General features: G+C 41.5%; 149 protein-coding genes, 1 tRNA gene and 1 pseudogene (1 of these 151 cut by a window edge). 114 read left to right on the forward strand and 37 right to left on the reverse strand.

Annotation, left to right across the window (positions count from 1 at the left end; all coding sequences use genetic code 11):
* Positions 1-561: 561 nt before the first annotated feature.
* Positions 562-1230 carry an NUDIX domain-containing protein gene (locus AB1A65_RS09125; RefSeq protein ID WP_366588091.1) on the reverse strand — a complete coding sequence of 223 codons (669 nt, stop codon included), beginning with the start codon at positions 1228-1230 and terminating at the stop codon, positions 562-564.
* A 582-nt stretch (positions 1231-1812) separates the two neighbouring features.
* Between AB1A65_RS09125 and AB1A65_RS09130 the strand changes: the two genes are divergently transcribed.
* The 18 genes and pseudogenes from AB1A65_RS09130 to AB1A65_RS09215 all read left to right on the forward strand — a co-directional run bounded on the left by AB1A65_RS09130 (position 1813) and on the right by AB1A65_RS09215 (position 34991).
* The gene (locus AB1A65_RS09130; RefSeq protein WP_366588093.1) at positions 1813-1971 is read left to right on the forward strand and encodes a hypothetical protein; all 159 of its coding nucleotides are present in this window, start codon (positions 1813-1815) and stop codon (positions 1969-1971) included.
* A 33-nt stretch (positions 1972-2004) separates the two neighbouring features.
* A complete protein-coding gene (gene uxuA / locus AB1A65_RS09135) occupies positions 2005-3192 on the forward strand; it encodes a mannonate dehydratase (RefSeq protein ID WP_366588095.1) in 1188 nt (395 codons plus the stop codon).
* Positions 3189-4586, forward strand: a complete 1398-nt coding sequence (gene uxaC, locus AB1A65_RS09140) for a glucuronate isomerase (protein ID WP_366588097.1) — start codon at positions 3189-3191, stop codon at positions 4584-4586. Before uxuA ends, uxaC begins: the two co-directional genes overlap by 4 nt.
* A 30-nt stretch (positions 4587-4616) precedes the next feature.
* Positions 4617-4866, forward strand: a pseudogene (locus AB1A65_RS09145) (PfkB family carbohydrate kinase); the annotation flags it as partial.
* Positions 4867-5268: 402 nt separating this feature from the next.
* Positions 5269-9384: a two-component regulator propeller domain-containing protein gene (locus AB1A65_RS09150; protein WP_366588099.1), complete on the forward strand. Its 4116-nt coding sequence runs from the start codon at positions 5269-5271 to the stop codon at positions 9382-9384.
* Between the two features lie 266 nt (positions 9385-9650).
* A complete protein-coding gene (locus tag AB1A65_RS09155; protein ID WP_366588101.1) occupies positions 9651-12707 on the forward strand; it encodes a TonB-dependent receptor in 3057 nt (1018 codons plus the stop codon).
* Positions 12708-12724: 17 nt separating this feature from the next.
* Positions 12725-14209, forward strand: coding sequence for a RagB/SusD family nutrient uptake outer membrane protein (locus AB1A65_RS09160; RefSeq protein ID WP_366588103.1), 1485 nt, complete (start codon positions 12725-12727; stop codon positions 14207-14209).
* Positions 14210-14303: 94 nt separating this feature from the next.
* Positions 14304-15350, forward strand: a complete 1047-nt coding sequence (locus AB1A65_RS09165) for a glycoside hydrolase family 130 protein (protein WP_366588106.1) — start codon at positions 14304-14306, stop codon at positions 15348-15350.
* Positions 15351-15353: 3 nt separating this feature from the next.
* Positions 15354-16595 carry an MFS transporter gene (locus AB1A65_RS09170; RefSeq protein ID WP_366588108.1) on the forward strand — a complete coding sequence of 414 codons (1242 nt, stop codon included), beginning with the start codon at positions 15354-15356 and terminating at the stop codon, positions 16593-16595.
* Positions 16582-18312: a hypothetical protein gene (locus AB1A65_RS09175; protein ID WP_366588110.1), complete on the forward strand. Its 1731-nt coding sequence runs from the start codon at positions 16582-16584 to the stop codon at positions 18310-18312. Before AB1A65_RS09170 ends, AB1A65_RS09175 begins: the two co-directional genes overlap by 14 nt.
* 284 nt (positions 18313-18596) lie before the next feature.
* Positions 18597-19403 (forward strand): membrane metalloprotease, encoded by an 807-nt coding sequence (locus tag AB1A65_RS09180; protein WP_366588112.1) that lies wholly within the window; start codon positions 18597-18599, stop codon positions 19401-19403.
* Positions 19404-20172: 769 nt separating this feature from the next.
* Positions 20173-21366: a multiheme c-type cytochrome gene (locus tag AB1A65_RS09185; protein ID WP_366588114.1), complete on the forward strand. Its 1194-nt coding sequence runs from the start codon at positions 20173-20175 to the stop codon at positions 21364-21366.
* A gap of 162 nt (positions 21367-21528) precedes the next feature.
* Complete coding sequence (locus tag AB1A65_RS09190) at positions 21529-23250, forward strand: GMC family oxidoreductase (protein WP_366588116.1); 1722 nt, start codon at positions 21529-21531, stop codon at positions 23248-23250.
* A gap of 3 nt (positions 23251-23253) precedes the next feature.
* On the forward strand, positions 23254-23961 hold the full coding sequence (locus AB1A65_RS09195; RefSeq protein WP_366588119.1) for a gluconate 2-dehydrogenase subunit 3 family protein: 708 nt from the start codon (positions 23254-23256) through the stop codon (positions 23959-23961).
* Between the two features lie 237 nt (positions 23962-24198).
* The gene (locus AB1A65_RS09200) at positions 24199-27435 is read left to right on the forward strand and encodes a TonB-dependent receptor (protein ID WP_366588121.1); all 3237 of its coding nucleotides are present in this window, start codon (positions 24199-24201) and stop codon (positions 27433-27435) included.
* Between the two features lie 23 nt (positions 27436-27458).
* Complete coding sequence (locus AB1A65_RS09205; RefSeq protein ID WP_366588124.1) at positions 27459-29213, forward strand: RagB/SusD family nutrient uptake outer membrane protein; 1755 nt, start codon at positions 27459-27461, stop codon at positions 29211-29213.
* A gap of 142 nt (positions 29214-29355) precedes the next feature.
* Positions 29356-32694, forward strand: a complete 3339-nt coding sequence (locus tag AB1A65_RS09210; RefSeq protein ID WP_366588126.1) for a VCBS repeat-containing protein — start codon at positions 29356-29358, stop codon at positions 32692-32694.
* Between the two features lie 515 nt (positions 32695-33209).
* Complete coding sequence (locus AB1A65_RS09215; RefSeq protein ID WP_366588129.1) at positions 33210-34991, forward strand: helix-turn-helix domain-containing protein; 1782 nt, start codon at positions 33210-33212, stop codon at positions 34989-34991.
* A gap of 311 nt (positions 34992-35302) precedes the next feature.
* On the opposite strand, the gene AB1A65_RS09220 is transcribed toward AB1A65_RS09215, so the two are convergent.
* On the reverse strand, positions 35303-39256 hold the full coding sequence (locus AB1A65_RS09220) for a two-component regulator propeller domain-containing protein (RefSeq protein ID WP_366588131.1): 3954 nt from the start codon (positions 39254-39256) through the stop codon (positions 35303-35305).
* A 274-nt stretch (positions 39257-39530) separates the two neighbouring features.
* Between AB1A65_RS09220 and AB1A65_RS09225 the strand changes: the two genes are divergently transcribed.
* The 14 genes from AB1A65_RS09225 to AB1A65_RS09290 all read left to right on the forward strand — a co-directional run bounded on the left by AB1A65_RS09225 (position 39531) and on the right by AB1A65_RS09290 (position 63245).
* Positions 39531-41339, forward strand: coding sequence for a sugar-binding domain-containing protein (locus AB1A65_RS09225; RefSeq protein ID WP_366588134.1), 1809 nt, complete (start codon positions 39531-39533; stop codon positions 41337-41339).
* Between the two features lie 97 nt (positions 41340-41436).
* The gene (locus AB1A65_RS09230) at positions 41437-42369 is read left to right on the forward strand and encodes a glycoside hydrolase family 43 protein (RefSeq protein ID WP_366588136.1); all 933 of its coding nucleotides are present in this window, start codon (positions 41437-41439) and stop codon (positions 42367-42369) included.
* A gap of 116 nt (positions 42370-42485) precedes the next feature.
* Positions 42486-44645, forward strand: a complete 2160-nt coding sequence (locus AB1A65_RS09235) for a beta-L-arabinofuranosidase domain-containing protein (RefSeq protein WP_366588138.1) — start codon at positions 42486-42488, stop codon at positions 44643-44645.
* 714 nt (positions 44646-45359) lie between these two features.
* Positions 45360-48332 carry a TonB-dependent receptor gene (locus AB1A65_RS09240; RefSeq protein ID WP_366588140.1) on the forward strand — a complete coding sequence of 991 codons (2973 nt, stop codon included), beginning with the start codon at positions 45360-45362 and terminating at the stop codon, positions 48330-48332.
* A 26-nt stretch (positions 48333-48358) separates the two neighbouring features.
* Positions 48359-49891 (forward strand): RagB/SusD family nutrient uptake outer membrane protein, encoded by a 1533-nt coding sequence (locus AB1A65_RS09245; RefSeq protein ID WP_366588142.1) that lies wholly within the window; start codon positions 48359-48361, stop codon positions 49889-49891.
* A gap of 226 nt (positions 49892-50117) precedes the next feature.
* Positions 50118-53627, forward strand: a complete 3510-nt coding sequence (locus AB1A65_RS09250) for a VCBS repeat-containing protein (protein ID WP_366588144.1) — start codon at positions 50118-50120, stop codon at positions 53625-53627.
* On the forward strand, positions 53614-54693 hold the full coding sequence (locus AB1A65_RS09255; RefSeq protein WP_366588147.1) for a glycoside hydrolase family 43 protein: 1080 nt from the start codon (positions 53614-53616) through the stop codon (positions 54691-54693). The genes AB1A65_RS09250 and AB1A65_RS09255 overlap by 14 nt, the downstream gene beginning before the upstream one ends.
* A complete protein-coding gene (locus AB1A65_RS09260) occupies positions 54683-55777 on the forward strand; it encodes a glycoside hydrolase family 43 protein (protein ID WP_366588149.1) in 1095 nt (364 codons plus the stop codon). The genes AB1A65_RS09255 and AB1A65_RS09260 overlap by 11 nt, the downstream gene beginning before the upstream one ends.
* Positions 55778-55805: 28 nt before the next feature.
* The gene (locus tag AB1A65_RS09265) at positions 55806-56816 is read left to right on the forward strand and encodes a glycoside hydrolase family 43 protein (RefSeq protein ID WP_366588151.1); all 1011 of its coding nucleotides are present in this window, start codon (positions 55806-55808) and stop codon (positions 56814-56816) included.
* 217 nt (positions 56817-57033) lie between these two features.
* A complete protein-coding gene (locus AB1A65_RS09270; protein ID WP_366588153.1) occupies positions 57034-58104 on the forward strand; it encodes a glycoside hydrolase family 2 TIM barrel-domain containing protein in 1071 nt (356 codons plus the stop codon).
* Positions 58105-58223: 119 nt separating this feature from the next.
* Positions 58224-59279 carry an aldose epimerase family protein gene (locus tag AB1A65_RS09275; RefSeq protein WP_366588156.1) on the forward strand — a complete coding sequence of 352 codons (1056 nt, stop codon included), beginning with the start codon at positions 58224-58226 and terminating at the stop codon, positions 59277-59279.
* 24 nt (positions 59280-59303) lie between these two features.
* On the forward strand, positions 59304-60485 hold the full coding sequence (gene galK / locus AB1A65_RS09280) for a galactokinase (protein ID WP_366588159.1): 1182 nt from the start codon (positions 59304-59306) through the stop codon (positions 60483-60485).
* Positions 60478-61530, forward strand: coding sequence for a UDP-glucose--hexose-1-phosphate uridylyltransferase (locus tag AB1A65_RS09285; RefSeq protein ID WP_366588162.1), 1053 nt, complete (start codon positions 60478-60480; stop codon positions 61528-61530). The genes galK and AB1A65_RS09285 overlap by 8 nt, the downstream gene beginning before the upstream one ends.
* Before the next feature lie 53 nt (positions 61531-61583).
* On the forward strand, positions 61584-63245 hold the full coding sequence (locus AB1A65_RS09290; RefSeq protein WP_366588165.1) for a sodium/sugar symporter: 1662 nt from the start codon (positions 61584-61586) through the stop codon (positions 63243-63245).
* 231 nt (positions 63246-63476) lie between these two features.
* Here the strand turns inward: AB1A65_RS09290 and AB1A65_RS09295 are convergent, their stop codons facing one another.
* Genes AB1A65_RS09295 through nirB form a run of 5 tightly spaced genes read right to left on the reverse strand, consistent with a single transcriptional unit; the run spans position 63477 to position 69244 of the window.
* Positions 63477-63854 carry a hypothetical protein gene (locus tag AB1A65_RS09295; protein ID WP_366588168.1) on the reverse strand — a complete coding sequence of 126 codons (378 nt, stop codon included), beginning with the start codon at positions 63852-63854 and terminating at the stop codon, positions 63477-63479.
* Between the two features lie 15 nt (positions 63855-63869).
* A complete protein-coding gene (locus AB1A65_RS09300) occupies positions 63870-65705 on the reverse strand; it encodes an ATP-binding protein (protein ID WP_366588171.1) in 1836 nt (611 codons plus the stop codon).
* A 17-nt stretch (positions 65706-65722) separates the two neighbouring features.
* Positions 65723-66316: a DUF4202 domain-containing protein gene (locus AB1A65_RS09305; RefSeq protein WP_366588174.1), complete on the reverse strand. Its 594-nt coding sequence runs from the start codon at positions 66314-66316 to the stop codon at positions 65723-65725.
* A gap of 20 nt (positions 66317-66336) precedes the next feature.
* Positions 66337-66714 (reverse strand): nitrite reductase small subunit NirD, encoded by a 378-nt coding sequence (gene nirD / locus AB1A65_RS09310; protein ID WP_366588176.1) that lies wholly within the window; start codon positions 66712-66714, stop codon positions 66337-66339.
* A gap of 10 nt (positions 66715-66724) precedes the next feature.
* Positions 66725-69244 carry a nitrite reductase large subunit NirB gene (nirB, locus tag AB1A65_RS09315; RefSeq protein ID WP_366588179.1) on the reverse strand — a complete coding sequence of 840 codons (2520 nt, stop codon included), beginning with the start codon at positions 69242-69244 and terminating at the stop codon, positions 66725-66727.
* A gap of 137 nt (positions 69245-69381) precedes the next feature.
* On the opposite strand from nirB, the gene cobA reads away from it, so the two are divergent.
* The 20 genes from cobA (at position 69382) to AB1A65_RS09415 (ending at position 108323) form a co-directional block, all read left to right on the forward strand.
* The gene (gene cobA / locus AB1A65_RS09320; protein ID WP_366588182.1) at positions 69382-70143 is read left to right on the forward strand and encodes a uroporphyrinogen-III C-methyltransferase; all 762 of its coding nucleotides are present in this window, start codon (positions 69382-69384) and stop codon (positions 70141-70143) included.
* A 191-nt stretch (positions 70144-70334) separates the two neighbouring features.
* The gene (locus AB1A65_RS09325; protein ID WP_366588185.1) at positions 70335-71738 is read left to right on the forward strand and encodes an MFS transporter; all 1404 of its coding nucleotides are present in this window, start codon (positions 70335-70337) and stop codon (positions 71736-71738) included.
* Between the two features lie 42 nt (positions 71739-71780).
* Positions 71781-73073 (forward strand): alginate export family protein, encoded by a 1293-nt coding sequence (locus AB1A65_RS09330; RefSeq protein WP_366588188.1) that lies wholly within the window; start codon positions 71781-71783, stop codon positions 73071-73073.
* A 104-nt stretch (positions 73074-73177) separates the two neighbouring features.
* Positions 73178-73864, forward strand: a complete 687-nt coding sequence (locus tag AB1A65_RS09335; protein WP_366588191.1) for a response regulator transcription factor — start codon at positions 73178-73180, stop codon at positions 73862-73864.
* 131 nt (positions 73865-73995) lie between these two features.
* The gene (locus AB1A65_RS09340; RefSeq protein ID WP_366588194.1) at positions 73996-77529 is read left to right on the forward strand and encodes a molybdopterin-dependent oxidoreductase; all 3534 of its coding nucleotides are present in this window, start codon (positions 73996-73998) and stop codon (positions 77527-77529) included.
* Positions 77530-77533: 4 nt separating this feature from the next.
* Positions 77534-78970: a rubredoxin gene (locus AB1A65_RS09345; RefSeq protein WP_366588196.1), complete on the forward strand. Its 1437-nt coding sequence runs from the start codon at positions 77534-77536 to the stop codon at positions 78968-78970.
* A 230-nt stretch (positions 78971-79200) separates the two neighbouring features.
* A complete protein-coding gene (locus AB1A65_RS09350; RefSeq protein WP_366588198.1) occupies positions 79201-81939 on the forward strand; it encodes a Two component regulator three Y domain-containing protein in 2739 nt (912 codons plus the stop codon).
* 234 nt (positions 81940-82173) lie between these two features.
* The gene (locus tag AB1A65_RS09355) at positions 82174-85212 is read left to right on the forward strand and encodes a TonB-dependent receptor (protein ID WP_366588201.1); all 3039 of its coding nucleotides are present in this window, start codon (positions 82174-82176) and stop codon (positions 85210-85212) included.
* Between the two features lie 10 nt (positions 85213-85222).
* Positions 85223-86776 carry a RagB/SusD family nutrient uptake outer membrane protein gene (locus AB1A65_RS09360; RefSeq protein WP_366588204.1) on the forward strand — a complete coding sequence of 518 codons (1554 nt, stop codon included), beginning with the start codon at positions 85223-85225 and terminating at the stop codon, positions 86774-86776.
* 12 nt (positions 86777-86788) lie between these two features.
* Positions 86789-89167 carry a LamG-like jellyroll fold domain-containing protein gene (locus AB1A65_RS09365; RefSeq protein WP_366588206.1) on the forward strand — a complete coding sequence of 793 codons (2379 nt, stop codon included), beginning with the start codon at positions 86789-86791 and terminating at the stop codon, positions 89165-89167.
* A 43-nt stretch (positions 89168-89210) separates the two neighbouring features.
* Positions 89211-90572, forward strand: a complete 1362-nt coding sequence (locus AB1A65_RS09370; RefSeq protein WP_366588209.1) for a glucoamylase family protein — start codon at positions 89211-89213, stop codon at positions 90570-90572.
* Position 90573: 1 nt separating this feature from the next.
* Positions 90574-91962, forward strand: coding sequence for a glucoamylase family protein (locus AB1A65_RS09375; RefSeq protein ID WP_366588212.1), 1389 nt, complete (start codon positions 90574-90576; stop codon positions 91960-91962).
* 4 nt (positions 91963-91966) lie between these two features.
* On the forward strand, positions 91967-92761 hold the full coding sequence (locus tag AB1A65_RS09380) for an alpha/beta hydrolase-fold protein (protein ID WP_366590184.1): 795 nt from the start codon (positions 91967-91969) through the stop codon (positions 92759-92761).
* Positions 92754-94520, forward strand: coding sequence for a discoidin domain-containing protein (locus tag AB1A65_RS09385; protein ID WP_366588214.1), 1767 nt, complete (start codon positions 92754-92756; stop codon positions 94518-94520). Before AB1A65_RS09380 ends, AB1A65_RS09385 begins: the two co-directional genes overlap by 8 nt.
* A gap of 21 nt (positions 94521-94541) precedes the next feature.
* The gene (gene bglX, locus AB1A65_RS09390) at positions 94542-96809 is read left to right on the forward strand and encodes a beta-glucosidase BglX (protein WP_366588217.1); all 2268 of its coding nucleotides are present in this window, start codon (positions 94542-94544) and stop codon (positions 96807-96809) included.
* A gap of 6 nt (positions 96810-96815) precedes the next feature.
* The gene (locus AB1A65_RS09395; RefSeq protein WP_366588219.1) at positions 96816-98444 is read left to right on the forward strand and encodes a sulfatase; all 1629 of its coding nucleotides are present in this window, start codon (positions 96816-96818) and stop codon (positions 98442-98444) included.
* A 382-nt stretch (positions 98445-98826) separates the two neighbouring features.
* Positions 98827-101841 (forward strand): TonB-dependent receptor, encoded by a 3015-nt coding sequence (locus AB1A65_RS09400; protein ID WP_366588221.1) that lies wholly within the window; start codon positions 98827-98829, stop codon positions 101839-101841.
* 9 nt (positions 101842-101850) lie between these two features.
* On the forward strand, positions 101851-103461 hold the full coding sequence (locus tag AB1A65_RS09405) for a RagB/SusD family nutrient uptake outer membrane protein (RefSeq protein ID WP_366588224.1): 1611 nt from the start codon (positions 101851-101853) through the stop codon (positions 103459-103461).
* Between the two features lie 97 nt (positions 103462-103558).
* Positions 103559-104947, forward strand: a complete 1389-nt coding sequence (locus AB1A65_RS09410) for a DUF6055 domain-containing protein (protein WP_366588226.1) — start codon at positions 103559-103561, stop codon at positions 104945-104947.
* 91 nt (positions 104948-105038) lie between these two features.
* The gene (locus tag AB1A65_RS09415) at positions 105039-108323 is read left to right on the forward strand and encodes a VCBS repeat-containing protein (protein WP_366588229.1); all 3285 of its coding nucleotides are present in this window, start codon (positions 105039-105041) and stop codon (positions 108321-108323) included.
* A 32-nt stretch (positions 108324-108355) separates the two neighbouring features.
* Here the strand turns inward: AB1A65_RS09415 and AB1A65_RS09420 are convergent, their stop codons facing one another.
* Positions 108356-109450, reverse strand: coding sequence for a formylglycine-generating enzyme family protein (locus AB1A65_RS09420; protein ID WP_366588232.1), 1095 nt, complete (start codon positions 109448-109450; stop codon positions 108356-108358).
* A 30-nt stretch (positions 109451-109480) separates the two neighbouring features.
* Positions 109481-111004: a sulfatase gene (locus AB1A65_RS09425; protein WP_366588235.1), complete on the reverse strand. Its 1524-nt coding sequence runs from the start codon at positions 111002-111004 to the stop codon at positions 109481-109483.
* A gap of 413 nt (positions 111005-111417) precedes the next feature.
* Here AB1A65_RS09425 and AB1A65_RS09430 point away from each other — a divergent pair, with 413 nt between their 5' ends.
* Positions 111418-112743 (forward strand): PQQ-dependent sugar dehydrogenase, encoded by a 1326-nt coding sequence (locus AB1A65_RS09430; RefSeq protein WP_366588238.1) that lies wholly within the window; start codon positions 111418-111420, stop codon positions 112741-112743.
* Between the two features lie 228 nt (positions 112744-112971).
* On the opposite strand, the gene AB1A65_RS09435 is transcribed toward AB1A65_RS09430, so the two are convergent.
* Positions 112972-114111: a PQQ-dependent sugar dehydrogenase gene (locus tag AB1A65_RS09435; protein WP_366588240.1), complete on the reverse strand. Its 1140-nt coding sequence runs from the start codon at positions 114109-114111 to the stop codon at positions 112972-112974.
* 707 nt (positions 114112-114818) lie between these two features.
* On the opposite strand from AB1A65_RS09435, the gene AB1A65_RS09440 reads away from it, so the two are divergent.
* The 7 genes from AB1A65_RS09440 to AB1A65_RS09470 all read left to right on the forward strand — a co-directional run bounded on the left by AB1A65_RS09440 (position 114819) and on the right by AB1A65_RS09470 (position 122363).
* A complete protein-coding gene (locus tag AB1A65_RS09440; RefSeq protein ID WP_366588242.1) occupies positions 114819-115637 on the forward strand; it encodes an SDR family oxidoreductase in 819 nt (272 codons plus the stop codon).
* A gap of 46 nt (positions 115638-115683) precedes the next feature.
* Positions 115684-116664 (forward strand): TRAP transporter substrate-binding protein, encoded by a 981-nt coding sequence (locus tag AB1A65_RS09445; protein WP_366588244.1) that lies wholly within the window; start codon positions 115684-115686, stop codon positions 116662-116664.
* Positions 116664-117122, forward strand: coding sequence for a TRAP transporter small permease (locus tag AB1A65_RS09450; protein WP_366588246.1), 459 nt, complete (start codon positions 116664-116666; stop codon positions 117120-117122). The genes AB1A65_RS09445 and AB1A65_RS09450 overlap by 1 nt, the downstream gene beginning before the upstream one ends.
* Complete coding sequence (locus AB1A65_RS09455; protein WP_366588248.1) at positions 117101-118423, forward strand: TRAP transporter large permease; 1323 nt, start codon at positions 117101-117103, stop codon at positions 118421-118423. Before AB1A65_RS09450 ends, AB1A65_RS09455 begins: the two co-directional genes overlap by 22 nt.
* A 63-nt stretch (positions 118424-118486) precedes the next feature.
* Complete coding sequence (locus tag AB1A65_RS09460) at positions 118487-119830, forward strand: DUF1080 domain-containing protein (protein WP_366588250.1); 1344 nt, start codon at positions 118487-118489, stop codon at positions 119828-119830.
* A 1-nt stretch (position 119831) separates the two neighbouring features.
* Positions 119832-121160 carry a Gfo/Idh/MocA family oxidoreductase gene (locus AB1A65_RS09465; protein WP_366588252.1) on the forward strand — a complete coding sequence of 443 codons (1329 nt, stop codon included), beginning with the start codon at positions 119832-119834 and terminating at the stop codon, positions 121158-121160.
* A gap of 6 nt (positions 121161-121166) precedes the next feature.
* On the forward strand, positions 121167-122363 hold the full coding sequence (locus tag AB1A65_RS09470; RefSeq protein WP_366588254.1) for a Gfo/Idh/MocA family oxidoreductase: 1197 nt from the start codon (positions 121167-121169) through the stop codon (positions 122361-122363).
* 146 nt (positions 122364-122509) lie between these two features.
* Here the strand turns inward: AB1A65_RS09470 and AB1A65_RS09475 are convergent, their stop codons facing one another.
* From AB1A65_RS09475 to AB1A65_RS09500, 6 genes are all read right to left on the reverse strand, one after another.
* Positions 122510-123619, reverse strand: coding sequence for a glycoside hydrolase family 16 protein (locus AB1A65_RS09475; RefSeq protein ID WP_366588256.1), 1110 nt, complete (start codon positions 123617-123619; stop codon positions 122510-122512).
* Positions 123620-123769: 150 nt separating this feature from the next.
* Positions 123770-125953, reverse strand: coding sequence for a hypothetical protein (locus AB1A65_RS09480; protein WP_366588258.1), 2184 nt, complete (start codon positions 125951-125953; stop codon positions 123770-123772).
* Between the two features lie 38 nt (positions 125954-125991).
* Entirely contained in the window at positions 125992-127605 is a 1614-nt protein-coding gene (locus AB1A65_RS09485) for a RagB/SusD family nutrient uptake outer membrane protein (protein ID WP_366588261.1), read from the reverse strand.
* Between the two features lie 10 nt (positions 127606-127615).
* A complete protein-coding gene (locus AB1A65_RS09490; RefSeq protein WP_366588264.1) occupies positions 127616-130585 on the reverse strand; it encodes a TonB-dependent receptor in 2970 nt (989 codons plus the stop codon).
* Positions 130586-130861: 276 nt separating this feature from the next.
* Positions 130862-133660 carry a triple tyrosine motif-containing protein gene (locus tag AB1A65_RS09495; RefSeq protein ID WP_366588267.1) on the reverse strand — a complete coding sequence of 933 codons (2799 nt, stop codon included), beginning with the start codon at positions 133658-133660 and terminating at the stop codon, positions 130862-130864.
* A gap of 187 nt (positions 133661-133847) precedes the next feature.
* Positions 133848-134513: an arylesterase gene (locus AB1A65_RS09500; RefSeq protein WP_366590187.1), complete on the reverse strand. Its 666-nt coding sequence runs from the start codon at positions 134511-134513 to the stop codon at positions 133848-133850.
* Positions 134514-134590: 77 nt separating this feature from the next.
* On the opposite strand from AB1A65_RS09500, the gene AB1A65_RS09505 reads away from it, so the two are divergent.
* The 4 genes from AB1A65_RS09505 (at position 134591) to AB1A65_RS09520 (ending at position 144141) form a co-directional block, all read left to right on the forward strand.
* Positions 134591-135268 (forward strand): ABC transporter ATP-binding protein, encoded by a 678-nt coding sequence (locus AB1A65_RS09505; RefSeq protein ID WP_366588269.1) that lies wholly within the window; start codon positions 134591-134593, stop codon positions 135266-135268.
* Positions 135268-137814, forward strand: coding sequence for an FtsX-like permease family protein (locus AB1A65_RS09510; protein ID WP_366588271.1), 2547 nt, complete (start codon positions 135268-135270; stop codon positions 137812-137814). The genes AB1A65_RS09505 and AB1A65_RS09510 overlap by 1 nt, the downstream gene beginning before the upstream one ends.
* Before the next feature lie 150 nt (positions 137815-137964).
* Positions 137965-139536, forward strand: a complete 1572-nt coding sequence (locus AB1A65_RS09515) for a glycoside hydrolase 43 family protein (protein WP_366588274.1) — start codon at positions 137965-137967, stop codon at positions 139534-139536.
* 462 nt (positions 139537-139998) lie between these two features.
* Complete coding sequence (locus tag AB1A65_RS09520; protein ID WP_366588276.1) at positions 139999-144141, forward strand: two-component regulator propeller domain-containing protein; 4143 nt, start codon at positions 139999-140001, stop codon at positions 144139-144141.
* A gap of 17 nt (positions 144142-144158) precedes the next feature.
* Here the strand turns inward: AB1A65_RS09520 and AB1A65_RS09525 are convergent, their stop codons facing one another.
* The 3 genes from AB1A65_RS09525 to AB1A65_RS09535 form a co-directional block, all read right to left on the reverse strand.
* On the reverse strand, positions 144159-147434 hold the full coding sequence (locus tag AB1A65_RS09525; RefSeq protein ID WP_366588278.1) for a VCBS repeat-containing protein: 3276 nt from the start codon (positions 147432-147434) through the stop codon (positions 144159-144161).
* 152 nt (positions 147435-147586) lie between these two features.
* Positions 147587-149056 carry a RagB/SusD family nutrient uptake outer membrane protein gene (locus AB1A65_RS09530; protein WP_366588282.1) on the reverse strand — a complete coding sequence of 490 codons (1470 nt, stop codon included), beginning with the start codon at positions 149054-149056 and terminating at the stop codon, positions 147587-147589.
* A gap of 10 nt (positions 149057-149066) precedes the next feature.
* Positions 149067-152078 (reverse strand): TonB-dependent receptor, encoded by a 3012-nt coding sequence (locus AB1A65_RS09535; protein WP_366588285.1) that lies wholly within the window; start codon positions 152076-152078, stop codon positions 149067-149069.
* A gap of 439 nt (positions 152079-152517) precedes the next feature.
* Here AB1A65_RS09535 and AB1A65_RS09540 point away from each other — a divergent pair, with 439 nt between their 5' ends.
* Positions 152518-152655 carry a hypothetical protein gene (locus AB1A65_RS09540; protein WP_366588287.1) on the forward strand — a complete coding sequence of 46 codons (138 nt, stop codon included), beginning with the start codon at positions 152518-152520 and terminating at the stop codon, positions 152653-152655.
* A gap of 127 nt (positions 152656-152782) precedes the next feature.
* On the opposite strand, the gene AB1A65_RS09545 is transcribed toward AB1A65_RS09540, so the two are convergent.
* The 5 genes from AB1A65_RS09545 to AB1A65_RS09565 form a co-directional block, all read right to left on the reverse strand.
* Positions 152783-153805, reverse strand: a complete 1023-nt coding sequence (locus tag AB1A65_RS09545; RefSeq protein WP_366588290.1) for an AraC family transcriptional regulator — start codon at positions 153803-153805, stop codon at positions 152783-152785.
* 177 nt (positions 153806-153982) lie between these two features.
* Positions 153983-156148 carry an ATP-binding protein gene (locus tag AB1A65_RS09550; RefSeq protein ID WP_366588292.1) on the reverse strand — a complete coding sequence of 722 codons (2166 nt, stop codon included), beginning with the start codon at positions 156146-156148 and terminating at the stop codon, positions 153983-153985.
* A gap of 100 nt (positions 156149-156248) precedes the next feature.
* On the reverse strand, positions 156249-156716 hold the full coding sequence (locus tag AB1A65_RS09555) for a response regulator (RefSeq protein WP_366588294.1): 468 nt from the start codon (positions 156714-156716) through the stop codon (positions 156249-156251).
* Positions 156713-157276, reverse strand: a complete 564-nt coding sequence (locus AB1A65_RS09560) for an AraC family transcriptional regulator (RefSeq protein WP_366588296.1) — start codon at positions 157274-157276, stop codon at positions 156713-156715. The genes AB1A65_RS09555 and AB1A65_RS09560 overlap by 4 nt, the downstream gene beginning before the upstream one ends.
* Before the next feature lie 156 nt (positions 157277-157432).
* On the reverse strand, positions 157433-157759 hold the full coding sequence (locus tag AB1A65_RS09565; protein WP_366588298.1) for a hypothetical protein: 327 nt from the start codon (positions 157757-157759) through the stop codon (positions 157433-157435).
* Between the two features lie 254 nt (positions 157760-158013).
* Between AB1A65_RS09565 and AB1A65_RS09570 the strand changes: the two genes are divergently transcribed.
* Positions 158014-158214 carry a hypothetical protein gene (locus AB1A65_RS09570; protein WP_366588300.1) on the forward strand — a complete coding sequence of 67 codons (201 nt, stop codon included), beginning with the start codon at positions 158014-158016 and terminating at the stop codon, positions 158212-158214.
* Between the two features lie 47 nt (positions 158215-158261).
* Here the strand turns inward: AB1A65_RS09570 and AB1A65_RS09575 are convergent, their stop codons facing one another.
* On the reverse strand, positions 158262-158867 hold the full coding sequence (locus AB1A65_RS09575; protein WP_366588302.1) for a nitroreductase family protein: 606 nt from the start codon (positions 158865-158867) through the stop codon (positions 158262-158264).
* A gap of 228 nt (positions 158868-159095) precedes the next feature.
* On the opposite strand from AB1A65_RS09575, the gene AB1A65_RS09580 reads away from it, so the two are divergent.
* Together AB1A65_RS09580 and AB1A65_RS09585 are read left to right on the forward strand one after the other, a co-directional pair.
* Positions 159096-159281 carry a CsbD family protein gene (locus AB1A65_RS09580; protein ID WP_366588305.1) on the forward strand — a complete coding sequence of 62 codons (186 nt, stop codon included), beginning with the start codon at positions 159096-159098 and terminating at the stop codon, positions 159279-159281.
* 77 nt (positions 159282-159358) lie between these two features.
* Positions 159359-159805, forward strand: a complete 447-nt coding sequence (locus AB1A65_RS09585) for an MgtC/SapB family protein (protein WP_366588307.1) — start codon at positions 159359-159361, stop codon at positions 159803-159805.
* A gap of 23 nt (positions 159806-159828) precedes the next feature.
* On the opposite strand, the gene AB1A65_RS09590 is transcribed toward AB1A65_RS09585, so the two are convergent.
* Positions 159829-160941, reverse strand: coding sequence for a peptidoglycan bridge formation glycyltransferase FemA/FemB family protein (locus tag AB1A65_RS09590; protein WP_366588309.1), 1113 nt, complete (start codon positions 160939-160941; stop codon positions 159829-159831).
* 321 nt (positions 160942-161262) lie between these two features.
* Here AB1A65_RS09590 and AB1A65_RS09595 point away from each other — a divergent pair, with 321 nt between their 5' ends.
* Positions 161263-163476: a TIM-barrel domain-containing protein gene (locus tag AB1A65_RS09595; protein ID WP_366588311.1), complete on the forward strand. Its 2214-nt coding sequence runs from the start codon at positions 161263-161265 to the stop codon at positions 163474-163476.
* Between the two features lie 6 nt (positions 163477-163482).
* Here the strand turns inward: AB1A65_RS09595 and AB1A65_RS09600 are convergent, their stop codons facing one another.
* A complete protein-coding gene (locus AB1A65_RS09600) occupies positions 163483-164469 on the reverse strand; it encodes a helix-turn-helix domain-containing protein (protein WP_366588313.1) in 987 nt (328 codons plus the stop codon).
* Positions 164470-164582: 113 nt separating this feature from the next.
* Between AB1A65_RS09600 and AB1A65_RS09605 the strand changes: the two genes are divergently transcribed.
* The 6 genes from AB1A65_RS09605 (at position 164583) to AB1A65_RS09630 (ending at position 167204) form a co-directional block, all read left to right on the forward strand.
* Positions 164583-164987 carry a VOC family protein gene (locus AB1A65_RS09605; RefSeq protein ID WP_366588315.1) on the forward strand — a complete coding sequence of 135 codons (405 nt, stop codon included), beginning with the start codon at positions 164583-164585 and terminating at the stop codon, positions 164985-164987.
* Between the two features lie 20 nt (positions 164988-165007).
* A complete protein-coding gene (locus AB1A65_RS09610; RefSeq protein WP_366588317.1) occupies positions 165008-165373 on the forward strand; it encodes a DUF1801 domain-containing protein in 366 nt (121 codons plus the stop codon).
* Between the two features lie 136 nt (positions 165374-165509).
* Positions 165510-165887, forward strand: coding sequence for a DoxX family membrane protein (locus AB1A65_RS09615; RefSeq protein ID WP_366588319.1), 378 nt, complete (start codon positions 165510-165512; stop codon positions 165885-165887).
* A 15-nt stretch (positions 165888-165902) separates the two neighbouring features.
* On the forward strand, positions 165903-166325 hold the full coding sequence (locus tag AB1A65_RS09620) for an SRPBCC family protein (RefSeq protein ID WP_366588321.1): 423 nt from the start codon (positions 165903-165905) through the stop codon (positions 166323-166325).
* Positions 166326-166354: 29 nt separating this feature from the next.
* A complete protein-coding gene (locus AB1A65_RS09625; RefSeq protein WP_366588323.1) occupies positions 166355-166588 on the forward strand; it encodes a hypothetical protein in 234 nt (77 codons plus the stop codon).
* Between the two features lie 97 nt (positions 166589-166685).
* Positions 166686-167204 carry a DUF5004 domain-containing protein gene (locus AB1A65_RS09630; RefSeq protein ID WP_366588325.1) on the forward strand — a complete coding sequence of 173 codons (519 nt, stop codon included), beginning with the start codon at positions 166686-166688 and terminating at the stop codon, positions 167202-167204.
* Positions 167205-167600: 396 nt separating this feature from the next.
* Here AB1A65_RS09630 and AB1A65_RS09635 read toward each other — a convergent pair whose 3' ends face one another.
* Positions 167601-169331: an alpha/beta hydrolase-fold protein gene (locus tag AB1A65_RS09635; RefSeq protein WP_366588328.1), complete on the reverse strand. Its 1731-nt coding sequence runs from the start codon at positions 169329-169331 to the stop codon at positions 167601-167603.
* Positions 169332-169517: 186 nt separating this feature from the next.
* Here AB1A65_RS09635 and AB1A65_RS09640 point away from each other — a divergent pair, with 186 nt between their 5' ends.
* The 3 genes from AB1A65_RS09640 to AB1A65_RS09650 all read left to right on the forward strand — a co-directional run bounded on the left by AB1A65_RS09640 (position 169518) and on the right by AB1A65_RS09650 (position 172070).
* Positions 169518-170393, forward strand: coding sequence for a sugar phosphate isomerase/epimerase (locus tag AB1A65_RS09640; protein WP_366588331.1), 876 nt, complete (start codon positions 169518-169520; stop codon positions 170391-170393).
* 101 nt (positions 170394-170494) lie between these two features.
* Positions 170495-170568, forward strand: a tRNA-Arg gene (locus tag AB1A65_RS09645).
* Positions 170569-170798: 230 nt separating this feature from the next.
* Positions 170799-172070 carry a site-specific integrase gene (locus AB1A65_RS09650; protein WP_366588334.1) on the forward strand — a complete coding sequence of 424 codons (1272 nt, stop codon included), beginning with the start codon at positions 170799-170801 and terminating at the stop codon, positions 172068-172070.
* Between the two features lie 692 nt (positions 172071-172762).
* Here AB1A65_RS09650 and AB1A65_RS09655 read toward each other — a convergent pair.
* Positions 172763-174424 (reverse strand): hypothetical protein, encoded by a 1662-nt coding sequence (locus AB1A65_RS09655; RefSeq protein WP_366588336.1) that lies wholly within the window; start codon positions 174422-174424, stop codon positions 172763-172765.
* Positions 174425-174544: 120 nt separating this feature from the next.
* Here AB1A65_RS09655 and AB1A65_RS09660 point away from each other — a divergent pair, with 120 nt between their 5' ends.
* The 5 genes from AB1A65_RS09660 to AB1A65_RS09680 all read left to right on the forward strand — a co-directional run bounded on the left by AB1A65_RS09660 (position 174545) and on the right by AB1A65_RS09680 (position 179726).
* Complete coding sequence (locus AB1A65_RS09660; RefSeq protein ID WP_366588338.1) at positions 174545-175555, forward strand: hypothetical protein; 1011 nt, start codon at positions 174545-174547, stop codon at positions 175553-175555.
* 117 nt (positions 175556-175672) lie between these two features.
* Positions 175673-175897: a hypothetical protein gene (locus AB1A65_RS09665; RefSeq protein ID WP_366588340.1), complete on the forward strand. Its 225-nt coding sequence runs from the start codon at positions 175673-175675 to the stop codon at positions 175895-175897.
* A gap of 103 nt (positions 175898-176000) precedes the next feature.
* Positions 176001-177011, forward strand: coding sequence for a hypothetical protein (locus AB1A65_RS09670; RefSeq protein WP_292963445.1), 1011 nt, complete (start codon positions 176001-176003; stop codon positions 177009-177011).
* A gap of 138 nt (positions 177012-177149) precedes the next feature.
* Positions 177150-179042 (forward strand): sensor histidine kinase, encoded by a 1893-nt coding sequence (locus AB1A65_RS09675; protein ID WP_366588342.1) that lies wholly within the window; start codon positions 177150-177152, stop codon positions 179040-179042.
* Between the two features lie 27 nt (positions 179043-179069).
* Positions 179070-179726, forward strand: coding sequence for a response regulator transcription factor (locus tag AB1A65_RS09680; RefSeq protein ID WP_119638406.1), 657 nt, complete (start codon positions 179070-179072; stop codon positions 179724-179726).
* A 437-nt stretch (positions 179727-180163) separates the two neighbouring features.
* Here AB1A65_RS09680 and AB1A65_RS09685 read toward each other — a convergent pair whose 3' ends face one another.
* On the reverse strand, positions 180164-182626 hold the full coding sequence (locus AB1A65_RS09685; protein ID WP_366588345.1) for a glycoside hydrolase family 95 protein: 2463 nt from the start codon (positions 182624-182626) through the stop codon (positions 180164-180166).
* A gap of 398 nt (positions 182627-183024) precedes the next feature.
* Here AB1A65_RS09685 and AB1A65_RS09690 point away from each other — a divergent pair, with 398 nt between their 5' ends.
* The 5 genes from AB1A65_RS09690 to AB1A65_RS09710 are packed head-to-tail and all read left to right on the forward strand — an operon-like array spanning position 183025 to position 191070.
* The gene (locus AB1A65_RS09690; RefSeq protein ID WP_366588347.1) at positions 183025-184140 is read left to right on the forward strand and encodes an alpha/beta hydrolase-fold protein; all 1116 of its coding nucleotides are present in this window, start codon (positions 183025-183027) and stop codon (positions 184138-184140) included.
* Positions 184141-184159: 19 nt separating this feature from the next.
* Positions 184160-185308 carry an alpha/beta hydrolase-fold protein gene (locus tag AB1A65_RS09695; protein ID WP_366588349.1) on the forward strand — a complete coding sequence of 383 codons (1149 nt, stop codon included), beginning with the start codon at positions 184160-184162 and terminating at the stop codon, positions 185306-185308.
* Positions 185309-185338: 30 nt separating this feature from the next.
* A complete protein-coding gene (locus AB1A65_RS09700; RefSeq protein WP_366588352.1) occupies positions 185339-186526 on the forward strand; it encodes an alpha/beta hydrolase-fold protein in 1188 nt (395 codons plus the stop codon).
* Between the two features lie 38 nt (positions 186527-186564).
* Complete coding sequence (locus tag AB1A65_RS09705) at positions 186565-188337, forward strand: glycoside hydrolase family 43 protein (RefSeq protein WP_366588354.1); 1773 nt, start codon at positions 186565-186567, stop codon at positions 188335-188337.
* A 54-nt stretch (positions 188338-188391) separates the two neighbouring features.
* Complete coding sequence (locus AB1A65_RS09710; protein ID WP_366588356.1) at positions 188392-191070, forward strand: alpha/beta hydrolase-fold protein; 2679 nt, start codon at positions 188392-188394, stop codon at positions 191068-191070.
* 204 nt (positions 191071-191274) lie between these two features.
* Here AB1A65_RS09710 and AB1A65_RS09715 read toward each other — a convergent pair whose 3' ends face one another.
* Together AB1A65_RS09715 and AB1A65_RS09720 are read right to left on the reverse strand one after the other, a co-directional pair.
* A complete protein-coding gene (locus AB1A65_RS09715) occupies positions 191275-191688 on the reverse strand; it encodes a response regulator (RefSeq protein ID WP_366588358.1) in 414 nt (137 codons plus the stop codon).
* A complete protein-coding gene (locus AB1A65_RS09720; RefSeq protein ID WP_366588360.1) occupies positions 191657-193495 on the reverse strand; it encodes a sensor histidine kinase in 1839 nt (612 codons plus the stop codon). The genes AB1A65_RS09715 and AB1A65_RS09720 overlap by 32 nt, the downstream gene beginning before the upstream one ends.
* Positions 193496-193881: 386 nt before the next feature.
* On the opposite strand from AB1A65_RS09720, the gene AB1A65_RS09725 reads away from it, so the two are divergent.
* The 9 genes from AB1A65_RS09725 to AB1A65_RS09765 all read left to right on the forward strand — a co-directional run bounded on the left by AB1A65_RS09725 (position 193882) and on the right by AB1A65_RS09765 (position 203952).
* Entirely contained in the window at positions 193882-194283 is a 402-nt protein-coding gene (locus AB1A65_RS09725; protein WP_366588363.1) for a response regulator, read from the forward strand.
* A gap of 76 nt (positions 194284-194359) precedes the next feature.
* Positions 194360-194905, forward strand: coding sequence for a heme NO-binding domain-containing protein (locus tag AB1A65_RS09730; protein ID WP_366588366.1), 546 nt, complete (start codon positions 194360-194362; stop codon positions 194903-194905).
* Complete coding sequence (locus AB1A65_RS09735) at positions 194895-196943, forward strand: PAS domain S-box protein (RefSeq protein WP_366588369.1); 2049 nt, start codon at positions 194895-194897, stop codon at positions 196941-196943. The genes AB1A65_RS09730 and AB1A65_RS09735 overlap by 11 nt, the downstream gene beginning before the upstream one ends.
* A complete protein-coding gene (locus AB1A65_RS09740; protein WP_366588371.1) occupies positions 196912-198042 on the forward strand; it encodes an FIST N-terminal domain-containing protein in 1131 nt (376 codons plus the stop codon). The genes AB1A65_RS09735 and AB1A65_RS09740 overlap by 32 nt, the downstream gene beginning before the upstream one ends.
* Positions 198042-199103, forward strand: coding sequence for an ATP-binding protein (locus AB1A65_RS09745; RefSeq protein WP_366588373.1), 1062 nt, complete (start codon positions 198042-198044; stop codon positions 199101-199103). The genes AB1A65_RS09740 and AB1A65_RS09745 overlap by 1 nt, the downstream gene beginning before the upstream one ends.
* Before the next feature lie 2 nt (positions 199104-199105).
* Positions 199106-199426, forward strand: a complete 321-nt coding sequence (locus AB1A65_RS09750; protein WP_366588375.1) for an Hpt domain-containing protein — start codon at positions 199106-199108, stop codon at positions 199424-199426.
* 1 nt (position 199427) lies between these two features.
* Positions 199428-200141 (forward strand): LytTR family DNA-binding domain-containing protein, encoded by a 714-nt coding sequence (locus tag AB1A65_RS09755; RefSeq protein WP_366588377.1) that lies wholly within the window; start codon positions 199428-199430, stop codon positions 200139-200141.
* Positions 200142-200536: 395 nt separating this feature from the next.
* Entirely contained in the window at positions 200537-203050 is a 2514-nt protein-coding gene (locus tag AB1A65_RS09760) for a DUF4114 domain-containing protein (protein WP_366588379.1), read from the forward strand.
* 704 nt (positions 203051-203754) lie between these two features.
* Positions 203755-203952 (forward strand): hypothetical protein, encoded by a 198-nt coding sequence (locus AB1A65_RS09765; RefSeq protein ID WP_366588383.1) that lies wholly within the window; start codon positions 203755-203757, stop codon positions 203950-203952.
* A gap of 5 nt (positions 203953-203957) precedes the next feature.
* Here AB1A65_RS09765 and AB1A65_RS09770 read toward each other — a convergent pair whose 3' ends face one another.
* The gene (locus AB1A65_RS09770; protein WP_366588385.1) at positions 203958-206021 is read right to left on the reverse strand and encodes a tetratricopeptide repeat protein; all 2064 of its coding nucleotides are present in this window, start codon (positions 206019-206021) and stop codon (positions 203958-203960) included.
* Positions 206022-206208: 187 nt separating this feature from the next.
* Here AB1A65_RS09770 and AB1A65_RS09775 point away from each other — a divergent pair, with 187 nt between their 5' ends.
* The 3 genes from AB1A65_RS09775 to AB1A65_RS09785 all read left to right on the forward strand — a co-directional run bounded on the left by AB1A65_RS09775 (position 206209) and on the right by AB1A65_RS09785 (position 209164).
* Entirely contained in the window at positions 206209-206487 is a 279-nt protein-coding gene (locus AB1A65_RS09775; protein WP_366588387.1) for an STAS domain-containing protein, read from the forward strand.
* An 11-nt stretch (positions 206488-206498) separates the two neighbouring features.
* On the forward strand, positions 206499-207728 hold the full coding sequence (locus AB1A65_RS09780; RefSeq protein WP_366588389.1) for a sugar isomerase: 1230 nt from the start codon (positions 206499-206501) through the stop codon (positions 207726-207728).
* 200 nt (positions 207729-207928) lie between these two features.
* Positions 207929-209164, forward strand: a complete 1236-nt coding sequence (locus tag AB1A65_RS09785) for a glycosyltransferase (RefSeq protein WP_366588391.1) — start codon at positions 207929-207931, stop codon at positions 209162-209164.
* A 239-nt stretch (positions 209165-209403) separates the two neighbouring features.
* Here AB1A65_RS09785 and AB1A65_RS09790 read toward each other — a convergent pair whose 3' ends face one another.
* The 3 genes from AB1A65_RS09790 to AB1A65_RS09800 are packed head-to-tail and all read right to left on the reverse strand — an operon-like array spanning position 209404 to position 215246.
* On the reverse strand, positions 209404-210939 hold the full coding sequence (locus tag AB1A65_RS09790; RefSeq protein ID WP_366588393.1) for a DUF4434 domain-containing protein: 1536 nt from the start codon (positions 210937-210939) through the stop codon (positions 209404-209406).
* Complete coding sequence (locus AB1A65_RS09795; RefSeq protein ID WP_366588395.1) at positions 210936-212156, reverse strand: hypothetical protein; 1221 nt, start codon at positions 212154-212156, stop codon at positions 210936-210938. Before AB1A65_RS09795 ends, AB1A65_RS09790 begins: the two co-directional genes overlap by 4 nt.
* Positions 212157-215246 (reverse strand): hypothetical protein, encoded by a 3090-nt coding sequence (locus tag AB1A65_RS09800; protein WP_366588397.1) that lies wholly within the window; start codon positions 215244-215246, stop codon positions 212157-212159. It abuts the gene before it with no gap.
* A gap of 186 nt (positions 215247-215432) precedes the next feature.
* Between AB1A65_RS09800 and AB1A65_RS09805 the strand changes: the two genes are divergently transcribed.
* The 8 genes from AB1A65_RS09805 (at position 215433) to AB1A65_RS09840 (ending at position 224094) form a co-directional block, all read left to right on the forward strand.
* The gene (locus tag AB1A65_RS09805; RefSeq protein WP_366588399.1) at positions 215433-216566 is read left to right on the forward strand and encodes a response regulator; all 1134 of its coding nucleotides are present in this window, start codon (positions 215433-215435) and stop codon (positions 216564-216566) included.
* A 627-nt stretch (positions 216567-217193) separates the two neighbouring features.
* Positions 217194-220748, forward strand: a complete 3555-nt coding sequence (locus AB1A65_RS09810) for a PAS domain S-box protein (RefSeq protein WP_366588401.1) — start codon at positions 217194-217196, stop codon at positions 220746-220748.
* Positions 220749-221357: 609 nt separating this feature from the next.
* On the forward strand, positions 221358-221771 hold the full coding sequence (locus AB1A65_RS09815; RefSeq protein ID WP_366588403.1) for a hypothetical protein: 414 nt from the start codon (positions 221358-221360) through the stop codon (positions 221769-221771).
* A gap of 5 nt (positions 221772-221776) precedes the next feature.
* Complete coding sequence (locus AB1A65_RS09820) at positions 221777-222055, forward strand: hypothetical protein (RefSeq protein ID WP_366588405.1); 279 nt, start codon at positions 221777-221779, stop codon at positions 222053-222055.
* A gap of 3 nt (positions 222056-222058) precedes the next feature.
* A complete protein-coding gene (locus AB1A65_RS09825) occupies positions 222059-222478 on the forward strand; it encodes a response regulator (protein ID WP_366588407.1) in 420 nt (139 codons plus the stop codon).
* Between the two features lie 25 nt (positions 222479-222503).
* The gene (locus AB1A65_RS09830; protein WP_366588409.1) at positions 222504-222701 is read left to right on the forward strand and encodes a hypothetical protein; all 198 of its coding nucleotides are present in this window, start codon (positions 222504-222506) and stop codon (positions 222699-222701) included.
* A 21-nt stretch (positions 222702-222722) separates the two neighbouring features.
* Positions 222723-223166 carry a hypothetical protein gene (locus AB1A65_RS09835; RefSeq protein ID WP_366588411.1) on the forward strand — a complete coding sequence of 148 codons (444 nt, stop codon included), beginning with the start codon at positions 222723-222725 and terminating at the stop codon, positions 223164-223166.
* Positions 223167-223329: 163 nt separating this feature from the next.
* Positions 223330-224094, forward strand: coding sequence for an exodeoxyribonuclease III (locus tag AB1A65_RS09840; RefSeq protein WP_366588413.1), 765 nt, complete (start codon positions 223330-223332; stop codon positions 224092-224094).
* Positions 224095-224188: 94 nt separating this feature from the next.
* On the opposite strand, the gene AB1A65_RS09845 is transcribed toward AB1A65_RS09840, so the two are convergent.
* Positions 224189-224431 carry a PAS domain-containing protein gene (locus AB1A65_RS09845; protein WP_366588415.1) on the reverse strand — a complete coding sequence of 81 codons (243 nt, stop codon included), beginning with the start codon at positions 224429-224431 and terminating at the stop codon, positions 224189-224191.
* Between the two features lie 136 nt (positions 224432-224567).
* On the opposite strand from AB1A65_RS09845, the gene AB1A65_RS09850 reads away from it, so the two are divergent.
* The 6 genes from AB1A65_RS09850 to AB1A65_RS09875 all read left to right on the forward strand — a co-directional run.
* A complete protein-coding gene (locus tag AB1A65_RS09850) occupies positions 224568-225254 on the forward strand; it encodes a TetR/AcrR family transcriptional regulator (protein WP_366588417.1) in 687 nt (228 codons plus the stop codon).
* Positions 225247-226914 (forward strand): ATP-binding cassette domain-containing protein, encoded by a 1668-nt coding sequence (locus tag AB1A65_RS09855; protein ID WP_366588419.1) that lies wholly within the window; start codon positions 225247-225249, stop codon positions 226912-226914. The genes AB1A65_RS09850 and AB1A65_RS09855 overlap by 8 nt, the downstream gene beginning before the upstream one ends.
* A gap of 5 nt (positions 226915-226919) precedes the next feature.
* Positions 226920-228266: an HlyD family efflux transporter periplasmic adaptor subunit gene (locus AB1A65_RS09860; protein ID WP_366588421.1), complete on the forward strand. Its 1347-nt coding sequence runs from the start codon at positions 226920-226922 to the stop codon at positions 228264-228266.
* The gene (locus AB1A65_RS09865) at positions 228253-229665 is read left to right on the forward strand and encodes a TolC family protein (RefSeq protein WP_366588423.1); all 1413 of its coding nucleotides are present in this window, start codon (positions 228253-228255) and stop codon (positions 229663-229665) included. Before AB1A65_RS09860 ends, AB1A65_RS09865 begins: the two co-directional genes overlap by 14 nt.
* Before the next feature lie 76 nt (positions 229666-229741).
* Positions 229742-230398, forward strand: a complete 657-nt coding sequence (locus AB1A65_RS09870) for a TetR family transcriptional regulator C-terminal domain-containing protein (protein WP_366588425.1) — start codon at positions 229742-229744, stop codon at positions 230396-230398.
* Positions 230399-230686 carry the 5' end (the start) of an AarF/UbiB family protein gene (locus AB1A65_RS09875; RefSeq protein ID WP_366588427.1) on the forward strand. It continues 1026 nt past the right edge of the window, so 288 of the gene's 1314 nt are visible here — the first part of the coding sequence; its start codon is at positions 230399-230401; its stop codon lies beyond the right edge, outside the window. It abuts the gene before it with no gap.

Genomic DNA, 230686 nt, shown 5'->3' on the forward strand with positions numbered 1-230686 from the left:
ATGTTAATCCACGGATGAATCGATTTTAAACACTTCGTTTGCCCTGCTCACTTTAATCCGCTGTGAGTGGTATTCCTTAACCGCCCTATCCACTTATCAAAAAAATGCCTAAATTAGTGGTGTAAAACTCCCATAAGTTTTGCCTCTGGATGTGCCGATTTGAACACGGTTCAGGGTTCGGTTAACTGGTCTTAGTTAACGGTGTAAAAAATTGAAAATCAACTACTTATGTTTAGCGGGATGGGCCTGCCACCCCGACTTTAACATATTAAAAACAGGCAATCAATTAATTTCCTGTTTTTTGTTTAAGGCTAACTGCAGATAGCACCAATTCCAAGGAAAATGAATTAAAAGGAAACCTTTAGGTGGTCTACCGCTTATAAAAGTGTATTAAGGTTAAGGGATTTAGACTTCAGATTAGAATTGAGAGATGGGGAATTACTTTTTAAGTGGATTCAATGCTTAAGGATAAAAGATATTTTGCTACTCTGTGCCACAGAATAAAAATTGATCACCATCAAAATGAGGTAGGTTGTGCCACTAGGCTGTTTGCACCTCTTATTATTTTAATTTGTACAAAAATGGACCACCCTGTACTCCCTTTTTTTTCTTTCCGGTGTTCTCTAAAACATCCATCTGAAGTATCTGTTTTCTGAAATTCCGTCTATCTAGTTTTACGTCCAAGATATCTTCATAAAGACTTTGAAGCTCGTGCATGGTAAATTTCCTGGGTAATAGTTCCCCTACAATAAGTTTATGCTTTAGGTTGTTGCGGAGAAAGGAATAAGCTTCGTTGATGAGTTTTTCATGATCATAAGCAAATTTGTCTGGAAGTTTATCTATGTCAAACCAGTCGATACTCGTTACATTCCCTTTTAATGTGAGCGGGTGGTTCTCTGGTTTTATCAATGCATAAAAACAAATTGTGATGACCCTTTTTAAGGGGTGCCTATCTAAATCCGTGTAAGTTTTCACTTGTTGAAAATGGATATCCTTAAAACCTGTCAGTGTAAACAGCACTTTTTCTGCGCAATCTTCTATAGTTTCACCTTCCTCCATCACTCCCCCGGGAATATGCCAGTGGTTCTTGTAATATCCGAATGACCTTTTGATTAAGAGTATTTTAAGTTTTCCCCCTACATATCCGAACACAGTTATATCTGCTGTGACCGAGCATTCAAAAGAATCTTGTTTTACCTGGATTTCTTGGAGACTTTCTTGTCTTGTCATTTAGAATTGATTGAATCTCTACGAGGTATGCAAAAAAACTATACCTTTAAAAACTGTGTAAAAGTAACACAAAAAGTGAAAACGATGTCGAATGTTGCTCTGCAAAGAGCATCAAAAAACATCAAAAATAAGGAATTAAAGGGCACAGTGCCAGTAATCCACGGTGGGTATGTATTGAGCTTGGTTAAGGTATTGTGCTGTTTAAGTCAACCATTTATGAATAGATTGAAATTGCTTTGTATTGCCTTATCTACAAGAGAAGTTAAAAGTAAAGATCCACCTTGGTCTAAATTATTGTTTTATGATGTGCCCTGGGTAACAATATCCTGAACATTTGTATTTCAAACAAAATACTTTTTTTTGGAAATAAATACAAGTTCAAAGGGCTAAGAGTAACTAAAGCTTAACGGGAATCTCTTTAGGAAAAACCAATGTTTTTTCTACTTTCCGCAATTTTGTTTTTGATATAAAATTAATTTTTAACCGTTGGGGATGAAAATATCTATATATTTACAACTGTGTTAAAAGTACGCAGAAACTAAAATTTGGTATTGAACCTAGAGCCAACCCCCAAAAAAATCTATGGAAAATCCAAAATGTAGAGAAGTACAGGAAAAAGTGTTGGCCGCTCATTTTTCGAAGGTGGGTACTGCCCCTTGTTTGGGTAGCGGCCAATCAAAATTTGTTTCTGGTATTGCGGTTCCCATTGATGGTGGATTCAATGTTTTTAGTGGTACATAAAAACAGTAGCGTGGTGACAAAAAATCAACTTTTATGGGTTTAGAACAAACATGGCGATGGTATGGTCCCAAAGACCCAGTTTCCCTTTCTGATATTAGGCAGGCCGGAGCAACTGGAATAGTGACTGCCTTGCATGACATTCCCAATGGTGATGTTTGGCCCATTTCTGAAATCAATAAACGAAAGGAAATTGTGGAGGCCGCCGGCCTAACATGGTCGGTAGTGGAAAGTATACCTGTTCATGAGGATATTAAAAAAAGAACAGGAAATTATCTTGAGTTCATTGCCAATTACAAGCAAAGTATTGAAAACCTAGGTTCGTGTGGAATAGATACCGTGTGCTACAACTTTATGCCCATTCTGGATTGGACCCGTACCGATCTTTCCTATAAAATGCCAGATGGTTCGTATGCGCTTCGGTTTGATGCCACCGAATTCGCGGCATTTGAACTCTTCATTCTCAAACGTGAAAAGGCTTTTAATCACTATTCTGATGATGCCGTTGTACGCGCCATGGACAAATTCAATGCAATGGACGAAGATGCGAGGAACAGCTTGGTCCAGAACATTATCGCCGGATTGCCAGGGGCTGAGGAGGGCTATACCTTGGAACAGTTTCAGAAAGCCCTGGATACGTACAATACAATAGGAGATCAAGAACTCAGGCAAAATCTGTACAGTTTTATCAAAGAAATAGGGCCCACTGCTGAAAAAGCAGGTGTTTTTCTGGCAATTCATCCAGATGATCCACCATACCCAATGTTGGGGTTGCCACGAGTGGTAAGCACAGAGGAAGATGCCCAAAAATTGCTTTCAGCTTATGATAGTCCACACAACGGACTGTGTTTTTGCACAGGATCTTTTGGGGTGAGGGCGGATAACGATTTGGCAGGAATGGCCAATCGTTTATCGGAAAAAATCAACTTCATTCACCTCAGAAGTACCAAAAGAGATGATTTGGGCAATTTCTTTGAGGCAGACCATTTGGATGGTGATGTGGATATGTATGCGGTAATGTATGAACTGCTCAAAGAACAAATCAAACGTGGCAAAAAAAATACAAAGAACCACCGCATGCCCATGCGTCCAGACCATGGGCATCAGATGTTGGACGATATTCAGAAAAAAACAAACCCAGGATATTCAGCAATAGGCCGCTTACGGGGACTTGCAGAACTCAGGGGGGTGATGTACGGAATTGAGAGAACCTTGGAGTCATGACATTTATAAAAGACAACTTTTTACTGGAGACACCATATGCAAAGCAATTGTATCACGATTATGCCAAGGAAATGCCCATCATTGACTATCATAATCATCTTTCTCCAGAGCAAATAGTCAATAACCATCAGTTCAAAAATATAACGGAGGCGTGGCTGGCTGGGGATCATTACAAATGGAGGGCAATGCGAACCTTGGGAATAGATGAGCATTACATTACCGGAGGGGCATCAGATGAGGAAAAGTTTCAAAAGTGGGCAGAAACCGTACCATTTACGCTAAGAAATCCCTTGTATCACTGGACACATTTAGAGTTGCAACGTTACTTTGGTATTGAAGATTTGCTGACAGGAGCGAATGCAACGCAGGTTTACAAGAATGCCAGCCAACAACTCCAAAAAGGCAGTCATGGTGCTGTTGGTCTTTTACAACTGTTTAGTGTGGAAGTGGTTTGTACAACGGATGATCCTATTGATTCGTTGGAGCATCATCAAAAAACAAAGAAGAACGGCATTTTACCAAAGATGCTACCCTCCTTCCGGCCGGATAAGTTATATGCCATTGAAGATCACACTTCCTACAAATCGTATATTGAGCGTTTGGGTGAAGTGGCGGATATACAGATAAAATCTTATGGTGATTTAATAGAGGCCGCCAAGAAGAGAATCATGTTTTTTCATGAAAATGGTGGACGTCTTTCAGATCACGGATTGGAACAATTGTATCATTTTAAACCAAACACGTTTGATGCTGAGGTAATCTTTAAAAAGGTAGTCAATGGGGCAGATTTGATGCCTGATGAGATAGGCTATTTTAAGTTTGAAACCTTGATGCATCTTTGTCGGGAATATCATAGATTGGGTTGGGTGCAACAATTTCACCTAGGAGCACTTCGGAATACCAATGCAAGAAAAATGACACAATTAGGCCCTGATACCGGATTTGATTCCATAGGTGATTTTTCCCAAGCCAGCGGACTGGCCGGATTTTTAAATGAATTGGACAGCACAGATCAACTGGCAAAAACCATACTCTATAATTTAAATCCTGCCTATAATGAAGTCTTCGCCACCATGGTTGGAAATTTTAACGATGGTAGCATAAAAGGTAAAATGCAATTTGGATCGGGGTGGTGGTATATGGATCAGTTAGACGGTATGGAAAAGCAGATAAATGCTCTTTCCAATATGGGGTTCTTGAGCTGCTTTGTGGGAATGCTCACAGACTCAAGAAGCTTCCTTTCTTTTCCAAGACATGAATATTTCAGGAGACTTTTGTGCAATATTTTAGGAAATGATATAAAAAAAGGACTCTTGCCAAACGATATGGCTTACATAGGAGGTTTGGTGCAAGATATCAGTTACCGAAATGCCAAGGCTTATTTTAACTTTTAATAGAAGAAAATTAAGTTGAAAATCAACTGAATGAAAAAAGTCATAGCGTTCGGTGAGGTAATGTTGCGACTCTCGCCTCAAGGTTTTTCGAGGTTTTTCCAAGCCAACAATTTTGATATGGTTTATGGAGGCCATGAATCCAATGTGGGCATTTCATAGGCCAATTATGGTGAGCCGGTTGAATTTGTGACCCGTTTGCCAAAAGTGATATCGGGGACTGTGCCCTCATGGAAATGCGAAAGCCGGTGTTGGCACGGATAATATAATTTTTGGAGGGGATTGATTGGGCTAATTCTAAGGAATGAATTTAAAAAGAAGTTCATCGTGCAGCCACACAGGCTGAACCATTTCGAATAGATGGGTATACGATAAGCGATTTGCTTTTTTAGCGGATTTAGATAAACTACCTATCGAATAATATGAACAATAAGACGCCTCTCTGAATCAAGGAAAAGCTTAAAAAATGAGAGTCATGACCAAGTTGAATTTAATTGTAGGTTTGATTTTAGGGTTTGTGTTTTATGTTTCTTGTTAATCGGAAAAGGTTTAGCGACATTGCTCCCTGAAACTTTCACTTACTTTGATTCTTATTTGATACTTTTATTTCATGTGGAACTATGAAAGAACACTGGTTTTTTTGTCATTGCTAGCCTGCTTAATAAGGCTACAGGGTTTGTACTGTATGTCAAATCAAGATTCTTTGGTCAACCCACTTTCGGGAAAAGCTCCTTTGAACCATTTTTCATCAGAGACAGATTATATTCTAAAACAACTTGATAATGCAACAGGAATATCACACAGTTCCGTAAATACTGTTTTTCAGGATTCTGACAATATCCTATGGTTGGGAACATGGGATGGACTGAACAGATATGATGGTAACAGTTTCAAGGTTTTTAGGCCCGAGCTCAACAACGATACCTCTTTGAGCAATCAGGTGGTGTTAAAGGTAACTGAAGATGCACAGGGCGATGTTTGGGTACTCACCATGCATGGTATAAATAGATATGATAAACAAACGGACGATTTTGAACGATTCTATTTTTCAAAAAAGGACAAGGTCACTTTAACGGATACTGAATTCAACATGGCTTTATCTCCTGACAAGAGGCTCTTTGCATATGCCAAGGAATGGGGAATAGGAATGTTCAATCAAGGTTCTTTTGAAAAGGTTTGGGACGATACACTGTTAAAATCTCCGATTGTGCAGATGAAGTTTTTGGAAAATGAGAAGCTCCTTGTTTTGGATGCATCAGGTCAACTTTTCATGCTTCAACTTCAACAAGAGATGGGAATGGTGAAGGCCATGGGGCATACAACACTTGTAGAAAATATACTCAGTTTTGAGTCTTTGGACAAGGAAAATCTCCTTTTGATCAATTTTGAAGGTACTCCCATTATTTTCTCCACTAAAACAGAGAATCAGGAAAAAATGGAACTGGACAAACCTAGTTCAGTGATTGGTTCGGTAAAGGATGGTGTTGTGATTTCATCGGATACCCAACACTTTTTGGTGGGAAAAAACAAAGATGTATCTACCCCAAAATGGTTAAGTATGTTGAATGGCAACAAACTTACAGCTCTGTTTGAAGGAACTGAAGGGATTTATTGGGCCGCAACGGATGGAGAAGGGGTTTTTCGGTTGCATCAAAACAACAAGCCCTTTCACGGATTGTCTGGTCAACAAATCCCGGACTTTGAAGGAACTATTGTCCGTTCCTTCCTTGAAGTTCCAAATCATTCTTTTTGGATAGGAACAAAGGGTAAAGGGGTGTTTCGTTTCCCATCGGACTTTTTGGGTCAAAAAAATGAAAAATTAAAGTATGTCAATCTTAATCAAGAGAACAGTGGCCTTAACAATGCGGCCTATTCACTGCAACATACCAAGGAAGGCTTCCTGCTCATTGGAACCGATGGTCCTGGGATTTCATTATATGATTTAAAAGAGGACACCTTTGTGCCATGGGATGAAATAAAAGGAACATCCAACTTGCCACAATTTAGGTCTGTTTACGCGCTGTACCAAGGTGAAGATGGTATAATCTGGGCAGGAACCAGTGGATTTGGACTTGTCCGATTTAAGCTTATCCGCGCAAGTAATGGGGTGTGGTTGAAAGAATTTGAACAATATATGGGGAACAGGGGCGAAATAGGGGAAATAAATAGTAACATGATTTACTCCATTGTACCCAGAGACCATGAGTCTTTATGGATAGGTACACGTTTGGGAGGTTTGAACCTTTTTAATAAAAAAACGAAGACCTTTAGTGTATACATGCACGATGAAGGTAATCCAAAAAGTTTGTCCAACAATGATATTCTTTGTATGTACAGGTCTCCTAAGGGAGAGTTGTGGATTGGCACGAGCTTTGGCCTTAACCGGTATACGGGTGAAAGTGAATTTTTGCGTTATACGGTGAAAGATGGATTGCCCAGCAATACCATACATGGAATTACTTCAGACAGAGCTGGAAATATTTGGGTGAGCACCAATTATGGCCTTTCAAAATTCGATATTGCCGATCAGGTTTTTTATAATTACACCAAGGAAGAAGGGTTGCAAGACAATGAGTTTGGTGACGGAGCCGCCTATGCCGGTACGAAGTACATTTTTATGGGGGGACGAAAAGGCTTTAACTATTTTGTCCCAGAACGGATAAATGCCTCGGTTAGGGTACCCAACCTTTTCATCAATAAGATAAGTGGTCAGGATGGAAGTGCGCCCTATGATCAAAATTTGGTCATCCGTCCAGAAGGATTTTCACCTTCGGTCATCAAGTTGAAACATAACCAGAATTTTCTTAATATCGAGTTCTCTGCACTGACCTTCATCAACAACAAGAAATGTAGATATGCCTATCAACTAAAGAATTTTGACCCTGATTGGAATCAAATTGGTTCCAGGACCAATCTTTCGTTCACCAATATACCCTCTGGGAAATATGAGCTCTGGCTTAAATGGACCAATGGGGATGGAGTATGGAGCGAACCCGTGGAAGCTGTCCGGTTCAATATAGCTCCAATATTCTGGCGTTCGGTCACAGCGTGGATACTTTATTCCGTGCTTTTGATACTTATTATTCTTTTTGCTTTGGAATATTATAAGAAAAGAAGATCACTGGCACATAACATCCTAATACGTAAACAGGAAGAAAGGGCACATGAGAATCGGCTGGATTTTTTCACCAATGTGGCCCATGAACTTCAGACCCCACTTACTTTAATGGTGGCCCCGGTCCAAAAGTTGGGGGAAACCATGTCTTTTGATGAAAAGGCCAAAAAGTATTTTGATATGGTGAAGAAAAACACGTCTAGACTACTTTTTCTAACCCAACAGATTTTGGAGTTCAGAAAGGCTGAGGATGGGCATTTAAAAATAAACAGTGAACACTTTGATTTGGTGAGTCTTGTGGAACAGATAGCGGAGCTTTTTGATGAAATGGCCCTCAAGAAAAACATCAATTATGAGGTAAATCTGCCCAAGAGCCTCATGGGGTGGTTTGATAAGGATTTGATTGAAAAAATTATTTTTAATCTTCTCTCCAATGCATTTAAGTATACCCCTGAAGAAGGCCTCATAGAGCTGGATATTAAAATACATGAACTGGATGGGGAAAGGAACCTGGTCCTCAACATTGTAAATTCTGGAAAAGGAATTCCAAAGGAAAAATTGAATGATATATTCGAGAAGTTCTATCTCTTGGAGCAAGACAAGGAAGTTGGGTCAAACATGTTTAGAACAGGAATTGGGCTGGCCTACACCAAAAAACTAGTGCAATTGTTGAAAGGTAACATATCAGTTGTAAGTGAGCCTAACAGAAACACCACATTTAGGGTGGCGTTCCCGTGTGGGAAAGCAGATGTTTCAGGAGAGTTGTCATCAACCACACCATATATCTCCCAGCACCTAAGGGATATCACTGATCAAGGCGAGGAGAATCAAGATACAAAATCGGTTTATGGCAAACTGGAGACTTTGGAACAGCAGACCAAAATAAAGCAGGACTACGTACTTGTGGTGGAAGATGACCCTGAGGTTCAATACCTTTTGGAAGAACTGCTGGGAAATGTGTATTATTTAGAAACCGCATCAAACGGTGAAAGAGCCCTTGACCTTATTAAAAAGAAAGAACCCATCCTTATTCTGAGTGATGTAATGATGCCCATTATGGATGGGGTGGAACTCTGCAAGCGGGTGAAGAATAATTTGGATACCTGTCATATTCCTTTTGTCATGCTCACGGCAAAGGACTCTATGGACCATAAAATAATAGGGATAGAAAGTGGGGCCAACGATTATATATCAAAACCTTTCCACCCAGACTATTTGATGATGCGAATCCAAAAGCTGTTGGAAGAACGGGAGCGTATGTTGAAACACTTCTCCCAAGGTTCACCTTTTGAAGATTTAACAGCCCTGATCACGCAGGATGATGATAAGCTATTCATTGAAAAACTTATGGGGCTTATTGTCAGCAATATGGAAAACGATAAGCTTCAAAGTAGTTTTATAGAGCAGGAGTTGGGTATGAGTTCATCTCAACTCTATAGAAAAACCAAGGAATTGTTAAACTTTTCGCCAGGGGATCTTATCCGAACAGTGCGATTACGGCATGCCTCTGAGCTTCTTCGAAAAACAAATCTAACGGTTACAGAAGTATGTTATCGTTCTGGATTCAATAACAGATCATACTTTTATAGGGAATTCAAGAAATTGTTTCACAAGACCCCGAAGGATTATCAACTGTTTCACAAGAAAGACCTTCCCCAAGAGCAAACCATTGAAAACGATAAATAGTGGAAATCCGGGAACCCACTTCTTTCCAACACTTAATATCTTCTACTTGTTGAACCGCAAAGATATCCCCGAGGCTACTCGAACTGCCCCTTTTTGAAAATTTAAATATTTCATAATCAGATTTTTAAATCAAGGTGTACACTTTTGATAATATAGTGTACACCTGCGAATTGTACCATCTGTACATTTGATAGATCGCGAAATTCATAAAATACCAACAAACAAAATGCACACTAACAATTTCAAACAAACTAAAATTGCGAAATATGAAATCTAACTCATTTTTAAAAGAATCGTTCATCGCATTTTTTCTGTTCATGGGTATATGCACCGGGCATGCCCAATTAAATGTTTCAGGATATGTTTCGGATGGACAGGTCCCCATACCAGGTGCCAGTATTGTGGTCAAGGGAACTTCTTCTGGTACGGCAACTGATTTTGATGGGAACTTTACGTTGCAGAACGTAGCCACCGATGCTATCTTGGTGGTAAGCAGTATTGGCTTTATGCCAATGGAAATAGAATTAAATGGTAGAACCCGTATCGAAGTGGTTTTGGCCGAAGATGCCCAACAGCTGGATGAAGTAGTCATAGTAGGGTATACCTCGCAAAAGAAAGCTGATCTTACGGGAGCAGTTGCAGTGGTAGATGTAGAGAATCTTGAGAAAACAAGGGTGGCCAATGTGTCCCAAGCACTTCAAGGGCAAGTGGCAGGTGTACAGGTAACCGCTAGCACAGGGGCCCCAGGTGATCCCGTTGAAATACGGATACGAGGCGAAGGAACCATTGGCAATAATAATCCATTGTACATTGTGGATGGAATCCCTTCCAGGGATATTGCATTTATGAACCAAGCCGATATTAAGTCCATTACTGTTCTCAAGGATGCTGCGGCCGCCGCTATCTATGGTTCCAGGGCATCAGGAGGTGTGGTGGTGATAACCACAAAGCAAGGAGCAAAAGGAAAGATGTCCTTTAATGTGGATTATTTCAATGGATTCAATAAGGCCACCGACCTACCCAATATGCTCAATGCTGAGCAGTACATCAATACGCTCGAAAAAGCTTGGGACAACACCTATACCGGGGATAATCCCTATACCGCTGATCGCGGCCGCTCCGATTTCGCCGACACTAATTGGTTGGATGAACTTTTTGAAACCGGACGTACGCAGAACCTGCAATTGACTGCCAGTGGCGGAAATGAAAAATTACAGTACCTAATGTCCTTGGGGTATTTTGGTCAAGATGGAATTGTAGTCTATGATAACGACAGGTATCAACGGATAAATTACAGAACAAATATAAGTGCTGATTTGACAGATCGTATCAAGATTGGTACCAACCTCCAACTTTCTTATGACAAGAATGATTTGGTGGCATCAAGGGGGGAAAGTCTTATTCGGTATGCCCTCCTCAGGGCACCTGTGATTCCTGTATTTAAGGATGAAAACGATCCCACCTATTCGGAAAGAGATCCCTTTACGGACATGCCGTTCTACACCGAAACAGGTTATGATGCTGGGTTGCAGCGCAGTATGTACGAAATGGTGGGCAACCCCATTGCCCGGGCCTATTTCACTGACAATACGGAGCGAATGTACAGGACATTTGGCAACGTGTTCGGGGAATATCGCTTTTTAAAGGATAAGAATTTGACATTCAGAACAAATGTGGGTATTGACCTTTCATTTTTCCATAACAAAGTGTTCAATGAGAATTATGGCGATGATGATGGAGGTGGGAACGCCATTGATGCCGGTTTGGGAAGACAAAACAGGCCCAACAGCTTAAATGAATCTAGAGGGGAAGCCTTTACATTGACCGTGAACAACACCCTTAATTATAAAACTCTTTTAAACGAAAAGCATGATTTAAGTGCCTTAATCGGAATGGAGTACATCACAAACTATGCCTCATCAATTGGGGCCAGTAGGGCAAGGTTCCCGTATACCACTGAGCAATTCCGTTATTTGGACTATGGTGGTACCGAGTTGGATATCTGGAACAGTGGATCTGCATCGGAATGGGCACTTTTCTCTTATTTTGGGTCGGCTTCTTACTCCTTTGACAACAAATATTTGATTACAGCCAACCTAAGGGCTGATGCCTCTTCCCGATTTGCGGAGAACAACCAGTGGGGGTATTTTCCATCGGTTTCGGCAGGATGGAAAATTTCGGATGAAGCCTTTCTGAGCGATGTGGATTGGTTGTCCAATTTAAAGTTCAGGGCCAGTTGGGGTATTCTTGGAAACCAAGAAATAGACAATTATACCTATTTGACATTGATCAGTCAGGAGAACGGTATCGTAAAGACCAATCGCTTTGGAAATCCAGACCTAAAATGGGAAAGTTCGGAACAGACCAACTTTGGGGTAGATCTAGGGCTTTTCCAGAACAAGTTGAACATAACGGCAGAGTATTTCAACAAATACACCAGTGATATCCTATTGCCCATAAGCTTGCCATCCATTGTAGGGAACGTTCAACCTACAATCCTTAATGCAGGAGAGGTAAGGAACAAAGGTTTTGAACTGTCTGTCAACTATCAGAATTCCGATAAGGAATTTAAATACAGCATCAATGCCAACTTGGCCACTTTGGACAATGAGGTGGAAAAATTGCACCCCAATCTCCCCAACATTGTGGGCGAGGTAACGCGTACCACTGTAGGGCAACCACTAAATGCCTACTACGGATACCGCATGGAAGGCATCTATCAGAATCAAGCTGAGATTGATGAACACCTTAGCGGCACTCCAAATCCGTCTGCTAAGCCCGGGGACATCCGCTTTAAGGACTTGAATGGAGATGGAATCATAAGTGCGGACAATGACCGTGAATTCATTGGATCGCCCATTCCCGATTTAACCTTTGGTTTGGCATTTAACTCCTCTTACAAAGGATGGGATTTTTCCTTTCTTTTTCAAGGCGTGGAGGGTGTAGACCGATATAACGATGGAAAGAAAATCGTAGATTACGATACCAGGCCGTTCAACTTTACCACTGCAATTTTAAATGCCTGGGATGGCGAGAACAGTACCAACAGTGTGCCCCGGGTTGCTTTTGAGGATAATGGCAGCAGCAGGATATCCAGTATTTTTGTTGAAGACGCCTCCTACATCAGGCTCAAGAACATTGAATTGGGGTATACCCTAAAGGATATCAGCGGTATAAACGCCCTAAGATTATATATTTCAGGCCAGAACCTTTGGACCTTCACAGACTATACGGGCCTAGATCCAGAAACCACGGATTTGATAGATAAGGGTACCTACCCGAGCTCAGCTTCAGTACTCCTTGGACTAAATGCTAAATTCTAATCACAAAAAAAATCAAGATGAAAAAGCTATATAAAACCTTTTTGCTACTGTTGTCTTTCACGGTTGTGGTTTCCTGCACCAGTGAACTCGACAACGATCCCATTGGTCTGCTTACTTTGGACCAAGTAGATACCGATCCTACCATGGAAACGGTTGAATCTGCGGTTGAATCCGCGTATCAACCGTTACGGAATACCTTGAACAGTATTATACCCGGATGGCGTTGGGACCTTGGTACCGTATTCCGTAACGATATTATTTTGCAGGATATGGCAGCCAATGACATGAACAAAAAATGGAATCCGGACGGTGACCAAGCCTGGATGGACGAAATCGGGAACTTTGTGTTTACACCCGAGAATCAGGCATTCAACGGGATTTGGACATACGACTATGAAGGTATCAGTAGAAGTAACCTTGCAATAGGTTTTTTAACCGATGATGAAGTGGTGCAAAAGACAGGGATATCCTCTGCTAGAAGAGATCAGCTTTTGTCTGAGGCGTACTTTCTTAGGGCCTATTACTATTTTGATTTGGTGAACAACTTTGGTGATGTCCCATTGATCTTAAAATCCCCGGAATCGTTTGAAGAGGCTTTTTCGGTATCGGTAAGGGCTCCCAAAGATGAGGTAATGGCCCAAATTGGGGTCGATTTGCAAACGGCAAAGGATCTTGCCCCGCAGGTAAAACAAGATGCCACAGACCCGTGGAGGGTTTCCGTGGGAGCCATTATTGCACTACAGGCGAAATTAGCCCTTTATGGCGAAAACTGGGCTGAGGTTCTAAGTTTTATTACCCAGTTGGACAACTTGGGCTTTTATGACCTAAATGATAACTATTTTGATGCCTTTGATGCCGGGATGGAGTTTAACGACCAAGAGGTCATTTTTGCCTACGATCACCGATCAGGTGAAAATCCAGGCAATGGTAACGGACTGGCCGCTGTTTCTGGTTGGGGCTTTTTTGCGCCTACCGATGATTTTCTTACTGCCTTTGAATCTGATGATCCCCGCTTGGATTACACAATAAATGTGGATAACCAACACTCTCCTAAGATTATGGGGTCTTTGACCGAGTATAAAGGGAATGATGATTCTCCGGGCAACAAGATTTACATCCGCTATGCCGATGTGCTACTTTGGAAGGCCGAAGCCCTGAACGAGAGTGGTAACCCCTTGGAGGCCGTTGCCATTATCAATCAAATTAGGGAAAGGGCCCGCAATACACCTACCGCAAGCGGCGAAGTTGTACCTGCGGGTACGTTGCCAGACAGACCCAATAGTAACGATCAGGCCCAGGTGCGATCATGGATCCAATCGGAAAGAAGGGTGGAGTTAGGTTTTGAATCACAAAGATTCAATGACCTAAAGCGATGGGGCATTGCACAGACCGTACTTCAAGATTTGGGCAAAAACTTTCAAGCCCACAATAATTTGTACCCCATCCCGCAAGCAGACATAGATAAATCAGGAGGTTCTATAATCCAAAATCCCGGATACTAAATCTGAGAAAACCTGAAAAGGGTAGTGGCAGGTAAAGCACTTGCCACTATCCAAACAGGTTGAATTACTCTCCATTAACACAAGACATATACGTATGAAGAAGGTTGTGGCCCGCCATGGGCAAAATCCTTTATTGTCCCCAAAGGACTTAAAACCAAGCCAGCCCCAAATGATCATTGAATGCCTACTGAATCCCGGTGCATTCACCTTCAATGGAAAAACAGGCATTGTTCTTAGGGTGGCCGAACGCACAAAACAAAAAGAAGGAATGGTATCTGTGCCCATTTATGACGAAAAAGGACAGTTGAAAATAGTGGACTTTTCCCTTAAAGACCCAAAATTGGACAATTCAGATGCCCGCGTCATCACTTATGATGGCGAACAGTACCTCACCACAATATCCCATCTTAGGATTTTGTTCAGTTCGGATGGTATAAACTTTAAAGAATCTGATGAATTTCCCCCACTTTTTGGTCAAGGCGCTTATGAAAGTTATGGAATTGAAGATTGCCGTGTGTCGCAGATAAAGGACACCTACTATCTTACTTACACCATGGTTTCTCCCAAAGGCGTGGGTGTTGGGTTGAAAACCACCACCAACTGGAAGGATTTTACTTCCCATGGTATGATTTTTAGTCCGCACAATAAGGATTGTGCTTTGTTTGAAGAGAAAGTCAACGGACGGTACTATGCGTTCCATAGGCCCAGTAGTCCAGAGCTTGGCGGAAACTATATGTGGATTGCAGAATCCCCTGATGGAATTCATTGGGGCAACCACAAATGTATCGCCAGAACCCGTCCCAATGCATTTGATAGTGCCAGATTGGGTGCCGGGGCCGCCCCCATAAAAACAGAAAAAGGATGGCTGGCCATTTATCATGGGGCAGACCACAAACACAGATATTGCCTTGGTGCTTTGTTGTTGGACCTCAACGACCCATCCAAAGTAATATCCCGCTCGCAAACACCCATTATGGAACCCGAGGAAATCTATGAAAAGGAAGGATTCTTTGGTGAGGTCATTTTTACCAACGGTCACGTAGTGGATGGAGACGAAATCCACATGTACTATGGAGCTTCGGATGAATACATGGCATTGGCTACCCTATCCATAACCCAAATTCTCAACACCTTAAGCTAAAAGATGGAAAAATCAATTGGAATAGGATGGGGAGATTTCTCCAGAAGTGCCAAAATTCTTATCATCACCAATCTTGTTTACGCATTTGTATTACCAGTGGTGGATATTTTTGTGGCCTCCTACATTATGCGAAATTCAAACGACCCCGCCAAGGTAATGCTGTACCAACTGGCCATTTACTCCGGAATACCTTTGACATTTCTGGTAAATGGCTACCTGTTGAACCGGATAGATGTAAAAAAACTGTTTTCTTTGGGCATGCTCCTCAGCGGTGTTTCCATGGTAGTGATGATGTCTCTGGACGAGATCAGTTATTTGGGGTTGACCATGGCCGGTCTCATCATGGGAATGTCCTTTGGGCTCTACTGGTCCAATCGGGATTATTTGGTACTGACCACCACTTCGGATTTCACCCGTAATTTTTACTACGGTCTGGATACTTTCTGTTACACGGTTACAGGGGTACTTGTACCCATTATGGTGGGCTGGTATCTTGTTAATGGAGACTCCATGGCCAACGAAGGCGTTAATTTACGCTACCAAATGGTCACCGTGGTTGTTTTTGCCATAACCATACTCGCCTCTGTGATTTTTCACATGGGGTCGTACGAAAAACCCAAGAGCGAAAAATTTCTCTACTTTAAGTTTCATCCTGTCTGGAAGAAGATGATACAGATGTCGTACTTAAAAGGATTGGCCCAAGGGTTTATTGTAACCGCTCCGGCCATGCTAATGATGACGTTCTTTGGTTCTGAAGGAACCTTGGGCACGGCCCAATCCGTTGGAGCCTTGATTGCTGCGTTCATCATGCTGCTTTTGGGCAAGTATTCCAAACCAAAGCATAGACTGGCCATATTTAGTGTGGGTCTGGTATGCTTTTTCTTGGCCGCTTTTTTCAACGGATTGCTGTTTAACGCCACAGGGGTCATCCTGTTCATGTTGTTTTTGTTGATTGCACGGCCAATTCTGGATATTGCGTATTTTCCCATTCAATTAAAATTGATAGACGTTTTGGCCAAATTTGAGGGAAGAAACGAGTTTTCATATATTCTCAACCATGAATTTGGATTGTACGTAGGGAGGTTTATAGGGGCATTGACCTTTCTTGCACTTGCCTATTTTGGAAGCACTGAAATAGCTTTACGATATGCCCTTTTGATTATAGGAACACTGCAACTGATTTCCATAATAATTGCTAAACAATTGTTGAAAAAACAAAAAGAACTGGAACATGAAATGGAATAACATTCTTCCTGCCATAGCAGGGACTTTTTTGATCTTGACGACCTCTTGCAAAAAAGATGAAAAAGCAGCACCGCAGCCCGTTGCCCAAAAACCTATTGCACGTATAGACAGCATGCCTTTTATGCCCAAGCCTTATAAAATCCTTGATTTTAAAGATTTGGCACTGTTCTATGATCGAATTGTATACGACAGTACCCAAACAGGCGAATATTGGCCTTTGGTCTGGAAGGATACGAGCAAGAAAAATTTTGATCAGGAAACCTTTGGGATCTATACTGCCCTTGGTGATGCCAGACAAGGCCCGGAAAACAATCAGGGAATGTTCCACGAATCCCTGAATACGATAAGCTCTGTTTTAGGCGCCTCCTTGGTGGGCATAGACAAGTCCGACCAAAACGGAGAGGATTATGTGGGCATGCTAAAAAATTATTTTAATTCAGAAACAGGCTGGGACATCATCATGAACAATACTTGTCCGGAAGTGGCCCTCTTGGGGGGTGGCTATGGCAGGGACTGGTGGTATGACGTGTATCCCAACCTACTATTCTACGGAGTGGCCGATTTCTATCCGCAACACCCCGATTTTGAGCGCTTGCAAAAATCCATCGCTGATCGTTTTTATGAAGCAGATTCCATATTGGCTGGAAATTATGGACATACGTTTTTCGATTATGGAGAAATGGAGCCCAAGGATAATTGGATTTGCCACCAAGAAGATGCCGCAGCAGGGCATGCGTATGTGTTGTATGCAGCATATCAAAAATTTAAAGAACCAAAATACCTTGATGGTGCTAAATCTGCTCTTGAGGCACTTTTGTCCCTGGAAGAAAACCGTTTTTATGAGATTTTAATGCCTTTTGGGGCATACACAGCAGCACGTTTGAATGCAGAGCAGGGAACAAATTACGATTACCATAAGGTACTGGATTGGACTTTTAATGGAGACTCCGTATGTCGTGAAGGTTGGGGAGTGCTGTTGGACAACTGGAACGGATATGATGTATCTGGGCTGGTAGGCAGCACTGTGGACCATGGGGGCTTTGCCTTTTTAATGAACACCTATGACACCATGTGGCCCTTGGTGCCCATGGTACGCTACGATACACGTTATGCTTCAACCATTGGAAAATGGATGTTGAATGCCTCCAATGCCTCCAAATTCTTTTATCCCTACGAAATGGCCGATGACCATCAGACTCTGTCCAACAAAAAAGAGCATACAAAGGGGGTGATTGCTTATGAAGGACTGATCAAGAATGTGCATTTGGAGGGCTATCCCAATATGGAGGCCCCCATTGCCATTGGGGACGGCCCTCATTGGAACCCGAAGAATCCTGATGTATCCCAGTTCAGTGTTTATGGCAGTGGTCATGTGGGTATTGCAGGGGCCATTATAGAAAGTACCGATGTGCCGGGAATCCTAAAGTTGGATTGTTTGGCCACCGATTTTTATAAAAATGAATCGTACCCTACGTTTTTGATGTATAACCCTCATCAGGAATCCAAAACGGTAACGTATCTGTGCCAAAGCAAGCAAAAAGTTGATTTGTACGATATTGTTTCGCACCAAATGGTTGCCAAAGGGGTGGACATGAAAGAGAATATTGAGATTCCGGCAGACCAAGCAAGGGTTTTGGTTGAAATTCCTTCGGGCAGCACTATAAAGGAAGAAGAAGGAAAATATGTGGTAAATGATGTTATAATTGCTTTTATGTAATTCCAAGTGAATAAAAAAAAGTTTCAAGAAAGGCTGGGTGTCGTTGAATGCCTATTGATAAAATATAGTTAGTTCAGTTAGTTTTTTTAAAGGGAAGGGATTTTGTCTTTTCCCTTTTGCATGTTATGCAATGACGGTTTCAACTCATAAACGCACAAAATAATTTAAGGATGGTACGACCGGCTAAAGCAAATTAAAAGTAATTGACAAATTGAAAAGGTAAGTGTCCACAGCCTATTTTGTATGGAACAATACTATGTGCCGTACATCCTCGTTATGTAAATATGACACTGGAAAATAAATTATTATTGCGACTGATTGGTTTACCTCTACTACTGTTAATTATTGTTTTTGGATGTTCCACTGATGGGGAATCTGGGCCAATTGAAAATAATCTTCCTAATGGAACGGATGTTTCACAGAACAGAAAGGCGGTGGGTGATTCAGCCTCGGATTTGTTGGATGACACAAATTTCACCGAAATTTTCATTGAAATATTTTATGTTTCCGGATTGAAACCAACTGAGAGCACTTTGGATAATTTTAAAAGCTTTTTATCACAGAGACTTAATAAACCCGATGGAATCTCCATTGAACTCACTGAAATTTCATCTCCAGGTCAAGATGTATACTCAATTACTGATATAAGAAGTCTTGAAGATGAGATTCGTACAGCCTACAACCAAGATGGAATCATAAAAGTTTTTGGACTTTTCCTTGATGGGGAATACTCAGAGAACACGGAGAACGGCTCTGTTTTGGGTGTGGCTTACCGCAATACTTCCTTTGTGCTGTTCGAAGAGACGATAAAAGGGTTCAGCGGGCAACCTTTGGCCCCTAGTACCACAGTTCTGGAGACTACGGTTCTTAACCATGAGCTTGGACATTTATTGGGATTGGTGAACGCAGGCACTCCACTGCAAAGTGCACATCAAGATGAGCCCAATGGAAGACATTGTACCACTGAGGATTGTTTGATGTATTGGACAGCGGAAACAGGTGAGGGACTCGTCAATATGATAAGTGGGGGCACCATTCCAGAATTGGATGAGGCCTGTTTGGCAGATTTACAGGCTAATGGGGGTAAGTAGTAGGCACCTTTCACAATAGAAAATCCGGCTACATGCTTATAAGGTCATTTGCTGATTGCATGGTATGTAACGCAGCGGTCTTTTAGTTACAATAAATCCTATATTATAATGGGTTGATGTACTCCTTCGTTCTAAATATGAAAGAAGTTTTAAGGGAGCTACTAACAATGAAACCATATTATAGGATTCTGTGCATCATAGAAGAGCTTTGGTAGATAATGGATTATCTCAAAATCAGTAAACACCAACAGAGCCTAACAATCTTTTTTAACATATAAGGAGTCTGCTGGCGAATTTTATGCATACTAATCACAGGTATAGACCAGGATGCGATAATTCGCTACAAATATGTTTACATCGTAAACTAAAGATGTATGGTGTCTCTTCGGTCTAAGCGGAAATGAGTTTAATTGAATCTCTTTTAATCCTTTAAAGTAACATGGAACCGACTAGACAATGAAAACTTTAAATATTTGGCTGGCAAAATCTTTTTTATGAGGAAAGCTTTGGTCATGAATACCATCCTGTCAATCATGGAAAGTTAAAAAAGAGCAAGTCAATTGACCAATACTATCTTAGGGCATTGTATTTGGCATAGCTCTGATTTCTGTGTTTGAAATTTGATTGTTCAAATATTTAAAATAGCTTTAAGCCCCGTATTTTGTTTTATTACTAAGAATCCTTTTCTTAAGTAATTCTTAATCAGACTATTGAATTTTTACATGTGTTTTCGAAACTAAGAAAAAAAGACTTCATACTATTTTTGGCAATGGCCCTTACCATTGCCTTCATAATCTTAGTTTTTCAGGATAAAGAAGAGTACCAGACAGTTCCAGAACCAATGCCCGTACATTACAATGGAGAGCAGTTTGCTGGATCGGCATCTTGTATACCTTGTCATCAAGATATCTACCAGAGTCATCTAAAAACGGCCCATTTCAACACATCAGCCATTGCTGACGGAGAAACTCTTGAGGGGCATTTTAACCAGTCATCCAACAAGGTAGAGTTGCTAGATGGAACGGTACATACCTATTTTGATGAGAACGGGTATTTTCAAGCAATAAAATCTAAAACCAACGGCGAAGTAATTGATGTTTCCAAAATAGATGTAGTAATTGGTTCTGGGGTAAAGGGGCAATCCCATTTGAATTTCAGTGGTGACTCGCTTTTTCAGTTGCAGGCGTCATATTTCACCTTATCAGATAGTTGGATAAACAGCCCGGGCTTTCCCAATCATAGATATAAGAGACCGGTAAATGACAATTGTATTAAATGTCACACCACATTTGCCCAAAATAAGGACAGAAAGGGTAATTCCAATTTATATGAAAGGGAATCCTTTATGTACGGCATAGATTGTGAACGCTGTCACGGCCCATTAAAGAAACATGTAGCATACAGAAATGGAAATTTAGGAGAACTGAAATCTGACGTGGTCATTAAAATTGATACTTTGTCGCGACAATTAAAAATGGATGTTTGTGTGCAATGCCATTCAGGACTACGTTCAATACAGATAAAGGATAACCCTTTTTCCTATGTGGTTGGGGAACAACTGGACACATACGCGAGAAACTATCGTTTTGGAAGGCCAGAGTCTAAACTTGATGTGCATGGTAACCAATATGGCTTGTTAAAAAGCAGCCAGTGCTTTAAAAATTCTGAGACCATGAGTTGTACTACATGCCATGACCCCCACAAAAATCAAAGGGGAAAGACAGAGCATTTTAACTCTAAATGTATTGAATGCCATGCTTCTCCGAAGGACTTGCACAATACTGCAAATCTTACTTCCCAAAATCTGGATAATTGCATAAGTTGCCATATGCCCCTTTTTCCGTCCCAAACGATGAAAGTAAAATTGGATGCAGACAGTGCAGAGACTTCAATTAAAATTAGGACACATTTAATCGGCGTATATGTAGACGGGATATTGCAGAATACGAAAACTAGTCCATAAAAACACTAGCCTACTTTAGGAATTAAATAATCCATTACTTTTTCATTCATACCTCTACAATTTTATAAAATTCTTGAATTTGAGTGCACTTTGTTATTGAATTGACAAGTCTTTTTTGTGTTAATGGTACATTTCCTCAAATCATTAATCAAAAAGTTTACTATGCAAATCAAAGAGGCACCAGAATTATATGATGTAATTATTGTTGGTTCTGGAGCAGGAGGTGGTATGGCCACCAAACAGTTGGCAGATGCTGGTTTCAACGTTGCCGTTGTAGAGGCGGGACCATTTTTTGATCCGGCCGACCCTAAAACCATGACCCAGTTAAAATGGCCGTATGAATCCCCAAATAGAGGAGCGGGCACCACAAGACCATTTGGAGGCTGGGATATGGCTTACGGTGGTTGGAAAATTGAAGGTGAGCCGTATACGCACGAGCCTGGGACAAAATTCGATTGGTTTCGTTCGCATATGTTGGGAGGACGAACAAATCATTGGGGCAGAATATCGCTTCGGTTTGGCCCTAAGGATTTTAAAGGAAAAACCCGCGATGGATATGGGGAAGACTGGCCTATCGGGTACGAGGATGTGAAGCCCTATTATGATAAGGTGGATAAGCTCATTGGTGTTTACGGAACCAACGAAGGCTTGGAAAATGACCCAGATGGTTTTTTTCTGCCCCCTCCCAAACCAAGGCTCCATGAACTCTTTTACATACAGGGGGCCAAAAAATCGGGAGTGCCGGTCATACCTGGTCGTCTTTCCATGCTTACGAAACGCATAAATAAAGAAAGAGGCATATGCTTTTATTGTGGACAGTGTTCAAGATCTTGTTCGGTATATGCCGATTTTTCATCTGGAAGCTGTTTAATATTCCCTGCGCAAAAAAATGGGGGTAAAATTAAACTGTTTGTCAATTCGGTGGTCCGTGAGGTAACCACCAATGAGGAAGGCAAGGCCACAGGAGTATCTTATATCAGTAAAGATGATAGAAAGGAGTATAAGCTCCGTGGAAAAGTGGTTGTACTTGCAGCTTCGGCCTGTAGTTCTGCCCGTATATTGCTGAATTCCAAAAGTAAACAACATCCAAACGGATTGGGCAATAGTAGTGACCATGTGGGCAAGTATTTGCATGACTCCACAGGAGCTAGTCGTTCAGCCTTCATTCCGGGGCTAATGAACCGCAAAGTTTCTTATAACGAGGACGGCACAGGAGGGATGCATGTCTACTCCCCTTGGTGGGGAGACAATAGTAAGTTGGATTTTCCTCGTGGGTACCACATTGAAATAGGTGGAGGCATGCGGCAACCCAACTATGGTTTTGGTTTTAATACCAACGAATTCAATAAGTTTTTCGGTCTCAATGTTGGTGGCTACGGTGATGTTCTTCGTGATGATGTAAAAAAATATTATGGCTCAGTGATACATATGGCAGGGCGTGGTGAGGGTATTGCCCGAAAAGAAAACTACTGTGAGATAGATACTAGTACCGTTGACCAATTTGGAATACCAGTGCTAAAGTTCAATTACAAATGGTCTGATTTGGAGGTAAAACAGGCCAAGCACATGCAGGATACTTTTGAGGAAATCATTCATAATATGGGAGGTGAACCTCTCGGTGACAAGCCTACTGCCAACATTGATTTTGGTTTGCTTGCGCCAGGTAGAATTATCCATGAGGTAGGTACTACGCGCATGGGCAATGACTCCAAAACCTCGGTGACGAACAAATTCAACCAATTGCACGATGTGGACAATGTATTTATTGTAGATGCAGGGCCTTTTACATCACAGGCCGACAAAAACTGTACATGGACCATTTTGGCGTTGTCATGGCGAGCATCAGATTATATCATTGAACAGTTAAAGCAACAAAATTTATAATAGATGGATAGAAGAAAAAGTATACAGACCATCATTTTAGGTGCAGGAGCATCTGCCATGGCATTCCATGGTTGTAAACCCGACACCGATTTGGACATTCCCAAGAAAGCGGATGTTGCCCACTTCGGAAGGACCCCAGAAGAGTTGGAACGCATTGAAAAGCTAAATAGTGAGCAGTTTTTCAACGAACATGAGTTGGAGACCATAGCAGTTTTAAGTACCATCATTCTACCTCCAAAAGAGCCCCATGGTGGCCCAATAGAGGCCAAAGTGCCAGAGTTCATCGAATTTATGGCCAAGGACATTCCAGAATTACAGCTTACGCTAAAAGGGGGGCTCATGTGGCTGGACCATAAATGCAATACGCTATTTAATAAAGAATTTAAGGCTGCTTCAATAGAGCAGCAAAAACAAATTTTAGACACCATAGCCTTTCATGATATTGATATTCCTTTGGATGAACAACCTTTGGAAATTCAATTTTTTGCCCTTATGCGCAATTTAACGGTAACTGGATATTATACCTCAAAAGTTGGTATAGCCGACTTGGGCTATAAGGGGAATCAACCCAATATTTGGGATGGTGTTCCACAAGAAGTTTTGGACCAACATGGTATGGAATATGACCCTGAATGGATCGCAAAATGTATTGACCAAAGTACCCGAAATGAAATTGCTGTATGGGATGAAAACGGAAATCTCATCACATAAAACCATTGGTTTTGGATTTTTTTCAAAAACCCATGAGGTTTTGTTTTTAAGACAAAAATTTACAAATGCATAAAATTTTATCTCTTTTATTATAAAATTCATGAATTTGAAGGCGTATAATGGCGTATATCTCACCAAGTAAGGCCTTTAAAAATTAAGTTTACTTCACTTAAATTAATTCTTCATCGTAGTTGATGAGAACAAAACTAATTAACTAAACCAACCTAAAATTTAATTATGAAAAAACCTTTTTTCAAGACAATTACTTTTTTGGCAGCTGTACTTTGTATGGGTCTTGCACATGCCCAAACCCAAACTATTACGGGTACGGTGTCTGATGAGACAGGACCCTTGCCAGGGGCCAACGTAGTGGTAAAGGGAACAGTAACTGGAACCCAAACCGATTTTGATGGTAAGTACAGCATTGAGGCCGATAGTGATGCTACCCTGGTAATAAGTTACATAGGGTACAGGACAACAGAAGTTGCCGTAAATGGGCAGACCACAATCGATGTAACCATGGAAGAAGATGCAAATCGATTGGATGAGATTGTTGTAACAGGATATGGTTCGCAGGCCAAAAAAGATTTAACAGGTGCTGTAACCGTAGTGGACACCGAAGAGATGCAGTCCGTGCCTGCCACAACTTTTTCACAACAATTGCAAGGTAGGGCCGCAGGGGTTACCATTGTCAATGATGCTAAACCCGGCGGTGGAGCAACTGTCCGTATTCGTGGTTTTGGTACATTGGGCAATAACGATCCCCTGTACATTATTGATGGTGTTCCGTCGCAGCAGCAATCCAACCTAAATCCTAACGATATTGAGTCGTTGCAGGTATTAAAAGATGCTTCTTCCGCCTCCATATATGGGTCTAGGGCGGCAAATGGGGTTATTATCATTACCACTAAAAAAGGTAAAGTAGGCAAACCCACTATAGAATATAGCACATACTATGGTATCCAGTCTCCTGCTAATGACGTGGAGGCTTTGAATGCCAGGGAGTTGGGCAACTATTTGTATCTGGCGGATTTATATGCCGGAAAAACACCTAGTCATGGCCAGTATACATTTGGTCCTAATGGCGAAGTAACCATACCAGATTATGTGTTTCCGAGCGGTGCCAATGAAGGTGACCCAGGTGTAGATCCAGACCTATATGCCTTGGAAGAAGGCAATATTTACGCAATTACACGTTCAGCCGATACCGATTGGTGGCAAGAGATATCCAGGTCGGCTCCAATTTTAAATCACAATATATCGGCTTCTGGAGCAACTGAGAATGCACGATACGCTTTTACCCTTGGATATTTCTCCCAAAATAGTATCATTAAATTCTTTAGCTATGACCGGGTATCGCTAAGGGCCAATACGGAGTTTAAAGCTTTGAACAAAAAATTGACCATTGGCGAAAACTTCACAGCTTCTTTTGATAATCTTAAAGGGTTTGTTTCCAATAATGATGAGCAAAGTCCTGTTTCCGGGGCATACAAACACCATCCGCTGCTGCCCATTTATGATATAGCAGGAAACTTTGCTGGAAGTAGAGGTGCCAATTTGGGAAATAACTTTAACCCGTATGCAAGATTACAAAGGGACAAGGATGATAGAAGATATGGTTTGCGCCTTTTGGGAAATGCCTATGTAAACTATGAGCTATTGCCAAATCTAGAGGTACGTTCCAGTTTTGGTGTTGATGCCCGTGTGCAAAGGGAAAGGGATTTAGGACGTCCACAACCAGAATATGTTGAGGGTAACTTTATCAATAGTTCAACCGCTAGGGAACAATATGAATACCAATGGACATGGACAAACACCTTGACGTATGCAAAAACTTTAAATGAAATACATAATTTTAAGGCATACGTTGGTGTAGAATCAATTCAACAGTTTGAAGAGCGGCTAGAGGCAAGCAGACAAAGATTTGCTTTTGAAACCACCAATATCCTTAGTTATTTAGATTTAGGTGATGCTACTACCTCTACCAATAGAGGTTTTGTTTGGCAAGATTATTCATTGTGGTCTCAGTTTGGTCAATTAAACTATGACTATGATGGTAAATATTTGGCCCAGGTAATTTTAAGGAACGATTCCTCCTCTAGGTTTCAACAAGCATCGAGAAGTGCCTTTTTTCCAGCCTTTAGTGCGGGTTGGAGGGTCTCTGAAGAAAACTTCATGGATAGTGTTACTTGGATAGACGATTTAAAACTTCGATACGGTTGGGGTAAAACAGGTAACCAGCAAATTGGGGACTACAATGCCTACACTACATATCGCTCCGATATTATTACAGCAGGCTACCCCATTGATGGATCTACTGGATCGCCCAGAATCGGTTTTTCGCCACGAGCTTTTGGTAACCCCAATGCCAAGTGGGAGGCGACCACTTCAAACAACCTTGGTTTGGACTTGGTGATGTTGGACAATAAGCTGTCCGTTAACTTGGATTTGTGGAAAAGAGTTACCTCAGACATGCTTATCAACGTTCCGGTAACCTATACCGCAGGGCAAGCAGATGAACCTGCTTTTAACGTAGGGCAAATGACGAACAAAGGTGTTGATCTAGGAATTAGCTACGGCGACAGAAAAGGAGATTTCTCCTATGAGGTAAGCGCCAACGTTTCTACTTATAAAAACAATGTTGATCAACTGGAAGGTGAAAGCACAAGGATTTTTGGTGAAAGTAGAAGAATTCCGGCCCTGTCCATTACAGAAGCTGGCTTGCCATTGTCCTCTTTCTATGGCTTTAAGGTACTCGGAATTTTCCAGTCACAAGCCGAAGCTGATGCTTGGGCGCCCTATGGCGATTATAATGCCCCAGGAAAATTTAGAATGGCCGATGTGAACAATGATGGGGTGATAAATGATGATGACCGCACAGTTATTGGAACCCCACATCCAGATTTCACATATGGGATAAATGTTAATTTGAGTTATAAAAATCTGGACTTGAATATATTTGGAAATGGCTCCCAAGGAAACGATGTCTTCAACTACGTGCGATATTTTGCGGACTTCAATACCTTTCAGGGGAACAGAAGTAGAAGAGCGCTATATGATGCATGGCAGCCTACAAACCCCACTGCTGATCCAAGTACTTGGGTAGCTGCCAATCCTAACGCTACTTCACCTATTATGGATGCTAACGATCAAATTAGTAGTAGACCTTCTTCTTATCTTATTGAAGATGGCAGTTTTTTCAGGATTAAGAACATTCAATTGACGTATAATTTCCCTGATAAGATTTTATCCTCAATTGGTCTCTCCAGAGCTCAACTCTATGTCCAAGGTCAAAACATGTTCACCTTTACCAAATACTCCGGGCTTAACCCAGAAGTTCAATTGGTAAGTGCCGATGATGCAAGGTCAATAGACAGGGATGACTCTAGAAGAAACCTAACCCTTGGTTATGATGGTGGTGCCCAACCTGTGGCAAAAACAGTGATTTTAGGACTGAATGTTACTTTTAAATAATGAAAAATTTAATGTTTATACAGATGAAAAAGATAATCTCAATATTTTTTGTAATGCTCGGCTCACTTGTTTTGATGCTGAGCTGCAAAGACGATTTTTTGGACAGACAACCAGAAGGGCAGTTTAGTGAAGGAGACGTCGCTACCCTTGATGGTGTAAACGGACTTTTGCTAGGGGCCTATACCATGGTTCCTGGTGGAGGACTTACAGGTCAGACATGGCACAATGATATTCATAACTGGGTGTTTAATTTAGCTTCGGATGATGCTTTAAAAGGAACTGATGCGGGTGATCAACCGGAGCAGTCTTTTATAGAAGCGTATGACTTTCAATCATTCAATGTGCACATTAGAGATAAGTGGCGGGGACTTTACAAAGGAGTTGCAGCTACCAATAACGTAATTACCACGTTGGAAAAGGTTGAAGATGCTACTGATGAACAAAAACAACAGATAATTGCAGAAGCCCGTTTCTTAAGAGGACTGTTTCATTTTGAAGCAAGGAAAATGTGGAGAATGCCAACCTATATCAATGATGAAGCCTTTGATTTGAACGACCTTGAAAGTACAAAGGTGCCCAATGATGTGGAAATATGGCCATTTATCGAAGCGGATTTTGAAGCTGCTGCAGCCGTGTTACCTGAAAGTCAAGGTGATGTGGGAAGGCCTACTAGATGGGCAGCTATGGCTTTCTTGGCCAAGGCCAAAATGTATCAAGGTTGGAATTCAGATGGATCCGCCAACACTGCTAAATTGCAAGAGGCCAAAACCATTTTAGATGATATTCTGGACAATGGTCCTTTCTCGTTGGTTGACAATTTTCAAGATAACTTTTTGGTGGCCACAAGAAACAATTCAGAATCCATATTTGAGGTTCAATATGCCATCAATAGTGCATCAGGAGATGCAGCAAATAGGGGGATAGGTCTTGCACATCCTTACACCGACCCTTGGGGATGCTGTGGATTCTATCAAGTTTCCCAAAACTTGGTAAATGCATACAAGACTGAATCAGGGCTTCCAATGTTGGACACTTTTGATAATGAAGATGTGCCCGCAACTGTTGATGAAACCACAACCCTTTCTGACTATGCGGGTCCTCTAGATCCACGAATAGACCACACCGTTGGTAGGCCTGGTATCCTTTACAAAGGCTTTAAAATTTACCAGACAGATTTTGTTCGTGATCTTACCTACGCCGGTCCATTTTTCAGTATGAAACATGTGGCCGAACCAGAGGCATTTGGTCAAGGGGGATGGGGTAATCTTTCTGCCAACAATTATAGAATAATGCGATTGGACATGATTATTCTTTGGCTTGCAGAAGCCGAAGTTGAACTTGGAGACCTTGAAAGAGCGCGCGAGTTGGTAAACATGATCAGAACTAGAGCAGCGAACCCAGAAGGTTTTGTGCCTTTGGCCACACAGGGAGAAGAGCGTAATGACTTTACCATTGTTGATGGCCAATATGCAGCGAATTACGAAATAAGCACCTATGACACGCCTTGGACCGATCAAGATTTGGCCCGTGATGCCGTACGCTTTGAAAGTAGATTGGAGTTTGCAATGGAAGGCCACCGCTTCTTTGATCTTCAGCGTTGGGGAGTAGCAGCTGAAGTGTTAAATGCCTACATTCAGAGTGAGTCGGAACACAGGACATACTTGCAGGGCAGTAGCTTTGAGGAGAACAAAAACGAGTTTTTCCCGATTCCAATAGAGGCCATAGATAGGTCTGCATTGGATGGACAGCCAACCCTTACCCAGGATCCGGCTTATTAGAATGAATTGTTATTTTAGAAACTAAAACCCGGAAGGCCTTGATAAAAAATCAAGGCCTTTTAGGGTATTTCATCATTCAGGGTAGCGGGGCTAAATCATACTAAGAAATACCCTGTTGGCTAAATGAATAATCCAGTTTCCCATGAGAAAGATTTTTACGCTTATATGCATCGGTGTCCTATTCGTTTCATGTAAAAAAGATGATTCGGCCTTGTTTAGGCAAGTACCTGCTAAAAGGACAGGAATAGGCTTTAACAATAAAATCGTTGAGACCGATAGCTTCAATATCCTCACCAACGAATATATTTTTAATGGTGGGGGAGTGGCCATCGGAGATTTCAACAACGATGGTAAGAGCGATATTTTTTTCACGGGAAATCAAGTAGCAAACAAACTGTACTTGAACCAAGGCGATTTTAGATTCAAGGATGTTGGCCAAGAATCCGGTATCGAGGCAAGCGAGCATTGGTGTACTGGGGTTGCGGTGGTTGATGTTAATTTGGATGGTTGGCTGGATATTTATGTTTGCACCGCAATGAAAAATGAGAGCGAACTGACCAAAAATTTGCTTTTTGTACATCAGGGCCTCAACAAAAATGGAGTGCCCATATTTCGTGAAATGGCGGGCAAATATGGCATTGATGACGCTAGGAACAGCATGAATGCCACCTTCTTTGATTATGATAAAGATGGGCTTTTGGATTTATATGTGCTCAACAACCAACAAGTGCATACGCTTCCCACAAACTACCGCCCAAAAATAAATGATGGCTCAGCCATAAGCAATGATAGATTGTATCACAATAACGGGGACGGAACTTTTACCGATGTGACCATTGAAGCTGGTATTGTATATGAAGGTTTTGGCTTGGGATTGGCCATATCGGATATTAATTATGATGGCTGGCCGGACATTCATGTGAGTAACGACTACTTAACCAATAATTTGCTCTACATCAATAATGGAGATGGAACATTCACCAACAATATTGAAGATTATATAAAGCACCAAAGCAAGTTCTCCATGGGGTCCGATATTGCTGATTATGACAATGATGGTCTGTTGGATATTATCACCCTTGATATGTTGGGCGAGACCAACCAACGAATGAAAACCACAATTGGGAATACCAACTACCTCGAATATATTCTTAACGAGCGATACGATTACCAATATCAATATATGCGCAACATGCTGCACAAAGGCGCGGGGCCCGAAGGAAATTTTAGTGAAGTCGGCCTAATGGCCGGAATATCAAAAACGGACTGGAGTTGGTCCCCACTTTTAATTGATGTGGATAATGACGGATTTAGGGATCTATTGGTAACCAACGGATTTCCTAGGGATGTTACGGACAGGGATTTTGGAGATTTTAGATTGGGAGCCTCATCATTTCTGAGCCCTAAACAGATTTTAGATTCCATTCCAGTGGTCAAAATCCCCAACTATGCCTATAAAAATAAAGGGGATTGGACCTTTGAGGAAGTAGGGGATGAATGGGGACTAAATATTCCTTCTTTTTCCAATGGGGCGGCATACGCCGATTTGGACGGAGACGGAGACCTGGATTATTTGGTGAACAACATTAATGAGGAGGCGTTTATTTTCGAAAACCGCTCTGAATTAACAAAATACAAGAATGCAAACTACCTGCGCATTCAATTAAAGGGTGATGCCAAAAACCCCTTGGCCATCGGCACAAAAGTTCTGATCCGTTATGGCGAAAAACAAGCACAATACTATCAGCACTATCTTACTAGGGGCTATATGTCCTCGGTTGATCCTACAATTCACTTTGGTGTGGGATCGCATAGCACTATTTCTGACATTGAAATTCAGTGGCCAGATGGAAATTATAGCAAATTGAAGAACGTTCCATCCAATCAAGTGGTACATATTGATTATAGTGCCAGCAAAGCAATGGATGATCCTCATTCAGGGAAGTTGAAATTAAATCCAAGGCAAGAAATAGTAACTGAGATTTCAAGCGAGTTGGGAATCAATTTCAAACACAAGGAACAAGATTTTGTGGACTTCAGTTCGCAACAACGAACCCTTCCCCACAAATTGACCCAAAATGGACCTTGTCTTGTGGTTGGGGACATCAACGGAGATTCATTGGAGGATGTCATTATTGGAAGCTCTGCGGGGTATTCTCCCACTTTACTTCTCCAAGATGCTCATGGAAACTTTACAGAAAGTGCAATGTTCACCAATGCAACGGATATGGGCTATGAGGAAGAAGGAATGGAACTGTTCGATATTGACAATGATGGGGATTTAGATCTTTATATGGTTTCCGGTAGCAATGAATTTGCTGCTGATAGTGAATTCTATACAGATCGGATTTTAATAAATGATGGAAAAGGAAATTTTGCCCATGACCAAAGTCGCATTCCAGCAATACATGCTAGTGGATCGGTTGTTAAAGCCGCGGATTTTGATGGTGACGGATTTGTGGACTTATTTGTGGGAGGTAGAACCCCGGTAGGTAAATATCCATTGCCCGAAAGAAGCTTTTTATTAAAAAATTACAATGGCACATTAAAGGATGTTACGGACGAATATGCACCCGAGCTAAGAAATGTGGGAATGGTAACAGATGCCATTTGGGCAGATTATGATGGCGATCAATTGCAGGATTTGGTGGTTTTGGGAGAGTTTATGCCCATTAGTTTTTTCAAAAATCAACTGACCTTCTTCAGCAAAATTGAAGAAGCAGGAATTGAGTCCCATTTGGGTTGGTGGGAAGCTATTCGGGCCCGGGACATGGACGGTGATGGAGACCTTGATTTTGTAGCGGGCAATCTGGGCCGGAACAATTTTTACCAGCCATCTGCCGAAAGACCTGTGCACTTGGTGTCAAAAGATTTTGATAATAATGGGAGTCAAGACCCCATCTGTTTTGCATATTTTAAAGATAAAAATGGGGGCTATAAGCCTTATCCTGTAAATTTTTGGGGAGATATAAATGTGCAAAGTCCTATGTTCAGGGGCAAGTTTAATTACTTCAGGGAATATGCAGAAGCCAGTTTAAGTACAATGTTCAATGAAGATGAATTTGAGAATGCCCTGATACTGCAAGGGAATTATGATAAGAGTATTTATCTGGAGAATTTGGGCAACGGCAGATTTGCTATCCACCCCCTTCCCGTTGAAGCCCAATTGGCACCTTTGAAGGATTTGTTGTTGACCGATATTGATGGTGATGGAATTGATGACATTCTAGGTGTTGGCAATGATTTTGGCAATGAAATCTTTATTGGACGATATGATGCTTTAAACGGTATTTTCTTAAAAGGAGACGGAAAAGGTGGTTTTGAGTCCATAGAAACAACAAGAAGTGGGTTTCTAGTTCCAGGAGATGCAAAAGCAATGGCCCAGGTAAAAAATGCTGAGGGCAATAGCTTGTTCTTTGTAACACAGAACAAGGGAAAACTATTGGTTTTTAAAGGCAATAAAGTGTCCATAATACAATAGTGCCAAGGATTTATTTGAGTACAAAATCAAGAAAAACACAAAAATTCCACCTTTAAAATGAACAAGGCTTAAAATTCATGAATTTGAGTTTTGTTTTTTGTAATATGCCGCAATAGGTGTTAGAGATATGTTAAATTCATGGAAGTTAATTTTACAGCAAAGTTTTTACTTATCTCATAAGTTAAAGAATTGGATCGAGATCCGTAAAATTTTGAGTTAGTTGAATTTTGATTCATGTTAGTCTAAAAGCAATGTTGTCGTAATCCAACATTGCTTTTTCTTTGTAGGTATTATTGCTAATATTTGTAATAAACTTACTATGAATATGTTTTTCGTTCCAAAAAAAATGATAACAAGTGAGGTATCTCACTTTAAATGAAAAAAGGAGGCTGGGGAAATATGACCATGAACCCTATGAGCAATCACCTGTTGGTAAAAAACAAAACAAGCCAACCATAACGCAGTAAAGTACGATGTTGTTTAAACAGTTCAAGATATTACTACTTTTTTTAATTATGGCACCGGTCAATGGCCAAGAGGTGTCATCTGATAGGCTTGGACACTATTTAAATGGGATAAGGGAAATGGTGGAAAACCACCACTTTCCAACTTTGGAGGAACTCTTGGAAGTAAGGGCAAATTCAAGTGGTGAAGATAGGGTCAACGCTTGTTTTGATTTGTTCACACATTTTATTTTTAAATCAAGCGAACTTGCCAAAGAGTATAATGATGAGGCACGAATATTTTCTCTGGAAATAAATTATGAACAAGGCTATTTTAGAACTCTGTTGAACCAAGCCTTTATTTTTTTTGTTAAAGGTGAGTTTGATAAGTCCGTGGACCTGCTCAATCAACTGGAATCATACGAAAATTATGAGACCTTCCACAAAATTAAAGCTGATTGCGAAACCTTTAGATCTTACATATTTTCAGAAAGGGGCGATTATGATCTAGCATACGAGATAGCCCTAAACCTCCTCGAACACGGCGAAGCTATTGATGACCCCTACACCCTCATGCGCGCATACTCCGCAATCTCCCATTTTTACCTAAGGCTGGGCGAGTATGAAAAAGCACTTGAGAATTGCTTGAACGGTCTTGATTATATACTGGAACTTAAGGAAACTAGGTTTGTTTTTCCAAAGATTGATGAGATAGCCAGGATGACCCATAAGCTAGAAGGGAGTAAAAAGGCACGTGAGATTTATGATCTTTATCTGGATCTTGAAAAATTGGTGGAAGCACCGGGCAGTTACATACAAAGTGTGGTTTATATGAACATTGCCGATATTTATATAGAAGAATCCGAGCTGGAAAAAGCTGAGGAGTTTTTAATTGAGGCACTGAAGTTGATTGAATATAACAACTACAGATTTAGAAAGCCAAGATTGTATGTTTTAATGGCGGATCTACATTTAAAACAAAAAGACACAACATGTGCCATGAACGATTATTACAAAGCCTATCAAACGGCAAATACGATCAAGGCTTTTGATGTTGTAAAAGAAGTAAGCAAAAGACTTTCCGAAATCAACCGATTAAGGGGCAATACCGATGAGTCAATATTTTTTTCCAATCTGTACCAATCGGTAAGTGATTCTCTTTTCTCGGTAGAATCTGAGCAAAAATTAAAAATACTGGAGGCCAGACAAAGGATTTCAGAGATTTCGAAGCAAAAGGAAATACTGGAAATCAAGTCTCAATCACAAGAAGAAAGATACCACTTGCTGGCCATAATATTGACCCTTGCCCTTATCTCTGGAGGATTTGCAACGTATTCGTACTTAAAAGTAAAAAAGAAGAATAAGTTGCTCTATTCCCGAACAAAGGAACTTGCCATGGAAAAACTGAATCAAAAGAAAAAGGTTGCTGTTGCAAATAAAGAAGATTCTGGTGCGCCGTCAATTGTTGCAAGTTCAAACAAAAACTATCTGGATGAAGATATAAAAGATATCATCCTAACGAAACTTGATAGGTTGGAAGAAGAAACCTTTTTTCTAGATCCAAAATGCAGCCTTCGTAGTTTGTCCAATCAATTACAGACCAACCAGAAATATCTATCCCAGGTAATAAATCACGAGAAAAATACCAACTTTAATAATTACGTTAACGAGCTTAGAATAAATTATCTTCTTAACAGATTGTTGGAAGACAAGGAATACCGTAACAGTAAACTGGCATACATAGCTACTACAAGTGGGTTTAATAACCTTAACACATTTTACTCTGCTTTTAAAAAACGATTGGGAATACTTCCATCGTATTTCATAGAAAAGTTAAATGAAGATGAGTCTTAATTTGTCCATAAAGCTTTAGGCTACGTGGGAAAATTTATGATTGGACATGTTTGAAATGGATTAATTGATAAAACCTTTGGTGACAGAAGTAGCCCTTTCATAATTATAAAATTGGGATTGTCCTTGTTGTTATAACTTTAAATGGGTTTCAAGATAATTTCCAACTCAAGAATGTAATTAGGAATCGATAAAGATTAACCAAGGTCAAGAGTGGTGTTTTATATTGGGTTTTGGAAATGCAAGAGGTGAAAATTTTAGATGTTAAATGTAACTGGCCTGCAAAAATTGATTTTGATAGCAGAACAAAAACTTCAAGGTTTTCCTTGCATATATTCGGTCGGGGTCATTTCAAATTGCTTTTGAAAATTGCGTCCAAAACTGGTCGCCGAATTATATCCTACAATTTCCGCTACCTCAAAAATGCGATATTTCCCTGTTTTTAAAAGTTCAGCAGACCTCTTTAGGCGAGTAATGTTTATTAGGTCATTGGGACTCAGGTTGGATATGTCCTTAATCTTGCGGTATAGGGTTGACCGACTCATGTTCATAATCTCCGCTAAAACTTCTACATTAAGGTCATGGTCCGCCATATTCTCGTATATGACCTTATCCAACTTCTTGATGAAAGTTTCATCGGTCTTTGTATTGGCAATACTTCTAATATGGGCCAGTGGGGAACTTGTGTAGTGTTCCAGAATGTGCTTTCTATTTTCTAGCAAGTTGGCAATATGCACCTTTAGGTGCCGCATGGAGAAAGGTTTTTCCATGTAGGCATCGGCACCAGACTCAAGCCCCTCCATTTTGGCGGACATTGCACTTTTTGAAGTGAGTAGAATCACTGGAATATGACTTGTTTCCAAGTTGGTTTTTAAGTTTTTGCACAATGTAAAACCGTCCATACCGGGCATCATTACATCACTGATGACAAGGTGAATGTTTTCCACTTCCAATATCTGAAGGGCAACTGTACCGTCTGAGGCTTTAAAAACAGTATACTCCTCTTTCAATTCCTTGGCAATAAAATCCAGAAGTTCTTCACTGTCCTCTACAAGTAAGATACTTGTTTTTCCAAATACTGTTAAACTTTCATCTGGTTCGTCACTTTGGAACCTTTGATCTATTCTTTTGGGCCAGAGCACAAATTCCTTTTCTTGTCGGATGGGCAACACCAGCACAAAACAGTTTTCGATTCCACTACTGGCGTCCAGTGTTAAGCTTCCTTGGTGCATTTCTGTGAGCGATCTAGCCAATGCAAGTCCAATTCCAGTCCCAGACTGATTCTCCACCCCCGATACTCTATAGAAAGGTTCAAAAATGGTTTCTTTTAAATGCGTGGGAATTAAATTCCCATCATTGGCAATGGTCAATATCAATCCCTCCGTGCTGGTCTTTAGGTGCACGTTAACATTCTTGTCGGCATATTTTATGGCATTCCCAAAGAGATTGCTCAGTATTTTCCGAAGGGCCTCTGCATCCACATAGGCATAGATATCATGATTGTCCGTGTTCAATTTAAAATTGATTTTTCGCTCTTCAATAGCTTCACTAAAGCGTTCCAAGGTCTTTTTAACCAACTCTGTAATATTGGTCTCCACAAACGTAAGGTTTACCCGTTCGGTTTCTGTCTTTCTAAAATCCAGCAATTGGTTCACAAGGTCCAACAATCTATTTGTGTTCTTTTCAATGATGTTAAGATTTTCGGATACGCCCGGTAATTCCTTAGCCTTGTTGAGTACTTTTTCCAATGGACTTTTTATCAATGTCAATGGGGTACGTATTTCATGGGAAATATTGGTGAAGAACTCAATTTTTGCCTCGTACAGTTCTTTCTCCTTCTTATAGTTCAACTGACGTATTCTTTGGATATTTTTGATCTTGTTCCTTTGGTGGTATAGTCTAAACCCTAATATTGCCAAGGTTGCGATCAAAAATGTATATAGGGCGTAGGCCAGATTGCTTTTCCAGAATATGGGAAGGACTTTTATTTGTAATGCTTTGGATTCCTTACTCCAAGTACCATCGTAATTTTTGGATTTTACTTTGAAAACATAATTTCCAGCCGGAATTTCGGTAAAAGAAACATTGTGGCTCTTTTTTAGACTGATCCAATCGTCGTTCAATCCCTCCATCCGATACCAGTACTCGGTGGTCTCCGGAGCAGCGTAACCCAGAGCTGCAAAACCAATACTAAAAGATGCTTGGTTGGGCTTTAAATTGATTTTATCAGCCCAAATCAATGATTCTTGTAAAGGTGACCCCTTAACCGACACATCCACCTCTGTGTTGTTGATTTGTAAGCTTGTCAGGTAAATTGGGGATTGCTCCGAATTCTCTTTAAAACTTGAAGGATTGAAACTTACCAAACCCGCAACACTGCCAAAGTAAAGCGTACCATTATCATCTTTATAGGCAGAATTGTAATTGAACTGGTCGCTCAACAAACCATTGGCCTTTGTGTAAACTCGTTTTTCCTCAGTTCCTGGGTTAAATTCAACCAAACCTTTGGAGGTACTGATCCATAGCCATTCCCCAACCTCAATTATGGAGTAGAACACATTACTGGGAAAACCATCCCCAACCGTGTAGGTTTTAAAATCATTTGTTTCTTCTCGATAAAGGTTAAGGCCATATTCGGTGGTGATCCAAATTCGGTTACTGCTATCTTGAAATATTCCATTGACATTGTTCCCACTAATACTATTCTGATCATTTATGTCATGCCTATAGATTCTTTTCTTTTTGGTCTTTGGATTAAAAGTAACCAGACCGTCCCAATAGGTACCTGCCCAAAGCACACCACTAGTATCTCTCATTACGGCAGTAAAATGTGTATCTTCAGAAAAGGCATCAATAGTCGTGAACATGTCGGTTTCATGGTCGTAGGTTTGAATCCCTGAATCTGTTACCACAAACAAATTCCCAAAATCATCCTCATATAGACTGAAAATGAAATCACTGGAAAGGCCATGGCCATCACCCCGCCCGTAATGCTTTACTACCTTCCCGGTAGTTATGTCCATTATGTCTAACCCATGCTGAAAAGTACCTACCCATAAACGGTTTCCTTTGGGAAAAAGAGCATGAATGTTATAATAGGAAAGTGTTTGGTCCGATTCTGATGGTGCATAATTTGTAAAAAGCCCTGTTCTTGGGTTGTATTTATTAAGTCCCGCATCTTCAGTTCCAATCCAAAGATTCCCTAGACGATCTTTGATGATTTCTCGCACCGCATTTCCGCTTATTGAGTTTTCACCGGGTATGGGGAAAAACTTGTTGAACTGGGTGTATTGTTTTGGGTAGTAATTAATACCACCAAAATAACTTCCGATCCATACCCCGTCCTCATTATCTACAGTGACACAATAAAGGGCATTGTCAGAAAGGGCATACGGATCATTAATGCTTTTTTTGAGGTTGATGTAAGTTCCGTTTTCTATGCTGTAGATAAAAAGCCCTGATTCCGTGGCCACCCAAAGCTCATCCTCATTTTTTATGGAAATTCCTCGTACATATAGCTGATCTTCATCATCATACAACAGCTTGGTAACGTTTTGGTTTGAAGTGTTAAAAGAGAGCAAACCGTGACTTTGGGTTCCGACCAACAAAGTGTTGCTGTCCAACGCTTCTATTTTGCTTATCCGCAACAATGGGGAAGTTGATTCATTTAAGGTGATTTCGAAGTTTTTGAAACTCTTTGAATCGCTATCATACAAATGCAGGGAATTATCATGGGCAGCCCAGATGTTTCCATCAATATCTCTAGTGATGTCCTCTACTTGAAAGTGCTTTTCTGCATCATATCGTGTGGATTTTTGGCTTTCTACCTCATATTTAACCAAGGATTGACCAGATATGAACCATAGGTTTCCCTCGTCATCATGGTCTATGTCAAGAATAGGGAGACCCATTGAAGCGTCAATAGCCTCAAAACTCTCATGGCGCTCATCATAGCTGAACAGTCCACTATCTGTACCGACCCATAACTTGCCCTTGTATTCGTGAAGACATTCAATGAAATTGCTGCCTAAACTTTTTGGATTGTTGGCATCGTATTGAAAAATTTTGAAAGAATATCCATCGAAACGGTTAAGGCCATCCTTGGTTCCAAACCACAAAAAACCACGCTCATCTTGTAGGGAACTAAGAACGGTGTTATGGGAAAGACCATCTTCCGCTTTGTAATTCTTGAAATAAAATTCCTGACCAGTTGCCCAATAAAATGAGCAAAGGAATATCCAAAAAACAAACCAAATACCCTTCTTCATAGACCTCATTGCTGTTTTACAATATTATGGATTTAGAGAACAACAAAGCGTGTCATTTCGCTTCAAATTGTTGCATAATTCCAATCAAGATTCTGGAAAATGCACTTTTTGAACAGATTGTAAGGTATTTTGAAACAAATTATCGTGCCCTTCACCGCAAAAAGATGGTACTTGGAATGCTATATGGGTGCCATTGAATTTTTAAAACAGGATTCAATGGGACAATGAAGCTATTTTCAAACGAAATTTAAAAATGACCCTAATAGCATTTACTATGAGAAATACAATTACTTTACTCTTTGCTGTTCTGCTGAGTTTTCAGCTCTCCGCACAGTGGAAACCGGCTGGTAGCAAGATTAAGACAACCTGGGCAGAAAAGATTGATCCAAAAAATGTATTGTCAGAATACCCGCGACCGATTATGGAGAGGGCAGATTGGAAAAATCTGAATGGGCTTTGGGAGTATGCTATTCAGCCTAAAGGAGCGTCCAAACCAACCCGATATGATGGAAAGATTTTAGTGCCTTTTCCAGTGGAAAGCAGTCTATCTGGGGTCATGAAGGAAGTAGGAGCTTCCAGAGAGCTATGGTACACAACCTCTTTTACGATTCCCGTAGCATGGAGCGATAAAAACATAGTGCTTCATTTTGGAGCAGTGGATTGGAGAACCGAAATTTGGATCAACGATATAAAAGTTGGATCTCATGAAGGAGGATACACACCTTTTTCCTTTAATATCACCCCATTTTTGAACGCCAGCGAGCAAAGTTTAGTGGTCAAGGTTTGGGATCCCACAAACGATGGTCCACAACCCCGGGGCAAGCAAGTAAAGGAACCTGAAGGTATTTGGTATACACCTGTAACGGGTATTTGGCAAACCGTGTGGTTGGAACCGGTGGCCGAGAAAAGTATTGACCATATCAAAAGTGTCCCAGACATAGACAACGGTACCGTAAAAATTGAGACAGATATTGTTGGCGGTACCTATGGTGATATCATTGAAGTGAGTGTTTTTGATGGTGAAAGTAATATAGTGACTGCTAAATCATCAATTGGGGAATCCTTGGTGCTCAATGTTCCAAACGCTAAACTGTGGTCTCCAGAATCTCCCTTTTTATATGATCTTACCATAAAATTGATCAGTGATGGTAAGGAGGTGGATGAAGTAAAAAGTTATTTTGGTATGCGAAAGATTTCCATGCAGAAAGACCAATATGGCGTTGTACGAATGCAGCTCAACAATAAAGATTACTTTCAGTTTGGTCCGTTGGACCAAGGTTGGTGGCCCGATGGACTTTATACCGCTCCGACCGATGAGGCCCTTAAATATGATATTGTAAAAACAAAGGAATTAGGGTTCAACATGATCCGCAAGCATGTTAAGGTGGAACCCGCACGCTGGTACACCCACTGCGATCGTTTGGGAATATTGGTCTGGCAAGATATGCCGAATGGAGATAAAAGCCCTCAATGGCAGAACCGTAGTTATTTTGATGGTACTGAACTTAAAAGAAGTGCTCATTCTGAAGCGATTTACAGAAAAGAATGGAAGGATATCATGGATTATTTGTATTCGCACCCCAGTATTGTAGTGTGGGTTCCTTTCAACGAAGCTTGGGGCCAGTTTAAAACAGAAGAAATTACGGAGTGGACAAAGGCCCATGACCCCAGCCGACTTGTAAATTCGGCCAGTGGAGGTAATTTTTATCGCACGGGCGATATCGTAGATCTTCATAACTATCCCGGACCAAAAATGTATCTTTATGATGCTGAACGAACCAATGTATTGGGTGAATACGGTGGAATTGGGCTGCCCTTGGAAGGTCATCTCTGGAAACCTGATAACAACTGGGGATACATTAAATTCAAAAACTCGAAAGAGACCACAGATGAATACATCAAATATGCCAAGGAACTGAAACAAATGGTGCTACGGGGCTTCTCAGCAGCCGTTTATACCCAAACTACTGATGTGGAGGGAGAAGTTAACGGGTTTATGACGTATGACCGCAAGGTGGATAAGATGGATTTTTCAGCAGTAAAGAAAATCAATCTGGAAATAATCAATGCAATTCATGAATAGAGGTTTTAGAAAATATACTATTGGGATAATACTGTTAACTAGCACAATAGTTTGTCCACAATCAGGCAATTCGCAAAAGGCAGAAAATCATAACCCCTTGTTCCCAGGATGGTATGCAGATCCCGAAGGTGCCGTTTTTGATGATACCTACTGGGTGTTTCCAACATTCTCTGATGATTTTGACAAACAGCTCCATTTTGATGCCTTCTCTTCCAAAGATTTGGTCAACTGGCAAAAGCATGAACGTATTCTGGATACTACCCAAATCAAGTGGCTTCGACAAGCTTTATGGGCTCCTTCCATCATCAAAAAAAATGGGGACTATTATCTCTTTTTTGGCGCCAATGATATTCAGCGGCCGGGAAGGGATTCCTATGACCCAAATAATGATATCAACCATTATGGTGGTATTGGGGTTGCTGTAGCTCAAAGCCCGTCAGGACCCTATAAAGACTATTTGGGCAAACCATTGATATCTGATTTTTATAATGATGCCCAACCCATAGACCAATTTGTTTTTAAAGATACTGATGGTACGCACTATTTTTTCTATGGTGGATGGAGTCATTGTAATTTGGGAAAACTAAACGATGATTTTACCGGGTTTATCCCTTGGGAAGATGGTTCACTGTTTAAGGAAATCACCCCTGAAGGCTACGTGGAGGGTCCATTTATGTTTATGAGAAACGGGATATATTATTTTATGTGGTCTGAAGGAAGTTGGGGAGACGGAAGCTATAAAGTGGCCTACTCAATGTCTGACAAGGCTACTGGACCCTACGAACGCATTGGTACTGTTTTGGAGACCAAGGAAGGTGATATTGCCACAGGGGCCGGGCATCATTCTGTCATTAAAAAGCCAGGGACTGATGATTACATCATGGTATACCACCGCAGGCCCATTCCCAATATGGATCGCGACCACCGCGTGGTTTGTATGGACAAGATGGAGTTCAATGCAGATGGAACTATAAAGCCGGTGAAGATTACCCATAAAGGGGTAATGGAACATCCCATTAAAACCCATTGAAAACCTTTTTGATTGTTCAATTTATTTGAGGGCACTTAAAGAAGGGATTCTTCACGCACCAAATAGATTCTCTATTAAATATGAAAATGCAACAAGAAATTATGATAACAGTTCTTATGAATAAGCTAAAGTGGTCCGTGGCATTGTTGCTATTCATAAGCATTTCTTGTCAAAACAATCGACAGGATACATCGACCGTGGAAGTGAAGGTTGTTCAAGTTCCCGATACAACAGCAACAAATACCCATTATCATGGAAACCGTACTCCTTTGTCACCAAGTCGTTTGATTAAGTTGCCTTTGGGTACTATTCAACCCCATAATTGGTTGGAGGAATGCCTAAAACGACAAGCCAATGGACTAATGGGGCATTTGGGCGAAATCAGTGCATGGCTACAAAAAGAAGATAATGCTTGGCTTTCTAAAGATGGACATGGATCATGGGGATGGGAAGAAGTTCCCTATTGGTTGAAGGGATATTTGAACACGGCGTATATTCTTGGAGATGAAGATATGATTAAAGAATCCCAGATATGGATTGAGGCGGTCATTGCCGGCCAGCGTCCCGATGGCAACTTTGGGCCCATTATGATTTCTGAAAAGGATGGTACCCAGGATTTTTGGAGCAACATGATTATGCTCTATTGCCTACAATCCTACTATGAATATACCCAAGATGACAGAGTCATTGACTTGATGACCAAATATTTCAAATACCAATTGAGTCTTTCTGACGATCAATTGTTATCCAAGACCCAATACTGGCAGCGTATTCGTGGTGGGGATAATCTGCACAGTGTTATTTGGTTGTATAATAGGACAGGAGACAAATGGCTTTTGGAGCTTGCGGAAAAAATCCATAGAAATACCACTCCTTGGTCCAAAAGGGACAATACTCTGGAAGAAATTGGGAATTGGAAGGAAGTCCGTGAAGGAATGGAATGGCCGGATTGGTATGGCAGGTTGGTTGACTGGCACAATGTAAATGTTGCACAGGCGTTCCGTGAACCTGCCCAATATTATTTGGTCAGCAAGAACATGAAAGATGTGCAGGCTTCATATGAAAATTTCGAGATAGTAAGGGAATATTTTGGTCAAGTGCCTGGAGGTATGTTCGGGGCCGATGAAAATGCTAGGCCGGGTTACGATGATCCAAGACAAGGTATTGAGACCTGTGGCATGGTGGAGCAGATGAACTCAGATGAACATTTGCTTCGGATAACCGGAGATGTTTTTTGGGCAGACCATGCTGAGGAAGTGGCCTTCAATTTACTGCCAGCTGCTTTAATGCCCGATTTTAAAAGCCTACGGTACATAACAAGTCCCAATATGGTATTGAACGACGACCAGAACCATAGGCCCGGTATACAAAATGATGGTCCTTTTTTAATGATGAACCCCTTTAGCTCACGTTGCTGTCAGCATAATCATGGACAAGGTTGGCCCTATTTAACCGAAAATCTTTGGATGGCTACCCCAGATAACGGACTGGCTGCCGTCATCTATGCGTCCAATACGGTTACTGCCAAAGTAGCGGATGGAGAAGAAGTGAGTATTGCCATGCAATCCAATTATCCTTTTGAAGAAGACCTTACCTTTACCATTGACTGTGAAAATGAAACCTCATTTCCATTATATTTTCGTGTTCCGGCTTGGTGTAAGTCGCCAAGGGTAACACTCAATAATTCAACGGTGGATGTAAAAGCAGAAGCTGGGAAATACATCCGATTGGATCGGAAATGGAAAAAAGGAGATACCTTGGTGCTTTCACTTCCTAAGGAATTAAAACTCCGTGCTTGGGAAAAAAATCACAATAGCGTCAGTGTTGATTATGGCCCATTGACCTTCTCTTTAAAGATTGGCGAGGAATATGTGAGAGGAGAAAGTGATAAGACCGCAGTTTGGGACTCAAAATGGCAAAAAAATGCCGATGTGGGCAAATGGCCTTCCTTTTCAATTTACCCAACCACAAACTGGAATTATGGATTGGTATTGGATGACCGAGATCCAAATGCTTCTTTTTCCATAACCAAACGACAATGGCCTAAAGACAATTTTCCCTTTACACCCGAAGCCACTCCAATTCTGGTAAGGGCAAAGGGCAAGGTAATTTCAAACTGGACCATAGATGAATACGGCTTGGCAGGTGAACTGCAAGATAGCCCTGTAAAATCTGATGAACCAATTGAAAACATTGAATTGATTCCCATGGGCGCCGCCCGATTGCGAATAAGTGCGTTCCCAATTATTGGCGAGAATGGTACGGAATGGGATTAAAAAAGCAGAAAATACAAAGTAAAATCCAATAGATTCTAGTTTTTGTATCAAAACTCAATATAAAACAAGGTACAAATAGTACCAACCTATGAGTCCCTTATTCCCATTATGCAATCTTGTGGATGAATTCAATAATCCCAACCAAACCTAACTAGCAAACCTCTTTTCTTTGAGGATTAAGGACAGTGTTCTTCATTCAATTACTTTGCAAAATACATACGTCTCAAACAGGCCCATACCATCAAAACAAAGGGTAAATTCCGCATCAAAATAGCCATGGAAGTATATAAATAGTACCAAAACCAACCAAAATTAGTTTTCCTCCTTTTACGCCTTAGCTTGAGCGATTCATACAATCAGGATTTTGAAGAAAAAGTGATGGTTAAAGTGTAAACATCTAAAAAACAAATGGTTGAGTTTAACTGGGCGCGAAGTTCTTTGATTTAAATGGACACAACAATTTGTCTCAACATGCAATAATTTATTTCAAAAAGACCAATTCCTTAACGGTTTCTTAAAGTTTGAACGATTTGTACGATAGATTGGAACAGATCCATGGGTGTTATCAATATGTAAATTATTTGATTTGTTTATTCAAATTATATCAATTAACGGTGTGTGTGATTGGTAAATTGATAAATAACCAATGCTTTTTTGGAATACCAACTTTAAAATTAAGGACAAATGAAAAAACAGCTAACTAGACTAACTAAAATGGCAATACTGCCAATCCTTTTGTTGTGCGCGTACAGTTATAGCCATGCACAGGAACAACTGACCGTTACCGGTAGCGTTAAGGATACTCAAGGAGCTCCATTGCCTGGGGCCAGTATTGTTATTCAAGGGACCCAGCAGGGGACTACTTCAGATTTCGACGGAAACTTTCAATTGGATGGTGTGCCAGCGAATGGACAGCTCATGGTAAGTTATATCGGCTTTGTGCAACTGATTGTGGATGTTGATAACAGAAGCTCCATAAATGTTGTACTTTCAGAAGACAATAATCTATTGGATGAGGTGGTCGTAATCGGCTACCAAAGTGTAAAACGAAGTGAGATTGTAGGATCTGTATCTGTTGTGGATACGGATGAAATGTTGAAAGCTCCAGCGGGAAACGTCGGTCAAATGTTGCAAGGTAGGGCAGCTGGGGTAACAGTTACCTCAACCGGCGCTCCCGGTACTTCTTCCTCCGTAAAGATTAGGGGATTGAATTCGTTTTCTGGTCAAGATTCTCCACTTTATGTGGTGGACGGAATGTTGATCTCGGCCCTTGGGTCTGACTTCAACCCAAACGATATTGAATCAATACAAGTACTTAAAGATGCCGCGGCAACAGCCTTGTATGGGTCTCGGGGAATGAACGGGGTCATTGTTGTAACAACCAAGAAAGGAAGACCAGGACCATTAAAGGTGGATTATGATTTTTATTATGGTTTCCAAACCATAAATAAAAGATTAAAGCTGACCAATGCCGAGCAGTTTAGGGAAATCAACAATCTAGCCTACACCAATAATGGTGATGCACCCCTAAACCTTAGAACAGGTGTGGATACAGATTGGCAAGAAGAACTTTTCAAGACAGGAACCATTTCTGAACACAATTTAAACCTTTCTGGAGGTTCCGAAAATTCCAACTACTTTATTTCATTGAACTATTTTGATCAGGAAGGTGCTATCATCGGCCCTGAGTTTGAACGTTATCAAGTCAGGGTGAATACCCAAACCAAGAAGGGAAGGTTCACCTTTGGTGAAAATATTGCCATGAGCCGGAGCACTCAAACCAGAGTGAATGGCAATCCCTTCATTGACGTAGTTTGGATGCTACCCACTATCCCAGTGTATGACCCCAATAATGAAAGTGGATATGGATACGGGGACGATAATAATTCAACTTTTGCCACCAATCCAATCGGATTGCAAGAACATTACAGCAACACTGCTGTAACCAGTAAGGTACTTGGTAGCGCATTTGCAGAATTTGAGATTTTCCCATTCCTAAAATATAAACTGAATCTTGGTCTGGATTATGCACAGATCCGGGAAAAATACTTTCAAAGAGCTGGAGCATTACGACAGAACACTCCCGGGGCAGCCTTTTTGGATGACCGTCACACAGAGTTTTTCAATATTCTAGCGGAAAACACCTTGAATTTCAACAAGACATTCGGAAAACATAACATTACCGCTTTGGTGGGTTACACCACCCAAAAAGACAATTTTACGTACAATTTTGCCCATACCGAAGGTTTGAGTGGTGAATTCTGGGTACAGGATAATGGAACTACCAGCCCTCGAACTGAAGGTAGGGAAGAAGTGGCTGGACTACGATCTTTTCTAGGTAGTTTCAACTACTCTTTTGATGACAAGTACACTTTATTATTCAACTTTAGACGGGATGGTTCTTCAAAGTTTGGTAAAAACAACCAGTATGCCAATTTCCCATCGGTATCTGCTTCTTGGAGGATCAGTGAAGAAGGCTTTATGGAGGACAACAATATCTTTAGCAACCTAAAACTTAGGGGAAGCTGGGGTATTGTTGGTAATCAGGCCATCAGCAACTATGCCACCCAAAGTGTACTTCGATACAACCAAAACTATGTACTCAACAACCAAGTGGTTCCTGGGGCGACCAACCTTCAGTTAGTAAACCCCAATTTAAGATGGGAAAGTAAAACCACTACCAATATCGGTTTGGACATGGGCTTTTTCCAAAATAGGTTAAGTCTTACGGCAGATTATTACATTGCCGATGTTGAAGATCTACTACTGGCTGTGCCAATACCCTTATCTTCAGGTAATACAGGCGGCGACCCATTGGCAAACGTAGGTCAGGTACAGAACAGGGGCTTGGAACTTAGTTTGGGCTACCAAAATGTAATCAATGATTTTAGTTTTGGGATTTTGGCCAATGGTACTTTCTTGAAGAACGAGGTAAAGGCTTTGGTTGAAGAAGCAGGGAACTTGCCCATTTTTGGACAAGGACAGATTTTGCGTACCGCTGTGGGAGAACCGGTGGCATCTTTCTATGTATTGGAAACTGCAGGCATATTTCAAAACCAAGCTGAGATTGATGCTTGGGGAGTTCAACCAGGTGCTCGTCCAGGTGACGTAAAATATGTGGATAACGATGGTAACGGAATCATCAATTTCGATGACCGCACAGTGGTTGGCAAGGCCTTGCCAGATTTTGAATACGGTTTAAACCTGAACTTTGGCTACAAAGGATTTGATATGACAGCGTTTTTCGCCGGTGTTACTGGAAACAGCATTTTTAATGAACAAAAATGGTGGTCCCAGCGCTATGATGACAATGCCAATTATTTGGTGGATGATGTTTTTTGGACAGGAGAAGGAACTTCTAATCTTATTCCCAGACCACAGCACTTGGATTCTTCACTGAACCCCACCCAGAATTCAGACCGTTATGTAGAGAAGGGCGATTATTTTAGATTAAAGAATTTACAAATAGGTTACTCCTTTCCAGAAGAGGTTATCAGCAAACTCAGTTTAACTAAACTTAGATTGTACATGACCGGACAAAATCTTTTTACCATTACCGATTATTCCGGATACGATCCAGAAGTTGTGGGTGCCAACGGCAATGGCGATTTCCTGAACAGAGGATTTGACAATGGTAATTTCCCATCATTGCGATCAGGAATATTAGGGATTCAATTAGGATTTTAATCGACTAAAAACATAAACTTCAAAGAATGGAAAATATAAGAAAAATAATAGTATTGATGGTGTTCTTTGGGATGACCATCTCATGCGAAAAAGATCTTTTGGACCAAGTGAATCCGAATGCTCCAACCCCAGACACGTTCTGGCAGACCGAGGAGGATGCCATACTTGGAATCAATGCAGTATACGCTGGTATCCAAAACCGCGAACTCAGTCTATGGGAAATCTTTGATTACGATATGCGCTCAGATGAGGGCTATAGTCAAAGTCCTTGGACCGATTTGGCCAATGTGGGCAGACACGTAAACATAAATTACGACTTCCCCTGGCTTCTTGAAGTTTGGCGAGAATTGTACAGGACCATTTACAAGGCCAATCAAGTGTTGGAAAATGTACCTAATATTGAAATGGACGAAACGTTGCGAACACGGATTGTGGCTGAAGCCCATTTTTTAAGGGGACATTGCTATTACAAATTGGTTACCCTATGGGGTAGAGTGCCCATGGTCACCGGTATTGAGGATGCCAATACGCGATATCCCCAAGGAACCGTTCAAGAAGTTTGGGCTTTGGTAGAGGAAGACTTCATTGCTGCCGCTGCAGGGCTACCTGAAAGTTATTCTGGGGCTGATATTGGACGTGCAACGTATGGTGGAGCCATAGGTTATCTGGGAAGATCTTATTTGCAACAGAAAAAATGGAGTGAAGCGGCCGCCGAGTTCGAAAAAATTATCGATATGGTACCAGGAACCTATGACTTGATGGCAGATTTTAAAGATAATTTCACAGAAGAGTTTGAAAATAACAAGGAATCCCTTTTTGAAATACAGTTCGTTAATAACAATGGAAAAACAGGCGGTTTCCCAACGTATAACAATGCCTCTGGTGATGAAACCAGTGAGCGGGCACAGTTTTTTGGAGTTCGTCCTTTGGGTTGGACCGATGGTCAACCTACCAAATGGCTTTTGAACCAGTTCTTGAGCGAAACCGATAGGGATGGCAATGAGGATCCACGACTCCAATATACTATGACCTACGATCACCCGGGAGAACTTTTATATGGTCAAACCTATGCTGAAAGAGGCGCAGGACCCAATGACCGTTTTTGGAGGAAATACACCAATTACTGGCAAGATTATGAAAGCTACTTTTCAGGAATCAATACAAGGGTAATTCGGTTGGCTGATGTGTACCTTATGCATGCTGAAGCTTTGAACGAGCTGGGCAGAACACCCGAAGCCATTCCGTTTGCAAATTTGGTACGCCAACGTTCCAATATGAACGATTTGCCCTTAACATTGACCCAACAAGAATTCAGGTTGCAGTTGCGACATGATCGTGTGGTTGAACTTGCAGGTGAAAGTGTACGATTTGTTGATATGGTGCGCTACGGGATTGCCGGTCCGGAACTTGCTGGTCCTGATCCAAGTCTATCTGCGGCCGAAGCTGATTTTGATACCGAGTTCCAGAATTTTGTCAAGGGAAAATCAGAGTACTTGCCAATTCCTTTACGGGAAATTGATGCCTACGGAGGTGCGTTGGAGCAGAACCCAGGCTGGTAGCCATAACTAATTTAATAAATAGGAAGGCAAGTGCCATTGCAAGCATAATCAAGCAATGGTGCTTGTCTCCAATTAAAACTTCAAGCTTAACTAAGATATCGTTTCATCTATGGGGAGGTGCAGTTTAATACAGACATTTTTAGCAAGACAAAGGAGCATGCTTTTGAGCGCTGCTATCCTTTGTTTATGTTTTGTGGCTTGTTCTGAAAAGCATCCTGAACCAAAAATGTTCAAACAGATATCCAGTACCCATTCCGGGATTCATTTTAACAATGAGATACAGCGTTTTGAAAGTGATACCCTCAACGCCTTGGAATATGATGTGTTGTTCAACGGCGCGGGAGTAGGAATAGGTGATTTCAATGCAGATGGACTTCAGGACATCTTCTTTGCAGGAAATCTGGTGTCCTCCCAATTGTATATAAATCAGGGAGACTTTAAGTTTCTTGAAGTCACTGAACAAGCTGGTGTCACCACCACAAAGTGGTGCACTGGGGTTTCGGTGGCAGATGTCAACCAAGATGGATTGTTGGATATGTATGTGTCCGTTGCCCATGCTTCGGGATCTAAGGAAGAAAGGTCGAACCTGTTGTTCATCAACCAAGGAAACAATGCAGATGGAATTCCCATTTTTGAAGAGCTGAGCAAAGCATATGGCCTAGCCGATGATGGATTTTCCATACAATCAGTTTTCTTCGATTATGACAAAGATGGCGACCTGGATTGCTACATTCTTAGCAACGCCATGGAAAAAACAGGTCGTAACCAACTTCACAAAAAACGTAACAATGGTAAGAGCCCTTCCAACGATAGACTATACGAGAACAAGGGACTTGTAAATGGTCATCCAACTTTTGAAAATGTGACTCTTGGTGCTGGTATCTTAAAAGAGGGCCACGGACTTGGGGTTTGTGTAACAGACTTGAATCAAGACGGATGGCTGGATGTGTACTGCGCCAACGATTTTGTTTCCAACGACAATATCTGGATCAACAATCAGGATGGCACATTCGTGGACAAATCGGAGGAGTATTTAAAGCACACTTCATACAACAGTATGGGAGTGGATATTCAGGATGTGAACAATGACGGACTTTCAGACATCTGTGTGGTGGATATGTTGCCCGAGGAAGAACAACGAAGAAAAATGATGGTCATGAAGACCAACCGGGACTTTTTTAGCATGGCCAAAGGTCTTGGCTATCAAGAAGAGTATGTTAGAAATGTGTTGCAACTCAATCAAGGGAACAACCAAGAAGGGAACCTTCGATTCAGTGAAATAGGCCAGTTAGCAGGAATTCATGCTACAGATTGGAGCTGGGCACCTCTTTTAGCTGATTTTGACAATGACGGATTAAAGGATTTGGTGGTCACCAATGGTTATCGTCGCGATATTACCAATTTGGACTATGCGGTGTACCTAAACCAAGAAGCAGCCTTTCAAGGCAAGAACCAAGAGGAGGCACGTCAGAATCGAATCAAAAAATTATATGAACTACCGGAAATTAAATTGCAGAACTACATTTTTAGGAATAACGGGGATTTGACTTTTAAAAATGCTTCGGAAACATGGGGACTACAAGAAAGTACCTATTCCAACGGTGCAGCTTATGCCGATTTTGATAATGATGGCGATCTCGATTTGGTATTCAACAACATCGATTCTAAGGCAAGCTTGTACCGGAACGAACTTATTTCATCTTCTACTTCTGAAATCACTAAAACCAAAAACGAATCCCATTTTGTGCGACTGCAATTAAAGTCCGATACAGGCGAGAGTAAAGAAGTTGGTGCAAAAGTACGGGTCTTGCTTCCTTCGGGGGAACTGAAATATCAGGAAAACCTACCCGTAAGAGGCTACATGTCATCGGTTGATCCTACACTTTCTTTTGGGTTGGGAAATAACATCAGCTTTAGGGTGGAAGTGGTTTGGGCCGATGGCAAAATACAGCAGTTACATGGTTTAGCTCCTGATGCCCTTCATATCATAAAATATGAGGCTGAAGAAGAGCCGCTATTGACTGCCCAACCTTCAGAACAACAAATTTTTGAACTGCTGAATGCGGATAGTTTGGGATTGACCTACAAACATGATGAGTATGCTTTTGATGAATTCAAACGCACCTTCTCCCTACATCAACAATACAACCAACTTTCTCCGGGCATGGCCATAGCCGATGTGGATAACAATGGTCTCGATGATATTTTCATAGGGGCGGATTCCAAACGATTGCGAACCATCTACCTTCAAAAAACACCGGGAAAATTTGAAGCCTTGCCTCAGGGAGAGAACAATATGGAAGATATGGGCGCACTTCTTTTTGATGCCGACGGTGACGGTGACAAGGATTTGTACGTGGTGAGTGGGGGAAGTGTCAACCTAAAGGAAGATGATTATATCTACAATGATCGTCTGTATTTGAATGATGGGAAAGGCAATATGTCCCGGTCCCAAAGCCTGATTCCCAAAACACGCTTTAGTGGCAGTGTTGTGGTAGCTGCCGATTATGATCGCGATGGAGACCTTGATATTTTTAGGGGTAGCAGAGTTGCCGTTGGCGAATTTCCAAAATCACCGGACAGTTATTTGTTGCGAAATGAGGATGGGATTTTCAATGATGTGGCCAATACGGTAGATGGGTTGCAAAATGTGGGCATGGTAAGCGCTGCCCTGTGGACCGATTATAATCTGGATGGATGGTATGATTTAGTGGTGGTGGGTGAATTTATGCCCATAACCTTCTTCCAGAATCATGAAGGAACCCTGAAAATGGATAGAGAAGCTACCATTCCCAATTCAAGCGGATGGTGGAACAGTATAACCGCTGGCGATTATGACAAAGACGGAGACATGGATTATATCGCCGGGAACCTTGGGCTAAATAGTCAATATAAAGCCTATCCAGATCGGCCTTTAAAAGTATTTGGATCGGATTTTGACCATAATGGAACCAACGACCCCATTTTGAGCTATCATAAAAATGGGAAGGATGTTCCCGTGGCCGTTCGGGATGTAATGCAAGAACAATTGAGCCTCACCCACAAGCGATTTGGAACGTATGACGCTTATTCAAAAGCTTCCATAAACGATATTTTCAGCAAAAAGGAACTGGAAAGCGCTATTGTACTTTCTGCCACCGAAATGCGCAGTTGCTACATAGAAAACAAAGGAAATTCAAAGTTTGTTCTAAAACCCTTGCCCAACGAAGTGCAGTTCTCTCCTGTTTTTGGGACGCTGGCCAATGATTTTAATTCAGATGGATTTTTAGATGTGCTGTTAGTGGGTAACTCAGAATCTTTTGAAACCTACACAGGACCATACAATGCTTCTTTGGGCACATTGTTGCTAGGAAATGGAAATGGGGATTTCACCTATGTTCCGCAATCCAACTCTGGGCTGTACTTGGATTATGACCAAAAAGCGCTGGGGATGGTAAATGCGGGCAATGAAAATTTGGTTGTGGTAACCAACAACAATGCAGCTGTACAATTGCTAAGGGCTTCAGTGGCATCAAATGGCGAATTTATATCGCTTAAAGCTAATGAAGCATCACTCGAAATGATATTGGATAGTGGGAAGGCTGAACGCAAGGAAATCGGATACGGCAGTGGATATTTAACCCAATCATCAAGAGGCATTTTTATTCCGACCAGCAGTATAAAACAAGTCAATGTCTATGATTTTGCTGGAAATCAGACGCGTACCATAAAAACCAATCAACATGAACCAAACTGAAAGAATACAGAATTTGAAAATGAATTTGGTGTATCGCATATTGTGTTTAGTTGCTGTGATGGGGTCTATGAACTTAACTGCCCAGCAACCCGATATACCGGGGCAGGTTTCTGAAGGTGAATCGCCAAAAAATGAGGCCTATCTTTTTGCCCACATGACCCATGAGGATTATGGACGATTGTATTACTCGGTTAGTTTGGATGGATTGCATTGGCAACGTTTGAACAATGGAGAACGAGTTTTTGATGCATATCAGGGTCATCCGGATATCTGCAAAGGCCCAGATGGGAAATATTATATTTTGGGCAATACCAGTGATTCCTCACCTGATATCAATATTTGGGTATCGGATGACTTGATTAGCTGGAAGAAACACGGGGTATATACGCCCAACCTTAAACAAACTCCAGATTATTCAGAGGCGCTACAACGTATTGGAGCACCTAAACTTTTTTATGATGAAGCTTCGGCACAATTTGTCATGACCTGGCATACGCCGCATAAAGAAGGCACCAAAACGGACCCAGAACGGTATTGGGCAAGTCAAAGGACTTTGTATGTGCTTTCAAAGGATTTGAAGACATTTTCCGATACCCCCAAAAAACTTTTTGATTGGAACATTGGCACTATTGATGTCATCATCAGAAAAGTGGAGGACACTTATTTTGCCATCATAAAGGATGAAACCTACCCAACCTTGTACTGGCCAACCGGAAAGACGATACGGATTGCTCGGTCAGATTCCTTATTGGGGCCATATTCCTTCCCATCGGATCCCATAAGTCCGAATTTTAGGGAGGCACCAACCCTAATTCCCTCCCCTAATAATAAAGTTTGGTACCTGTATTATGAGCAATATCCCGGGGTTTCCTATGGGCTCTCCGTGTCCGATAATTTGAATGGTCCTTGGTATCAAGCATCAGGATATACATTTTACAGTGATTGGGATAAGTATGCATTGCCCAAAGAGGTTAGGCATGGTTGCATGATTACCATTTCAAAAAAAGAATATAACCAACTAGTTGAAAAATTTGAGATTGTTAAAGAAGAATTCAATGAAAAATAGAAGAAGATCAAGAGTTTATGGACCCCTTATTGCGGTATTGGGTTTTTGTTTGATTTCATGCCAGGAGCGGACAGAAAAGAAAGAAACGGCAGAAAGTGAACAACCCCAGAAAGAGACGTTCATCAACCCATTGTTGCCATCTGGTCCAGATCCATTCAACATATACCATGACGGATACTATTATTACACCAGTACAGAGGGTAACAAACTGGTTTTGAGAAAGGTAAAAAACCTAGCAAATCTTAGTGAAGCCGAGACCAAGACAATCTGGACCCCACCGGAGGGGACGGTATACTCCCATGATATTTGGGCACCAGAAGTCCATTTTATTGATGGAAAGTGGTACGTGTATTTTGCAGCAGATGATGGCAATAACGAGACCCATAGAATGTATGTAGTGGAAAACCCGAACGAAAACCCCTTTCAAGGCACTTTTGAATTTAAGGGAAAGATAGCCGCAACTACGGACAAATGGGCCATTGATGGTAATGTCTTTAAGCACGATGGGCAATTGTATATGCTTTGGTCTGGGTGGGAAGGCGATGCCAACGGGCAGCAAGATATTTTTATCGCCAAAATGAAGAATCCTTTGGAGATTGAAGGGGATCGTGTAAAAATTTCGTCACCAACCCACGAGTGGGAAAGGCATTGGAATGAGGGAACTTCAGACAGTAATCCTCCCGAAGTATATGTAAATGAAGGGCCGCAATTTTTGTCTCATGATGATAAAATATTTATCGTGTTCTCCGCTAGCGGATGTTGGACCGATTATTATTCATTGGGATTGTTAACGTTTACCGGAACGGACAATTTATTGGATCCAGAAGCTTGGGTAAAGTCTGATGAACCCATATTCACCCAATCACCGGAAAATGGAGTGTATGGTCCCGGGCACAATTCCTTTTTTAAGTCACCCAATGGCAAAGAGGATTGGATTTTATACCACGCCAATTCAGAACCGGGGCAAGGATGCGGTTCGCATCGCTCACCAAGGATGCAGATGATCCAATGGAGTGAGGAAGGCTATCCTATTCTTGGGACGCCCAAATCCGAGGAAGAGGTTATTGAAATACCTTCCGAATAGTATGCAATAACCACCTAATAATAGAAGTTTGAAAAATTTACAAAACATACTGGTCTACGTGATTTCCATTTTCTTCTTTCAGATGGGGATAGGTCAGGATGGGAATACATTCACCAATCCCATTCTAGAGGACGGAGCGGACCCCTATGCCATGCTGCATGACAATGAATATTATTATTTCATGGTAACAAGGGGAAACCGCTTGGAACTTTGGTCCACCAAAGACCTTACCCAAGTGGAGAACATTGGTTCAAAAACTGTATGGAACGCTCCCAGTGAGGGGGAAAACAGTTGTTGCATTTGGGCGCCAGAAATCCATAATGCCGATGGAAAGTGGTACATCTATTATACTGCTGCTGATGCATCCAATGAAGGAGATCACTCTAGATATGTCTTTGTTCTGGAGAACAGCCACCAAGATCCAATGCAAGGGGAGTGGATGGATAAGGGAAAAATTAACACAAAATACAGTGGAATAGATGGGTCTATTTTCAAATACGGCGATAAACGGTATTTTATGTATTCACCCTATGTAGATGACCATAGCGATATAGCCATCGCCACCATGTCCAATCCTTGGACCTTAAATGATGATGAAATCATTTTGGCTGCTCCCAAATATGATTGGGAGAAAACCGGGGAGAGAAGTATTCTGGAGGGACCTTCATTTTTAGAGGGGCCAGGGGATGAGGTCTTTATTGTGTATTCGGCGGGAGCCTGTTGGGACGATAATTATTCCTTGGGCATGTTAGCTGCCAAGAAGGATTCAGATTTTACCAAAGCCACCTCTTGGAAGCGGTTTTCTAAAGCGGTCTTTGAATTTTCCACAGAAAACAATGTGTATGGTCCAGGCCACCATAGTATCACCACCTCCAATGATCCCAGCGAACATTGGCTGGTGTATCATGCAAAGGACAAACCCGAATTGGGATGTTCCCAACGGAGTACAAGAATTCAACGGTTTGGTTGGGATAAAGAAGGAAGGCCGGATTTTGGTACGCCATGGCCATTGGAAAAGGTTATTCAAAAACCAAAATAAAACCAAAAATTAATTGAGTACGAGTGTTAGTTAGTTTGAATTAGATTGTTTGAGTTTAGTTAATGGAAATTATCGGGCTTTGAAAAAGGCCCGGTAATTCTATTCTTCAACTTCCCTCAAACAGCATAGCCTATTCCGATTTCAAGGTCGATACTAATTCCAAAACCGAAGCACTCAAAAATATTTAAGTGTGAATCAAAAAAATAACCAGATTATTATGAAGCGAATATTGATTACAGGGCTGTTTTTATGTGCAATCCTTGTGGCAAATGCCCAAGAAAATGTTTTGGAAAAGAATAAATGGTCAAAAGAAAAAGCAAGTGAATGGTATGCCAAACAAAAATGGATTACAGGAGCCAATTTTGTGCCCAGTACAGCAATCAACCAATTGGAAATGTGGCAATCCAGCACATTTGATCCAGAGACCATTGATCGTGAGTTGGGTTATGCCGAAGGTATAGGGTTCAACACCATGAGGGTATACCTGCACAGTTTGGCCTATAAAGCAAATCCAAAGGATTTCAAGAAAAATATGGAAACCTATTTGCAAATTGCAAACAAGCACGGTATTAAAACCATGTTTGTATTTTTTGACGACGTTTGGGGAAAGGACCCAAAAATTGGAAAGCAGCCTGAACCCATTACAGGAACCCATAATTCGGGTTGGATGCAAGATCCGGGAGACCCGGCATCCAAGAATGAAGAGAATTTCCCAGCTTTGGAAGTTTATGTGAAGGACATCTTGAACACATTCACCAATGATGATCGTATACTCTTGTGGGACCTTTACAACGAACCCGGAAACACAGATAAGCTCACAAGTTCAATGCCCCTTTTAAAAGCAATTTTCACGTGGGCCAGGGAGGTCAACCCAAGCCAACCATTGAGCGCAGGTCTTTGGCGCTGGGATTTTCAAGAGCTCAATAAGTTCCAAGCAGCCAATTCAGATATCCTTACCTATCACCATTATGATGATGAGAAAAAACATCAACATGTAATCAATCTTTTAAAAACCCACGGTAGGCCTATGATTTGTACCGAATATATGGCACGGACCAACAACAGCCGTTTTTCCAATATCCTGCCTGTTTTGAAAAAGGAAAATATAGGAGCAATCAATTGGGGGTTGGTAAATGGAAAATCCAATACCATATATGCGTGGAATACTCCTATTGAAGACGGAAGTGAGCCCATTGAGTGGTTTCATGATATATTTAGAAAGGATGGCACTCCTTACAGACAAGATGAGGCTGATTTAATCAAGAAGCTAAATGGTGTAATGAAATGATCAAACGAGCAAAGAGTAAATTTACCTGGTCGTTAATAGCATTATTTGTGGTTATATTGTGCCTATCTTGCAAAACAAATCAGGAAAACAACAGCAAAAGTGATACCCAACTAACCGCAATGGCCAATACCATAAAGGAAGAAGGTTTTAACACAACAATTGATGGCAAATCCGTAAAGTTGTTTTGGTTGCAGCGGAAAGATTTAAAAATGGCCATGACCAACTATGGCGGACGTATAATTAGTCTATTTGTGACGGACAAAAATGGAAACCGTATTGATGTCAATATTGGTCGCAGCAATATTAAGGAATATATTGAATCACCTGAGGCCTACTTTGGTGCCACAATTGGAAGGGTAGGTAACCGTATTGCAAGTGGTAGGTTTACCATTGACGGCAACGGATATGACTTGCCTACCAACGACAATAGAAATACCCTGCATGGGGGATATAAAGGATTTCAAGATGTGGTTTGGGATGCCGAACAGTCCAATGAGCATACATTAATTTTAACCTATACCTCTCCTGATATGGAAGAAGGTTTCCCCGGAAATTTACAAGCGAAGGTAACCTACTCCCTCACTGAGAACAATGCCGTCAGAATTGAATATGAGGCGACTACGGATAAACCTACAGTGATAAATTTAACCAACCATGCCTATTTTAATCTTAATGGGGAAGGTAGCGGTACAATTTTGAATCATAAGTTGCAGATCAATGCCGACAGATTTACGCCCGTGGATTCTGGACTCATTCCTACCGGAGAGTTGAGAGAGGTAGCCTCAACCCCATTTGATTTTAGAAAACAGCATACTATCGGAGAGCGTATTGAAGTGGCCAATGAACAGTTGGAATTTGGAAATGGCTATGACCATAACTATGTTTTAAATGGTGATGAAAATGGTTTGCACCATGCAGCAAAGGTTATTGGTGATAAATCGGGAGTTGTCATGGAGGTGTTCACTGAAGAGCCTGGAATACAATTTTATAGTGGAAATTTTATGGATTCAAAGAACACCTTAAAATCTGGAGCAAAAGACGATTTTAGAACTGCATTTTGTTTGGAAACACAGCATTTTCCAGATTCACCCAACCAACCAGAATTTCCATCCATGCAGTTAAATCCAGGTGATATATATCATACGGTTACTGAATACAGGTTTTCGGTGAAATGAACATAAATTTAATTTTTACGGTAGTTGATAAAGGATACCAACTTAATGGAAGATAGAATAAAAGAGAGCTTGGATAAGGCAGAAGTCACATATGACCTGGAGGTTTCCTCCCCCGGGAGGGTGAATTTGATCGGGGAGCACACGGACTACAATGATGGGTTCGTTCTGCCAGCGGCCATTGACAAACGCATTCTCATGAGATTTAGGGCCAATGGCAGCAGGACCAGGTGCACCGTTAAGAGCAAGGGCTTTGACAGTGTCCTGGTGGTGGACCTTTCAAAAATGGACAGGGGCACCGAGGGTTGGCACAATTATGTACTGGGCGTTCTGGATGAGATTCAGTTGCTCACAGCGGGCCTAAGGGGGTTTGACTGTGAGATGGAGACGGACATACCCGTGGGATCGGGGGTAAGCTCCTCCGCGGCCCTGGAATGTGGTCTGGCCTTTGGCCTGAACGAGCTTTTCGGTCTGGGACTGGACCGCTGGCAGATGATCAAACTGGGGCAAAGGGCGGAACATAACTTTGTGGGCACCCAATGTGGGATCATGGACCAGTTTTCCTCCGTTATGGGGCGAAAGGACCATTCCATGTTACTGGATTGCCGATCGCTCGATTTCGAGTACATTCCCACCCATATGGCCCCCTATGTGATCTTGATGCTCAACACCAACGTAAAACACAATCTTTCCACCAGCGCTTACAATGACAGGAAGGAGGAGAGCTCTTCGGGCCTCAAGATCGTGGCCGAGCGCCATGGCGTCCCCAATTCGTTCAGGGAGATAACCTTGGACATGGTCAACGGGTGCAGGGAAGATCTTGGCGAACTGCGCTACAGGAGGTGCAGTTATGTGCTTGAGGAGAACCAAAGGGTCCTGGAGGCAGTGGAGTGCCTGAAGAACAATGATCTGACCAGTTTGGGGAAGCTTTTGTACGAGTCGCACCGGGGACAGAGCGAAAAGTACGAGATCAGTTGTCCCGAGCTTGATTTTTTGGTGGATTTCTCAAGGGATTGGGAAGAAGTGCTCGGCGCCCGGATGGTCGGTGGCGGTTTCGGGGGGTGCACACTGAACATCATCCACAGGGATGCCGTCGACAGTTTTGTGGATGCGGCAAGCGAGGCCTACAAAAAGAAGTTTTCCATTGGACTGTCCCCGTTCCAGACCGTCCCCAGTGAAGGGACCGCAATAATCAATGGACATGGCTGAAGACCGATTGAACCAAGTACCGCACCGTAGGTACAACATCCTTACCGGGGAGTGGGTACTGGTGTCGCCCCACCGTACCAAACGGCCCTGGCAGGGCAAACAGGAGAAGTTGCCTGCCTTGGACAAACCATCGTACGACAAAGAATGTTATCTGTGCCCGGGAAACCATAGGGCAAGTGGGCAGACCAATCCCGATTATAAGGACGTGTTCAGTTTTGCCAATGATTTTTCGGCATTGCTGCCAGATACGCCCAAGGAGGTATATAACGAAGGGCTTTTATTGGGAAAGAGCGAGACCGGCATATGCAAGGTGGTCTGTTTCTCGCCGGATCACTCGCTGACCCTTCCGCTGATGGAAGTTACGGCCATAGAGAAAGTGGTCTCCCTGTGGCAGAAAGAATACACGGAACTGGGCGCGCGCACGGATATAGGGCACGTACAGATCTTTGAGAACAAGGGGGCCATCATGGGATGCAGCAATCCCCACCCACATGGACAGATCTGGGCACAGGGCTCCGTACCACGGGAAGTGGAGAGTAAGACCGTCCACCAGGGAGAATATTGGGAAGAGAACCAAAGGAGCCTTTTGGGCGATTATCTGGAACAAGAGCTTCAACTAAGGGAACGGATCGTTGCGGAGAACGGTCATTTTGTGGCCCTGGTGCCCTATTGGGCGGTATGGCCCTATGAGGTGATGATCGTTCCCCGAAGGCACCATCCCGACATTGCCCAAATGAGGGGGGAGGAAAAGAGGGACTTTGCGGGGATGATCAAGATTGTGACCACAAAGTACGACAACCTTTTTGGGACCTCGTTTCCCTATTCATCCGGGATACACCAGCGGCCCACGGACGGGGAGGAGCATGCGGGGTGGCATTTCCACATGTCGTTCTATCCACCCCTGTTGCGTTCGGCCACGGTGAAGAAGTTCATGGTCGGATACGAAATGTTTGCCAGCCCGCAACGAGATATCACCGCCGAGCAGGCGGCCCGGACCCTGGCCCAGCTCCCTACAGAGCACTATTCCAAAATGGATGGCCATTGAAATGAGTGTTGGCCGACAAACAAAAATGAACCGATAACGAACAACCAATGATTATGGAAAGCAGTTTTGAATTTTGGGACTATCTGGTCTTTGTGCTCTATGCACTGGTGATATTGACGGTGGGGCTCTGGGTCTCGCGGACCAAGAAGGGGGAGAAAAAGAGTACGGAGGACTATTTTTTGGCGAGCAAATCCCTGCCGTGGTGGGCCATAGGGGCCTCTTTGATAGCGGCGAACATTTCCGCGGAACAGTTCATCGGGATGTCGGGCTCGGGCTTTGCCCTTGGACTGGGGATTGCCTCGTATGAATGGATGGGCGCCCTCACGCTCCTTATCGTGGGAAAGTACTTTCTGCCCATTTTCATCGAGAAGGGACTGTACACCATCCCGGAGTTCATAGAGAAGCGCTTCTCCACAAACTTGAAATCCATATTGGCGGTGTTCTGGGTCTGCCTCTATATTTTTGTGAACCTCACCTCTGTACTGTACCTGGGCGGATTGGCCCTGGAGACCATTTTGGGGGTCGACATGATCTACGCCATCATTGGCCTGGGGCTCTTCGCGGCGGCTTATTCCCTCTACGGTGGATTGGCGGCGGTGGCCTGGACGGACATCATACAGGTGGTGTTCCTGGTCCTTGGGGGTCTGGTGACGACCTATTTGGCCCTGGACACGGTGTCCGGTGGTGCGGGGGTGATGGCAGGGCTCGGAACTGTCTTCGAGACCGTTCCGGGACATTTTGACATGATCTTGGACAAAACCAACCCGGAATATGTGAACCTGCCCGGTATCGGGGTGCTTGTAGGGGGACTTTGGGTGGCGAACCTGTATTACTGGGGGTTCAACCAGTATATCATACAGCGTACGCTGGCGGCCAAGTCCCTGAAGGAGTCCCAAAAGGGGATCTTGTTCGCCGCTTTGTTGAAATTGGTTATCCCGCTCATCGTTGTGATCCCGGGAATCGCGGCCTATGTCATTGTCAATGATCCGGGCCTATTATCCGGACTGGGGGAACAGGGACTTGCCAACATCCCTTCCTCTGGAGCTTCCGATAAGGCATACCCTTGGTTGATGCAGTTCTTGCCCACGGGGCTGAAAGGGGTGGCCATTGCGGCCCTGGCGGCGGCCATTGTGTCCTCACTGGCCTCCATGTTGAACTCCACCTCCACCATTTTCACCATGGACATCTACAAACAGCACATCAATGAAAGCGCAAACAATAGGAAACTTGTTGGGGTAGGCCGGCTTTCGGCGGCGGTGGCTCTGGTAATAGCTATGGTTGTGGCACCTCTTTTGGGGGGATTGGACCAGGCCTTTCAATTTATCCAGGAATATACCGGAGTGGTGAGCCCTGGTATCCTGGCCGTTTTCCTTTTGGGGCTTTTTTGGAAGAAGACCACCAACCGGGGCGCCATCATCGGGGTGCTGGCCTCCATGCCCGTGGCCATGTTCTTCAAGGTGGGGCCCAAGGGGTGGGCGGACGGAAGTGCACTTGAATCCCTTTTCCCGTCCCTACCGTGGATGGACCAAATGGGCCTGACCTGTTTGATCACCCTGGCGGTCATTATGCTGGTCAGTTATGTACAAACCAATGGTAAGGATGACCCCAAGGGCATTGAGCTTAAAAAGGATACCTTCAGGACCGGACCGCTTTTCAACATAGGGGCATTTGCGATCATGGTGATACTGACGGTGATCTATGCGCTGTTTTGGTAAGTAAAAAGGAACATGGACGATTCATGGGCTTCAACTAAATGATGTCAATCGGAACAGCTATTTTTCCAAGATTGGTAAACTCAATCTTAACATCAATGACGAGCAATGGATTGATTGGATACGATGTCAAATCTATTAATTTGGCATCTTCATCACCAATACTTATAACTTTAGGATAGGTAGGGGTTAACTATTGACGAAACAACTAATCTAACCGATATGTGGACAAAATTATTTGGGGTTTTTATCCGCCAAAGGATTGGGATAGTTGTCAGACTGGTCCTCAACCGTTTCATCAAGACAGACAAAATCTTTTTCAACCAAAAGAAAAAGTTGTTTTCTGTTGGTCAAATCTACTACACTTTGGTACCCAACCCTATCAGATGTGGCCCAGGTTGTCCTTTCTTCGTCCGGAAGGTATAGGGTAATAGTGTTGTTTTCAAACGACGCTGCAAGTGAGGTAGCATCCTTTTTGGCCTTTAGGACATAAGTAAATCGAGAATTGCCAAAATCCGTTGTTTCTTTGTAAGAGCCTTCTTTGCAAAAAGTCTCAACCTCTGTCTTTGTCAACCGGTACCGTATAGAATTTCCCTTTATCCGTATCTTCATGGCTTTAGTTCTAATTTACTGTTCAACCTCTTGTTTTGTTTCACAAAGATTGTAATTTATTGTAACGCGTGTTCCCTCTCCAGGAGTTGAATTGATAAAAAGCCTTCCATTGATATAGCTTATTCGTTCTTTCATAAAAAACACGCCCATTCCACCATCGCTGGTATTTTTCGGGCGCTTTTCCAAAATGGACGGGTCAAACCCTTTTCCATCATCATCAATAACCACGCTCAATAAATTATTTTTAAGGTTAATGGTCACCAAAATATAATTGGCATCCGCATATTTTATGGCGTTGTTCACCGCTTCTTGGGTGACCCTATAAATATTGGTCTCTGCCAAAGAGTCGAAACGGGTATTCTCCTCTGCTTTGTTTTCAAACAGGATGTTTTTACCTGTAAGTTTACTCAATTCCGTGGTCATTTTATGCAGGGCAGGAAAAATGCCATGGTCCCCGAGTTCTGGTGGGGTAAGGTTAAAAGTGGCCGTTCTTACACCTTTTATCAAGTCTGAAGTTAGGTCTTTTAAATACTCAATTTTTTCTTTGGTCTTTTGTTTGTTCGTTAGGTTGATGGATTCAATATTAAAACGTAGGGCCGTCAGCATTTGGCCTATTCCATCATGGATATCCTTGGCAATTCGCTTACGCTCTTCCTCTTGGCTTTCAACGATTAAACCAGCCTGAACCTGTTTCTGCTTCACGCGCTCTTCATAATTTTGAAGCGTGAGTTGTTCCACCTTTTTCTGATTCTGCATGCGTTCGGTAATATCGGAACACAGCAGGAGAATACTTTGTTTTTTGTTGGACGGATGGATAGGGATGATGGAAATATCCAACCATAGCTTTTTACCGCTTTTGGTGGTTATTTCAATTTCCTCCGATCTTATATTTTTTCGGGGTTTGGTCAGAATTTCGCTGAGATACTGCTGTTGTCCGTCATCTGTGGTCAGGAGCTCGGGGAGGTGGGTGTTGGGAGCAATTTTTGGTTCTTCAAGAAGCGTAAGGAACTTTTTACTGATAAAAACAACCGAACCATCACTCCTGGCACTGGCAAACAGGGCCGCATTGTCTATCACAAAGTTCAGCTCCTTTAATTCTTGAAGCGATTTTTCCTTTTCCTCAAATATTTTCTTGATTTCCTGAGCATCTTGATCGGATTTTAATTTGCTTTTGACCAAGTCACGGATGGTTTCCCTGATCTGTATGGACAAAGGCCTAAAAATGAAGAGTACTTCCAAAAACAAAATCAACAGTGAAAAGGCCAATAGGAGGTATTCCTTTACCTTTAAATTTTGTAATTGTTCCTTGCTGATGGTATCGTATGCATTTACAATAGTGTCCATTTTTTCCAGAAAAGGCCCTTCATTGGCCAGTAAAATGTTAAGTTGATTTTCATTTTTCAAGGAATCCGGAGTTGCTAGCATAGACGCTACCGCATTTACCATGGCGTTATGGTATGGAGAGAGTTCGTTGAAATGTTGCAGTATGGTCGTATTATTCTCTTTGGGGAGTCCAATGCTGTCGTTTCCATTTTGAAGCCCATCGTGCGAAACTTTCCAAATGGTAAGGGTGTTTCGCAATCTTTGTAAAAGCTCTTCCCGTTGCAATTCTGTAAGATGAGTGGAGTGTAGCAGCATGGCCTCTTTCACCAGCTTTTGACTGTAAGCTCTCTGTCTTCCCGCAACATTTATCACCCTAGAGTCATCTAACTGATCATTAAGGTGTCTTTGGATTAAAATTTGGGCAATAACAATGGTTAGGGCAATAGCAGCAAGGGCGAGAAGATACCATTTTCGTATCCGTAAAAATGTGGATACATCCAAAGTCTGTTGTTGGTTATTTCTGCCCATTTTCAGATACGTACTGTTTAGTGATCGGATAGTGCTTTAGATACCAATGCCAGACCTTTTTTGGAAAATGATAGTTTTAGTGCCGCATCGTGTCCTTTGGGTGACATTTTTTTCCAAGTTTTTTGCAAAATGGATATGATTTTGTCATCATCATGTTTGATTAAGAAAGGCTCGTAGTAATACTTTAAAAAAACAAGACAAATAACATCTTCCAAGGTTTGGGTCTCCTCGTCCTTCTTTAATTGCTTTTTGAGCAATAGAAAATTTACCCTCTCAATCGTCTCTTCATCATACCCTACTTTTTTTAAAATGGCACTGGCCTTATCAGCATGAAATTTTTTTAGCTCCTGTCTCCATTTTAAATATCCCACACGGTTCATTTCATACGAATCCCGCGGAATTTCCCAACGGCAAATATGTTGACAACGGGCAGTTAACTGTAATGCCTCGGAAGCATTGGGTTCAAACTGGTTCAGTATATCCGTCATGCGTTGCGCATATAAAAGTTCTTTTGCATATTCCTTGCCTTCAACAACTTCTTTATTGGGGTCTTCTGCATTTGCTGCATCAAACAATTTAAATGCTTCCAGAAGCTTTTTGGATTCGTCCATGACTCTTGATTTCTCTAAAGCTATTCAGAAAAACCAATATACACAAAGCCATTTTCCACTTTAACCGGAAAAGTGGCTATGGAAGGTAAATCACCGTTGATGTTTTCGCCAGTTTCCAAAGAGAATGTTTTTTTGTGCATGGGACAGGCTATTTTGGCAATTCCATCGGCGTCTCCGGTCATTCCTCTGCTTAGTACCATTTCCATTTTATGGGGGCAGAGGTTTTGGCAGGCATACCATTTTTGTTTCCGTTTAAAATTGTAGACCGCAATTTGTTTGTTTTGATATTTAACACAGGCTCCACCATTTTCAGGAATGTCCTTTTCATGGCACGCCTTGAACCAAATGGCCACGTTTTCCAACGAGACTGACTTATATGTTTGCAATATTGTTTCCATATTCTTTTTTTTAGGGGGTCCAAGGTTCTGGCATTTTTTGTTCTCTCATTGGGACAAAAACTAAATTGTCATCCCTGTCCTCAGTATTTACATAATGCTTGAACCTTTTTTTGATTTCTTCATTTTCCACAGCCTGTTTCCACTCACATTCATATTTGTCCACAAGGCCCTGCATTTCTGTTTCCAGTTCTTGGGCAATGTTGAGGCTGTCCTCAACAACAATCTTTTTTAATTGATCTATACCGCCTTCCAATTTATCCAACCAGGCAGCGGTTCGCATTAGCGGCGCTGCAGTGCGGATGTAGTACATTAGAAATCGGTCTAAATACGCAATGACAGTTTTGTTGTCAATTTTCTCAGCTAACAACTGGGCATGCTTTGGTGTGGCCCCTCCATTACCACAGACATATAGGTTCCATCCACCTTCTACGGCAATGACGCCAAAATCCTTGCCCCGTGCCTCGGCACATTCACGTATGCATCCAGACACGCCTCCTTTTAGTTTGTGTGGAGACCGAAGTCCTTTATAACGGTCTTCCAGTTCAATGGCAAAGCTTACACTCTCATCCATTCCATAGCGGCACCATGTGGAACCCACACAACTTTTTACGGTACGCAATGCTTTACCGTAGGCATGTCCACTTTCAAAACCAGCGCTGATTAATTTTTTCCAAATGGCAGGAAGGTCGTTGAGTTCGGCCCCAAAAAGGTCGATACGCTGCCCTCCCGTGATTTTAGTATAGAGATTGTACTCTTTGGCCACTTCTCCGATAACTATTAATTTTTCGGGTGTTATCTCTCCACCAGGAATTCTTGGGACCACGGAGTACGTTCCATTTCTTTGGATATTGGCCAAAAACCGGTCGTTGGAATCTTGAATAACATCTTCTTTGTTGGCCGTATCGTTGTATATGGTCGCAAAAATGGAAGCCAAAGCAGGTTTACACACTTCGCAACCGTCTCCTTTTCCACATTTGTCCAAGGCTTCGTCATAAGTTTGGATGTTTTTGACCTTTACAATACCATATAGTTCTTGTCTAGTGTACTCAAAATGCTCGCAGATAATATCCTTTACTTCTTTTCCCATTGATTTTAAGGTCTCATTGACCAATTCCACAACCATGGGTTTGCATCCTCCGCAGCCTGTAGTGGATTTTGTAAGACCGACCACATCCTTTAGGGAGTTGCATTTACCATCTAAAAGAGAACTGCAAATATCCCCTTTGGATACACTTTCACACGAGCAGATTTGGGCGGTATCAGGTAAATCTATAGCACTTCCAAAAGCAGATCCACCTTCTCCGCGGGAACCCACAATCAATTCCTCTGCATTTTCAGGGAGTGACATGTTGTTGAGGTACATTTGATGTAGAATGTTGTAATCAGCAGCATCGCCAACAAGGATTCCTCCAAGCAGAGTTTTGCCATCATGGCTTACATTTATTCTTTTGTAGAGAAATTTGGTCTTGTTCTCAAAAATGATGGAAAGTCCTTTGCTTGCGGGCATGTATGGCGTCCCAAAACTGGCCACGTCAACCCCCATGAGCTTTAATTTGGTAGACATATCAATTTCTTCTGACATGACCACCTCCTCAACTCCCAAAATTTGATTTACGGCCACATTGGCCATTTCATACCCTGGTGCAACGAGACCATAAATCATTTGGTTGTATAGGGCCACCTCCCCAATAGCATAGATATTGGGCACGGAGGTTTGCATTTTATGGTTTACAACAATTCCGCCACGGGTACCCATTTCCAATCCGCAGGTCTGTGCAAGCTCATCCCGTGGGCGAATCCCAGCCGAAATGATGAGCATGTCCACATCAAGTTGGTCATCCTCCCCAAAATCCATTCCCTCAATAACTTGGTCACCAAGAATTTGGTTGGTCACTTTTCCTAAATGCACATGCATCCCCATGGACTCCAATTTTAATTGAAGTACATTACTGCTACGGGCATCCAATTGACGGGGCATTAATTTTGGGGCAAATTCCACTACGTGGGCTTCCAATCCCATGTCCAAAACAGCTTTCCCTGCTTCAAGCCCCAATAGACCTCCACCGAGAATGGCAGCACGACCATTGGGCTTTATAGCTTTTATTTGGGCAGCATATGAAAGCATATCTTCTAAGTCCTCAATGGTTCGGTAAACAAAGACGCCTTCTTTTTCAACTCCTTTTATAGGGGGGACAAAAGGTGCTGAGCCCGTGGCGAGCACTAAATGGTCATAGGAATAGGATTTGCCCGAAATAGTCCGTACTTGTTTAGATTCAGTTAGGATGTCAGTTATTCGCTCCCCAGTAATCAGGTCAATATTGTTCTTTTGGTACCATGAAGATGGAGCAAGCTCCAAGGCCTTGGCATCTTGATTTTCAAAATATTCGCTGAGATGGACTCTATCATAAGCTGGTCTTGGCTCCTCTCCGAAGACCAAAAGATTGAATGCTGCACTGGCGGGGTGCGCTCTGAATTTCTCACAGAACTTGTATCCAACCATTCCGTTTCCAACTACGATTACAGTTTTCATATGCGATAGATTTGAAATATGAACCAAAACTAAGTATAATTACTTAATTAACTACTGATTTTTTGAAAATAATTACGTATTCTTGTTGAGAAATTGATAAAATGTGCTTTGAAAAACCGTAATAATAACATGTAATTATGAGAGCAAGAGTAAGTTTGGTAGGGGTAGGCCCTGGTAGTATAGACCTTATAACCGTAAGAGGTTTGAGGGTGTTGCAGTCTGCTGACGCAGTTTTGTATGATGCTTTAGTGAGTGAAGAGCTGATTCAGCAAGTGTCTGCGAACATACCTAAAATATACGTAGGCAAACGCTGCGGTAAACACAGCTACTCGCAAGAAGAAATTAATACGTTAATAGTGAAAAGTGCTTTTGTCTATGGGCACGTGGTGCGGTTAAAGGGTGGCGATCCTTTCGTTTTTGGGCGAGCTTCGGAAGAAGTGGAGTATGCCGAATCTTTCGGTTTGCCTGTTGATATTGTACCGGGGATTACTAGTGCCATCTCCGTGCCGGCAAGTCAGGGTATACCGGTGACTAAACGTGGAGTAAGTAGTAGTTTCTGGGTGCTCACCGCTACCACTAAATGCCATAATCTATCCAAAGATTTTGAGTTTGCAATGCAATCATCCGCAACTATACTAATATTGATGGGAGTACGTAAAATAAGGGCTATAGCTAAGTTGGCGGCGCAATACAGAGGAGAATCATCACCGATAGCTGTCATTCAAAATGGAACGTTGGCCAATGAAACTTGTTTCGTAGGAACTTTAAAGGAGGTTAATGAAATTTCTGCACAACTAGATATTTCGCAACCAGGTATAATAGTAATAGGAGATGTCGTAGCCGACCATCCTGCATTCTATGAAGAAGCTATACAAAGGGTTGTGAATATGGATTTCTGATAAGGGCATAATAAGTTAGGCTTACCGACTTTTATCTGATTCTCAATAAAAGCATGTTCATTTTAAGCATGCTTTATTTTTTATATGAGCGTCATGGGATTTTATTAAAAATACGTATTTCACTTTATTAAATACGTATAAATACTTAAAAATACGTAGTTTTGACGCTGTAACCTAAAAACATACGTAACATGAAAGCCACAACACTCAACCTTTTAGATGTAAAAAGTGTCCCGATCAGAACTTTCTGGATTACCTCAATTGCTTTTTTTACTTGCTTTTTTGCTTGGTTTGGAATTGTACCATTTATGCCTGATGTAGTAAAGGACTTAGGTCTTACACCGGCCCAAAAATGGAATTCTATCATCTTGGCGGTAACGGGTACTGTCTTTGCGAGATTACTCATTGGAAAACTATGCGATAAGTATGGCCCAAGACTTTGCTATACTTGGTTGCTTATTATTGGTGCAATTCCCGTTATACTCATTGGTTTTGTTCAGACGCCTTTACAGTTTTTGATTTGTAGGTTGTTTATCGGTTTTATTGGAGCTTCTTTTGTAATCACCCAATTTCACACCTCTATCATGTTTGCGCCGAATATTGTGGGTACTGCGAACGCCACATCTGCAGGATGGGGAAATCTGGGTGGTGGAGCTAATAGGCTTGGGATGCCTTTGATAGCTGCGGCTGTTGTTAGTTTTGGAGTGGCCGAGGAGATTGCTTGGCGCTATTCCATGGTTATCGCAGGGGTCATTTGTTTTTCAATGGGGCTCGTATACTACTTTTTTACCACGGATACTCCAAAAGGTAACTTTTCGGAGTTGAGGAAAACAGGAAACATGCCAGTTTTGAAAAAGGATAAAGTGTCATTTGCCAGTACACTCAAAGATTATAGAGTTTGGATACTATTTATAGTGTATGCTGCCTGCTTTGGCATGGAACTCACTGTTTATGGTACTATGGATGATTACCTTCAGAACACATTTGGGCTGGAGCGGAGCACTGCTGGAAACATTGTACTTTCATTCGCATTGATGAACATTTTCGCGAGAACCTTGGGTGGATTTTTTGGTGACCGTTTTGGCAGATTAAAGGGTCTTAGAGGTAGGGTCATTTTTTTGACTGCCATTTTGATGGCCGAAGGACTCATGCTGTCCATATTTTCACTGACCACGAGTTTGGCCGTAGGAATTTTATTCTTGGTCGCTTTTAGCCTTACGGTACAAATGGCGGAAGGGGCCACCTTTTCTGTTGTTCCTTTTATCAATAAAAAGGCGATTGGTTCAATTTCTGGTATTGTAGGTGCTGGAGGCAATGTTGGGGCCTTTTTGGCCGCCTTGCTTTTAAAGTCCAAATCAGCGGTAGCCGAAAGTGCTGCTCTCAAGGCCAACGCTTCGCTTGGTGAGGAGGCTATGAAATCGGCACAAGCCATAGCTGCTTCTGAAGCTGTTTCGGGCGGTTACTTTATAATCGGAATTTTTGTGGTGGTTACCGCACTTTCATCCTTGGCCATCAAATTTTCTACGGCAGATGAGGAAGAGGTGTTGCAGGAAATGAAAGGGGAGCTTAAACTTTCTTCCGTGAACGCAGATTAGGCAAAACAAGACATTCAATCACACTCTTTTTAAACATTAAATATGGATTCTATAAAAAAGAATACACTGGTATTGCTATGTCTACTGGCAGCTAAAGTTGCTTTCACGCAGCTTACCATTGATGGTCAGTTTAGGCCAAGAACCGAATACAGGAATGGCTTTGGCAGTTTAATTTCGGATACTGCTGAACCCGGTCTGGCAACTTCAACTAGGGCCCGTTTAAACGTGGATTACAAATCAGACTTGTATCAATTCTATCTTAGCCTTCAAGATGTTATGGTCTGGGGAGAGAACAGGCAAATTCTTCCAGATGATCAAAATGACTCTTTTGCAGTGTTTGAAGCATGGGCGGAACTTCAACTGGGTTCAGGTTGGTCTACCAAATTGGGAAGACAGGTCCTTTCCTACGATGACCAGCGCATTCTTGGAGGACTGGATTGGGCGCAACAGGGAAGAAATCATGATGCTGCAATGATCAAATATTCCAAAGACAATTTTATGCTTGATGTTGCCTTTGCCTATAATCAAGATTTTGACAATCCCAATGGGTTTCAATCTGAGGGCAATGCCTATAACACCACGGGATTTTTCAGTTACAAGACTATGCAAATGCTATATCTAAAACAGAAATGGGAAAGTTGGACCGCTAGCTTGGTGTTGTTGAACAATGGATTCCAAAACTTTGATGATGAAACCAATCAAGATGGATTAAGCAATTTGCAAACCTTTGGGACACATTTGACTTATAAAAAAGGAAGCTTTGGATTGGCGGCAAATGCATTCCTTCAGACTGGGGAGCGCCAAGGAGAACTGGATGTGAAAGGTGCTTATTTATTAGGGCTGGATGTTAGCTATAAAGCTTCCAGCGCAATTGGATTGGGTGCCGGACTGGAAATTATAAGCGGAAATGATGGACAAACAGCAGCTGAAACCAATGCCTTTTTTCCTTTGTACGGAACCAACCACAAATTTAATGGCTTTATGGATTATTTCTATGTGGGCAACCATGCCAATTCCATTGGATTGTTCGATATCCATGCCAGCGCCAATGTAAAATTAGGTGAGAAGTCGAGCTTGTTGGCAAGGGTTTTGAATTTTAAAGGAGAACAAGATTTGCCCAGTGGAGAAAATGCTTTGGGAACTGAGATCGATTTGGTCTTTTCCCAGGGCTTTAATGGATATGCCCTAAAAGTCGGATATTCACACCTATTCCCAGCGGACGGTATGTATGAACTCAAGGGTGTTGCTGAGGCCGATGCGTCAAGCACCCAAAATTGGGCGTGGGTCATGCTTACGATCAAACCTAAACTTTTTACCACAGCCAAAACAGATTAGCAAAATTTAAGTTTTTGAGTTTACTTTTTAAAGGACATCCCATTTTAAATTGGGTGTCCTTTATTTCATTTAAGGTATTTCAATAATTCGATTATTTTTGTGCTATGCACGATTCGGGATTGAACAAAACCATATCAATTGTCTTGGCCGATGACCATTCACTCGTCCGGGACGGTATCCGGGCATTGCTGGAGGAAGAGCCAGACCTGGATGTAATCGGTGAAGTGGCCAATGGATTGGAAGCCATTAAAATGGTGGGTGAAAAAGCTCCCGATATTTTGATTATTGACATCAGAATGCCGGAACTTGGTGGCATAGAAACCGTTGAGCGCTTGAATGCCGCTTCTGATTTAAAAACAAAGTGCATCATACTTTCCATGCATGACTCCGAAGAATATATCCTTAAATCTGTACAGGCGGGGGCTAGTGGTTATCTGTTAAAAGATACCGGTAAAACCGAATTTGTAAAGGCCATACATATGGTTCATGAAGGCGGTAAGTACTTTAGTGGGGATATTTCCAATGTATTGGTGAACAACTTATTCGGTTCACCAAAGAATCAAGAAAACCATTCACATAAAGAGAGGCAAAACAATCCATTTGATCTTACCAATAAAGAGCTTCAAGTATTGGAATTGGTTTTGGCAGGATTCACCAACAAGGAAATCTCGGAGAAACTACAGAACAGCAAACGCACCATTGAAACCCATCGCTTTAATCTTATGAAGAAGATGAAAGTGAAGAATCTCATTGATCTTTCCAAAACTGCAGCTAAATATAATCTGGTCTAGATTACATATTTATAACTTTTTGGGCCAATTATTACAAATCCTTCGATTTTAACCAACACTTTTGCCAATTTAGCACTACGTATTAGTACGTAATTTTCTAACTTCACCCCTACAAGAAATGTGCTATTTCAATGCAGAAAAAGGATACATACAATACCATTTGTTCCTATTGTGGGGTTGGTTGTGGCATTACAGTATCAAAGGATACAAAGGGCATATTGTCTGTTGAAGGAGATGAAGACTATCCGGTAAACAAGGGCATGCTTTGCACCAAAGGAAAAACCTTGAATTATGTTGCCCAAGACACCACAGACCGTATTTTATATCCAGAAATGCGATGGAGCCGGAACCACCCAAAGCAGCGGGTCACTTGGGATACAGCCCTAAAACGCGCCGCTGCAGTTTTTAAAAGTATTATGGACCGCCATGGTCCGGACAGTGTCGGTCTTTATGTTTCTGGTCAGTGTCTTACGGAAGAATATTACTTGGCAAACAAGCTTACCAAAGGCTTTTTGGGAACAAATAATATCGATACCAACTCCCGTTTATGCATGAGTTCCGCCGTGGTTGGGTACAAAAAGACAGTAGGTAATGACGCAGTTCCCATTTCGTATGCGGACATTGAACTGGCAGACTGTTTTTTAATAGCAGGGGCCAATCCGGCATGGTGCCATCCCATATTGTTTCGAAGAATTGAAAAGCACAAGGAGGAGAATCCCAAGGTGAAATTGATTGTTGTGGATCCCCGGAAGACCCAAACGTGTGCCTTGGCCGACCTTCATCTGCAGATTTTGCCCGGAACCGATGTGATTCTCTTTAATGCCATGGCGAGATGGTTGATTGAAAAGAAGAAAATAGATAAATCCTTCATACAAAAACATACCTCCAATTTTGAAGCCTGTAAGCAGAAGGCCTTTGAACTCAGCATTCGTCAAGCAGCTGAAAAGTGTGGCATCACCGCAGATGAAATTCGCAAAGCGGCCAAAATGATAGCCGATGCAAAAGGATTCATCAGCATGTGGACCATGGGACTTAATCAAAGTGTGATAGGGGTGGACAAGAATGTTTCCCTGTTGAACCTATCCTTGTTGACTGGACATATTGGAAAACCAGGTTCTGGTCCTTTTTCGTTAACGGGTCAACCCAATGCCATGGGAGGACGGGAAGTAGGGGGAATGGCCAGTCTATTGGCTGCCCACAGGGATTTGGGAAATCCTGCACATAGGAAGGAAGTTCAGGAGTTTTGGGGTGGAAAAGAAATACATGGCGACCCAGGTTATACGGCAACTGAAATGTTTGAGGCATTGGAATCTGGAAAAATGAAGGCCATTTGGATTATTTGTACCAATCCTATTGTGAGCATGCCAAATGCCAAGAAAATTGAACAAGCGCTACAAAAAGCCAGCTTTGTTGTAGTTCAGGATATTTCCCATAACTCCGAGACTACCAAATATGCAGATTTGTTGTTGCCAGCTGCCGGATGGTTGGAAAAGGAGGGCACCATGACCAATTCCGAACGTCGCATTAGTTATTTGCCCAAAGTGATCGACCCACCGGGAGAAGCTTTGCCCGATGCTGAAATCCTGTGGCGATTTGCCCAAGAAATGGGATATGGAGGGTTTGATTACGAAAACGCAGCTGAGGTCTATGACGAATATTGCCTAATGACCAAGGGCACCAACATTGATATTTCGGGACTGTCCCACAACCGACTCAAAAAGGAGGGAAGTTTTCAGTGGCCCGTACCATCTGTAGAACATAAGGGAACACCACGTCTTTTTCAAGATTACAACTATTTTACGGCGAACGGGAAGGCCCATTTTAATGCGCCTAGAAACCTATACAACAAATCAGAAGAAACCACCCCGGATTATCCTTTGGTCTTGAATACGGGAAGGGTGCGTGATCAATGGCATACCCGCACAAAGACTGGAAAGGTGAAGCGTTTGCTGACCCATATTCCAGCCCCTTTTCTTGAAATGAACAAAGTAGATGCCTATTTGCGCAACCTTAGGGATGGTGATATTGCCGTGGTAAAGAGTCGGCGTGGGAGTGTTCGGGTAAAGGTGAAAGTTAATTATGACATTCGGGAGCGGGTCGTTTTTTTGCCTATGCATTGGGGTAAAGTCTTAAATGATGATTTCAGTCGAGCCAATAACCTTACCAATGACATTGTGGATCCCATTTCAAAGGAACCCGATTTTAAATATTGTGCGGTCCAAGTTGAAAAGTACAAAAAAGCAAAGCAAAAGATAGTCATTGTTGGTGCGGGAGCGGCCGCATATCGTTTTATTCAGACCTATCGCGAGAAGAATAGGGAAGATGAGCTCCATGTGTTTTCAAAGGAAGAGCATCCGTTCTACAATCGTGTTTTGTTGCCAGAATATGTTAATGAAGAGTTGTCTTGGGAATCCCTACAAAAATTGAAACAGGGTGAATTGGAAAAGCTTAGGGTCAATCTGTATCCCAAAAATGGTATTCAAAAAATCTATGCTCAAGAAAAGAAGGTTGTAGATGACCTTGGGTACGTGCATTCCTATGATTTATTGATTATGGCAACGGGAAGCCGTGCTTTTGTACCAAATGAAGTTCGAATGGATTTGCCGGGAAGGTTCACCATGCGGGAGCGTGGGGACGCGGACCGTTTAAAACAGTACTTATTGGATACGGGACTCCCGGCCAATCAACAGCACGTGGTCATTGTTGGTGGTGGTTTGCTTGGACTTGAACTGGCAGCCGCACTAAAGAAAATAAACATTAACATCAGTATTGTTCAGAGGGCCCCTAGGCTAATGGAGCGCCAGTTGGACCCAATTTCAAGCAGATTGTTGGCAGAAGATGTTTCCGAAAGAGGCATACAATTGTTTTTTGATAATGAGGTAAGTACCGTGTTTGAGGACAAAGAATCCCAGTTTACGCTTTCGGTCAACCTTAAAACGGGCCGAAACTTGAGGTGCAACGCCATTGTCTACGCCATTGGCACCAGACCCAACATCACCTTAGCACAAGATGCCGGTCTCGACACAAGGAGAGGGGTTTTGGTCAATCCCTATTTAAAAACGAGTGACCCATCCATTTTTGCATTGGGCGAAATAGCCGAATTTAAAAATGCTCTGTATGGCATCACTTCGGCGGCGGAACAACAGGCCGATGTGGCTGCTAATTACATTTTGGGCGATTTAAGTAGTATTTATCAAGGTTCCGTACTGATGAATATCTTGAAGTTTGAAAATTTGGATTTGTGCAGTATAGGCATGGTCAACGTACCAAAGAATGACCCAACCTATGAAGAAATTCTGTTAATGGACGTTAGTAAACGGTTCTATAAGAAGTGCATTGTGAAGGATGACACCCTCAAAGGCGCCATTTTAATGGGGGATAAAAATGAGTTTGCCGAATTCAAACGGCTTATTGAAGAAGAAATAGAACTTTCCGAGAAACGGAACGAGCTACTGCGAGGAGCATCCAATACTGAACCCATGAAGGGTAATCTGGTTTGTTCCTGCAGTCAAGTAGGTGACGGAAACATAAAGGATGCCATTGCTGGAGGGTGCACGGATTTTGCCCAACTGTGTTCCCAAACAGGAGCTGGTCTGGGGTGCGGAAGTTGCAAACCAGAGGTACAGGCATTATTAAAGGGGGAGTTAAAAACAGTAATGGCATAGATTGATGAATGATGACTTAAATAGGATACTGATCAAGGGTGGAATTACTTCCCCGGGAGAACTCAAGGACATTATTACCATGCTTGAGGCTGCTGGACTGTCAGAGGTGTACTTCGGGTCACGCCAGGACTTACTCTTCCCACTGGAGAATTTGAGAAAGGACCAGCTTGAGAATATTTCAAAATATAGCACAGATGTTATTTCGGACAGGACCTTTCAAAATATTGTATGCTCCTACGTTTCTGTGGATATTTTTGATACCACCCACTGGCTCAAGGGATCTACATACCTCTACCTTTTGGAACAGTTTGATTTTTTGCCCAAGCTTAAAATTAATATTACCGACCCCAAACAGCGGTTGGTGCCCATATTTAATGGCAATCTCAATTTTGTGGCCTCAGAACAGGAGGATTATTGGTATTTGAATGTTCGTTTGCCACATTGGAAAACAAGTGCCTACTATCCGGTTTTGGTTTATAGCTGGGATATTGTTCACTTATGCAGGGCTATTGAAGAAGTGTTCCACACCATGGATAACATCGACCAATTGTTTGCTATTTTAAACCAAGGCCTCAACACAAACAATAAGGCCATGGATAAAAAACTGGCAGTTCCTTTTCTGACATTTCCATATTATGAAGGTATGAACAAGATGGGGATTGATCAATATTGGTTGGGGCTATATTGGAGAAATAATAGGTATAACCTGGATTTTCTAAAGGCAATGTGTGGATTTTGTCTGGATAACAGTATTGGAAAGATTTGCATTACCCCGTGGAAATCATTTATCATAAAAGGAATTCCCAAGGAGAGCCGCCCAGAATTGGAACGGTTTCTAGGGCAAAGAGGTATCAATGTTAGACATTCGCAGTTGGAGATGAACTGGCATTTACCCGTTGATGACCAAGAAGCGTTGGAACTTAAAAAGTATTTGGTCAATAATTTTGATCAAAACGACATCAGCACCTATGGCCTCACCTTTGGTATTAGTAATGATGTAGGCAAGCAATCGCATTTTTCTTCCATTGTAATTGAAAGAAATCCCATATCCACCTTAGTGGCGGAATATGATGCCAAACCAACCTACAATGTTTGTCATTTTAAGGACTTTGACCCCAACACTGCGCAATATTTGGTCTATGCCCAAGATGTGGACAAAAAAGAGTTGCCCAACCTCCTAATTGAACTAAGCAAACATTACTTTTTGCAATTGGGCCAACAATCAGAAAAGAAAGGCAAAAAACTGGAAGAGGTGAAACCCAAATCCCATATGGTGCACCAATGCCGCAATTGCTTAACGATATATGATGAAGCTATGGGAGAGCCCCAGTCCAACATTGATAAGAATACAAAGTTTGAGGATTTGCCAGAAGAATACACCTGTTTGGTCTGTGGGGCAGAGAAGGGAACTTTTGAGTTGGTTGAATTAGCAATGGTCTAAGATGGTCAACAAATAAAGTCGCAGTGTAAATGAATACTTTTTGGTCCTGCCCACTTCCTGAAAATCTAAATCTAAGTCAAAAAGATTAATAAGGGCTAATAAATTCCCGCGTACGATTACTCCGTTTTTTTAGTGTTATAAATCCTCGATTGTTTTTCTTTGGAGCCAGTTTTGTATATTGAATAGTACAAATGACTTTTTTGGGCAACAAACGGGTAAATATCTTTTTTATGCTTTTTAGGATAATAGTACTGCTCATCCCCTTATGGTTAAGTGGCCAAAACCTATTACCTCCTATTTATAATTATCGGCTTTTGGAATACAAAGGAGCCAGCAAAAATTGGGATTTGTCTGTAAATGCCAATGGTGAGTTATTTGTGGCCAATAATAAAGGGTTGTTGCATTTTAATGGAGAACAGTGGAGCCTGAATAAACTGCCAAACAATACCATTATTAGGTCGGTTGAATCTATAGGGGATAGGATATATACAGGTTCCTATGAAGAATTCGGGTATTGGAAGAAAAATCAGCTTGGGGAACTTGAGTACACCTCACTAACACAACTCATTAAAGATCATGAATTTACCAGTGAGGAGTTCTGGGAAATTCTACCTGCCAAGAACAATGTTCTGTTTAGATCATTCTCATCCATTTATAGTTATGATGGCAACAGTATAAAAGTGTTAGATCCACCACAGGTCATTTCGGATTTCATCGAGTTTAACGATAAGATCATTGTTGCAGGTGGATTGAGCGGACTTTTTGAACTTAGAAATGATACACTTGTCCCATTGCCAAATCAAGAGCTTTTACAAGGAAAAACGGTGACCGATATGGTGGTGTTCAAGGGTAAGCTTTTGGTCGGTACTAAGTTAAGTGGGTGTTACCTTTTTGATGGTCTGCGTTTACAATCCTGGATTCCGCGAATAAATGAAGAGCTTAAACTTCATCAATTAAATAAAATCCTCCTTTTGGGCGATGATGAAATTGGTTTTGGCACCATTAAAAATGGAATGTACCTTTTCAATACCAATACGGACTCGTACCAAGTTTTGAATCGCGAATCGGGACTTCAGAACAATACAGTTCTTTCCATGTTGCTTTTTAACGACCACCTGTGGTTAGGTCTTGATAATGGAATTGCACGGGCAAAACTCAATAATTCGATCATGTACTACACCGACTATTCCGGTACTTTAGGAATGGTCTATGATATGGTAGACCACAATGGCAGGCTTTATTTAGGAAGTAATACAGGTGTTTTCTATTTTGAGGATAATGCGTTAAAATTTGTAAACGGGTCCCAAGGTCATGTTTGGGACTTGGCTGAGATTGAGGGTGATCTGCTATGCGGTCATAATACGGGCACATACAAAGTTGGTGAAAATGGATTTCAATTACTCACTTCACAATCGGGCGGATACCAAATAATAAAGGTGCCTGATCAGAATGCAACGTATATCCAAGGTACGTACAATGGGTTAATGAAGTTTAAAAAACAACCCAACGGACAGTGGGAGATTACACGGATAAGGGGCATTGACTTTCCTGTCAAGCACCTATCCTTTGAAACTCCTAATATTCTGTGGGCTGCCCACCCGTACAAAGGATTTTACAGAATTCATTTAGCGGATAATTATGAAGAAGTTGAGCAAACACAAAGGTTTGATCAAGACAGTGCTCCCAGTGAATACAACGTAAAAGTGTTCAACATTAAAAACCAGATGGTGTTCTCTAGTGAGGGGAAATGGTATAAGTACAACCCCATTGGAGACCGAATTATTCCGTTTGAGGAATTTTCTGATTATGAAAACAAGGAATTGTTGTTTTTTGATGACAGTCATTTTTGGTTTGTTGATGGCGAGGGTAGAAAATCAATTATCTATACTGATTTAAAGAGCGATAGCTTGATGATTACAGATTTACCCCTACGGGAACGATTGATTCCAGATTCTCAACGGGTCATTAAAATGAATGATTCCACCTCTTACATTACACTCAGTGACGGCTTTGCCAAGGTTGATGATTTAAGACTGCAAGGTCAGACCAACCAACATGCACTTCCAATTCCAGATGTGACGGTGCTTAGGGATGAAAAAAACACCTATTCTGCAAATGGCACAGTTAAGATTCCCTATAACAATGCAGAATCCATTATCATTGAGGCATCCTGTCCAGAAATCATTCAATCCCGTTACTTTTATGAATTGGAAGGTCCAAAAGAGTATTCCGAATATGCCGAAAATGGGTTTATAAATTTCCAGAACCTCCCACATGGTGAGTATACGTTTAAAGTATCTACCGCAGGTATGGACAACAGAATCTCTGAACCCAACATCATTTATTTTGAGATTGCCCCACCTTGGTATCTTTCAACGGTTAGTATGATATTTTACGGCATCTGCACAATTTTAGTGGTTTTCGCGATACGGCAGTATAACCGAAGGAAGTTTATGCGCAAGCAAAAGGAGTTGCAGGAACAGATGGAAAAAGAACAGCAAGAACGCTTTTCGCAATTGGAAAAGGAAAAATTGGCCAAAGAAGTCAAGTTAAAACAGAATGAGCTGGCCAGTACAACCCTTAACATCGCCAAAAAGAACGAGATGATTTTGGAGCTTAAGAATATGCTTCTTATGAACAAGGACAAGTTTTCCAACTCCCAACGCTATAGATCATTTATCAAAAAACTGAACAAATCCATTCAAGATACGGAGGACTGGAAGCGATTTGAAGTGAACTTCAAGGAGCTGCACGAAGACTTCTTTGAAAGACTTTTAAAAGAATACCCCTCACTGACTCCTAAGGATCTAAAACTTTGTGCATACCTTAAAATGAACTTGTCAACCAAGGAAATCGCCCCGTTAATGGCCATATCCGTTAGGGGTGTGGAAATACATCGGTATAGACTTCGTAAAAAGCTTGATATGGACAGTTCAGATAACCTCTCCAATTTCCTAATTACCTTTTAGTGGTATTGTTGTAACAAATTCCAAGCTTGTTTCGGCTTAATTTCAACTACATCATCACTACATCACTATGTTAATTTTTTTTACATCAAACAGAGGTGGTGCTACTGCAAATCAAGCGAAACAAGGCATTCTAAGCGGTATTTCAATGATGTATTTATTATGTAATGGTACATCGGGAAAGGGATTACACTCTTTATTAATTTAGTAAAAATCTAACTCAATTTTTGCACAATTATGAAAATTAAAAGCAAACTATTAACAATCTCGTTTTTATTGTTTCAGGCACTGCTTTTTGCCCAAAACAATAGTACAGTTTCGGGAACGGTTACTGATGGTCAGGGCCAGCCATTACCCGGAGCGAGTGTTATTTTGGTGGGTACTACAAACGGTGTTCAAACAGATTTCGATGGAAATTACACTTTGGACAATGTTTCCAGTAGTGGAACCCTTGCGTTCAGCTACATTGGTTTTGCCACTCAAGAAGTACCTATTAATGGCCAGACCACTATTAATGTCTCCCTTCAGGAAGACACACAGAGCCTAGATGAGGTGGTCGTAGTAGGTTACGGTACACAAAAGAAGGCCGATTTAACGGGTTCCATCGCCACGGTAAAGTCGGAAGACATAACCCGAACCCCTTCCGGTGCGGCCATGCAGGCTCTTCAAGGAAAGGTGGCAGGGTTACAGGTTGTGTCCAGTGGTGCTCCAGGTACGGGGCCAACCATTAGAGTAAGGGGTATTGGTTCGTATGTTGACGGAGCTTCCAACCCTTTATATATTGTGGATGGAACCTTTTTTGATGACATCGACTTTCTAAACCCTGAGGACATTGAAAGTATTTCAGTGTTGAAAGATGCTTCAGCAGCCGCCATCTATGGTGTTCGTGCGGCTAATGGTGTAGTATTGGTCGAGACCAAATCCGGTAGAAAAAATCAAAAGCCACAGATTACCTATAATGGCTATCAAGGGGTGCAAATCGCTCAAAACTTGGTGACACTTTCCAATACGGAACAGTTTGCGACCCTGGCTAGGGAGTCTGGTTCGGCTGCAGAGGCCCAGTTTATTGAGAACGCCATGCAACGTTACGGTAGGAGTAGGGTAAATCCCAACGTACCAAACGTTAATACAGATTGGTACGATTTGATTCTGCGTCATGCATTACAACAGAATCACAGCTTTGGAGTTACGGGCGGATCGGAAAACATAGCCTATTCTGTTGGACTGAACTATTTTGAGCAAGAAGGGATTCTAAAAATGAAGAATGATTTTGAGCGCCTAAACGTTCGAAGTAAATTGAGCTTCGACATTAGTGACCGTCTCAACGTAGGGGTATCCACACTTTTCAGCAATGCCACAAGATATAGACCTGAAGATACTGCGTTCGCGCTCGCATATTTTGCTGTTCCAGTAATGCCGGTTCTGGACCCTTCCAAAACCGATGCTTTTCCAAAGCCTTACGCAAATGCACAGGATTTAGGATATAGGGGCACGCAAAATCCTTTCCCTATAATGGAGAACACGGAAAATAGGAACAAAATACGGAACACATTGATGGCCATTGACTTGAGCTATCAAGTGGTTCCCGATAAATTGACATTTAAAACAGCCTATTACCACAATTTTGAAACCTTGGAAGTTAGGGAGGTCAGATTGCCCTTCTTTTTCGGAAATGGAAATGCCTTCAGGGAAAATGCTGAGTTGATTAAAAGGTCGGAAACTTTTTCAGAGCAGACTTGGGACAATACCTTAACCTATGACGATAGTTTTGGAAAACATAACCTAACGGTTTTGGCAGGTACAGCATTTAGGGATAGATCTTTTGAACTTTTGGAAGCCAAAGGATTGAATTTCCCCAACGGACCAGGAATTGGCGATGAATCCTATTTTTTGGATTTATCCAAAACAATAGATGTTGATGGTGTTGGAGATGACGGAAGCCGGCAATACTTTTTCTCCTATTTTGGAAGGGTTGCCTACAATTTTGACGACCGCTACTTGCTGTATGGAACATTCCGGGCAGATGGAACAAGCAAGTATCAAGAAAAATGGGGCTATTTTCCAACAATCGGTGCTGGATGGGTCATTTCAGAGGAGTCTTTCTTTCCACAAACCGATGTGATCAATTTTCTAAAATTTAGAGGAAGCTGGGGTGAATTGGGTAATGCCAATGTGGCATCAAGTACTGGAGGAATCACCTCGGATGAAGTCGATGCGGCTTTTGGTGACACCAGATATCCAGGATTGGTAACCAGCAGTGATTTTGAAGCCTTAAAATGGGAGGTGACCGAAGAGACCAACGTGGGTATAACAGCAAGAATGTTCAACAACCAATTATCTTTGGAAGCTGATTATTTTAGAAGGGATACCAGAGATGCGGTAATTCCAGTATCCAGATTGTTGGTTCCAGGAACTACAAGACAGAATGTGGGAAAAATCAGAAACACTGGATTTGAGGTGGTTTTGAATTGGAACAAACGGGTTTCTGAGGATTTTAGCTACAACATTGGGGCAAACTTTTCAACTCTTGATAACGAAGTGTTGGATTTAAAAGGACAAGAAAACCTCACAACAGGAGGTGACCTTGCCCAAAGAACCGTGGTAGGGGGTACCATAAACCCTTTCTTCGGGCTTGAAGTGGCAGGAGTGTACCAAACACCTGAAGAAATCCAAGCAGACCCTGCTGCGCAGGCTGCTATTGGAAACGGTCTTACGGTGGAGCCTGGTGATTTTAGATTCGTGGATCACAATGGTGATATGATAATTGACGCCCAAGACAGGGTGGATTTAGGGTCTTACTTGCCCACATATACTTTCGGATTCAATTTAGGGCTTAATTATAAAGCATGGGATTTTTCATTGAACGTCATTGGACAAGGTGGGAATGTCATTGCCAATCAAAAACGATTCGCAATTCGCCAAACCCCAGACCCCAATATAGACAGGGATTTTGCCATAAATCGCTGGAACGGACCCGGTTCCACTAATTCCTATCCATCAGCAAGAGGAATCAGAAACCCATGGAGCAATCAATTCCTGAACAGCTTTTTCGTTGAAAAAGGGGATTTTGTTAGACTACAAAACGTGACCTTGGGGTACACTCTTCCAGAATTGACAGGAAAATTTAACCCCGAAATACGGTTTTATATAACTGCTGAGCGGCCTTTGACCTTATTTGATTACAACGGCTTTACCCCAGAGGTGCCAGATGGCAGGGACAATCAGACCTACCCTATACCGGGAGTATATACAGTGGGAGTTAATGTTAAAATCTAAAAAGACAGCTATGAAATTTATTATAAAAACAAACAAATTTTTTGCATTCGTGGCATTTCTGGGCATCTTAATTTCAAGCTGCTCCAGTGAACTTGAGCAACCAGAACTCAATAATAATTTTGCTGGGGGTACCGACTTTTCAAAGACGGAAGACATGATATTTCAACTGGTTGGGATTTATCAGGCGGTTAGTGATAGAGGTTGGGAGCAACCTTTGGTAGTAGCAACTAGGGGAGATGATGTCAATGCCGCCGGAGACCAGCAAGGTTTAAAGAATCAGGACAGATACGTATATGACAACTCCTTTTTTGGTTCCAGAACTTTATGGGAAACCTATTACGGTGACATCATTGCGGCACATACAGGCATGGAGCAGATTGGTAGGTACATGGAATTTGCCGATGAAGACGGAATAGCCCTTGGAAATCAGTATATAGCTGAAGCAAAGGTCTTGCGATCCATATTGCTTTTCCAATTATCCCAAGTTTATGGTGCGGTTTTCATTCCAGAATCCTCTGATCTCAACGACTTTGCAGATGTAACCTCGGTACCAAGCAAGGATGAGGTAATGCAACATATTTCCGATCAAATGGATGAGGCTTTGCCCTACTTGCTGGACATGCGCCCTAACGAGCGTACTGATCTGCCCGGAGGCGTAACGCGATATACTGCTCTAATGGTAAAAGCATTGGCCAATCAAGAGTTGGAAAACTATCAAGCTGTGGCAGACGCCGCCGGAGCAATTATTAGCTCAGGTAAGTTTAGCTTGATGCAAGATTACTATGAATTGTTCAAAACACCGGGCAAGCTCAGTGATGAAAACATTTTTGAATTCCAGTATTCTGATTTTAATTCAGGTCAAGGAGACCGAGTAGGGCATCTTTATGCCCCTTACGGACCAAACGGATGGACCCCGGCAGTGGCAGGGTCATCAGCTGGATGGGGCTTTTTTGAGCCAACCATGAAGTACGTGACCTTTATGTTGGACAGAGGGGAAACCGAACGTCTGGAAACTACTGTTTTATTCACCCAGAACGGTATTGACAGTATCATTAACACAACAGCGTATACTGCAGAAACCCTGCCCGACTTTGTTTCCCCGGAAACACGCTACGGAGATGTACTGCTGGACAATGAAAGAGCCATATTCTGTAGTGGCAAGCACTATCTACCCAGTAGTCAACTCATTCCAGGTCGTACCGCATACGGAAGTAACAAACACTATATCGTGTATCGCTATGCCGAAACCTTGTTGATCTATGCTGAAGCCTTGTTGCAAGGAGCTTCTGGCTCTGCCATGAGTGCGGACCAAGCAGTGAACATGGTCAGGGACAGGGCAGGACTTCCACCCATTAGTGGTGTTACCTTGGATCAACTAGTAGATGAAAAATATGCCGAATTGGCCATGGAATGGGGCAAACGCTTCTTGGACATGGTACGCTTGGGCAGATATGAAGAGCTTAGTTTCGAAGGAAGGACATTTACGGCGGACAGGGCCTTTGTTACCTATCATCAAGATCAGATTGATGAATTCCCCATTTTGGGAGACATAATTAACAACTAACACAACGAAAAGATGAAAAGTATAAGATTAATACTGGTCAATTGTCTGGTCGTCCTGTTCTTTTATGGATGTGACCAAGGGATTGATTCAATCACGGAAATTGCACCAGGAGCTGATGAATCGGCTCCTCAGATTACCATAAACTATCCTACTGAGGGAACCCAAATACAGGTTTTTGAGGAGGTTACGAGCTTGGATATAGATTTTGAAGTGACAGACGATATTGAGGTCACGGACATTAAGGTGATGTTGAACGGTACGCAAATAGCCAATTTCAATTCGTTCTTGGATTATCGTGTTGTACTTAAAGAGTTCGCTTACGACAACTTGGGTGATGGAGATCACAAGCTAGTGGTAACAGCCACAGACCTTGAAGGAAAAACATCCACAGAGGAGGTTAATTTCTCTAAATCTCCACCCTACGAAGCCATGTTTGATGGAGAGGTAATGTACATGCCTTTTGACGGTCAATATATGGACCTTATAAGTTTCCAACAGCCCGAAGAAGTAGGTTCACCCGGCTTCAATGGTGATGGTTATGTAGGTTCTGATGCCTATGAGGGTGCACAAGATTCATACTTAAACTTCCCCATGGATGGCCTCAAGACTCCAGAGTTTAGTGCAGCATTTTGGTATAAGGTAAATCCCGTGCCAGACAGAGCTGGGATACTTGTGGTTGGTGATGATGCCGAAGATCGTTTTCAGGGTTTCAGGTTGTTCAGGGAAGGCAATGCTGATGAACAACGCATCAAACTGAACGTCGGTACCGGTGCCGGTGAAAGTTGGAACGATGGTGGCGTCATTGATGTTGCCGCTGGTGAATGGGTACATGTGACCATGTCCATCTCTCAAACCAAGACTACCATTTATTTCAACGGAATTGAGATGCTATCCGCAGATTTGGCTGCTCCAATCGATTGGACGGGCTGTGAAGTTTTGACCATTGGTTCAGGTGGTCCTACTTTTGATTATTGGAACCATTTATCAGATTATAGTGAAATAGATGAACTCCGTATTTTCAATAAGGCACTGACCGATGTAGACATTCAGATTATGTTGAATTCATTGAATCCCTACATGCCACAATACCCTGGAGAGTCATTCTATATGCCTTTTGATGGAGATTACATTGATTTAATGGGAAGTAGGGCGGCCACTGAAGTAGGTACACCCGGCTTTACAAATGAAAGCCAAGTAGGTGACCAAGCCTATGCTGGGGCAACGGATTCGTACATAGAATATCCAGCCAGTGAAGCATTACTTACCCCTGAATTTAGCGGTGCATTTTGGTACAAAGTGGACGCAGATCCAGATAGAGCTGGAATTATTGTCATTGGTGATGACGAAGTGGATCGTTTCCAAGGATTTAGGCTCTTTAGGGAAGGAGATGCCAACCAGCAACGTATTAAACTTAATGTAGGAACCGGAGCTGGCGAAAGCTGGAATGACGGTGATGTCATTGATGTTGCCGCCGGGGAATGGGTACACATTGCCTTTACCATTGCCAGTGATAAGAATACCATTTATTTCAACGGTACTGAAGTGCTTTCCTCTGCCATGTCCGCACCTATTGATTGGACGGGCTGCGAAACCTTTACCATTGGTTCGGGAGGCCCTACATTCAGTTATTGGAATCACCTGTCGGACAATAGTGCCATAGATGACCTTCGCTTCTTCAACAAGGCACTTACCCCAGAGGAAGTGGCAGCTGTGGCAGGAGGTACGGTTACAGTTCCAAACTACGGATCTACCTTCTACATGCCTTTTGATGGTACATATACCGAGGCCAATAGCAATACAGAAGCTACGGTTGAAGGAACACCGGGGTTTGCTGGCGAAAGCAGTGTGGGAAGCGATGCTTATGCGGGTGCAGCAGATTCGTATCTCACGTTCCCTATCGATGGACTGTTTAACAATCAGTTCAGTGGCGCTTTCTGGTACAAAGTGGATGGGGCTCCTGATCGGGCCGGACTGCTTACAGTAAGCCCACCGATGAATGGAGGTGATAATGACTTAAGTGCTGGTTTCAGATTGTTTAGAGAGGGCGATGCTGCATCCCAGCGCATTAAACTCCATGTGGGTAGTGATGCTGGAGATGTTTGGAATGATGGAGAGGTCATTGACGTTACTGCAGGCGAATGGGTACACGTAGCCTTTACGGTGACCGAAACCGCAACACTGATCTATTTTAATGGAGAACCTGTAGCAAACATGGGAGATATGACGGATAAGACCATCAGTTGGGAAAACTGTTCCATACTTTCCATTGGTTCAGGGGCACCCAATTTTATTGGGTGGAACCACCTGTCAGACTCAAGCTTTATTGATGAGTTGTATCTGTTTGATAAGGCCTTGACCCAAGAGGAAATACAAGAAATAATGAATGATTAATAAAGATCAAAAAAGTTAAGTTTTTTGAGTTAGTTGATTTTGTATGAGGTTAATTTTAATTTCAATTGCATTGGCTGTTGCATCCTTGGTTATGGGGTGCAATGGCCAAAAAACTAAAAAGGACAAAAGTGTAGCAGATAATACTTCGGCTACCAAAGTATACACGGATGAAGAATTGTTGGATTCCGTTCAATACCAAACCTTCAATTACTTTTGGGATGGGGCAGAACCCATTTCAGGTTTGGCTAGGGAACGTTTCCATATGGATAATTTTTATCCAAACCACGACAAGGATATCATTACCACAGGTGGTTCCGGCTTTGGATTAATGGCCATTTTGGTGGGTGTGGAGCGAAAGTTCATCACCCGTCAACAAGCGTTGGAACGCTACGAGAAAATTGTGGATTTTTTGGAAAAAGCAGACCGCTTTCATGGCGCTTGGCCCCATTGGCTTTTACCTTCGGGTAAAGTGACCCCCTTCAGCAAAAAAGATAATGGAGGCGATTTGGTGGAAACTGCATTTCTCGTTCAAGGACTCCTAGCGGTAAAAGAATATTTCAAAGACGGTAATGAACGGGAACAAAAGCTAGTCGATAAAATCCAGAAACTTTGGGAAGGTGTTGAATGGGACTGGTATACCAAAAATGGGGAGGATGTGCTCTATTGGCACTGGAGTCCCGAATACAACTGGGAAATGAATTTTCCGGTGGGAGGTTACAACGAATGCCTGATTATGTACGTGCTGGCGGCTGCTTCGCCCACCCATTCCATCAATAAAAGTGTATATGAAAAAGGTTGGGCCAAAAATGGTGCCATTACCCAAGATACTACCTATTATGGTTTGGAAACCGAGCTAAATCATTATGAACACGATAATGCTGCGGTAGGTCCCTTGTTTTGGGCACATTACTCCTATTTGGGGTTGAACCCGAAGGGCCTTACAGATCAGTACGCGGATTACTGGAAGTTGAACACCAACCATGCCATGATCCAGTACAAATATGCTGTGGATAATCCCAAGGGTTACAAAGGCTATGGCGAAAATTGTTGGGGGCTTACTTCAAGCTATTCGATAAAAGGATATGCAGGTCACCGTCCAGGGATGGATTTAGGGGTGATTTCACCTACTGCTGCCCTATCATCCATGCCATATACACCAAAGGAAAGTATGCAGTTTTTACGATTTATGTACAACGAACAGGATAGTTTGATTGGGGAGTACGGTCCGTACGATGCATTCAGTTTGGAAGACAACTGGTACTTGCCCAGATATTTGGCCATAGATCAAGGCCCGATTCCCGTAATGATTGAAAACCACAGGAGTGGTTTGTTATGGAAATTGTTCATGGCCAATACAGATGTACAAAAAGGATTGCAAAAGCTAGGTTTTAAAACACAAGAATAAAATGGTAAAAAACATATTCGGATATTTTCTGCTCTGCACTCTTTTCTTGTTTTCATGCTCTGATGAGGGTAAAGGACCCACAGGGTTATCAGAATTGCCCACGGACGATGAGGTTCCCGTTGAGGAAGAGGAAGAAACCCCGGTTGAGATTGAAGACGATGACCTCATGGACCTGACCCAAGCTGAAACCTTTAAATATTTTTGGGATTTTGCTGAGGAAAATTCTGGAGGAGCTAGGGAACGATACCACCCTAATGACCCGGGCAGGGACGCAAACGTGGTTACCGCTGGAGGTACGGGTTTTGGTCTCATGGCCTTGCTAGTGGGAATGGAAAGAGGCTTTATCAGCAGGGAACAAGGCGTGGAACGATTGACCACCCTTCTCGATTTCTTGGAGAACGCAGACCGTTTTCATGGCGCTTGGTCGCACTGGATAAATGGTGCCAATGGTTCAGTGATTCCGTTCAGTCCTATGGATAACGGTGGAGATCTGGTGGAAACCGCTTTTTTGGCCCAGGGCTTAATATGTGTAAAAGAATATTTTAAGAATGGAAGTGCTTCGGAACAAACATTGGCACAACAAGCGGATGACCTTTGGAAAGGGGTGGAATGGGACTGGTATACCCAAGGAGAAAATGTCCTGTACTGGCATTGGAGTCCTAACTTCGGATTCGATATCAATCTTCAGCTCAGGGGATATAATGAAGTGCTGATCACTTACATCATGGCGGCGGCCTCCCCTGATCATAGCATATCCAAGGAGGTCTATACCAGTGGTTGGGCTTCGGACGGAAGTATTGTCTCGGCCAATACACAATATGGGCACCCGCTTTTGGTGAAGCACAATGGATCTGAACAATTTGGCGGCCCCTTGTTTTGGGCACACTATTCCTATTTGGGACTTGATCCAACGTCGCTATCGGATGAATTTGTTGATTATTGGGATGTGAATGTCAATCACTCCAAAATCAACTACGCATACTGTGTGGACAATCCCAACAATTATTTGGATTATGGGGAAGACTGTTGGGGATTAACGGCAAGTTATTCCAGAAACAACGATGGGAGTATTGGCTATAATGCCCATAGCCCATCTAATGATACCGGGGTCATATCGCCCACGGCGGCCATAAGCTCCATTCCCTATACACCCGAAGAATCCTTAAAGGCCATGCGCTATTTCTATGAGAACCGGGATAAACTTTTAGGTCCAGCGGGATTCTATGACGCCTTTAGCCCACAAAATAACTATTGGGTGGCCGAAGCTTATTTGGCCATAGATCAAGGCCCCCAGATTATTATGATCGAGAATTATAGAACCAGATTACTTTGGAACCTGTTTATGGGTAATGAAGATGTACAGGCCGGTTTGACCAAACTTGGATTTTGATATGATGAGACAGCTATCACTATTTGTTTTACTCCTAGCCTGTAATTTGATTGCTGCACAATGGCAATCAAAATATGAGTCCAAAATGTTGATTGATGGGAATGATACCTTACACTACCGTATCATGTATCCTAAGAATTTCCATGAAGGTGGAAACTACCCAGTGGTACTTTTTCTCCATGGGGCAGGGGAGCGCGGTAATGATAATCAAAGCCAATTGACCCATGGCGGTAAGTTGTTTGCTACGGATTACCTGCAAGAACGCTATCCCGCAATTGTTATTTTTCCACAGTGTCCCAAGGAAAGTTATTGGTCCAATGTGGACGTGGACCGAAGCACATATCCCGTTAAATTAAACTTTAATTACAAAGATGGGCCCACCAAACCCATGCAAATGGTTCTTCAATTGTTGGAAAGCACCATTGAAGCTCCCTACTCAAACAACGATCAAGTCTATGTGATGGGATTATCCATGGGAGGCATGGGAACCTTTGAATTGTTAAGTCGAAAACCAAATACTTTTGCCGCTGCAATTCCAATTTGCGGTGGTGGAGACCCTGAATCTGTGTCTATTTATGCCGATAAAACACCCGTATGGGTATTCCATGGGGCTCAGGACAATGTCGTTAATCCATTGCAGTCCATGGAAATGGTCTCGGCTTTGTTGGAAGCAGGTGCTCATCCAAAGTTTACGGTATATGATTTTGCCAATCATAACAGTTGGGACCCTGCCTTTGCCGAACCAGATTTATTGCCTTGGTTGTTCTCAAACCAAAAAAAATCACTGGAAAATGACTAAAAATAGCTTCATATTGCTGGTTGTCCTAACACTGTTGGGAACAACTCAGTTTATATCAGCGCAACAAAAAACCTATTGCAATCCTATCAATATAGATTACGGGTATACGCCTATACCCCGCTTTGCAAGGCATGGAAAACATCGAGCTACAGCCGACCCTGTAATAGTCACCTTTAAGGACAAGTATTTTTTGTTTTCAACCAACCAATGGGGCTATTGGTGGAGTGATGATATGTACAATTGGAAGTTCATCCCCCGAAAGTTTTTACGTGAACGGAACAAGGTCTACGACGAACTGTGTGCCCCTGCTGCTTTTGTAATGAAAGATGAGCTCTATCTGATTGGTTCCACACATGGTCCTGCATTTTCTTTATGGAAGAGCAAGGACCCAACAACGGATAATTGGGAAATCGCAGTGGACTCCCTTAAAGTTGGGGCGTGGGACCCTGCATTTTTGTATGAGGAAGATACTGATGACCTCTACCTATATTGGGGGTCAAGCAACGCACATCCTTTGTTTGGAACAAAAATCAACACAAAAACCATGCAATCCGAGGGTTATGTAAAACCTTTGATGAACTTGGCACCCGAAGACCATGGTTGGGAACGTTTCGGTGAACATAACGACAATACCTTTTTGCAACCTTTCATGGAAGGGGCTTGGGTTACCAAACATAACGGAAAGTATTATTTGCAATATGGCGCCCCTGGAACAGAATTTAGCGGCTATGCGGATGGGGTATATGTAAGTAATCATCCGTTGAAGGGATTTGCCTATCAGGAACACAACCCATTTTCATATAAACCGGGAGGATTTGCCAGAGGTGCCGGGCATGGAGCCACGTATCAGGATACCTACGGCAATTGGTGGCATGTTTCTACAATTATCCTTAACAACAAGAACAATTTTGAGCGAAGAATCGGCATTTGGCCAGCAGGTTTTGACAAAGACGATGTCATGTATTGCAATACGGCCTATGGCGATTATCCCACATATTTGCCAAAAGAAAACGCGGATCATATAAAAGGACTTTTTACCGGTTGGATGGTACTCAACTACAACAAGCCTGTTCAAGTATCTTCCACATTGGGAGGATATCAGCCCAATTTTGCTGTGGACGAGGATATGCGCACCTATTGGAGTGCAAAATCCGGAGATAAAGGGGAGTATTTTCAAACCGATTTGGTAGAGGTATCAACCGTAAACGCCATTCAAATCAACTATGCCGATCAGGATGCTGAATTTTTGGGGAAATCCACGGGAGTTTACCATCAATATAAGATATACGCCTCCAACGATGGAAAAAAGTGGTCTGTGCTGGTGGATAAAAGCAACAACATGACCGATGTTCCCCACGATTATATTGAATTTCCTCAACCTGCAAAAGCCAGATTCCTAAAACTGGAGAACATTAAAATGCCGACGGGAAAATTTGCATTGAGCGGTTTTCGGGTCTTTGGAAAGGGAAATGGTGAAAAGCCAACAGCTGTAGAGGATTTTGTGGTTCTCAGAAACAATCCCAAGAAGTTTGGTGAACGCCGTAACTCTTGGCTCCGCTGGAAGCAAAATGATGCAGCCGACGGCTATGTCATCTATTTCGGGAAGGCGGAGGATAAACTGTACGGGAGTATCATGGTGTATGGAACCAATGAATATTATTTTTCTGGAATGGACCGTGCCGATTCCTACTATTTTCAGATAGAGGCTTTCAATAACAATGGAATTTCAGAGAGGACTCCAATTGTAAAATCAGAATAAGTCAACGTAAATAACCTTATCATGCATATAAAAATAGTAATGATAGCCATTACATTGCTATCCATGTGGGCTATGAATGCACAAGAAAGAATCCCAGAAGTGGAAGCCCTATTGCAAAAAATGACCTTGGAAGAAAAGATCGGGCAGTTGAACCTTTTAACACCGGGTGGGGGCGTGGCCACAGGCGAAGTAGTGAGCAAGAATGTTGAAGCCAAGATAAAGGCCGGACAAGTAGGAGGTCTTTTTGGAGTTGCAGGACCAGATAAAGTGCGAGTTGCACAAGAATTAGCCGTTAAAGAAAGTCGATTGGGGATTCCGTTGCTGATTGGTTCGGATGTGATTCACGGATACAAAACCACCTACCCAATCCCTTTGGGATTGTCTTCCAGTTGGGACATGGAGTTGGTGGAACAAGCCGCACAGATGGCAGCAAAGGAGGCCACGGCGGATGGTATTAACTGGAATTTTTCTCCCATGGTGGATATTGCCCGTGACCCCCGCTGGGGCCGGATTGCAGAAGGAGCAGGGGAAGACCCCTATTTGGGGTCAAAAATAGCCGAGGCTACCGTGAAAGGATATCAAGGAAATGATTTGGCGGCAACCCAGACCATGTTGGCCTGTGTAAAACACTTTGCGCTTTATGGGGCAGCGGAAGCTGGGCGTGACTACCATTCCGTGGATATGAGTAAAATAAAAATGTTCAATCAATATTTACCTCCGTATAAAGCGGCCATAGATGCTGGTGTTGCCAGCGTCATGACTTCCTTCAATGATGTGGATGGAATTCCAGCAACAGGAAACAAATGGTTGCTCACGGACTTGCTTCGTAATCGATGGGATTTTGATGGTTTTGTCGTTTCGGACTATACCTCCCTCAACGAAATGATTGCACATGGCCTAGGTGATCTGCAAGCTGTCTCTGCCTTGGCACTCAAAGCCGGCTTGGATATGGATATGGTGGGCGAAGGTTTCCTCACCACCTTGAAAAAATCCTTGGAAGAAGGCAAAGTAACCGAAGAAGATATTACCAGTGCCTGCCGAAGGGTTTTGAGGGCTAAGTACCAATCAGGCCTTTTTGAAGATCCCTATAGATATTTGGATGGCAATCGCCCAGAAAAAGACATCCTAACCAAAGAAAATAGGGCTTTAGCCCGGAAATTGGCGGCTCATTCCTTTGTGCTGTTGAAGAACCATCAAAATATCTTACCCCTTAAAAAGAACAAAAAAATTGCCTTAATTGGTCCATTGGCAGATAGCCGAAACAATATGTTGGGTACTTGGGCTCCCACTGGGGATGTAAAATTGGCCGTGACAATCAGGGAAGGTTTCAACAATGTGGCCCCTAATGCTTCCATTCAATATGCGAAAGGCGCCAACATTTCGGACGACCCTGAGTTTGCCAAGCATGTGAACGTGTTTGGCCCCAGAATAGAAATCGATGAGCGATTGCCTGAGGATATGTTGAAGGAAGCTGTTGATTTGGCCAAAAACTCAGATGTGGTTGTCGCTGTTGTGGGCGAAGCCACTGAGATGAGTGGGGAGGCCGCAAGTCGCACCGACCTTTCAATACCAAAAAGTCAAAAGAAATTAATCAAGGCATTGATAGAAACAGGCAAGCCGGTAGCCTTGGTTCTGATGAGCGGAAGACCCTTGACCATCCCAGAAGAATATGAACTACCCGTGGCCATCCTGCAAGTATGGCATCCTGGGGTAGAGGCCGGTAACGCTATTGCTGATGTGGTCTTCGGAGATTACAATCCATCAGGAAAATTGACGGCAACTTGGCCTCGGAATGTGGGGCAGATTCCAATTTACCATAGTGTAAAAAATACGGGGCGACCTGCACCGGAGAGTGAGGAGTTCCAAAAATTCAAATCAAATTATTTGGATTCACCAAATTCACCATTGTTACCTTTTGGATATGGATTGAGCTACACCACTTTTACTTATTCCAATCTTAGGTTGAACAAAACGACCATTGGACAAAATGAATCCATATCAGCCACAGTAACGGTTGCCAACACCGGTGATTATGACGGGGAAGAAGTGGTGCAATTGTATTTGAGGGATGTGGTGAGAAGTATTACCCCACCTAAGAGGGAGTTGAAAGGGTTTCAAAAAATACTATTGAAAAAAGGAGAGCGAAAAGAAGTGACCATCACTTTGGCGCCAGATGATTTGAAGTTTTATAACAGTCAATTGGATTTTGTGGCTGAACCCGGCGAATTTGAGATTTTTGTCGGCACCGATTCAAATGCCCAGCTTTCCAAAACATTCAATTTAAAATAATACACTATGCGCATTTTTGCAGTCTTGGCAGGTTTGCTATTGGTTTTGGCCTGTAAGCAAGAAGGAAAATCAGAAGAAGAAGTTGCAAAAGGTCAACCTAACATCATTTTTATTATGTCGGATGACCATGCCTTTCAAGCCATTAGCGCGTATGGACATGAGCTGAGCAAGTTGGCTCCGACCCCTAATATTGATCGTATTGCCAAAAATGGGGCACTATTTCGAAATAATTTCTGCACCAATTCTATATGTGGACCCAGTAGGGCGGTTATCCTAACGGGAAAGCACAGTCATATCAATGGATTTCGGATGAACGGAGAACGATTCGATGGCAATCAGCCCACATTGCCCAAACATTTGAAAAAATTGGGATATGAAACCGCAATCATTGGAAAATGGCATTTGCATGGAGCACCTACCGGGTTTGATTATTGGGATATATTAAATGACCAAGGGAATTATTACAACCCAGAATTTATTTCAGGAGGAGACACCTCCATAGTTGAAGGGTATGCTACGGATTTGATTACAGAAAAAAGTCTGAATTGGCTAAAACAGAGAGATAGCACACAGGAACCTTTCTATTTAATGGTGCACCACAAAGCGCCACATCGAAATTGGATGCCTGCATTGCGTCATTTAAATGTGTACGATTCCATTATGTTTCCATTGCCCGACACTTACTTTCCAGAATTTGTGAACCAAAGGGCAGCAGCTGAACAGCAACAGACCATTTATACGGATATGTATGAGGGTCACGATTTAAAAATGAGTGAGGGTTACGGAAGCACGAAACTGGCCCACAATCCGTGGACCACAGATTTTGACCGAATGACCCCTGAGCAGCGCAAGGTGTGGGATGAGGCCTATTTGGACAAGAACAATGCCTTTTGGGAAGCCAATTTGCATGGAAAAGAGTTGGCCGAATGGAAGGGACAGCGTTATCTGCAAGAGTATTTGGCAACGGTAAAGGCTGTGGATGAAGGCATCGGCAAGATTTTGGATTATCTAGAAGAAACAGGTTTGGATGAGAACACTTTGGTGGTATACACATCGGATCAAGGGTTTTATTTGGGAGAGCATGGTTGGTTCGACAAACGTTTCATGTATGAGGAATCCATGAAAATGCCCTTGTTAATGCAATTGCCCGGGGTCATTGAACCGGGAACAACCATTGATGCCATGGTCCAAAACTTGGATTTTGCCCCTACTTTCCTTGATTTGGCAGGTGGATTGCAATATGCGTCAGAAATGCAAGGTGCATCTTTCCGTGGTCTTTTGGAAGGTTCCAGAGCGAATTTTAAGGATGCCATCTACTATCATTATTACGATTTTCCAGCATTTCACATGGTCAAAAGGCAGTATGGTGTACGAACGGACAGATACAAACTGATCCATTTTTATGATGATATTGATGAATGGGAATTCTACGACCTTCAAAACGACCCACAAGAAATTCATAATGCTATTAATGATAAGCAATATGAAGACATTATAGCGACACTGCATCAAAAATTGGATAGTCTACAGGCCTATTATAAGGTAACCGACAAGGAGTTTGAAACCACTCCAAAGGAGAAAGTGGATAAAACGTATGAGGTTTTCAAAGGACTAAGAGGGACACCTATTCGGTAAAAATGGTATTTTTAAAAGGAGCCTTCTGTTAGACCTGAAAGTTATCTAATTGGCGAATGGCCCCTATACTTTCGTTGAAAGCATTTTTATCAATTCTGGGTTGAGCTTCTCAATGTATTTCTTTATAAAGTATTCTGAAACAATTATTTCTTAACCTTTTTCAGGATAATCCACTGTTGACCAGCAATGGAATCCCTTTTTAACATGACCTCTCAGGTAATAGATAATATAGTATTACAAAGAGATAATATAATACGAGTATTTGATTTTCACTATATTAATTTTACAAGTGTAAAAATATCACTTGTTATTTAAAGAGTTTATCCAAAGTATTTTAACAGGTGGATTTTAGGGAATAATCCAATCAACTAAACTACGTATTATGGAATTGGCCAACTTATTTAAAAACTCAGGATTAGGGTTAGGAAGTTTGAAAAAACAAATCATTCTACCCATTCTGTATGTACTATTTCTACAGTCAGCATTTGCTCAAGAAAGGATTACCGGAACAATTACCGATGATCAAGGTGTTCCAGTTGCTGGGGCATCCGTTGTGGAAAACGGTACCACCAATGGAACAGTCTCTGATTTTGATGGAAACTACCAGATTACCACAACAGGACCTAGTGCAGTTTTGACTTTTTCGTATTTGGGTTTTAAGGCCCAAGAAATTACCGTAGGAACATCTACGGTGATCAATGTGCAGCTTCAAGAAGATTTAGAGCAATTAACGGAAGTTGTGGTCATTGGTTATGGAACCCAAAAGAGGGAAGAGGTGACCACGGCCATTGCAACCGTGAAAGCTGAAGATTTTAACCCTGGTTTTGTTAGGGACGCAGCCGACCTTGTTAAAGGTAAGGTGGCTGGTCTAAGTATTACCAATGGTTCAGGAGATCCTTCAGCCGGGGCTAACATCTCCCTTAGAGGGGTTTCTTCCTTAACTGGGGGTACGGCACCTTTGGTGTTGATCAACGGTGTGCCCGGAGGTTTGAATACCGTCGCCCCAGGTGAGATAGAAAGTATTGATGTTTTAAAGGATGCTTCTGCGGCCGCTATTTATGGTACCAGGGGTGCCAATGGGGTAATCTTGATTACCACCAAGTCCGGTAAAAGAAATATGGCACCAACACTTTCTTACTCCCATTACTCATCACTTTCTTCGTTCGCCAACACCGCGGATTTTGTGGATGCCGATGATGCCAGAGAGTTGATAGCGCAAGGTGTTACCCTGCCAGTAGGAGATGATTTGGGCTATACCACGGACTGGTTGGACGAAATCAGCAGAACCGCCCTTACACAAAATCATAACCTAAACTTTAGTGGGGGCAATGAGAGTTCCACCTATGCGGTCAATGTTAACTACACCGATCAAGAAGGGGTTTTTAGGAAGTCCTTTAACGAGGAATTTAGATTAAGTGCGGATGTAAATCATAGCATGTTTGATGGAATAATAAAATTGAACGCCAATATTATTAACGGTTTGCAGAATACAGGTGCATTGGGTAATGGCGATTCATTTGATAATAGAATTTACCGTCAAGCCTTGATTCGTAACCCCACGGATAGAATTCGTGAGGATGACGGAACTTTTGTGCAGCGCACCAACAAATTGCAATATGTTAACCCAGTAGGTATGATAGAACTTACTGATGGTCTTATTCAAAGACGTTGGATGCGATTGACAGGAAATTTGACCATAACTCCGATCACCGGTTGGGAGAATAATATTATGGTGGCTACGGATAGAAATAATTTCTTTTCAGGATTCGCTCAGAAAAAGGAATATTTGGGTTATAACGGTGAACGATTCAACGGGTTTGCCTCAAGAGGAACAAATCAGGACTACACCAACCTTATGGAAATCACATCAAAGTATTCCAAAACATTGGATAAACACAGCTTTTCTGTATTGGGTGGTTACAGTTACCAGTATTTTACAAGCGAAGGTACGTCATCCAGCAACCGCGATTTTCCAACCGATGCCTTTTCTTATCATAATCTAGGTGCCGGTAGAGGTATAGATGAAGGAACTGCGTCTGTAAGTAGTTACAAGAACGATGACAGGCTGATTGGATTTTTTGGACGTTTGAGCTATGGTTTCGATTCTCGATACAATATTTTGGCGAGTTTCAGACGAGAAGGTTCCTCCAAGTTTGGAGCCAATAATAAATGGGGTAATTTCCCTGCCGTATCTGCGGGTTGGACCATCAGCAATGAGTCTTTCATGGAAAACGCTGATTGGGTAAACAATCTTAAGTTAAGGGCTGGATATGGTGAAACAGGTGTAATTCCATCTGCATCGTACCAATCACAGACGCTATTGGGGTACGCAGGTAATTTTTATGTAGATGGCGAATGGGTTCAAGGATTGGAAGCCCAAAGTAACCCTAACCCAGATTTGCGATGGGAGGTTTCTAAAGAGGTCAACTTTGGCTTGGATTTTGGACTTGCCAATAATCGTATCAACGGTAGTATTGATTTTTATAGGAAAAAGACGGAGGGAATGTTGTGGAACTATAGTGTGCCAATTCCACCAAACTTGTTCGGCTCAACTTTGGCCAACGTTGGTGAAATGGAAAACAAAGGGTTTGAGATACTGTTGAACGTTGCCCCAATTCAGACCAATAACTTTTCATGGGACGCCAATATTACCTTGTCCCATAACAAGAATGAGCTGTTGAGTCTTTCAAACAACCTGTACGAGATAGAAGGCGATTATGTGAACTTAGGAACCTTGAGCGAGCCTGTTTCCCAGGTAACCCATAGATTTGAAGTAGGACAGCCAATAGGAACCTTTTGGGGGCTAAAATCGGTGGACATTGATAGTGATGGTCTTTGGGTCATTGAATTACCCGATGGAACACAAACACCCTTTACAGATGCACTGCAGCAAGATGATGCCAACAAACAATATCTTGGAAATGGTATTCCAGGCTACACTGCCGGTATTACCAATACCTTTAGATATAAGAACTTTGATTTGAGCTTTGTGTTGAATGGAGCGTTCGATTTTCAAATCATCAATGCACAGCGTGTATTTTATGAATATCCCCATGTTGAGTACAACGTTCTTAATTCTGCCTTTGACCCCGTATATGGCAAGGACATACAATTGTCAAACACATTGGGCCAGAATTTTGTAAGTTATTATGTGGAAGACGGGGACTATGTAAAGCTTGATAACATTACGTTGGGCTATAACCTAAATTGTGACCGATGGGATTTTATTAAATCACTGAGGTTTTATGTAACAGGTACCAACTTGGCCACCTTTACAAGTTATTCAGGAATAGATCCTGAAATTATTCGAAATAACCCCCTCGTACAAGGTACTGATGACAGGGATAAATACCCTTCAGTAAGTACATTTACCCTGGGGTTCAATATAAACCTATAAAATTGCTGGATGATGAAATATATCAAAACAAAAAAATGGATACTCGCTGCAATTGCAGTTTGCACATTGGGTGCGAGTTGTACCGATTTGGAGGAAACTGTCTACAGTCAAATTCTTGCTGAAGAAACCGTTTTCACCGCTGATGATTTAAATCTCATTGTTGCTACTCCCTATGCCAATATGAGAGGCATTTATTGGGAATGGGAAGGACTTTTTGATGTCTATGAAGAGTCTTCAGACCTTTATGTAACACCCAGACGTACTAATATTGGATGGGGTGCGCAATACATTCTAATGCACCAACATACCTGGGGGCCAGGCACAAGCCATATAGAATCCCTTTGGTTTCGGTCGTATAGGGCCATAAACAATGCCAACAAGGCTATTCTTCAATTGGAGCAATTGGAAGGCGAAGGTGTTGATAACTACATAGCCGAGATGAAGGCCTTGAGAGCCCTTTGTTATTACATTCTATATGACAATTTTAGAAACATCCCCCTGGTAACTCAATTTGATGTGCCCGAAGGATTCTTGCCGGAGCAGGCTTCGAACCAAGAGGTGTACGATTTTATTATTCAAGAGTTGACCGATGCAATGCCATTGCTGAGCCAAGAAAATAGTGGAGCCACTTACGGACGTTTCACATATTGGGGCGCTAAAATGACATTGGCCAAAATGTACCTCAACTCAGAGGTTTACATAGGTACGCCACGGTGGGATGATGCCTTGGCAGAAGTACAGGATATCATTGACAGCGGTCTGTTCTCAATGGCTTCAGATTTCTCTGATATTTTTGCCATTGAGAATGAAAACCTACCCGAAACCATTTATGCCATACCTTTTGATCAAATCAACGCATCAGGTTCTTATTTGGCGTACAAGGCACTTTTAGGTTCAAGTAGGGCCACTTTTGATCTTTCCGGATCTCCTTGGGGTGGTAGTGCTGCTATTCCTCAGTTCATTGACACCTATGATGAGGACGATCAACGATTGGAAGATACGTGGATAGGTGGACCACAGTTTACCAGTTCTGGGGATCCATTGTTGTTGAATCCAGATGACCCAGATTCTCAATTGGATTACATCAACTATATAAAAAATGTCAATGAAGCTGATGATGCTGATGGATATAGATTTGTTCGATATGAAATAGGTGCCGGAGATGTGGGAACCACCTCCAATGATGTTCCTTTTTTCAGATATACAGACGCCCTTATGATCAAGGCTGAATGCTTGTTACGGACAGGATTTGCCGATCAAGCGGCTGAAATTGTAACAGATGTTAGACAAAGGGCCTTTAAAGATACAGATCCTTCCAAGGCAGTGGTTACTGGTGCTGAACTAATGCAAGGCAGTGTGTATCAATATGGTGTGCAGGAAGATGGTGTAATCACCAACCTTGAAGGTGGCGACGATATTGAATATGGAAGATTCTTGGACGAATTGGCATGGGAGTTTGTAGGTGAACACCACAGAAAACAAGACTTAATTCGTTTTGGGGTTTATACCACTAAATCTTGGTTCTCGCATACACCCAATGGAGATTACAGGGAAATTTTCCCAATTCCATTGAGTCAAATGGAAACCAACCCCAATTTGACCCAAAACCCGGGGTATTAAACTGTAAGCATTTTGTTTTATATAGTTAGTTTGAGTTAGTTTAGATAAGCCAAGGAAGTCTTTGATCTTCTTTGGCTTTCTTTTTTAGGAGCGTTTCATGAGATTTAAGTTTCACACAATTATTCTATTGTATTGTATTACTGCTTGCTCATCGGGAGATAATTCTGCAAGCATACGTAATGAGGAGGCGGAAGAGGGCATAATTCCCCCCGATAATTTTCCCTATGTGTTTGCCGAAAAGCCGAGTACAGGAAAGAGCATATATATCCCTAACGATTTACAGGACAATAATTTTGATTCCAACAACAGTCATTGGAGTTATCAAAGAAGTGCTTCCTCGGAAAATGTTATTCTTTTTTGGGAAAAAGGCTTCGGTCAATACCCCAGCAAAACTGCAAACACAGCAATGCAGGTTAATATTCAAAACTTGTTGGATAGTGCAGAGAAGCAATATGTATTTTACCGCGATACGCTAAAATTTGTGGATGCAGGAACATCACAATCCGATGAATACAGAATGATGATCTTTCTGATTTATCAAGAACAGTGGTTGGCGACAGGAGCGGGATATGATAATGTTATAGGTGCTCTTTGGATTAACCCAACTACAACGGCCTACAATTCAGTAATTGGCCATGAGTTTGGGCATTCATTTCAGTATCAAGTACATTGTGATGGCAATTACGGTTTCAGGGATCAAGACTATGTAGGGACATTTTGGGAGCAATGTGCCCAATTTATGTCATGGCAAATGAACAATGAAGATTATTCACAAGATCTGCCATACTTTCTAAAAAATGCACACAAGAATTTCTCGCATGAAGATATCAGGTACCAATCCATTTACCTTATGGAATATTGGAAACAAAAACATGGTGATGAATTCTTAGGAAAAGTTTGGAAGGAAGCCCAAGAGCCTGAGCATCCATTGCAAGCCTATAAAAGGATCACGGGAATTGAGCAAGAGCAACTCAACGATGAGGTTTTTGAATACGCCGGTAAAAATATTACATGGGATTATCCTTTAGGAAGCTACAATAGGGAATTTATCACATCCCTACCCATATCACAACAATTAGAATATGAGCATACAACCCAACTAGATGCTGTGGAGGATGGGTATTATCAAATAGCTGAAGAGCAAATTCCACAGGCTTACGGCTACAATGCCATAAAACTCCAGGTCTCTTCAGCGGAAACAGAAGTTACGGTGGAATTTGAAGGTTTGGAAAACGAATGGAGTTCCATCGCAGGGTGGCGTTGGGGATTTGTGAGAATCCTTACTGATGGGAAACCTGTTTATGAAGAGACCCAAAAAACAGAACTGGGAACAACCTCAGTTACCATAACAGATAACACAAGTGAGCTCTGGTTCCTGGTAAGTGGGGCTCCCACAGAGCATATAAACCATGTATGGGACGATGATAATGGTAATGATGAAAACTTTCCGTACAGATTAAGGTTTACCAACACGACCCCGGAATAATTACTGGAGATGGTTATGGATTGATTTTGGAATAGTTTAGCTAATAATGTTTTATATTAATGTGGGGAGCGCATGATTAAATTGTAGAGTAATGAAAAAATGTTCGATATACCTTTTGTGTTTGGCCTTACTGGCCAGTTGTACTGAAAAAGAAGAAGTTATAGAAGGCAAAATTTTTGAAATGTTGCCATCAACAACCACAGGTATTGATTTTTCCAATAACCTGACAGAATCCCATGCCCTAAATTACTTTACCTATTCCTACCTCTATATGGGGGGTGGGGTAGCTGCAGGAGACATTAACAATGATGGGTTGGTGGACCTTTATTTTACGGGTAATCAAGTCTCCAATAAGCTCTACCTGAATAAAGGAAATCTTCATTTTGAGGACATAACAGAGAAAGCAGGCGTTGGGGGAGATGACAGATGGTATACAGGAGTTACTATGGCAGATGTGAATGATGATGGACTCTTGGATATTTATTGCTCAGTAAGTGGGAAGTTTCCCCCCTTTAATAACCAGTTGTTCGTAAACAACGGTGATGGAACATTTACGGAGCAAGCGGAAAAATATGGCATTTCTGATAAAGGGAACAGTATTCAATCCACATTTTTTGATTATGATAAAGATGGTGACCTAGACTTGTATGTAGGGAATTATCCCCCAGCCAACTTTAATTCACCCAATGCCTACTACCTTCATAAAATGAAGAATCACACCTACGAGGAAGTTGATCACCTGTACAGAAACGACGGTGACACCTTTACTGATGTGTCCGTACAGGCGGGAATTGCTAAATATGGACTTACATTGGGAACCACTGTGGGTGATTTGAACAACGATGGTTGGCCGGATATTTACATTTCAAATGATTTCAGTACTCCCGACTATCTGTATTTGAACAATGGAGATGGCACTTTTAAGGACGTTTTACGACAGAGCACTGCACAAACGGCGTTCTACGGTATGGGGGTTGATATGGCTGATGTCAATAATGACGGCAATCTGGATTTGTACCAACCTGATATGGACTCCCACATCAACCGAAGACAGAAGGCAAATATGGTTAGTATGAATCCAGAACTTTTCTGGAGTACCGTTAGATCTGGTTTTCATTACCAGTATATGCACAATTGCCTACAGCTGAATTCAGGTGTTTTCTTTAACAATATTCCATATTTCAACAATGTGTCAAGAATGGCTGGAGTATCCTCAACCGACTGGACATGGGGCGGACTCTTTGCAGATTTTGACAACGATGGACACAAGGACCTTTTTGTCTCCAACGGAACCCGTAGGGAAGTAAGCAACCATGATTATTTTGATGACCTTGAAGGTAAACGGAATGAATTCTTGAAACTCTCCCTCAGTATTCCCTCTGAACGGATGGATAATTTTATGTTCAAAAATAACGGTGATATGACTTTTGCAAAGGTCAATGATGATTGGAACATCAAGTTTGAGGGGTTCTCCACTGGAGCCATTTATGCCGACTTGGACAACGATGGTGATTTGGAAGTGGTAACCAATAATTTGGATGATAAGGCCTCCATCTTTAAAAATAAGAGCAGTGCCGTAAATAATTATATAACACTTCAATTTAAAGGTAAAGAAGGAAATAAATTTGGTTTGGGAACCAGGGTATATGTCACTGTAGACGATAAGACACAATTGCAGGAATTGACGCTTTCCAGAGGTTTTCAATCCGCTGTGGCACCGCAACTCTATTTTGGAGTGGGAGGTGCGAAAAAAATTGATCAGATAAAAATTTTTTGGGACGATGGGAAGGAACAGCTCATGCGCAATGTTGATGCCAACCAGATGTTAACCTTGAAATATAAAGATGCAGTCGCTTCCAATGCTTTGGGGGAAAAGGAAAAAACCCTTTTCGATTCCTTTGATAGAGGTCCTTTTCCTATTTTCAGACACAAGGAAAACTACAATGATGATTTTGAAACCCAAGTACTTTTACCACATAAAATGTCCACCTTTGGGCCGGCATTAGCCGTTGGAGATATGAACGGCGACGGATTGGAAGATTATTTTGTAGGCGGCGCTTCCGGACATACTGGAATCATCTTTTTGCAGACAGAAAATGGTTTCACTGGAATGGAATCAGAGGTGTTTGAAAGAGATAAAGGCTCCGAAGATTTAGGAGCCGTCATTTTCGATGCCGATGGGGATGGAGACAACGATTTGTATGTAGTGAGTGGCGGCTATGAATTTTCACCCAATTCTCCCGAGTTGCAGGACAGGCTTTACTTAAATAGGGGCAATGGACAATTTGATAAAGCAAGCAATAGTGCACTTCCAAAGATGTTGGCCAGTGGCTCGCGGGTATATGCTGAAGATTTCAACAAGGATGGGAAAAAGGACCTGCTGGTACTAGGAAGACAGACCCCTGGGAATTATCCCAATGCCGCATCGAGCTATCTTCTGAAAAATGCAAGTGAAAACGGAAATGCAAAATTTCAATCTTTTTCTTCCCAAACCACAGAACTTTTAACAAACTTGGGAATGGCTACAAGTGCCTCCGTTACCGACTTTGACAAGGATGGATGGATGGATATCATCATTGTTGGAGAATGGATGCCAATAACCGTATTTAAGAACAATCAAGGTGATTTTGTTGAGGTTTCCGAAGAAATGGGACTGACCAATGACACCAGAGGGTGGTGGTGGAGCATCCAAGAAGGTGATTTTGATGGTGATGGCGATATGGATTATATCTTGGGCAACAATGGTCTTAACTATAAGTATAAAGCCAAAGGCGAAGAAACCTTCGATATCTATTTTGATGATTTTGATGAAAACGGACGAGGCGATATCGTGTTAGGCTATTACAATCAAGGAGAGCAATATCCCGTTCGAGGAAGAGAATGCTCCTCCCAACAGATTCCCGGGATAAAGGATAAATTCAAGAACTACCAAAGTTTTTCAACGGCAACCCTACAGGAAGTCTACGGCAGCGAAAAACTAGAAAAATCATTGCACTATCAGGTGAAATCATTCGCCAGTAGTTACATGGAGAATCGTGATGGGAAATTCGTAATATATCAACTGCCCATGGAAACACAGGTTTCAAGCATCAACAAGATTTTAGTGGATGACTATGATAAAGACGGCCACTTGGACGCACTTATAGCAGGAAACTTATTTGCATCTGAAGTGGAAACACCTCGCAATGATGCTGGGTATGGCATGTTCTTAAAAGGGGACGGAATGGGAGGTTTTACGGCAATCCCGGCTCGCAACAGTGGTTTTTTTGTTCCCGGTGATGTCAAGGATATGTTGGTGATAAAAGTAAATGGGCAATCCTATATTTTGGTGGCCAAGAACAGTGACTACATGCAGTATGTTCAAATTAGGGGTTAATTACCTCCTACGGAACGGTACCACTACTGAAACTATTTAACGGATAAAGCGGTTCTAAACCCTAGATGCTCCATTCCAGAATCAGGACTGGTCGCCATACGAGCAGAAATTCGATAGCTGGCACAGTACGAAGCACTACACAGGAACGATCCCCCTTTTATGACTTTTTCTTGGGCATACGGGTTGTTTGAATTAAAGGCTTTATCTGCCCCTAAAGGGTTATGTACAACCCCATTCTTATTGGCCATTTCCTCATAATAGTTGGAATTGTACCAATCATTGGTCCATTCCCACACATTTCCAGCCATATCATAGAGCCCAAAACCATTTTTGGGATAGCTCATTACAGGGGCCAAACGCTCAAAACCATCCTCTTGGGTATTGTTCACAGGGAACTCGCCTTCCCAAGAATTGGCATAATTGCTTAGCAGGGTTATATCATTGCCCCAGAAAAAAAGTGCATCATTCTTTCCCGCTCTGGCGGCATACTCCCATTCCGCTTCGGTGGGGAGCCTCCGGCCCGCCCATTCACAATAGGCCAGTGCATCCTCCAAAGCGATATGCACCACCGGATGGTTTTCTTTTCCAATAATGGTACTATTGGGCCCGCTGGGATGGTTCCAGTTGGCACCTATCTTCCATTCCCACCATTGGGAAAAGTCATAGAGGTTAGGCACACTGGTCTTGGTCTTTTTGAACACCAATGACCCTGGCTGCAAGATGGAATCGTGTGGTTTTGGGGTGCCCTCAGGAAGTTGCTTTTTCATTTCTTCCCAATCAATTTCACGTTCGGCCACGGTAACATAGCCGGTTTCTTTGACAAATTCTGAAAATTGGGCATTGGTCACTTCATGTTCATCCATAAAGAACCCGTCAACAGATACGCCATGGGCAGGTTTTTCATGCATCATTGCCATTTTGTCGCCAGGTACGGCACCTTGTATAAACTTGCCACCGGGAACCCATACCATTCCCTTGGGAACTTCAATGGGAGGGGTTTCTACTTCAACAAGCTCGTCTCCTCCAATGTTCACTTTAGCATTATTCCCCTTCTCCTTACAGCTATAGCCAATTATCAAAAGGAAAAACGAAAAAAGAACTGCTGTGAACTTTATTTTTGTCAACATACTAAAATCTACTTTTTTAGGATGATTTGGTTAATATTCTCCTTGGTGCTTAAAATCTCCAAAACTGGGGCGGTCCATAGATTTCAAGGGAATTTGCATTCCACCGGTCGTCTCCAACCAGGTATATAGGGATTTCAGCATACTCTTGATTGTGTCCTGTTTTGAAGGATCGCCTATGAGATTATACATTTCGTTTGGGTCGTTTTCCAAATCATAAAGCTCATTTCTATCCCAAATGCCTTGGTATCGGATATACTTGTATTTGTCCGTTCGCATACCGAACATAGTTGGTGTCATGGGGAAATCATTCTCCCAATAGTATTCGTAATAAATCTCATTTCGGTTACCGGCAGGATTTTCCCCAGTTAGGATTGGTACAAAGGACACACCAGGCATGTCCTGTGGCTGCTTTACACCTGCCTCCGCCAAAATGGTTGGTGCAATATCTATGTTCTGCACCATGGCATTGGGTTGAATTCCACCACTGAACAAATCTGGGCAACGTACCAACAATGGGACCTTTACTGACTCCTCATAGAAATGACGCTTGTCAATCAATCCATGCTCCCCCCAACTAAACCCATTATCACCCATATAAATAATAAGTGTGGAATCATCCAATCCTTCAGATTCCAGATAGTCCATTACCTTGCCTACACTTTCGTCAACCCCTAATAGAGTCTCGCAATAGGCCTGAACGAGCTCCTGCATATCAATATTGCTGTGGTACATATAATCCACCCCATGCCAGCTTACACGCTGCTTGGCCACCCATTCAGGCCACTTTAAATCTCTCCAATCCCCTGTTTTGGTCTGGTCGTAGGTGGGGGGCAATTGGATTTGCTTCCCTTTGTATTTGCCCTTGTGGCGTTTAGCGGGTTGAAACTCTGCATGCACCGCCTTGTGGGACAGGTACATGAAAAATGGTTTGTCCTTTTTTCTGTTTTTTAACCAATCCACGGCATGTTCGGTCAGCAAGTCAGTGATATACGTTGAATCTTTATACTGGATGCGTTCCCCGTTTATGTTCAATTGGGGGTTGTAGTAGACGCCTTGTCCAAAAAAGCTTTCCCAATGGTCAAAACCCGGTCGCGGCTCATCCGTATGACTTCCCATATGCCATTTTCCAAAAAAACTGGTTTGATAGCCCGCTTTTTGAAGATATTGGGGGAAATAGGTCAGGTTTCCAGGATTTGGGGCTTGATTATCCACAATGGTGTGGGTATGTGAAAATTGTCCTGTCAATATGGAAGCCCTACTCGGTGAACACAACGAGGTGGTGACAAAAGCATTGGGCAAATAGGCCCCTTCCGAAGCCAAACGGTCCATGTTGGGGGTTTCCAGCCACGGTACCTTTCCCGTAAAGCCCATATAATCATATCTATGGTCATCGGTTAAAATAAATATGATGTTACGGGGTTTCTTTTTTGATTGGGCACTGAGGCAATGAAAAAAAGGTAGCAGAAAAATAGATAATAGTATTGTGCGTAAGGTGGGTAAGGATATTCTAACGGCGTTCCTTTCCGATTTTCGGTTGCTCAATAAAGCTGTCATATTTGGATAATCTTTAAAATAATAGGCACATGTACTTTTAGAGTAGTGTGCCTGTCTTACCAAATATACAATAAGCTATAGTGTTGCGCCCATCTTATAAACTATATAAATTAAAATATTGGTAGTGTGGGAGGCGACACTCATACTGAAGGGATAGTATGGAATTCTGAATTTTAGATTTGATAATCGTTGATTTACAATTGTTTTCAGGTAACTGGGCTAATTCAGCATCTCTTTAATGATGGAAAAGTGACATATCAGTCAAAAGTTTTTCTTAATCAAGTAATGTCTACGGTTCTAATGACTTAATTTCCATGGTGTACGTGGGTAAATCAAGATGTAGGTTATCGATAAAATGGCAAACTGATGGTTTTGTTGAAAACAATTGCTAACTTACTTTAAAACAATTTGTTATGAACCTTTTTAAAAACAGTATCTGGCTTGTGTTTTTGTTAATGGTTGTGGCGGTTCAACTATCGTGCAGTTCAAGTGATACACCAGAAATTCCGAATACAGAGGATCAGGAGGGCTCCAATGATGATGACAATAACGGGGATGATGGAGATCAAGATACCAGTGATGATGGTCCATCCACTCCAGACGAACCCTTAGACCCTGTAGAAACTGATGATCCAAATTCAGATTATTCTCCAGCGTTTGATGGGCAGACCAGAATTGCAGGCGTTCAAACCGAAACCGAATATACCGTTTCCGTTTTTGCCACAGGTCTTACCAAACCTTGGGGGATGGCCCACTTGCCCGATGGTAGAATTCTAGTGACCGAAAAGGGTGGTACTATGCGTTTGGTATCCGTTACAGGCGTTGTAGGCTCATCCATTACTGGGATTCCATCGGTAAATAGTGCTGGACAAGGTGGATTATTGGATGTGGCCATAGACCCTAATTTTGAAGAAAACCGAAGGATTTATTGGACATTTTCACAAAATGGACCAGATGGAACCGCTACTGCTGTGGCCAAAGGGAGACTTTCGGACAGTGAAGATGAAGTTGAGGATGCAACTGTAATTTATACGGCCATTCCTGAATATGATGGCACTGCACATTATGGGTCCCGATTGGCTTGGGATGGGCAAGGAAATCTGTTTGTAAGTACTGGTGATCGATCTAGTACAATTACCCGTCCAGAAGCCCAAGAATTGGACGCTGCATTGGGCAAAGTGCTACGAATAACCACTGATGGTGAGCCTGCACCGGGTAATCCGTTTTTGTCTGAAACAGGTATCTTACCGGAAATTTACTCGTACGGCCATAGAAATGTGCAGGGATTGGCTATCCATCCCGTATCAGGTGATCTTTGGGAAGCCGAATTGGGACCAAGGGGTGGTGATGAAGTTAACCTGATTGAAGCTGGTGCCGACTATGGTTGGCCTACCATCTCCTATGGTTTGGAATACAGTGGTTCGGCTATTGGGGCTGGTATTACTCAGCAAAATGGGATGGAGCAACCTAATTACTATTGGGATCCTGTGGTATCGCCAAGTGGTATCGATTTTTATTCCGGAAATTTGATTCCGGAGTGGACCAATAATTTGTTTTTGGCAGCTTTGAGTGGGGAACATGTAGTTAGGTTGGTAATTGAAGATAACAGTATTGTGGGCGAAGAACGATTGTTGGAAAGCGAAGGAAGACGGTTTAGGGATGTACTGGATGGAGCCGATGGAGCGATTTATGCACTCACCGACGGTGATAATGCTGTGATATATCGTATTGGACTGTAAAGAAATCTTATTTGTGGATATAGCTAAAGAGAATGATTTTAAAAGTGGAATAACGGAAAGGACCTAACACATCATACTTTTGCTACATCGCATCACACTTTGATGCTCAAAACCTTATTGATTTGGGCATATTGCACTTTTACTAAAAGCCCGATAAAAAGGCCAGAAACAAAACGCTTCCCTTTAAAATTTACTAAAGCTGGTTTTTAGTTTGGCAAAATTTCTGGCTTATATCGGTTTTAATCTATAGATTCCTCCACCATCAACACCGATATAGAGAAAACCGTCTGGCCCTTGTGTGATTGACCTTATGCGTTTCCCAAAATCTTGTAGCAAACGTTCTTCATGAACTACTTGGTTATTTTCAATCACCAATCGGTTTAAATGGGTTTTAGCCATGGCTCCCAAAAAAAGATTGCCTTTCCAGTTTTTATAGCGATTGCCCCAATAAAATTGCATGCCACTGGGAGCAATGGAAGGAACGTAATAGTAAAATGGCTGTTGCATGCCTTCCTTATGGGTAATTCCCGCTCCAATAGGAGTATCATCATAGTCGATGCCATGGCAGATAATGGGCCACCCGTAGTTGTGCTTTGGATGAATTCTGTTGATTTCGTCCCCACCTTTAGGCCCATGTTCATGTGACCAAATTTCCCCGGTTTCAGGATGTATGGTCAGACCTTGGGGATTTCTGTGCCCGTAACTCCAGATTTCCGGCGCAGTATCCAATGAATCCATAAAAGGATTGTCCATGGGTATTCTCCCATCATCGTGAATACGAAGAATTTTTCCCAAATGGTTGGAAAGAGTCTGCGCAGAATCCATTAGGTCATACCGATCACCCATAGATACAAAAAGATAATTGTCTTGTATGGCCATTCGATTTCCATAATGACTAGAACCCTTGTAAAATGGAAAAACGGTAAAGATACGCTCAATTTGCACCAACGAATCCGCATGTAATTTGCCCCGATCAATCACCATGGTGCTTCTAATGGAATCGCCAATGGAATGTGAAAAATAGAGCCATTGGTTCTGCTGAAAGTCAGGATGGGGAAGAATGTCCAACGCTCCACCATCTCCAGCGGCATATGATTTTGGGATACCTTTTAGAAGAGTTTTAGTCCGTGCTTTTACATCAATGAGGAATATCTCATTCGAAAATCGGTTCGTGACCAGCATCTTTTGTTCCGATATAAAGGCAATGGCAAAAGGAATCTGTACACCATCAACAACCTGTTCCAGTTCAAAAGGGAATTCTTCACCTTGAAAAACAAGACTCTTTTCTTCCGATTGGCAAGCTGTCAAAAAGATTGTGAAAACCAGAACCAATAAAAAACAGTAGTAGAGATTTAATTTGAAATACATTATGATGATATAAATTGATGCAAACATCTTGGAATGCCTTAAAAGGAAATAGTCAATTTACATATCACTTTTACTGATTTATGAATCCATCAATGTTTGTAATTTGAACAAACTCCAATAAAAATGGGGACCATATCAGCCAGAGGGTGGTTCAAGTTTTGTTTTCCGAAAGAAATTCATTGAGCATGAGTCCGCCTTTGCCTGAACTATTCTTTTTAAAATATCCATTTGAAAATTTCACTTGTCTAACTAAAGATTTAAAATATCTTCATAAAGTTGTTGCAGTTCAGATAGGGTAAATTGTTTGGGCAGCAGTTCCTCGATTCCCAATAGATCTCTAGGTTGTCCTTTAACCCAGTAAGTGCATAAAGGTAGGTTGTGAGCGGATTCTTGTATAGTTTTATGTGCTTCCATTACGCCTCGGGCAACTTTCAGTCATCAGTAAATTCTCCTACTGACCTCTTGATCAATAAAAGATTTGACCGGTTCTCCACAAAGGCAAAAATGTCAATATCTGTAGTCATTGAACACTCAAATGCATCAAGATTTACTTGAAAATTTTGAAGAACCGGTAAATCAACTTCTTTTTTATTACCCATTTCATTTTTTTATTGGCACAAAACGTCTAAATTAGCAAATGCGTAAAAAGTACACAGAAATACCATTTTTTTATTAAATGAATCAAATCCTTTAAGGGAAGGGGAAAGATGACGAGCGAACTTTTTAATATTTCAGGCAGAGTGATTCTCATTACGGGTGGAACCGGTGTGCTTGGTTCAAGTATGGCTGAATATCTGCTTTCCCAAGGTGCTAGGATTGCAATTTTGGGGCAGACCCAGAAGAAAGTAGAAGAAAGAGTCAAATCATTTGAAGCGAACTATGACCATATCCTTGGTTTTTCAGGAAGCGTGTTGGACAAGAATTTTTTACAAAGTGTCAGAAAAAGTATTGTTGATGCTTGGGGAAAAATCGATGTGCTTATCAATGCAGCAGGTGGGAACATGCCAGGTGCCGTGATAGGCGAAGGTCAGACTATTTTCGATTTAAAAATGGAGGACTTCAGAAAAGTCTCTGAATTAAACTTGGATGGCACTGTAACCCCATCTTTGGTTTTTGGGGAGCAAATGGCAGCGCAAAAACATGGATGCATTCTCAACGTCTCTTCCATGGCAGCAAGTAGGGCACTGACACGTGTAGTAGGTTATTCCACGTCAAAAGCCGCTATTGATAATTTTACCAAGTGGATGGCCACCGAACTGGCCCTAAAATTTGGGGAAGGCCTTCGAGTCAATGCCATTGCACCTGGATTTTTCATCAGTAATCAAAATAGAAACCTGTTGTTAAAAGAAGATGGCAGCTACACCGAAAGAGGACAGACCATAATTAAAAATACCCCTATGAAACGCTTTGGCAGGGCAGAAGAATTGCATGGAGCCGTGCATTGGCTCATTAGTGATGCAGCCAGTTTCGTGACAGGAACCATTGTTCCTATCGATGGTGGGTTTAGTGCGTTTAGTGGTGTTTAGAAATGAAACAGAGCGTGAGTTGATATTACATCAATATTATAGTAAAATGAAACAAACCAAGATTGTTTTTTTATGGATTCTTGCTGTGCAGCTTATGGGTTGTGGACAGGAAAATTCCATAAAGACAATCCGTTTGGCTCATGGTCTTGATGTGAACCACTCGGTGCACAAGGCTATGGTTAAAATGGGAGAGGATATGAAGGAGCTCTCACATGGAAAACTCCGAATCGAGATTTATCCCAGCCAACAACTGGGCACTGAACGTGAGATTTTGGAACTGATACAATTGGGAAGCCTTGACATGACCAAGGTGTCCGTAGCCACCTTGGAGAATTTCGCCCCAAAGACTAGGATTTTGGGACTCCCATACCTGTTTGAAGACCGTGAACATGCCTTTGAGGTGCTGGACGGCCCCATCGGGCAGTCACTTTTGGACAACGCAGAACAATTCAGGTTAAAGGGACTTGGCTACTATGATGCGGGCTTCCGAAGTTTTTACACCGAGCATGAACCCATAAAAAGTCCTGATGATCTGAAGGGTCTTAAGGTCAGGGTAATGGAAAGCATAACTGCAATGGACATGGTAAAAAGTTTGGGCGGGTCACCCACGCCCATTTCCTGGGGAGAACTTTATACATCGCTCCAGCAGGGCGTTGTGGACGGGGCGGAGAACAATCCTCCTAGTTTTTATCTTTCAAGACATTACGAGGTCTGTCCCTACTACGCTTTGGACGAGCATACCTTTTCGCCCGACGTGTTGATCGTTGGCACCCAGTTCTGGGACAAGCTGACCCAAGAAGAGCAAAATTGGGTCGATACTGCGGTTAAAAAATCGTTGCAACATCAACGGATTTTGTGGGCCGAATCGGAGGCGGAAGCTTTGCGGGAGGTAAAAAAGGCAGGAGTTGAGATTTCATATCCCAACAAACAACCTTTTAAAGAGATGACCCAAGATATGTACAAAGCGTATGAAGATGACCCCGAACTGAACAGAATGATACAAGAAATCAAATCCCTCGCAGACTAATGGAACTCAAGAAAAAAGTGGACAAAGCTTTGGGGCATATCCTTGTTGTGATTATGGGCCTAATGGTGGTGAATGTGCTCTGGCAGGTGTTTAGCAGATATGTTTTGGGACAGCCCAGTGCCTTCACCGATGAGTTGGCCAGATACCTTATGATATGGTTGGGACTGTTGGGTGCAGCCTACGTTTCCGGGAAAGGTGGCCATGTTGCCATTGATATCCTTGCAAAACGTTCAAGTGTGCAAAAGCAGAGGTTACTCAAAAGAATGGTCTGTGGCTGTATTATCTTTTTTTGTCTAACCGCAATGGTTATCGGTGGCAGTTGGCTGGTCTATACCACCCATGAGCTTAAGCAGCTCTCTCCCGCATTGGGCCTGCCCTTGGCTTATGTTTACTTGGTGATTCCAATCAGCGGTCTTTTGGTGGTGTACAACAAAACATGGGAAATATTGGAAGCATGAGCATTACGGAATACATACCGCTCCTTGTCTTGATTATAAGTTTTATCGGCCTCTTGGCCATGGGTGCTCCCGTGGCGTGGAGCATCGCCATTTCATCACTGTTGACCTTGTTGGTCAGTGTGCCCATGTTGCCCGCATTCGCTACCATATCGCAACGCATGGCTACGGGGCTGGACAGTTTTGCGCTCTTGGCCATTCCATTTTTTGTATTATCGGGTGAACTGATGAACCAAGGCGGTATCGCCCATCGGTTGATTGCCTTTGCAAAGACCTTGGTGGGGGCGCTTCCTGGTGGCTTGGCCCTGATCAATGTAATATCGGCCATGCTCATGGGGGCCATTGCAGGGTCGGCTCTGGCGTCCGCATCGGCCATGGGGAGCATACTTGGTCCGGAAATGGAAAAAGAAGGGTATGATAAAGAGTTCGGGGCCGCGGTGAACATTACATCGGCAACCACTGGGCTGGTAATACCCCCCAGTAACATTTTGATTGTATATTCCCTAGCAAGTGGTGGAGCATCCATTGCCGCGCTATTTTTGGCGGGATATATCCCAGGATTGCTCACAGGTCTGCTGCTCATGATCGTTGCCATGCTGTGGGCCAAGAAAAAAGGATACGGAAAGGGGGAACGAAGTTCTTTGAAACAGGTTTTCAAGACCTCTATTGATGCCGTTCCAAGCCTATTGTTGTTGGTCTTGGTAATTGGTGGAATAGTAGCTGGAATCTTTACTGCAACGGAAGCTTCCGCGATTGCAGTCCTCTACAGCCTATTGTTGGGCTTTGTCTATAAACAGATAAGTTTTGGGAAACTCCCTGAAATCTTTCTGAACGCATCGGCAACTACCGCCATTGTAATGTTGTTGATAGGGGCCTCGATGAGCATGTCCTGGGTGCTGTCATTTGAACATATCCCCCAGGAGATAAGTTCCGGACTTTTGTCCATCACCGACAACAAAATAGCCCTTTTGCTCATCATAAACCTGATATTGCTTTTTGTGGGTATCTTTATGGACATCACCCCCGCCGTGCTCATATTCACGCCCATATTCTTACCCATTGTCACAAAATTAGGAATAGATCCCGTGCACTTTGGAATCATCATGATCTTGAACCTTTGTATTGGGCTGTGTACTCCCCCGGTCGGTTCGGTGCTATTTGTTGGGGTGGGCATTGCAAGAACATCCATTGAAAAAGTCATAAAACCATTATTGCCACTTTTTTTAGCGATGATTGTAGCGCTGTTCCTCATAACCTATTTCCCGGGCCTTAGCCTGTGGTTGCCAAGACTATTTGGATTATAATCGATGTAAAATGAAAATAAAAAAACAATGATACACAAAATGAGAAAACTAAAATATGGCATTATGGCACTTCTTCTAGGATGGGGCTGTACCAATGCTCCAAAGGATGACACACCTTGGATTGATTTATTTGATGGTACCTTGAATGGATGGACCCAAAAAGGGGGTGAAGCCAATTATACCATTAAAGAGGATATGATTGTGGGATCAACAGTGCACAATACCCCGAACTCCTTTTTAACCACAGAAAAAATGTATGATGACTTTATTTTGGAGTTGGAATACAAAGTGGATTCTACCATGAATTCCGGAATACAGGTTAGAAGCAATAGCTTTCCATATTATCAAAATGGAAGGGTGCATGGCTACCAGATTGAGATCGATCCTTCAGATAGGGCATGGAGTGCTGGAATTTATGAAGAGGGAAGAAGAGGTTGGTTAGTCACTTTGGACAACAATTCCGAAGCGCAAAAGGCCTTCAAACAAAATGAGTGGAACCATTACCGTATTGAAGCCATTGGCGACACCTTAAGAACGTGGATCAATGGCGTACCCACAGCCAACTTGATAGATGAAAAAACGGCAAGTGGATTTATTGCCCTACAAGTACACAGTATTGGAAAAGAGCAGAAAGAGGGCACTGAAATCGCTTGGAAGAATATCAAAATTTTAACGGATAGTCTTTCAAAATATACCAAAGAAATGCCATTACCCCCAGTAATCACCAAGAATCAGCTTACCATTAATGAGGTAAACACTGACTGGGAACTGTTGTGGGATGGTGAGACAACGGAAGGATGGCGCGGTGCCCGGTTGGATGATTTTCCGGACAAAGGCTGGGTCATTGAGGATGGTGTACTCACCGTCCTATCAACGGGAGGGGAAGAATCCGCAGCAGGGGGTGATATTGTGACCACCGAACAGTATGGCGATTTTGAGCTCAAGGTTGATTTTAGATTAACCGAAGGGGCTAATAGCGGCATCAAATACTATGTGAACACAGACTTGAACAAGGGCCCTGGTTCATCTATTGGGTTGGAATACCAAATTTTGGATGATGCTGTCCACCCAGATGCCAAACTGGGCAACCATGAAGGTAGTCGTACGCTCGCTTCGCTCTATGATCTTATTAAAGCCGACCCCAACAAACCAGCAAATCCAATTGGAGAGTGGAACACGGCCCATATCGTCTCCAAGGATAATCATGTAGAGCACTGGCTCAATGGCATGAAGGTTTTGGAGTATGAACGCGGAAGTGATGCCTATAAGAAATTAGTGTCCGAAAGCAAGTATAAGGTATGGCCAAATTTTGGGGAGGCACCAACTGGCCCTATTTTGTTACAGGATCATGGGGACAGGGTAAGCTTCAAGAATATTAAGATAAAATCCATCAACAAACAGCAATAAAATGACCACAAGACGAGATTTCATCAAAAAAACGACAACAGGAACAGCCGCCGTCACATTGGGAAGCATGGTTCTTCCTTCCTGGGCCAATGCCCATATCCTAGGGGCCAATGATCAAATAAACTGTGCGGTAATTGGAGTAAGGAGTCGAGCTAAAGCGCACGTTTTGGCGATTCACCAAGATGTTAATGCCAAGATTCTGTACAGTTGTGAAGTAGACGATACCATAATCGAGGAACACAATGCTTGGTGCCAGAAACATATTGGTTATGTGCCAAAAGTTGAAAAGGATTTCCGAAAAGTACTTGAGGACAAGGATGTGGATGCCATTTTTATAGCTACACCGGAACATTGGCACGCTCCCATGGCTATCATGGGGCTTCAGGCGGGGAAGCATGTCTATGTAGAAAAGCCCTGTAGCCATAATCCATATGAAAATGATCTTTTGGTGGCCGCTCGGAATAAGTATGGAAAAAAGGTTCAGATGGGGAACCAACAACGTTCCGCAAAAACATCACAATCTGCTGTAGAGGATATCAAAAAAGGAATAATTGGCGAAGTCTTCAAAGGTGAAGCCTATTATTCCAACAACCGTACCTCAATAGGAAATGGAAAATTGATAGACGTACCGCAGACGTTGGACTGGGAACTGTGGCAAGGCCCTGCACCCAGAGAAAAGTATAGGGATAACATCCACCCCTATAACTGGCATTGGTTCCGAAATTGGGGTACGGGTGAAATCCACAATAATGGTACCCACGAGATTGATATTTGCCGATGGGCCTTGGGAGTGGATTTACCCGACACGGTAACCTCCTTTGGCGGTAAATATACTTATAATGATGACTGGGAGTTCCCAGACAATCAACAGGTAACCTACACGTTTCCTGGAAATAAGTTCATTACATGGACTTCCCATAGTCGGGGTATCATGAAACCCGAACGACCTGGAAGGGGAATCACCATTTATGGAAGCAAAGGAACCATTGAATTGAGCAGAAACTTTTATAAATTGTATGATCTTGGTGGCAATCCTATCAAAATAGAATATGAAAGAGAGTTGAGCGCTACTACAAACACCCAAGGCATAGGTGGACTGGATGTTGACCATGTGGCCAACTTTTTCAATGCAATACGAAAGGATACCTCCTTGAATTCTGAAATAAGGGATGCCAGTGTTTCCACCATGCTTTGCCATTTGGGGAATATGGCCCATGATGCTGGTCATACACTTCAGGTCGATGCAAAAACCGGAAAGGTTTTAAATAGTGAAAAGGCCATGCAAAGTTGGAAACGGGACTATGAAAAGGGATGGGAGCCCAAATTATAATTAACTATGAAACGACGTGATTTTATTGTAAAAGGTAGTTTGGCCAGTTCGGCGGCACTCTACGCACCTTCTGTTTTGGGGTATGCAACCCAAAGCGCCAATGATACCATTAATATTGGTGTGATTGGAACTGGAGATCGTGGCGGAGGACTTATTCCATTCATCAATGAGATTCCGAATATGCGAGTAGTGGCCTGCTGCGATATCATTCCATTTCGACTTGAATCAGGACTTTCCAGAGTGAATGGAAAAGCGAAAGGCTATTCAGATTACCGAAAACTTTTGGAAGATCAAAATGTAGATGCTGTTTTGGTGGCCACACCGTTGAGTACACATTCCCAAATAGTTGTTGATGCCTTAAAAGCAGGTAAACATGTCTATGGGGAAAAAACCATGGCCAAAGGATATGACGGAATAAAACAATTGGTGGATGCGGCAGAAGCATCCGATAAAATTTTTCAAGCAGGGCACCAATACCACAGTTCCCGATTGTACACCCACATCGTGGATGAAATCAATAAAGGTAAAATCGGAAAAATTACCGCATTTGAGTGCCAATGGAACAGAAATGGTAATTGGCGTCGACCTGTACCAGACCCAAAATGGGAACGCATGATCAACTGGCGGATGTACAAGGAATATTCAGGTGGCCTTTTGGCCGAGCTTTGCTCACACCAACTGGATTTTGCCAATTGGGTACTGGGAGCCATGCCCGAAAAAGTTATGGGTGTGGGGGGTATCGATTATTGGAAGGATGGTAGGGAGACCTATGACAATATTCATTTGATATACAGTTACCCCAAAGGGGTAAAGGCATCATTTACGTGCCTCACAAGCAATGCTATGGGGGGTTATAAAGTAAAAGTATTGGGAGATAAGGGTGCTTATATTTTAGATTATGTGAAGGCTTGGTACTATCCAGAGGGAAGCTATCAAAAAGAGATAGGTGAGGTTGACGGTGTTTCTGGTGCCACATTGAATTGGGATGAAGGAAAAGGCATGCCTGTGAATTTTGACCACGAGGACCCTAGTAAACAGGCCTTAATTGACTTTAGGGATAATTTGATGAACAATACCCAGCCCATTTCAAATGCAAAAACTGGTGCCATGGCCGCACTTTGTGTTCAAATGGGATTGGATGCCATGTATGAAAATACCATTGTGGAAACAAAATCACAAAATGTTAAAGAGATATTGGGGTAGACCGGGATGTGGGGATACTATATCTAGCTGACAAAGAACTAATTAAATCCATAAGCAAAAAGGCACAATTCATTAANNTTAATGAATTGTGCCTTTTTTGATAGTAGGGACATACCTTTTCTAGCTATAGCTTACGATTACTGTTACTATTGATAAATTCGGACATAATCAATTTCCAAGGTATCCTCTGTAAACGTCTCCGGAACTTCACCGCCAAGAGTTCCTCCAATGGCAATGTTCAGAATCAAATAATGTTCATGATTGAAGGGCTTGTTGGTGGAATTTGAAAATTCATAGATCAAGGTGTCATCCACATAGGTCTTGATGGATTCGCTGTTCCATTCCACGGAATATACGTGAAACTCGGATGATGCCTCCGTTATGGGGGATTCCCCACCTTCTTCTTTGTATTCTTCAGTATTTAAATCTCCCCAATGAAAATGTGAAATCAAGATATTTTTATCCCATCCGGTCTGTTCCATAATGTCAATTTCACCACTCAAGGGCCACCCAACGCTTCCATACTGATCACCAAAGTAGTTGCCGGTTTCGTTCACATTGGCCCCCAAGGTCCAAATGGCCGGCCAGGTTCCCGCTTCACTAGGTAGTTTGGCCCGAACCTCAATCCTGCCATAAGTAAAAGCAAGCTTGGCGTTCAATCTGGCAGAGGTATATGCTTTGGTGCTGCCGCTAGCTGAATAATCTTCTTTGAAGGCCTTAATTTTTAACGTCCCATCACTTACAAAAGAGTTTTTGGGTCTATCGGTATAATGTTGCAGTTCATTGTTGTGCCAGCTTCCATTGTTTGGGGGAATGACTTGATGGTGCCATTTTTGAGTGTCTGGACTTCCTTCATATTCAAATTCATCCGAAAAAATCAAAGTGGCAAATGCTTCGTCAGATTTAAAAACTTCAACAGTAACGGTGTTTGTCACAAAATCACCCGATTCTGCATAGGCCCAGGCCACTATGGAATAGGAATGGGTGCCATCTTGGGTGAAGGTGTGTTCAAGGTTTCCTGTCTGACTTTCAATTTGGTCGCCATTTTCAAGCCGAAAGGCATATCTCACAGCATTGGTCGCCGATGCAGTTATTTGAATCCTCCCCGAACCATCCCCCATGGGATTGGCATCATTGGCACCAACAATAGTGACGTCCACGACCAAATCTGAAGGAAAATCATTGGGTTGCGAATCATTGGAACTACATGAGAGGACAAAAACCAAGGTCAAAAGGGATATGTTGAATAAACTCATTTTAAAATTTTGATGAATACATTTGTTGTTCTTTTTTTTCATAGCATTTTAATTTGGATGTTGACCCCTGCCCAAAGGACAGGAGTCTTTCCATTGGTAAACTAAGCTAACTCAAACTGCTCTCGTTTATTTTTAAGTTCCAATTTCCGATTAGTTGTGAAAGTATACATTGTCCACAAAAAGTGTCATTGATTCAGCCGGCTGTCCGGCATAGATAAGTTGGGCAATGTTGGCCCGCGTGGTCAATCCTGTAAAATCAGAAAGGGGAATGTCCAAGGATAGCCATGTGCCTTGCTCCGGATTGGATATGGTAATTTCGTGTTCCACATCATCACCTCCGCCATCAAAAGCTCCATTGGCCCCAAAATCCACTAGTTTTATTCTGATTTCAGTGGCATCTGCGGTCCAAACATCGGTGTGGAAATGGGTCATTCCTGTAGCATTTATTTGGTTGGCTACCGTTTCAATTCCCACAAAATTTAGATTGCTGTATTTTTTTACGGCATTGCTTGCAACTGAAATGTCCTCTAAGGTTGCTGCTGACCAATCTGTTCTCCAAGTATCTACAGGAACATCAGTATAGACATCACTGAACATTGAAATTACATTGGCTTCAGGAACCGTTGGGTCGGTCGCTGCCGAAGTAGGTTCCGTGGCCGGAGGATTGTAGAAATAAATGTTGTCCAAATAAATGGTTCCGTTTCCGTCAAACTTCAATTGGATGACATCGGTAAGGTCCACAACACCGGAAAACTCGGTTAGAGGGATGTCCACACTTACCCATTCTCCGGTGGTGATGGCAAAAGAGTGTGGGGTCTCAGCAGGCCCTGAACTGATCAGGTAACCGTTGAGTTCAGATGAATCGGCGGTCCAATAGTCCACATGGAGCATGGTCATTCCCGAAACATCCAGTGGTGAAGCGAACTGTGTTCCCTGATAGTTCAAGTTTGCATATTTTAAAGTGTTGTTGCCCGCGATATCCTCTTGGGTAACGATGGTGGCTTGTCCCCATGCTGGGTTGAAGTCCGTTCCGGCAACATTGGTATATGTGTCACTAAAGACAGAAATCACATTTGCTTCGGGAACAGTGGGTACCGGCGCTCCAGATATAGGTTCGGTGGAGACACCTGCTTCATTATAGAAAAAAACGTTGTCCACAAAAACTGTATTTTGTTTGGAGGGCGCCCCAACAAAAATCAGTTGTGAAATATGGGCTAGTGTGGTCAAACCGGTAAAATCAGATAATGGAATATCCAAACTTACCCATTCTTGTTGGGTTGGGTTTTCAAATACAATTTCGTGCTCGGTGTCGTCCCCACCATCAAAAGTGCCATTTGGTCCAAAATCGACCAGTTTAATTCTGAATTCGGTGGCATCGCCCGTCCAAATATCGGTATGGAAATGGGTCATACTGGTAGCATCTATTTGATTGGCCACGGTCTCGACACCGACAAAGCTCAACTCACTGTACTTTTTAACGGCGTTGCCTTCAATGATGATATCCTCCAAGGTGGCATCGGACCAATCTGTTCTCCAAGTATCCACGGGAACGTTGGTATAGGCATCACTGAAGAGCGAAATCACCTCCAATGGGTCAATGGTTGGGGCAGGGGCCGCAGTGGTAGGTTCGGAGGTTTCCCCCGGTTCTTCCACTTCGCCACCTTCACTCATCACAATATCATCAAAATAATGGGTGGTGGGTGCATCTTTTGGCCCGTTAAAGTCAAAGAACAAAACCAATCTGTCAAATTTATCCGAATCACTGGGTGAAAAAACAAAGGAAAGCTCTTCCCATGCATCGGCAACCGTTGTCTCCGCCTGCACTTCTTTGGAAATGGAACCATCAGCACTGTCCTCAAATTTCAACAATACAATTTGGTCCGCCGCTGGGGAATACACTTTTATGTTGACGGTCTGCATTTCAGTGAAATCGACCTTGCTGGCCAGGTCAAAGAAAAAACCGGCCCATGGTTCCACACCATCGGTTTGGTCATACTGTACCACTTTTTCAGAAGTATTTATGCCCGATGCATCAGGATTCTCCACATATTCCAAGGTGAACGATCCATCTTTTTCCCCAAAAAAAGTAACCTCGGGACCACCGCATTCAAAATCGATGCCCTCTGCAATTTCAGGTACAATGGTAGAAAATGTGCATCCTTCACCTGGTTCTGGTTCCGGCTCGGGCTCAGGAGCCACGTATGCCGAAGGAGGAGGGGTGTCATCCTCAACTTCGCAGGAAAGTATAGTGCCCAACATACCCAGCACACCTAATATGGATAGAAAGGGCAGTCTTGAAAGTAATCTCTTGCTGTTTGTGCTATACTTGTTCATTTTTTGCTGTTTTAATTAATCTTCTTTTGCACTGACGATTAGTTGTACCCTTCATTTTGAGGGTAATTGGGCCCTAAAAGGTCCATTTGCTGCTGTGGTATGGGCCAGTTCTCCATATATTCCCTAAGCAAAACTTTGGGATTTCCTTCTGGATATGATTCGTTCATGTTGTCATTGTTCATGTGATCCAAAAGGAATTCATACAGTTTTCCAGTTCTTTTCAAGGTGAACCAACGTTGTCCTTCAAAGGCCAGTTCGCGTGCTCCTTCATCTAAAATAGCCTGAAGGTCAATGCTATTGACTGGGTCTGTATTGGCCCTTTCCCTAACGGCATTGAGGTATTCCAACGCTTTTGTAGTGTTGTTCGCCATCATGTGCGCTTCAGCACCGATCAAATAGGTTTCTGCCAATCTATAGATCATGATGTTTTTGAAATGGTTACGATCTGTGGGCTCTACGGTCTCATCAAAAAATTTCAACACCCCGGGGTTTTGTCTTCGGTAATACAGCATGAACTCATTTTGGTCGGTCTCGCTGTTTTCGTACAAATCCAATGGGTCACCCAACTCTTTGCCTGGGGGAAGTGCACTTTCATCATTATAAGCATACTCGAAAATGTAATAGGTATTGTTTTTTCGATTGTCATCTGGGTCTTCGTTGAGCAAGTCTATTATGTATTGGTTTAACGAGATGAAACCTGCTCCTGCACCACCGTTTTCAACGGATTGGATAAGTCCTGGAGCATCAGAATAGGCTGAAACCATGTTCCAACTCATGATGTGTTGGCTGCCTCCTCCAATGGTCTCCCTTTCAAAATTGATGGCAAACAACGTTTCAGAGTGGTCCAATTCTCCGGCAAATACTTCTTCTGTGGCCACCAAACTGTGGTTGCCACTGGTGATAATGGCATCAGCTTGTGCAGCGGCTTCGGTCCAATCCTCTTCCCACAAGGCCACCATGGCTCTTAGATGCCGTGCGGCTCCCTGTCCCCATCTGCCAAATTGCTCTGGATTGTAATCCAAATTGTCGATGGCAAAATCCAAATCGGACCGTAGCAAGGAGAAAATCTCTTCAACCGAGGATTTGTCCTGGGGGACATCGAAGGCATTTTCAGGGGTGGTGGGTTCCGTGGTAATGAAAATATTGTTGAACAGCCTGTAGAGGGAAAAATAGGCATTGGCCCGCATACATTTGGCTTCGGCCAAAATCTGATTTTTGCGGCTCTCGTCTATGTCCTGTAAGTTTTCCGCCCCTCTAATAATGGCGTTGCAACGGTCCACAATTCTGTAATGGTGCACCCAGTGGGCATTGATACCGGAAGTGGTTCCAAAATCACCCAAACTGGCTCCCCACAACAATCGACTATAGAGCGATACTTCTCCAGTTATCCCCACCCCCAAATCACTTTTGGCTTGCAGGATCAGGGGATAGGTACCGTTTAAACTAAGGTCTTGATAAATTTCCCGGTTAAGGCTGTAGAGCCCTACCACGGCTGACTCCAATCCTTCAGGAGTGGTGTACAGGAAATCCACGGAGGTATTGGAACGTAGCTTATCTTCTAGAAAATCCTTTTCACAGGAAGAGAGCATTGCAAGGGCAAAAACCACTGCAAAAATTCTTTTTGATACTATATTAAGGTTCATGTTTTTCATATCAATTTTTTTAAAATCCTAATTTGACACCTAGGGTTATGTTTCTGGTCTCTGGGAAAGCGGTTTCAAATCCGTTGATTGGGTTCTGCTCTGGGCTGTACGACCTAAAATCGGTGAATGTGAACAGATTTGTCCCGGTTAGATAGAATTTGGCACTTTGTAACCCTATTTTGGAGAAAGTCCTTCTGGGGACGTTATATCCTAGTGTCAAGGTGCGCAAACGAACATAGGAAGCATCCCTCACCGCAAATGGAAACAAGTGCAAATGCGTGTCCGGTTTTGGTCTTGGGTATTCTGTGGAGGGAAATTCGGGCGTGTAGTATTTGGCCCTGATTCCATTTATGGCCCCTTTCCAAAGTTCGCCGTTGGCTAGGACCGGATTTAACCTGGTGGCTCCTTGGACAATATAAATATCAGCGAACAGGTCAAAGTTTTTATAGGTAATGGTATTGGTAATGGAACCGTACCAGTCTGGGTCTGTATTGGTGAACACATTGTCCCTGTCATCAATTTGACCATTTCCATCTTGATCAACGACCCTAACATCCCCGGGCTGCGCCAATGGATTTCCAGAGCTTGCAATATCGTCACCTTCTTGATAGATACCATCGTATTTGGGCAACCAGATATTGTTGATGGATTGTCCTACGGACAACCTTCTGCCAAACGTATCGGTTATATCGATTTGGTTTCCTTCCTCATCCAGTTCTCCTGTAAGTGAAATTACTTTGTTTCGGTTTCGTGAGAAAATCAGTCCCAAAGACCATGTAAAATTCTCTTTCCGAATAAAATTGGTATTCAATGTGGCCTCAATACCTTGGTTTTCCAGTTCGCCAACATTGAATCGGATTACATTGAAGCCTGTTGTTCCTGCAATGGAACGGTCCAAGAGCAAATCAGTGGTGTTTGCTTTATAATATTCAAAAGTTCCCTCAAAAAGGTTGTTGAAAAGCCTAAAATCGAGTCCTGTATTCAAAGTGGCAGTGGTTTCCCACTTTAAGTTGGGATTGGGCAAACGGGAAGATGCTGTTGCGCCGGCCACTGTTTGATCACCAAATACATAAGGGCGGTCATCAGCCACTCCCAAGGATTCCAAAGGATTGATACCTTGGTTTCCGGTAGCACCGTAACTTACCCTAAATTTCATTTCATTGATGGCATCCACATTTTGCATAAAGGGTTCATTGTGCATTTTCCAGGCAACAGAGGCCGCAGGGAAGAAGCCCCATTTGTTGTTTTCAGCAAATACGGAGGCACCATCGGCACGCGCCGTAGCTTCCAAAAGGTAACGGTCCAAATATCCGTAGCGCAGTCTTCCCAAAAAGGAAAGCAGTCTTCGTTGGGAAACATCCCTGAAATTATTGAGCAGGGTAGTGGCATTGCCATTGTAAAGCAAGGCATCATTAGTGAAACCAGACTTGTCTATTTGTGTATACTCATTGCTCTGTTCGTCAAAAGCATGAACAAAGGTTAGGTTTAAATCGTGGTTATCATTGATTTGTGGGGTGTAGTCCACGATGTTCTCCACAAGAACTTGTTTAAACAGGGTGTTGGATAACACACCAAGGCCGTCAATGCCTTCATCCCCTCCTGAGTGCAATGAGGTTCGATAAAGTCCTCTATTGGTATTTCTGTTTCTTAAGAAGGTTTTTAGGGTGTAGCTTAGGTTGGGTGTAAAATTGTACACCAAACTTAAATTGACGTCGGTTAGGTTAATCTTGGTGTCATCGGTAGATTCCCGTTGGTCCCATAAGGGATTCACAGCGGTGTTTGATGGGCCTAAATAGAACTTCACAAGTTCACCTTCGTCATCAAATGGTTTTGCCAACGGGGTAATGGTGGTAAAGTTAAGTCCTCCGGTCTCTCTATCCTGAGTGGCATTCTGATAGTTAAGAATTCCTCGGAAGAGAAGTTTTTCCGTTAGCTTTTGCTCTATATTCAATTTAAAAGTACCCCTGTCGAATCCTGAATTTGGAATGATACCTTCTTGGGTAAAATAGTTTACGCTGGAGTAGACCTTGGTTTTTTCACTTCCTGCCGAAAAACTCAAAGAGTGACTTTGTATAACGGCATCTCGCAACACCAAGTCTTCCCAATCCACAAAGTTTTGGTTTTCTATGGCTTCCAATTCAAAAGGGGAGAAAATATTCTCATCACTCAGATAAGCACCGGTAAACCTGTTTCTGTTGGCTTCCCTTCTAAGATCAATGAATTGTTGTCCATCATATTGATTGAAGTTTTTGGTCAAGGTTTGCACCGTGGTATACCCATGGTAGTCTATAGTTGCCTTTCCGATTTTTCCGGATTTGGTGGTGACCAAGATTACACCGTTCGATGCCCTTGACCCGTAAATGGCCGTAGAAGAAGCATCTTTAAGAATTTCAATATTGGCAATATCGTCTGGGGCTACATCATTAAGGTTGTCAAAGGGCAATCCGTCCACAATGATCAGTGGGGAGTTTCCATTGGGTGCCACGGAAACATTACCTCTAATAACAATGTTTGAGTTACCACCTGGTCGGGCATCGGCCAAGTTTACCTGAACGCCCGCGGCCCTACCACGGAGCATCTCAGATACGTTGGTTGTGGGGACACTGGTGGCTTCCTCCACTTCCACACTTGCCACGGAGCCTACTACGTTACTTTTCTTTTGGGTACCGTAACCAACCACAATGACTTCATCTAAAGCTTCAGTGTCCTCACTAAGAACAATGCTCATTACATTCTGTGTTCCCACAAGGACTTCTTGGGTTTCAAACCCAACATAACTGAAAACCAGAGTATCGTTGTTTGATACATCTTCTATGGTGAATTCCCCATCAAAATTGGTGACCACACCGTTTGTGGTTCCCTTCACAAGTACATTTACCCCCGGTATGGGACCGGTAGCATCGGATACTGTACCGGTAACGGTCTTTCCTTGTGAAAATCCATAAGCTGTACATAGGAGCACCATTAATTTTACAATGCCATATCTCATTTTAGAGCGATTTTGTTTGAAGGTAAAATTAGGGGGCTTAACGTATTCTTAACAAAGGATTCACCTCTATAAAAAACCTACATCAGCAAAATTTAAGGCCTAAAATTGATTATTTGATATAATAAGGCCTCAAAACATAAGGAATTACAAATATTTAGCGGTTTTGACGAGTTCTTTTAAAATCGGGTAAAGTAATGTGAAAATCAACAGAAGTAGAGTTGATGTAGAGGTATTTTTAAGATTTGTAGAGTGGAGAAGATAGAAAGTAGAGTTGCGCTAAAAGTTTAAAATATAGTCTGTAAGGTTATTTTGGTGTGGAAGGTTAAACTTTTTGCGAAGCCGATAGCGCTTCATTTCTACACTTTTTACCGAGATGTTAAGGAGCGGGGCTATCTCTTTTGATGAGAGGTTCAACCGCAAATAAGCGCACAATCGTAAATCATTGTTGGTAAGGTCCCCGTGCTTGGATTTTATCCTTTTCAGGAAATCTTTATCGGCGTTGTTGAAGGCATCCTCAAAAAATTTCCAGTCGTCTTCACTATTGATGTTTTGATCTATTTCCTTGATAACGGTCTTAATGCTTCTTCCCTTGTCAGAAATGTTGTTCAATTGGGATTTTAAATGGGACAGGAACTTGTTCTTTTTAAGGATACTCATGGTTGAAATGGCCAGCTCACGATTCTTGTTTTCAATTTCATCCTGAAGCTTATCGTTGAGTATCTGCGCAATCCGTTCCTTTTCCTGAAGTTTTCTACGCTCCAGTTCCTTTTCGTTCTTTTTGATCAGCGATTCTTGTTTTTTGCGGTAATATCTTTTGTACAATCTATGGACCAAGATGAACAATAGTGACAAGGCTAGCACATAAACCACAATGGCACTGTTGGATAGATGCCAAGGTCTCGCAATGGAAAACTCATAAGAAGCCATATTTTCCGTGGGAACGTTGCCAACCATTGCCCTAACTCTAAAGGAATATTCACCAAAGGGTAGATTTTTAAAGGTGGTCTCAGAAACTTCGGTCCATTCACTCCATTCGTTGTAAATTCCTTCCAATTTATGTTGATATCGTACCTCGGTATATTTATCGAACTCTGTTACACCATACTCAAATTTTATGTTGTTGTTGGAATAAGTGAACTCGCCAACGGATTGAGGGGAAATCTTAGTGGAGGCATTTCGGTAATCACCATAATAAATGGTATTTATTTTTATGGTATTGGTGATGGAGGTGACCCTGTCCAAATCTAGGGTAACATAACCGTTGGAACTTCCTATGAGATATTCGTTGTCCGCTATTCTGGAGATATTCTCAAACCCTGAAACACCAAGATTGCTCCTCAAAGTGCTTGGAATGGGAATTTTGCTAGTGCTCAATTTACCACTTAAGGTGCTTTGGGAAATATATTTGATGCCATTTTCGGTGAAAAACCAGAGCTTTTGCCCTGTGGTATCCGGTATAATAATGCTGATAGGGTTCCCATCCTCTGCAAAGATCATTTGGGTCAATGTGCTGTCCAAAGTAATCTCGTTTAAACGATTTTTTAAGGTGTAAACGCCAGTATAGGTCTTGTAATATAACTGATTCTTAAACATAAATATATTGGAACTGTGACCAACCGGTTCCTTATTGACCACATTTTTTGGTCGCTCAAGATTATTTTCCAATTCAATATGATACAGCCCCTTTTGCTCATGGTTCACTACGATTTCCAAGGAGTCCAAAATCTCAAAAAATCGACTGGAAATGTTAAAATCCTCAATGGTATTTCGCAGTTGCCAAGATCCTGTTTTCTTTTCCAAAACGCTGAGGCCATTATAATTTCCCTGTAGAATAAGATCGGGATTGCTTCTTATGGGTTTTACACCCCACGTTCCCGGAAAATCGGAAACCAGTGTTGCACGGTTTTCATCCACTACAAAAGTACCGCTGTTATGTCCACAAAAAATGGTGGAATCCACCAGCTGCAGGTTCCAGACCTGACCTTCGGTCCCTCTCACTAACTTGAATTCTTCCGAAGTGTCCTCTCTTCTATAGAAGAGCCCTTGGTTGGTGCCCAAATACAAATAGCCGTTATGGTTGAGTGCTGCATAGACCAACCCAATGTTTCCCAATTTGTCAGTATACTCGTTAAAAGGTGAGTAGAGGTTGATGACACTTATGCCATTGTCGAGCCCCAACCACAAATTATGGTCCATGTCCTCAAACAGAGATAGCACGGTATTGTTGTTGAGCCCTTTTGCTTGATTGATGTTACGTATTAACCGCCCACCCGATGACACATGGTAAAAGCCATTTGATATGCTGCCAAGCACATAGGAGCCATCATTTAAACGTATGCTGCTGTACAACTTTACGTTCAGCAAATCAAGATCTGTTGACCATGGTGATAGCGACTCAAAATCGTATCGGTAAAAATGGGCATCTTCGGTAACAATTAATAGCTCTTCGCCCAGATCATAAATTCCAATTATAGATCGGTTTGCCAAAATGGGGTGGTCGTCCACAAGTATGGGTACCCCGTTTTCAATTGTAAAAAGACCTTGCTTCGCCTTTTGGAAATAAACTTTTCCCTTTACCAAATTAAGATTGGCCTTGGCAGAATTGGCCTCGATAACCTTGAAGTTGTCCTCTAATTGATCGTAGATATAGATACGGTCCAAGGATTGAAATAGCACCCAGTGATCCAAGGCAAGAATGTCCCAAAACTCCTCATCTTCAGAAAGAGGCATCTTCAATCGTTCGGATAACGAGGTATATAAAAGTTGGCCAGTTTCGTCCTTTGTCCAGAACCCAAACTCACGGTAAGAACCTACATATATGTGGTCGTTGACCACTTTTATGGATCGAATAATAGATGAGGAGGGAAGGTTATATCTGTGCCATCTAGTTCCATCAAACTCCAAAAGGCTAGTATGGTTGGCCACATAGATGTTCTTGGAACTTGATTGGGAAATGCCCCAGTTTTGATATTCGCCATTGTACTCCTTTGGTGTGAAATTTTGAATAGGGGGCAACTCTTGGGAAAAGAGATTGAAACTGCAGAATGCCAGAATAAGAATGATAATTGGCTTCAATCCATGTGGTTTTAGTCAAGTACTGATACCCATTGAAGATAAAAAATATGACCAATTCTTGCTAAAAAAAGAATAAAAATCCATGTCAAAAATAGACTCAAATACCTTCCTTTGTCTTTATCCGCCCTTGCCATGCCCTTGAAACCCATTGCTTCCAAGCTACCTGAACTTCGGATTTTTAAACCAGTTATAGAAGGGGACCTAAGACCTCCCAAACATTTTCGGCCACTATTTTTTGCCCTTCAACAGTAGGGTGTATGCCATCACTTTGGTTAAGGTCAGGTATTCCGGCAACATTCTCCAGTAGAAACGGAATTAAGTATACGTTTTCTTTTTCGGCCAATTCGGGGAATATATTTTCAAATCTAGACGTATATTCAAGACCCATGTTTGGCGGGATTTTCATTCCTGCCAAAATAATTTCCGCATCAGGCAGCTTTTCCTGAACCATATCTACCATCGCTTGAAGATTTGACTCGGTTTCATTGAGTGGAACACCGCGGAGACCATCATTCGCACCCAATTCAATAATAACTATGGAAATACCATCTTCAAGCACCCAATCCAACCGATTCTTTCCGCTTGCTGTGGTTTCACCAGATAAACCGGCATTGATAACGCGATAATCCAAACCCAATGAATCAATTCGTTGTTGAATTAGAGTTGGAAAGGCTTCTCCCATTTCAAGACCATATCCCGCGGTTAGACTATCACCAAAAAAAAGAATTTTCTTTTTGGAATCACTTGAAGAGGCCTTTGTCTCAGTTTCAACATTAGATTCTTCCTGATTTTTTTTCTCTGAGGTTTTTCCACCGCACCCCAAAAGTAGGAGAGTCAAAAAATAACAAAACATTAACTGCTTGCGTTGCTGTGGAATTTTTCTGATGAAGGTCAATTTTAGTATTTTGAGAGTTTTAACCAAAAGCATATATGTCAAAGATATTAAAAGTTCAAAACCTCAATAAGACATATCGGAGTGGAGAACACGATCTCAATGTACTAAATGATGTTTCTTTTGAAGTGGAGCGTGGCGAGACATTTGCCATTGTGGGTCCGTCGGGTAGCGGAAAGACCACACTACTGGGGTTATGCGCAGGTCTTGATATTAGCAACGAAGGGAATATATGGTTATGTGGTGAAAATTTGGCAGAACTTGATGAGGATGGAAGGGCTAGGTTAAGAAATGAGAATATAGGCTTTGTGTTTCAGGATTTTCAACTATTACCCACCCTAACGGCTTTGGAAAACGTGATTGTTCCTTTGGAACTTCGAGGCATAAAAAAAGCCGCAGTACACGGTAGGGAACTGTTGGCAAAAGTGGGATTGGAAGATCGTGCTGGACATTACCCTTCACAACTTTCGGGAGGGGAGCAGCAGCGTGTGGCCTTGGCCCGCGCGTTTGCCAATAAACCTTCTATTTTATTTGCCGATGAGCCTACCGGGAATCTGGATGACGAAACCGGTGCCAAGATTGAAAAATTGTTGTTTGAACTAAATAAAGAACAAGGAACCGCTTTGGTTATAGTGACGCATGATTTGGAGTTGGCGCAAAAGACCGACAAAAGTATTCGGCTACGGTCCGGTAAATTTGAGGAAAGTTATAGCTGATGCAGGAAGGGCAGAAAAAACGCACAGGAATAGGGTGGTTGTTTAAGATGGCATGGCGAGACGGAAAAGCAAGCTTTGGCAAGCTTTTGTTGTTTATTTTTTCCATTGCGCTGGGAGTAGCTGCAGTTGTCAGTGTACATTCCTTCAGCGGGCTGCTCAAAGAAAATATTTCATCACAATCCAAAGAACTTCTAGGTGCCGATTTTGTCATTGAAAGTGATAAGCCGGTCAATGACAGGGTCATTGGAATTATGGATTCCCTGGGTGGGGCTGATGCCAAGGAAATCAATTTTCTTTCCATGGGCGCTTTTCCAGGGAATGAAGGCACTAAACTGATGGAGGTCCGGGGTGTTGAAGCTGGTTTCCCCTTTTATGAAGGTTTGGAGGCCAATCCAAGTTCAGCTAAAGATAATTTTCGAGAAAATGGAGCATTGGTGGATGCCACCACCATGATTCAATTCAATTTAAAAGTAGGGGATAGTATAAAACTTGGAGCGGTAACATTTCCCATTGTCGGAGCTTTAAAAACAGTTCCAGGGAGTAATTCAGTCTTTGGTGCCATTGCCCCTCCGGTATTGATTCCATACAATTATATCGAAGCCACAGGTCTTGTACAAACAGGAAGCCGTATCGACTACAAGTATTATTTCAAAGCAGATGTAAGTCAGGATATGGAACTGCTTGAAGATGAGCTTGACCCTGTCCTCGACAATGAAGATGCTGATATTGATACGCATGTATCCGAAGCAAGGCGTATGGGGAGACGGTATGAAAATTTTGGAAAGTTCTTGAATCTGGTGGGATTTATTTCGCTTTTGTTGGGTTGTGTTGGTATCGCAAGCGGAATGAGCATTTACATTCGGATGAAATTAAAATCCATTGCTGTTCTTAAATGTTTGGGAGCCACCAAATGGCAGAGTTACCTCATATTTTTTGTTCAAGTTGCCTGTATGGGGCTTATTGGCGGATTGTTGGGTAGTTTGGCAGGTTATTTTATTCAGCGGTTGTTCCCGGTATTGCTAGGGGACTTGCTTCCTGTGGACGTTGGGATTTCCCTCTCTTTACAAAGTATAGTATTGGGAGTTGCTTTGGGCATAACCATGTCGGTTCTCTTTGCATTGTACCCTTTGATAAAGACATTGTACGTTTCCCCATTGCAGACATTACGAGTGGTAGAAGAGAAGAGGACTCGTTCCTTCAAGTATACCATTTTAGTTGGAGCGGCGATTGTCCTGTTTGTGCTTGGGTTTTCGTATTGGCTTTTGGGTGATTTGGAACGGTCGCTGTTCTTTGTATTGGGTTTAATCGTAGTTTTCTTGATTCTAACCGGAGTGGCCCAATTTTTTATGGGCCTTTTAAAGCGATTTTTTCCATATTCCTGGAGCTTTACGGCTCGCCAAGGCCTTCTAAATCTGTTCAGACCACAGAATCAGACCCTTATTTTAGTACTGGCCATCGGTATTGGAACATTCCTGATTAGTACCTTGTATTTAACCAAGGACATGCTCTTGCAAAAAGCAACTATAGAAGATAGGGCCAATAGTGCTAACATGATTTTGATGGACATTCAAACTGAACAATCAAAATCCATCGCCAACACAATTACATCATCGGGATTGCCGGTAATCGATGAAATCCCCATCGTGACCATGCGGGTTGAAACCTTGAAAGGAAAGCATGTGGAGGAAATCCGAAAAGATACCACTTCACAAGTGAGCCGTTGGATATTAAATCATGAGTTCAGGGTAACCTACAGGGACAGTCTTATTGGTTCTGAGCAAATTGTTGAAGGTGAGTGGGCTGCCTCTTCCGGTAATGGTTCAAATGTTCCCATTTCGGTGAGTGAAGATTTTGCGAATAGAGCCATGGTAACTGTGGGAGAAAAGGTCAGTTTCAATGTTCAAGGCAGAATAATGGACACAGAAGTAAGAAGCATCCGGCAGGTGGATTGGAGTAGGTTACAACCCAACTTTTCTGTGGTATTTCCTTCAGGGGTTCTTGAAAATGCCCCTCAATTTAGGGTCATGACCACAAGAACAACAAATGATGAGAATTCCGCTCAATTGCAACAAAAACTGGTTAGGCAGTTCCCGAATGTTTCCATTTTAGACCTTAATCGAATGCTGACCCTTTTAGAAGACATACTCGGAAAAATAAGCTGGGTTATCAATTTTATGGCGTTTTTCAGCATTTTTGTGGGCGTGGCGGTTCTGATGGGTGCGATTTACAGTAGTAAGCACCAACGCGTAAAGCAAGGTGCGCTGTTACGCACACTAGGGGCGAAAGGGACACAGATTTTAAGCATAATTTCCATTGAATATGCCGTATTGGGATTCTTGGGTGCGTTCATGGGAGTCATACTGGCCGTGATCGCCAATGCTTTGTTGGCATATGCACTTTTTGAAACAACTTTTGCCCCTTCCATAGTTCCCTTCTTAATCATTATGCCATTAATTATCTTACTTGTTTTTGTGCTAGGGGTGGGAAACAGTCTGGGTATCGTCCGAAATTCACCGTTGGTTGTTCTGAGAAAAGAGAAGGAATAAAGGAATCAAAACCAAATTTATAGCGATTTGTTTGATATTGAACATAAGTGTGTTAAATAAACACTTATCTTGTGTGTTCATTTTGGATAAATATGATGAAGCTTGTAAAAAAGCTCAACGGTGATTGATTTAGGAATGGTCAAAAGAACTATGGAATCTTCAATAATATTAAGGAAAACGGTATTTGCCTCTATTTTTTTTACGTTGCTTTTTGGGAATGCTCAGGATAAAAGGGCACAAAACCCCATCATTTTTGCAGATGTACCCGATATGTCCATGATACGAGTGGGGGACACGTATTACATGAGTAGTACCACCATGCACATGAGTCCTGGGGTTCCCATCATGAAGTCCACAGACCTGTCCAATTGGAAATTGGTCAATTATGCATATGATATCTTGGCGGACATGGATGCCCTTAATCTGGAAAATGATGAAAGTGCCTATGGAAGAGGGTCTTGGGCCAGTTGTATCCGATATCACAAGGGTGTTTTTTATGTATTCACTTTTGCGGCAACAACAGGAAAAACCTATGTGTATTCCACTAAAGATATTGAAAATGGACCTTGGGATGTAAATTCTTTTGAGCCTTCGTGCCATGATCTTACCGTTCATTTTGATGATGATGGTAAAGTGTACATGATTTGGGGCAACGGAAAACTGATGATAGCCGAGTTAAAGAATGATTTATCAGGAGTAAAGGTAGGTACAGAACGGGTGCTTATTGAAAATGCCAGTACCCCTGCGGGTGACAACATTATGCTGGGTGCGGAAGGCTCCCAATTATTTAAGGTCAATGGAAAATATTACCTATTTAATATCGTTTGGCCCCGAAATGGTATGCGAACTGTTTTGATTCACCGTGCTGATTCTATTTATGGACCATACGAAGGAAAAGTCGCTTTACAAGATCGGGGAATTGCACAAGGTGGTTTGATTGACACCCCTGAGGGCGATTGGTTCACCTATCTTTTCAGGGATTATGGCTCTGTTGGGAGGATTCCCTATTTGGCACCTGTCACTTGGGAAGATGGATGGCCTGTTCTGGGCGTAAATGGTAAGGTTCCAGATACTTTGGATTTACCTGCAAGTTCAGGGTTGATACCAAATATAGTGGACAGTGATGAATTCAATAGGCAGGAGGGGGATTCTGCGCTTCCGCTGGTGTGGCAATGGAATCATAATCCGGCGGACAGTCTATGGTCTTTAACGGATAGAAACGGATATTTAAGACTGACTACAGGACGAACTGATGAAAAATTTGTCCAAGCGAGAAATACATTGACCCAACGAACCTTCGGTCCGATCTGCTCTGGTACAACGGCCTTGGATGTTTCAAATATGAAGGAAGGCGATTTTGCTGGCTTGGTCCTTCTTCAAAAAAATTACGGGCAAATAGGCGTGAAATATGAAAACGGAGAAAAGAAATTGGTCATGGTGAGCGCCCAGAACGACCAGCCGGAGGAAATGGAAAGCCTTCCTTTGCAGCAAGATGTCGTCTATCTAAAAGCGACCTGCAATTTCACCGATTTAGAGGATGTGGCTGACTTCTATTATAGTTTTAATGGTAAGGATTGGATGAAGATAGGAGGCCAACTCAAAATGTCCTATACCTTACCCCATTTTATGGGATATCGGTTTGGACTTTTCAATTATGCCAGCAAGGAAGTTGGAGGATTTGTAGATTTCGACTATTTTAGGATTGCTAATAAAATTGATTAACTTTAAAAAGCGTTAACTAAAAACAAACTCAAATGAAATTTTATTCAAAAAAACTGGCTTTTTTACTATTGTGCTTCGGCACGGGTATGACCTAAATACCCAGCCAATTCAAGATTTAGACCTCGAGCTTTTAGTATTTATTCTGGGAAAGTGATGACCTTACAATATTGTTGGGTATAAAACATGTCTAGGCATTAGAAACAACGTTAAGTTTTTGGTGAATTTATACTTTAAACCATTACGGTTTTGGTAAAGCCTTCATGAGCCTCATGCGACACGGCTGCAAAACTTAAGACATTTTATAACTGTGGGAATAAAACTAAAAGCTGTTTTAAAAGAACCTGTTTTGATACCCTCAAAAATTTTCAAATAATTATTTGAAGCCAGTCGAAACAATTTTTTTCCAGATTTTATCTGTAAATTTTATTGTGATTTAAACCTATTTTCAAAATCGATTTTTCATTGAACCGAAAAATAACAACTAAACTCTTTAAGATTGCGTTTGCAATTGTGTTCCTGAAAAGTGTTGAGGTAAATGCACAGATTTCGGAGAATGAATACAATTTTGTGAACATAGATCAAAAAGGTTCACAACGTGCTGTCTCAACCATTGTGCAAGATAGTCTGGGCCTTATTTGGATGGGAACCAACGGGGTTGGTCTTCAAAAATACAATGGTTTTGACTTCGTCTATTATAAGCAGGATTTTACGGATTGTACTTCTTTGAACAGCTCATTGATTTACAAATCATTTGTTGATAAACGCAATCGATTGTGGATAGGTACCGAAGCGGGCTTAAATCTGTATGACCGTGACAATGACGCTTTTAAGCAAGTAAAATTCTATAAAGATTCGGTCCCCTTAGAAAGTGTTCCCATTTGGGCCATCCAAGAGTGTAGTACAGGTAAACTTATTGTGGGCTCGCACTATAACGGACTTTTTTCGGTAGACCCAGAAACCTTGGTCGGGCACAATATTCCTATGGATGATACCGATATTACGTCCCTACAGATAAACAGCATCATAAAAAACAGGGATAAGGAATTATTGATAGGCACCAATAGAGGACTTTTTTCTTTCGAGAATGGGAAAGTAACTAAGGTCACCTTAGATTTTGAGAATCGGGAGGATAAGGACAATGCTCCATTTTATATTGTCTCAATGATTAAAGATGATGAAGGCTCCATATGGATGGGAACCTTTCAGAATGGGTTGTTAAAGGTTGAAATGAGCCCATTTAATTCCTTCAAAACATACAACTACAAGATAAGTAGTGAACGTATCCTGTCCATAGCACAAGCACCAGATGGAAACATATTGTGCGGCACCGAAAATGATGGCCTTTTTGCATTAAATAGGCAAGGAAAGTTGGTAAAGCATTATCGGTACAACAAGTTTGATGTCATTAGCATAAAGTCCAACTCAATATGGTCCATTTTTGTGGATAAACAAGACCGTATTTGGATTGGCTACTACAACAATGGAGTAGGGGTCTACGACAAGCTTTACAACAAGTTTAAGGATATAAGAAGCCTCGCCAATGTGAATAATTCGTTGCAATCACCTTCAGTGAGTGCCATTGCAGGGGACAAATACGGACACATGTGGATTGGATTGGATGGCGGAGGACTGGATGTCCTTAACCCCAGAACAGGAAATATTGTTCACCTTACCCATCCCGGAAATTCCATTGGCCCCCATTTAAGTGCCGAAGACGTTACCGCACTTTTTATTGACAGTGGCAACAACGTATGGGTAGGTACATGGAATTCGGGGATTTTTCATTTACCGAACGGAGCACAAACTTTTAAAAATTACACAGCTTCAAACACCAGAGGAGCACTACAATCTGACCGGGTGATGAGTTTTGCGGAAGACCCAGAAGGAACCATTTGGATAGGTTCCTATGTGGAAGGGCTGCACTCCTATAATCCAAAAAGTAAAAAATTCACATATCACAACAAGAGAATTTTTAATGATCCCAGACCGGGTGAAGGGGCTATGCGCATTGTACTCATCGATAGAAACAACACTATTTGGATGGGGACCACTGCAGGTTTGTATAAGATTGCCATCAATGACGTAGCAAGCCAAAAGGCCATTTCGCTGAGAGAACCCATGTACAAAAGTTTGGGCAATCCACTTGTTGTAGATGCCGTGGTATCTTTGTTTGAAGACACCCGAGGAAACATTTGGATCGGAACCGATGGTGCTGGCCTTTGTAAATATGATCCAACAGATGAAAGTTTTACTTGGTATGGTGCCAGTGAAGGTATAAAGCAAGAGACCATTTCCTCAATTTTGGAGGATGATAATGGTGATTTATGGATTGGTGGAAACAATGGGTTGTCCCATTTTGATGTTGACGAGCAAACATTCAAGAATTTTGACACCAACGATGGCCTTTTGGCCAATGATTTTAATTTTAATTCAGCATTCAAGGACCAAAACGGAATGCTCTATTTTGGCAGTTATGGCGGTATTAATTACATCGACCCAGACCATATCAGGACCAATACCAATAAACCAGAAATTTATTTTACAGACTTTCGCCTTTTTAACAGGCGGGTGGGACCAAATGAAGAAGAATCGCCTTTGGACAAGGTAATTGCCCAAACGGATGCCATTACCTTAAAACACAAGCAATCCGTGCTTACCATAGAGTATGCCGCCATTAATTTTACAAGACCCAAGAAAAACCAATATGCGTATATTTTAGAAGGTTTTGACGATACATGGAACTATGTGGGCCAAACCCGAAGCGCTACCTATACCAATCTATCACCGGGCAACTATACATTTAAAGTGAAAGCGGCCAATAATGACGGCGTATGGAATGAAACACCGAAAACCCTTCAGATTACTATCCTGCGTCCGTGGTGGGCCACCAACACAGCCTTGGCGTTATATATTTTGGCAATACTTTTGATTTCCCATTTTTTGGCGAAATTCATTTCACAACGTATTCGTGAAAAAAGGGCGGTTATAGCAGAAAGGGAGCGAAGAGTTCAAGAAGAAGCACTAAATGACAAAAAGATTCAATTTTTTACCAATATCTCCCATGAGTTTAGAACACCGCTAACACTGATTTTAAATCCTCTGGAAGACATTCTTGACGATTCAAAACAAAAGCTGTCCAGAATTACACATGAAAAATTACGTGTAATCCATAAAAATACCTCAAGACTAAAACGCCTTATTGATGAATTGATGGATTTTAGAAAGTTGGAAATCAATAAATTTTCTGTTCGGATTTCAGAAATGGAGGCCATATCATTTGTAACGGAAGTTACAGAACATTTTGAAGAAGAGGCGGCTCTTCGGAATATCATTTTAATGGTTGAATCGGATGATGAGCCCATTCCTTTTTGGACTGACCCCTCTCTTTTGGAAAAGGTAATTTTCAATATTCTTTCCAATGCATTTAAGATTACACCGGATAATGGCTTTATTACCATAGGTATTTTTCGGTGTGGACAGGAAATGAGTTTTCCATTGTTGGCCTGCCAAGAGAGCAAGCAGGCTTTGGAGATATATATTGAGGATACCGGCCATGGCATCAAAAAGGAAGAACTCGAAAAAATCTTTGAACGGTTCTATCAGGTCAAAGAAATGAACAGCCAATACTATGGTGGTACAGGTATTGGACTTGAAATGGTGAAAAGCTTTGTTGACTTGTTGAAAGGCAAGGTGGTCGTGGAAAGTGAAGAAGGTGTGGGTACCAAATTCAGGATTTTTCTCCCCTTGGGCAAAGATTGTTTTGAAAACAACGAGTTAATGGCTTTACCGGAAATCGAGAAAAGTCCAGCCTCCCAGCCCATGCCCGAAGAGTGTACGCAAATCTCTTATTTGTCTGCCTCCAATCGTACATTGCTTATTGTGGAGGACAACGCTGAGCTTAGGGCTTACCTAAAGAATGAGTTGGAAAGTGAATATACGGTTTTTGAAGCAGTTAATGGGGTACAGGGTTTGGAGATTGCACTAAAGCGACTACCTGATTTGATTCTTACCGATGTTGTAATGTCCGAAATGGATGGATTTGAATTCTGTAGTCGCATTAGACAGGATATTAAGACCAGTCATATTCCGGTGTTGATGCTGACAGCTAAGGCCATGACCGATGACTGGGTAAAGGGAATTGATAGCGGCGCCGATGTCTATTTGCAAAAGCCTTTTGAAATGAAGGTGCTTCGAGCGCAACTGAGACAAATTATCCAGAGTAGACAGGTTTTGTTCAACAAATACCTCAGTAATTCCGATAACTTTAAAATTCCTGACAATACCTCTTCGCTGGACAAGAATTTTATGACCCAAGTATTGCACTATATCACAAAAAACATTGCTGATGAAAACCTTAATGTTGAATCCCTTGCGGAAGAACTGCACCTAAGCCGAAGCCAGCTGTATCGAAAAATTAAGGCCATGACAGGGCTTACGGTTACGGAATTTTTACGAAAGATACGCTTGGAGCATGCCAAACGATTCATTGAGAATGGTACTGAATCCATCAGCGAAGTCTGCTACAAGGTTGGTTTTTCGTCACCATCTTACTTTACCAAATGCTTTAAGGCACAATTTGGGGTATTGCCCACAGAACTAAAGTAGGATGATTGTTTCTGGAGCTAATTTATGCGTTGGTACTGCATGGCATCGTCATTTTTGGCAACGAGAATATACTTTTTATCTTTCACTTGGATTGTAGCCATGTTTTTAACATCGCCATTGACAAAGAATCCGCTTTCAGCAGCTTTAACGGGCTCAAAACCACCTTTTCCGTTGCCTTTAAGCAATAGACCGTGCCCTGCATCATTTCGTGGTGTTTCTACCTCAGAAGCATAAAGGTTTCCTGCAATCAGGCAATCCAAATAGCCATCTTTATCATAATCATTCACCAAAATTTTATTGATACTGGAAAGTTGGGCTTCTCGCGGAAGTTGATGAATCACAAATTTTCCATCCTTGTTCTCCAAATAAATACTTGCAAACGATTTAACCTGATAGTGTAGTGACGATTCCAATTTTTCTTCACCGTACACATCTACCAAGGTGGCTTCGGAAAAACTTTCATAGTTTTCAAATTTCTTTTTGATACCGGGAATCTGTTGCGATGAACACTCCCTGCCGCGCAAAGGGTACTGTTTTCCTTCATTATAATAACTAAGGACAATATCTACATTTTGATCACGGTCAAAGTCATTGACAAAAATATCAAAGGTCTCTTCTGGAGAAGCTTTGTATTTATAATTTAAACCGTTGTTGCCCACAACGTAATCCATATCACCATCATTGTCAAAATCTCCTTGTTCAATACTCCACCACCAGCCTGTGGTGTCAATGTTCAGTCCCATTTCCTCAGAAACCTCCACAAAACCTGAACCTGTGTTTTTAAAAACTCGAATGGGCATCCATTCCCCAACCACAATGATGTCCAACCAGTCATCATTGTTAAAGTCGGTCAGCACGGCACTGGTTGCCATGCCCAATGCATCAAAGGCTTCGGGTTGCATATCTTGGTTCAACTGAAACTCAATACTATTTGAAATACTGTGGTTCATCAAAATGTAACTATGGGTAGGGGAAGGGTAGTTCCCGGGAACTTGTCTACCTAGTACCAATAGATCTTGTTTTCCGTCTTTGTTAAAGTCGCCATTATATGCTCTGGACCCACTTATGTTGATTGTTGGAATAATGCTGGAATCCGATTTTGTGAAGTTTCCAGCCCCGTCATTTAGGTAAAGTCGGTCTGCCAATTGTGTGGCGTCTGGGGTAAACTCATATCCGCCACTGACCACATAGAGATCGTTGTCACCGTCACCATCCGCATCAAAAAAAAGCGCGCCATTGTCCTCACTGCCTTTATCCTGTTCCAAAAATTGGGAGTCACTTGCTTCAAAACCATTGGATGACTGGATAAACAGATTGCCTGATTTACCTTTGGAACCACCTACGAAATAATCGTCCAAGCCATCCCCGTTTACATCACCAACGGCCAACGCAGGACCAAAAGAAGACATTTTATGGGGTAGCAGTACTTGTTTGGCAAAATCATCGTTCACATTTTCTTCGTGTGTATACTCAGGAAAAAAACCGGTGGTATCCTCTTGGAACAATTGCGGAGTAATTCCCGGTTCTTCTTTGGATGTAATCGCTTCCGAATAATTAAACACTAATTTTTGATTGGCATCCACCTCGCTCAATTGTTGCGTTTTTCCATCGGGCCAGACCACTTTTAGTTGGTCAATTTTTTCTACGGAACCCAATCCAAAGTGTAGTTCGGGTGCTACTGAAGACTGAAATCCCCGTGTAAGGGTAAGTTCCTGCATCTGGGTTCGGTCTTGTGCAGTAACGTATACCCGTGTTCCAAGACCAAAACCATTTCCTTGTTGACCGGAAAAGGCCACTTTTATATAGGCATTTTTCTCTGCGCTTGTATTTTCAAAAATGGATGCAAAATCGTCCAAGTTATTTGTGATGATTTCCAAATCGCCATCATTGTCCAAGTCGGCATAGGCGCATCCGTTGGAGAATCCTTTATATTCGATTCCCCACTTTTCGTTTGAACGTTCAAACTTTAAGTCTCCTTTATTTTGGAAAATAAAATTGTCGATTTTCTCAGAAGGAATTTGCAGACTCAGCTGAAGTAGGCTGTCCGCTTTGTTGTCCATTTCCTCCAGTTTGTTGAAATAATCATTATTGTTGATTTCACGTCGGGTTCCGTTGGATACAAAAAGATCTTTTAAGCCATCGTTGTCAAAATCTGCAAACAGAGGTCCCCAACTCCAGTCTGTGGAAGATGTTCCCGTGATTCTGGAAACATTGGAAAAATGAGGCACGCCATCTTCATAAAATCCAGAATTCAGTTGAAGGCAGTTGTGCATGTATTGGTAATGAAACCCAGCATTGACCACATCCCAGAACAGTTTCGGATTCATACTTGCCATATTAGCCTTTTTTCTTCGATTGGTCTTGGCATCCATATCTACCTGAAAGATATCCAGATTACCATCATCATTAAAATCGGCTATATCAACCCCCATGCCATAGAATGCTGTATGGGAGGTGGCTTCTTTGACCACTTCCCTAAATGTACCATCTTGGTTATTGAGGTACATATAGTCTGGTGAGTTAAAGTCGTTGGAAACATAAAGATCCGGCCAAGAGTCATTATTTAGGTCCCCGACCGTGGCACTCAAAGAGAGGCCAAAAGCCCTGAGTCCGGCTTCGTTGCTGACATTGGTGAAACTATCCCCATCATTTCGGTAGAGATGGTCAGATTCAATGTCCTCTAAATTGTTCATTCTGTACGAGTACACAAAGGTGGGCGAACTGAACGGAGTGGGAGGGTAGTTGGCCACGTACAAATCCAAGTCCCCGTCTTTGTCATAATCGAAGAAGGTAGCCTGAACACTGTTGCCAGGGTCATCCAAACCGTATTCAGCAGCCTTTTCAGTAAATGTGCCGTCCCCATTGTTGAGGAACAATTGATTGTTTTTTGGTGCAAACTTGCCACTTACGGAGCAGTAGATGTCCAAAAAGCCATCTCCATTGATATCGGCCATGGCAACACCGGTATACCATCGGTCATCACCGGCAACACCAGCGGTTTGGGTGATATCCTCAAATTGAAGGTTTCCTTTATTCAGGTACAGTTTATTTAAAACTTGATTCCCTGTAAAATAAATATCTATAAGGCCATCATTGTTGATGTCGCCGGTGGCCACACCACCACCCATATAGAGATAGGAGTATGTAAAATAGTTGAGTGAGTCATTTTCGGTGAGATGATTTGCGAAATCTATCCCTGTATCGGTATGGGTAAGCGCTGAAAAAATCTTTGGGTCTTGGGTAGAGGATGATGAATCTTTTTCAGCACAATGGTAAAACACGGACAGGGCCAAAAGGCTACACAGTATTGAAAATAAACGCTTAAAAACTTTTCTGCTATACATTATGAATAAAACTCAAATTTACAGAGATAAAAACAGCGTGTAAAAATATACACGCTGTTTCACTAAAATTAATTCAAAAAAACTAACTCAAAATTAAAATCTTAATATCCAGGGTTTTGATCGGCATCTGTCAATGCAGAATTATTGTTGATTTCCGCTTGAGGTATTGGCAGTAGTTCATGTTTACCGGCTTGGAAGTTGCTTCCGGCCAACTCTGTATCGGCAATGCCCCAGCGTAAAATGTCGTTGAAGCGAACCTGCTCGCCTGCCAATTCGCACTTGCGTTCATGTACAATGGCATCAAAAACCTCCGATGAAGACAACGTGGTAGCTAATGGCGGTAATCCGGTGCTTGGTCTTGTTCTTACTTCATTGATATAGCCAACTGCCCTTGCAGGGTCATTTTCATACACACATTCAGCCATCATCAGTAGTACATCGGCATAGCGTAAATATTTAAAGTTGATACCAGATTGTTGGTCTTCTGAAGCTTCGGCATGATAATTTTGGTATTTCTTCCAACCTGCTCTCCGAATGGCACCACTAGCATCGGCTAAATCGCTCTCTTGAATGGTTCCACAGCAATAATCATCACCTGCTTGGTAAAAGTTATCTTGGATTCTACCATCGCCAACTTCATACTCATCCAAAAGATCATCAGAAATATGGACGTTGAACCAATTTAAAACACCATATTCTTGGCCTCTAAAACCAGCTTCTGCCACACCCGTGGAAGGTATTCCCCAAGGTTGTCCTCCAATTTCGTCGTCATATACTACTTCGAATATGGACTCTTTTCCAAATTCGTTCTCCTCTGTAAAGTTGTCAAAATAGTTTTCTTCCAACTCAAAGACACCGTATATTTTCTCGAACTCGGCTAACGCAGCGGCTTTATTGTTCCTGAACAAGTATACTTTACCCAAGAATGCTATAGCCGCTTCCCGAGTGGCTCTACCCGTATCTTCAACGTCTCTGGAACGCAAAGAAGTGGTGGCATCTGTTAAATCTTGTATTATAATATTATAGATGTCATCTACTGATGCCCTAGGCTGCCCTTCGGCGCTCCCGCTATCATTTATGGGCACACCACCAAAACGTGTTACCAAAAAGAAATAATACATCGCCCTCATAAACTTGGCCTCTCCAATAAATTTGGCTTTCATGGCCCCAGAAAGTTCTGAATCGGCAATTTCATTTATTTTTTCTTCATTGTTAATGAGAAAGTTGCAGTTGGTTATGCCTCGATAACATGCGTCCCAGTATAATGGAATGGATACGTGGTTTGGGTTGAAGGAAAATTGGATATATTCTACTTTATCCGCCTCCAACTGCTGGTTACGACCATTCTCTTGGGACATATTATCCATCATAAAGAACATATGACGGGAATAAAGCCCCCTTTCCTGTAAAGATGCATATGTTGAATTTGCGGCAGACTCAACTTGGGCCGCAGTAGCAAAAAAGGTTTCTGGAGAAAGCTCATTGGGATTGTTTTTGAACAAAGCATCCTCATCACAAGAAACAACTAGTGCTATAATAAAGACTAAGCTTATTAAAATTTTATTTTTCATGACAATTTTTTTAAAACGTTACTTGTAATCCTAACAATACTGATTTAGGTTGTGGATATTTTCCTCGGTCAATACCGAACTCTGAGTTGTTATTGGTTGCGTTACCTACTTCAGGATCTAGACCTGTGTAATCGGTAAATGTCAATAGGTTTTGTCCACTGATATATATCCGTAATCGAGAGAAATACTCTGAAAGTATGGTATTGTCTCCAAGGGTATACCCTATGGTTACATTTTTTAATCGGGTAAAATCACCACTTTCGAGATAGCGATCAGATGAAGCAGTATTAATACCGTTATTTCCGTCAAATGCACGAGGAATGGAATTGGATGGGTTTGTTGGTGTCCATCTGTCCAAAACAGCCACACCGGCATTGAACGTTCTCGGCATTCCCTCTAGATCATATATATTGGTGTTATATATTTGATGTCCAGCAGCACCGTTTAAAAACAGGTTAAAGTCCCAGTTTTTATAATTTGCATCCAAGTTCAGTCCGTAAGTGATTTCTGGGTTGGGTTGACCTAGTTGAACAATGTCATCATTATTGATAACGCCATCCCCATTTTGATCCACAAAACGAATATCACCGGGTTGAATCGCAGTTTGCTCTGTGCCCAATACTGCTTCTACCTCAGCTTGGGTTTGGTAGATACCATCGGTTTGGTAGCCATAGAAGGCATAAATTGGAGCACCCGCCTCAAGACCATTGACTATAGATCCTTCAAATGTGGATGCCTGTGTAATACCCTCAGTTCCTTTATTCAACATTTCGGTTTTTGCCGTTGAGAAGTTAAGGTTGGCAGACCAGGTAAAATCACCCTCATAATCGTTATACCCCAAGCTAACCTCAAAACCTTTGACCTCGGCATCACCAATATTTGTTGGTACTGTAGAGGCCAAACTACCCAAAGAACCAGGTAATGGCAAATCAATCAATAAGTCATTACTCTTATTATTGTAGTACTCAATGGCGCCAGTGAATTTGTTATCGAACAGACCTAAATCTAGACCAATGTTCAACATTTCCCTTTCTTCCCAAGCTACATTCGGGTTGGGAATACCGGCTGGGGAAGTTCCCCCAACTTGATTTCCATTGATGACATAAATCCAGTTGGGATTTAATGTGGTAGCAAATCTATAATTGGGAATACCGTCAAAACCGGTTGTACCCCAGCTTGCTCTCAATTTAAAGATATTCAAATTTGAGTTTTCCATGAAGTTTTCACCTGCTATGTTCCAACCTGCAGAAACAGATGGAAAGGTACCCCACTTGGTATTGGGCCCAAATCTGGAGGAACCATCACGACGGATAGACCCTGAAAGAAGGTACTTGTTGTCATAATTGTAGTTTAGACGAGCCAAGTAACCAATTTTGTCAACCTCGTCGGTATTGGATGTTGCAACAACTTGGTCTGGACCATGTTGGGTAATATCGTTGGTGACCGAATTTTGGGAAGACGTATTTACAGCATTAAAACGGGCCTCATTTTTTTCAATCAGGGCCAATACATCCAAATTGTGGACACCATCGATAGTTACGTTGTAATTAAGACTGTTGGTATACAGAAATCTTCTAAAGGTCGAAGAGTTTTTTGTGATTGCAGCAAAGGTTTGCGCATGTGTAGATTGTCCGTTGCTATCATCATCATAGGATGGTGTGAACGAATCGAAATTGCTGTAGCTATACTCCAAACCAAACTGAGATCTAAATTTCAAGCCTTTTAATAGTTCATATTCCCCAAATAGACTTCCAAAAATCTCGGTGCCTTTGGTTCCACGGCTTCCATTCTGCTGTATTCTTACAGGGTTTTCAGCATCTTGGCCATCCAACGCAGATGTGGGACCTTGAAAGCCTCCAGGATTATCTGGATTATAAATTGGAAGGTAAGGTGCACTTTTTATGGCGTGCTCTATTAGCGACCTATTTGTGTTGTTTCCATTTACCTCTGGGGTAAAATCTGTAAAAGTTACAGCCAAGGTTTGACCAACTTTAAATTTATCAGTAACATTAAAGTTACTGTTTAAACGAACATTGTATCGGTTATATCCCGTTTCAATGATGGTACCTTCTTGTTTTAGCATACCCACAGATGCCCTGAAATTGCTGTTCTCATTACCTCCTGACATGCCTATATCATAATTTTGCAATATACCGGTCTGAAAAATGGCATCTTGCCAGTCGGTATCGTTGCCTGAAGAGCTCAATGGTGTAGTGGGAACCGTACCAAAAGCTTCCTCAATAAAATTCAAATACTGCTCCGTGTTTAACAGGTCAAAACGCTCTGTAACGTATTGAACACCGGTATAGGTGTTGAACGTAAACTCAGTTTTACCAGCTTTTCCTTGCTTTGTGGTTACAACGATAACACCGTTGGCTGCTTGTGAACCATAAGCTGCAGCGGTTGCAGCATCTTTTAGCACGTTGATACTTTCAATATCGTTGGGGTTAATAGCCCCTAGTCCACTTGAGATGACACCATCAATTACCACTAAAGGACTACCACCGTTGGGTGAACCAACACCCCTGATACGAACAACAGGGGCCACACCTGGTGAGCCACTATTGGTAACGGTTACACCTGCGGCCCTACCTTGTAAGGCTTGATCCGCTGTTGCTACGGGTAAGGCGGTAATTTCGTCAGCGCCAACGGTTGATATGGCTCCAGTTACCTCTGATCTTGATTGAGAACCGTAGGCTACCACCACGACTTCATCAAGAGCCTGTAAATCTTCGGCCAAGCTTACATTGATGGAGGTTCTGCCATTAACCTGAATTTGTTGGCTCAGGTAACCAATGTAACTAATTACCAATGTGGCACTGGAGGATACATCAGTTAAGGTATAGTTTCCATCAAAGTCTGTTTGGGTTCCATTGGTAGTTCCAGATACCACTATTGTTGCACCTGGAAGAGGAGCCCCAGTTTCATCGGTAACAGTTCCCGATACGGTCAATGATTGCGAATACGCCAAAGGCCCAATCATTATTAATAGGGTTATGACCGCATGTTTCAGTTTAATCATAATCTTCAAGTTTAAGTTAGTCATTGAATTATAAAGATTGTAGAGCAAAGATATCTTGGGTGTTCTGTGGACACTAAAAGAAATGAAGCATATCATGAAAAATATGATGCATCAAACCGGTAAAAATTAGAATATCGCATATACGCACCTCTATAATTGTTGTTTTGACGAATTTCAATGCCCAATTATGTCAATCTCTAATTTTATCTGTTAAAAACCGAGATGTTTAAAAAATACTAGGCTTGAGATGCCTATCGACAGTGGGTAACCGGTTTTAGCATATAAAACAAAGATTGATGATGAAACACTAAAAGCGTCAATCCTTACTGTATTAGCGTCAAGCTAAGTGGAGATGATTCAGTAGATTACAGTATATCCAAAATGGATACCGTTGCACATAGTGTTTCGGAAAAGTAAAATCTGAAAAATACCAAATAGAATGACAAGAGATAAAAGAAAGTTTAAAAGAAAAGTAGAACAGAACAATCCCACAAACCCAACAGGTAACACCAATATTGATACCAATACGTATGATATTGATGAAAAGACCATTAAAGATCAGCAAAACAAGAAATAATGTTTTCCTGTTCTAAAGAACAAAGCCCCAATTGTGTTGGGGCTTTTTTTATGGGATGATGTAAAGGGGGGAATTCCGTTACATCGTTTTCTTTCCCATAGCGTTTTAATTTTTAAAGTAGCATGTACTAGGCCGAAACGGCAAAGGTTCTTTGCTTGTCCTTGTATTCTTTTGGACTGCAATTGTATTTTGCCTTGAAAATTTTGGAAAAATAGCTTCTACTGATAAAACCTATGCTATAGACCACTTCCGAGATGTTCAAATCGGTGTTTTTGATAAGGTCCTCGGCTTTTCTGATGCGTACATCGCGGATGTAATCGGTCACAGTGGTACCGTGCATCAACTTAAACCCTGTTTGAAGTTTGGATGGGGACAACCCACCTTTCTTGCAGAGGTAAGTTACAGATAGTTGTTTATCTGGGTAATTGTTGACGAACAATGAAAGCTCTTGGATAACTTCCATTTCCCTTGCTGTCAATGAAGAATCTTTATACTCTGAATTTTTTAGGTCGTCCGTGTGCTGTTGTATTTCCAAGGCCAAAATCATATGTACCAAACCCTCGATCATCAATCTTCGGGCAATACCTTTTTCAGATATGGCATTTAGTTGTTGAACTTTATCGGCAATCTTTAAATTGTACGATCCAACATAGGCAAAATTATCGGCTGTATTGTCTGTAAAGAACAATTCTTGCAATTTATGGTTCAAATGTTTCCCATCTTCTAAATTTTGGACTGGATTGACCAAAATCAATATCATTTTCAGGCGAACGTCCTTTTCAAAGTATAGTATATTGTCCTGTAGTTTTTTACTGGTCAATATCGCGGTCTGGAAATTTTCAAGTTTGTGTTTTTCCCCTTCTGAACCAAAACTGTGCATCATTTGACCGTGCGAACAATATGCAAAACAGATGGGTGGATTTTTAGGGGAGTTGGCAACCAAGGTCAAATCTTCGGAAAACTCCATATCAAATTCTAAATAAGAAATTCCTCCTTTAAAGTCAACACCTTTTATAAGACCTTGTCCCAAGGGGTTGTCAATTTTTAAGATATGCTCTTTGGTGTCAACTTGTAGCTCGCCACCCATATCTTTTTTGAACTGTTCAAAAATGGTTTTTACCTGTGCTGTTTTTATAGATAATGTCTTCATGATATTTACGGTTTTTAGGCTGTTTATAACTGCTGAATTGAACCTTTCAATTTACTTATGGTAAATATCGCATTGGAAGACAGCTACCGTCTTACACAATTTTTTGTTTCTGTTACACAATTTTTGGATTGGTCGCAAAATCACGTTAAAATGCTCTTAAATAAGCAATAGGGAGGCTTAGACGGGCAAATAAATGATGAATGAAGAACCTTTGCCCAATTCGCTTGTGGCATGGATAAAGCCTTGATGGTTTTCCACTATTTTTTTACAAATGGCCAGGCCGATTCCATTTCCGGAGTATTTGTTCTTGGCATGAAGGCGCTGAAATACTTCAAATATGGTGTTGGCATTGTTTCCATCAAAACCAATACCATTATCTGAGACTGTAATTTTATAATATTCTTTTGCGGGCTTAATGAATTTAGTCGGAATCTCTTTGTAAGGCACTTTTTCGGATTTCACTTCTACTTTTGGGGTAATTTTTGGATTCCGGTATTTCAACGCATTGGATACGAGGTTGCCGAACAATTGTTCCAGTTGGAAGAAAACTCCCTGTACTTCTGGTAATTTTTTTATAGAGATAGTGGCACCCACCTCTTTAATGCGCTCTGCATAGTCCTCTTGCACTTTCTGCAAGACTTCATTTAAATCCGTGTTTTCAACCTCCTTTACTTTGCTTCCAATCCTTGAATAAGCCAATAAATTACGGATCAGGGATTGCATGCGAGCGGCGACTTCGGTTATTTTGTCAAAATACTCTGTGCCTTTTTCCGAAAGTGTATCTTTTTCTTTCTCCTCAAAACGGGATATGAACATTTGGATTTTTCGCAGGGGTTCTTGTAGGTCATGACTGGCCACCCGATTGAAGGATTCCAGTTCTTCGTTGCTGCGTTCCAGTTCCCGGTTTTTTATCTTTAGATCATTCTCGTAACTTATTTGTACAGTTACATCCTGTACAACGCCGATCATAACCTTTTTACCTTCCCGTTCTACAAACTGCCCTTTGGTCCGCAAGAATTTTATATTTCCTTTTTTTGTAATTACCCTATAGGTATGTTCTCTAGGTTTCTGTGTTTTCTGGAACCATTTCCCATATGCATCATACTGTTCAATATCATCTGGGTGCACATAGTTCCTATAGGTTTTAAAAGAGGGTTCAAACTCACCGGGTTCACAATCCAAAATATTGTAAAAGTTGTCGGAAATGGTGGCAGTATCTTTTTCCATATCCCAAGTATAACTTCCAATTTTGGCCATTTTCTTGGCTTCGGACATTATGGAGTTCTGTACCTCAAGCTGTTCATTTACCTTCATAAGGTCCTGCTTTGCGTTGTACTCGTCAGTTTTATTTCGCATGACCTCCAAAAGACCATTATCCATTGCCCTGACAAATGTATGGAACCAAAACGCTTCTCCTTCAACAGTTACCTGGCGTTCAAAATCTATGGTGTCATCATTGCGATAACAGTCAATCATTCGTCCCAATTCATTGTTTTTCAACACAAACGGATACACTTCTGAAATAGGTCTACCAACGATTTCCTCCGGTTCCAGGTTCAAGTAATCCCTGTTGCAGATATTGGCAAACGCTATTCTAAAATCTACCACGGTATCATTGGAGTCTCGAATAGGTTCGTAATAGTTCATAATGTTATCTGTACTCTGTACAATATTCTGCAACAATGCTTCGGAAGACTGTATCTGATCTTTGTGCCTGCGCAACCTGAAATACGCCACCGTGAATACCAAAATGGAGAACAGTGCCAATATTAGGGTGGTGAGCGGTGTAAGAAATGTTAGCCCTCGGTAAGTGCCTAAGCTTTGTCGTAAAATTTCATCATTATGCTGGAGCATGTTGGCTTTGATTCCTCTGAGACTTTTTAAAAGCGCCGCAGCTTTTTCAACATAAATCATAGCTGTTGAGTCTGCCTGGGAGGGCCTTATTTTTCCATGAAGTGCTGTTAGCGTTATGTGAAGACTGTCCTTTAATTGCGTTATTGTGTCCAATTTGGCACTCTGGTGGGGCATATCTTTGACTAGCCCATGAAGTTTTTTCAGGGTTTGGTCACTCTCTAACTTGCGATCTATGTACGATTCTTCAAAAGTGGAATCCTTCAATATTACAGATCTAAACTCTGCGGATTCCATAAGGTCATATTGTGAGAAAAGGGTATTGATTTCCTTATCAATCATAAGGGAATTGGAAACTTCCTCAGCAGAAACTTCCAATGTCTTTATCTGCCCGAATAAAACAGTGGTGATGAACAGCAATAGCACAATGACTATGGCCAAAGCTATTTTGTCCAGTACGGGTGAATTTGCTATGCGTCGAAATATCTTCAAATCCATCTATATAATGAACACCAAGTTTTAGGAATTGGTTCCATTGGGTTAGTTCAATAAATGATATAGCATAAATAATACATATGCTCTACAATCATGGTTACAATCGCAATAAAAAATTGTCCCTATTAAGATTTGAGGTATGGTATTGCCAGTTGATTTGCAGTACTTTTTCTATTGATTCCCGTAATTTACCAAAGTTATTAGGCTTGTTCAGATAAATGTTGGCTCCATTTATAAAGGTGTCCTCAATATCTTTTTCTGAACATGAGGTGGAATATATGGCAATACAGACATGGTTCAAAGAGCTATTGGCCCTAATTTCCTTTAGGCATTGCATGCCATTCTTTATGGGCATGTTAAGGTCTAAAAATACTAAATTGGGCAGGATTACTTTGGGGAGGCTTAAATAATCCATTAACTCCTGTCCATTGTTGAACAACGATAGTTTGGTGCGGATGGAAATATCATCTATGGCTTCCTGAAAAAATAAGCGATCATCTTCATCATCATCAGCAAGGGCAACGTTTAAGATTTGGCTGCCCCCATTTGAAGGGTTTGTGCTCATATAGTTTGTTGTATTCTATTTTCCCTTCGTTTTTTCAAAATCTTCTGAAACTTGGTAGGTGTTAAGCCAGTTGTTTTTTTAAACTGACTGGACAAGTGTGCAACGCTACTGTAGTTTAAACGATAGGCAATTTCTGTTAATGTTAGGTTGGTGTTGGTCATTAAATCTTTGGCATGGTCCACTTTTCTGAGAATTACAAAATTCTCAATTGAGGTATAGGTAGTCTCCGAAAATAGGTTGGACAGGTAGGTGTAACTGTAATTTAAGGTATCGGTCAAATACGAAGAAACCTTATGCGATCTAGCCATGTCATTTTGCAACATTTCGTTTATGGCGTTTTTAATCCGTTGTACCAATGCCACTTTTTGGTCGCTTAAAATTTGAATACCATATATATTGAGATTGTTCGTGAGTTCTTCCATTTCTTCAGATGAAAGACTTCTCTTTACCTCTATTTCTCCTGTTCCATGAAGTATATGTGGAATGTCCAGTCGTTCCAGTTGCTCCTGCAATATCACCTTTAAAGTGATGGTTGCATCGTATTTGACATTGATTATCATAGGTTCATATACAAAAGTAGGGTGCAATGGAATGCTGGGGTAATCCCTGCTGGTATGGAATAAATGTAGTTATTTTTTCAACACGATGGGTTACTTTAAATCTGACCTATGGTGCACGGAATACAGAAAATTCTGATGATTCTCAGTTTCAATGTTTTACCTATTTGAGGAGTTTTCTTCAGGAACCGCTTTAAAGAATTCAGCAGCATCCATGTTGGTGTTGGGACCATAACCCATTAAGAATGTGCCTTTCTCGCCTTTCTCCGTTTCCAAAACATAGAGTATGGACATATCAGAGGGATTGCTCATTCCCTCATATCGGTGTTCTGCAACAATGCGAACCTCGCTTGGCCCATATAAATTTTTGGACTTGGAGGCGATAAGTTTGCCATTTTCAAATCGAAAATTGACATCATAACCCTGTTTCTGATATTTTTTTATATAATCTTTTTCGTGTTTTGCATATTCATGTTCTTCCATCATAATATTGATTTTTGAGGACGGTAATATTTAGATGCTTACCACATTTACATCGTATTTGCAAAGTAGGATTATTGATCAAAAAGGTTTTGTTCTAAAAGTTCAATTGTTGATGCTATCCCTATTTTTAAACGAGACTGATTCAATTTTTGGATAACCATGAGATATGATACTGCTTCTCAAATGCGTCAATAATTTTTTTGAACAAATCAAGTTGGAACATGAAAAGTAAATAGCTTTCCCTCAATTTAAGAATCATGAAAGAGAAAGACCACAAACAACCACAAGAAAACTTGGAACTGGTAAAAGAGAAGGAAGATTCCAAACGCAATTACATATTTAGAAAAAGTAAGATTACCAAAATTGGATTTTTAATCATCTTGGTAATCTTAATACTTATTATAGTTGGTATAGTACTTTCAGGTCTATACTTTGAAACATCTATGGATTCCCTATAAAATCCAACGTGTAGAATTTGTCCTTACTACCGCGGCTTAATCAAGACTTATTGCCCCCAACCATTTTCAAACGCAAACTCTTCTTGTGGCATTCGTGTGCGTTCAGCGGTTTCTGCATCCTGTAAATCTTCAGGAAGTTTTTCCAATGTACCCCCGTAATAACCAAGGGCAATTGCTGTGGTGATATGGTAGCCTTTTGGAACATTGAATGTTTTTTGAGCCTTTTTCCAATCTACGCCGGCCATGTGGTGCAAGGCAATTCCTAAATATTGGGCCTGTACGGTCATATTTCCCAATGAAAGTCCCAAATCATGCAAAGCATGAAAATTTTCCTCGCCCTCATCCGTTTTTTCCTTGTAAGCACTTAACATTAAAACAGGGGCCATAGAGGCCCATTTTTTATTGAAATCGCTTAGGCAATCCACAATTTTATCAAAGGCTTCCGTACCCTTTTCTGCATAAATAAAACGCCATGGTTGACGATTATAAGAACTGGCCGACCAACGAATCGCTTCAAAAAGTTGTTTTAATTCCCCGGAATCTATGGGTTCATCCCTAAAAGTTCTGGGACTGTATCTTTGTTTGAGCAATGCAAAAATTTCATGATCGGTATCAGCTATATTTCCTAATAGCACTTGTTCTGCTTCATTCATAGTTTCAATTTTTTTAGTTCGATAGAGAAGTATAATTAAACGTCTTTTGAATGGTTGTCTCGAAACCAAATTATGTTGACGCGATTGGTTTTGGAGGTGAAATGTGTGATATAATTGGGTGAATAATGCTTTACCGTTAAGATTATGTCCATTTCCGTCAATCCATCGAGAGGAAATAAGGTAGATTGGAGACAAATAAATCTATTATTAATTTTAAATAAAATACTCATGAATAACGATCAGTTAGAAGGAAAATGGAAAGAAGTAAAAGGAAAGTTTAAACAAAAATATGGAGAGCTTACCGATAGCGACCTAACGTATTCCGAGGGTAAATTCGATGAAATGTTGGGAAGACTTCAGCAGAAAACAGGAAAAGCAAAACAAGAATTGAAAAAGGAAATTGAAACCTGGTAAAGAGAACAAATCCCTTTTCTAAGTAAGCAAAATAGCTCTCATGAATGGGGGCTATTTGTATTTCATAGGTATAAATAATGACAGAATTTTTTACATATAACTCACCGGGAATCTTGGATTTTAGCATCAGGGTTGGTCTGGCAACCATTGCTGGTCTGTTGATAGGGTTGGAACGGGAATACAAAGGTAAAAGTGCGGGACTAAAGACCAATACCTTGGTAGCTTTGGGTGCCGCTGTTTATGTTTTGGTGTCCTTGCGGTTTTATGGAGAAGAATATGCCGATGTAACACGCGTGCTCAGTCAAGTAGTGACCGGAATAGGATTTTTAGGCGCCGGAGTCATTCTTCAAAAAGAGGATAAAATCAAAGGACTCACCACCGCCGCTACCATATGGTGCAGTGCGGGAGCCGGATGTTTGGCCGCTACTTCAATGTTTGTGGAACTGGGTATATTGACCTTTCTGGTGGTGGCCATAAATATTGTTTTTGGCTTTATTGACTCCAAAATTGAGGGTGAAAAATAAAGAAGGGCCATGTTTAATCGAATCTAGGCCTCTTGACTTTTCAATTCTTGAAATTTGTACATATCGTACAATTTCTCATTGTACGGGTAATCCCAGCATCCCATTCTATGAAATAAGTCGCCCCCAAAGCCCTTTTTGTACACATGGACTCCGTGTAGCGGATGTGTCTGTTTTAAGTTGGGCGCCGAACCAAACATATCATATTCTGTGCACCCATATTCCTTGGCTAATTTTATGGATTCCCACTGAAGGGCATAACTAGCCATTGCATTTTTTTTATCTGAAGTAGAAGCGCCATATAAATAAGTTCCCCGTTTTTTTGATAGGACTAAAAACATGGAAGACAAGAATTTTCCATCAATGTCGGCCATCAACATTTTTACTTGCACACCATTTTTATTGTTATCCTGATTTTTCAGAATAGTGGAAAAATACGCTTGATTCTGCAAAGGCATATTATGCCTTATCGCGGTATCCAGATATAGTTTGTACCATTCATCCATGTGTTCAATGCCATACTCCTTGACCTGGACACCATTTTTCAGGGACTTTTTAACATTATAGCGGGTATTGTACCGCATATTTTTAAGCAGTTCTTTTTCGTTTAAGGAGAGGTTTAGGAAAAAGGTATTCTTGGGAAGTACATCGCTGACGCTTTTTTTTAGGTTCCAATTTGTTGTCTTAAAATTCACGCGATATTCCTGTACCTGGCTGGAAGGCGCCCCGGTCCAGTTCCCGGCAGCATCAAAATAATCGTCTTCTGCGGCCCATTGGTTTTCCCATATCAAATCAAAACGGATGAAAATACAGTTTGATGGTAAATATGGCCTTATGGATTCTGAAAGTTGCTCCAAAAACAAACCTTGATTTTCAAAGGAAGGTTCCAGTTTAGGCCCGTAGGGCACATAGGCGTAGCAAATCTCTTTGTCAATATATTTTGTGAGGACCAAAAGGTCGTCCCCCACTTTGGAGAGTGAATCAGCTTCATTTGCCAGCATATCCTTGGAAACCGTCAGTTCAAATCCGTTAGGTAAATAACCTTGATTTCTTTTTATTCGTCCCCAAAAAGGAGTTTGGGGTAAAATGTTGGTGGCATTGAGCTCTTCCAGCTCTTTTTTCTCTAACCTGCAGGTCATGTTTTTTGGTGCGCAAAGCTAACAATCCAAAAGCCAACCTGAAAACAATATCCAACTTTTTGTTTTTGATAGATTTGATATACAAGCATATAGCCACTTTTATACAATATCACCGAACTCTAAACCTATATTGCCTAGTTTGTATGGTAGCTGTTCACAATCAGGTTTAATCCTATATATTTAAGAAGTGCCAAATGCGTAAAAATGACAAATAGGGTTATGAGTTTTTCGTCTCTTAGGAACAATAGGTTACCACTTGTCTTGGGTCTTGCCCTATGTTTGGGTCTTGGTTCGTGTGACAAAACCCAACCAATAACCACAGTGGGAGAACCAGCCCAGCTACAAATTGGGGCAGCTGGAGACCATGCTCTGCGAATAACTCTAAAACCACAGGGTTATGATATGGAATCCTATGGGCATATTGTTTTTGAAGATCGGGAAAAAACCGAGTACACTATCGATATAACTGAATTACGTGGTAACTTGACCGAGACAATAAATGGTCTTGAGGTTCATGTTTCCACAAATCCGTTGACGGTGACCGTGACTAATGAAGAAGGTATAATGATACAGCAGTTGGTTTTTGATGATGAAGGAAATGTTTCATTTGCCATAGATGAACCCCCAATCCTTGGTTTGGGGGAAGGTGGTCCAAAACCGGAAAAAGATGCCAATTGGAGGGAACATGACATAGAATTTGACCGAAAAGGCCGATTGCACAAAATGATTCCCCGTTGGCAGGCCACGGCTTACGGTTCCAGAAACCCGGTTTCAATGCTTGTTGGAACTGGTGGTTGGGGACTTTGGATGGTCACACCATGGGGACAGATTGATTTATCTTCGGATAGCACAGGCGTCTACTCACCAATTACTCCAGAACAGGGTTTTTATATTCAGCAGAACCAAAAAAATCAACAGGAGAATACTGGAAAGGGAATTCCTCCAAAGTACATCAATGGACTTTATGATATCTACGTGTTTGATGGTCATGACCCAAAAGCTTTGATGAAAGATATCAGTACCATTAGCGGCCCAGCTATAATGCCACCAAAATGGACTATGGGCTATATGCAGTCGCACCGCACTTTGGAAACGGATGAGGAAATGATGGATATTGTCAACACCTTTCGAGAAAAGGAAATTCCAATGGACGCTGTTATCTATTTGGGAACCGGTTTTACGCCGGTAGGATGGAACACGGAACAACCCTCATTTGAGTTTAATCCTGAAGTATTTAAAAAGTCACCTGAAAAAGTAATTGACGAAATGCACAGCAAGAATGCGAAAGTGGTGTTGCATGTGGTGCCATGGGATAGGGATAGATTGGAGACTTTACATGGTTCAATCCCGCCCAAAGAGGGTGAAGAAGTGGATAGTTCACATATACTGACCCACTGGAAGGAACATGTTCCCTTAATGAATATGGGGGTTGATGCATTTTGGCCCGATGAAGGCGATTGGTTCAATCTTTTTGAGCGATTGAATCGACATAAAATGTATTATCAGGGACCATTGTCCACGAAACCCAATTTGAGGCCATGGAGCCTGCACAGAAATGGCTATTTGGGTATTGCGCAATGGGGCGGTTGGATTTGGTCTGGCGACACCGATTCTTCATGGAAAACCTTGGAGGGTCAAATTGCAGTGGGTATCAACTCATCCTTGAGCTTATCACCATTCTGGGGGTCGGATATTGGAGGATTCTATCCCAACGAAGAATATACGGCAGAGCTGTTTACAAGATGGTTTCAATTTGGTGCTTTTTGTCCATCTTTTCGATCACACGGAAGAACCTGGTGGACCCACCTTCCATGGGGTTGGGGACTAGATGAAAGAGGTCCATTGGAAACCAGAACACCACCTTTGGAATCCGAAATGAACAACAATACCATAGAACCCATTACAAAGGCATATGCCGAATTACGATATCAGTTGCTGCCATATAATTATACTTTAACATGGGAAGCTAGGGATAAAGGATTGCCCATGATGCGAGCACTTTGGTTGCACCATCCCAATGATAGCAAAGCGAAAGCCATTGGAGATGAGTATCTCTGGGGTGAGAAAATGCTGATTGCTCCAATTTTCGAAAAAGGCGCTACCGGTCGAAATGTCTATCTTCCCGAAGGCACTTGGTACGATTGGTGGACGGGGGAATCACTTGAAGGAGGAAAGACCATTCAAAAAGAAGTGGACCTTTCCGTAATGCCTATATATATAAGTGCGGGAGCAATCATTCCAATGGACCCCATTAGACAATATACCGATGAAAAGGTTGATGAACCAACAACCATTAAAGTATGGTCGGGGGCAGATGGTACTTTCGAGCTTTATACCGATGACGGAAAGACGTTGGATTATTTGGATGGCACGTATTCCCTAACCAAGTTCCAATGGAATGACGCCAAGAAAACCATGACCATAGTGGCCGGCAAAGGTGAAAACATTGAAAAGGAATTTGTCATCGAATTAATGCCAACCAGCGAGCGAAAACAGGTAAGCTATTCTGGTGATTCCGTTTTGGTATCATTTTAACGCCCCTCACACCAAAGCTGAAAAAGTCTCCTTGTTATACTTGTTCCGATATTCAATAGGAGTAAGTCCTGTAATTTTTTTAAAGACATTTCTAAAGGCTTTGGAATCGGTATAGCCCACATCGAACATTACTTCTGAAATATTCATTCGGGTGGACTCAAAACTACGCTTAGCGGCTTCTACCTTTACGCGTTGCAGATATTCTATCACCGTATTATCCGTAGCTTGCTTGAACCTTCGTTCAAAACTTCTACGGCTGACGGCTACTCGTTGTGCAAGGTCATTAACGGTTATTTTGTCTTGATAATTTTTTTCAATGTATTCCTGGGCCTTTTTTACTGCTTCATCATTATGGTCCTTCTGTCCTCTGAACATCATAAAGGCTGCTTGGCTGTTTCGGTCAATATCAATAGCAAAATATTTGGAAGCCAGAATCGCCGTATCACGATCTGTATATTTTTCCAAAATATAGAGCAGTAGATTCCAGAGCGAATGGGCTCCACCACTGGAATAAATCCCATTTTCTTCAGTAATTACGCCGCCATCCACCACTTCAACCTGCGGAAATTGCTCCTTGAACTCGGTATAAAAAGCCCAATGGGTGGAACATTTTTTACCATCGAGCAAGCCAGTTGAGGCCAATAAAAAAGCACCAACGCAAAGCGAGGCTAATTCTGCGCCGTTGGAATGTTGTTCAATAATCCAAGGTAATGTTGCCTTGTTAAGGGCAATTGCTGCATCCATATTTCCGAATAAAGGAGGAATAATGACCAAATCGGCTTGCTCAGCATCTTTTAAAAGAACATCTGCCGTTATGGAATATGCCCCGTCCTGTATGCGGACTTCTTTGGTTTGGCCTACCATCTGCACTTTAAATAAGGGGTCTTTGCCTGCAGCCTGTAAAAATTGATTGGCGGTCGTAAAAAGATAGCGTGGGCCGGTAACACCAGAAGCCACAGCAGTTTCAGGAACCAAGATGGATATTGTTTTCACAATTCAAATGTAGCAAATTGCGCTGGCGGAATCAACACGTGCAATCGCCGTTTTTACCCCCTCTTCTTATGCCTGTAGATTGCCAACTTTGTGAAGTGAAGATATTAAACAGCATGAATCAGATTATAACATATCTTACATTTAATGGTAATTGTAGGGAAGCGATGGAGTTTTACCGTGAATGTTTGGGCGGAGAACTTAAAATTCAAACTTTGGAAAGCAGCCCAAATGAAATACGATTTCCTTCCAACATGAAAAAATATGTGGTACAGGCCTCTCTCAAAAAAGAAAATATGCTGTTGATGGGAACAGATATGGTCAATGAAAAATTAATAAAGGGGAATGCCATTTCTATACTTGTGGATAGTGAGGATGAGGTTCAGGTTAAGAACTACTTTAACAAACTAAAGGAAGGAGGAACACAGATTTATCCTTTGGATAAAACATTTTTAGGCTACCTTTTTGGTGGTCTTATTGATAGATATGGACATCAGTGGTTGTTTCACTGCAAGTGCTAAAAAATTAATATTGAAGTAGTATGGACAAGAAGAAGTTTAAAACGGTTGATGCGTATTTTCAAAGTGTCCCGAAGCATGCACTGGTGCGTATGGAAATCATTCGTAAAGCACTGAAAGAAGTGGCGCCACTGGCCGAAGAGATCATCAGCTATAATATGCCGGCACTTAGATATCATGGCATCTTGATGTATTATGCAGAGTATGAAAAACATATTGGGTTTTATGCTGTTCCGTCTACCCATAAAAACTTTAGTCAGGAACTATCTAGCTACAAGACTGGAAAAGGTTCGGTGCAATTTCCCCATGACAAAGATCTTCCGTTGGAACTGATTAAACACATGGCAGCCTTTCGGTATCAAGAAAAGCTAGATGAAGTATCGGGATAGCAGGGCTCCAACCATCATTGAATTAAAATTTGCATTGAATAGAAAGTGTCAAAAACAAGATAAAACAGTACCGTTTCTCCAGTTTGACCGCCAAGTGCTTACAACACATAACCTATAACACTTTAATCCAATCATTATGAAAAAAAAGATTTTATTCGTTCTTGCCCTCTTGTTTGGGCTAATGTTTATCAATGCCGGTCTGGACAAGTTTTTGCACTACATGCCCATGCCCGAGGAAATGCCCGAAGAATTAATGAGTGATTTTCAGGCATTCATGGAAGTATCATGGTTACTGCCCTTGATCGCCCTGGCCGAACTAGTGGGCGGAATCCTGATAATTTTACCCAAGACGAGGGCCCTTGGCGCCCTAATAATTTTGCCCGTAATGGTGGAGATAGTACTGATGAATACAGTGGTGCATACCAGCGGATTGATCATTGCACTGATATTGGCCATCATTTTAGGCTGGATTATGTATGAGAACCGTGCTAAATACAAACCTATTATAGGATAATATGATTTGAACCTTATGAAAACTGAAAAGATAAAAATAAGCAGCACCATAGAAACTGGTATTGAAAAGGTTTGGGAATGCTGGGTGCTACCGGAACATATTACCCAATGGAATTTTGCATCGGATGATTGGTGTTGTCCAAAAGCTGAAAATGACTTAAGAGTGGCCGGAAGGTATTTGGCAAGAATGGAGGCTAAAGACGGTAGTTTTGGATTCGATTTTGAAGCCATTTATGATGAGGTCGCACCTATGAAGAAAATTTCATACGTGATGAGTGATGGACGCCGGGCCATCACCACCTTTGAAAGCCTTGGCAATGAAGTAAAGCTTACAACCGAGTTTGATCCAGAGGACCAGAACCCAATCGATATGCAGCGAGATGGGTGGCAGGCCATCTTGGATAACTTCAAAAAATATGTGGAAAATCTGAACGGATAGAACACAAATGCATTGAACAATTTTACAAAATGGTAGAAGTATTTCAAACCAGCCTCAACAATCAAAACGATGCAAACAGAATAATAAAGCACTTACAAGCTCTGTTTCCGGAATACCTCATAAACTTTGATTTGGAGGATTGTGACAATATTCTTAGAGTGGAATCGAGCACAGATTATATTAAAGTAGAGTCCATAATGGAATGTGTTCAAAATAAGGGGCATGAGATAGCTGTTTTGTTGGATATAGTTCCAAAAAAGTAATATTGGTTTAGAAGTCCATTAAAAAAAGTGAATCGGTTGATGCAACCTTCTGAGGTTCGCTACATCAAACTAGAAACCTTTAAATCATAATTTTACTATGAAGCGATTACTTTTTAACTTGGGTGCATTGTTCATGATAAGTGGATGTTTTCTTTCCTGCAGTACGGATGATGGTGATGATTGTCCGGAAGATTTCTCTGGAGCTCTCGTAGCCAATGAAGAAAAAATGGTTGGAGAGTGGACGTTAACGGCCATTGTTGCAGATGAAGCCGTGGATATTACTGATGATGACGAAGAAAATCCCAGCACAAACATTTTTGCCCAATATAATGATTGTCAAAAAGATGCGGCCTATACGTTCAATTCAGGCAGGTCATACACTTTTGAGCAAGGTGTCAATGGAACGAATTGCCCGAATAGAGCCACCGTTTCTGGTTCTTGGCAATTGGCTTCCAATACGTTGAGCATTGTCTTTGGGTGTAATTTGCAGAATTTGAGTTTAACCTTTAATGGAAGCGACACGGCTTTTTCATTTTCAGATAATTTTAATGTCACGGATATAAACGGCGATGTGATACAAACCGAGATCACTTTTACCTATAGTTTAGTGGAATAATCATCAAGTAAAAGATTTCTTATACAGTCAATCAAATAGCGGTTGATGATACTTTTGAATCTTATTTTTGATTCTGTGCCATTTCAAACTAATGTTCATGGGGTATAGTCCAAAGTTGGTCATAAATTCGTAATTTTGTCTTGATTTTGATTAATACTGAATCTGGATATTGACCGTCACATCGTATTCAGACATTTGGTTTTGATTTAACTATAACGGCTGGCAATTGTATTGCTGGCCGTTTGTCATTTTATGAAACGATTTATTCTTTCCTGGTATGGAATAATGGAATGGCAAAACGTATAATCCATAGCACAAGCATAAGCTGCTCAATACTGGTTTACCTTGAGCTCGGCTAATATAGGACAACTCCGTTTTTAAAAGACATCAAGCCGGTTATTGATACCTCCAACTGGTCAAATCCGCACCTTGGGGCGCACTTTCGGCAATACGCTTCATGATTTTTGGCACGTACATGGAATTGTACCGTAACCTACTGATGGCATTGGGTTGGTCGGGGTCTCCGTTCCAGCAGTGTTCAGCACGATCACCATATAAGACCTCACCGTCATAGTATGGTTCGGTGGTACTTTCCAGAAAATCTTCCATCAGATAGACAGCATTATTGAGGTAATAATTGTCCATATCGCCGCAGTAAATATGGATTTTGCCCCGTAACTGTGGGCCAAGTTTGTCCCAATCGCGTTCCAAGATATGCCGCAGGTCGTAGTTTTCTTTCCAATATTCGGCGACTTCATGGTCAATATCGCCCGTCATTTTGTCCCAGATTCGAACTGGGTAACCATCATCACCTTGGGGTGAATAGGTGGCTTCCCAAATATCCCATTGTTGTCCTGATCGGGATTTGTCGCCCAAAACCAGTTCCAAATGGTTGCCCTGTCGTAAGGTAGACTGTATGTCGCCCAAATAATCTCTATGGGAAGGTACTTCCAATTTCTTGTGCTCAGAGTTGTAGTAATAGGCATTTTCATCCTCGTAAATATTGGTGAGGCAGTAGGCCCTAAAATCAATGGGGTCTGGGCAAGCTGCGAAGCAACCGTTGTATTCTTCGGGATATTTTACCTGTACGGCCAAAGCTTCCCAACCTCCAGTGGAACCTCCGTATAAAAATCGGGACCAACCTTCGCCCATACCACGGAATCGTTTTTCAATCTCAGGAATGAGTTCGTAAGTGATGGCATCTCCATACGGACCTTGACTTGCAGAGTTGACCGCATAGGAATCATCATAATAGGGAGTAGGGTGTTGGATTTCAATAATTAGGAAACGGGGAAAATCAGGTTCGTTCCAGCGTTGGTAAAAGTCATACGCCTCTTGTTGTTGGATGAGATTGTAGCCTTCCAAATCAAACCTAGCGGAGTATTCGGGTTCCAAGTTGGGGTCAGGAGGGGTGGTTCGGAAACCACGGAAATCACTTGGAAAATGACCATGAAAAACCATTAAGGGATATTTTGCCTCGGGATGTTCGTTAAAACCTTTTGGCAGTAAAACATGCGCTCCCAAATAAATGTCCCTACCATAGAATTCAGATAATTTCTCGGATTTGATCTTAATGTGTTTTATCCATTCCGTATCCTCTGGCTCTGGAATGGGTGGAATTTCTTGGTCCATCACCAAAGAGACATTGTTAATACCATTCTCACCAACGGTTATTTTGAACGGCTTGCTGTACAAGTTGCCAGGAGAAGTGTTCCATTGTTGCCCTTCACCATTGTCCATGGGAAGCTTTACGGTATGTCCGGTGGATAAGTTAAAAGTTTCATATACGTGCAAAAGTGCTTGTGCATTGTATTCTCCCGGAGGAACTTCACTTAGACTAGGGTAGGGGTATCCAAAAATGGATTCATCAATAATGATGGATTCACCCGCGGCCATGCCATTAACGTTCATTCCGAAGATGAGTTGTGTATTTAGGCCATCATTGATTTGAAAACGAGGTTCTTTACTGTCGTCCGAGGAAAGCATTAACAATAGTCTTCCGTCTTTGTTTTCTAGGCTTTCGGATTCAGCAAAACTAACAGCAATAGTGTATTTTGATTCTTCAGTTGAACTGCAAGAAATCAAGAATAGAGAACAACTGAAAAGGAGAACGCAGAATTTGGTCATGGTGGTTGATTTTTAAAGAATTAAGATAGTTCATTCACGCCATAAACGAAAGAATCCCTAGCATATTAATTTATACAAACTAGGGATTCCATATGATGAACAGAATGGGCCATGCTCATGAATATCGATAGGAAAGCAGTATATTGGAGAGCTAAAGAACTACAATTAAACTCAAACAATTTCAGAATGAAAAAAATATTGATAGCATTAAACAAACTCGTTCCTTTTGGGCTTCTTGTATTATTGGTGACCTTACACTCGTGCGGCGATCAAAATTTTGGAGGATTGGCCTTGTACACGGTTCGGGATGATATGGGGGAAGACGCCAAAGCAACGCTCCAGAAAGTGGCCGATGCCGGATATGCCTATGTTGAGGCAGCAGGTTATAATGAAGGGAAGTTCTATGGCATGGCTCCAGAAGACTTTAAAGCATACTTGGAAAGTGTGGGTCTGAAACCGGTGAGTACCCACCAAGGTTCGGTTACTTTGGAAAATGCAGATGAACAAATAGCCGCTGTTAAAGCTGCTGGTTTTGAATATTTTACGATACCGGTTCCGCCTATGGGCATGTTTACCTTTAATCCTGAAGATAGAACTATGGGCATGCAGGGGTCTTTGGAAGATTTCGCCAGCATCTTAACTACCTTGGGAAAAAAATGTGATGCGGCAGGATTGAAACTTTTGTACCACAACCATGATTTTGAATTCAAGGATAATGAGGATGGAGTAAAACCTATTGAGTATTTGTTGGAAAACACAGATTCAAAATATGTGAACTTTCAGATGGATTTGTTTTGGGTGACCAAAGCAGGAGCAGACCCAGTGGCCTATTTTGAGAAATACCCAGGCAGATTTAAATTATGGCATGTAAAGGACATGGATGATGAGGGAAAATTTGCTCCAGTTGGAGAAGGAAACATTGATTTTAAGCGAATTTTGGCAGAGAAGGAAACCTCGGGTATGCAGAAATATTTTGTGGAGCAAGATATGACTTGGGACAAAAAACCGCTTGATGTAATAGGAATAAGTCACGAAGGTCTTAAAGAAATTGGATTTGATTAGTCAATGTACTGGTCTTGAGTGGTCTGATGCAAAAAGCGTAAGAAATAAAAAAAATATTTTTTACAACCACTGACATTAGTATCTTTGCACCCGCAAACTTGGGTCGCGTAGCTCAGCTGGATAGAGCATCTGCCTTCTAAGCAGACGGTCGAAGGTTCGAATCCTTCCGCGATCACTTTAAGAGTTCAAATAAAAACAAAGCCTTGCATATCTTATTGATTTGCAAGGCTTTAATTTTTAGGAGCCCCATTTGAATTGGTTTGAAATGGTATGTTTTGGTTTGTAATTCGGTTAGTAAATTTTTTTCTTCAAAGTGTTAACCGAATAAGCGTGTAATTAACTATATTACAATCACTTAGTATTTGACTTTCGTAGGTAATTATCGTTCAATTTAACACAAAACCTATGAGAACCCGGACAACATTTTCAATCAGTTTCTGGATAAGTACTTCCCGAAGAAATGACGGCAACGCAAAGATTTATGCCCGAATCACCGTTGATTCGCAAAGGGCAAACATGAGTTTAAAGTATACTATCCCGAAAGAGATCTGGGACAGTAAGGGGTCGAAGGTTCTGGGGCGAACAAAGGAAGCTCAGGAAATCAATACTTATCTGATGGAAGTAGAAACAGGACTTTTTCAATGCTATCGTGAACTTCGGTCTAGAACGTCCCATATTACTCCACAGATGGTCAAAGCGCACTATTTTGGAGAAGATGTGAGTGAAGTTACTTTAAAGAGTTTGTTTGAGTATCACAACACACATAATGCACATAGTCTTTGCAAGGCTACTCTTAGTCATTACAAGACATGTCAGAAGTACCTGTTGAAGTATATCAAACAACAATATAAATGTGATGACTACAGACTATCACAACTTAATCACCAATTTATAGTTGGATTTGAAACATATTTACGCAAACTACATCCCATAAATCATCACGCTAACCTTTCAAACAATGGTGCAATGAAGCATATTCAACGTCTACGAAAAATGATTAGAATAGCCGTTGATAATGAATGGATAGATAAAGACCCATTTCAAAAGTTTAAAATTAGAATGGAAAGAAAGGAAAGGGAGTTTTTAAACTTACCTGAACTTCAGAAAATTCAAGAATATCACACAGGGATTGAACGGTTACGTATAGTAAAAGACTTGTTTGTTTTTAGTTGCTATACTGGTATTTCTTATTGTGATATAATGGGTCTTAGCGAAGATAACCTTGTACTTGGCATTGATGGAAAATATTGGATAAGCACAAAAAGGATGAAAACGAAGAATAGTTTTAAGCTTCCATTGGTTGGTCCAGCATTATCTATTATTAAACGATACCAATATCATCCTAAACGAGAACCTGAAAAACTATTCCCTAGAATCTCCAATCAAAAATTGAACAGTTATTTAAAGGAAATCGCGGATGCATGTGACATTCCAAAAAATGTTTCTTTCCATATGGCAAGGCACACTTTTGCAACTACGATTACTTTGAGTAATGGGGTTCCCATAGAGACGGTTTCCAAAATATTAGGACATACAAAATTGGCCACTACCCAAGTTTATGCAAGAGTATTGGATAAGAAAATAAGTGAAGATATGAGTGGTCTAGAAACGATTCTGGATTCGAAATTTTCAGATTCAAATGACAATAGGGAAAAGTTTGGAGATTTTGACTTTTGATTTGTAATTGGGAAAAGCCATTCATAAATGCACATCATAAATTTTGTCCCAAGTCTGAACTTCACCTTCTGTATTTGGTTTCTAATTTGTTTTTGTAGTTCGTGAAGATAAGTCCAATCAACAGCTACAAAGAGACAAAAACCACAGAGTTTATTGATACTCCATACACTAAAAGAAAGGTATTTGGGTTTTCACGCTCGCGTGAAAAAACGAATAGCAAGAGGGTGATGCGCAAATTGCGCCATCACGGTTGTTTTCGGGTCTTCAACAAGTTGAAAACCATTTAATTAAAATATTTTTGGAATACTGTTCAAAATCAGGGGTTACAGTAAACTTTTCCGAAATCTACAGTAAACCCTTCGGGAAGCCCCATAAACACTGGAAATTTTTGACGAAAAAATTGACGCAATTTGACGAAAAAATAAATCGGACCTATGGAAAAGCAATCTAAAGCTTAAAATAACGGAATGGAGATTGGAAATATAAAATTGAGGTCAACAGACCATTGGATTAACTCAAATGATGGGAAGAGTATAGCGGATTAATAGATAAAATTGCCTCGCTCAGTATGGTTAGTTTGGCAAGATTTGGGGCTTGCAGCACTTCACTGCGTTCCGTTCGCTAAATTTTGATTTTTTAATACTCAAGGAATCTTGAGTAGCTTAAGCTTTTCATAAAAGCGCTCAAGTTTTCTAGAACTTTCCGGTCAATTGCCCATCACCCCAAATACCTTTTTGTAGTATTTGATGCTCTTTGTTATAAAAAATGCCAAGTCCATTACGTTTTCCTTGTGAAAAATCACCCAAATAATATTGTCCGCTAGGTCTATAGAATTCTTGACCGTAACCGTTATGCTGTTCATTAACAATTGTTCCGATATGCGCCATTCCAGATTTCCAAGAGTAAGCACCTAAATGATCTCTTTTGCCATTGGTGAAAAATCCAACATAGCTATCTCCATTATCATACTTATAGTATCCAAATCCATTCTGACAGTCACCTACACAGTTTCCCTTTGCTATTTTGTTCTTATAGTTATTGGTTAGTAGGTCTTGGGTCAATTTCCCTTTTTCATATCTACCCGCCTGCAATATTTCACCCCCATTTTTGATGTAGCCATATCCGTTTTGAAAACCCTTTTCCCATTGTCCGATGTAGTAGTTTTTACTGCCGACCCAGGTGTATATACCGAATCCGTCCCTGAAACCATTTACAAAGTTGCCTTGATAATATCCTGAATTATCCTTGTAGAATAAAGTTCCTTGGCCATTGGCCTTGCCATCACTAAAAAAACCTTCAATGGTATATGTCCCAAAATCAGCTTTCCCAAACCCATTGGAACAGTCACCGTTTAAACATGTTGGGGAAATCTCGTTTTTAGTTGCGTTGCTTGTACCTTTGTTGTTTTTGTTTCTGAGCTTAGTGATATCTTGAAGGAATTTCATGGATTTGGACATCAATATGGGATCGCTGAGTTTTGGGAGGTCTTTCAATTTGCTCTGGTTGGATGAATAGGCGATTTCTGGAGTACTTGGCACATTGCTACCTGTTGCCGTGCCATCTGTGTACGTGATGGTCCTGTATTTTACCTCATCGATGATCCATTGATATTTGGTTTCGGTAAAGTTTGATGCCCTAAATTTGGTTCTTTCAATCCAATTGCCACGCTGGTCGTAAACATACTTATATAAAAGGCTTTCCCAAATCTTGGACATGCCCAATTCTTCCTCCAATAACTTTTTGTCATTGTATTTAAAATAACGTATATCCTTTTGATTGTAGGATTCATCTAGTTTTAGTCCATCGTAGGTATATTCACTGGAGTAGAACACCTTGCTTTCTCCATTGTTTGCTTCCGCAAGCTCATAGACGATCACGTATTTTTTGTACTTAAAGATTGCACCGTATTTTAAACCGCCAAGAACAATGTATTGACCTTCATCGTTTTTTACGGTTTCGGGTAGGTCATCCGAAATTATACCAATGGGTGTTTCATAGATATAAAGGGTTTTATCCAAACCTTCTTGTTTACCTAATGGATTGAATTTTTTCTCTATGGCTTTTGACGCATTATTAATGTAATCATAAGTGGTAAGCTTTTCGTAATTATTATCCAGGTAAAGTTTGTCCTCTGTTAAATAACCATCGGGGTTGAACATGAGTTGGTTCTTTTCACTGTACAAATGGGCTCCGATAGCATGATATTTGGTGATGGACATCGCTGTTACCTGCCCATACTTGATGTCAAAATTACTGAGGTGCAGGTTTTGGGCAGACCCTTGGTAATGAAAAAAGTGGGCAAGAATTATAAATATGGCAAGGGAAAGTCTTTTGGTATTGGTAATGGAATTCATTTTTTTTTGGATTGGTTTTCAGCAAAACTATCTGTATGCCATCCTATGCCGCAATAGGACAATTGCCCTATTGTGGGGATTCTAGGAGACCCTAATTTTGGCTCTACCAAATTGTGGATCATGCCTAAATTGGAAACATTGCCCTTAGAACATAGAGATAAGACCAAGCTGAGGCGTCAATTATATGGAATGTTGTTATTTCCGGTAGTGGTTATCGGTATATTCTGGTTGTTTCTGTCGTTTATGTTCAATTCAGGTTTTGCAGATGATTCAGTTGGAGTCTACATGATGGTGGCCTTCTCGGTCTTATTTTTTAGCATCATAGCCTATATTATTGCATCCACGGCAATCGATTTAAAACTAGGTTTAAAATCTCGGGTTTCTGGAAAGATCACCGACAAAAGGATGCATTGGGCCACAACGGGAGACAGGCCTGTTTACGGGCACAAAACAAGGACCCGAACTAGAAGGTCATATTATGTTTATATTGATAATGAGGAGTTTTCGGTGGACTATTCTTATTACTCAAAAGCTAGAATCGGAGTAGAGGTGCAGCTGGACCGTGCTCCCAAATCAGGAATCACACTAAATCTTCATGTTTTGGGGCAAGTTGAGGATGCCCATGTTGCTCAAAAGCTTGATGAAGAAGAAAAGTTTCTGGAAAAACACATTCCACATACTCGCTATACCCCAAAAGATTATGAAGCCTTGCATAGGATCTGGAAAACGGAAATAAAAAAGCGTTTGGTAAGGTCCAGTCCATTTATCACTATTGGCCTTTTAATGATAATTAGCGGTTTTTGGAGCTTTGTCGTGCTATTGTTTCCAATCTGGGTCGTACCTCTTTTTCAATTTTATAGATTATATGTGGCCTACCGAAATTATAACAGGAACAAGGAAAGGTCCCATAAACGTGGAGTTCCATCCATCGTCGAAGATAAATTCGCACTGACTTCCAACCGATATGCCAATTCCAATCGAATCATACTTACATCAGGACCACTCTTGGTAAGCTCAACACTGTACGACAAACTCTTTATTGGGGACAAAGTATTGGTTTACAAGACACAATATGGAAATGTGCCGTTGAGCATTGTGCTGCCCAATGGTGAAGAAGTTTATTTGGTATAAAAAACATATTATGTTCGGTAGTGTGCTATTGTTGATCGCGATGCTTGGGCCCATGGTACTTCTGGCAACTTTTCTGTATTATCGTTATCCTAATACAGCTGTGAGCCGTATGAATCAATGCATACCACCGGCAATATCGGCGATTTCAGCATGGGCGCTATGCACCAGTTGGCTATGGTTCTACCTTTTCAACTTCTATTTGAGTCTACCTGCGTTTCTTTTGGCATTGGCGTTGCACATTTATGCAACCCTGAAAAAATTGAACCCAAAGTTGCAACGCATCAATTCGGCTTTGCTTTTGGCAACATTCGTGATGGGGCTTTTAAGCTTTTTCTATTTTGATATTTGACACATAGCCACCTATTCCCTGTCATTTTACGACAATTGCCCTATTGAGTTCAACGCCATTGGATGCTATGTTTGTTCAAAACTTTAAACCAATAGTATGAAACGTATCAATTTACCCATGTTATCTTTTTTATTGATTCTACTTTGTGCCTCCCCTGTGGCATTTGCACAAAATGTAAAGGATTTTAAGATAAAAATGTTGGGGCCGGCCAATCTCAATTTTAGAAAAAGTCCAAAACGAATCGTCATTTCCGATTTTCAGGTCAATTTTCAAACAGCATTGCAGTTAGAGGACAAGAAAAAAGGAGGCAAAATGTGGCGAGGAGGACTAAAAGGAGATGCAAAGGCGTCGTTGACCTTGGTGCTGGACGGGCTCAATATTGAAGACCTTCAACAACTTACCGATAAACTCTTTGAAGAGTACAAGGCGGACCTTAGGGCAAAAGGATTTGAAATAGCTTCCGTTGATGAGTTATGGAACCATAGCGCCTATGAGAAAAACCGCGAAAAAAGATGGGATTTGAGGTCTGGTCAAGGTGGAGAAAAAGGAGATGAGTTCGGTGACATAGTAATGCGTCCCACAGGACAAAAATTTATCGTGGCAAAGCAAAATATGGAGAACAAGAAAGCTGGGCCATTAAAGCTAGCCAATTACGAGGAGCAGGTCGAAATGAAGGTGTCCAACCAGAAAAATGATTTTATTTTCAACAAGGTAGTGCTAAATGTTATTTCTTTTGATAATGCATTGAGCGAAACCACAAGAGCCTTGAACAGACATGCCGGGTACGCACAGGTAAAGGCAGAGACCGACTTTAAGATTGATGCATCCAGCGTCAACAGGTTTAACATAGGGCAGATGGTGTCCAACCGTGGAGTAGAGGTTGAAGGCGTTCTTGAAAAGCAAAAATTTGATGCCTCACAGGGAGCAGATGTGGACAAGCGAGGAATGGATGCCGGTGTTTTCCGTGTTTGGAGGGTAGAGGACAAGGAGGACGTTAATGTGTCCGTTGTAAAATGCGATCCAGAAAAATATAAGAAGGGAGCAGAACTTGCAATATCATCATTTTTAGATGCCACCATTCAAAAATTGGTGGACAAGGCGAATTAATTTTTTTGTAAAAACTAAGATTATAAAATCAATTGGATTAGTTTTAAGCACCAACCATTCCTTTTAGTTATAATGACCACTTATTACAAATTTCCAATTACCTTTTTATTCTTTTTGATATTCACGTTGCAGTCAATTTTGGCACAGGATATTAAAAAAGAAATCAAAGCACTTAAGGATACTGCCCAGTTGAAGGAGGGCGGCGATAAAGTTTTGGCACTAAAAGATGTTGGCATGAGGTTTCGGTCCGTAAATATGGACAGTGCCCGATATTACATGGATATGGCCTTTCGACAGGCCGAAATTATGGATGATGACCATTTCAGGGCAAGAATATGGGTAGCGTATGGAGTTCTTTCTCAAGATGAGGGTAGGCCCAAAGAGGCGTTGGATTTTCATTTGAAGGCCAAACCGATTTTAGAAAATTCCAAGGATTATTATGTTTTGGGAAGTCTTTACACGAATATCAGCAATGCATTTGAGGCACTGTCAGAGTTTGACAAGGCTGTGGATTTTCAATTAAAGGCATTGGAAAACTTTAAGGCTGGAAATGATAGTCTGTGGATTGCTGGGTCATATCTAAATCTTGGAAACAGATTTAAGCTCATTGAAGAACCTGACCTTTCATTGGAGTACTACCTCAAGGCAATGGAAATGTATAAAGTTATGGGTAATCAATATATGTTGATTTCGAGCTATAATAGTGCGGCATCGGCCTATATTGTAAAAAAGGAATACGATACAGCATTTGAATATGCAAAAAAAGCATTCGATGGCTTTGGGTCCATGGGAGCAAGATTGGATCAAGCATATCCAGTGACCAATATGGCCTTGGCAAGCTGGGGGCTTGAAAATTTTGAGGAAGCAGAGCGATATTATATCCAGGCCATTTCGCTTCAAGAGGAAAGAGGTGAGCGTCTGGCGTTATATTTTCTAAGAAATGATCTTGCCAATGTACTTCTCAAACAAGGGAAAAAAATCAAGGCAGAGGAATTGGCTTTGACCACATATCAAGAAGCAGAGCAAATAGATTTTATTCCAGCCATTGATGTGTTGTCGAAAACCTTGTCCTTGATTTATGAAGAAAAACCGGATTTTGAAAAGGCCTATGTTTATCATCAAAAACATAAGGAAGCAAGAGATAGCCTTTATTTTGCTGAAAAAGCAAGCGAAATGTTCAACCTTAAGGAAAAATACGAGTCCGAGCAAAAGGAAAACGAAATCCTTCGCCAACAGAATGCATTGGTCGAGGGTGAGCTAATCCTGAAAAATAGGAACAGTATGCTTATGGGCAGTGGGGCTCTATTGGCCATACTGCTTATTGTCGGTTTTCTGATTTTCCGTGAACAAAAGGTAAAGGCGAAGAATTTTGCTAGGGAGACCGCTCTGGAAAAGGCCATGGCAGAAGCCCGAGCACAGGAAAACCTTAAGGAACAACGTTTACGTATTGCCCGAGATTTACACGACAATATTGGGTCGCAGCTCACCTACCTCACCTCAATAACCGATTCGGCAAAGCGCGGAATAGATAGGGGGGAAGTATTTTTAATGGAGAAGCTTACCCAGATGAAACAGTTTTCACTCGTCACCATATCTGAGCTTCGGGATACCATTTGGGCCATGAACAAGGATGAAATCAGTTTGGAGGATATCAAGGAGCGGACCCAGCAATTGGCCGCCACTGTTCATGAAGCCACAGATGATAAAATCAATGTAAAAGTTGAGGGGAATCAGGATCATAAGGTGCTCAATGCCTTTGTGGGGATGAATCTTTTTAGAATTATTCAAGAATCCGTGAACAATGCTGTAAAACATTCAGGGAGTGATCAGATTCAGGTAAGGTTTGTCAATGTTGATGAAAAAGTGCAGATTGAAATAGAGGACTTCGGAAAGGGTTTTGATACATCAAAGGAGTCGACAGGGAACGGACTTCATATAATGAGGAACAGGGCCAAAAAAGCTGGCATTTATTTCAATCAAGAAAGTCTAATCGGTAAAGGCACCAAGGTAACGTTACAGGTAAAGACATAATTCTTTCACTTCAAAAAGTATAGGACCATGAGCAAAATCAAACTGGCCATAGTGGACGATAATACGTTCTTGGCTCGTGCCATAAAAGAGAAATTAGAAGATTTTGAGGATTTGGACATCAAGTACATGGTGTACAACGGTGGGGAGTTGCTGTCTAAATTGGAAAAGAACCACAACCTCGATTTGGTACTTATGGATATAGAAATGCCTGTTTTGGACGGTATAGAAACCGTTCGTATCGTAAAACAGAAATATCCCCACATTAAGTTGCTCATGCTTACCGTTTTCGATAATGATGAGAATATTTTCAATGCAATCCAGGCCGGTGCCGATGGGTATTTGCTCAAGGAAATTGAAGGACAAAAGTTGTACAATGCCATTACCGAGACTCTTGGGGGAGGCGCGGCGATGAGCCCTTCCATTGCGGTAAAGACGCTCAAATTATTACGATATCCGGAAAAACAAGAATCACTATCCGTACAGGAAGATGACGTTTCGTTAAGTTCACGTGAAAAAGAAGTATTGGAACAACTGGCGGAAGGGTTAAGCTATACCGTGATTGCCAATAATCTCTTCCTATCCCCAAGTACGGTACGGAAGCATATCGAGAATATTTATAGGAAGCTTCAGGTCCACAACAAGTTAGAGGCTGTTCAAAAGGCTAGAAGACAAAGCCTCATATAATATACCTCATACAAACCTTTGAATTTATTCATGGGCATGAATGTAGATACCCCGATTTTTAGGACAGGTTTAATATTTTATAGTTAATTTTGGGTCCTACGAAATGAGATTGTTCATAGTGGTCTGTAATTCGGTTAGTTACAAAACATAAGCAAGGCGAAACCCAATAAAATTAAGGGTTAGCGGACGGGGTTCGAATCCTTCCGCGATCACTAGTACTTATATGGCCTCGGTAAGTTTTCTTATTGAGGCCTTTTTTATATAATGTTTTTAACAGCATATAGCAATCATGCAATTCGTAACAATATGGAAATATTGATCTAGGTGACCACACATTGAATTCGCTGCACGAATCGTAGTTTCGCTTGCTTAAAATGAATATTTTATTTAGGTTTTGTTTAAATACCAGTTCGCTTATCTACAAAATGGAAACCTTTTTATTTTTTTATCCTAAAAGAATAGATCTTCCCTTTCTCGGTCATAATATCATAGACGAAGGACTTTGGCAAAGCCAGTGCCTCAAGGGAGGCTTTCTCTGAAATGATGGGGGCCATTGTTTCTTCCATCTTGAAAAACTTGTTGGGATTGTCTCCTTTGGCCTCCTTGAGATTGCCATTTCCAACGAGTTCCATTTCATTGGGAACACGGAGACGTAGGTTTCCTCCTAAGCTTGATTTTATAGTGGCTGCCACAAGTCCCTTGTTTTTCCATTGAAGTGCCACCACCCCAAATCCACCCCTTGCCTTCAATCCGCTTACATACCCATTGGAAAGGGCATCAGGAACGGCAGGGAGCAAGTGCACCATCCCGTCCGAACTTTGTAACAGCATTTCGGCAATACCAGAAGTGCACCCAAAATTCCCATCAATTTGAAACGGGGGATGGGCATCAAACAAATTGTTATACGTACCGCCGCCCCCTTGATTGATTCCCACTGGGGTCAATTGGTCTTTAATGAGTTTGTAAGCGTGGTTGCCGTCCTGCATTTTGGCCCACCAATTCACCTTCCAGCCCATGCTCCAGCCGGTCGATACATCCCCACGCTGAAGCAGAGTGTTTTTGGCAGCAGCGAAAAGTTTTGGGGTTCTGTACGGAGAAATCTGATTGGATGGGAAAAGACCGTACAAATGGGAAATATGACGATGATTGTCTTCAGGCGAGTCCACATCATCCAACCATTCCTGCAATTGGTTGTGCTTGCCAATCTGCATTGGGGGTAATTTACTTCTCAACACTTTTAGTGAGTCTATGAAAGCGCTTTCCTTTCTCAAAACTTCCGTAGCATGAATATAGGTGTTGAATACATCAAAAACCAGCTGATTGTCCATGGTAGATCCTGCGGTTATGGACGAACCTTGATGTGCCTCGGGGGCATTTTCAGGTGAATTTCCCGGAGCTATGACCAAATAGGGATAATTGGGGTGTTGAACTAGGAAATCGGCATAAAACTCAGCAACTCCTTTCAAAATGGGGAGCGCTGATTTTAAGAAAGTGGTGTCTCCAGTGTACAGATAGTGCTCCCACAGATGCTGACTGGTCCAAGCCCCACCTCCGTTCCAGATGCCCCAAAAGGCACCATCCACAGGTCCAGTTATTCTCCAAATGTCGGTGTTGTGGTGTGCCATCCATCCTCGACTCCCGTACATGATTTTGGCTGTTTCCTGACCGCTTTCAGAGAGTTCTTGGATCATTTTTAAGAAGGGTTCGTGAAGTTCGGAAAGATTGGTCCGCTCCGCGGGCCAATAGTTCATTTCTGCATTGATGTTGATGGTGTATTTACTGTCCCAAGCGGGTTGCATGTTTTGATTCCAGATTCCTTGGAGGTTTGCAGGCTGACCTCCTGGTTGGGAAGAGGATATGAGCAAATACCTCCCATATTGAAAGTATAGTGCCACAAAAGAGGGGTCTTCAATGTTTCGGAAATTTGCAAGTCGTTCGTCAGTGGGTAATTTGGATGCTTCCGTTTCTCCAAAGTCCAAAATCACTCTATTGAATAATTCCTGGTATTTTTTTATATGTTCCGATTTTAAAAGTGTATAATCCTTGTCAAAACCTGCATCCAAAAAACCTTTTGTACGTTGCATTTCATCACCGCTCAAATCTTGGTATGAATTGAAGTTACTGGCAATTGATACCATTAAAATGGCTTCGTCCGCATGTTCCACTATAATTGATGTAGCGGTTTGGGTAGTTTTACCATTTTTGGTTTTCAATTTCATAAGGGCGTTGAACTCCACTTTGCCCTCAACACCCTCATGGTCACCGGTTCTGCCCCAAAGGGAGATTTGATTTTCTCGAATGGTCTCTATTTTTGAATGATTGTGGGGAGTGGTGAGATTCGCCGTAAAGTTGATTTGCCCCAATTTATCCGCCGTTAAATGTATTATCAGAAGTCTATCGGTCAAAGAAACAAATGTTTCCCTTGTATATGTGATACCATTGACTTTATAGGAAGTTTTACTGACCGCATTGCTGATATCCAACTCCCTATAATAATCTTGATAGTCCGAATGATTGGGAAAGGTTAGTTCCAGATTCCCAACAGGTTGAAACATTTGGCCATGGGATTTTTTGGTAATGATCTTATCGTTGGCCAATTGTTCTGCTGCTTTATATTCTCCATTAAAAATGAGTTCCCGTACCTTGGAAAGGGCCCCAAGTGCATCTGGATTGTCATTTCTGTTGGGACTTCCGCTCCACACCGTATGTTCGTTGAGTTGGAATATTTCTTTGTCCACATTGCCATAGACCATGACGCCCACGCGACCATTGCCCAAGGGCAGCGCATTTTCCCAAGTATCTCCTGAGGGTTCGTCATACCAAAGTTTTAAGTCAACTGAATGCTGTCCAAAAAATGAAATTGGAATGCATAAGAAAACCAAATAAAATGACCATTTCATAGGCTAGTGGTTGATAGTGATACTGATACTGGGAACGTGTCCAGTATTTAAAATTTTCAATATACACATGTTATTCCTTGTAGAAAATAATAACCGTGTTTATGTATACCAAGGATTTTGGGTCAGCCTGAGTTAGTTCCTCGCCAACCAACTCCATTTTATTGATTTGCAGGGTTTTCAATGATTTCTTACTAATTCATTTTTAATGTGTTCAATAAACACTTATATTGGTGCCAGAAAACATAAACTGTAATTTCTCCCCCAACGCACAGACCATTGCCCCAATGACTTTATTTTGTACCAATGGGGAGAAGTAAACTTAGTAGAACTCAACTATTTTATAACAACAAATTAATGAGCAATTAGAATCTAACAAAAGTTAACTAAAAACAAACATTATGAAATTTAATGCTGCAACATTAACATTTGCATTGGTTTGCTATGCCACAGGCATCGCCCAAACCAATTCAACTACCGTAATCGAAGATTTCAAGCCCTCAACCCTGAATCAACCAGGTAAGGAATACCCACAGGTCAATTCACAGGGATATGCACGATTTAAAATAGAAGCGCCCGCCGCTGACAGTGTTAGGGTAAGCCTTGGTCTTGGCGGTAGGGGCGGAACAAAACTCAATAAAGTAGAGGACGGCTCTTGGATGGGCACAACCGAAGGTCCAATGGACGAAGGTTTCCATTATTACCACCTTACTGTGGATGGAGGTACTTTTAACGATCCAGGCGCTCTAAATTTTTATGGTTCCACTCGTTGGGAAAGTGGTATTGAGATACCTGCCCATGACCAAGAATTTTACGCTTTAAAGGATGTTCCCCATGGGAAGGTGGAGCAAATCCTTTTTCCTTCAAAAAGCACCAATACATCCCGAAGGGCCTTTGTTTATACCCCTCCAGGATATGACAAGGACCAGTCTAAAAAATACCCTGTCCTGTATTTGCAACACGGTTGGGGCGAGGATGAAACAGCTTGGAGCAACCAAGGCCGAGCTAACCTTATTATGGACAACCTTATTGCCGAAGGCAAAATTGATCCTTTCCTCATTGTAATGACGTATGGTATGACCAATGAAATAAGATTTGGTGGGCTGCGCAATTTTGATATTACCCCTTTTCAAACCGTTTTGGTTGATGAATTGATACCTTATGTTGATGCCAATTATCGTACCGTTGCTGATAAATCACACCGAGCTATGGCCGGTCTTTCCATGGGTGGTATGGAGACCAAGATGATCACCTTGAACAAACCCGATGTTTTTTCCTATTACGGTTTGCTAAGTGGAGGTACCTATAGTCCAGAGGACATCAAGGATAAAGACGATGTAAAACTCATATTCCTAAGCTCTGGGAGCAAGGAAAGACCTGAAGCTGTAAAAAGTGCAGCTGCCGCTTTAAATGAAGCCGGAATAAAGGCCGTTTCCTATGTTTCCGAAGGAACAGCACACGAATTTCAGACGTGGAGGCGCAGTCTACATGAACTAGCTCCCCTTCTTTTTAAATAATCTCTAAAAAGAAAGTCAGATGAGATATCCGCATGCAATTATTGCCGTACTTTTTTTGGCATTGCAGCCGTGTATGGCTCAAACGGACTACGAACCTTCAGAGACCAATCAGCCTGGAAAGGAATATCCAAAGGTTGACTCGGAAGGTCGTGTAAAGGTTGAGGTACTCGCTCCCGAAGCCAACAAAGTACAACTCGATATTGGTGGGGTCAAATACGACCTCACCAAAAACGAGGAAGGAATTTGGACAGGTGAGTCAGCACCCCAGGACGAAGGTTTTCACTATTACCAATTGAACATTGATGGGGCATCTGTGCCTGATCCGGGCACCAAATACTATTATGGTGCAGGCCGTTGGGGCAGCGGTATTGAAATTCCGGCAACAGACCGTGAAATTTATGCCGTAAAGAATGTTCCGCACGGAAGGGTATCGGAGCAGCTCTATTTTTCTAACATTACCCAAGCATGGAGAAGATGCTTTGTTTACACCCCGCCAGAATATAGTAAGGATACAAATACTAAATATCCAGTGCTATACCTTCAACATGGGAGTTTTGAGGATGAAACAGGGTGGGCCTCGCAAGGAAAGGCCAATCTAATTTTGGACAACCTGATTGCAGAAAATAAAGCAGTTCCTATGATCATTGTTATGGACAATGGGTATGCTTATAAGCCACAGGACAGTTCAACCGAGGGAAATAGAAGACCACAGTCAGCCTTTGAAGAGGTGTTGATACAAGAGGTCATTCCAATGATCGACTCTGAATACCGAACTTTGGCAGACCGTGAGCATAGGGCCATTGCCGGACTTTCCATGGGCGCAAACCAGACCATGCGCATCATTATGAACAATTTGGACAAGTTTGCGTACTATGGCGGTTTCAGTGGTACTTCCAACTATCCGACCAGCGATAAAATAGACACAAAAACATTTCTAAACGGCGCATTTGATGATGGAAAGGCTGTGGAAGAAAAAATAAAAGTGTTCTGGTTGGGATTGGGCACCAAAGAGCCTGATCCGTTTCCGGGATCTGTCGGTGCTTTCCGAAATATGTTGGAAGAACAGGGAATTGATCATGTGTATTATGAATCCCCTGAAACTGCCCATGAATGGCTGACTTGGCGTAGAAGCCTCTATCAATATGCACAATTGCTTTTTAAAAAGTGACAGTGTAGCTCATTTCTAAACATAGATGATATGAAAATCAAAAATTTATTTTATACCACCCTTACTTCTCTGCTTATCTCCAGTTTTTCCTATGGTCAGCAGGCCAATGTTAACTTGGACTTTAATCCACAGAAAGATACCGAAGGGCTTATCCCCTTTAGTGCACCAGTAAATTCGCCCGAAGTACATGATGACCAAACCGTTACGTTTAGGGTGAAAGCACCAGAGGCGCAAAAAGTGGAATTGAATCCCGGAGCCATAAATGCCGCTCTGGGAAAGGGTAGGGAGCCCATTCCATTTACAAAAGGGGAAGAAGGTGTTTGGACCTTGACCATTGGACCACTTCCTCCTGATATGTATGCCTACCATCTTCGGGTGGATGGTGTGCAAATGGCAGACCCCAGCAATACTTATGCGGCATTTACGGCTATGCCTCCATACAGTGAATTGATCGTACATGGCGATGGACCAGCATACTATGATGCCAAAAACGTCCCTCATGGAAACGTTACACGTCATATCTATCATTCGGATGTCACCCAAGGCGAACGGGAACTGTACGTGTACACACCACCCGGCTACGATCCTGAAAAAAAATACCCTGTACTGTATTTATTGGGCGGAAGTGGTGAACTGCCTTCAAATTGGGTGTATGATGGCAGGGCGAATCTGATTATGGACAATCTTTTGGCAGAAAATAAAGCCAAGCCCATGATTATTGCCATCCCCAATAATCAAATCATACACAGGAACCACCCGCAGCATTCCGAACTTACCTTTGACATTTTTGAAAAAGAGCTCAGAAACCATGTCATTCCCTTGGTCGATGAAAATTACAGCACAATTCAAAGTCCCCAAGGGAGGGCGATTTCAGGATTGTCCATGGGAGGTCGCCATAGTATGTTCATCGGCTTCCGCTCACTTGATCTATTCGCTAATTTTGGTATTCTCAGTGCTGGGGACACCACTGCGGAAACCACCTTACCCCAATTTTTAAATGACCCAGAAGTAAATAATAAGGTAGATTATCTTTTTGTGGGACAGGGTACCAAGGAAGCAGAAGGTTTTTTCAACGCGAGGGTCCAGGGTCTTATCGACGCATTAAATAACCATGATATAGAACACGAATACTATGTAGGTGGAAACGGGGGACATGACTGGTCCACTTGGCGTCACCTATTATATTATCAGTTCTTGCCCAACCTTTGGCAGAAGTAAATAAAATTAAGCAATAAACTCATATCCATATAATTATAATGAATCGAACTAGGAAAAATCTAAAAAAGATAACCTTTGGGGCGTTTTTGACCTTACTTGTAGGGTTGTACTCTTTTTCACCAAAGGGAAAAGATATCGATCCCAAACCAACAAAATCAACCAATGTACCCATATTCATAAAAGTGGTGTACCAGGGCAATGATCAGGTATATAATGATTATCCCTTGGCAACAGATGAGTTCTACAACCCCATTTTACAAGGGTGCTATCCAGATCCGGCCATAACCCGAAAAGGGGACGACTATTATTTGGTATGTTCCTCCTTTGCTATGTTTCCGGGTGTGCCCATTTTTCATTCCAAGGATTTGGTAAACTGGACGCAAATAGGTCATGTTTTGGATCGCGTTTCCCAGTTAGATGTCCATGATACCGGTATAAGCCAAGGTGTTTACGCCCCTGGAATTACCTATAACCCTAACAATGACACATTTTATATGATCACAACCGCCTTTGCAGGTGGCGCTGGTAATATTGTGGTGAAGACCAAGGACCCTGCAGAAGGTTGGAGCGATCCGTATCACTTGAAATTTAACGGAATTGACCCATCGCTGTTTTTTGATGATGATGGCAAGGCCTATATCGTGCATAATGATGCTCCAGACCCTGGAAAGGAACTTTACAACGGACATAGGGTCATTAAAATATGGGAATACGATGTGGAAAAAGACCAAGTCATTGAGGGTACCGACAAAATTATTGTGGATGGTGGTGTTGATATTTCGGATAAACCCATCTGGATTGAAGCCCCCCATATCTATAAAAAAGATGGTGAATACTATTTGATGTGCGCCGAAGGCGGTACAGGAGATTGGCATAGTGAAGTGATATTTATGAGTGACAGCCCAAAGGGGCCTTATATCCCTGCACCAAGCAATCCAATACTTACCCAGCGTTATTTTCCCAAGGAAAGAGAGAATAAGGTGGACTGGGCGGGCCATGCCGACTTGGTTTTAGGGCCGGATGACAAATATTACGGTGTTTTTTTGGCGGTTCGACCCAATGAGGAAAACCGAGTGAACACCGGAAGGGAAACCTTTATTCTACCCGTGGACTGGTCAGGTACCTATCCCGTTTTTGAAAACGGTTTGGTCCCAATGGAACCCAAATTAAAAATGCCAGAAGGTGTTGAAAATAAAATGGGACAGGAAGGCTATTTTCCCAATGGAAACTTCACCTATACCGAGGATTTCTCATCCGATTTATTGGATTACCGTTGGATAGGATTGCGGGGGCCAAGGGAAGCTTTTATGGAACAAACCAAGAATGGTTTGGAAATCAATCCATTTGAAACCAATATCAAGGAATTGAAACCCACTTCCACATTGTTCTACAGACAACAGCACAGAACATTTTCATTCAGTACTACCCTGAATTACAAACCAAAGTCGGAAAAAGACCTAGCGGGAGTGGTTGCCTTACAGAATGAACGATCTAATTATGTCTTTGGAGTAACCAAAAAGGACAAGGACTACGTTTTGGTGTTGGAAAAAAACAGCTTTTCTAGAAGAGAGCGCTCGACAAAATCCGAAGTATTGGCAAGCACCAAAATTGACATTTCAAATCCAATAGAACTAAAGATTTCGGCTGAGGGGGACAAGTATACCTTTAGCTATTCAACAGACGGAACCTCTTTTGAGAATTTGGGCGGTACCGTTTCAGGGGACATTCTGTCCACAGACGTGGCAGGAGGCTTTACAGGTGCCCTTTTGGGACTTTATGCCACCAAGGCAAACGATATGGCACTGGAATAAAAAAACCATCAAGAAAATGCAACAATGAAAAAATCAATACTAAACTTTTGTCTCATGGCAGCCGTGTTCTTTTGCTCCGCAAAAACTATGGCACAAGACCCCAATTTCCATATTTATTTGGCCTTGGGACAATCAAATATGGAAGGAAACGCCCGTATTGAGGCACAGGATACCATCGATGTTAATGACCGTTTCAAGGTTTTGGCGGCTGTGGACTGTCCTGATTTGAACTGTGAAAAAGGAAAATGGTACACTGCAATTCCACCGTTATGCCGATGTAAAACAGGGTTGACCCCCACCGATTATTTTGGCAGGTCGCTAGTGGAAAAATTACCCGATAGTATAAAGGTCGGGGTCATCAATGTGGCCGTTGGGGGCTGTAAAATTGAGTTGTTTGACAAGGACAACTACCAAGAATACGTCTCCACCGCACCAGATTGGTTAAAGAATATGGTAGCGGAATACGATGGAAATCCGTATGCCCGTCTTGTGGAAATGGCGAAAATCGCCCAAAAAGATGGGGTGATCAAGGGAATCTTGCTACATCAAGGAGAATCGAATACCGGGGACACCCTTTGGCCCAAAAAAGTGAAGACCGTTTACGACAATCTTCTTGAGGATTTGGATTTGGAGGCATCAAAAACACCTCTGTTGGCAGGAGAAATGGTTCATGCGGACCAAGGAGGCATTTGTGCCAGTATGAACGAAATTGTGGCCACGCTGCCCGAAACCATTCCCAATGCGCACATCGTTTCTGCAAAAGGAGTTCCTGATGCCAGGGACAACCTTCATTTTAGTGCAGAAGGGTATCGCATGCTGGGTAGAAGGTATGCCATAAAACTACTGAATGTCCAGCGTAATCAGGCCAATGACCCTATAGCCGAAAAACATGCCCCAAAAGGATTCGACAAGGTCAGAAATGACATTCCAAAGGGAAAGATAGACAGTATCATGTACCCGTCAAAAACCATTGGCACAGAACGTAAGGCCTTGATTTATCTTCCGCCCGGCTATTCCAAATCAAAAAGATATCCTGTTTTGTATCTCTTGCACGGAATTGGAGGGGATGAAAAGGAGTGGCTTAACCAAGGTACTCCCCAAGTAATTTTCGACAATCTTTATGCAGATGGAAAATTGGAGCCCATGATTGTGGTATTGCCTAATGGACGGGCCATGAAAAATGACCGTGCTGAAGGAAATATTTTTAGCCCTGACAAGGTTGAGGCGTTTGCCACCTTTGAACAGGACCTTCTAAATGATTTGATTCCCTATGTAGAGAAGAACTTTAAGGTATACAAGGACAGGGAGCATCGGGCAATATCCGGTCTATCCATGGGCGGTGGACAAACCTTGAACTTTGGTCTTGGCAATTTGGACACATTTGGCTGGGTAGGCGCATTTTCATCCGCACCAAATACCAAGGCACCCCAAGAATTGCTTCCCAACCCTGAAAAAGCCAAATCGTTGGAATTGTTATGGATTTCTTGTGGAGATGCAGATGGTCTCATGCCCTTCAGCAGCCGTACGAGCGAATATTTAAGAGACCATGATGTACCCCATATTTTCTATGTAGAACCGGGAGGGCACGATTTTGAGGTTTGGAAAAACGACCTTTATATGTTTTCCCAACTGCTTTTTAAGCCCGTTAACAACGATGTGCTCAACAAGTACAGTGTTTTGGGATTGCCAGCGAGCACCAACATTAGACGTGCACAGTATCCACAAATACTACCGGATAGCAGGGTAATTTTTAAAACAAAGGCCCCAGAGGCAAAACAGGTGCAGATAGACCTTGGCAAAAAATACGATATGGAAATCGACAATGAGGGATTCTGGACCGTGACCACGGATTCCATCACCGAAGGATTCCATTATTACTCATTGATTCTGGATGGGGTGGCCGTGGCAGACCCGGCCAGTGAAACCTTTTATGGCATGGGGCGTATGGCCAGCGGCATTGAGATTCCGTTCAAGGGAGATGGCTATTATAGCTTGAAGGATGTGCCGCATGGTGATATCCGCATAAAGAAGTACTTTTCAAATGCAGCACAATCGTGGCGCGAAATGTATGTCTACACGCCGCCGGGTTACGAGGAATCCAACCAAGAGTTTCCTGTTTTATATCTGTTGCATGGGGGAGGAGAAGACCAAAGAGGTTGGGCCACCCAAGGAAGGACCAATATTATATTGGACAACCTTATCGCTGAAAACAAGGCGGTGCCCATGATCATTGCCATGTTGGATGGAAATGTTTCTGCAGACGGTGGAGGATTCGGTCAAAACTCGTTGGTGGCCTTTGAGAACGAACTAAAGCAAGGTGCCATTCCCTTTGTGGAGCAAACATACCGTGTGAAGACCGATGCCCGGAACAGGGCCTTGGCCGGACTTTCCATGGGTGGTCTACAAACCTTGCATGCTGGGGTTCGTAATACCGATATGTTTTCCCATTTGGGTGTGTTCAGTTCAGGGTGGTTTGCCAATAATGATGAATTGTCCGGACCACAGTATAAGTATATGCAAAACAATGCGGACGCGATAAACAGTAACCTCAAAAACTTCTTCATTTCAATGGGAGGTCCAGAGGACATTGCTTTTAAAAACTGTCAGCTAATGATGAAAAAATTTGATGATATGGGTATTGAATATCAATATAGTGAATACCCTGGAGGGCACACATGGCCTGTTTGGCGACATGACCTATATACGTTTGCGCAATTATTGTTTGTTGAATAATTACAGTGCTTTATAAATAGATATGCTTAGGACATTGACCATTACTATTGCGAATCGTAAAAGGAATTGGCTTTAATTTTAAAATTAAAAAGCTGAAACCCCAGTAATAAAGCCTCAGAGAGTTTGTCTTTCAGAGGCTTATTTTTTTGTAATCACGATCATAAATCTAATTCCGAAAATCTACTTAGGGATTTTGCCCTAATCCTACCAATTACCATCATATATTTCCTCTAAAATCTGTGTCATTTTATCTTCAAAGACAGGTTTGACAATGTATCCGGTAATTTCTTCAAAGTCCTTTGCTTTACTAAAGTCATCTGGGTCATTTGAGGACGTGACCATGAAGATGTTGACGTTATGGTTGGGCAGTACAGGTTTCATCTTTTTAAATTCTGATAAGAATCCCCATCCGTCCATAAAAGGCATGTTAATGTCCAATAGAATCACTTCAGGTAGTTCCACCTTTTCTTCAATACATAGGTTAATATATTCAATGGCGCGCTCTCCATCTGTAAAGGAGGTTACTAAAATATCACTGGATAGGTTGCTTAATATCCTTTTTGTTACGAAAAGATACACTTCGTCATCATCCACTAAAAGAATGTTTGGTTTTTTCATGAGTTTTAAATTTAATTTTGAATGTTGTCCCCTGGTTCACTGTACTCTCCACCTCTATGGAGGCATACATCGCTTCAAGCTGTGATCTTACTATAAATAGCCCCATTCCCTTTCCAGAAATATTTCTATGAAACCTTTTGTAAAGTTTGAAGAGATTGTTTCCATGTTGGGCTAGATCAATCCCAAGACCATTGTCTTTTATGAAGAGTACCTTTTGGTCATTTTCCCATGCACTTTCAAAAATTATGTGGGAATTAACGTCTGTTCTTCTGTATTTGATGGCATTCGACAAAAAGTTTTGGAGAATACTTTTCATATAAAATCGTGAGCATTTTAAAGTATGCCATGCATCAAGTTTGTATATGGTTTCAAAGTTTTTGGCTTCCTTGTCAACAAGGGTCTCCACAAAATCATTTTCGACCTCCTTAAGCAACAAAAGCAGGTTCACATTTTCTAGCTCAAGTTTTGTATTGTTCAAAATGGAAACGTACGTATGTACATCTTGGGTAAGCGTGCTAATATTCTTGGAAATAGTTTCTAGCTTTGGGAGTAGCTCATTAAATGTTTCTTGATTTTTAGCTTTGCTAAGCATATCTACAATAATGGACATGCTGGTCACCGGTGCCTTTAGGTTATGGGCCACTACATAGTTAAAATCCTCCAACTGCCTATTCCGTACTTGTAGTCTATCGTTGGCTTGTTTCACTAGACGATTGGTGGACTTTAATCGGTTTTGACTGTCCAATAGGGCCTTGTTCTTTTGTTTTAGCTCGGTAACAAAATTTCTTTTTTCCTTTTGTGTTCTACCATATCCAAAGGCAAACAGCGAAATAACAATAAGGGTGAGAATATTAAAAAGAATAAGGTTCCTTCTAATGGTTTTCAGCCGTTTACTTATATAAGAGGGCGGAATTTCCTGTATAATGGCCCAATCGTTCTCGGTTATGACTTCAACTATATCATCTTGAAGGCTTATATCCGTATTCTTTCCAAAGCCAATGTTGACATTCTGGAAAACCCACAGACTCCCTTTTTCCATAAAGAAGGTGTCCTTTTCAAAAATGAGGTTTCTTAGCTGAAGTTTCTTTTTTATGGACGAGTCCTGCTGGCTCATGCTTGCCTGATGTGGCAGTACGTTATTAGAAAGGTTTGTGGTTATTACATTTCGATCCTTGTCTACCAGGTAAAAATTGTCCTCTGATATTCTTGCTTTCATCAAATCAAAAACCTTGTTCATGTTAAAATTGGTGACGGCCAATCCTATTTGTATTTGGTCAGCATCAAATATTGGGGTCACTCCTCTAATTACTGGCTTGTAGGGCTTTTCTATTACGCCATTCTCTTTGTTTAGTTCAATAGGGGAGATATAGACTTGACCTTTTTTGAGTGAAAGTCCTTTTTGAAAATAACTGCGATCTACCTTACGCTGCAAGTCTTTTGGCTCCATCGTTTTATCATCTGTCCTTTCATAGCGTAAGATCTCATCTCCATGCAGGTCTAAAAATCGAAGTTGATCATATACTTCATAGCCCTGCATAATGCGAATGTATTCGTTGATAAAGGCAGAATCCAATGGCTCACCATTGCTAAAATTAGCTGGGAATACAACATTGGACCAATATGAGGTTATATCAATGAGTACTTCACATTGATCTTCCAAATGATAGCTTTTGTTTTGGATATTCCGCTGCTGAATGTGGGCAATGTTCGTGATAAGGCTATGCTTTTGGAGATAGCCCCATACAAGAGTAAAAATCAATAGCGGAATATAGAGTGCTAGTGAGGTTTTTATTATCCTACTCCACATACAGTCAGTTTAGTATAAACAGAACCTTTTTATCATATACGCGGCCTGCATTGCATTATAATAAGCAATATATTGTAGGGGGAATTTTAAATGAATTTAGGAAATTTTGTACATCATTCCTAAAAAGCGCTCCTATTTTTGGTTTTTGATAACTGCTTTTCAATGCTTTTTAGCTTATAATTTTCCACGTATATATCATTCGATAGCCATGATTGAAGGATTCTTTAAATAATAACTGATCCCGATTGGGAAAGCTGTAGGTTAAGCAAATTTCAATTCATCTACAGCTTTTTTCCATTCACCGACAGTAAATAGGGTTTTGACTCCTTTACACACTGTAAGAGGTGGAAATTGAGTTGTTTTGGGTATAGCTAAATTGATATAAAATGCATATTTTGTTTATAGAAGACGACGCCATAGAAACCATGAAGTTTCAACGGACCCTATCCAAGTTAGCATCAAAGCATACTCTGGTTGAGGCCAAAAATGGTGAAGAGGCTCTGGAAATTCTCCAGTCTGGAAAGTCCTTGCCGGATATTATCTTGTTGGACCTGAACATGCCTCGGATGAACGGAATTGAATTCTTGGGCATACTAAAGCAGCATGACAAAATAAAATACCTCCCTACTATTGTATTGACTACGTCCGAAAACCGTGATGACCTATTGGAATGTTACAAAATTGGGATTGCCGGATATATAATAAAACCCCTCAAATACGAAGATTACGAGACAAAGTTGAAATCCGTATTGGAGTACTGGAACATCAACGAACTGGTCAAAGCCTAGTTAAAAATGGCATTTCACAACAAAACTTACTCATTGAGTAGACGTTTTCCTACTTTTGTGTGATAGTAGCCAGATTATGAAGGGAATAGTATTTACCGAATTTTTAGAAATGGTCGAAGAACAATTTGGGTTGGAGACCGTGGATGCCATTATTGAAGCTTCAGATTTACCATCTGAAGGAATTTATACCTCCGTTGGAACCTACGATTTTAACGAAATGGTGACATTGCTCAAAAACTTGAGCCAGAAAACCCATATTTCTATAGATGACCTATTATATGCCTTTGGTCATTATTTGTTCGGTAGTTTGGGAAAGGCACACCCCGAAGTAATTAAAAGTTATAACTCTCCCATTGGACTATTATACTCCATAGAAGACCATATCCACGTGCACGTCCAAAAACTCTATCCTGATGCTGAACTGCCCACCTTTAATATTTTGGACAGAACAGACACATCAATATCCATGGTATATGTTTCCTCAAGGGGACTGTACCGATTGGCTCACGGACTGATAGAAAAATGTTTTGAACATTTTAATACCTCTTCCAAGGTAACTTTTGAACTATTGAAAGAGGATGGAACCGAAGTCAAATTTGATGTTGTACAGGATGCAGAATAATGAAGTTGAAGTATTAAAAAGGGCGTTGGAGCGCCAAAAAAAGGCAAGGGCACAGGCCGAGAGAATATTGGAAGAAAAATCCAAGGAACTCTACGACACTACTATACATTTAAAGAGAGCCAATGCCCAATTGGAGAATTTATTGGATGAAAAAACCGACGAAGTCGATGCCGGATTCCTCAGCATTATAGATTCTTACGTGGTTATGGACCTTGAGTTCAATGTGGTCCGTAGCAATGAATCAGCAAAAGAGTTTTTGCAGTTCGATAAGGGAAATCCCAAAATTAATCTATCCAGTTACGTACATCCAGAATTTATACAATACACAACGGAGTCTATTCAGACCCTTTTGGAAACTGGGATATTAAAAAATTATAGGGCCAAAATTAATTTGCCCGATGGTGATGAAAAGTTTGTACAGATCAATGCAAGTTTAATTTATGACCGAAACAGTAATCCCATTGCTGCACAGGGAATCCTTCGCGACATTACCCAAGAAAAGGATATTGAAACCCTTTTGGGCAACCAACGTAAACAATTAAAAGAGTCCGAAAGTAGATTGGCCACATTGATCAAGAACTTGGAAATGGCTGTACTGCTTGAAGACGAAAACCGAAAAATAGCCCTCACCAATAAAAAGTTTTGCGAGATGTTCGGTGTTCCGGTCAATCCAGAAGAAATGATTGGCATGGATTGCGCCAATGTGGCAAAAGAAAGTAAGGACAACTTTAAGAATCCGGATAAATTCATGGGTCGGATCGCCGAAATTTTGAAAAATCGTGAACCCGTGCTTGCGGATGAGCTCGAAATGGTGGATGGTAGAATTTTGGAACGCGACTATATTCCGGTTATAAGTGATGGAGTTTATAAAGGGCACCTGTGGAGTTACAGGGATGTTACCTTAAACAGAACCTTTAAACGTAACCTTCAGGCTGAGAAGGACAAATACAGCGGCATCATCGCAAATATGAACCTTGGCTTGGTAGAAGTGGATACCAATGATCGCATTCAGATGGTGAACCAAAGTTTTTGCGACATGAGCGGATTTGCCGAAAATGAACTCATTGGAAAATATGCAAGCGATGTTCTATCCGTGCAGGATAAATCCATTATTGCGGAAAAGAACGCAAAAAGAATCGAAAACCAATCAGACTCCTACGAAATTGAAGTCATCAACAAGCATGGTGACTATCGCCATTGGTTGATCAGTGGTGCACCAAGATATGATGAAAAGGGACAAGTAATCGGTTCCATTGGCATTCATTTAGATATAACTGAACAGAAAAAGTTGCAGTTCGAGAAAGAAAAGCTCATGGTAAAGCTGGAGCAGAGCAACGAAAGCCTAAAAGAATATGCCTATGTGGTTTCCCATGACCTAAAGTCCCCTCTGCGGAGCATTGAAGCTTTGGCTACGTGGTTGAGCAACGATTATAGTGATGCCCTGGGTGATACTGGTAAGGAATACTTAGGAATGATCCAAGATAAGATAGAATCCATGGAGAATCTGATCAGTGGCATATTGGCCTATTCCACTGCCAATACATCAGAATTGAACAATATTCAGATTGACCTTAACGAGGTGATTTCAGAAATAACAGACAGTATTTACATTCCCGAAAATGTGAAGGTGTTGAGCCCTAAACCGTTGCCATTGATTATAGCCGATAGGACCAAAATGCACCAGCTGTTCCAAAATATCATTTCAAATGCGGTGGTCCATATTGAGAAGGAGAACGGAAAGGTGGAGGTACTTTATCAAGAAACATCTGACCATTGGAAGTTTTGTATCAAGGATAATGGTGTGGGCATCCCAAAAAAATATCACAAAAAAATATTTGAGATTTTCCAGTCCGCATCAAGCGATAAAAAATCAACCGGAATTGGTCTTTCCATAGTAAAGAAGATCATAGACAGATACAACGGCACCGTATGGGTGGAAAGTGAAGAAGGAGTAGGTACCGATTTCCATTTTACTCTTGAAAAGCAAAACTTAAAAATCAAGCATCATGAAGATATTGCAGGCGAAAAAGTCCTCTAATTCCAATTTTGAATTCACAACGGATAAAACTGAGTTGAAAGAACCTTTGGTTCTAATCTTTGGAAATAGATATTTACTGGAAGAAGAACAACTATTTCAAGAAATAAGAAGTTTGTTTCCCGATGGGCATTTGGTGTTTGGATCTACCTCTGGAGAAATATTGGGGGAGAAAGTATTGGAGGGAACCGTGACGTTGACTGCAATAGAATTTGAAAAAAGTCGGTTTTTGGTAAAAAATAAAAATATATCGGAATTTAATCAGGACGATGCAAGCTTAGGTAAAATGTTGGCAGCAGAATTCCCTACCGATAACCTTAGACATGTTTTTGTGGTTTCTGAAGGAAGCACTGTGAACGGTAGCGAACTTATCGAAGGAATGGAGCAGGTTGGGAACGGTAATTTCGGCCTTTCAGGTGGACTCTGCGGTGATGATGACCGCTTTGAGGTCACTTTGTCGTCTTACAATGAACCCCCTAAGCAAGGCGAAGTGGTAGCCATTGGATTTTATGGTGATTCATTGGAAATAAATTGTGCCAACTTTGGCGGATGGACCCCCTTTGGCCCAGAGCGATTGATCACAAAATCACGAAAGAACATTTTGTTTGAGCTTGATGGCAAGCCAGCTTTGGATTTGTATAAAAAGTATTTGGGTGATAAGGCGAGCGAACTTCCTAAATCGGCCCTATTATACCCACTTAGTGTACAGACCAATGATGAAAAACCCATTGTTCGTACCATTTTAAATATAGATGAACAACATAATGCCATGATATTGGCTGGAGATGTACCGGAAGGTTCCAAAGTACAATTGATGATGGCTACAGTGGATGATATAGCCAATGGCGCAAAATCTGCTGCGCAACTGGCCGTTCAGGCACGGGAAAACGAATCGCAATTGGCCATTTTAATAAGCTGTGTGGGAAGAAAACTTGTAATGGACCAGCGGACCGAGGAGGAAATTGAGGAAGTTACCCAAGTTATCGGTGAAAATGTGGCAGTATCTGGATTCTACTCCTACGGAGAGATGGCTCCTTTTGCTGGGCAAAACACCTGTAAATTACATAACCAAACCATGACCTTGACCTTATTCAGCGAGTAATGCACAGCTTATTAAAAAGACAGCTAAAAAAATACTTGCCCGAAGCCTACTCGGACAATCGTGATTTGGACCAATTAATGGAGGCCATTGCAAACTCCTATGAAAATTACGATGAAAAGCTGAGTATGCTCCAAAGAGCCACCGCACTTAGTTCTGATGAATTGTACGATGCCAACAGAGAACTTGAAAAAGAAGCAGCCCGTCAGAAACAAGTGTTGAACTCTTTAGAAAACGCACTTTCCGCACTACAAGCGAACTTCAAGCAACAAGAAGTTCCAAAAAACATTGTGGACAGTGATTTTGATGCCGAAAAATTGGCCAGACAAATTGGTGAATTGGCCCAGCGAGCGTCAGAAATGACAACAGAAAAAGATAAATTACTCAAGAATTTGGCAAGCCAGAACGAATCCTTGAACAGTTACGCCCATGTGGTTTCGCACGATCTAAAATCACCCATTAGAAATATTAGTGCATTGATTACCTGGATTGAGGAAGATGAAAAGGATACCCTATCTGAACAAAGCAAACAAAACCTTTCATTGGCGCTTGGGAATTTGGAGAAAATGGACAAGCTCATCACCGGTATTTTAAAGCACTCCACATTGCAGGACAAGAATGCCTCCAACGTTATTTTTGAGTTGGGAGAAATGTTATCGGATATACAAGGGAATATTTATGTGCCCAACAATGTTCAATTCAAGTTTCCCGATGAACTGCCCAAATTGTTTTATGATCGCTATAAGATTGAGCAGTTGTTCATGAATTTAATGACCAATGCGGTGAAAGCCACTGAAAACAGAAAACAAGGAACCGTCCAAGTGGATTTTAAGGATGAGGGAGACCATTGGTATTTCGCAGTAGCGGACAATGGTAAAGGAATTCCCGAAAAATACCAATCGGACATTTTTGAAATGTTCAACAAACTGGAGGATGATGCCATGGCAACCGGTATTGGTTTGGCTTTGGTCAAAAAAATAGTCTCCCTGTATGAAGGAAATATATGGGTGGAAAGTGTTGAGAATATGGGTTCCACCTTTCATTTTACCCTAAAAAAGCAATAACCATGATAGAAACCCCAAATCTTGAGTATGTGGACAATCTGGCCGACGGGGATACTGCCTTTCGTCAAAAGTTTATTGGCATACTAAAAGAGGAATTTCCAATTGAGCAGGAAGAGTATCTGGATACCATGAAAAATGTGCTTTTTCGTGAAGCTTCTGAGCATGTACACAAGATAAAGCATAAATTAAACGTTTTAGGATTACACAATGCCTACACCTTGGCAGTACAGCACGAAAATGAACTACGAAACGGTGAACAATCGCTCAAAGAAGAATTCTTGTCGATTTTAAAAGTTGTGGAGCACTACCTAAAAAACATTTAAGATGAATTGTATACTAATTGATGACGAAGCAGCCGCCAGAGCCATTGTATCGCAATTATGCTCAAAGGTTCCAGAATTAAATGTAATGGAGGAATTTGACAATGCTATTGAGGCCATCAAATTCTTGAACCAATATAAGGTCGATTTGGTTTTTTTGGACATTCACATGCCGGGTTTTACCGGAATTGATTTTATCCAAACCTTAAAGAATCCTCCTAAAATAGTGATGACGACCTCAGATACTGATTTTGCCATTGCTTCCTACGAGTATGAGGCCATTGTGGATTATTTGGTAAAACCGATCACCCACGAACGTTTTCAAAAATGCATCCAGAAAGTAAAGAATACTTCCGTAGGCACTTCTTCTGCCTCTGCGGCAACAAATGAGCAGGAAACTGCCTTAGGGGAGGACCTTTACATCAATATTGACCGCAGGCTCATCAAACTAAAATTTGCGGAGATTCTGCTGATAGAGGCCAAAGGCGATTACATCAACATAAAAACGGAGTCCAAAGATTATTTGGTGCACACCACCTTGAAAAAAATAATGGAAAAACTTCCAGAGGACAAGTTCCTGCAAATCCACAGATCTTATGTAATCAACTTTAACAAGATTGTGGATATTGAGGACAATAGTGTCCTAATTGAGAAAAGTGTGATTCCTATCAGTAGATCCAATCGTCCAGAATTAATGCGCAGGTTGAACCTGTTGTAAAATCAACGACACTACTTTTCAATCCGTCTATGGTTTTTTGGGTTTCAACTGTGCACAAGCCATTGACAATTTAATGTAAGATAGCTTTGTAGACGTACTGACTATAAAACTATCATCATGCAAAATCCTTTAGTATTTAGACATATTCGTAAAGCATTGACTTCTTTGCAACTTGGAGTACTCTATGCCTTTGTGGCTGGTATCGTCCATTATTTTGGATTGATTTAAAGAAAACAATCCATAAAATGAAATTTAAAGGCACCCGCTTGGGTGTTTTTTTATGCTTATCCCTTACTGGTTTCCATCCGTCTACAGAAAGTTTTCATTCACCGAGGATGACCGTCCTAAAGACTTGGAATTCATCAACTTTGTGTCATATTCTTAAACCTACTATTATGAAGCAGTTTTTACTTCTTTTGGCAACATTGTTAACATTTGTATGGGCATCTGCCCAACAATATGGTTATAAATATCTAGGGGATTATACCTCGGATGGAACTCCTCTTTATTTTGATGGAAAGGATGATGTGTCCCAAGAAACCTTGGACATGATCAGTAATGCCCTTCCCGAAGGATTTCCAGTGCCCAACTACAATCCGCAGTATATAACTTCTGGTTATGATACTGATATTATTTTGGATAAAGAGGCCGATGTATGGGTAACCTTTGTAGGAGAAGGGGCAGGGTATAAAAACGTTCTTGGCTTTTATACCTACGATATAAATCAACCTCAATTGACCGCACCAAAAGAAGAAGATATTACCATTATTTTTCCAAATGTCTCCGCAAAGTATAGTGGTGGAAGCTTGGAAACAGGGCATAGAGTAAAAATTGGAAGATTTAGTGCCGGCACGGGCATCGGTTGGGTATTGTTGGCCAACGGATGGAAGGGGCAGGTAACACCAGGACTATGGCAGTTGTTTTCTAATCCTGACTATAATCCAGAGGCTCTTGAATTTCTTAGATATCACAATGTATTGTTGAACGATCCGGATAACGAGCGCATAATTTTGGGTTTTGAGGACATTAGACGGGATTATGCAAGTTGCGACAACGATTTTAACGATGCCCTTTTTTACATCACAGCGAATCCGTATGAGGCCATAAAAACCACCAATTATAATAAAATTACGGACCACGCACCTGTTACCTCCGGAAATGATGGCGGATTGGAAAGTAATGGAGACTTGGCCAGCTTGATCGCAAAAAGAAATTTTGACCGAAACAAGGCCAATACTTTTAAGAACAAGCGCGCCTTGCAAAATAAGTACGATAAAAAGACCTACAAGTCCTTAATGGCCAAATCGGGTAATCTGGATGGTTATTTTCCCAGCACTGGAATGTTTGGAACGGAGACGTCTTATGTTTCGAGTCCTGAAGATCTTTTGTCCATTACCAATGCAGATGAAGTATTCGGAATCGATTATTACCAAGGAACCGATAGGGTTTCTGCCGCTTTGGCACTGAATACCAAAGGTGAGGTGTATAACCACACCAAAACAATCTGCGATCGTCTTAACAATTCCAAACTGAAAGATTTAAGGACCATCGAGCTACAAGGACACAAATTGATCTATTCTGAGCTGGAGCGATCTAATGGCAATGTTGAGTATGCCGTGGTATTTTCCGTGAAAGAGGACGGAGCGAATCGCACAGTTTACAGTCGTTGGAACTTGGCCGAGTACCCTGCCGGGGATTATATGAACTTTCAGGTCTGGGGAAATAGTATGGGTCAGGTGAGCACTGTCGTAAACGAGATTCTTACCAATTTGGGCCAGGAATCAACATTGAAATCCAATGAAGGGGAAAATGTATTGCCTACTGTATTCATTCAGAATGGATATTACAAAAACGGAAAATTGCATCTGAATATCATCAACAAAAGCAAGGCAACCTGGTTGTTGTTGGATGGAAATTACAAAACCACAGAACAGGAAGATCTTCAAAATTTGAATACTATAATCGATTTAAATGGTGAGTGGGAGCAGGAGATTGTTGTGGAATCCGGGCACCTTTTTGATATGGGACTGTCCATTATTGCCGAAAACTCTTATCAACACGATGCAATTTACTTGGCCGATGGCCCATGGGGCGTGGATTACAATACACAAGCCGATAGTGTTGAAGTATTTGAAGTGACTGAACACCAAGAGTGGGATTTGGACGGACATATTGTAGAAAGGGGAGTAGTGGCCAAGGGAGAAGTTAAGGAAACCATAAACGTATTCCGTAATATTCTGGCCGGTGACCTACAATTGCCAATTGAGGATTACCAATATCTACACTTCAACATCAAAAACCAGACTCCCGTGGAGATAAGTTTAGTTACCGATGCCACGAGCGAGTGGAGCGAGCGTCTTCGCTATAACTTGGATGCAAATACTGAAAAAACGCAATACAGCCTATCGTTTTCAGACTTTGTAAACCACGAAGGAAAAAATATGGACTTTGGACAACTGCGAACTATTGTAATTTCCGTGCAGGGAGACTACCAAAATTATACATCGTTTGAACTGGAAGTTAACCAAATGGCCTTGACGGTTTATGGAGAACTTCAGCAAGAATCGGAAACAGAACAGGAAGTGGCCGTCACGGAGGAAACGAATAGTTTTGACTTAGGCGATGATTTTACCAGCATCCTAAACCCTCAGATCGAACTGGAGCTCAAAAACTACCCCAACCCTTTTGTGGAATATACGGAGATATCATTACCGGAAAAAAGCAATATGGTAAATGTATATGTCGTGAATTTAAGCGGACAGGTACTTTACGCAGAGACCCACGCTCCAACAGGAAACGAGAATACCATACGCTTGGAGCTTGGCCATCTGCCCAAGGGAATGTATCTGTATCAATTGGGAGATGTGACCAATAACAAACGGTACAGCGGAAAGATTATACGACAATAAATGTGGTTTTTATAGGTTGTTGTTTTTTTGATGAAGACTCCCCTTTTTAGGGGAGTTTTTTTATTGAATAATGCTGGAGGTTATTGATTAATTCTTCAAATTGATTAAAAAATCATCTGTAGGGTTTGTTCTGAACAACAATATTCTTCCTTCTGAAGTAATATGATTTGGCTTGCTTTTATTTTGAAACCAGTTATGGAGACAGAAAATGGTTAGATTGAATGTGGAAGCAATACTGATAAAGGAGAATGTTTTTCCCAGTATGAAGCGTAATTAAAAAATAGAGCTTTAAAAACTGATAATTCATTCAGAAACTATTTTTAATAAACTTAGATACAACTCTAACAATTATGCGGAACCAAGAAGAAGTGGATGATTTCTTTTATAGATCTGAACAGATTATAGCATAATTCCAGAAGGAAGAGACCTTTGAAAGAAATACTTCAGAGATTGATAGGTATGACGTGAAGTATGTAAATGAATACATTTTTGCTCTCGTCAACTGTATCAGAAGGTATTGGATTGAAAATAATGCCTGCCGGGTAAAAAATGTAAGTCAAAATGGACATCTTGCAGCTAGCTCAAATTTTGATTGGGAAGCGGCAAATCAATGAAAGGGAATGGGCAGACCTTTGAGTCTTATTCCCTTTGATGCATTGATTTATTGTACAACAACAGGAGATAGGTCGAATCAATCCTTATGGATGAGAGAAATTCAACCCAAATTGATAGGAGATGCTGAATTGAACATTATTACCATGCAATTAGAGGAGTTTTTAAAAACGGATGATGTGCCTAAGACAAGAAAAGCTGTCAAAAGAATTGTCAAAAACCTATTTGGGATAGAAGACAAACTAAAAAACCCGATCAGTTATGACCGGGCTTTACTTTTTAGAGGATAGTGATTTTACCTTGAAGCAATGCTCCCATTAAAAAATGGCTGCTTCTTAAATAACCACTTCAGCTGTATGCCCACTTCAGTAAATTCGAAACCTGCTGCAGTCGCCGAGGCAATGTTGCTATATTTTCCGTACAACCCGCCACTCAATCGTTTGGTGAATTGGTGTTTTAGATTCATTTCTACCCTAAAAATAGAAGTCATATCATCATCTTCCACCTGTTGTAAACCCGTTGCCGCATTGATTCTATAGGTGGAGTTACCGCTAAATTTACCGCTCACTTCGGCAAAGAATTCCCCGGCCTGGTATTTTTCAGGACTAAAATAAATCGTAGGCACTTGCTCCGCAAAGGCCAAGTACTGGTAGTTGAGTCCAAACTTTAAGTTGGGCTTTCGCAACGCAGTGTAATACAAGGAAGTAAACAAAAGGTCACGTTGGTTGTCATCGCTCTGCTCAGTGTGTATAAGCTGGGTATACCATCCCAACCCAAAATTGGAACCAATGTTGTAGTTTAAACCATAATGTTGCATTACAATTTCGCGCTCGATCAAATCCGTATTAAAATTTTGGACCTCTCGTTGGTATCCAACCTCCAAGTTTTGCAGGCGATATGGTTCTGTAACCACTTTTGCACTTATAATGGGTTGAGAGTAGCCGTTACCGTTGAACTGGGCATTATTGATTCCTGCTACACCAACTACTTTTAACTTGGGCAGCATGGCGTAGGTAACTCCAGCAGTTGCAATGTGCGTATGTGCTTTTGCTGAGGTTTCTGAATTTTCAGTTAATCGGTACTGATAATTTACAACCGTTTGAAACTTGGTGGACAATGGTAGGTTCACTGTAGTTTGGGTAGCGTATGCCACATTGTTTCCATTGTCAAAACTGTAGGATGCCGTTTCTTGCACATAAGGGCTATATTGTCCGTTTATTTTTTCGATAAGCCCTTGCGCATCTTTTTGGCTTTCAAAAATCGACAAGGTTTTGTTGGTGGCGGCGTATGCCTCTTCTATCCTTCCGAGGGCAAAAAGTGCATTGGCCTTTCCTAAATTTCCATCAAAAGATGTACTGTCCGATGCCAGAATAGCGTCATAATGCTGTAGACTGCTCTTAATATTCCCGGTGTACATTCCATGGGTGGCTTTAAGGGCCAACACCCAATTTTTATCACCAAATTGGTTGGAAAGACTATCGATGTATTTTTTGGCAGAAACAAACTTTCGGTTCCAGATCAGGGCTTGGGCGTAGCGTTCAAACGTCTTTTCCTTAAGTTCGTTATCGTTGATCTTGTCTACTTTATTTTTTGATTGGATGGCAACCTTCAGGGCCACTTTATCATTTTCCCCAATATGCTCGGCCAAGGCAATTCCATTTAAAGCCACAATAGAGTCTTTTGCAGAAATGGCAAGTCTGCGATAGGACGTTTTTGCACTATCGACCTCTTTGGTAATCAAGAATACATTGGCCAAGTTCAACAAGGTCTCCCTATCATTTGGAAAATCGTTGAAAATGGATTTTAGTTTGATTTTTGCCTCATCATAATTCTGTGACTGTACCAAAGTGTTGGCCAACCCAAGGTTCATGTATTTTTTTGAAGTAAGCGCACTTGGATTACCAGGTTGCAATTGCAAAGCTTTTTCTATCCATTGTAAGGCTTCTTCATATTTTTGAAGATTACTCAACGTATTGGCATAGCCTAGAACCGCACCAAATTTATTGGGATAATCTTCAACTAGGCCGACGTACAATTTTTCAGCAGCTTTAAATTGCTTTCCCCATAAAAAGGATTCATAATAATTGATGCGGACCTCGTAATCATCTGGGTGCTTTTCCAACATACCATTAAATAAGGTATTGGCCTTGTTCGGGTTTCCGTTGAGACCCACAGCACGCCCGTAGCAGATCTGAGCTGTTTTGTTATCGGGATTATCTTTAAGGAAATCACCAAAAAAGTTTTCAGCTTGGGAGAAGTTCCCTTTTTCCAAAAGTTGAAATCCGGTTTCCATTTCGGACTGGGCCAAAACTCCTTGTATGGTTACCACAAAAATGATGATGTGAATAAAGCGTTTCATAGGTTAAGCTTTTGAGGTTTTTTTGATATGGTAAAGTTAAAACGAGTCTTTCCGCAGCCGAAGGGCGAACCTTACCATTCGTCTACAGCTATCCGTCATCCGTCTACACCGTCCAATTTAAAACGTCAAATCAGTGGATATTTGCTGTAACAAGTCGAACAAATCTTAACCTTAACAACTAAAAATCATGGCTTTACAAATCACCGAATGTAGAAGAGTCTTCTCAGTAAATGGGCGATTGGACAGTACCACTATCAAGATTTTTGAAAGACATATGAAAAACTTCATTAAACGAGGTACTACCGTTAAACTTGATTTACAACGAGTATCGGTAATCGATGATTTGGCAAGTAAGGTATTGATTCAAATGTTTGCCAATGCAGTGCTTTTGGATTGCCATTTCACCATAAATGGATGGTTGCCCAAAAAGGATTTGAAGCAAGTGTGTTTAAAAGCCACCTTTTAATTTTTTATGCTATGACCGTTCTTAACCTAGTAAAAAACCGAATTTCCCCTCAACAGCTTTTTATGCTGAGTGCCTTATTGGTGAATGGAGGAAACTACATTTATAATTTATTGTTGGGGCGCATTTTGGGTCCAGAAGCTTTTGCGGATGCAGCTTTGTTGGTCACCTTGTTGTTGGTCCTCTCATTTTTGGGAATGACCTTTCAGTTGGTAACAGCAAAATTTGTTGCCACATTACCATCCGATCAATGGGATGTTTTTAGAAATCGAATAGGTGCTTTTGCACTTTTGATTGGATGTTTGTTGGGGGCAATGGTATTTTTCTCAGCACCAATGCTCCAAAATATATTGCATACGGAGAACACGGTAATGTTCCGAATTTTTGCAATGGGCGTTCCTATCTACTTTGTAATGAGCGTGAACCGAGGTCAATATCAAGGGGAAGAATCCTTTGCCAAATTGGCCATTTCCTATCAATTGGAAATGTGGGGCAGATTGGGAATTACCCTATTGGCCTTTTTGGTAATTCGTGACCATTTTGGTGCATTGGTCTCTTTTGGAATTTTGGTTTCCCTGGTGTTTGGATTGTTCCCTTACAAAAAGTTGAGCCTTGCAAAAACAGTAAAAGCTCCTATTGGTTTGGAATGGTCAAAGGTGCGGACTTTTATGTTGATCACGGCCGGCTACGAATTGACCCAGATCATCATCAACAATAGCGATATTATATTGGTGAAACACTTTTTTGAAGCACAAGAAGCAGGTCTTTACGCTTCCTTGGCATTAATCGGTCGCGTGGTGTATTTTGTTGCCTGGATGTTCGTAATGTTGCTATTGCCCACTGTGGTTCGCCTTAAAAAAGAAGGCAAGCCTACGGGACATATATTGTTTAAGTATGTTGGGTATATCGGATTACTTTCCACAGCAATAGTACTAGCCTGTGCTTTGTTCCCAGAGCTTATTATAACCTTGCTGTTTGGAGATGCCTATTTGTCCATGGCTTCATTGTTGTGGCAATATGCACTGGCCACATCTTTGTTTGCCGTGGCAAATATTTTCACCTATTATTTTTTATCCTTAGATCATTATAAACCCATTTTGTTTTCAGCAGTGATGGGTGTGTCACAAATAGTTTTGATTGTGTTGTTTCATAGTAGTTTGGCCATGGTGGTCCAACTACAGATTTTGGTAATGTTGGTGTTGCTTGCCGTTCAAATACTCTATTTTTTATCTCATAGGAGATAGGGTTCCCCCATAATAGAGGGCAGGCCTAGGGCTGGAAAGCACATGTTGTTTTCCGGCCCTTTTTTATGGATTTAAACTTATCGCTTCATCTTTTCCATTCGTCTACACTTTTTGTTCAACCGTCCTTTAATCACCTTTTTTACAGGGTTTTGTGCGGATATTTGTATCACTAAAATCTTATAGAACAAAAACTTAACCTTATGAAACTAGCAATTGTAACAGCGTATCCGCCAAGTAAAGTAACCCTTACCGAATATGGATACCATCTGGTAAAACATTTTAGACTTCAAGAAGAAGTAAGCGAGATTGTATTGCTTACGGACCATACCGAAGCACCAAAAGACCTTTCCTTTGAAGAGGAAGGATGTCCTATCACTGTTAAGGAGTGTTGGAACTTCAACGACCTTAAGAATATTTACAGAGTGGCAAAGACCATCAGAAAAGAAAAACCGGACGCTGTTTTGTTCAACCTCCAATTTTTGAAATTTGGAGACAAAAAGGTTCCTGCTGCGCTTGGACTTTTATTGCCTTTTGTTTGTAAAATGATGCGCATTCCTACCATCTCTTTGTTGCACAATATTTTGGAGCAAGTGGATTTGGAAAATGCTGGAATAACTCAGAACGGATTCCTTCAAAAAATATATAATTTTATTGGCACCACCCTAACACGCTTTGTATTGGCGTCGGATGTATTGGCCGTCACCATCAGCAAATACAAAACTATTTTGGAAAACAAATACAAGGTCAATAATGTAGCCCTTGTGCCACATGGTGCCTTCGAAACCCCACCTGCACCGAATTACAATTTACCAAAAGGTCCTATGCAGGTAATGACTTTCGGAAAGTTTGGGACCTACAAAAAGGTGGAGCCAATGATCGAAGCCGTTGAGCTATTGCGTAAAAACTCCAATCTGGACATTGAAATTGTAATCGCTGGGACGGATAGTCCAAACACACCAGGGTACTTGGAGAATGTGCAACAGACATACAGCCACGTAAAGAATCTAAGATTTACCGGATATGTGGCCGAGGAAGATGTTCCACGTATTTTCGGAGACAGTGCCGTAGTGGTTTTCCCTTATACATCAACAACGGGAAGTTCCGGGGTATTGCACCAAGCTGGAAGTTACGGAAAGGCAGTGGTGTTACCAGATTTGGGAGACTTGGGCATCTTGGTCAGGGAAGAAGGCTATCGTGGCGAATTCTTTGAACCAGAGAATGTGGAATCTTTGTCCGATGCCTTGGAAAACATATTGAAAAACGAGTCATACCGAACTTATTTAGGTAAGGAGAATTACAAAGCAGCATGTTCGCTGCCCATGTCCAAAATCACCGAAATGTACCTGGATCATTTTAAAGTGATACAGACAAAGAAAGGATTGTTGCCAACTTCTGCGCAAGAATTACAGGAAATTAACGAGACAAGTATAGCATAGGTTTTTAGGTTAAGTGTGAAAGGGGGATAACTTTAGTTAGTTGTCCCTTTTTCTTTTTTTATGACCGTATGATAGACGGGTTACTACTCATTATGAAAATATAAACTGCTGTCACTTCGAGCGCAGTCGAGAAGTCTTGGTTGTTTTGACCTTGCAAGTAGGTCTCGACTGCGCTCGACCTGACACGGATTTAGGAAATCGCATAAGTTTTTAGGCTAAGTATGAAAGGGGGGATAACTTTAGTTAGTTGTCCCCTTTTCTTTTTTTATGACCGTATGATAAGCAGGTTTCTTCTCACCATCCGTATCTAATAGGCCAAAATGCTTTTGTGGTGCTTTTCGCCAGGGTTTTCTACCTACCACTTGTGTTGGCACGGTTTCAAAATCGTGTAGGGTCCAAATAAAGGAAGGAAGCTGCTCCTCTTCCAAAACAATTTGTAATTCAGCCAAATAATTGGCTTGAGCTTCTTTTGAGTTGGAAAACAAATTCCAAACACCGCTGTAACTCGATTTTCCGTATTCTTCCAAAACCATGGGCTTTTCCCCAACCGCTTCTTTCAAGGCAGCGATTCGCTCTTTTAGATTTTTAGCTTCCTCGTAATAATGGAAAGAAACAAAATCCACTTGATCGACCAAGTTCATGGCCGCTTCGGGGGCAAACCATCCAATGGTAATAGGGTGTATGCTATCCTTTTTTTTAATGAGTTGTGCCATTTCCGAAAGCCAACCCAGTACATTTTCCTTGCCACGACTGTCAAAATCAAGGTCAGGTTCGTTTTTTAGGTCCCATCCCAACAAAGCTTCATGATTTTGGAATCGGGAAACTACGGTTTCGGCGTGTCGGTGCGTCAGGGTCCAGTCCATTAGCTCATAATTCCCATAAAAATCGAATAGGGTGACCAAAACTTTCAGGTTGTTTTGCTGTGCCAAGTTTAACAATTCTTCAAGCTGGTCAAGATATTCAGTTTTTACAGAAGCAGCCCCGAATGTTTCGTAGGGAACAAATACCCGAACGGAATTTAAACCTAGGGATGTTATGGTTTCAAAATCAGCATTGATGGCCTCGCTGTCAAAATTCTTCCCGAACATATCCCATGGGTTATCCTTTGGATAATAGTTGATTCCCTTTAATGAGTTCACATTGAATGAAACCTCTTCCCTTTGTGCTTGGGCTTCAGGTGGATTTTGAATTTTAACCATTTGCCGAACCCGCCAAAAACCATCTTCCAACATTAAAATTACTTGATAACTATGTGTGGATTTTTGTTGCTGCAGGAATTGCCCGTTAGCAAATATTTTTTCAACCTGAACCACATGGTTATCGGTAAGCATGGCCAATTTTCCATCCAAACTATAAAACTCCAATCGAGGATGGTGAGATAGGGTAGTGGCTTCTATCCGAACTTGATTGTCCAGATTGTTTTTGATCAATTGTTTGAGATCTTCTCTGGCGTCTTCGGTGTAGTAATCTTCAATTCCAAGTACGTCAAAAGTTGATAAGGCAATATTTTTTACATACCAAGCATTGATATAGTCTTTTTCGAGTTCGCTTAGGGCCTGTTGGGATATTTTTCTGCCACGTTGCCCATTGGTTGTCCATACGATTTTGGGTTGATATGCTTTTTCTATAGCACCGCCAATATGAAGAATGGAAGACTTGTCCGCCCCAGTGTTCAGAAAACTCCAAGCGGCCGCCAAACCATAGATGATACCTGCATTTAAGGCCAAAAAGCTCAATAAGAGCAAGGATCTGTATAGGTTTTTCCGAGCCATCATTCAGTTTTATGGTTAACCGATTTTTTAATTCCTGCTACAATTACAAATCCCTTGTGGGTATTCGCATTTATCCCTTCGGGAAGTTCAAATGTTCCCATTCCTTTTCTTGTGGTACTACTTAAAGTCAGTACTGACTTCCCATCTGAATCTTGCATTTCCAATTGGATGCCCATACCATCGGGAACCCATTGGCCCATATAACTAAGAATAGGTCCAACGCTTATGAATCGGCCATCTTTCGAGCTATCCACCATATAATCCATTACGGCTGCATCAAAATTCAATGTTAGGCTATTGCTTTGTGATAGTCCGCTGATATGTGCTTTTACCTTCCACTCCGTTGCCACCTCGGGATGGAGCATTTTGCCTGTTACAACACCGTTCAAGGTAGTGCCGTACGTCTGTAAACTATTGCCAGAGGCATCCTCGACCACAAAATTGACCAAGGTTCCATCGGCAACAATATTATTGTTTTGATCTCTAATGGTTGAGGTGGTAAAGGAAACTATCTGATTACCATCCGCATAGCTATGCTGTCTTTCAAAATTGATAGCGAAATCAGCAGCTTTAGTGGGCAGAACGCTCACTGTAAACTCTTTGGATATTTGATTTTCTAGACGAGACCCTATAAAAAGTTCGCCTACGGTTGATTTATTCCCAACATAGGCGAAAGAAATCATATACTGTACCGATGTGATGGTGCTTTTTTGATCGGACTTGAACTTTTCCGTTAGTGTGATTTGAGTACTATCTGGCATAGGGTTCCCAAACTTGTCCTGCGGCAAAGATACGATCATGGCTTGGTCTTTTTTATCCGCAAAAATGCTGGTCGGTCCCAAATAGGTTTCCATGGACATGGCCAAGGTAGTACTAGGTCTTATGAAAAAGTCACCTGTAGCGGTTATCGTTTCATTGCTAATTAATTTCCATTGCACCCACCCGCTTTTTTGGGCAACAGTTGCTGGAAGCGAAAATGTTAATGAGGTTTGAGTGCTATCCGCAGGGATGGCTATAGTGCCCCAACCATTTTGAATCAATAGGAGCTGGTTCTCTTTTTCTCCATCAAACTGAAGGGTAATGGTCTCGCCGGCTATAAACTCCTTTTGGGTAGTTGTGATTTGAATGGCCTCTACCGTTTTTCCAAAATTGGCATCAACAGGTTTGGAGCAACTGATTGCTCCTAAACATACTAACCCTATGTATTGCCAAAATTTCATTTATTTGGGATTACCGATATAATTGTTCAACTCCACTTTAAAATAATGGTAACCTTCTCCGTTGTATGGACGCATCATTTCCCATTTAACCGCTTCGTTTCTATCCGAAAAATAATTGTTGGTGATTTCAGCGTTGGGTGTTCCATTCACGTAACAGTTTTCCAAACCCTCTGCAATCACCTCGATTTCGTTCAAGTCCAACATAGGAATTTCGAAGGTCTGTTTCCGTTGGATACGGATGCCATCCAATGTAAAATGATGATCTACCCACAAAATATCGCCTTGGTCCGAATAGTAGGAGGTCAAAATTTGAGGTATGGTCACCTCTTGGGTACCGTAATTAAATAATGTCCCCGTTAATAGGTTTTGGTCCAAGTGCCAGTTTTGCAAGGCCACTGATTTGTATAGATCAGAAGTGGCCACGTTGCCGGCACATTGCAGGTCAAACGTAACAGGTTGCTCTTCCAGGCTGATCGGGGTAAATTGGTCGGGATCAAAAGTTGGGGGCAGGGTATCCTTTGTGGACGACCACGCAATACCTTCAAAATCTATTCGGAAAGAAGTGGTTTCCTTTGGCATTAGCTTGTGTTTGGCATGGAATTTTACATCGTGCTGTGCCAATTCCTTGTCGTTTTTATTGTACAGCGTGCCTTTTATGGAGACATCCGCAGGTACATTATCGATATTCTGAAGCTCTCCAACAATACTGTAACTGCCCTTATATTTTACCAATTTTGCCGACAATACCTCTAAAATAGGTTGTCGAAGGATATCCTCATGGTAGGTTTGCTGTGTGGTTATCCGTCTACGACCGTGATTGTAATATTGGGTTTGGTTGGACGTGATCAATTGGTTGGGCGGAATATCGTTGTCCACTTTTTTGGGTTTGATGTACCACTGTCCGTTCTTTTTAACGACCGTGTGTTGATAATTGCGGGCCACTTTCTCCAAAGGCGTGATCCATTTGGTGGCCACTTCCATTTCTACATAATTTTCAGATACTTTGGTTTCAGTGATGCCGATTGCGTCCAATTTGGCGTAGGAACTCAATAGGCCGTCGGTAACCGAAACTTCCAACATATATTGAGAAAGACTTACTTCTTCTTCTGGGTCTAAATAGGAATGTGCTCTTTCAAATTCTTTAAAATCCAAGGCATCATAATAGGCTTTTACTACATTTTTAGCGCTTATTTGGGTAGCATTGTCCAAATAAAAATGATAGATGCCAAAAAGGAAGATACCGATAATACCAATGGCCCAAACTCCATTTACAAAGGAAAGTCCTGAGGAAATCCCATTGTATTTAGGTGCGTGATGAAAATAATCGTCCACCGGGGCAGCTTTTCCCTTAAGCTTCCAGTACCACGGAATTTGAATATTGATGATAAACGCCAGAATCAAAGTCCCTACAGGAATCAGTCCCCACATCAGTTTCAAGAAATTGGGTACATCATCTTTGGGAATTACCTTGGGCAAAGGGGAGATGTTGAGACGCTCCCAGACCATAATGCCGTTCTCCAATTGTTGTAGGCGCTGCCATCCACAGAAATAGAGAATGGGGTCGTAAAACTTATCGTTGGAAAAAATGTATTTCAGATTGTATTTTTCAGGTACGGTCAAAAATTGCTGTAGGGAACCAATGCCCTCCACACCCCTGAACTTTGAATTTTCCAACCGTTCAATGGCCCTAGTGGTCAATTCGGGCAACCTTCGTGCAGAATGATAGTTGCCATCCACCGTCATGGCATTGGTCTGTGCGGACAGCCAGGCCATTTGATCCCCAAAACCGAGCGGTAAATAGCGCCATCTATCGTGCTCATCTTGATTTAGAAAATTAACAATGGGCAGCATGTTTATTTTCTGTGGCTGGGAGGGCCTAAAATAATTTAAGCTCATGGTAAAAATGGCCATGGCAATAAAACTGATGCCCAATCCACCGGCCAAAACATAATGTAGTGGTTTTTTAAAGGCTTTTATCAATTGTTGTCTAAAGTCACCTTCTACCAATCTAAAAACAAATTCGCCAAAAATGGGCAGCGCCATTATGGTGGCCCAAAGTGTAAATCTATCCAACGTAAGAATATTGAACGCAGTATCTCCCAACAACATTTTGGGCCAGGGCGTAGTGCCTCCGGTACCCAATAGGGTCAGCATGGAAAAGGACAATCCAAAAAACAATAATCGTTTACTGTAGAATCGATAAAAAAGATAAGGCAATATAAAAAGGAGTACTCCCCAAGGGATGAGAAAAAAGACCAAGCCCGAAGAGGTTACCTCCAGAAAATTATCGCGAGATCCATGCGGAATCGGAACCTGTGTGATCGGATTTTTCTTGGAATTGACCCAATAGGGCAATATACAGCCTACAATGGCGACTAAAGAACCGCCACCAAATACAACAATGCGCCAAAACAATCTCTTGAACTGTTGCAAAAAAACCTTGAAGGTGATTTTGGTGTTGATGCCCACAGCTTCCTTACAGGCGTCCATAATTACCAACCCTATCAATGGAAAAATAAAAAATACCATACCAAAAATTGGGGTCACATGATGGGAGGTTACAGTAACCGCAATCATGGATAAGGAGGAGACCAATTTACACCTTCTACCGGTCTTTATCCACATATAGATTTCTGGTAGGGCATGCATTAAAATGGAAATCCCCATTAAACTGGGCAATTGTCCGAAAATGTGCAAGGTTTCCAAAAACATGGAAGAAAATGCCGCAAGCAGGGCAGTGTATCCTGCAATTTTACGATTGGCCGTAATGACCAAGGCAAAACGGTATGCTCCGGTGATGAACAAAGCAATGATAAACAGAGCCATGGTAAACAATCCGAACTTTAACCCTCCTACATAGGAGAGCAATGCCATACATTGGTGAACCAAAGGAGGATAGCCTTGTACCGTAAATCCGGTGTACCAGCGATAATCCCATGGCTCGAACCAGCTGTTTGCGTAGTGGTCGGCAAAGAATAGGTGTATGAGCGCATCATAGGTGGATTCTAAAGTGAAAAAGATATTCGCCCCATGAAAAATAAGCCCAAAAACTAACGCAATGGCCAGTGTTATGTTGGTTTGTTTTTGCATTGATATCTGTCAGAAAATATAACAGTATAAAGGTCGAAATATTGTCGAAAAACCAATAGACTATCCATCGGCTCAATTTTACCATTCGTCTACACTTACTTGATTTCCAACTTTTTTCGCCAATCTAAAACGTCAACTAGTTATAGATTTGCTTCAGAAATTATTCAAAAACCTAAATCTTAACCTATGAAAATTTTAGCAATAGACGACCAGCAATTAATACTGCTATCCGTACAGAGAAAACTTAAAGAGATTGGATACTTGGTAAAGACTGCCACTACTGGACAAGAAGGGATTGAAATCTTTAAAGAGTTCCAGCCAAATTTGGTCATTATGGATATGAACATGCCTGAGATGACCGGTTTGGAAGTGATTGACCAACTTAAGGATATTGACATGAACGTTCCGATTATGGTAATGTCTGGAAATAATGACGAGGAAGTAATCTTGAACAGTTTTGAGCTTGGTATCGCCGATTACATGAAAAAACCCATCGGTTTGGATGAGATGGTCGCAAGGGTAAAAAGAACCATAGGTCCTCCCATTTTGGAGAAACAATCGGTAAAAAAGGAATTACAATTGATTCAAAAACATTGTGTTGGGGTGGTGATACCTTGCTACAATGAAGCTGAACGATTATCTGGGAAAGAATTTCAAGATTTTGCCAAAAAGCATCCTGGATACCACCTTTGTTTTGTGAACGATGGTAGTACCGACAATACCTTGGAGGTGTTGGAAGAAATAAGAAATGGGAACGAAGAGGCCATCAGTATTTACGATTGTAAAGTGAATGGAGGAAAAGCGGAAGCAGTGCGTCAAGGAATGTTACACTTGGCTCAAGACGATCAGTTTGATTACCTAGGTTATCTAGACGCCGACCTTTCCACGGATTTTACGGATTTCGATGAACTGGTTCGTACTATTGAAGGTTCTAACTTCGATATTGTAAGTGGTTCCAGAATCAGTAGAATGGGAGCCGATATCACTAAAGAATCCGCTAGAAAAATCATCAGTAAGACCATAAACCTGATTATTCAGAAAATTCTGGGAATGCCTTTTAAGGATACGCAATGTGGTGCCAAGGTAATGCGCCCAAATACCGTTTCGGATGTATTTAACAAACCGTTTAAAACCAGATGGTTGTTCGATGTGGAAATTTTTATACGAATGGGGAAAAAGTATGGAAAGGAAAAAGCAACTTCGCTTATTTGCGAGCAACCCTTAAAAAGATGGATTCATGCAGATGGTTCAAAATTGTCAATGAAGGATTCTATAAAAATTATTTGGCAGTTGGGACAGTTATCGATAAAATATAAGTAAGTAGATGCACCCCTAATTGGTATTTTGTAGACTACTGGTTTATGTAAGGATTTACTATCCACGAAATACAATTACTTGAAGTATTCTGTAGTTTGGTAAGTACAAAACATCAGCAAGGTAAAAGTCAATATACTTGAGGGTTGGCGTGTGAGGTTTGAATCCTTCTGCAATCACCCGTACTTAAAAGGTCTCAGTAAGTTATCTTGCTGAGGCCTTTTTTACATATACATTTTGAACAGCGTATAACAACCATGCAATTGAACAATCAATGCATCGATCTATCTAAATAATTGATGCTTTCTCAAGTCAGAAAATCCAATTCGTTCCAATATGGAGATATTGATTTCACGTCGATATGTGTTATTCACACATTAAATTCGCTAAAAAAGCATAGTTTCGCTCACTTTTTTTACTGGACGGTTTTGGGCTTCTCTCAAGCATTGGATGAAGACAAAATTTTTAGTAAATTAACTCAGTTGATATAGGGAAAGGAAGTTTACAGACAGATTCCTATACATTTTGTTTAGGCATATGCTCATTGCAAAGTATTGCTCGCTCCCCCAAAAATATTTAAATTAACACGTAAAATTCTACAATCTACAAGTTTGGGAGTACATCAGGTTACGTATGGGTGAAATTAACAAGACACTGGTTCAAAAATTAAAATTAGACCTTGGCTTTTCCGATATCTATGTAGAATCCATAAGTGAAGGACTGCTAATAACGGATGCCAACGGGAAAATAATAATTGTCAATTCGGCACTTTGTGAACTGACCGGTTTTGAAAAAGAAGTACTGATAGGGGCAGAAGCGCCTTTTCCGTTTTGGCCAGATGAGCTCAAGAAGGATTTTTTAATGGGATTCAAAGAAACCTTGAAAGAGGGCATTAGAGGTGAACACGAGACTATACATATGCGTAAGGATGGAGGTCACTTTCCCGTATCAATTTTCTCATCGAGTATTAAGAATAAGGAAGGAAATATAATTGCCCATCTAGGATTGTTGAGGGATATCACACACGGAAAAATTGATACGATTCAGAATGCCTCCGTAAACCAAGACTTATTTTCGATTTTAAACTATAGAAGGAAGTATAGTAGCCTTCTAGAAGAGAAAGAACTGGTTTCCCAGTTGGATTTTACCCTAAACAACATTAGCGATGGTATTGTTTCTTTGGATACGGATTGGCACTATACGTATGTCAATAAGAATACTGCTGCCATTGTGGGTAGAACACCGGAGGACTTGATTGGAAAACATATTTGGACAGAGTTCCCCGATATGGTTGAAATGCCGTTTTATACTTTGGCCATAAAGGCTTTTGAAACACAAAAAAAACAAGAGCTCGAACATTATTATTCTCCTTTAGATAAATGGTTTGAAAATAGGTTTTACCCCTCCAAAGAAGGGTTGACCATCTTTTTTTCGGACATAACGGAAAAGAAAAGAACTGAAGAGCTATTACTGGACAGTAAAAAGTACTTGGACAACATTATAAACAACATTGGTGATCCCCTCTTTGTAAAAGATGACCAAAGCCGATTATTGTTGGCAAACGATGCTTTTTGTGAAATGTTCGGACTGTCACGAAAGGATATTTTGGGCAAGACATTGGCTGAAGATGTAACACCTGAAGAAAGGGAGAGTTTTTTAAAAATTGACAGGGAGGTAATAGAAACAGGAATCGAGAATGTCAATGAAGAGAGTCTTACCGTTCGAGGAGGTAAAACAAAAGTTATTTCTACCAAGAAAACCCGGTTTGTTGACGAAAAAGGGAACAAGTATTTGATTGGTGTTATTAGAGACATTACACAACGCAAAAATGCAGAACTAGAGGTAAGAGCGGCCAAGGAATATTCTGAAGGGCTTATTGAATCGATGCATGAAGGACTGGTGGTGTTTAATTTGGAGACCGAAATAACAAGTGTAAACCCATCGTTTTGCGAGATGTCGGGTTTTTCCGAGGAAGAATTGATTGGAAAACAATGCCCTTACCCCTTTTCCCCTCCGGAAATTGAGGATGAGTCCAATTTAAGGCATGAAAAAATTGAAAGGGGAGAACAACTGGACAATTTTGAGACGGTCTATATGCGCAAGGATGGAAGCCGCTTTAATGTGGATGTAATGGTTTCCCTCATGCAAGGTCCGAATGGAGATGTCCATTCCTATTTTGCAACGATCATTGATACCACTGAACGTAAAAAGGCCGAACTGGATTTAAAAATGGCCAAAGAGTTTACAGATAAACTCATCATGTCCATGCAAGAGGGGCTTATCATTGTAGATCTTAAGGGTGAAATTATTTTGGTAAATGAATCCACCTGTAATATTCTTGGTTATTCCAGGGAAGAGCTCATAGGGCTCAATTTGCCTTACCCTTTTGTCAAACCAGAAGATTTTGAAGCAATAACCAAGACCAACCAAAAGGTAGCTAGAGGTGAGGCCCCGTCGTTCCAATTTGAGTTTATTCGAAAGAATGGCGAAAAGTTTTTGGCCACCTTTTTAACGGGAAATATAACCGATGATACGGGTGAGGTTATAGCCCTTTTCGGAACCATGAAGGACATATCTGAAGAGGTAAAGGCGAAAGCAGCCCTGGAGGAAAGTGCCTTAAAGTCCTCAGAAAAAAAAGACGTTATTCTAAAATTGGCTGGTCTTGTCGGTAAAAATTTTAAACGCTCCCTAAATCAAATTACAGAATTGGCCGCGGTAACCTTAAATGTTGGGCGTGTAAGTATTTGGAGTTTCAATGCTGACAAAAGTGAGATTTACTGTGAAAACCTTTACGATTTGGATCAAGATGGACATTCACATGGAATGCTGCTAAAAAAAGAGGGTAACCCCAACTATTTTGAGGCCTTGAACAAAAATCAAACTGTAAGGGTAACGGACGCCCAAAACGATAGTATCACTAAATTGTTCACTAAAGACTATTTGTCTCCCAATAACATAAAATCACTGATGGATGTTTTCATCAATAGTACAAGTGGCTATTATGGAATTATTTGTTTTGAACATGTGGGAGACGAAACGAGAGATTGGACGGCGGATGAACAGGAATTTGCCACTTCCATTGCAAACATAGTTTCCATGATGGTTGAGAGCCATGAGCGGAAAGTGGCCGAAGATAAACTTGTTCTTTCCAATCAGGAACTGTCCAAAGCCAATGCAGAATTAAATGTTCTAAGAGATCAATTGGAACAGGAAAACACTTATCTAAGGAATGAGCTCGACCTGGTGTTCAATTTTGAGGAAATGGTGTACGGTAGTGCCCAGTTCAGTGATGTACTCAGTGAAGTAGAGAAAGTAGCCGCGACCAATGCCACCGTGTTATTATTGGGAGAGTCCGGTACAGGTAAGGAACTTTTGGCCAGAGCGGTGCACAATATTAGCGCCAGGAGCACCAAACCATTGATTAAAGTGAATTGTTCGGCCATACCGCGCGAACTTATAGAAAGTGAGTTGTTCGGGCACAAAAAGGGTTCTTTTACAGGTGCTTTCACCGATAAGGTGGGAAAATTTGAACTGGCTGATGGCGGTACTTTGTTTTTGGATGAAATAGGGGAGTTGCCCTTAGACATGCAACCCAAGATTTTACGTTTCTTACAAGAGGGAGAGATTGAGGTAGTTGGCGGAATGGGAACAAAAAAATTGGATGTCAGGGTCATTGCGGCTACCAATAGAAATCTCAAAGAAGAAATAGAAAAGAAAAGATTTCGTGAAGATTTGTATTTCAGGCTTAATGTTTTTCCCATTGAAATCCCTCCTTTGCGACAACGAAAAGAGGATATCCCATTATTGGTGGAACATTTTGTGGACAAGTTTAACAAGGAGTATGCAAAGCAGATAAAATATGTTTCGGATGAGGCCATGGAAAAACTAAGGTCCTATGATTGGCCTGGAAATATCAGGGAATTGGAGAATTTAATAGAAAGAGCCTCTATTCTGTCCAATGGTGAAACGTTGGTGATTCCCGGCTTTGAATCTGAGATGCAAAAGTCCAAAATGCCCATTAAATCCAATAATCTATCATTGGATGCCATCCAACGTAACCATATTGTCAGTATTTTGGAGAAATGCAATTGGAAAATTTCAGGGCCTGATAGCGCATCTACACTACTCGATTTAAAACCAAGCACTTTACGAGATAAAATGTCCAAATTGGGCATTAAAAAGAAGTAAATGCCCACGGAATACCGCGAAGTAAGTTATTTCTTACTTTTATAAAAACGGTATACCGTGACCCCTACTTATGACCTTGCAGTATAAAAATATATTTAAAATATTGACATTCAATTATTTATAATTTATTTGGTCAAATAAAATCTAATTTGGCACACCCATTGTCTTGTGTTTTGCAAATGATTTAAGCATGACTGAGATTGATGGAGTTGTATTTTGGATAGATTCTAATATCATTCATTGTACAATAAGTAAGGAATGTGAAGGTGCAATTTTTGAAGATGATGTCGCAAAAATTTTTGCAAGTGGAATTGCGACTTTGTCAAAGGGTAGATATCTCCCTTTGTTGATTGATTTGAGGGAAGTTGGAAATTTTGAAGCCTTTAGACTGTTTACCATTTTATCCCCCCCATCGTTGTTAGATTTTTCAGTCTTGTCTACATCATTTTTGGTCAGGTCCAATACTTTGAGGATACTACTGTCAATGTATTGTATTGCAACGGGCAATGCCTTTTGGAACACATTGTACAGTAATCCCAAAGTAGCACTGGACCATAGTTTTGGCAGTTTCAAAAAGGGTTGTCCGGATAATCAGCAAGTGATTGGCGTATGGAAGAGATGATTATTCATAAACATGCCACTTTTTGGACCAAGGGCAATGGGGTCCTATTTGGAAAGATACGCAATTTTAATTCCCAGCATCAGTTGGATTCAAGGACTGCCCAACTGTATCTTGATACAATTGCGGATTTATCCACAGGGACTCCTATGCCTTTTTTGATTGACCTACGTGACGTAAAAGGTACTTTTTCCAGTGAAGCGGGCCTATTGTTGGCAAAAAGCTTCAATAATCTATCTAATATCGTATATGAGGTCTATGTTGTAAACTCCCTCTCAATCAGTTTATTGGTGCAATCCTACAAAAGGATCTATCATACCAAAACTCCTTTTATTATATGTAATGATATGGAGGAGGCCCAAGAACATTGTTTGGAATATAAAACAAGAAAGCTTCAAAAGTAAATGCCATGGCCACACAACCTCACCCTTTTAAAAAGGAAGTAATGGATGAAAAGTTAAGAGAACTGGTTTTTTCAGATTTCTTAAAAGGGGAAAGAATTGATGAAGATGATAAAGGAAATGAACGGTTTACCTTAAAATGCCGGCATAAAACTGAAAAGAGATCCCCAGTTGAGTGTGGAACGAGCAAGCTCAACTCCAAAGCGAAGGATCTTTATGTGTTGAAGATGTTGGAAACCACAAAACGAATTGCAGTCCAAATTAGATTGAAAAAATTAAACCATTGAATCATGGGATTAAACTTTATGCTGATTGATGACAATGAAATTGACCTCTTCGTTAATCGTAAGTTTATTGAGCGTACAGTGGGCGATGTGGAAATCCTAACCTTCATTAGAGCAAAAAAAGCATTGGATTTTCTAAGCTCTTTGAGTATCCATACCAGCTCAGATTACCATTTCCTACCAGACATCATATTACTGGACCTTAATATGCCCGAAATGGGTGGTTTTGAATTTTTGGATGCATACAGCAGGTTGCAAAACAAAAGTTTAACCAAGACAAAGATCTTTATGCTTTCATCATCAACCAACGTAAAGGACAGAGTTGATGCTGATAGACACATCGCATGTCAAGGATTTTTAAGTAAACCTTTATCCTGTGAGATAGTTCAAAAGATTCTTGAGAATCTTATTCCCGCTTTAAATTAAATAGTTATATCAAACGCAATAGTTCATGAAACTCATAGATGGTCTTCTTTTCGTATTGGTAGTTATTATGTGGTTAACGGTTACTATGCATATAATGGATTTTAATGGATTGGACACTTCCATAAAGGACCAATTAATACGAACAGATTTGGTTCTCGTTCCCATATGTATTTCAGTAACCGTGTATATTTTTTGGAACATTTTCAAGCAAAATAGAAAGTAGTAATGGGTAACGCCTTGTACAATGAAATATGTTGAATTAAGCAGAAAGGAAAATTTTGATTCCTGGAATACGATGGATTTAGCCGAACTCCATCAGTTGCAAACTTGTGTGGATTTTAGTGAATATGGAATTTACCAATCCAAGAACGTCAAAATAGGGTTGATAATACTCGAGTCTTATGAAAGGACACCTTTTAGATTGATGAAGAACAGTTTTAAGTTGATTTCCTTGTCAGGGGGAGAGGCCATTACTAGATTTTCTGATGGGAGAATTTCACTGATGATGTTTGAAAAAGGCGAATGCGTTTCTCAGAATGTAGTAGTACCTCCCATGATAAATGATTTACAAAATATAGGTGACAATCTATTGGTGATGGCTTTGATAGAATATAAAAACACACTTTCACAGGATAGTGGTCTATATCCTTCCCTCCAGATGGAAACTCCGGTTCTCAGCGGTATATAGAGTTATGCACCAAAGAATCATAAAATTGATGGAGTACAATACACTTAACGTGTTTGTATGCAAACTGCCCCATTTAAGATAAATTTCTTCTATTTGTAATATTTTCTGAGATAATCCTCCATATCACTTATCTTTAAAAACTATTCAAATTAAAGAGAACCCTATGCTGATTCTTTCTTGGAATGTAAACGGAATCCGTGCCATCGCCAAAAAAGGCTTTTCGGAAACTATTGATAAAATCAATCCAGATGTGCTTTGTATTCAAGAGACAAAAGCACAGGAACATGAAACTGAGAAAGAGCTGGAAGACTTAAAGGATTATGTGGCTTTTTCAAATTCAGCAGAAAAAAAAGGATATTCCAGCACGGCACTATTGAGCAAAAGGCACCCTGTATCGGTAAAAAATGATATGGGTGTTCCTGAGCACGATGCCGAGGGAAGGATTCAATGTGCAGAATATGATGATTTCTTTTTGGTCAATGTATATGTTCCCAATTCCGGACAACAATTGGACCGGTTGGACTACCGTAAAACGTGGGATGCGGACTTCCTTAAGTATCTCAAAAATCTGGAAGCCAGTAAACCGGTTATTGCTTGTGGAGATTTTAATGTGGCCCACAGGCCTATTGACCTAAAGAATGACAAATCAAACTACAATAAGACCGCTGGTTATACCCAAGTTGAGATAGATGGGATGGACAATTTTTTGAACTCGGGGTTTGTGGATTCCTTTCGCAAATTGCATCCTGATGAAGTTGCCTACACCTATTGGAGTTATAGATTCAAGTCCAGGGAAAGAAATGTGGGATGGCGAATTGACTATTTTTTGATCAGTCCACAGTTGATGGACAAAGTGGAATCCGTGCGCATTTTTTCAGATGTGTATGGTTCGGACCACTGCCCAATAGGTCTTGAGATCAATTTATAATTAGTATCATTCAGTACTCAGGAATTGGGTATTATCCTTTGAATTTGATTGTAATAGTAGTTCCCTCATTTACCGCACTCTCCACCTAAATGGTCTAGATCAATCGTGCATTTCTCATTGGTATTGAAGTCCAATGCAGCCAAACCAAGTCTCCTGATTTACACACATAGCGGTTCTCAAAACTGGCCAATAGTACTTTTTCAATCAACTTTTCTCTTTGTGCAGCAGCACGTTCCCTATTCTCATGACAAATAAATTCAGAGATTAATTTAGAATGCAACTCTTCTTCTGAATACTCAAGAGCTCTACAAAAGCTGAATTTATTTTCGCAAGGCACCCTGCATATTGAATATTTTCAGTGGTTTTAAGCAAATCAACATAAAGACTCCAACCGTTAATTGAAAGTTAAACTATTATGGTGTAATAGTAATACTTTTATATTTGCGATGATTAATCTCAAAATGCACATAAAAATGGAAAGATTAATGCAGTCTCTGCGTATGGGAATTAATGAAAACCTATATTTAAAAGATCCTGAATCATCAGAGTTAGGAAAGAAAATTGTTGAGCATAGTATATTGATGATTAATGAGATAGGATTTGAAAGCTTTACTTTTAAAAAGTTGGGAACTGCAATTCAATCCAATGAAAGTTCCATCTATCGGTATTTTGAGAACAAGCATAAACTTTTACTCTATCTGGCCTCGTGGTATTGGGGTTGGTTGGAGTACAGGATGGTATTTGCTACCTATGGTATTTCAGATAATGAAAAGAAATTGAGGAGAGCCATTGAAATCCTCACTCAGAAGGTTGAAGAAGACACCACTTTCTTACATATCAATGAGGTCATTTTAAACAAAATCGTAATTAATGAATATTCAAAATCCTACCTCACCAAGGAAGTGGATAAAGAAAACAAGGAAGGCTACTTTTTGGTCTATAAGCGATTGGTCAATAGACTCACGGAAATGATTGAGGCAGTAGACCGTGAATACCCTTACCCGATTAGCCTTGCCAGCACAATTTTTGAGGGATCCTTGCATCAATATTTTCTAAAAGAACATTTTCCTGCCCTAACCAACTGTAATGAATCTGTATCACCCTTGGAATACTTTACAGATTTAATTGACCGAACTTTAAACCTAGAGACGAATGGGTAAAGATATTTTAACCACATGGCAGCGATTGATTCGCATGCTCACTTTGGACAAAAAGGATATTTTTCAAGTATTCTATTATGCAATATTTGCAGGATTGGTAAACCTATCCCTTCCTCTCGGAATACAGGCTATCATTAACCTGATTCAGGGCGCCCAGATAAGTACTTCTTGGGTGGTTCTGGTAATTTTGGTGACTCTGGGTGTGGCTTTTGGCGGAGCATTGCAATTAATGCAGATTAGGATTATAGAAAACGTTCAGCAGAAAATTTTTACTCGCTCTTCTTTTGAATTTGCGTACCGTTTTCCAAAAATACGGATGAGTCAGTTGAGCAACTACTATCCACCGGAATTGGCCAATCGGTTCTTTGATACGCTCACCATTCAAAAGTCCTTATCCAAAATACTGATCGACTTCCCTGCAGCATTGCTCCAAATTATTTTTGGATTGATTCTGCTCTCTTTTTACCATCCGTTTTTCATCATTTACGGTCTACTTTTGGTATTGTTGATTTATGTGGTGTTCAAATTTACCGCGCAAAGAGGTCTCGAAACCAGTTTGGATGAATCCAAGAACAAGTACAAAGTGGCCCATTGGATTCAAGAAATTGCCCGGTCCATCATTAGCTTCAAACTTTCAGGAAAAACCTCCCATGCCATGGACAAGAATGATAAGCTTGTGGATAAATACCTGGAGGCCAGAGAAAGTCATTTTAGGGTAATTGTACTGCAATTCATTCAAATGATCGGATTTAAGGTTTTGGTAACGGCAGGTTTGCTGTTGATCGGTGGACTTTTGGTGCTGGACCAACAAATGAACATTGGTCAGTTTGTGGCCGCGGAGATTATTATCCTTTTGGTCATCAATTCGGTTGAAAAGCTCATTACTGGACTAGAAACCTTTTATGACCTATTGACATCGCTCGAAAAATTGGGTCAAGTGGTGGACAAGGAATTGGAACCCCAAGAAGGAGAAACTCCGTTCAAGGAAAATGAAGGAATGACCATAGAACTCCAAAATGTAGTATACAAGGTTCCGGGAAGAGAAAAGAAAATCTTGGATGATATATCCTTCACCATCACCCCAAAATGCTCTATTTTGCTAAAAGGCCCCAGTGGGTCTGGCCGCTCCACCTTACTTCGATTGATTGCAGGCATCTTAGAACCCGCAGAAGGCAAAATTTACGTGAACAATGTTGATTTAAAGGGCATATTTCTTAATAACTATAGAACCTATTTGGGGCAATCCCTTACTGAAGAATACCCTTTTGAAGGTACCATGTTGGACAACATCACCTTTGGTGACACATCAATTCCCATGGAAGATGTATACTGGGCCATTGAGAAAACAGGGCTGACCCAGTTTGTGAAAGAACAACCCAAAGGGCTCCAGACAACCTTATACCCAGAAGGAAAAAAGATTCCATATACCATATCCAAGAAAATTGTACTGGCGAGAAGTATTGTGCGTAGACCCAAACTTTTAATTCTGAAAGACCCCTTGGATCAGTTTACAGAATTGGAAGCCGATAAGATCATGGAATTTTTGACCGATGCCTCCAATGGATGGGCTTTGGTCATCGTGAGTGAAAACCCAAAATGGGAGCGTCTTTGCAACCGAACCATTGCCATTGAAAACGGAAGATTGATTAAAGAAAGCTAGAAACCATGCTCAATATCTCACATAACAGGTTAAACCAAAAGGTAGACATTACGGTGTACAAAGCTGGAAAGGTCTTTCATAAGCGGCACTACAAACAGTTCAATCGCTTTTTGGCTGTATTTTTTATTATAGGGTTCATTGTGTTGTTTCTACCTTGGACACAGACCATATCCGGTAGGGGTTATCTAACTACTTTGACTCCAGACCAGCGCCCCCAGACCATTCAATCCCCAATTCCGGGCCGTATTGAAAAATGGTTCGTCAGGGAAGGGGATTTTGTGGAGAAAGGTGATACTATTCTTCAAATTTCTGAGGTAAAAAGCGAATACTTTGACCCAAAATTGGTAGAGCGGACTGGACAGCAAATCAAGGCAAAGTCCATGTCGGTCACCTCATATCAGGAAAAAGTGGGAGCATTGCAAACGCAGATTCAGGCCTTGTCCCAAGAACGAGAGTTAAAATTGGAGCAAGCCAAAAACAAGTTGGTGCAGACCAAGCTTAAGGTAAAGAGCGACAGTATTGATCTAGAAGCGGCTAAAACCAATATTGCCATTGCACAACGGCAATATGACCGGGTATTGCAGTTGGAAAAAGAAGGCTTAAAGGCAGTGACCGATTTGGAGGAGAAGCGATTGAAGCTTCAAGAGGCACAAGCAAAAATCATTTCGCAAGAGAATAAATTATTGGCCAGTAAAAATGATGTAATCAATGCCCAAGTTGAAATTACAAGGGTTCAAGCTGAGTATACCGATAAGATTTCCAAAGCGCGGAGCGACCTGTACACCGCCCAATCCAATCAGTTCGATTCGGAGGCCCAAGTCACCAAATTGGAGAATGAGTACACCAACTATGAGATGCGGAATAGCCTACAGTTCATAAGGGCACCCCAAAGTGGTTTCATCAATAAAGCCCTGCAATCCGGAATTGGGGAGACCTTCAAAGAAGGAGATAGGCTTGTGGGCATTATGCCAGCCAGTTATGATTTGGCTGTAGAGACTTATGTGGAGCCCATTGACCTCCCCCTAATTCACATAGGAGAAAAAGTACGGATTCAGTTTGATGGCTGGCCTGCAATCATTTTCAGTGGATGGCCTAATGTTTCCTACGGTACTTTTGGCGGTGAAGTTGTGGCCATTGAAACCTTCATAAGTCCTAATGGGAAGTATCGTATCCTGTTGGCCCCAGATGAGGAAGATGAAGAATGGCCGACCGATATTAGAGTAGGGTCTGGTGCGAGTACCATGGCTTTACTGGAAGATGTGCCTATTTGGTTTGAATTATGGAGACAGCTAAACGGTTTCCCTCCCAATTATTACCAACCCCAAAATTCAACTGCCGATGCCAAAAAGTAGTAGGATTAACCACCTTATTTGGATTTTTTTCCTTACCATCTTTGCTTCCCATGCCCAGCAAGACAGTTTGGTCCTGGGCTTTAAAGAGTATTTGGGATATGTGAAAAAATACCATCCGGTTGCCAAGCAGGCCCAGCTTGCTATACCCATTGGTCAGGCCAATCTTATGAAGGCCAGGGGAGGGTTTGACCCTAAGGTTGAAGTGGATTATGACCGTAAGCAATTCAAGGAGACCGAATATTGGGATCGACTCAATACTACCTTTAAAATACCAACGTGGTTCGGGATTGAACTCAAAGGAAATTATCAACAAAGTGAGGGCGTTTACATCAACCCTGATGAAACGCTTCCAGAAGACGGTTTGTACAGTGCTGGTGTATCTATGTCCGTCTTACAGGGATTTTGGATAAACGAACGCATGGCTACGCTGCGAAAAGCCAAATTTTTTAGGGAGCAATCCAAAGCCGACCAAGATTTATTGGTGAATGAAGTGCTCTTTAATGCCTCTTTAGCTTATTTTGATTGGTTACGGGCCTACAGGGATGCTGAAGTTTTTCAGGATTTTTTACAAAATGCCGAGGTCAGGTTCCAGGGTGTAAAAAGCAGTGCCTTGGCAGGAGACATCGCCATAATTGATACCGTAGAAGCCAAAATAGCAGTTGAAAATAGAGCGTTGAGCTTGGAGCAAGCCAGGGTGAAACTGATGAAAAGGTCCCTGGAGTTGTCCAATTTCTTATGGATTGATGATGTGCCCGTGGAATTGCAGGACAATGTGGTGCCAAATTTGGAAGCTGATGCTGAAATAGATACAACCTTGGAAATTTTGGGAAAACCTTTGGACAGTTTCACCTTGGATAACCACCCTAAAATACGTTCACTCGATTTTAAGATTGATGGTCTTGTGGTGGACCGAAGGCTTAAGGCAAACAAGTTGCTCCCAAAATTAGATGTGGAGTACAATTTTATAACCGAGACACCTGAATTGATCAATTCTTTGGTCACAGAAAATTATAAAGGAGGACTTTCGTTCCGTTTTCCGTTGTTTTTACGCAAAGAAAGAGGTGATTTAAAACTGGCCAAGTTCAAATTAAGGGATGCCGAGTTTGAGCGGGATAATGCCCAAATTGAAATTCAGAACAAGGTCATTGCCATATATAGGGAGTTGGATTCCTACCTTACCCAGAATACGTTGATAGCCAATATAGTGAGGGATTACGGTACTTTGCTTGAGGCCGAAGAAAGAAAATTCAGTTTTGGGGAGAGTTCCTTGTTTTTGATAAATTCCAGGGAAAGTAAATTGATTGATGCCTTCCTAAAACGAAACGAAATGCAAAACAAGTTTTTTCATACCAAAGCCAAGTTGTTTAAGAGCCTGGCCATTAACCCTGAGAATCTATAGAATTACCCTTGTTAAAAATGTTTAATGTTTATATTTAAAAATTAAACATTTTGTATCTTTACAGAAAACAAGGACGATGGCAAAAAAGAAGAATATTTCCAAACAGCAGATTGTTTCATGGTTCATGGAATATGTGCTGGAACACGATGAAGAACCCGCTTCGGTATATAAGTTCTGCAAAACCTACAATCTTGAAGAGACCAGTTTTTATGAGCACTTTGGTTCATTCAGTGCAATTAAGTCCTCCATATTTTCAACGTTTCTGGAAAACACCTTAGCGTTGTTACATAAAGATGAAGCCTACAACACATCCAACTCGCGGAACCAGTTGTTGAGCTTTTACTATACCTTTTTTGAGATTTTAACTGCCAATAGAAGTTATGTCTCGCTGATCCTGCAAAATAGAAAGCATGCCTTGGACAACCTCAAAACATTGCACAAGCTTAGGGAGGACTTTAAAAAGTATGTGGATGGCCTTGACATAAAAACCATGGAACTCAACCAAGAACGCATTGAAAAGTTTCAGCGTAAGGCTATTTCGGAAAGTGCTTGGGGACAATTGCTCTTTATTCTAAAGTTTTGGCTCGATGACAACTCACCATCTTTTGAGAAAACGGACATTCTCATTGAAAAATCCGTCAATAGTTCTTTTGATGTTTTGGAAGCGACCCCTTTGCAAAGTTTAGTGGATTTGGGGAAATTTATTTTTAAGGAAAAAATGGCAATGTCGTAAATGAAAACAATAGATAGTATCCCCACCTCCAAAATACAACGTGCCACAAAATTGGTGCAGACGGGAGCCAAGGTAGGTGTAAATTACCTGAAATATTACGGAAACAAAATAACGACTTCAGAAGAGGAGGCCAAGGAAAAGCTTAATCAAGACAATGCCGAGGATATTTACGGCAGCCTTCGGGAGTTAAAGGGCAGTGCCCTTAAAGTAGCCCAAATGTTGAGCATGGAAAAGAACATGTTGCCAAGGGCCTATGTAGAAAAATTCTCACTCTCCCAGTTTTCCGTA

Source organism: Allomuricauda sp. ANG21 (genome assembly GCF_040705235.1).
Taxonomy (GTDB): Bacteria; Bacteroidota; Bacteroidia; order Flavobacteriales; family Flavobacteriaceae; genus Flagellimonas; species Flagellimonas marina.

Coding starts and splice junctions, on each gene's coding strand:
- AB1A65_RS09365 (WP_366588206.1), top strand. CDS start 86,789: ATGAAAAGTATAAGATTAATACTGGTCAATTGTCTGGTCGTCCTGTTC.
- AB1A65_RS09375 (WP_366588212.1), top strand. CDS start 90,574: ATGGTAAAAAACATATTCGGATATTTTCTGCTCTGCACTCTTTTCTTG.
- AB1A65_RS09475 (WP_366588256.1), bottom strand. CDS start 123,619: ATGAGTTTATTCAACATATCCCTTTTGACCTTGGTTTTTGTCCTCTCA.
- AB1A65_RS09630 (WP_366588325.1), top strand. CDS start 166,686: ATGAAGCGATTACTTTTTAACTTGGGTGCATTGTTCATGATAAGTGGA.
- AB1A65_RS09490 (WP_366588264.1), bottom strand. CDS start 130,585: ATGAGATATGGCATTGTAAAATTAATGGTGCTCCTATGTACAGCTTAT.
- AB1A65_RS09745 (WP_366588373.1), top strand. CDS start 198,042: ATGCACAGCTTATTAAAAAGACAGCTAAAAAAATACTTGCCCGAAGCC.
- AB1A65_RS09810 (WP_366588401.1), top strand. CDS start 217,194: ATGGGTGAAATTAACAAGACACTGGTTCAAAAATTAAAATTAGACCTT.
- AB1A65_RS09580 (WP_366588305.1), top strand. CDS start 159,096: ATGAATAACGATCAGTTAGAAGGAAAATGGAAAGAAGTAAAAGGAAAG.
- AB1A65_RS09640 (WP_366588331.1), top strand. CDS start 169,518: ATGAAAAAAATATTGATAGCATTAAACAAACTCGTTCCTTTTGGGCTT.
- AB1A65_RS09195 (WP_366588119.1), top strand. CDS start 23,254: ATGGATAGAAGAAAAAGTATACAGACCATCATTTTAGGTGCAGGAGCA.
- AB1A65_RS09805 (WP_366588399.1), top strand. CDS start 215,433: ATGAAAATTTTAGCAATAGACGACCAGCAATTAATACTGCTATCCGTA.
- AB1A65_RS09530 (WP_366588282.1), bottom strand. CDS start 149,056: ATGAAAAATAAAATTTTAATAAGCTTAGTCTTTATTATAGCACTAGTT.
- AB1A65_RS09405 (WP_366588224.1), top strand. CDS start 101,851: ATGATGAAATATATCAAAACAAAAAAATGGATACTCGCTGCAATTGCA.
- AB1A65_RS09610 (WP_366588317.1), top strand. CDS start 165,008: ATGGACAAGAAGAAGTTTAAAACGGTTGATGCGTATTTTCAAAGTGTC.
- AB1A65_RS09485 (WP_366588261.1), bottom strand. CDS start 127,605: ATGAAAAACATGAACCTTAATATAGTATCAAAAAGAATTTTTGCAGTG.
- AB1A65_RS09370 (WP_366588209.1), top strand. CDS start 89,211: ATGAGGTTAATTTTAATTTCAATTGCATTGGCTGTTGCATCCTTGGTT.
- AB1A65_RS09465 (WP_366588252.1), top strand. CDS start 119,832: ATGACCACAAGACGAGATTTCATCAAAAAAACGACAACAGGAACAGCC.
- AB1A65_RS09505 (WP_366588269.1), top strand. CDS start 134,591: ATGTCAAAGATATTAAAAGTTCAAAACCTCAATAAGACATATCGGAGT.
- AB1A65_RS09535 (WP_366588285.1), bottom strand. CDS start 152,078: ATGATTAAACTGAAACATGCGGTCATAACCCTATTAATAATGATTGGG.
- AB1A65_RS09180 (WP_366588112.1), top strand. CDS start 18,597: ATGACACTGGAAAATAAATTATTATTGCGACTGATTGGTTTACCTCTA.
- AB1A65_RS09775 (WP_366588387.1), top strand. CDS start 206,209: ATGGCTTTACAAATCACCGAATGTAGAAGAGTCTTCTCAGTAAATGGG.
- AB1A65_RS09565 (WP_366588298.1), bottom strand. CDS start 157,759: ATGATGGAAGAACATGAATATGCAAAACACGAAAAAGATTATATAAAA.
- AB1A65_RS09815 (WP_366588403.1), top strand. CDS start 221,358: ATGGAAGAGATGATTATTCATAAACATGCCACTTTTTGGACCAAGGGC.
- AB1A65_RS09635 (WP_366588328.1), bottom strand. CDS start 169,331: ATGACCAAATTCTGCGTTCTCCTTTTCAGTTGTTCTCTATTCTTGATT.
- AB1A65_RS09440 (WP_366588242.1), top strand. CDS start 114,819: ATGACGAGCGAACTTTTTAATATTTCAGGCAGAGTGATTCTCATTACG.
- AB1A65_RS09710 (WP_366588356.1), top strand. CDS start 188,392: ATGGCAGCCGTGTTCTTTTGCTCCGCAAAAACTATGGCACAAGACCCC.
- AB1A65_RS09735 (WP_366588369.1), top strand. CDS start 194,895: ATGCAGAATAATGAAGTTGAAGTATTAAAAAGGGCGTTGGAGCGCCAA.
- AB1A65_RS09765 (WP_366588383.1), top strand. CDS start 203,755: ATGAGAGAAATTCAACCCAAATTGATAGGAGATGCTGAATTGAACATT.
- AB1A65_RS09865 (WP_366588423.1), top strand. CDS start 228,253: ATGCCAAAAAGTAGTAGGATTAACCACCTTATTTGGATTTTTTTCCTT.
- AB1A65_RS09240 (WP_366588140.1), top strand. CDS start 45,360: ATGGCAATACTGCCAATCCTTTTGTTGTGCGCGTACAGTTATAGCCAT.
- AB1A65_RS09730 (WP_366588366.1), top strand. CDS start 194,360: ATGAAGGGAATAGTATTTACCGAATTTTTAGAAATGGTCGAAGAACAA.
- AB1A65_RS09780 (WP_366588389.1), top strand. CDS start 206,499: ATGACCGTTCTTAACCTAGTAAAAAACCGAATTTCCCCTCAACAGCTT.
- AB1A65_RS09795 (WP_366588395.1), bottom strand. CDS start 212,156: ATGAAATTTTGGCAATACATAGGGTTAGTATGTTTAGGAGCAATCAGT.
- AB1A65_RS09785 (WP_366588391.1), top strand. CDS start 207,929: ATGAAACTAGCAATTGTAACAGCGTATCCGCCAAGTAAAGTAACCCTT.
- AB1A65_RS09185 (WP_366588114.1), top strand. CDS start 20,173: ATGGCCCTTACCATTGCCTTCATAATCTTAGTTTTTCAGGATAAAGAA.
- AB1A65_RS09455 (WP_366588248.1), top strand. CDS start 117,101: ATGGGAAATATTGGAAGCATGAGCATTACGGAATACATACCGCTCCTT.
- AB1A65_RS09680 (WP_119638406.1), top strand. CDS start 179,070: ATGAGCAAAATCAAACTGGCCATAGTGGACGATAATACGTTCTTGGCT.
- AB1A65_RS09325 (WP_366588185.1), top strand. CDS start 70,335: ATGAAAGCCACAACACTCAACCTTTTAGATGTAAAAAGTGTCCCGATC.
- AB1A65_RS09870 (WP_366588425.1), top strand. CDS start 229,742: ATGGCAAAAAAGAAGAATATTTCCAAACAGCAGATTGTTTCATGGTTC.
- AB1A65_RS09655 (WP_366588336.1), bottom strand. CDS start 174,424: ATGAATTCCATTACCAATACCAAAAGACTTTCCCTTGCCATATTTATA.
- AB1A65_RS09305 (WP_366588174.1), bottom strand. CDS start 66,316: ATGGACGAATCCAAAAAGCTTCTGGAAGCATTTAAATTGTTTGATGCA.
- AB1A65_RS09650 (WP_366588334.1), top strand. CDS start 170,799: ATGAGAACCCGGACAACATTTTCAATCAGTTTCTGGATAAGTACTTCC.
- AB1A65_RS09205 (WP_366588124.1), top strand. CDS start 27,459: ATGAAAAAGATAATCTCAATATTTTTTGTAATGCTCGGCTCACTTGTT.
- AB1A65_RS09175 (WP_366588110.1), top strand. CDS start 16,582: ATGAAATGGAATAACATTCTTCCTGCCATAGCAGGGACTTTTTTGATC.
- AB1A65_RS09335 (WP_366588191.1), top strand. CDS start 73,178: ATGCACGATTCGGGATTGAACAAAACCATATCAATTGTCTTGGCCGAT.
- AB1A65_RS09395 (WP_366588219.1), top strand. CDS start 96,816: ATGCGCATTTTTGCAGTCTTGGCAGGTTTGCTATTGGTTTTGGCCTGT.
- AB1A65_RS09215 (WP_366588129.1), top strand. CDS start 33,210: ATGGCACCGGTCAATGGCCAAGAGGTGTCATCTGATAGGCTTGGACAC.
- AB1A65_RS09445 (WP_366588244.1), top strand. CDS start 115,684: ATGAAACAAACCAAGATTGTTTTTTTATGGATTCTTGCTGTGCAGCTT.
- AB1A65_RS09450 (WP_366588246.1), top strand. CDS start 116,664: ATGGAACTCAAGAAAAAAGTGGACAAAGCTTTGGGGCATATCCTTGTT.
- AB1A65_RS09685 (WP_366588345.1), bottom strand. CDS start 182,626: ATGAAATGGTCATTTTATTTGGTTTTCTTATGCATTCCAATTTCATTT.
- AB1A65_RS09585 (WP_366588307.1), top strand. CDS start 159,359: ATGACAGAATTTTTTACATATAACTCACCGGGAATCTTGGATTTTAGC.
- AB1A65_RS09435 (WP_366588240.1), bottom strand. CDS start 114,111: ATGTATTTCAAATTAAATCTCTACTACTGTTTTTTATTGGTTCTGGTT.
- AB1A65_RS09715 (WP_366588358.1), bottom strand. CDS start 191,688: ATGAAAAAACCAAACATTCTTTTAGTGGATGATGACGAAGTGTATCTT.
- AB1A65_RS09670 (WP_292963445.1), top strand. CDS start 176,001: ATGAAACGTATCAATTTACCCATGTTATCTTTTTTATTGATTCTACTT.
- AB1A65_RS09860 (WP_366588421.1), top strand. CDS start 226,920: ATGCTCAATATCTCACATAACAGGTTAAACCAAAAGGTAGACATTACG.
- AB1A65_RS09385 (WP_366588214.1), top strand. CDS start 92,754: ATGACTAAAAATAGCTTCATATTGCTGGTTGTCCTAACACTGTTGGGA.
- nirB (WP_366588179.1), bottom strand. CDS start 69,244: ATGAAAACTGTAATCGTAGTTGGAAACGGAATGGTTGGATACAAGTTC.
- AB1A65_RS09830 (WP_366588409.1), top strand. CDS start 222,504: ATGAAACTCATAGATGGTCTTCTTTTCGTATTGGTAGTTATTATGTGG.
- AB1A65_RS09615 (WP_366588319.1), top strand. CDS start 165,510: ATGAAAAAAAAGATTTTATTCGTTCTTGCCCTCTTGTTTGGGCTAATG.
- AB1A65_RS09420 (WP_366588232.1), bottom strand. CDS start 109,450: ATGTTGACAAAAATAAAGTTCACAGCAGTTCTTTTTTCGTTTTTCCTT.
- AB1A65_RS09740 (WP_366588371.1), top strand. CDS start 196,912: ATGAAGATATTGCAGGCGAAAAAGTCCTCTAATTCCAATTTTGAATTC.
- AB1A65_RS09605 (WP_366588315.1), top strand. CDS start 164,583: ATGAATCAGATTATAACATATCTTACATTTAATGGTAATTGTAGGGAA.
- AB1A65_RS09155 (WP_366588101.1), top strand. CDS start 9,651: ATGAAATCTAACTCATTTTTAAAAGAATCGTTCATCGCATTTTTTCTG.
- AB1A65_RS09300 (WP_366588171.1), bottom strand. CDS start 65,705: ATGGGCAGAAATAACCAACAACAGACTTTGGATGTATCCACATTTTTA.
- AB1A65_RS09355 (WP_366588201.1), top strand. CDS start 82,174: ATGAAAATTAAAAGCAAACTATTAACAATCTCGTTTTTATTGTTTCAG.
- AB1A65_RS09260 (WP_366588149.1), top strand. CDS start 54,683: ATGAAAAATAGAAGAAGATCAAGAGTTTATGGACCCCTTATTGCGGTA.
- AB1A65_RS09695 (WP_366588349.1), top strand. CDS start 184,160: ATGAGATATCCGCATGCAATTATTGCCGTACTTTTTTTGGCATTGCAG.
- AB1A65_RS09540 (WP_366588287.1), top strand. CDS start 152,518: ATGACAAGAGATAAAAGAAAGTTTAAAAGAAAAGTAGAACAGAACAAT.
- AB1A65_RS09425 (WP_366588235.1), bottom strand. CDS start 111,004: ATGACAGCTTTATTGAGCAACCGAAAATCGGAAAGGAACGCCGTTAGA.
- AB1A65_RS09840 (WP_366588413.1), top strand. CDS start 223,330: ATGCTGATTCTTTCTTGGAATGTAAACGGAATCCGTGCCATCGCCAAA.
- AB1A65_RS09515 (WP_366588274.1), top strand. CDS start 137,965: ATGGAATCTTCAATAATATTAAGGAAAACGGTATTTGCCTCTATTTTT.
- AB1A65_RS09410 (WP_366588226.1), top strand. CDS start 103,559: ATGAGATTTAAGTTTCACACAATTATTCTATTGTATTGTATTACTGCT.
- AB1A65_RS09620 (WP_366588321.1), top strand. CDS start 165,903: ATGAAAACTGAAAAGATAAAAATAAGCAGCACCATAGAAACTGGTATT.
- AB1A65_RS09250 (WP_366588144.1), top strand. CDS start 50,118: ATGTTCAAACAGATATCCAGTACCCATTCCGGGATTCATTTTAACAAT.
- AB1A65_RS09285 (WP_366588162.1), top strand. CDS start 60,478: ATGGCTGAAGACCGATTGAACCAAGTACCGCACCGTAGGTACAACATC.
- nirD (WP_366588176.1), bottom strand. CDS start 66,714: ATGGAAACAATATTGCAAACATATAAGTCAGTCTCGTTGGAAAACGTG.
- AB1A65_RS09720 (WP_366588360.1), bottom strand. CDS start 193,495: ATGTGGAGTAGGATAATAAAAACCTCACTAGCACTCTATATTCCGCTA.
- AB1A65_RS09430 (WP_366588238.1), top strand. CDS start 111,418: ATGAACCTTTTTAAAAACAGTATCTGGCTTGTGTTTTTGTTAATGGTT.
- AB1A65_RS09235 (WP_366588138.1), top strand. CDS start 42,486: ATGAATAAGCTAAAGTGGTCCGTGGCATTGTTGCTATTCATAAGCATT.
- AB1A65_RS09625 (WP_366588323.1), top strand. CDS start 166,355: ATGGTAGAAGTATTTCAAACCAGCCTCAACAATCAAAACGATGCAAAC.
- AB1A65_RS09705 (WP_366588354.1), top strand. CDS start 186,565: ATGAATCGAACTAGGAAAAATCTAAAAAAGATAACCTTTGGGGCGTTT.
- AB1A65_RS09460 (WP_366588250.1), top strand. CDS start 118,487: ATGGCACTTCTTCTAGGATGGGGCTGTACCAATGCTCCAAAGGATGAC.
- AB1A65_RS09575 (WP_366588302.1), bottom strand. CDS start 158,867: ATGAATGAAGCAGAACAAGTGCTATTAGGAAATATAGCTGATACCGAT.
- AB1A65_RS09380 (WP_366590184.1), top strand. CDS start 91,967: ATGAGACAGCTATCACTATTTGTTTTACTCCTAGCCTGTAATTTGATT.
- AB1A65_RS09760 (WP_366588379.1), top strand. CDS start 200,537: ATGAAGCAGTTTTTACTTCTTTTGGCAACATTGTTAACATTTGTATGG.
- AB1A65_RS09210 (WP_366588126.1), top strand. CDS start 29,356: ATGAGAAAGATTTTTACGCTTATATGCATCGGTGTCCTATTCGTTTCA.
- AB1A65_RS09160 (WP_366588103.1), top strand. CDS start 12,725: ATGAAAAAGCTATATAAAACCTTTTTGCTACTGTTGTCTTTCACGGTT.
- AB1A65_RS09510 (WP_366588271.1), top strand. CDS start 135,268: ATGCAGGAAGGGCAGAAAAAACGCACAGGAATAGGGTGGTTGTTTAAG.
- AB1A65_RS09340 (WP_366588194.1), top strand. CDS start 73,996: ATGCAGAAAAAGGATACATACAATACCATTTGTTCCTATTGTGGGGTT.
- AB1A65_RS09400 (WP_366588221.1), top strand. CDS start 98,827: ATGGAATTGGCCAACTTATTTAAAAACTCAGGATTAGGGTTAGGAAGT.
- AB1A65_RS09130 (WP_366588093.1), top strand. CDS start 1,813: ATGGAAAATCCAAAATGTAGAGAAGTACAGGAAAAAGTGTTGGCCGCT.
- AB1A65_RS09245 (WP_366588142.1), top strand. CDS start 48,359: ATGGAAAATATAAGAAAAATAATAGTATTGATGGTGTTCTTTGGGATG.
- AB1A65_RS09660 (WP_366588338.1), top strand. CDS start 174,545: ATGCCTAAATTGGAAACATTGCCCTTAGAACATAGAGATAAGACCAAG.
- AB1A65_RS09755 (WP_366588377.1), top strand. CDS start 199,428: ATGAATTGTATACTAATTGATGACGAAGCAGCCGCCAGAGCCATTGTA.
- AB1A65_RS09835 (WP_366588411.1), top strand. CDS start 222,723: ATGAAATATGTTGAATTAAGCAGAAAGGAAAATTTTGATTCCTGGAAT.
- AB1A65_RS09690 (WP_366588347.1), top strand. CDS start 183,025: ATGAAATTTAATGCTGCAACATTAACATTTGCATTGGTTTGCTATGCC.
- AB1A65_RS09855 (WP_366588419.1), top strand. CDS start 225,247: ATGGGTAAAGATATTTTAACCACATGGCAGCGATTGATTCGCATGCTC.
- AB1A65_RS09295 (WP_366588168.1), bottom strand. CDS start 63,854: ATGAAGATACGGATAAAGGGAAATTCTATACGGTACCGGTTGACAAAG.
- bglX (WP_366588217.1), top strand. CDS start 94,542: ATGCATATAAAAATAGTAATGATAGCCATTACATTGCTATCCATGTGG.
- AB1A65_RS09255 (WP_366588147.1), top strand. CDS start 53,614: ATGAACCAAACTGAAAGAATACAGAATTTGAAAATGAATTTGGTGTAT.
- AB1A65_RS09220 (WP_366588131.1), bottom strand. CDS start 39,256: ATGAAGAAGGGTATTTGGTTTGTTTTTTGGATATTCCTTTGCTCATTT.
- AB1A65_RS09770 (WP_366588385.1), bottom strand. CDS start 206,021: ATGAAACGCTTTATTCACATCATCATTTTTGTGGTAACCATACAAGGA.
- uxuA (WP_366588095.1), top strand. CDS start 2,005: ATGGGTTTAGAACAAACATGGCGATGGTATGGTCCCAAAGACCCAGTT.
- AB1A65_RS09330 (WP_366588188.1), top strand. CDS start 71,781: ATGGATTCTATAAAAAAGAATACACTGGTATTGCTATGTCTACTGGCA.
- AB1A65_RS09570 (WP_366588300.1), top strand. CDS start 158,014: ATGAAAGAGAAAGACCACAAACAACCACAAGAAAACTTGGAACTGGTA.
- AB1A65_RS09170 (WP_366588108.1), top strand. CDS start 15,354: ATGGAAAAATCAATTGGAATAGGATGGGGAGATTTCTCCAGAAGTGCC.
- AB1A65_RS09415 (WP_366588229.1), top strand. CDS start 105,039: ATGAAAAAATGTTCGATATACCTTTTGTGTTTGGCCTTACTGGCCAGT.
- AB1A65_RS09480 (WP_366588258.1), bottom strand. CDS start 125,953: ATGAACAAGTATAGCACAAACAGCAAGAGATTACTTTCAAGACTGCCC.
- AB1A65_RS09270 (WP_366588153.1), top strand. CDS start 57,034: ATGAAGCGAATATTGATTACAGGGCTGTTTTTATGTGCAATCCTTGTG.
- uxaC (WP_366588097.1), top strand. CDS start 3,189: ATGACATTTATAAAAGACAACTTTTTACTGGAGACACCATATGCAAAG.
- AB1A65_RS09290 (WP_366588165.1), top strand. CDS start 61,584: ATGGAAAGCAGTTTTGAATTTTGGGACTATCTGGTCTTTGTGCTCTAT.
- AB1A65_RS09725 (WP_366588363.1), top strand. CDS start 193,882: ATGCATATTTTGTTTATAGAAGACGACGCCATAGAAACCATGAAGTTT.
- AB1A65_RS09590 (WP_366588309.1), bottom strand. CDS start 160,941: ATGACCTGCAGGTTAGAGAAAAAAGAGCTGGAAGAGCTCAATGCCACC.
- AB1A65_RS09820 (WP_366588405.1), top strand. CDS start 221,777: ATGGCCACACAACCTCACCCTTTTAAAAAGGAAGTAATGGATGAAAAG.
- AB1A65_RS09555 (WP_366588294.1), bottom strand. CDS start 156,716: ATGAGCACAAACCCTTCAAATGGGGGCAGCCAAATCTTAAACGTTGCC.
- AB1A65_RS09190 (WP_366588116.1), top strand. CDS start 21,529: ATGCAAATCAAAGAGGCACCAGAATTATATGATGTAATTATTGTTGGT.
- AB1A65_RS09700 (WP_366588352.1), top strand. CDS start 185,339: ATGAAAATCAAAAATTTATTTTATACCACCCTTACTTCTCTGCTTATC.
- AB1A65_RS09665 (WP_366588340.1), top strand. CDS start 175,673: ATGCATACCACCGGCAATATCGGCGATTTCAGCATGGGCGCTATGCAC.
- AB1A65_RS09345 (WP_366588196.1), top strand. CDS start 77,534: ATGAATGATGACTTAAATAGGATACTGATCAAGGGTGGAATTACTTCC.
- AB1A65_RS09125 (WP_366588091.1), bottom strand. CDS start 1,230: ATGACAAGACAAGAAAGTCTCCAAGAAATCCAGGTAAAACAAGATTCT.
- AB1A65_RS09360 (WP_366588204.1), top strand. CDS start 85,223: ATGAAATTTATTATAAAAACAAACAAATTTTTTGCATTCGTGGCATTT.
- AB1A65_RS09790 (WP_366588393.1), bottom strand. CDS start 210,939: ATGATGGCTCGGAAAAACCTATACAGATCCTTGCTCTTATTGAGCTTT.
- AB1A65_RS09800 (WP_366588397.1), bottom strand. CDS start 215,246: ATGCAAAAACAAACCAACATAACACTGGCCATTGCGTTAGTTTTTGGG.
- AB1A65_RS09500 (WP_366590187.1), bottom strand. CDS start 134,513: ATGTTTTGTTATTTTTTGACTCTCCTACTTTTGGGGTGCGGTGGAAAA.
- AB1A65_RS09150 (WP_366588099.1), top strand. CDS start 5,269: ATGTCAAATCAAGATTCTTTGGTCAACCCACTTTCGGGAAAAGCTCCT.
- AB1A65_RS09750 (WP_366588375.1), top strand. CDS start 199,106: ATGATAGAAACCCCAAATCTTGAGTATGTGGACAATCTGGCCGACGGG.
- AB1A65_RS09825 (WP_366588407.1), top strand. CDS start 222,059: ATGGGATTAAACTTTATGCTGATTGATGACAATGAAATTGACCTCTTC.
- AB1A65_RS09850 (WP_366588417.1), top strand. CDS start 224,568: ATGGAAAGATTAATGCAGTCTCTGCGTATGGGAATTAATGAAAACCTA.
- AB1A65_RS09165 (WP_366588106.1), top strand. CDS start 14,304: ATGAAGAAGGTTGTGGCCCGCCATGGGCAAAATCCTTTATTGTCCCCA.
- AB1A65_RS09200 (WP_366588121.1), top strand. CDS start 24,199: ATGAAAAAACCTTTTTTCAAGACAATTACTTTTTTGGCAGCTGTACTT.
- AB1A65_RS09275 (WP_366588156.1), top strand. CDS start 58,224: ATGGCCAATACCATAAAGGAAGAAGGTTTTAACACAACAATTGATGGC.
- AB1A65_RS09560 (WP_366588296.1), bottom strand. CDS start 157,276: ATGATAATCAATGTCAAATACGATGCAACCATCACTTTAAAGGTGATA.
- AB1A65_RS09470 (WP_366588254.1), top strand. CDS start 121,167: ATGAAACGACGTGATTTTATTGTAAAAGGTAGTTTGGCCAGTTCGGCG.
- cobA (WP_366588182.1), top strand. CDS start 69,382: ATGAGAGCAAGAGTAAGTTTGGTAGGGGTAGGCCCTGGTAGTATAGAC.
- AB1A65_RS09545 (WP_366588290.1), bottom strand. CDS start 153,805: ATGAAGACATTATCTATAAAAACAGCACAGGTAAAAACCATTTTTGAA.
- AB1A65_RS09225 (WP_366588134.1), top strand. CDS start 39,531: ATGAGAAATACAATTACTTTACTCTTTGCTGTTCTGCTGAGTTTTCAG.
- AB1A65_RS09350 (WP_366588198.1), top strand. CDS start 79,201: ATGCTTTTTAGGATAATAGTACTGCTCATCCCCTTATGGTTAAGTGGC.